The 230686-nt window shown below is 27.1% G+C and carries 199 protein-coding genes, 11 tRNA genes, 1 rRNA gene and 5 pseudogenes (2 of these 216 cut by a window edge); 158 read left to right on the forward strand and 58 right to left on the reverse strand.

Features of this window, described 5'->3' with window-relative positions; genetic code table 11:
* The 7 genes and pseudogenes from BVAF_RS00710 to folK all read left to right on the forward strand — a co-directional run.
* Window positions 1–410, forward strand: partial view of a cell division protein FtsQ/DivIB gene (locus BVAF_RS00710; RefSeq protein ID WP_013516477.1) — the 3' portion only. 400 nt of this gene lie to the left of the window's left edge; the window shows 410 of its 810 coding nt (coding positions 401–810); the start codon falls outside the window, past its left edge; it ends in the stop codon at window positions 408–410.
* Window positions 411–437: 27 nt separating this feature from the next.
* The gene (ftsA, locus tag BVAF_RS00715) at window positions 438–1694 is read left to right on the forward strand and encodes a cell division protein FtsA (protein ID WP_013516478.1); all 1257 of its coding nucleotides are present in this window, start codon (window positions 438–440) and stop codon (window positions 1692–1694) included.
* A gap of 87 nt (window positions 1695–1781) precedes the next feature.
* On the forward strand, window positions 1782–2948 hold the full coding sequence (gene ftsZ, locus BVAF_RS00720; RefSeq protein ID WP_013516479.1) for a cell division protein FtsZ: 1167 nt from the start codon (window positions 1782–1784) through the stop codon (window positions 2946–2948).
* Window positions 2949–3036: 88 nt separating this feature from the next.
* Window positions 3037–3912, forward strand: coding sequence for a UDP-3-O-acyl-N-acetylglucosamine deacetylase (gene lpxC, locus BVAF_RS00725; RefSeq protein ID WP_013516480.1), 876 nt, complete (start codon window positions 3037–3039; stop codon window positions 3910–3912).
* Window positions 3913–4455: 543 nt separating this feature from the next.
* Window positions 4456–6954 (forward strand): annotated as a pseudogene (gene secA / locus BVAF_RS00730) (preprotein translocase subunit SecA); the annotation flags it as partial.
* Window positions 6955–7631: 677 nt separating this feature from the next.
* Window positions 7632–8093 carry an RNA polymerase-binding protein DksA gene (gene dksA / locus BVAF_RS00735; protein ID WP_013516482.1) on the forward strand — a complete coding sequence of 154 codons (462 nt, stop codon included), beginning with the start codon at window positions 7632–7634 and terminating at the stop codon, window positions 8091–8093.
* Between the two features lie 91 nt (window positions 8094–8184).
* The gene (gene folK / locus BVAF_RS00740) at window positions 8185–8682 is read left to right on the forward strand and encodes a 2-amino-4-hydroxy-6-hydroxymethyldihydropteridine diphosphokinase (RefSeq protein WP_013516483.1); all 498 of its coding nucleotides are present in this window, start codon (window positions 8185–8187) and stop codon (window positions 8680–8682) included.
* A gap of 848 nt (window positions 8683–9530) precedes the next feature.
* Here the strand turns inward: folK and lpdA are convergent.
* The 3 genes from lpdA to aceE form a co-directional block, all read right to left on the reverse strand.
* Window positions 9531–10964, reverse strand: coding sequence for a dihydrolipoyl dehydrogenase (gene lpdA, locus BVAF_RS00745; RefSeq protein WP_013516484.1), 1434 nt, complete (start codon window positions 10962–10964; stop codon window positions 9531–9533).
* A gap of 86 nt (window positions 10965–11050) precedes the next feature.
* Window positions 11051–12391 carry a 2-oxo acid dehydrogenase subunit E2 gene (locus tag BVAF_RS00750; protein ID WP_013516485.1) on the reverse strand — a complete coding sequence of 447 codons (1341 nt, stop codon included), beginning with the start codon at window positions 12389–12391 and terminating at the stop codon, window positions 11051–11053.
* A 17-nt stretch (window positions 12392–12408) separates the two neighbouring features.
* Window positions 12409–15087 carry a pyruvate dehydrogenase (acetyl-transferring), homodimeric type gene (gene aceE, locus BVAF_RS00755; RefSeq protein ID WP_013516486.1) on the reverse strand — a complete coding sequence of 893 codons (2679 nt, stop codon included), beginning with the start codon at window positions 15085–15087 and terminating at the stop codon, window positions 12409–12411.
* 1319 nt (window positions 15088–16406) lie between these two features.
* Between aceE and mrcB the strand changes: the two genes are divergently transcribed.
* The 25 genes from mrcB (at window position 16407) to tyrA (ending at window position 44723) form a co-directional block, all read left to right on the forward strand.
* The gene (gene mrcB, locus BVAF_RS00760; RefSeq protein ID WP_013516487.1) at window positions 16407–18848 is read left to right on the forward strand and encodes a bifunctional glycosyl transferase/transpeptidase; all 2442 of its coding nucleotides are present in this window, start codon (window positions 16407–16409) and stop codon (window positions 18846–18848) included.
* A gap of 165 nt (window positions 18849–19013) precedes the next feature.
* Window positions 19014–19364 (forward strand): iron-sulfur cluster insertion protein ErpA, encoded by a 351-nt coding sequence (erpA, locus tag BVAF_RS00765; RefSeq protein WP_013516488.1) that lies wholly within the window; start codon window positions 19014–19016, stop codon window positions 19362–19364.
* A 465-nt stretch (window positions 19365–19829) separates the two neighbouring features.
* Window positions 19830–21416: a CTP synthase gene (locus BVAF_RS00770; protein WP_050805263.1), complete on the forward strand. Its 1587-nt coding sequence runs from the start codon at window positions 19830–19832 to the stop codon at window positions 21414–21416.
* A 93-nt stretch (window positions 21417–21509) separates the two neighbouring features.
* Window positions 21510–22832 (forward strand): phosphopyruvate hydratase, encoded by a 1323-nt coding sequence (gene eno, locus BVAF_RS00775; RefSeq protein ID WP_013516490.1) that lies wholly within the window; start codon window positions 21510–21512, stop codon window positions 22830–22832.
* Window positions 22833–23236: 404 nt separating this feature from the next.
* On the forward strand, window positions 23237–25081 hold the full coding sequence (locus tag BVAF_RS00780) for an assimilatory sulfite reductase (NADPH) flavoprotein subunit (RefSeq protein ID WP_013516491.1): 1845 nt from the start codon (window positions 23237–23239) through the stop codon (window positions 25079–25081).
* Window positions 25081–26793 carry an assimilatory sulfite reductase (NADPH) hemoprotein subunit gene (cysI, locus tag BVAF_RS00785; RefSeq protein ID WP_013516492.1) on the forward strand — a complete coding sequence of 571 codons (1713 nt, stop codon included), beginning with the start codon at window positions 25081–25083 and terminating at the stop codon, window positions 26791–26793. The genes BVAF_RS00780 and cysI overlap by 1 nt, the downstream gene beginning before the upstream one ends.
* Window positions 26790–27563, forward strand: a complete 774-nt coding sequence (locus tag BVAF_RS00790) for a phosphoadenylyl-sulfate reductase (RefSeq protein WP_013516493.1) — start codon at window positions 26790–26792, stop codon at window positions 27561–27563. Before cysI ends, BVAF_RS00790 begins: the two co-directional genes overlap by 4 nt.
* A 137-nt stretch (window positions 27564–27700) precedes the next feature.
* Window positions 27701–29098, forward strand: a complete 1398-nt coding sequence (gene cysG, locus BVAF_RS00795) for a siroheme synthase CysG (protein ID WP_013516494.1) — start codon at window positions 27701–27703, stop codon at window positions 29096–29098.
* A gap of 68 nt (window positions 29099–29166) precedes the next feature.
* Window positions 29167–30084 carry a sulfate adenylyltransferase subunit CysD gene (gene cysD / locus BVAF_RS00800; RefSeq protein WP_013516495.1) on the forward strand — a complete coding sequence of 306 codons (918 nt, stop codon included), beginning with the start codon at window positions 29167–29169 and terminating at the stop codon, window positions 30082–30084.
* Between the two features lie 13 nt (window positions 30085–30097).
* Complete coding sequence (cysN, locus tag BVAF_RS00805; protein ID WP_013516496.1) at window positions 30098–31528, forward strand: sulfate adenylyltransferase subunit CysN; 1431 nt, start codon at window positions 30098–30100, stop codon at window positions 31526–31528.
* A 27-nt stretch (window positions 31529–31555) separates the two neighbouring features.
* Window positions 31556–32173: an adenylyl-sulfate kinase gene (cysC, locus tag BVAF_RS00810; RefSeq protein WP_013516497.1), complete on the forward strand. Its 618-nt coding sequence runs from the start codon at window positions 31556–31558 to the stop codon at window positions 32171–32173.
* A gap of 166 nt (window positions 32174–32339) precedes the next feature.
* Window positions 32340–32621: a septum formation initiator family protein gene (locus tag BVAF_RS00815; protein WP_013516498.1), complete on the forward strand. Its 282-nt coding sequence runs from the start codon at window positions 32340–32342 to the stop codon at window positions 32619–32621.
* Window positions 32622–32687: 66 nt separating this feature from the next.
* Window positions 32688–33416: a 2-C-methyl-D-erythritol 4-phosphate cytidylyltransferase gene (gene ispD, locus BVAF_RS00820; protein ID WP_013516499.1), complete on the forward strand. Its 729-nt coding sequence runs from the start codon at window positions 32688–32690 to the stop codon at window positions 33414–33416.
* Complete coding sequence (gene ispF / locus BVAF_RS00825) at window positions 33413–33886, forward strand: 2-C-methyl-D-erythritol 2,4-cyclodiphosphate synthase (RefSeq protein WP_013516500.1); 474 nt, start codon at window positions 33413–33415, stop codon at window positions 33884–33886. Before ispD ends, ispF begins: the two co-directional genes overlap by 4 nt.
* 607 nt (window positions 33887–34493) lie before the next feature.
* Entirely contained in the window at window positions 34494–35384 is an 891-nt protein-coding gene (locus tag BVAF_RS00830) for a peptidoglycan DD-metalloendopeptidase family protein (RefSeq protein ID WP_013516501.1), read from the forward strand.
* 202 nt (window positions 35385–35586) lie between these two features.
* Complete coding sequence (alaS, locus tag BVAF_RS00835; protein WP_013516502.1) at window positions 35587–38241, forward strand: alanine--tRNA ligase; 2655 nt, start codon at window positions 35587–35589, stop codon at window positions 38239–38241.
* 145 nt (window positions 38242–38386) lie between these two features.
* Window positions 38387–38557 carry a carbon storage regulator CsrA gene (csrA, locus tag BVAF_RS00840; protein WP_013516503.1) on the forward strand — a complete coding sequence of 57 codons (171 nt, stop codon included), beginning with the start codon at window positions 38387–38389 and terminating at the stop codon, window positions 38555–38557.
* Window positions 38558–38762: 205 nt separating this feature from the next.
* Window positions 38763–38852 (forward strand) — tRNA-Ser (locus tag BVAF_RS00845).
* Window positions 38853–38922: 70 nt separating this feature from the next.
* Window positions 38923–38996, forward strand: a tRNA-Arg gene (locus BVAF_RS00850).
* A 1027-nt stretch (window positions 38997–40023) separates the two neighbouring features.
* Window positions 40024–40278, forward strand: coding sequence for a 30S ribosomal protein S16 (gene rpsP, locus BVAF_RS00855; RefSeq protein ID WP_013516504.1), 255 nt, complete (start codon window positions 40024–40026; stop codon window positions 40276–40278).
* Between the two features lie 37 nt (window positions 40279–40315).
* Window positions 40316–40885 carry a ribosome maturation factor RimM gene (rimM, locus tag BVAF_RS00860; RefSeq protein ID WP_013516505.1) on the forward strand — a complete coding sequence of 190 codons (570 nt, stop codon included), beginning with the start codon at window positions 40316–40318 and terminating at the stop codon, window positions 40883–40885.
* Between the two features lie 23 nt (window positions 40886–40908).
* Entirely contained in the window at window positions 40909–41667 is a 759-nt protein-coding gene (gene trmD, locus BVAF_RS00865; protein ID WP_013516506.1) for a tRNA (guanosine(37)-N1)-methyltransferase TrmD, read from the forward strand.
* 14 nt (window positions 41668–41681) lie between these two features.
* Window positions 41682–42026: a 50S ribosomal protein L19 gene (gene rplS, locus BVAF_RS00870; protein ID WP_013516507.1), complete on the forward strand. Its 345-nt coding sequence runs from the start codon at window positions 41682–41684 to the stop codon at window positions 42024–42026.
* Window positions 42027–42511: 485 nt separating this feature from the next.
* A complete protein-coding gene (locus BVAF_RS00875; protein WP_013516508.1) occupies window positions 42512–43612 on the forward strand; it encodes a 3-deoxy-7-phosphoheptulonate synthase in 1101 nt (366 codons plus the stop codon).
* Window positions 43602–44723, forward strand: a complete 1122-nt coding sequence (gene tyrA / locus BVAF_RS00880) for a bifunctional chorismate mutase/prephenate dehydrogenase (RefSeq protein ID WP_148259519.1) — start codon at window positions 43602–43604, stop codon at window positions 44721–44723. The genes BVAF_RS00875 and tyrA overlap by 11 nt, the downstream gene beginning before the upstream one ends.
* A gap of 170 nt (window positions 44724–44893) precedes the next feature.
* Here tyrA and BVAF_RS00885 read toward each other — a convergent pair whose 3' ends face one another.
* Both BVAF_RS00885 and bamD read right to left on the reverse strand, forming a co-directional pair.
* A complete protein-coding gene (locus BVAF_RS00885) occupies window positions 44894–45481 on the reverse strand; it encodes a prephenate dehydratase domain-containing protein (protein ID WP_013516510.1) in 588 nt (195 codons plus the stop codon).
* Between the two features lie 157 nt (window positions 45482–45638).
* Window positions 45639–46424 carry an outer membrane protein assembly factor BamD gene (gene bamD, locus BVAF_RS00890; RefSeq protein ID WP_013516511.1) on the reverse strand — a complete coding sequence of 262 codons (786 nt, stop codon included), beginning with the start codon at window positions 46422–46424 and terminating at the stop codon, window positions 45639–45641.
* 55 nt (window positions 46425–46479) lie between these two features.
* Here bamD and rluD point away from each other — a divergent pair, with 55 nt between their 5' ends.
* The 37 genes from rluD to rplQ all read left to right on the forward strand — a co-directional run bounded on the left by rluD (window position 46480) and on the right by rplQ (window position 68878).
* Complete coding sequence (gene rluD, locus BVAF_RS00895) at window positions 46480–47481, forward strand: 23S rRNA pseudouridine(1911/1915/1917) synthase RluD (protein WP_013516512.1); 1002 nt, start codon at window positions 46480–46482, stop codon at window positions 47479–47481.
* Window positions 47482–47716: 235 nt separating this feature from the next.
* Entirely contained in the window at window positions 47717–50305 is a 2589-nt protein-coding gene (clpB, locus tag BVAF_RS00900) for an ATP-dependent chaperone ClpB (RefSeq protein WP_013516513.1), read from the forward strand.
* Between the two features lie 259 nt (window positions 50306–50564).
* A complete protein-coding gene (gene murB / locus BVAF_RS00905) occupies window positions 50565–51605 on the forward strand; it encodes a UDP-N-acetylmuramate dehydrogenase (RefSeq protein WP_013516514.1) in 1041 nt (346 codons plus the stop codon).
* A 135-nt stretch (window positions 51606–51740) separates the two neighbouring features.
* Window positions 51741–52559 carry a biotin--[acetyl-CoA-carboxylase] ligase gene (locus BVAF_RS00910; protein ID WP_044026120.1) on the forward strand — a complete coding sequence of 273 codons (819 nt, stop codon included), beginning with the start codon at window positions 51741–51743 and terminating at the stop codon, window positions 52557–52559.
* Between the two features lie 708 nt (window positions 52560–53267).
* Window positions 53268–53340, forward strand: a tRNA-Thr gene (locus BVAF_RS00915).
* A gap of 29 nt (window positions 53341–53369) precedes the next feature.
* Window positions 53370–53451: transfer RNA gene (locus tag BVAF_RS00920), tRNA-Tyr, on the forward strand.
* Between the two features lie 115 nt (window positions 53452–53566).
* Window positions 53567–53638, forward strand: a tRNA-Gly gene (locus BVAF_RS00925).
* Between the two features lie 58 nt (window positions 53639–53696).
* A tRNA-Thr gene (locus BVAF_RS00930) sits at window positions 53697–53768 on the forward strand.
* 198 nt (window positions 53769–53966) lie between these two features.
* On the forward strand, window positions 53967–54437 hold the full coding sequence (gene bfr, locus BVAF_RS00935) for a bacterioferritin (RefSeq protein WP_013516516.1): 471 nt from the start codon (window positions 53967–53969) through the stop codon (window positions 54435–54437).
* Window positions 54438–54654: 217 nt separating this feature from the next.
* Window positions 54655–54966, forward strand: coding sequence for a 30S ribosomal protein S10 (rpsJ, locus tag BVAF_RS00940; protein ID WP_013516517.1), 312 nt, complete (start codon window positions 54655–54657; stop codon window positions 54964–54966).
* Window positions 54967–55067: 101 nt separating this feature from the next.
* Window positions 55068–55721, forward strand: a complete 654-nt coding sequence (gene rplC, locus BVAF_RS00945; protein WP_013516518.1) for a 50S ribosomal protein L3 — start codon at window positions 55068–55070, stop codon at window positions 55719–55721.
* A 56-nt stretch (window positions 55722–55777) separates the two neighbouring features.
* A complete protein-coding gene (rplD, locus tag BVAF_RS00950; RefSeq protein WP_044026169.1) occupies window positions 55778–56359 on the forward strand; it encodes a 50S ribosomal protein L4 in 582 nt (193 codons plus the stop codon).
* On the forward strand, window positions 56356–56658 hold the full coding sequence (gene rplW / locus BVAF_RS00955) for a 50S ribosomal protein L23 (RefSeq protein WP_013516520.1): 303 nt from the start codon (window positions 56356–56358) through the stop codon (window positions 56656–56658). The genes rplD and rplW overlap by 4 nt, the downstream gene beginning before the upstream one ends.
* A 31-nt stretch (window positions 56659–56689) precedes the next feature.
* A complete protein-coding gene (gene rplB / locus BVAF_RS00960) occupies window positions 56690–57526 on the forward strand; it encodes a 50S ribosomal protein L2 (RefSeq protein ID WP_013516521.1) in 837 nt (278 codons plus the stop codon).
* A gap of 27 nt (window positions 57527–57553) precedes the next feature.
* On the forward strand, window positions 57554–57838 hold the full coding sequence (rpsS, locus tag BVAF_RS00965) for a 30S ribosomal protein S19 (RefSeq protein WP_013516522.1): 285 nt from the start codon (window positions 57554–57556) through the stop codon (window positions 57836–57838).
* A gap of 57 nt (window positions 57839–57895) precedes the next feature.
* Window positions 57896–58231 (forward strand): 50S ribosomal protein L22, encoded by a 336-nt coding sequence (gene rplV, locus BVAF_RS00970; protein WP_013516523.1) that lies wholly within the window; start codon window positions 57896–57898, stop codon window positions 58229–58231.
* Between the two features lie 52 nt (window positions 58232–58283).
* Complete coding sequence (gene rpsC, locus BVAF_RS00975) at window positions 58284–58991, forward strand: 30S ribosomal protein S3 (protein WP_013516524.1); 708 nt, start codon at window positions 58284–58286, stop codon at window positions 58989–58991.
* A 34-nt stretch (window positions 58992–59025) separates the two neighbouring features.
* Entirely contained in the window at window positions 59026–59439 is a 414-nt protein-coding gene (rplP, locus tag BVAF_RS00980) for a 50S ribosomal protein L16 (RefSeq protein ID WP_013516525.1), read from the forward strand.
* Window positions 59432–59632 carry a 50S ribosomal protein L29 gene (gene rpmC / locus BVAF_RS00985; RefSeq protein ID WP_013516526.1) on the forward strand — a complete coding sequence of 67 codons (201 nt, stop codon included), beginning with the start codon at window positions 59432–59434 and terminating at the stop codon, window positions 59630–59632. Before rplP ends, rpmC begins: the two co-directional genes overlap by 8 nt.
* A gap of 26 nt (window positions 59633–59658) precedes the next feature.
* Window positions 59659–59916, forward strand: coding sequence for a 30S ribosomal protein S17 (gene rpsQ, locus BVAF_RS00990; RefSeq protein WP_013516527.1), 258 nt, complete (start codon window positions 59659–59661; stop codon window positions 59914–59916).
* Between the two features lie 128 nt (window positions 59917–60044).
* Window positions 60045–60416, forward strand: coding sequence for a 50S ribosomal protein L14 (rplN, locus tag BVAF_RS00995; protein WP_013516528.1), 372 nt, complete (start codon window positions 60045–60047; stop codon window positions 60414–60416).
* 43 nt (window positions 60417–60459) lie between these two features.
* The gene (gene rplX / locus BVAF_RS01000; protein WP_013516529.1) at window positions 60460–60780 is read left to right on the forward strand and encodes a 50S ribosomal protein L24; all 321 of its coding nucleotides are present in this window, start codon (window positions 60460–60462) and stop codon (window positions 60778–60780) included.
* Between the two features lie 21 nt (window positions 60781–60801).
* Window positions 60802–61344, forward strand: coding sequence for a 50S ribosomal protein L5 (gene rplE, locus BVAF_RS01005; RefSeq protein WP_013516530.1), 543 nt, complete (start codon window positions 60802–60804; stop codon window positions 61342–61344).
* Window positions 61345–61400: 56 nt separating this feature from the next.
* Window positions 61401–61706, forward strand: a complete 306-nt coding sequence (gene rpsN / locus BVAF_RS01010) for a 30S ribosomal protein S14 (RefSeq protein ID WP_013516531.1) — start codon at window positions 61401–61403, stop codon at window positions 61704–61706.
* A gap of 64 nt (window positions 61707–61770) precedes the next feature.
* On the forward strand, window positions 61771–62166 hold the full coding sequence (gene rpsH / locus BVAF_RS01015) for a 30S ribosomal protein S8 (protein WP_013516532.1): 396 nt from the start codon (window positions 61771–61773) through the stop codon (window positions 62164–62166).
* Complete coding sequence (gene rplF, locus BVAF_RS01020) at window positions 62156–62740, forward strand: 50S ribosomal protein L6 (protein WP_083826949.1); 585 nt, start codon at window positions 62156–62158, stop codon at window positions 62738–62740. Before rpsH ends, rplF begins: the two co-directional genes overlap by 11 nt.
* Before the next feature lie 38 nt (window positions 62741–62778).
* Window positions 62779–63138, forward strand: a complete 360-nt coding sequence (gene rplR, locus BVAF_RS01025) for a 50S ribosomal protein L18 (protein ID WP_013516534.1) — start codon at window positions 62779–62781, stop codon at window positions 63136–63138.
* Between the two features lie 25 nt (window positions 63139–63163).
* Entirely contained in the window at window positions 63164–63700 is a 537-nt protein-coding gene (gene rpsE / locus BVAF_RS01030) for a 30S ribosomal protein S5 (RefSeq protein ID WP_044026170.1), read from the forward strand.
* 2 nt (window positions 63701–63702) lie between these two features.
* Complete coding sequence (gene rpmD, locus BVAF_RS01035; protein WP_013516536.1) at window positions 63703–63876, forward strand: 50S ribosomal protein L30; 174 nt, start codon at window positions 63703–63705, stop codon at window positions 63874–63876.
* Between the two features lie 10 nt (window positions 63877–63886).
* Complete coding sequence (rplO, locus tag BVAF_RS01040) at window positions 63887–64342, forward strand: 50S ribosomal protein L15 (protein WP_013516537.1); 456 nt, start codon at window positions 63887–63889, stop codon at window positions 64340–64342.
* Between the two features lie 14 nt (window positions 64343–64356).
* Window positions 64357–65694 (forward strand): preprotein translocase subunit SecY, encoded by a 1338-nt coding sequence (gene secY / locus BVAF_RS01045; protein WP_044026171.1) that lies wholly within the window; start codon window positions 64357–64359, stop codon window positions 65692–65694.
* Window positions 65695–65762: 68 nt separating this feature from the next.
* Complete coding sequence (gene rpmJ, locus BVAF_RS03180; RefSeq protein ID WP_013516539.1) at window positions 65763–65879, forward strand: 50S ribosomal protein L36; 117 nt, start codon at window positions 65763–65765, stop codon at window positions 65877–65879.
* 55 nt (window positions 65880–65934) lie between these two features.
* On the forward strand, window positions 65935–66294 hold the full coding sequence (gene rpsM, locus BVAF_RS01050; RefSeq protein WP_013516540.1) for a 30S ribosomal protein S13: 360 nt from the start codon (window positions 65935–65937) through the stop codon (window positions 66292–66294).
* 52 nt (window positions 66295–66346) lie between these two features.
* Complete coding sequence (gene rpsK / locus BVAF_RS01055) at window positions 66347–66739, forward strand: 30S ribosomal protein S11 (RefSeq protein WP_013516541.1); 393 nt, start codon at window positions 66347–66349, stop codon at window positions 66737–66739.
* 43 nt (window positions 66740–66782) lie between these two features.
* Window positions 66783–67406, forward strand: coding sequence for a 30S ribosomal protein S4 (gene rpsD / locus BVAF_RS01060; RefSeq protein WP_013516542.1), 624 nt, complete (start codon window positions 66783–66785; stop codon window positions 67404–67406).
* A gap of 40 nt (window positions 67407–67446) precedes the next feature.
* Window positions 67447–68451, forward strand: coding sequence for a DNA-directed RNA polymerase subunit alpha (locus BVAF_RS01065; protein WP_013516543.1), 1005 nt, complete (start codon window positions 67447–67449; stop codon window positions 68449–68451).
* A 52-nt stretch (window positions 68452–68503) separates the two neighbouring features.
* Window positions 68504–68878 (forward strand): 50S ribosomal protein L17, encoded by a 375-nt coding sequence (rplQ, locus tag BVAF_RS01070; protein WP_013516544.1) that lies wholly within the window; start codon window positions 68504–68506, stop codon window positions 68876–68878.
* A gap of 15 nt (window positions 68879–68893) precedes the next feature.
* On the opposite strand, the gene fmt is transcribed toward rplQ, so the two are convergent.
* On the reverse strand, window positions 68894–69928 hold the full coding sequence (gene fmt, locus BVAF_RS01075; RefSeq protein WP_013516545.1) for a methionyl-tRNA formyltransferase: 1035 nt from the start codon (window positions 69926–69928) through the stop codon (window positions 68894–68896).
* A 40-nt stretch (window positions 69929–69968) separates the two neighbouring features.
* Window positions 69969–70475, reverse strand: a complete 507-nt coding sequence (gene def / locus BVAF_RS01080) for a peptide deformylase (protein ID WP_013516546.1) — start codon at window positions 70473–70475, stop codon at window positions 69969–69971.
* Between the two features lie 345 nt (window positions 70476–70820).
* On the opposite strand from def, the gene tsaC reads away from it, so the two are divergent.
* From tsaC to rrf, 3 genes are all read left to right on the forward strand, one after another.
* Window positions 70821–71396, forward strand: coding sequence for an L-threonylcarbamoyladenylate synthase type 1 TsaC (gene tsaC / locus BVAF_RS01085; RefSeq protein ID WP_013516547.1), 576 nt, complete (start codon window positions 70821–70823; stop codon window positions 71394–71396).
* Window positions 71397–71422: 26 nt separating this feature from the next.
* Complete coding sequence (gene aroE / locus BVAF_RS01090) at window positions 71423–72325, forward strand: shikimate dehydrogenase (protein WP_013516548.1); 903 nt, start codon at window positions 71423–71425, stop codon at window positions 72323–72325.
* 159 nt (window positions 72326–72484) lie between these two features.
* Window positions 72485–72600: ribosomal RNA gene (gene rrf / locus BVAF_RS01095) — 5S ribosomal RNA — on the forward strand.
* A gap of 215 nt (window positions 72601–72815) precedes the next feature.
* Here rrf and gloB read toward each other — a convergent pair.
* A complete protein-coding gene (gene gloB / locus BVAF_RS01100; protein WP_013516549.1) occupies window positions 72816–73586 on the reverse strand; it encodes a hydroxyacylglutathione hydrolase in 771 nt (256 codons plus the stop codon).
* A 202-nt stretch (window positions 73587–73788) separates the two neighbouring features.
* On the reverse strand, window positions 73789–74283 hold the full coding sequence (gene rnhA, locus BVAF_RS01105) for a ribonuclease HI (protein ID WP_013516550.1): 495 nt from the start codon (window positions 74281–74283) through the stop codon (window positions 73789–73791).
* Between the two features lie 56 nt (window positions 74284–74339).
* Here rnhA and dnaQ point away from each other — a divergent pair, with 56 nt between their 5' ends.
* The 3 genes from dnaQ to BVAF_RS01120 all read left to right on the forward strand — a co-directional run bounded on the left by dnaQ (window position 74340) and on the right by BVAF_RS01120 (window position 76009).
* Entirely contained in the window at window positions 74340–75095 is a 756-nt protein-coding gene (gene dnaQ / locus BVAF_RS01110) for a DNA polymerase III subunit epsilon (protein ID WP_013516551.1), read from the forward strand.
* Window positions 75096–75237: 142 nt separating this feature from the next.
* Window positions 75238–75828 (forward strand): D-sedoheptulose 7-phosphate isomerase, encoded by a 591-nt coding sequence (gene lpcA / locus BVAF_RS01115; RefSeq protein WP_013516552.1) that lies wholly within the window; start codon window positions 75238–75240, stop codon window positions 75826–75828.
* Between the two features lie 107 nt (window positions 75829–75935).
* Window positions 75936–76009: transfer RNA gene (locus BVAF_RS01120), tRNA-Thr, on the forward strand.
* A gap of 188 nt (window positions 76010–76197) precedes the next feature.
* Here BVAF_RS01120 and BVAF_RS01125 read toward each other — a convergent pair.
* Window positions 76198–76797, reverse strand: a complete 600-nt coding sequence (locus BVAF_RS01125) for a peroxiredoxin C (RefSeq protein ID WP_013516553.1) — start codon at window positions 76795–76797, stop codon at window positions 76198–76200.
* A 1456-nt stretch (window positions 76798–78253) separates the two neighbouring features.
* On the opposite strand from BVAF_RS01125, the gene tgt reads away from it, so the two are divergent.
* From tgt to BVAF_RS01165, 8 genes are all read left to right on the forward strand, one after another.
* A complete protein-coding gene (gene tgt, locus BVAF_RS01130) occupies window positions 78254–79360 on the forward strand; it encodes a tRNA guanosine(34) transglycosylase Tgt (protein WP_013516554.1) in 1107 nt (368 codons plus the stop codon).
* Window positions 79361–79427: 67 nt separating this feature from the next.
* Complete coding sequence (gene yajC / locus BVAF_RS01135; protein ID WP_013516555.1) at window positions 79428–79775, forward strand: preprotein translocase subunit YajC; 348 nt, start codon at window positions 79428–79430, stop codon at window positions 79773–79775.
* A 34-nt stretch (window positions 79776–79809) separates the two neighbouring features.
* Window positions 79810–81663 (forward strand): protein translocase subunit SecD, encoded by a 1854-nt coding sequence (gene secD / locus BVAF_RS01140; protein ID WP_013516556.1) that lies wholly within the window; start codon window positions 79810–79812, stop codon window positions 81661–81663.
* 28 nt (window positions 81664–81691) lie between these two features.
* Window positions 81692–82609 carry a protein translocase subunit SecF gene (gene secF / locus BVAF_RS01145; protein WP_013516557.1) on the forward strand — a complete coding sequence of 306 codons (918 nt, stop codon included), beginning with the start codon at window positions 81692–81694 and terminating at the stop codon, window positions 82607–82609.
* 182 nt (window positions 82610–82791) lie between these two features.
* Window positions 82792–83943, forward strand: a complete 1152-nt coding sequence (gene ribD / locus BVAF_RS01150) for a bifunctional diaminohydroxyphosphoribosylaminopyrimidine deaminase/5-amino-6-(5-phosphoribosylamino)uracil reductase RibD (protein ID WP_013516558.1) — start codon at window positions 82792–82794, stop codon at window positions 83941–83943.
* A gap of 108 nt (window positions 83944–84051) precedes the next feature.
* Window positions 84052–84555: a 6,7-dimethyl-8-ribityllumazine synthase gene (gene ribH, locus BVAF_RS01155; RefSeq protein WP_013516559.1), complete on the forward strand. Its 504-nt coding sequence runs from the start codon at window positions 84052–84054 to the stop codon at window positions 84553–84555.
* Between the two features lie 46 nt (window positions 84556–84601).
* Window positions 84602–85024: a transcription antitermination factor NusB gene (nusB, locus tag BVAF_RS01160; protein WP_013516560.1), complete on the forward strand. Its 423-nt coding sequence runs from the start codon at window positions 84602–84604 to the stop codon at window positions 85022–85024.
* Window positions 85025–85129: 105 nt separating this feature from the next.
* Window positions 85130–85594 (forward strand): phosphatidylglycerophosphatase A family protein, encoded by a 465-nt coding sequence (locus tag BVAF_RS01165; protein WP_013516561.1) that lies wholly within the window; start codon window positions 85130–85132, stop codon window positions 85592–85594.
* 88 nt (window positions 85595–85682) lie between these two features.
* On the opposite strand, the pseudogene dxs reads toward BVAF_RS01165, so the two are convergent.
* Window positions 85683–87559 (reverse strand): annotated as a pseudogene (gene dxs, locus BVAF_RS03145) (1-deoxy-D-xylulose-5-phosphate synthase).
* 682 nt (window positions 87560–88241) lie between these two features.
* Here dxs and thiI point away from each other — a divergent pair.
* A complete protein-coding gene (thiI, locus tag BVAF_RS01180; protein WP_013516563.1) occupies window positions 88242–89741 on the forward strand; it encodes a tRNA uracil 4-sulfurtransferase ThiI in 1500 nt (499 codons plus the stop codon).
* Between the two features lie 161 nt (window positions 89742–89902).
* Here thiI and BVAF_RS01185 read toward each other — a convergent pair whose 3' ends face one another.
* From BVAF_RS01185 to cyoA, 6 genes are all read right to left on the reverse strand, one after another.
* Window positions 89903–91084, reverse strand: a complete 1182-nt coding sequence (locus BVAF_RS01185; protein ID WP_013516564.1) for an MFS transporter — start codon at window positions 91082–91084, stop codon at window positions 89903–89905.
* Window positions 91085–91264: 180 nt separating this feature from the next.
* The gene (cyoE, locus tag BVAF_RS01190; protein WP_044026175.1) at window positions 91265–92146 is read right to left on the reverse strand and encodes a heme o synthase; all 882 of its coding nucleotides are present in this window, start codon (window positions 92144–92146) and stop codon (window positions 91265–91267) included.
* Between the two features lie 39 nt (window positions 92147–92185).
* Window positions 92186–92488, reverse strand: a complete 303-nt coding sequence (gene cyoD, locus BVAF_RS01195) for a cytochrome o ubiquinol oxidase subunit IV (RefSeq protein ID WP_013516566.1) — start codon at window positions 92486–92488, stop codon at window positions 92186–92188.
* A 4-nt stretch (window positions 92489–92492) separates the two neighbouring features.
* Window positions 92493–93089 (reverse strand): cytochrome o ubiquinol oxidase subunit III, encoded by a 597-nt coding sequence (gene cyoC / locus BVAF_RS01200; protein WP_013516567.1) that lies wholly within the window; start codon window positions 93087–93089, stop codon window positions 92493–92495.
* Window positions 93058–95043, reverse strand: a complete 1986-nt coding sequence (gene cyoB, locus BVAF_RS01205) for a cytochrome o ubiquinol oxidase subunit I (RefSeq protein ID WP_013516568.1) — start codon at window positions 95041–95043, stop codon at window positions 93058–93060. Before cyoB ends, cyoC begins: the two co-directional genes overlap by 32 nt.
* A gap of 86 nt (window positions 95044–95129) precedes the next feature.
* Entirely contained in the window at window positions 95130–96002 is an 873-nt protein-coding gene (gene cyoA / locus BVAF_RS01210) for a ubiquinol oxidase subunit II (RefSeq protein WP_013516569.1), read from the reverse strand.
* A 1147-nt stretch (window positions 96003–97149) separates the two neighbouring features.
* Between cyoA and clpP the strand changes: the two genes are divergently transcribed.
* Window positions 97150–97737, forward strand: a complete 588-nt coding sequence (clpP, locus tag BVAF_RS01215) for an ATP-dependent Clp endopeptidase proteolytic subunit ClpP (protein WP_148259522.1) — start codon at window positions 97150–97152, stop codon at window positions 97735–97737.
* A gap of 181 nt (window positions 97738–97918) precedes the next feature.
* Window positions 97919–99214 (forward strand): ATP-dependent Clp protease ATP-binding subunit ClpX, encoded by a 1296-nt coding sequence (gene clpX, locus BVAF_RS01220; protein ID WP_013516571.1) that lies wholly within the window; start codon window positions 97919–97921, stop codon window positions 99212–99214.
* Window positions 99215–99384: 170 nt separating this feature from the next.
* Here clpX and BVAF_RS01225 read toward each other — a convergent pair whose 3' ends face one another.
* The 6 genes from BVAF_RS01225 to metK form a co-directional block, all read right to left on the reverse strand.
* On the reverse strand, window positions 99385–99621 hold the full coding sequence (locus BVAF_RS01225; RefSeq protein ID WP_013516572.1) for an oxidative damage protection protein: 237 nt from the start codon (window positions 99619–99621) through the stop codon (window positions 99385–99387).
* Between the two features lie 36 nt (window positions 99622–99657).
* Window positions 99658–100746, reverse strand: coding sequence for an A/G-specific adenine glycosylase (mutY, locus tag BVAF_RS01230; protein WP_013516573.1), 1089 nt, complete (start codon window positions 100744–100746; stop codon window positions 99658–99660).
* Window positions 100747–100941: 195 nt separating this feature from the next.
* On the reverse strand, window positions 100942–101655 hold the full coding sequence (locus BVAF_RS01235) for a YggS family pyridoxal phosphate-dependent enzyme (protein WP_013516574.1): 714 nt from the start codon (window positions 101653–101655) through the stop codon (window positions 100942–100944).
* 87 nt (window positions 101656–101742) lie between these two features.
* Window positions 101743–102183 (reverse strand): Holliday junction resolvase RuvX, encoded by a 441-nt coding sequence (gene ruvX / locus BVAF_RS01240; RefSeq protein ID WP_013516575.1) that lies wholly within the window; start codon window positions 102181–102183, stop codon window positions 101743–101745.
* Entirely contained in the window at window positions 102183–102767 is a 585-nt protein-coding gene (locus BVAF_RS01245; protein ID WP_013516576.1) for a YqgE/AlgH family protein, read from the reverse strand. The genes ruvX and BVAF_RS01245 overlap by 1 nt, the downstream gene beginning before the upstream one ends.
* A 337-nt stretch (window positions 102768–103104) precedes the next feature.
* Entirely contained in the window at window positions 103105–104262 is a 1158-nt protein-coding gene (gene metK, locus BVAF_RS01250) for a methionine adenosyltransferase (RefSeq protein WP_013516577.1), read from the reverse strand.
* A gap of 239 nt (window positions 104263–104501) precedes the next feature.
* On the opposite strand from metK, the gene speB reads away from it, so the two are divergent.
* The 4 genes from speB to rpiA all read left to right on the forward strand — a co-directional run bounded on the left by speB (window position 104502) and on the right by rpiA (window position 109148).
* On the forward strand, window positions 104502–105416 hold the full coding sequence (gene speB / locus BVAF_RS01255; protein ID WP_013516578.1) for an agmatinase: 915 nt from the start codon (window positions 104502–104504) through the stop codon (window positions 105414–105416).
* 425 nt (window positions 105417–105841) lie between these two features.
* Window positions 105842–107020, forward strand: a complete 1179-nt coding sequence (locus BVAF_RS01260) for a phosphoglycerate kinase (RefSeq protein WP_013516579.1) — start codon at window positions 105842–105844, stop codon at window positions 107018–107020.
* A gap of 122 nt (window positions 107021–107142) precedes the next feature.
* Window positions 107143–108219, forward strand: a complete 1077-nt coding sequence (gene fbaA / locus BVAF_RS01265) for a class II fructose-bisphosphate aldolase (RefSeq protein WP_013516580.1) — start codon at window positions 107143–107145, stop codon at window positions 108217–108219.
* A 257-nt stretch (window positions 108220–108476) separates the two neighbouring features.
* Window positions 108477–109148, forward strand: coding sequence for a ribose-5-phosphate isomerase RpiA (gene rpiA / locus BVAF_RS01270; RefSeq protein WP_013516581.1), 672 nt, complete (start codon window positions 108477–108479; stop codon window positions 109146–109148).
* Between the two features lie 129 nt (window positions 109149–109277).
* Here the strand turns inward: rpiA and BVAF_RS01275 are convergent, their stop codons facing one another.
* On the reverse strand, window positions 109278–109883 hold the full coding sequence (locus BVAF_RS01275; RefSeq protein WP_013516582.1) for a 5-formyltetrahydrofolate cyclo-ligase: 606 nt from the start codon (window positions 109881–109883) through the stop codon (window positions 109278–109280).
* Between the two features lie 108 nt (window positions 109884–109991).
* Entirely contained in the window at window positions 109992–110336 is a 345-nt protein-coding gene (gene zapA / locus BVAF_RS01280; protein WP_013516583.1) for a cell division protein ZapA, read from the reverse strand.
* Window positions 110337–110916: 580 nt separating this feature from the next.
* Between zapA and BVAF_RS01285 the strand changes: the two genes are divergently transcribed.
* Genes BVAF_RS01285 through BVAF_RS01290 form a run of 3 tightly spaced genes read left to right on the forward strand, consistent with a single transcriptional unit; the run spans window position 110917 to window position 113403 of the window.
* The gene (locus BVAF_RS01285) at window positions 110917–112107 is read left to right on the forward strand and encodes an FAD-dependent monooxygenase (RefSeq protein ID WP_013516584.1); all 1191 of its coding nucleotides are present in this window, start codon (window positions 110917–110919) and stop codon (window positions 112105–112107) included.
* Window positions 112108–112163: 56 nt separating this feature from the next.
* A complete protein-coding gene (locus BVAF_RS03200; RefSeq protein WP_050805256.1) occupies window positions 112164–112457 on the forward strand; it encodes a hypothetical protein in 294 nt (97 codons plus the stop codon).
* Window positions 112458–112482: 25 nt separating this feature from the next.
* Window positions 112483–113403 carry a Rossmann-fold NAD(P)-binding domain-containing protein gene (locus BVAF_RS01290; RefSeq protein WP_050805257.1) on the forward strand — a complete coding sequence of 307 codons (921 nt, stop codon included), beginning with the start codon at window positions 112483–112485 and terminating at the stop codon, window positions 113401–113403.
* Between the two features lie 61 nt (window positions 113404–113464).
* Here BVAF_RS01290 and ygfZ read toward each other — a convergent pair whose 3' ends face one another.
* The gene (gene ygfZ / locus BVAF_RS01295) at window positions 113465–114460 is read right to left on the reverse strand and encodes a tRNA-modifying protein YgfZ (protein WP_013516586.1); all 996 of its coding nucleotides are present in this window, start codon (window positions 114458–114460) and stop codon (window positions 113465–113467) included.
* A gap of 534 nt (window positions 114461–114994) precedes the next feature.
* Here ygfZ and prfB point away from each other — a divergent pair.
* The 6 genes and pseudogenes from prfB to recC form a co-directional block, all read left to right on the forward strand.
* Window positions 114995–115771, forward strand: a pseudogene (prfB, locus tag BVAF_RS01300) (peptide chain release factor 2); the annotation flags it as partial.
* The gene (gene lysS, locus BVAF_RS01305; protein ID WP_013516588.1) at window positions 115771–117318 is read left to right on the forward strand and encodes a lysine--tRNA ligase; all 1548 of its coding nucleotides are present in this window, start codon (window positions 115771–115773) and stop codon (window positions 117316–117318) included. The pseudogene prfB and the gene lysS, both read left to right, overlap by 1 nt.
* Before the next feature lie 108 nt (window positions 117319–117426).
* Window positions 117427–118713 (forward strand): diaminopimelate decarboxylase, encoded by a 1287-nt coding sequence (lysA, locus tag BVAF_RS01310; RefSeq protein ID WP_013516589.1) that lies wholly within the window; start codon window positions 117427–117429, stop codon window positions 118711–118713.
* Between the two features lie 236 nt (window positions 118714–118949).
* Complete coding sequence (gene rppH / locus BVAF_RS01315) at window positions 118950–119423, forward strand: RNA pyrophosphohydrolase (protein WP_013516590.1); 474 nt, start codon at window positions 118950–118952, stop codon at window positions 119421–119423.
* Between the two features lie 136 nt (window positions 119424–119559).
* Entirely contained in the window at window positions 119560–120447 is an 888-nt protein-coding gene (lgt, locus tag BVAF_RS01320; protein ID WP_013516591.1) for a prolipoprotein diacylglyceryl transferase, read from the forward strand.
* Between the two features lie 87 nt (window positions 120448–120534).
* The gene (gene recC / locus BVAF_RS01325) at window positions 120535–123993 is read left to right on the forward strand and encodes an exodeoxyribonuclease V subunit gamma (protein WP_269077270.1); all 3459 of its coding nucleotides are present in this window, start codon (window positions 120535–120537) and stop codon (window positions 123991–123993) included.
* A 91-nt stretch (window positions 123994–124084) separates the two neighbouring features.
* On the opposite strand, the gene recD is transcribed toward recC, so the two are convergent.
* The 4 genes from recD to map form a co-directional block, all read right to left on the reverse strand.
* Window positions 124085–126022 (reverse strand): exodeoxyribonuclease V subunit alpha, encoded by a 1938-nt coding sequence (recD, locus tag BVAF_RS01330; protein ID WP_013516593.1) that lies wholly within the window; start codon window positions 126020–126022, stop codon window positions 124085–124087.
* A 229-nt stretch (window positions 126023–126251) separates the two neighbouring features.
* Complete coding sequence (recB, locus tag BVAF_RS01335) at window positions 126252–129866, reverse strand: exodeoxyribonuclease V subunit beta (protein ID WP_013516594.1); 3615 nt, start codon at window positions 129864–129866, stop codon at window positions 126252–126254.
* Window positions 129867–129971: 105 nt separating this feature from the next.
* Entirely contained in the window at window positions 129972–130793 is an 822-nt protein-coding gene (gene dapD / locus BVAF_RS01340; protein ID WP_187284233.1) for a 2,3,4,5-tetrahydropyridine-2,6-dicarboxylate N-succinyltransferase, read from the reverse strand.
* A 38-nt stretch (window positions 130794–130831) separates the two neighbouring features.
* A complete protein-coding gene (map, locus tag BVAF_RS01345) occupies window positions 130832–131641 on the reverse strand; it encodes a type I methionyl aminopeptidase (RefSeq protein WP_013516596.1) in 810 nt (269 codons plus the stop codon).
* A 363-nt stretch (window positions 131642–132004) separates the two neighbouring features.
* Between map and rpsB the strand changes: the two genes are divergently transcribed.
* From rpsB to tilS, 18 genes are all read left to right on the forward strand, one after another.
* Window positions 132005–132706: a 30S ribosomal protein S2 gene (rpsB, locus tag BVAF_RS01350; RefSeq protein WP_044026181.1), complete on the forward strand. Its 702-nt coding sequence runs from the start codon at window positions 132005–132007 to the stop codon at window positions 132704–132706.
* A 91-nt stretch (window positions 132707–132797) separates the two neighbouring features.
* Window positions 132798–133610, forward strand: coding sequence for a translation elongation factor Ts (gene tsf, locus BVAF_RS01355; RefSeq protein WP_013516598.1), 813 nt, complete (start codon window positions 132798–132800; stop codon window positions 133608–133610).
* Between the two features lie 131 nt (window positions 133611–133741).
* Window positions 133742–134470 carry a UMP kinase gene (gene pyrH, locus BVAF_RS01360; RefSeq protein WP_013516599.1) on the forward strand — a complete coding sequence of 243 codons (729 nt, stop codon included), beginning with the start codon at window positions 133742–133744 and terminating at the stop codon, window positions 134468–134470.
* Between the two features lie 94 nt (window positions 134471–134564).
* Window positions 134565–135131, forward strand: a complete 567-nt coding sequence (frr, locus tag BVAF_RS01365) for a ribosome recycling factor (RefSeq protein WP_013516600.1) — start codon at window positions 134565–134567, stop codon at window positions 135129–135131.
* Window positions 135132–135213: 82 nt separating this feature from the next.
* Window positions 135214–136440 (forward strand): 1-deoxy-D-xylulose-5-phosphate reductoisomerase, encoded by a 1227-nt coding sequence (gene ispC, locus BVAF_RS01370; RefSeq protein ID WP_013516601.1) that lies wholly within the window; start codon window positions 135214–135216, stop codon window positions 136438–136440.
* Between the two features lie 192 nt (window positions 136441–136632).
* Window positions 136633–137385 carry a polyprenyl diphosphate synthase gene (gene uppS / locus BVAF_RS01375; RefSeq protein WP_013516602.1) on the forward strand — a complete coding sequence of 251 codons (753 nt, stop codon included), beginning with the start codon at window positions 136633–136635 and terminating at the stop codon, window positions 137383–137385.
* A 61-nt stretch (window positions 137386–137446) separates the two neighbouring features.
* On the forward strand, window positions 137447–138328 hold the full coding sequence (locus BVAF_RS01380; RefSeq protein WP_013516603.1) for a phosphatidate cytidylyltransferase: 882 nt from the start codon (window positions 137447–137449) through the stop codon (window positions 138326–138328).
* A gap of 17 nt (window positions 138329–138345) precedes the next feature.
* Entirely contained in the window at window positions 138346–139755 is a 1410-nt protein-coding gene (gene rseP, locus BVAF_RS01385; RefSeq protein ID WP_013516604.1) for an RIP metalloprotease RseP, read from the forward strand.
* A gap of 34 nt (window positions 139756–139789) precedes the next feature.
* A complete protein-coding gene (gene bamA / locus BVAF_RS01390; RefSeq protein ID WP_044026127.1) occupies window positions 139790–142252 on the forward strand; it encodes an outer membrane protein assembly factor BamA in 2463 nt (820 codons plus the stop codon).
* Between the two features lie 81 nt (window positions 142253–142333).
* The gene (locus BVAF_RS01395; RefSeq protein WP_013516606.1) at window positions 142334–142834 is read left to right on the forward strand and encodes an OmpH family outer membrane protein; all 501 of its coding nucleotides are present in this window, start codon (window positions 142334–142336) and stop codon (window positions 142832–142834) included.
* Window positions 142835–142850: 16 nt separating this feature from the next.
* Window positions 142851–143981, forward strand: coding sequence for a UDP-3-O-(3-hydroxymyristoyl)glucosamine N-acyltransferase (lpxD, locus tag BVAF_RS01400; RefSeq protein ID WP_013516607.1), 1131 nt, complete (start codon window positions 142851–142853; stop codon window positions 143979–143981).
* Between the two features lie 23 nt (window positions 143982–144004).
* Window positions 144005–144454, forward strand: coding sequence for a 3-hydroxyacyl-ACP dehydratase FabZ (fabZ, locus tag BVAF_RS01405; RefSeq protein ID WP_044026183.1), 450 nt, complete (start codon window positions 144005–144007; stop codon window positions 144452–144454).
* Complete coding sequence (gene lpxA / locus BVAF_RS01410) at window positions 144447–145235, forward strand: acyl-ACP--UDP-N-acetylglucosamine O-acyltransferase (protein ID WP_013516609.1); 789 nt, start codon at window positions 144447–144449, stop codon at window positions 145233–145235. The genes fabZ and lpxA overlap by 8 nt, the downstream gene beginning before the upstream one ends.
* 7 nt (window positions 145236–145242) lie before the next feature.
* Entirely contained in the window at window positions 145243–146394 is a 1152-nt protein-coding gene (gene lpxB, locus BVAF_RS01415; RefSeq protein ID WP_013516610.1) for a lipid-A-disaccharide synthase, read from the forward strand.
* Between the two features lie 18 nt (window positions 146395–146412).
* Window positions 146413–147039, forward strand: coding sequence for a ribonuclease HII (locus BVAF_RS01420; protein ID WP_013516611.1), 627 nt, complete (start codon window positions 146413–146415; stop codon window positions 147037–147039).
* Window positions 147040–147120: 81 nt separating this feature from the next.
* Window positions 147121–150630, forward strand: a complete 3510-nt coding sequence (gene dnaE, locus BVAF_RS01425) for a DNA polymerase III subunit alpha (protein WP_013516612.1) — start codon at window positions 147121–147123, stop codon at window positions 150628–150630.
* 21 nt (window positions 150631–150651) lie between these two features.
* Window positions 150652–151611 (forward strand): acetyl-CoA carboxylase carboxyl transferase subunit alpha, encoded by a 960-nt coding sequence (accA, locus tag BVAF_RS01430; RefSeq protein ID WP_013516613.1) that lies wholly within the window; start codon window positions 150652–150654, stop codon window positions 151609–151611.
* A 214-nt stretch (window positions 151612–151825) separates the two neighbouring features.
* The gene (tilS, locus tag BVAF_RS01435) at window positions 151826–153433 is read left to right on the forward strand and encodes a tRNA lysidine(34) synthetase TilS (RefSeq protein ID WP_013516614.1); all 1608 of its coding nucleotides are present in this window, start codon (window positions 151826–151828) and stop codon (window positions 153431–153433) included.
* A 107-nt stretch (window positions 153434–153540) separates the two neighbouring features.
* Here the strand turns inward: tilS and BVAF_RS01440 are convergent, their stop codons facing one another.
* Complete coding sequence (locus BVAF_RS01440; RefSeq protein WP_013516615.1) at window positions 153541–155328, reverse strand: proline--tRNA ligase; 1788 nt, start codon at window positions 155326–155328, stop codon at window positions 153541–153543.
* Between the two features lie 179 nt (window positions 155329–155507).
* On the opposite strand from BVAF_RS01440, the pseudogene gmhB reads away from it, so the two are divergent.
* Window positions 155508–156091, forward strand: a pseudogene (gene gmhB, locus BVAF_RS01445) (D-glycero-beta-D-manno-heptose 1,7-bisphosphate 7-phosphatase).
* 193 nt (window positions 156092–156284) lie between these two features.
* Here gmhB and accC read toward each other — a convergent pair.
* The 3 genes from accC to aroQ are packed head-to-tail and all read right to left on the reverse strand — an operon-like array spanning window position 156285 to window position 158624.
* Window positions 156285–157646 (reverse strand): acetyl-CoA carboxylase biotin carboxylase subunit, encoded by a 1362-nt coding sequence (gene accC, locus BVAF_RS01450; protein ID WP_013516617.1) that lies wholly within the window; start codon window positions 157644–157646, stop codon window positions 156285–156287.
* 22 nt (window positions 157647–157668) lie between these two features.
* Entirely contained in the window at window positions 157669–158133 is a 465-nt protein-coding gene (accB, locus tag BVAF_RS01455; protein ID WP_013516618.1) for an acetyl-CoA carboxylase biotin carboxyl carrier protein, read from the reverse strand.
* A gap of 41 nt (window positions 158134–158174) precedes the next feature.
* Complete coding sequence (aroQ, locus tag BVAF_RS01460) at window positions 158175–158624, reverse strand: type II 3-dehydroquinate dehydratase (protein WP_201763737.1); 450 nt, start codon at window positions 158622–158624, stop codon at window positions 158175–158177.
* Between the two features lie 417 nt (window positions 158625–159041).
* Between aroQ and BVAF_RS01465 the strand changes: the two genes are divergently transcribed.
* From BVAF_RS01465 to BVAF_RS01510, 10 genes are all read left to right on the forward strand, one after another.
* Window positions 159042–160085 (forward strand): rod shape-determining protein, encoded by a 1044-nt coding sequence (locus BVAF_RS01465; RefSeq protein WP_013516620.1) that lies wholly within the window; start codon window positions 159042–159044, stop codon window positions 160083–160085.
* 110 nt (window positions 160086–160195) lie between these two features.
* Window positions 160196–161026: a rod shape-determining protein MreC gene (gene mreC / locus BVAF_RS01470; RefSeq protein ID WP_013516621.1), complete on the forward strand. Its 831-nt coding sequence runs from the start codon at window positions 160196–160198 to the stop codon at window positions 161024–161026.
* Between the two features lie 137 nt (window positions 161027–161163).
* Complete coding sequence (mreD, locus tag BVAF_RS01475) at window positions 161164–161649, forward strand: rod shape-determining protein MreD (protein WP_013516622.1); 486 nt, start codon at window positions 161164–161166, stop codon at window positions 161647–161649.
* A 359-nt stretch (window positions 161650–162008) separates the two neighbouring features.
* The gene (gene tldD / locus BVAF_RS01480; protein WP_013516623.1) at window positions 162009–163487 is read left to right on the forward strand and encodes a metalloprotease TldD; all 1479 of its coding nucleotides are present in this window, start codon (window positions 162009–162011) and stop codon (window positions 163485–163487) included.
* Between the two features lie 304 nt (window positions 163488–163791).
* Window positions 163792–165132, forward strand: coding sequence for a metalloprotease PmbA (gene pmbA / locus BVAF_RS01485; RefSeq protein ID WP_013516624.1), 1341 nt, complete (start codon window positions 163792–163794; stop codon window positions 165130–165132).
* A 344-nt stretch (window positions 165133–165476) separates the two neighbouring features.
* Window positions 165477–167804: an endopeptidase La gene (lon, locus tag BVAF_RS01490; RefSeq protein WP_013516625.1), complete on the forward strand. Its 2328-nt coding sequence runs from the start codon at window positions 165477–165479 to the stop codon at window positions 167802–167804.
* 464 nt (window positions 167805–168268) lie between these two features.
* Window positions 168269–168820 (forward strand): adenine phosphoribosyltransferase, encoded by a 552-nt coding sequence (gene apt / locus BVAF_RS01495; protein ID WP_013516626.1) that lies wholly within the window; start codon window positions 168269–168271, stop codon window positions 168818–168820.
* A 63-nt stretch (window positions 168821–168883) separates the two neighbouring features.
* Window positions 168884–170542, forward strand: a complete 1659-nt coding sequence (gene dnaX / locus BVAF_RS03155) for a DNA polymerase III subunit gamma/tau (RefSeq protein ID WP_071818259.1) — start codon at window positions 168884–168886, stop codon at window positions 170540–170542.
* A 103-nt stretch (window positions 170543–170645) separates the two neighbouring features.
* Window positions 170646–171053 (forward strand): DNA polymerase III subunit gamma/tau C-terminal domain-containing protein, encoded by a 408-nt coding sequence (locus BVAF_RS03185; RefSeq protein ID WP_044026128.1) that lies wholly within the window; start codon window positions 170646–170648, stop codon window positions 171051–171053.
* Between the two features lie 223 nt (window positions 171054–171276).
* Entirely contained in the window at window positions 171277–171945 is a 669-nt protein-coding gene (locus BVAF_RS01510) for an adenylate kinase family protein (protein ID WP_013516628.1), read from the forward strand.
* Window positions 171946–172010: 65 nt separating this feature from the next.
* Here BVAF_RS01510 and BVAF_RS01515 read toward each other — a convergent pair whose 3' ends face one another.
* Window positions 172011–172760: a UDP-2,3-diacylglucosamine diphosphatase gene (locus BVAF_RS01515; protein WP_013516629.1), complete on the reverse strand. Its 750-nt coding sequence runs from the start codon at window positions 172758–172760 to the stop codon at window positions 172011–172013.
* A 291-nt stretch (window positions 172761–173051) separates the two neighbouring features.
* Here BVAF_RS01515 and cysS point away from each other — a divergent pair, with 291 nt between their 5' ends.
* Entirely contained in the window at window positions 173052–174458 is a 1407-nt protein-coding gene (cysS, locus tag BVAF_RS01520) for a cysteine--tRNA ligase (protein WP_013516630.1), read from the forward strand.
* A 103-nt stretch (window positions 174459–174561) separates the two neighbouring features.
* Here cysS and folD read toward each other — a convergent pair whose 3' ends face one another.
* Window positions 174562–175413, reverse strand: a complete 852-nt coding sequence (gene folD / locus BVAF_RS01525; RefSeq protein ID WP_013516631.1) for a bifunctional methylenetetrahydrofolate dehydrogenase/methenyltetrahydrofolate cyclohydrolase FolD — start codon at window positions 175411–175413, stop codon at window positions 174562–174564.
* 196 nt (window positions 175414–175609) lie between these two features.
* Here folD and BVAF_RS01530 point away from each other — a divergent pair.
* A tRNA-Arg gene (locus BVAF_RS01530) sits at window positions 175610–175683 on the forward strand.
* A 210-nt stretch (window positions 175684–175893) separates the two neighbouring features.
* Window positions 175894–176865 (forward strand): DMT family transporter, encoded by a 972-nt coding sequence (locus BVAF_RS01535; protein WP_013516632.1) that lies wholly within the window; start codon window positions 175894–175896, stop codon window positions 176863–176865.
* Between the two features lie 193 nt (window positions 176866–177058).
* On the opposite strand, the gene rodA is transcribed toward BVAF_RS01535, so the two are convergent.
* The 10 genes from rodA to BVAF_RS01585 all read right to left on the reverse strand — a co-directional run bounded on the left by rodA (window position 177059) and on the right by BVAF_RS01585 (window position 189162).
* Complete coding sequence (rodA, locus tag BVAF_RS01540) at window positions 177059–178174, reverse strand: rod shape-determining protein RodA (protein WP_013516633.1); 1116 nt, start codon at window positions 178172–178174, stop codon at window positions 177059–177061.
* 52 nt (window positions 178175–178226) lie between these two features.
* Window positions 178227–180077, reverse strand: coding sequence for a peptidoglycan DD-transpeptidase MrdA (mrdA, locus tag BVAF_RS01545; protein WP_013516634.1), 1851 nt, complete (start codon window positions 180075–180077; stop codon window positions 178227–178229).
* A gap of 105 nt (window positions 180078–180182) precedes the next feature.
* Entirely contained in the window at window positions 180183–180512 is a 330-nt protein-coding gene (gene rsfS / locus BVAF_RS01550) for a ribosome silencing factor (protein WP_013516635.1), read from the reverse strand.
* 220 nt (window positions 180513–180732) lie between these two features.
* The gene (gene holA / locus BVAF_RS01555) at window positions 180733–181755 is read right to left on the reverse strand and encodes a DNA polymerase III subunit delta (RefSeq protein ID WP_013516636.1); all 1023 of its coding nucleotides are present in this window, start codon (window positions 181753–181755) and stop codon (window positions 180733–180735) included.
* Window positions 181756–181817: 62 nt separating this feature from the next.
* The gene (locus tag BVAF_RS01560) at window positions 181818–182399 is read right to left on the reverse strand and encodes an LPS-assembly lipoprotein LptE (RefSeq protein ID WP_013516637.1); all 582 of its coding nucleotides are present in this window, start codon (window positions 182397–182399) and stop codon (window positions 181818–181820) included.
* Between the two features lie 7 nt (window positions 182400–182406).
* Window positions 182407–185010 carry a leucine--tRNA ligase gene (gene leuS / locus BVAF_RS01565; RefSeq protein ID WP_013516638.1) on the reverse strand — a complete coding sequence of 868 codons (2604 nt, stop codon included), beginning with the start codon at window positions 185008–185010 and terminating at the stop codon, window positions 182407–182409.
* Between the two features lie 146 nt (window positions 185011–185156).
* Window positions 185157–186707 (reverse strand): apolipoprotein N-acyltransferase, encoded by a 1551-nt coding sequence (gene lnt / locus BVAF_RS01570; RefSeq protein WP_013516639.1) that lies wholly within the window; start codon window positions 186705–186707, stop codon window positions 185157–185159.
* Window positions 186708–186733: 26 nt separating this feature from the next.
* Window positions 186734–187594 carry a CNNM family magnesium/cobalt transport protein CorC gene (gene corC, locus BVAF_RS01575; RefSeq protein WP_420021774.1) on the reverse strand — a complete coding sequence of 287 codons (861 nt, stop codon included), beginning with the start codon at window positions 187592–187594 and terminating at the stop codon, window positions 186734–186736.
* Window positions 187595–187665: 71 nt separating this feature from the next.
* A complete protein-coding gene (gene ybeY / locus BVAF_RS01580) occupies window positions 187666–188133 on the reverse strand; it encodes an rRNA maturation RNase YbeY (RefSeq protein ID WP_013516641.1) in 468 nt (155 codons plus the stop codon).
* 39 nt (window positions 188134–188172) lie between these two features.
* Window positions 188173–189162: a PhoH family protein gene (locus BVAF_RS01585; RefSeq protein ID WP_013516642.1), complete on the reverse strand. Its 990-nt coding sequence runs from the start codon at window positions 189160–189162 to the stop codon at window positions 188173–188175.
* 383 nt (window positions 189163–189545) lie between these two features.
* On the opposite strand from BVAF_RS01585, the gene BVAF_RS01590 reads away from it, so the two are divergent.
* Window positions 189546–190742 (forward strand): FAD-dependent monooxygenase, encoded by a 1197-nt coding sequence (locus BVAF_RS01590; RefSeq protein ID WP_013516643.1) that lies wholly within the window; start codon window positions 189546–189548, stop codon window positions 190740–190742.
* A gap of 235 nt (window positions 190743–190977) precedes the next feature.
* On the opposite strand, the gene BVAF_RS01595 is transcribed toward BVAF_RS01590, so the two are convergent.
* From BVAF_RS01595 to nagB, 5 genes are all read right to left on the reverse strand, one after another.
* Window positions 190978–191049 (reverse strand) — tRNA-Gln (locus BVAF_RS01595).
* Between the two features lie 102 nt (window positions 191050–191151).
* Window positions 191152–191233, reverse strand: a tRNA-Leu gene (locus BVAF_RS01600).
* A gap of 142 nt (window positions 191234–191375) precedes the next feature.
* Window positions 191376–191449: transfer RNA gene (locus BVAF_RS01605), tRNA-Met, on the reverse strand.
* 324 nt (window positions 191450–191773) lie between these two features.
* Window positions 191774–192928, reverse strand: a complete 1155-nt coding sequence (gene nagA, locus BVAF_RS01610) for an N-acetylglucosamine-6-phosphate deacetylase (RefSeq protein ID WP_013516644.1) — start codon at window positions 192926–192928, stop codon at window positions 191774–191776.
* Between the two features lie 11 nt (window positions 192929–192939).
* Window positions 192940–193743: a glucosamine-6-phosphate deaminase gene (gene nagB, locus BVAF_RS01615; protein WP_013516645.1), complete on the reverse strand. Its 804-nt coding sequence runs from the start codon at window positions 193741–193743 to the stop codon at window positions 192940–192942.
* A 407-nt stretch (window positions 193744–194150) separates the two neighbouring features.
* Here nagB and glnS point away from each other — a divergent pair, with 407 nt between their 5' ends.
* Entirely contained in the window at window positions 194151–195797 is a 1647-nt protein-coding gene (gene glnS / locus BVAF_RS01620; protein ID WP_013516646.1) for a glutamine--tRNA ligase, read from the forward strand.
* A gap of 78 nt (window positions 195798–195875) precedes the next feature.
* On the opposite strand, the gene fldA is transcribed toward glnS, so the two are convergent.
* Entirely contained in the window at window positions 195876–196391 is a 516-nt protein-coding gene (gene fldA / locus BVAF_RS01625; protein WP_013516647.1) for a flavodoxin FldA, read from the reverse strand.
* A gap of 2166 nt (window positions 196392–198557) precedes the next feature.
* Here fldA and sdhC point away from each other — a divergent pair.
* The 14 genes from sdhC to ybgF all read left to right on the forward strand — a co-directional run bounded on the left by sdhC (window position 198558) and on the right by ybgF (window position 213835).
* Window positions 198558–198944, forward strand: a complete 387-nt coding sequence (gene sdhC / locus BVAF_RS01630) for a succinate dehydrogenase, cytochrome b556 subunit (protein ID WP_013516648.1) — start codon at window positions 198558–198560, stop codon at window positions 198942–198944.
* Window positions 198944–199297, forward strand: coding sequence for a succinate dehydrogenase, hydrophobic membrane anchor protein (sdhD, locus tag BVAF_RS01635; RefSeq protein ID WP_013516649.1), 354 nt, complete (start codon window positions 198944–198946; stop codon window positions 199295–199297). Before sdhC ends, sdhD begins: the two co-directional genes overlap by 1 nt.
* A 2-nt stretch (window positions 199298–199299) precedes the next feature.
* A complete protein-coding gene (gene sdhA, locus BVAF_RS01640) occupies window positions 199300–201105 on the forward strand; it encodes a succinate dehydrogenase flavoprotein subunit (RefSeq protein WP_013516650.1) in 1806 nt (601 codons plus the stop codon).
* A gap of 11 nt (window positions 201106–201116) precedes the next feature.
* Window positions 201117–201842, forward strand: a complete 726-nt coding sequence (locus BVAF_RS01645; protein WP_013516651.1) for a succinate dehydrogenase iron-sulfur subunit — start codon at window positions 201117–201119, stop codon at window positions 201840–201842.
* Window positions 201843–201968: 126 nt separating this feature from the next.
* On the forward strand, window positions 201969–204872 hold the full coding sequence (locus tag BVAF_RS01650) for a 2-oxoglutarate dehydrogenase E1 component (protein WP_013516652.1): 2904 nt from the start codon (window positions 201969–201971) through the stop codon (window positions 204870–204872).
* Between the two features lie 19 nt (window positions 204873–204891).
* Window positions 204892–206211 carry a 2-oxoglutarate dehydrogenase complex dihydrolipoyllysine-residue succinyltransferase gene (gene odhB, locus BVAF_RS01655; protein ID WP_013516653.1) on the forward strand — a complete coding sequence of 440 codons (1320 nt, stop codon included), beginning with the start codon at window positions 204892–204894 and terminating at the stop codon, window positions 206209–206211.
* Window positions 206212–206345: 134 nt separating this feature from the next.
* On the forward strand, window positions 206346–207533 hold the full coding sequence (gene sucC, locus BVAF_RS01660; RefSeq protein ID WP_013516654.1) for an ADP-forming succinate--CoA ligase subunit beta: 1188 nt from the start codon (window positions 206346–206348) through the stop codon (window positions 207531–207533).
* A gap of 2 nt (window positions 207534–207535) precedes the next feature.
* A complete protein-coding gene (sucD, locus tag BVAF_RS01665; protein WP_013516655.1) occupies window positions 207536–208429 on the forward strand; it encodes a succinate--CoA ligase subunit alpha in 894 nt (297 codons plus the stop codon).
* 102 nt (window positions 208430–208531) lie between these two features.
* Window positions 208532–209302 (forward strand): protein TolQ, encoded by a 771-nt coding sequence (gene tolQ / locus BVAF_RS01670; protein WP_013516656.1) that lies wholly within the window; start codon window positions 208532–208534, stop codon window positions 209300–209302.
* Window positions 209303–209354: 52 nt separating this feature from the next.
* Window positions 209355–209690: a biopolymer transporter ExbD gene (locus tag BVAF_RS01675; protein WP_236608334.1), complete on the forward strand. Its 336-nt coding sequence runs from the start codon at window positions 209355–209357 to the stop codon at window positions 209688–209690.
* 97 nt (window positions 209691–209787) lie between these two features.
* On the forward strand, window positions 209788–210885 hold the full coding sequence (gene tolA, locus BVAF_RS01680; protein ID WP_236608335.1) for a cell envelope integrity protein TolA: 1098 nt from the start codon (window positions 209788–209790) through the stop codon (window positions 210883–210885).
* A gap of 149 nt (window positions 210886–211034) precedes the next feature.
* Window positions 211035–212417 (forward strand): Tol-Pal system beta propeller repeat protein TolB, encoded by a 1383-nt coding sequence (gene tolB, locus BVAF_RS01685; RefSeq protein ID WP_013516659.1) that lies wholly within the window; start codon window positions 211035–211037, stop codon window positions 212415–212417.
* A 115-nt stretch (window positions 212418–212532) separates the two neighbouring features.
* Complete coding sequence (pal, locus tag BVAF_RS01690) at window positions 212533–213060, forward strand: peptidoglycan-associated lipoprotein Pal (protein WP_013516660.1); 528 nt, start codon at window positions 212533–212535, stop codon at window positions 213058–213060.
* A gap of 43 nt (window positions 213061–213103) precedes the next feature.
* A complete protein-coding gene (ybgF, locus tag BVAF_RS01695) occupies window positions 213104–213835 on the forward strand; it encodes a tol-pal system protein YbgF (RefSeq protein ID WP_013516661.1) in 732 nt (243 codons plus the stop codon).
* Between the two features lie 277 nt (window positions 213836–214112).
* On the opposite strand, the gene pgl is transcribed toward ybgF, so the two are convergent.
* Window positions 214113–215144, reverse strand: a complete 1032-nt coding sequence (gene pgl, locus BVAF_RS01700) for a 6-phosphogluconolactonase (protein WP_013516662.1) — start codon at window positions 215142–215144, stop codon at window positions 214113–214115.
* A gap of 238 nt (window positions 215145–215382) precedes the next feature.
* On the opposite strand from pgl, the gene gpmA reads away from it, so the two are divergent.
* Window positions 215383–216090 (forward strand): 2,3-diphosphoglycerate-dependent phosphoglycerate mutase, encoded by a 708-nt coding sequence (gene gpmA, locus BVAF_RS01705; protein WP_013516663.1) that lies wholly within the window; start codon window positions 215383–215385, stop codon window positions 216088–216090.
* Window positions 216091–216274: 184 nt separating this feature from the next.
* The gene (locus tag BVAF_RS01710) at window positions 216275–216985 is read left to right on the forward strand and encodes a Bax inhibitor-1/YccA family protein (RefSeq protein WP_013516664.1); all 711 of its coding nucleotides are present in this window, start codon (window positions 216275–216277) and stop codon (window positions 216983–216985) included.
* Window positions 216986–217111: 126 nt separating this feature from the next.
* Here the strand turns inward: BVAF_RS01710 and ychF are convergent, their stop codons facing one another.
* The 5 genes from ychF to lolB form a co-directional block, all read right to left on the reverse strand.
* Window positions 217112–218182, reverse strand: a complete 1071-nt coding sequence (gene ychF / locus BVAF_RS01715) for a redox-regulated ATPase YchF (protein WP_013516665.1) — start codon at window positions 218180–218182, stop codon at window positions 217112–217114.
* A 209-nt stretch (window positions 218183–218391) separates the two neighbouring features.
* Window positions 218392–218895, reverse strand: coding sequence for an aminoacyl-tRNA hydrolase (gene pth, locus BVAF_RS01720; protein WP_236608337.1), 504 nt, complete (start codon window positions 218893–218895; stop codon window positions 218392–218394).
* Window positions 218896–219025: 130 nt separating this feature from the next.
* Window positions 219026–219970 (reverse strand): ribose-phosphate pyrophosphokinase, encoded by a 945-nt coding sequence (locus BVAF_RS01725; protein WP_013516667.1) that lies wholly within the window; start codon window positions 219968–219970, stop codon window positions 219026–219028.
* 113 nt (window positions 219971–220083) lie between these two features.
* Window positions 220084–220950, reverse strand: coding sequence for a 4-(cytidine 5'-diphospho)-2-C-methyl-D-erythritol kinase (gene ispE, locus BVAF_RS01730; protein WP_044026190.1), 867 nt, complete (start codon window positions 220948–220950; stop codon window positions 220084–220086).
* Window positions 220950–221567: a lipoprotein insertase outer membrane protein LolB gene (gene lolB, locus BVAF_RS01735; protein WP_013516669.1), complete on the reverse strand. Its 618-nt coding sequence runs from the start codon at window positions 221565–221567 to the stop codon at window positions 220950–220952. The genes ispE and lolB overlap by 1 nt, the downstream gene beginning before the upstream one ends.
* A 515-nt stretch (window positions 221568–222082) precedes the next feature.
* Between lolB and prfA the strand changes: the two genes are divergently transcribed.
* The 9 genes and pseudogenes from prfA to pheT form a co-directional block, all read left to right on the forward strand.
* On the forward strand, window positions 222083–223165 hold the full coding sequence (prfA, locus tag BVAF_RS01740) for a peptide chain release factor 1 (RefSeq protein WP_013516670.1): 1083 nt from the start codon (window positions 222083–222085) through the stop codon (window positions 223163–223165).
* On the forward strand, window positions 223165–224010 hold the full coding sequence (gene prmC / locus BVAF_RS01745; protein WP_013516671.1) for a peptide chain release factor N(5)-glutamine methyltransferase: 846 nt from the start codon (window positions 223165–223167) through the stop codon (window positions 224008–224010). The genes prfA and prmC overlap by 1 nt, the downstream gene beginning before the upstream one ends.
* 60 nt (window positions 224011–224070) lie before the next feature.
* Complete coding sequence (gene kdsA, locus BVAF_RS01750) at window positions 224071–224907, forward strand: 3-deoxy-8-phosphooctulonate synthase (protein ID WP_013516672.1); 837 nt, start codon at window positions 224071–224073, stop codon at window positions 224905–224907.
* Window positions 224908–225714: 807 nt separating this feature from the next.
* Window positions 225715–226935: pseudogene (thrS, locus tag BVAF_RS01755) on the forward strand (threonine--tRNA ligase); the annotation flags it as partial.
* A 5-nt stretch (window positions 226936–226940) separates the two neighbouring features.
* Entirely contained in the window at window positions 226941–227540 is a 600-nt protein-coding gene (gene infC / locus BVAF_RS01760) for a translation initiation factor IF-3 (protein ID WP_083826951.1), read from the forward strand.
* A gap of 42 nt (window positions 227541–227582) precedes the next feature.
* A complete protein-coding gene (gene rpmI / locus BVAF_RS01765; RefSeq protein WP_013516675.1) occupies window positions 227583–227780 on the forward strand; it encodes a 50S ribosomal protein L35 in 198 nt (65 codons plus the stop codon).
* A 94-nt stretch (window positions 227781–227874) separates the two neighbouring features.
* Window positions 227875–228228, forward strand: a complete 354-nt coding sequence (rplT, locus tag BVAF_RS01770; protein ID WP_044026129.1) for a 50S ribosomal protein L20 — start codon at window positions 227875–227877, stop codon at window positions 228226–228228.
* Window positions 228229–228310: 82 nt separating this feature from the next.
* Window positions 228311–229324 (forward strand): phenylalanine--tRNA ligase subunit alpha, encoded by a 1014-nt coding sequence (pheS, locus tag BVAF_RS01775; protein ID WP_013516677.1) that lies wholly within the window; start codon window positions 228311–228313, stop codon window positions 229322–229324.
* Window positions 229325–229368: 44 nt separating this feature from the next.
* Window positions 229369–230686, forward strand: partial view of a phenylalanine--tRNA ligase subunit beta gene (gene pheT / locus BVAF_RS01780; RefSeq protein ID WP_013516678.1) — the 5' portion only. Its footprint extends 1094 nt past the window's final position; only the first 1318 of its 2412 coding nucleotides appear in the window; it begins with the start codon at window positions 229369–229371; the stop codon falls past the right edge of the window.

Here is a 230686-nt window from a genome sequence, read left to right on the forward strand (position 1 = left end):
CAGGTATAATGTTTAAAGCACCGAAACACCGCATTAAAAATGGGCATAATAATGATGAGATTAAGTATTTACCATTTTTATATGGACCAGATGGCAGCGAGCAGGATGTTTTAAATAATTATTTAATATTTCAGGCAATACTGCAGTCTCATAAATTTCGGATAATGTCTTTAAAAATGGATAAATGTTATGCATGGCAGTTGACTTTGCAAGATAATATTCAGTTGCGATTAGGAAGTACAAATCTTGTTGATCGATTACGTTATTTTATAAAAGTTTATCCTATGTTACTTCAAGCAGTTCACAAAAAAAATATATATATTGATTATGTAGATTTACGTTATTATTCTGGTTGTGCTGTAAAATGGATAGATAATGTGAGTTTACCTGTGTGTGGTAATAATAAGTAATATATAAATAAGGCTATTAAAAGAGCGATGAAATCTTTGGATAATAGAAAGCTTATAGTAGGATTAGAAATTGGAACGGCTAAAGTTGCTACATTGATAGGAGAAGTTTTACCAGATGGTATAATCAATATTATTGGTTTAGGTTGTTGTTCGTCTCAAGGCATGGATAAAGGAGGAGTAAATAATTTAGAATCAGTAGTAAAGTGTGTAGAATATTCGATTAATCAAGCAGAATTAATGGCTGGTTGTCAGATTGCCTCTGTTTATTTATCTTTATCTGGGAAACACATTAGTTGTAAAAATGAAATAGGTATGGTTCCTATTGCGGAAGAAGAAGTGACTCAATTAGATGTCGATAATGTAGTGCATATAGCTAAATCAGTAAAAATACGTGATGAACATCGCATACTACATGTTATTCCTCAGGATTATTCTATTGATTATCAAGAAGGTATAAAAAATCCAGTTGGTTTATCTGGAGTAAGAATGCAAGCAAAGGTACATTTAATTACTTGTCATAATGACATGGCTAAAAATATTGTAAAAGCAGTAGAAAAATGTGGTTTACGAGTAGATCAATTAATATTTTCCGGATTAGCGTCAAGTTTTGCAGTATTAACTCAGGATGAGCGTGAGTTAGGAGTATGTGTTGTAGATTTAGGGGGTGGCACAATGGATATTGCAATATATGTTGCTGGAGCGTTACGTCATATTAAAGTTATTCCATATGCTGGGAATGTGGTAACAAGTGATATTGCTTATGCATTTGGAACGCCATTATCTGATGCAGAGACTATTAAAGTGCGTTATGGATGTGCCTTAGAATCTTTAGTAAATAAAAATGAAAATATTGAAGTGCCAAGTGTTGGTGGCAGACCATCAAGAATTTTACAACGTCGAATGTTAGCAGAAATTATTGAGCCTAGATATATCGAATTAATGAGATTAGTAAATAAAGAAATATTACAATTACAATCACAATTAAAACAACTTAGTATTAAGCATCATCTTGCGGCAGGTATTGTGTTAACTGGAGGAGCATCGTTGATGGAGGGTGTAATAGAATGTGCTCAAAAAGTATTTAATACTCAAGTACGAGTTGCGTCTGCTGTCAATGTTAATGGAGCAATAGATGAAATAAGTGGGCCACGATATTCTACTGTTATAGGCTTATTACATTATGGAAAAGAGTCTCATTTAAATAATAATATTGATGCAGATAAAAGAGTAAAGATTAAAAATTGGTTAAAAAAAATAAATAATTGGTTAAAAAAAGAATTTTAATACTTATTAAATTTTTTAATATCAGAATAAAATATAGGTGGTTTTTTTAAAAATTAATTGAAGGACGTATGCAATGCGGAGAAAATTATGTTTGAACCAATGGAATTAACTAGTGATGCTGTAATTAAAGTAGTTGGTATTGGAGGAGGAGGTAGTAATGCGGTCGATCATATGTTAAGAGAACGTATTGAAGGTGTTGATTTTTTTGCAGTTAACACTGATGCTCAGGCTTTGAGGAAGATGACAATAGGACAAACTATCCAAATTGGTAGTTCTATAACTAAGGGACTAGGAGCAGGAGCCAATCCGGAAATTGGTCGAAATTCTGCAGAAGAAGATCGAGATGTATTGAGAGCTACTATAGAAGGAGCTGATATGGTGTTTATTGCTGCAGGTATGGGCGGAGGCACTGGAACAGGTGCAGCTCCGGTGGTAGCAGAAGTAGCAAAAGATTTGGGAATTTTAACCGTGGCTGTGGTTACTAAACCCTTCAGTTTTGAGGGGAAAAAACGAATGATGTTTGCTGAACAGGGGATTTCTGAATTATCAAAATATGTAGATTCGTTAATTACTATTCCAAATGACAAATTATTAAAAGTTTTGGGGCGTGGGATATCTTTATTAGATGCATTTGGAGCGGCTAATGATGTTTTAAAAGGAGCTGTACAGGGTATTGCAGAATTAATTACTCGACCAGGTTTAATGAATGTGGATTTTGCAGATGTACGCACAGTGATGTCTGAAATGGGATATGCTATGATGGGAGCTGGAACAGGATGTGGTGATGATAGAGCAGAGGAAGCATCGGAGTTAGCTATTTCTAGTCCATTATTGGAAGATATAGATTTGTCTGGAGCGCGAGGAGTTTTAGTAAATATTACTTCAGGACTGAATTTAAGGTTAGATGAGTTTGAAACTGTAGGTAATACGATACGATCGTTTGCATCTGATAACGCAACGGTAGTTATAGGTACTTCTTTAGATCCCGATATTAATGATGAGTTACGAGTGACAGTAGTGGCTACTGGAATTGGCATTGATAAACGGTCAGAATCGATATTATCGAATACCAATCAAGAAGAAATAAAAACAACACAACAGGATAATTGTTATCATCATAATGCTTCTATTCAAAAAACGTCTGCTTTTTTTAATGAATCTAGGTGTGCTTTGGATAATTCAGTAACTCAGGATAATACACTTTCTGATACAGAGACAGAATACTTAGATATTCCTGCTTTTTTGAGGAAATAATGATGAGATATTTCAAGTATATATAGCATGAAACTTCAATTTTTTGTTTATTGTGATTTAGATTTCGTATCATAATGGTATATAGGTAATGCTTAAACAACGTACATTAAAGAAAATCACTCGTATCGCTGGAGTGGGATTACATACTGGTCGATTGGTTACTGCGACTTTATATCCTGCATTAGCAAATACTGGGGTGATTTACCGTCGTATTGATTTAAAGCCATCTGTAGATTTTAATGTAAATATTGAATCTGTAGGTAATACTACGTTATGTACATGTTTAAGAGATGAGTATGGAATTCATCAAGTTTGTACTATTGAACATTTGAATGCTGCTTTATCAGGTTTAGGGATAGATAATATTATTGTAGAATTAGATGCTTCTGAGGTCCCAATTATGGATGGGAGCGCTAATCCATTTGTATCATTATTGATGAATGCTGGAGTACAAGAATTAAATGTTTCTAAGAAATTTTTTAAGTTAAAGCAAATTGTACGAGTTGAGGAAAAAGATAAATGGGCTGAATTAAAACCTCATGATGGATTTACATTGGATTTTACTATTGAGTATAAATATTCCATGATGGAACCTATATGTCAGCATTATTTTTTTAATTTTTCTACTCAATCGTTTATAGCAGAAATCAGCGCAGCAAGAACTTTTGGTTTTATAAATAGGGTTAAAGATTTAAAAAATCGGGGGTTTATTTTAGGGGGGGATCTGAATTCTGTTGTTGTTATAGGTAATAATAGTAAGGTCCTCAATATAGGAGGATTGCGTTTTGATAATGAATTAGTAAGACATAAAGTTCTTGATGCTATTGGGGATTTATTTGTTTGTGGATATAATATGCTTGGCTCTTTTTCTGCTTTTAAATCTGGGCATTCTTTACATAATAAATTACTTAGAACTGTTTTATCGTGTCAAGAGTCATGGGAAATTATTTCTTGTATAGAGTAGATACAAGTAAAATATTTAATTAAGATATATTTTGAATAGTTTTTTAGGATTATGTAATTAAGGTACTATTGTGGGCATATAGACTTATAGAAATAACAGAGTAATAATGCTCTCACAAAGTATATAAAATGTGTGTTAATTTATGTGTATTATGATAAATAGAGAGTAGTATGTAAATGTAAGTATATACTTGCAATTAGATTTAAAATAATAGGTTAAGTATTTTATATGTTTTATATATCAAAATGATACATAAATACAGGTAGTTATTTATGGATATTTAAAATTGTATGTTAATATTTTATTACATTGATTAACTTATGTTTATAAGAGTGAATCAAATTTTTAGGGGGGTATTAATTTTTATGTTTAATATACTTTTTGAATAAAAGTACGTAATTTATTAATATCAATTAGGGGTAAAGTTGTATCAGGAAAACAGATGAGATTTTCTATAACAAGTATAGAGTAAATTTAAGCGATAGTATTGTGTGTAATGTTATTTTAATTAAATATTAAGTTTGAAATTAAGATTAAGTTATTATGGCGATTTCATTCCAGTTCTTGAAAAATCTTTTTAAAAATAGAAATGAACGTATGTTGTTACGTATGCAAAAAACAGTGGATGTGATAAATTTGTTAGAACAGGATATGGAAAGATTGAGTGATGTTCAATTATCTAATAAAACTAATGAATTTCGTAATTTGATTAAATCTGGAGTCAGTATAGATCAATTATTACCACAAGCATTTGCTGTTGTGCGTGAAGCTATAAAAAGGATTTTTAATATACGTCTTTTTGATGTGCAGTTATTGGGAGGTATTGTATTAAATAATCGTTGTGTAGCTGAAATGCGTACTGGAGAGGGTAAAACTTTAACAGCTACATTGCCTGCTTATTTAAATGCTTTAAGTGGAAAAGGAGTGCATATCGTTACAGTAAATAATTATTTAGCAAATAGAGACGCAACATATAATCGACTTTTATTTGAATTTTTAGGTTTGAGTGTGGGAATAAATTTACCAGAACAATCTGCATCTTTAAAACGTTTGGCATATAATGCAGATATTACGTATGGTACTAATAATGAGTATGGATTTGATTATTTACGTGATAATATGGTGTTTTCTATTAAAGATAGAGTACAACGTACGTTACATTATGCATTAATAGATGAAGTAGATTCTATTTTAATCGATGAAGCTCGTACTCCTTTAGTGATTTCTGGTCCATCAGATAATTCTTCATCATTGTATTTAAAAATTAATGAATTAGTGTGTGAGGTTATTAAAAAAAATAAGAATAATATTATATCTGATTCAAAAAAAGAATATTTTACGGTTGATGAGAAAATTAAGCAGGTTATTTTAACTGAAACAGGACTTGTGTTAATAGAAAAGTTATTAATTGAATCTAGATTGATGCAATCGGGTGAGTCATTATATTCTTCTGATAATATCATATTGATGTATCATGTAAATTCAGCGTTACGTGCTCATATCTTATTTACGCGTGAAGTAGATTATATAGTTAAAAAGGGAGAAGTATTAATTATTGATGAACATACAGGTCGAGTGATGCCTGGTCGTCGTTGGTCAGATGGGTTACATCAGGCAATAGAAGCTAAAGAACATGTAACAATTCAAGATGAAAATCAAACATTAGCTTCGATTACTTTTCAAAATTATTTTCGTTTATATGCAAAGTTAGCTGGTATGACAGGTACTGCGTATACTGAATCCTTTGAGTTTAGATCTATTTATAAGTTGGATACCGTTGTAATACCTACAAATAGGCCTATGATTCGTAATGATTTTCCAGATGTGATTTATATGGCTGAGCATGAAAAAATTGATGCTATTATTAAGGATATAAGAAATTGTATTAAAAGAAATCAACCTGTTTTAGTTGGGACTATATCTATTGATAAATCTGAAATTATTTCACGCGCTTTAAAGAAGTTAGACATTCCTCATAAAGTTTTAAATGCTAAATTTCATGCAGCAGAGGCAGAAATTATAGCTCAAGCAGGACAACCTGGGGCGGTAACTATTGCTACTAATATGGCTGGACGAGGAACTGACATTGTATTAGGTGGGAATTGGCAGGCAGAAATTGCTAAATTGAACACGGATGATGCTAATAAGATTTGTATTATTAAATCTGATTGGTTAAATCGCCATGATTTAGTATTAAAAGCTGGGGGATTACATGTTATCGGAACTGAACGGCATGAATCACGTCGTATTGATAATCAGCTTAGAGGTAGATCTGGAAGACAAGGTGATGTTGGTTCATCTAGATTTTATTTATCTATGGAAGATTCATTAATACGTATTTTTGCTTCTGATAAGTTAGTTAGTTTGATGAAGAAATTAGGTATGCAATCAGGAGAATCTATAGAACATCCATGGATTACAAAAGCTATTGCTCATGCTCAAAAGCGAGTAGAAAATCGTAATTTTGATATTAGAAAACAATTGTTAGAGTATGATGATGTAGCAAATGATCAACGTAAGGTTATTTATGAGCAACGTAATAAATTATTAAGTATGTCTAATATCAGTGATGTTATAGAAAATATTAGATTTGATGTGGTTGATCAATTGTTAAATATTTATATGCCTTTAGGAATTTTAGAAAGTAAGATAAATTTAATAAAATTGGAAGAGCGTTTAAAAATTGATTTTCATTTAATTATCCCCTTAGTAAAATGGGTAGAGGAAGATTCTAGATTATATGAAGAGATAGAAAAAATAAGAGATCGTATATTGACAGAATTGGTAAAACAGTATTTGTATACTCAAAAATTTATTGGTATAGAATTTTTAAGTACCTTTGAAAAAAATATTATGTTAAAAACATTTGATACATTATGGAAAGAACATTTATCGTCAATGGATTATTTAAGACAAGGTATTCATTTACGAGGATATGCACAAAAAGATCCTAAACAAGAGTATAAAAAGGAATCATTTGCTATGTTTAAAAAAATGTTAGATCATTTAAAATATGAGGTGATTAGTGAAATCAGTAAATTATATAGCACTACTATTTCATTAAATGAGTTAAAAAATCCCCTGATTATTAAAGAAAATAGATTTAGTGGTCTAAAAATTAGAAATTAAATATTATGAGTGGTTAATACATATATTCTAAAAATTAGTATGAATTTATTGTTTAGTAAAATTATAATATAGTTTGTTTTGAAGAACTTTAGTTGCTTTCATAGATAGGATTGTGTTTTAAAGTATTGACTAATAATATTTTGTATATTTGTATGTTTTATTTTTTTAGGAATTCAATTAATGTTGAATAATAAGATAATATAAAAAATTAAAGTACATATTATAAATGATTTATTAGTGAAATTTTATAATTAAAAAATATAAATTATAATTTGAATCTACTATATTCTAGGTTTTAGATAGAATGAGTAGTTTTATTAGGTGTTATTTAGAATATACTGTATATCTAATGTTATAGATTTGTATTATGTTTTTTTATAAAATATAGTATATCAATACCCTATGTTTGTATGTTGTTATAAATAAAGATTATTTAAATTTTGTAATAATTTTTTATTTTTAATAGTATTATTAAAGATTGTTATTATAGTCTATTTAATAAATTAAATTATTGATGAACATACATTATATATATATGAATATTCAGAATGTTGAAATATCGTTACTGTATGCATATTAGTGAGGAATATATGTTAAAAAAATCATCAAAAAAAAAATGTTCTTCTTTAAATGTTTTAATAATTGCTGGAGTCAAACCATATATACGAAAATTGGACGAAGAATATATGAGTGTAAACCAATTATTACATTTTAAATCTATTTTAAAAGCATGGAAAAATCAATTAACAACAGATATACAATGTTCTATATTACGAATGAAAGACGAAGTTTCTATAAATTTTCCAGATCCAGTAGATAGAGCTGTACAAGAAGAAGAATTTAATATTGAATTACGGAATCGAGATAGAGAACGTAAACTTATAGAAAAAATTGAGAAAACTTTAAAAAAAATAGAGATAAAAGAATTTGGATTTTGTATATTATGTGATATAGAAATTGGAATTCGAAGATTAGAAGCAAATCCAATAGCAGATTTATGTATTGATTGCAAGACATTAGAAGAACTTAAAGAAAAGCAAATGATAGGTTAGTTTAATTTTGATAGAACATGTAAAAAAAAGAATTTTTTAAATATATGTAATACATATTATATCATTAATAGAGCATTAAGGATAAGATATTTTGGAACGGGTTTGGATAGGAGTAGGAAGTAATTTATTAGATCCTAAAAAACAAGTGGATCGTGCAATATGGGCTCTTGCTAATAAAATTCCAAAAACAAAACTTGTGTTTTGCTCTAAGTATTATTGTAGCCTCCCTTTAGGAAGAATTAATCAGCCAAATTTTTTAAATATGGTTGTAGTATTGGATACTGATTTAAATCCAGAAATATTATTAATTTATATGCAAAAAATAGAAAAAGAGCAAGGGCGTGTACGAAGCACTTGTTTTTGTCATTTTTGGCAACCACGTACTTTAGATTTAGATATTTTATTATTTGGTAAACATGTAATACGCACTACTGATTTGATTATTCCTCATTATAATATGATAGAACGAGAATTTTTTATATATCCTTTATTTGAAATAGATCAATGTTTAATTTTTCCAGATGGAATACGTATAATAGATATTATTAAAAAGTTACCTAAAAACGGACTAACTTTTTGGAAAAGTTAATATAGGGTAGTAGATAAAGATATATATATTATCAAATATAAATTCTTGTTTTTGTAATTTATTTTTGAATTCATAGCATGAATTGGTTATTATATGATCATATAATTTAATGACTTGATATATTAAATAAAATTTTAAAAATCTAATTTAAATTTTTACTATTTTTAGTTAAATCGAGATATTAAAGAATTTATATAAGGATGAATTGGAGTATCCCAATTTTATTTTTTTATTTAGCATAAGAGTGAGTATTAATGAAATGAAACAAATTATAGATTATTATTAATGGGGTTAGTTAATAATATTAATACTATGCCATGGGATTATATTTTGATTTATGTATATCTATCTATTAGTAGTGGAGTAATAGAGTGAAAAAGGCTTTGTTTTTTTGAGTTAATAGTTATGGTGATTTTTAAAAAAAGATTTAATTTAGTATTATTGGAATTTAGGTTTATATAAAAATAAATTTTAATTATATTTTAGTATATAAAATGAATTTGAAAAGTATTGTAAATTAAAATTTCATATGAAACATCATTAAATATATTTATACGATAGTAATGGGTTATTTTATATTTTAAAAATTTTACAAAAAAAGTATAATGTAAAAAAAAATCTTGAAAAATTTTATTAAATATTATGAATTAAAATGATCGGAAATGTAGTTAATTTTTATAAAATTATAGATTTTTTATTTTTTAATGTAAAGATAAATAATTGTTTGTTATTAAATTTGTTTTGATTTATGTTATGGGGGTTGGGTAATAAAGTATAGGCAACTAACTATTAATTTAGTTGTTAGTAATTAAGTGTTAATCATTCATTATATAATGATATACTTTTATTTATAATGAAAAATCTTTGATAGATTTATAGTATATTGATGCTGCTAATTCTATTGATTCGTGTAGTGTGGGGTGCGCATGTATAGTTAAAGTAATATCCTCCACATCGCATCCCATTTCTATTGCTAGGGCTATTTCTCCTATAATTTCACTGGCATTGGTTCCAATAACTGATCCTCCAATTATTTTATGGGTGGTTTTATCAAAAACTAATTTAGTTATCCCTTCAGTACAATTAGAAGTAATAGCTTTTCCTAGGGCCGTCCATGGTAAAGCAACGGATTTATATTGTATTTGTTCTTCAGTTTGTTGTGCTGTTTGTTCAGTGTATCCAACCCAAGCTATTTCTGGATTAGTATATATAATAGATGGAATAATTTTAGCATCAAAATAGTAATTTTTACCGGAGATAACTTCTGCAGCTACATATCCCTCATGTATGCTTTTATGAGCTAACATTGGATGCCCAATAATATCGCCAATAGCGAAGATATTTGGTACGTTAGTACGCATTTGTTTATCTACGGAAATAAATCCATATTTATTTACATTTATTCCTGCATTTTGAAGATTAAGTATATTGCTATTTGGAGCTCTTCCGATTGCTATTAGTATAGCGTCATATTTATTAGTATTTTTAATCGTAGTATCTGAATTATTTTCCATCACTACATATATCCCATCTGTTTGAGTATATATAGAATTAATTTTAGTATTAATGATGCAATCAATATTTTTGTTATACAAGTTTTTAGATAATATTTTAATAATATCTTGATCTAATATTGGTATAATTTTATTTTGCGATTCTAATATTTCTACTTTACTTCCTAAAGCGTGATATATCGTTGCCATTTCTAGACCAATAGCTCCAGCTCCTACGATTAAAAGAGTCTCAGGTATTGATTGTAATTGTAATGCATCAGTCGAATGCCAAATTCTTTTATCGTTTGGTAGGGATGAGAAAGATAGGGTATGAGAGCCGGCGGCTATAATGGCATAATCAAATATAACTTGTAAAGTTTCTTCTTGTTGGTCGTTGAATATTTGTAGTGTATGATTATCAATAAATTTTCCTAATCCATGAACAATATTAACATTATGAGCCTTAGCCAAAGAATATAGATTTCGTGATAATTGATTGATAATATTATTTTTCCATAATGAAATTTTATTTAAATCGAGTTGAATTTGGGGATTTTGTTGTAAAATTCCATATTTACTTAGATTTTTATTATCATTAATTAATTTAGCAATATGTAATAATGATTTAGATGGTATACATCCAACATTTAAACACACTCCTCCTAGATTTTTATAACGTTCTACTATCATAGTCTTCATTCCTAAATCAGAACAACGAAAAGCTGCAGAATAGCCTCCTGGCCCCGCACCTATAACAAGAATAGTAGTTCTTTCTATTTTGATATTCATATTATTTTTTATATTTTTATTTTATATTACATTATAAAAGCATGATAACATAATTACAGCAATAATTTTATTTCTTTTAGTTAAAGTTACATAGATAATAATCGTATATCTGAAAGAATTTTGTTAATATGGCGTATAAATTTTGATCCATCTACTCCATCTATAACTCGGTGATCATACGATAAGGATATAGGTAGTACCAATTTAGGTAAAAATTTTTTTCCAGTCCATATAGGATAGATCATAGATTTAGATACTCCTAAAATAGCTACTTCAGGGGCATTTATAATTGGAGTAAAAAACATTCCTCCAATGTTTCCTAAGTTAGATATAGTAAAAGTTCCTCCTTGCATATCAGAAGGAATTAATTGATTTTCAATTCGTGCTTTTTTAGCAATTTCTGATAATTCTTGAGCTAATGTCATAATATTTTTTTTATTGGTATTATGTAATACAGGAACTAATAATCCTTGTTTGGTATTGACAGCTATTCCAATATTAATATTTTTTTTTAAAATTAATTTATCGCCATTCCTTGATAAGGAGCTATTAAATTGAGGTAGTTCTTTTAATACTTTAGACACTGCTTTTATTACAAATGCTAATATTGTGATTTTATAATCTGTTTTTTTATTTTGTATTTCTAAATTCTGTTGTTTTCTGAAAAGTTCTAAATCAGTAATGTCGATTATATCGAATTGTGTTACATGAGGGATTTCAATCCAATTTTTTTGTAAATTACGTCCTGAAGATTGTTGTATTTTTGTTAATTGTATGGTTGATATGTAGTTAGTAGTATTATTGGTATTTATTGTTGATTTTTTTTGTGTTAAATCAAAAGATTTATTTTCTTTCTTTGAAGATTGAGAAGGATAGTGGTTATGTATATTATTTTTAATATTATTTAGATAGTTTTGAAGATCTTCTTTTAAAATTCGACCTTTTCGTCCACTACCTTTTATTTGCGATAAATTTATTCTAAATTTTCGAGCCATATGTCTAATGACAGGGGTGGCATACATAATGGGGTTTTCAGTAGGAGTTGAAAGAAGAGATGTAGTTTTTTTTGTGTCATCATAATGGGAATTATTGTTATTTTTTGTAATTGTATTGTTTAAGTTATTTTGTTGGTTAATGGCACTATCAAGTGAGATATCTTTTTCTTTATGCAAAGATTGAAGATTTTTAGGTTCGTTTTTGACATCTACTGATAAAATTAAAGATCCTGTATGTACTTTTTCCCCAATATTAATATAAATTTTAGTAACAAGACCAGAATAAGGAGAAGGAATTTCCATAGACGATTTATCTCCTTCTATTATAGCTAAGGGTTGATTAATATTAATATTATCTCCAATTTTTATTAGTATTTCGGTTACTTCTAATGCATCTTCCCCGATATTTGGTACATGAATATCAATCACCATTATGATTCCTCTTTTTTTTACATTAAACGTGGATTAATTTTTTCAGGATCAATGTTAAACATTTTAATAGCTTTAGATACGATATCAATATGTATATATCCTTGTTTTGTTAAATTAAATAATGCAGCAACCACTATATATCCGGAATTAACTTCGAAATAATGTCTTAAATTTTCTCGACTATCGGAACGTCCAAATCCGTCTGTACCCAAAACAAAAAAGTTATTATTTGGCACAAAACTTCGAACTTGTTCTGCAAATAGTTTCATGTAGTCAGTAGCAGCTATAGTAGGAAAGTCGTTTAATATGGAAGTAATATAAGGCACTTTTGGGGTGCTTGAAGGGTGTAGCATATTCCATCGTTCGCAATCTTGGCCATTTCGTGCTAGTTCTGTAAATGAAGTAACACTATATACGTCTGAACTGACATTGTATTCACGTGATAAAATTTGAGCAGCGTCACGTACCATTCTTAAAATTGAACCAGATCCCATTAGTTGAACTTTACCATTTTTTCCAGGTAGAGACTCTAATTTATAAATACCTTTAATAATTCCTTCTTCAATCCCAGGAGGCATAGATGGCATATGATATCTTTCATTCAATGTGGTGATATAAAAATATATATTTTCTGGATTTTTCCCGTACATACGTATCAATCCGTTATGTATAATAACAGTAATTTCATATAAATATGCTGGATCATAAGAAATGCAGTTAGGAATAGTTAGTGATTGAATATGACTATGTCCATCAGCATGTTGTAATCCTTCCCCATTTAAAGTAGTTCTACCAGATGTAGCACCAATTAAAAATCCTCGAGCTTGCTGATCAGCTGATGCCCATAAGAAATCTCCGATTCTTTGAAACCCGAATATGGAGTAATATATATAAAAAGGGACCATAGGGAAGTTATTGGTGCTATATGAAGTAGCAGCAGCTAACCAAGAGGCGGCAGCTCCTAATTCACTGATTCCTTCTTCTAGTATTTGTCCTTGTTTATCTTCTCGGTAGTATGAAAGTAAATTATGATCTTGAGGAGTATATTGTTGTCCTAATGGATTATAAATTCCAATTTTTCTAAATAAGTCTTCCATTCCAAAAGTGCGAGCTTCATCTGCAATTATAGGAACTAATCGGTTTTTAAGCGAAGGATATTGTAATAATATATTTAATATTCGAATAAATGCTAATGTAGTAGAGATATTTTTATTTTGTTGTTGCAATAATGAATCAAAATATTCTAATTTTGGAAGCTCTAATGTATGAGTAGAATTTGTTAAACGAGTTGGAAGATATCCAAACAAGGCTTGTCGCCTTTTATGTAAATATAGAGATTCTTCCGAATCTTTTTTAAAAGTTAAATATGGTAATGATTCTATTTGATGATCTTTAATAATGGAATTTAATTCAAATCTATCTCTAAAATATTGAATTGTTTTAATATTAATTTTTTTTATTTGATGGGCTATATTGACTCCTTCTATTTCTGAGCCCATTCCGTATCCCTTAATAGTATGTGCTAAAATTACAACAGGTTTTTTAATATTATTTTTAGCTTTTTTTAAAGCAGCGAAAATTTTTTTAGGATCATGCCCTCCTCTATTTAATTCCCAGATTTCAGAATCACTCATATCTTTAACTAAAGCTTTAGTTTCTGCGTATTTTCCAAAAAAATATTTACGAATATATTTTCCATCTTTAGATTTAAATGTTTGATAATCTCCATCAACAGTTTCATTCATTAATTGAATTAATTTTCCAGTTTTGTCTTTATTGAATAATTTATCCCATTTACTTCCCCAAATCACTTTTATGACTTCCCATCCTGATCCGATAAAAATATTTTCTAAATCGTTAATAATTTTACCGTTTCCTGTGACTGGTCCATCTAATCGTTGTAAGTTGCAATTAATTATGAAAATTAAATTATTTAGTTTATCTCTAGAGGCGATATTAAGTGCTCCTTTAGATTCAGGTTCATCCATTTCACCATCTCCTAAAAAAGCATATACTGTTTGTTGAGAAGTGTTTTTTAGATTTCTGTTATATAAATATTTTAAGAATTTAGCTTGATAGATTGCATTAATTGCAGTTAGCCCCATAGAAACTGTTGGAAATTGCCAAAATTCTGGCATTAATTTTGGATGAGGATATGAAGAAAGACCTATGTTGTTTACTTCTTGACGAAAATTATCTATATGTTCTTTTTTTAATCGTCCTTCTAGAAAAGCTCTAGCATATATTCCTGGAGAGATATGTCCTTGAAAATAAATTAAGTCTCCTTCGTCGATTGAGTTACGTGCTCGAAAAAAATGATTAAAACATACTTCATATAATGTAGCAGATGATTGAAAGGAAGCAATATGCCCCCCTAAATCTAATTTTTTTTTTGATGCATGTAATACCATCATCATAGCATTCCATCGAATAGTAGAACATATTCGTTGTTCTATTTTTAAATTACCTGGATATTCAGGTTCGTCTTGTACAGGAATAGTATTTATATAGTCACTATTCAATAAACTATTATTATTATTAGGAATGATTAATCCATCAGCTCGTGCTTTATTTATAATTTGATTAATTAAAAAATGAGCTCTAGAAATACCGTCTTTTTGTATAACTGAAGCAATAGATTGTATCCATTCTTGTGTTTCTATTGAATCTATATCGTGATTTAAACAAGATGACATTATTGAGCTCCCTTAATATAGAAATATAAAGATAATATATTACAATTTATTTGATATATTAAAATACATTATTCACATCATGAGGAAATTAATATTTGTATATTTAAAATGTATATGAATTTTTTCTTTAAAAATTGATTGTGTCATTTTAGATATTTGTGTAGAAGTTTATAATAAAATATACTTAATATTATTTGTATAAATATGCTTATACTCAAATAATTAATTTTAGATATATTGTCGTATATATGTGTTATAACAAAATTTGTTTTTAATCGAAATAAATTAACAAAATATATGTGTTTTGTCTATATGTGTGACAGATTATGGCAAGTAATTTAAAATTGATTTTTAATGAATAAAATAAATTATTTAGTATTTTAAAAATACAAATGAGCAAATTATTATTGTCTATTTCTAAGAGATACTTACTTACGGATTTTCATTGCGTCGATATTTATTAAGATAAAAGAATATAACAGAATTTTGTATAGTAATTTAAAAAAAATAATGAAAATGCTATGCAGAATAGTTTTAATACTATAAGTTTATATGTTAGAGATCGTTTGATAAAAAAGATTATTTGATATATTAATATTTTTTAATTTTTTATTTACACAAAAATTGCTGAATAATGATTTAAACAATTAATTTTTATGAATTCATAGAGTAATAAATTCAGTCATTTTTTGGTAAAAAGTGTGTAGAGAGATTAAGAAAATGAACGTATATTAAAGTACAATTAAAAATTGTTTAAATTAATGAGTATTAATAAAACTATGGTGTAATAGCTTTATTTAATGTAATTATAAAATAATAGTATTTTTTATTCGATAAGTAATAGTAGTTTATATATTTTGATTTATTAGGAGCATAAATGAATTTAAATTATTTAAAATAAAGCATTATATATTTTTGAGTTGTTAGGTGATATACATGATAATAATAGAAGTAAGTAATTAAATTATTTTTGTGGTTGTAAATGAGTAAAAGGTTGTTTTATAGCAGTTAATTTTAGGTGTCATTGAATTAAGTATATTGATAATGAATATATTTTTGAATTTTTAATACGTGTATAACTTTTAAATTTTATAATTTTAAAATTTTATCATATATAAAATTGGTAATATTATTGTACTTAATAATAAGTTATAAGGTTAAATGCAGTGATTATATAAATGTTTTTTGATTTTTATTAATTCAGGAATTTGTAAATGTTATGATACAAAATTTAATTTATAAATTAAGATATAAGATGTTATCAGTCTTTTCGGTAGTTTTATTCAAGATAACCGAGTGTGTTGTGTAGTTTCATAATAATGCATAAAATTAATTTAATTTTTGGTTGTTTGAAATTAGTAAGTATTTTTTTTAAAAAAATTGTCTTTATAAATTATTTTTTTTTAAAAAATTGTCTGAAAATAATAATTAATATATTCTTTTTTACACATTATGGTATATATGTATTGTTATGTGTTGTAATTTTGCTTTGTTTTTATGGTATTTTTTTGGATAAAAAAATACAAAATCATATTAATGATCAGGTATGGCAATTGCCTACAGTTATATATAGTAAAATTGTGAATATTGAACCAAATATATCATGTAATAAGAATGACATGATTAAATTGTTACAGTCATTACAATATCGTCAAGTATCTAAAATTATTCGATCAGGTGAATTTGTTGTATTTAATGATAATATTGAATTATTACGGAGATCTTTTGATTTTCCTAATAGAGAGGAACAAGAAAGTCATGTACGTTTATTCTTTGATAAAGAAAAATTGTTGCGTATTTATAATCAAGATACGCAAAATAATTTCGCTTTGTTTCGTATAGATCCAAAAATTATATCTATCCAGTATGTTTTTCAGGGGCAACAAAGATTGTTTGTGCCTCGATCTAAATTTCCAGATACATTAATAGATATGTTATTAGCTGTGGAAGATAAAAATTTTTATAATCATGATGGGATTCAAATACCTTCAGTAATACGAGCTTTTTTAATTAATATTGTATCTGGTCATACTGTACAAGGAGGAAGTACTATAACACAACAATTAGTAAAAAATTTATTTTTAAATAATACTCGATCATTATGGCGTAAATTTAATGAAATGTATATGGCTTTGATTTTTGAGGTTCGGTATAGTAAAGATCGCATTCTTGAGTTATATTTAAATGAGATTTTTTTTGGTCAAAACGGTAATGATCAAATTCGAGGATTTCCTTTAGCCAGTTTTCATTATTTTGGCAGGCCGGTTGATGAGTTAAGTTTAGATCAACAAGCTATGTTAGTTGGGATGATAAAAGGCGCTTCTTTGTATAGTCCTCGAAAAAATCCAAAAAAAACACTAGAACGTCGTAATTTTATATTAAATTTATTGAGAAATATTGATATGATTGATGCTGATTTGTATAGTATACTTAAATCTCGTCCTTTAGGAGTACAATTAAAAGATGAGGTATTAACTAATCAGCCTGCTTTTATTCAAATGGTATACGAAGAAGTAAGTCGTATAAATAAAATTCACAATTTGGCTGGTTTAAGAATATTTACTACATTGGATCCAATTGCTCAACAAGCTGCTGAAAGATCAATGAAATTAGGCATTCCAAAATTAAGATGTAGTTCTAATATATCAGATTTAGAAGGGGCTATAATAATTGTAGATCGATTTAATGGATCGGTACGCGCTATGGTTGGTGGATCTGAACCTAATTTTTCCGGATTTAATAGAGCTATGCGTGCCCGTCGTCCTATTGGATCATTAATTAAACCAGCAATTTACCTTACTGCTCTAAATCAGCCTCATAAATATCGTTTAAATACGTGGATTGCAGATACCCCTATTAATTTAAAACAACCAGATGGATCAGTATGGTCGCCTAAAAATTATGATCGGCAATTTAGAGGGAAAGTTATGTTAATTGATGCATTTGTAAAATCTCTTAATATTCCTGCTGTTAATTTAGGATTAACAATGGGAATAAATACTATTACTGATATTTTAATGAAGTTGGGTATTTCTGAGAATTTAATTCCTTCTTTTCCGTCGATTTTATTAGGATCTATTAATTTAACTCCAATAAATGTAGCTCAGGAATATCAAACTATAGCGAGTGGAGGACGATACTCTAAATTATCTTGTATAGAACATATTGTAAACTCAGATAATATGACTGTATATCAATATTTTCCTAAAACTAAACGTATGGTTTCTCCTCAATCCGTGTACTTGGTTTTGTTTGCAATGCAGCAAGTTGTAACAAGAGGCACATCTTATGATTTGTCAGTAAAATTTGCTGATTTTCATTTAGCTGCTAAAACAGGCACAACAAATGATTCTCGTGATAGTTGGTTTGTGGGAATTGATGGTAAAGAAGTAGTTGTAATCTGGGTAGGTCGTGATGATAATGGAAAAATGAATTTAACAGGTGCTAGTGGGGCATTAAAATTATATAGCCTTTATTTAGGGCTTGGGCATCCTACTCCGTTACAATTAACAATACCGAGCAATATTATTCAAGTTCCTATAAATTCGTCTGGCAGTGTGCTTTTGTATAATAATTGTAATAAAAATATTTATACGTATGTTTTGCCAATATGGAAAAATGATCATTTTAATGGTATAGAATGCAATATGCTTAATTCGTCAGATGAGGTGATTGCGTATTCTGGGAATGTACTCGATTTTTCAGAAAATCAAGATTTTCGAAAGATGGAAAAGTGGATTAACGAAATTCTTAAGGAATAGTCTAATGTATGATCTGTATAATTATTACAGATATGTAGTGAGTGGTGTTAGTTTTTTGTTTACTAATGGATTATGTAGGTTAAATTATAATGGTATTACTCGTGTAAATATGAGTACTTAATGATAATATATTTTTATTATAGTACGGGTAGGTGAGGTGTATGTATGAAAAATAGTGTTTTTTCTATTCAGTTAACTCCTTTTGCTGCTGACAGAATAAGGTATTGTATGAAGGAACATAAATACATTAACAAATCAAATTTAAAATTTCGTATATATATAATAGGAGGAGGATGTGGAGGATTTCAATATAAATTTATATTAGATGATCAGATATCTGATGATGACTACGTTATTAAAAGTAATGGAGTAACTTTGATTGTAGATTCTATGAGTTTTCAGTATTTAGTTGGGGGGGTAGTAGATTATCGTGAAGAATTATCAGGATCTAAATTTGTTATGATCAATCCAAATGCTAAAATTACTTGTAGTTGTGGATCTTCGTTTAGTATTTAATAGTAGTATGTGTGATTATTTTTGATGTAAATAGTATTAAATTTGTATATGTATGTAAAATATAGTGTATGTGTTTGTATTTAAGAGTTATTAAGGGATAAGAAGTCAAGTTGTTTATCGCATTTATGTTGTGTTTAATTTAAAATCATGTATGTAAAAGTTGATTTTTTATACAATAAAGAGGTTATGTATTAGCTATCAGTATTTGTTATTGAGCTTAGTTTTTAGTTTGACAAGTGTTTTATGATATACGGAATTTGTTAAAATGAATCCAAATAGTATTTGATTCAATCAATTTGCAATAAAAATTTGTTGTTAATTTTTTTTGGAAGTTTATGTTGTATTAGTATAATGTATATTAATACGGGTTATTTAGTGTAATATATAAATTTGGATGGATGGTGGGTGGGAATAAATTATATTTTTGTAACAGGAGGAGTAGTATCGTCCTTAGGAAAAGGAATTATGACGGCGTCTTTAGCTTCAGTTTTAGAAGCTCGAGGATTAAGTGTGACTATAATTAAATTAGATCCGTATATCAATATTGACCCAGGAACAATTAGTCCTGTTCAACATGGTGAAGTATTTATTACAGAAGATGGAGCGGAAACTGATTTAGATTTAGGGCATTACGAGCGTTTTATTCGAACTAAAATGACAAGATATAATAATTTTACAGCTGGACGTATTTACGCTGATGTTTTACAAAAAGAACGACGAGGAGATTATTTAGGAGCTACTGTTCAAATCATTCCTCATGTTACTTGTATGATAAAACGTTGGTTAGTGCGTAATTCTAAAGATTATGATATATTGTTAGTGGAAATTGGAGGAACAGTTGGTGATATTGAATCATTACCTTTTTTAGAAGCTATTAGGCAAATGGCGATAGAGGTTAAAAGAAAACATACCTTATATATACACTTAACCTTGGTTCCGTTTGTTTCTGTGTCTGGAGAATTAAAAACTAAACCTACACAGCATTCAGTAAAGGAATTATTATCGATTGGAATTCAACCTGATATTTTAATTTGTAGATCTGATAGAATTATTGGGGATAGTGAACGACAGAAGATTTCATTATTTTGCAATGTACCTAAACAAGCAATAATTTCTTTACAAGATGTAAGTTCAATTTATAAAATTCCTTTGTTATTACAAAATCAAAAATTAGATGATTATATTTGTAAATATTTTCAATTACATTGTCCTAAAGCTGATTTGTCTGATTGGAAACGTGTAATTTATTATCAAAATAATCCAATAGGTAAGGTTACAATTGGAATAATTGGTAAATATACTGAATTAACAGATGCCTATAAATCTGTGACAGAAGCGTTATATCATGCTGGTTTTAAAAATCGATTTTTTATACAAATTCGTTTTATCAATTCTCAAGATATAGACAATTTAGGTATAGAATCAATGTTAAAAGATCTAGATGGGATTTTAATACCTGGGGGATTTGGGTATAGAGGAGTAGAGGGTAAAATTTTATCCGCTCGATATGCTAGAGAACATAAAATACCATATTTTGGTATTTGTTTGGGAATGCAAGTAGCATTAATTGAATTTGCTCGAAATGTTGTAGGAATGACAGGAGCTAATTCTACCGAATTTGTGGATAATTGTGAATATCCAGTGATTTCTAAAATTAATGAATTTCAGAATCATAATGAATATTTAGAAAAATGTAATAATAATGTTAATTTAGGTGGTACCATGCGTTTGGGCAATCAAGTATGTTATTTAGTAGAAGGGAGTTTAGTTCAAAAAATGTATGGTAAAAAAGTTATATTAGAGCGACATAGGCATCGTTATGAAGTAAATCCGGTTTTGTTTAAGAAAATAGAACATGCTGGTTTGGATTGTGTTGGTTTTTCTAAAGATGAAAACTTAATAGAAATAATTGAATACAAATATCATCCATGGTTTATAGGCAGTCAATTTCATCCAGAATTTAATTCTACTCCTAGAGAAGGACATCCTTTATTTATAGGTTTTATAGGTGCTGCAATACAATATAAAGATTGTCATAATAAATTGATTTGAAACTAAAATATAAGTATGTTTTATATAATATTTTGACTCTGTTATAAGAGAGTATAATTAATAAATTGCATTTACCAAAATAGGAAAATTAATATGTCTAAAATTTTAAATATTATAGGTCGTGAAATAATTGATTCTCGTGGTAATCCTACGGTAGAAGCAGAGGTGCATATTAAAAATGGATTTTTTGGATTAGCTTCGGTTCCGTCAGGATCATCTGTAGGATCTCAGGAAGCATTAGAATTACGAGATCATGATGAGAGTCGATTTTTTGGAAAGGGAGTAAAAAAGTCAGTTGATATTATTAATGGTCCTATTCGTTCTGCTTTGTTGAATGTAGATGTTACTAAGCAGTGTTTTATTGATCAAATTATGATTGATCTAGATGGAACTGATAATAAATCTAAGTTAGGATCGAATTCAATTTTAAGTGTATCGCTTGCAGTTGCTAAAGCTGCTGCTGATGTTATAGGAATACCTTTTTACGAGTATATTTCGAACTTATATGGAGCACCAAATATATATTCCATGCCAATACCTATGATGAATGTCATTAATGGAGGAAAGCATGCTGATAATAATTTAGATATTCAGGAATTTATGATTATCCCTGTAGGAGCAAAAACTATTAAAGAAGCAATACAAATAGGATCAGAAATTTCATGTAATTTAAAGATAATTTTAAGAAATCAAGGAATATTTCCTGCATTAGGTGATGAAGGGGGATATGCTCCTAATTTAATTTCTCATGTCGGAACATTAGAATTAATTAAACAGTCTGTAGAACAATCCAATTATATTTTTGGAAAAGATGTTGTTTTGTCTATGGATTGTGCTGCATCTGAATTGTTTGATAAATCTTCGAATCAGTACAATATAAAAAGTGAAAATTTATGTTGCTCTTCTAAAGAATTTATTGATTATTTATCATTATTAGCACAGAAGTATCCTATTGTTTCTATTGAAGATGCTCAAAGTGAACATGATTGGAATGGTTTTTCTTATCTTACTAAAGTTCTTGGATCTACAATACAATTAGTAGGGGATGATTTATTTGTAACTAATCCTAATTTATTAAATAAAGGAATACAACAAAATATAGCTAACTCTATTTTAATTAAGCCTAATCAGATAGGTTCGTTAACTGAAACTTTATATGTAATAAAGTTAGCTAAGAAACATGGATATACTACAATTATTTCACATCGTTCTGGAGAAACTGAAGATACAAGTATTGCTGATATAGCTGTTGGAACATCTGCTGGGCAAATTAAAACTGGGCCAGTACGTTGTGTTGATCGAACTTCTAAATATAATAGATTAATTCGTATTGAAGAAAAACTAGGGGATGCTGCAAAATTTAACGGGATTAAGGAGATAAAAAATTTTTTTGATAGAAAGAGTGTTATATTTTGATTAATGTTTTTATATGTGTATATTTATGAGTGTTGATCAGTGTTAATTCGGGTTAAATAAGTAGTATATGATATCCTTGAATGAGAATTTGATTAAAAGGATATTATATACAAATTTAGTCGTATTCTTCAATGATATTTTTTATTGAGTTATGTTAGTTGAGTTAAAATTTATTTTATATAAATATAAATATATAATATAAAAATATTTTAGCGCGATAGTAGTAGTTGTATTAAAGATAATAATTATTTAATTAGTTTTTAAGAATTTAATTCTTTTATTTTTATTACAATAGTATTCTAATATTAATATAATGTTATATCCTGTATTTGTAGTTTGTTAAAAATGTACATGGTAGAATTAAATTAATTTAATATACAAACAGTATATATTTATATAATGTAATGATTACTTTAACTCCAGATCAATTAAGTCGTTTACAATCAATATTAAATACATTGTCTAGAGATCAATTAATTTGGGTGTCTGGATATCTGTGGGGTCTTATAAATGTCAATAGATTTACAGATACAACTGTAAGTATTTCTACACAAAATCAAGTATCATCAACAAAACAACGTCTCTCTCAGTTATCTGACAAGATAATCATTATATCTGCTTCTCAAACTGGTAATGCCAGTCAAATAGCACAAAAATTATATAATGATTGTATTAAATCTGGATTGAATGCAACTTTATTCAATGCACGAGATTATACATGTAAAAATATTTCTGAAATAAAATTATTAGTTTTAATAATATCTACATATGGCGAAGGCGATCCTCCAGAAGAAGCAATACCTTTACATAAATACTTATTTTCTCAAAAAGCTATGAGAATGGAAGACACTAGTTTTGTTGTATTAGGGCTTGGAGATCGGTCTTATGAATATTTTGCGAAAGCTGGTAAAGATTTTGATCGACGTTTTGAAGAACTTGGAGCAATTCGATTATATAATCGAGTTGATCTTGATATAGATTTTGAAGATGCAGCTAATATATGGAGAAAAGAAATTATTGAAGTATTGCAGAATAGGATTTCTTCTGATGTAACGATATTTAATTCATTTTCTGATAAAACAATACAAAAGAGCGCTGTTGTTTCATCAGAAAATTGTGGTGATTATTCTGTTTATTGTAAAGAATTTCCTTTTATTGCGTGTTTGTCAAATAGGCAAAAGATAACCAGTCGTAATTCAATGAAAGATATACATCATTTAGAGTTTGATATTTCTGGTTCTAATTTGCTCTATCAACCAGGTGATGCATTAGGGGTGTGGTATGAAAATGATTATGATCTTATCAACGAATTGTTAGAATTATTAAAACTAACGGGTGATGAATGGGTTAATGTCAAAGGTCAATCTATGATTCTTTGTGAAGCCTTAAAAGATCATTATGAATTAACACAAAATACTTCTATTTTTGTGGAAAAAATAGCTACTATTACTAAGAATAAAATGTTATTAGATTTGATGACGGATAGAAAAAAATTAAAGATTTATGTTTTAGAAACACCTATTATTGAAATGATTCGAAATATTTCTCCTGATATTACATTAACTGCTCAAAATTTATTGTTGGCTTTGCGTTCTATGAGACCTAGATTTTATTCTATTTCTTCTGCGCAATTAGAAGTAGGAGAAGAAATACATATTACTGTTAGTGCTGTGCGTTACAGGGTTAATGGTCGATTAAGATCAGGTGGAGCTAGTAGTTATTTGGTAGATCGTTTAAAAGAAAACGATAAACTTCGTATTTTTGTTGAACCTAATCATAATTTTAGATTACCCTCTGATTTTAGTGCTTCTATAGTTATGATTGGAGCAGGAACAGGAATTGCCCCATTTCGTGCGTTTATGCAACATCGAGTATTAAATCAAGCAACTGGAAGAAATTGGCTTTTTTTTGGAAATTTAAGATTTATAGATGATTTTTTATACCAAACCGAATGGCAACGTTATGTTAAGGAAGGAGTCCTTAGTAATATTAGAACAGCTTGGTCTAGAGATCAAGATCATAAAGTTTATATACAAAATAAAATATTAGAGGATGGTTCTGAATTATGGGATTGGATTGAGGAAGGAGCATATATTTATGTATGTGGTGATGCGAAAGGTATGGCTCATGATGTAGAAAAGGCTTTAATTTCATTAACATCAAAATATGGTAATATGAGTACAAACCAAGCGAATGATTTTTGGGATACAATGAGAACCCAGCATCGTTATCAACGGGATGTATATTAATGACAATATTAAAACATACTAAAAAAGTATCATTATCAGATAATGAACGAATAAAAAAAGATAGTAATTTTTTAAGAGGTACTATTAATGAAGATTTAGATAATAATTTAACGGGAGGATTTAATCCAGATAATATTCAATTAATTAAATTTCATGGAATGTATCAACAAGATGATCGAGATGTACGTTTAGAAAGAACTTATCAAAAGTTGGAGCCATTAATCAACATAATGTTGCGTTGTCGTCTCCCTGGAGGGGTGATTACATCGAAACAATGGTTAGCTATTCATAATTTTTCGGAGAAATATACTTTATATGGCACAATTAGACTGACTAATAGACAAACTTTTCAGTTACATGGTTTATTAAAACCACAATTAAAAATTGCGCATCAGTTATTAAATAAATTAGGTCTAGATTCTATTGCTACTGCTGGGGATGTAAATCGAAATGTGATATGTACTGTCAATCCAATGGAATCTACAATTCATTATCAAGTATGGAAATTATCTAAAAGAATTTCAGAATATTTATTACCTCGATCTAAGGCATATGCAGAAATTTGGTTAAATGAACAGAAAACTGAATTTGTAGAATCAGAACCTATTTTAGGAGATTGTTATTTACCTCGTAAGTTTAAAATAGCAATAGCTGTTCCTCCATTTAATGATGTAGATGTTTACGCTAATGATATTGGTCTTGTAGCTATTGCAGACAACATTGGGAATCTTATTGGTTTTAATGTTTTAATAGGGGGAGGTTTAGCTATGACTTATGGGGATAAAACCACGTACCCCAGAAGAGCTAGTGAATTTGGTTATATTGATGCAGTAAATATTTTAAAAATTATTGAGTCGGTAATTACAATACAAAGAGATTGGGGAGATCGATCTAATCGTAAACATGCTAAAACAAAATATACTTTAGTGAGAGTAGGTATAGATACTTTTAAACAAGAGATTGAAAATAGATCTGGATTAATGTTTGCCCCAGTTCGTTCATATATGTTTACTGATAGAGGAGATCGGTTTGGATGGTCGAAAGGTATTAATAAAGATTATTGGAATCTTACATTATTTATTGAAAATGGAAGAATCTTTAATTCATCTCATAAATTGTTAAAACATGGATTAGCAGAAATTTCAAAAGTACATTCAGGTGGTTTTATAATTACTACTAATCAGAATCTAGTTATTTCTAACATACATAAAGATAAAAAAGATATTATTGAGGCTTTATCAAAAGAATATAAGTTATTAGATGATTCTATAACATTACAACGAAAGGCATCTATGGCATGTGTAGCCTTACCGACATGTCCATTAGCAATGGCAGAGGCAGAGCGGTTTTTACCAGATTTTGTTACTAAAATAGAACATATTATGTGTAAATATAATCTTGAAAAAGATTCGATTATTTTAAGGGTAACAGGATGTGCTAATGGTTGTGCACGAGCGATGTTATCAGAAATTGGATTGACAGGAAGAGGGATTGGTCGTTATAACTTATATTTAGGGGGAGATAAAATAGGCACTCGTATTCCACGTTTATATAAGGAGAATATTTCAGAAAGTGAAATTCTAGATATTTTAGAGTACACTATTAAACTGTGGGTAAAAGATAGAAATATTCAAGAATCTTATGGAGATTATGTAGTAAGATCAGGCATTGTTAAACCTGTTTTAAACTCTGAAAAAGATTTTTATTTATGATTTATAGAAAATTAGCCAAATTTGATAAGCGTTTTTGGAGTATTAAAGAATTTAATGCATTATCTTTAAATGAACAAAACACGATATTATATGAATTAAATCAATATTTAGAATCTTTAGAAACAGAAGATAGGATAAAATGGGCTATAAGGCATTTATCTGATAAATGTATATTATCTTCAAGTTTTGGTGTGTATTCATCTGTAAGTGTACATATGATGACTCGTTATTTTCCTGATATTCCTATTATTTTAATTGATACGGGTTATTTGTTTCCAGAAACATATCGTTTTATTGATCACTTGAAAGAAAAAATGAGGTTAAATTTGCATGTTTTTCGATCTAATCGATCTGCTGCATGGCAAGAAGCTCGTTATGGAAAATTATGGGAGCAAGGAGCACAAGGAGTTCAGAGATATAATTTTATTAATAAGGTAAAACCTATGAAGTATGCATTAAAGACATTGCAAGTAGAGGTTTGGTTTGCAGGATTAAGGAGGATACAATCTGATAGCCGTAGAGGTTTAACTATTATAAATGTGCAAAATAATGTGTTTAAATTTTTACCTATTATTGATTGGAATGACACTCAGATGCACAGATATATTACACAATATGAATTGGAATACAATCCATTATGGAAACAGGGATATGTATCAATAGGTGATGTTCATACTACTGTTAAAAAAAAATCAGGGATGAAAGATGAAGAAACCCGTTTTTTTGGATTGCAACGTGAATGTGGATTACATTGTTTTGATAAAAATTAGTTTTAATTTTTTATTTGTATGTTTTATATTTATAATTTTTTGTTTTATGAAATATATAAATTGTTTTAAAAATAGTTTTTTATGAAGAGTAATCTTTAATACATGTATTCGTTTTTTTTGAGAATAAACATAGTTTTGTGAAATACTTACCTTTATTTATTAATTTTAATAAAAAATCCATTTTAGTAGTTGGAGGGGGGATAGTTGCTTTTCGAAAAATACAAATTTTACGAAAATCGGGAGCTATTATTAATATTGTAGCTCGTGTATTGTGTCCTAATTTAAAAAAAATTTTATTTTTAGAAAAAATAATTTGGATTGGAAAAACATTTCAACCTTCCATGTTAGATGGAATATTTTTGATTATTATTTCTACAAATAATATTTTTTTGAATAATGTGATTTTTAAACATGCTGAAAAACGTCGAATTTTAATAAATACTGTAGATAATAAATCTACCTGTTCTTGTATTTTTCCCGCCATTATTGATCGATCTCCTATTATAATAGGTATTTCTTCTTTTGGTACAGCTCCTGTGTTAATTCGTATATTACGAGAGAAATTAGAGTCATTAATACCTGCGTCAATTGGGTATTTGGCTGAATTAGCAGGTACATGGCGTGATAGAGTAAAAAGATATATTAAAAATATATCGTGTAGACGACAATTTTGGGAAAATTTATTTTATAGTGGGCGTATTTTATTTTTAATAGAACAGGGAAAGATAGATCAAGCCAATAAAATTATACAAAATACTATAAAATTAAATAAATTAAATATCAAAAAAAAAGGTAGCGTGGCGTTAGTAGGAGCTGGTCCAGGAGATAAAGAATTATTAACTATTCGAGGATTACAACTCATGCAACAAGCAGATATTATTTTGTATGATAATTTAGTAAATCCAGATATTTTAGATTTAGCTCGTAGAGATGCTGATAAAATTTATGTTGGTAAATCTGCAAATAAACATTCAATTTCTCAAGATCGATTAAATAATTTTATGATTCAATTAGCACAAAAGGGCAATGATATAGTTAGATTAAAAGGAGGAGATTCGTTTATATTTGGTCGTGGTGGAGAAGAGTTGTTAGCAATATCGAAGGCAGGTATTGAGTTTCAAGTAGTACCAGGGATTACAGCAGCTATTGGAGTGGCTGCTTATTCTGGTATTCCTTTGACTCATCGAAAATATGCTCATAGTGTTGTTTTTATTACAGGACATGAGCAATGTAATAATGATTATTATCAAATTAATTGGAAATCGTTGTCAGATAAATATCAAACTATAGTAATATATATGGGAAAACTTAATATTTTAAATATTAGTAAAAACCTTATTTGTAATGGAAGACATATCAATACCCCTGTGGCTATAATTAGCAGAGGTACTTACAAAGATCAAAAAATTTTGATAGGTACATTGATAGAATTAGAAAAGCTTGTGCTTACGGCTAAACAACCAGTGTTATTGATCGTAGGGGAGGTTGTATCATTGCATGATAAAATAAGTTGGTTTGGATCAAATAAGAATTAAAATGTAACAAAATTATAATCAAATAAATATTGTTGGATAGTGGATATATTAAAAGGATAATATATATTATGCTTCAGAATCAGAAATGTATTACTTATTTAAATCAATTAGAGTCAGAAAGTGTTTATATTATTCGTGAAGTAGCTTCTGAATTTCGTAACCCTGTTATGTTATATTCTATTGGAAAGGATTCGTCAGTGATGTTGCATTTAGCTAGAAAGGCATTTTATCCTTGTTCTAGGTTGCCTTTCCCTTTATTACATATTGATACGGGGTGGAAATTTCGTGATATGTATATTTTTCGTGATAACATAGCTAAATCTTCTGATGTGGATTTATTGATTTATAAAAATCAAGAAGGTATATCGATGGGGATTGATCCATTTGTTCATGGAAGTTCAAAATATACAAGTATTATGAAAACAGAAAGTTTAAAAAAAGCTTTAAATAAATATGGGTTTGATGCAGCATTTGGAGGGGCTCGTCGAGATGAAGAAAAAATACGATCTAAAGAACGGATTTTTTCTTTTAGGGATAAGTTTCATGTTTGGAATCCTAAAAATCAACGTCCTGAATTATGGTCAAAATATAATGGCAGGATTAATTCAGGTGAAAGTATTCGTGTGTTTCCTTTATCTAATTGGACAGAATTAGATGTTTGGCAATATATTTTTTTTGAAAAAATTGATGTTGTTCCGTTGTATTTAGCTAAAAGTAGACCTGTTTTGCATAGAAATGGTAATTTGATTATGGTGGATGATAATCGAATTGAATTAAAATCTGAAGAAATTATAAAAAACCGAATGATTAGATTTCGAACTTTAGGTTGTTGGCCATTAACTGGAGCAATAGAATCAGAAGCAGAAACTTTGCCTAAAGTTATTAAGGAAATGTTATTGTCTACGAAAAGTGAACGTTCTGGTCGAGTTATTGATTTTGATCAAGTAGGGTCAATGGAAACAAAAAAGCGTCAAGGTTATTTTTAAAAAAGGAATAGTTATGCTCAATATTTTGGAACAAGAAATTATTGATTGTGGAGGTATAGAAAGCTATTTATATACTCAACAAAATAAAACATTATTAAGATTTTTAACGTGTGGAAGTGTAGATGATGGAAAGAGTACTTTAATTGGTCGTTTATTACATGATACTCAACATGTTTATGATGATCAGTTATGTAACTTGTATTCAGATAATGATCAATTTGGGGTACATAAAGATAAGATAGATTTATCATTATTAGTGGATGGATTACAATTAGAACGTATGCAAGGAATTACTATAGATGTGTCGTATCGTTATTTTTCTTCAAAAAAGCGAAAGTTTATTATAGTTGATACCCCGGGCCATGAAGAATATACTAGAAATATGGTTACTGGAGCTTCTAATAGTAATTTGGCAGTTTTATTAGTTGATGCTTGTAAGGGAATACGAAAGCAAACTAAACGTCATTTGTTTATAAGTTTTTTAATGGGGATTAGAACTATTATTGTGGTAGTAAATAAGATGGATTTAGTAAATTATGATGAAAAAATATTTCAAGATATTACTATAAAATGTTTAAAGATTAATAGTTATCTATCCGAAAGTATTAATATGAAATTTATCCCAATATCCGCTTTGGATGGAGATAATGTAATACAATTATCTAAAAATATGTCATGGTATGATGGTCCTACATTGTTTAATATACTAGATGATATTAAAATTAATTTTGTTACAGATATTAATGATCAGAAATTACGATTACCAATACAGTATATAATTCGTGATCATTTCAATTTTAGAGGTTATTCTGGAACCATTGCTTCAGGTAGTCTTCATAAAGGGCAACAAATTAGAGTATTTCCATCTAATATAACGTCTTATATTAAGCAAATTTTGAATTGTGATAAAAATCAAACTAATGCTTTAACAGGAGAGGCAGTAACAATCACTTTAACAGATGATATTGATGTTAGTAAAGGAGATATATTGATTGATAGTAAAGAAAAAATAAATTTTGTAGAAAGTGTAGTGATAGATGTTATTTGGATGAAAAAGGATGCGCTAAAAAAAGGGCAATATTTTGATGTGAAAATAACTACGAAATTTTATAGAGTACAGATAAAAGATATTTATTATCAAATAGATATGCATACTTTTATTCATCAACAAAGTGATGAAATACCATACAATGGTATTGGAGTAATAGAATTATTGTTTGAAGAGCCGGTAATATTGGATGAATATTTGAAATACCCGGTTACTGGTAGTATGATTTTTATTGATATTTTGAGTAATGATACGGTTGGAGCAGGAATGGTAAAAAATTCTAAAATACATCAAGTTGATGAATTGAACAATAAAAAATATAGTGAATTCGAATTAGCTTTACATGAGTTAATTCAGTTCCATTTTCCTCATTGGAATGTTCCTGATTTGACTTAATTGAAAATAATTGAGCATATTTATAATATGATGATTAAAAATAATAATGGTTTTCGTGGTAGAAATATTAGTTGGAGTTCCTATTGTATTAATAGGAAAAATAGAGAAAAATTACATAAACATCGTGCTATAGTATTGTGGTTTACTGGATTATCAGGATCTGGTAAAACAACTTTAGCTTCTTTTTTAGAAGAAAGGTTATATCATGAAGGGATTAGTACTTATGTTTTAGATGGAGATAATATTAGATATGGGTTATGTAGTAATTTATCATTTAGTCATCAGGATAGGTATGAAAATATACGTAGGGCAGGGGAAGTAGCCTGGTTGATGTTTGATGCTGGGCTAGTTGTGTTGGTTGCGTTTATTTCTCCATGTAGTTCTGATCGAAAAATGGTACGTAATATGTTTTTTAAAAATTGTTTTTTGGAAATTTATATTGATACTCCTATTGAAGTTTGTAAAAGTAGAGATTCAAAAAATTTATATAAGCAAGTTCAAGAAGGAAAAATAAAAAATTTTACTGGTATAGATTCTCCGTATGAATCCCCCGAAAATCCAGATATTTATTTAGATGGGACAAAAACTATACAGGAATTAATTAATCAGTTATTTGACGCTGTCATTTTAAAAATTTTTGTTTAGTTTTGATAAGAATATAAAAGAATAATGTTAATATGTCTTAATGATGCATAGTGTATTTTTTATGAAAATCATAAGCAGTTTTTGATAATTCATATCAATGGTCATAAAAAATAATCAGCATGGATTTTGAGTTAAATATATAGTATTATAGTGTGATATATGTTTTATGGGTAAATCAGGTTATTTGTTGTTGGTAATATTAGTTTGGATACAATACTCGTTGTGGTTAGGTAAGAATGGCATTTTAGTTTGTATCAATATTTATAATGAAAGAAAATTATATAAATGTATGAATAATATCGATCAGATGAAGATTCGAAATAGCCAATTATTATTAGAAATTCATGATTTGCTTTATGGGTATGAGTTAATTGAAGAGCATGCGAGATATAACTTAGGTATGATTAAAAAAGATGAAATCTTTTATTGTATTAAATTTAATGATTAAGTTTTACATTGTATATCTAAACAGATAGATCTGCATAATGTATTATGCACATCTTATATAAATTGTATGTATTTAGATCATAATAATTTTCCAGATATGACTGCTATCCTGCCTGCAGCAGGAATAGGGGGGCGTATGCATAGCTTTCCACCAAAGCAGTATTGCATTATTGGTAATAAAACATTGATTGAATATTCCATCAATGTTTTATTACAGCAGTCTAATATTAAGCATTGTATTGTGGTTATTAATTGCAATGATAATTGGTTTAGTAAATTGTCTGTGTCTTATGACCCGAGAGTTAGTGTTGTAATTGGAGGAAAAACAAGAGCTGATTCTGTTATGGCTGGACTAAAACATGTTAAGAAATCAATGTGGGTGATCATACATGATGCAGTGCGGCCTTGTTTGCATTATCAAGATTTATTGCGTTTATTTAAAATTACCCAATTTTCAAAGATAGGAGGTATTTTAGCAACTCCTGTTGTTAATACGGTTAAAAAGGCTTATGTTGGCTCTAATTTTATTAGTCATACCGTAAGTCGTAATGATTTATGGCATTCTTTAACCCCGCAATTATTTAATTATAATCTCTTAAAAAAATGTCTTGAAAAAGCTTTAATAAATCAAATCATCATCTCTGATGAAGCTTCGGCGATAGAATATTGTGGATATACTTCTATTTTAGTAAGGGGGAGGTCAGATAATATAAAAATTACCTATAAAGATGATTTAAGATTAGCTAAGTTTTATTTATCTGAAATATACAGAAATAAAAATATTTTTAAAATATGATACGTATTGGTCATGGATTTGATGTGCATAGGTTTGGTGGATGTCGACCTTTAATTATAGGAGGAGTACTTGTACCTTTTGAGAAGAAGGTAGTGGCTCACTCAGATGGGGATGTAGTTATACATTCTATTATAGATGCATTATTAGGAGCGTCTTCTAATAGAGATATTGGAACGTTATTTTCAGATACTGATAGTCGATATAATAATATAAATAGCCGAATTTTATTACGTACAGTTTGGAATAAAATTTCTGATCAGGGATATTCGATAGGTAATATTGACGTTACAGTAATTTTACAGCAACCTACAATACAAAAGTACATTTCTCAAATGATTTATTATCTTTCACAAGATTTAAATTGTGTCTTGTCTGCTATTAATATAAAGGCTACTACCACAGAAGATTTAGGATATATTGGTCGATCCGAAGGTATAGCTTGTACTGCAATAGTTTTATTAAAAAAATAATTATATAAAATATATATGCATTATAGTTTATGTGAAATACGGAGTAAGATAATTGTATAGTTACTAAAAATTATCTAATTTTAATAGATTGAAAAATTGGTTAAATAATTTATAGTGTACGTTTTATATCATGGTGATATCGAAAAAATTAACATTGTAATTTTAATAATGAAACATACTAGAGTAGTATTACGGATTTTTTATTTTTACTATTATAAGATAATTAAAAATTTTAAATTTGTTTATATTTATAATCTAACATTAATTAATTAATGTTCTTTTTTATAGAAAATAATGAATGGAAATTTTATTTTTATATTTTTATATTATGTGCTAATTGTCGTTGTGATAGGAATATAGTGATTATTATAAATTTTATAGTTTGCGAAGTGTATATTAATGCTGTTAATAAAATGAATTCATTATTTTAGTGTATTGAAAACATAATAATGTATATCTTAAATTAGAATATTGTATATATATTAGGTATTTTTTTATTATTGTTACTATATATATGTAATTTTTGATCATGTTTTTTATGTATGTGTATATATAAAAAAATAGAGATTTTTAAACTTACAAAAGAGTAGGAGCCCAAGTATTTAATATGTTAGATGAGATTTTGGTAGTATATAAAATGGTAATTTTTACTTTTTTAGAAATATTATTATATTTTGGAATATATTTAAATTTAGATTTTTATATGCCATATCGTATGTATTTTAATACTGTAAAGTGTATATCTTGTATTGAACAATGGCGATTCTGTTATGCTCCCGAAAAACATAATTTTTTTCATGAATATAATAACTTAAATTATAATGTATATAAGGATTCAGTATATGTGGTAAAGGCTGGAGATACTTTATTTTATATAGCTTGGATAACTGGAAATAATTATTTAGATTTATCAAAAAAAAATAATATTAGTGATATTAATATGTTAAAAGTAGGGCAAGTTATAAAAGTGAAGCAGAATATTATAATATGGTCATTATATTGTATTAGAAATAAAATTAAAGAAAAATATATACTCCTACGAAAGACATATATAAAATTATATAAAATCAATTTTTTTAATAATATAACGAGTTGTTTTAATAAATCTGATAAAATTATATTTACTTATTACTGGGCTCGTCCAACTTTAGGGAAGATAATTAATACTTTTTCTGATTGCGAAGGAGGCAATAAAGGAATTGATATATCTGGGTTATTTAATCAACCTATTTTTGCCGCGTATTCTGGAAAAGTAATATATGTAGGTGATGTGTTAAAGGGGTATGGTAATTTAATAATTATTAAGCATGATAATGATTATTTGAGTGCTTATGCTCATAATAATAAAATTTTAGTTACTGAAAGACAACAAGTTAAAACAGGTGAACAAATTGCTACTATGGGAAACAGTGGAACAAATGAAGTGAAATTACATTTTGAAATTAGACATAAAGGAAAATCTGTTAATCCATTATTTTTAATATCTTTTACATACTAATATAATACGAGAAGTATATATATGTATATAAAGAGGGATTTTGTTTACGTATACTGGTTTAATTTGATTTATAAATAAAATCATCGTAATATTAAAGCATCATATATAAATTGTAAATTTGCGTTTGCAATATTTAGCAGTGATTACTAATATGATAATTTAATATTAGATGAAAATATAAATAGTATGAGATAGAATTTACATGTATAAAAGTATTGTAGATGTACGTCAAGAATTTTTAAATTTTTTTCATAAAAAGGAACATCAGATTATTTCTAGTAGTTCTTTAATTCCTGAGAATGATCAAACGTTATTGTTTACTAATTCTGGGATGAATCAGTTTAAAAATATTTTTTTAGGAATAGAAAAGGTATTATTTAAACGAGTTGTTACTGCGCAACGTTGTATGCGAGCTGGAGGTAAACATAATGATTTAAATAATGTGGGTTATACTGAAAGGCATTTAACATTTTTTGAGATGTTGGGAAATTTTAGTTTTGGAGATTATTTTAAAGATAGCGCTATTGAATTTGCTTGGGAATTATTAACTGATTCAAATTGGTTTGCTTTATCTAAGGATAAAATTTGGATTACTACTCATATTTGTGATAATGAGTCTTATGATATTTGGACTAAACATATTGGAATATCAAAAAAAAGGGTTATTAAGATCGGTAGTAAAAATGGACATTATTCTGATTCAGACAATTTTTGGAAAATGGGTAATATTGGCCCGTGTGGGCCTTGTTCAGAAATTTTTTATGATTTAGGTGATAAGTTTCCGGGTGTTCCTCCTAACAATGATATGACAGCATCTAGTGAAAGGTATGTTGAGATTTGGAATTTAGTATTTATGCAATTTAATCAACGGTCAAATGGAAATTTAGAATCTCTTCCTATGTTATCTGTAGATACAGGTATGGGATTAGAACGTATAACTGCGATATTACAGGGAATGTGTAGTAATTATTTGATTGATGTATTTAAAAATTTGATTATTTCTATATCTGAGGTAATGAATGTTAAAAAATCTATTGCGGATAGGTCATTGTATGTGATAGCAGATCATATTCGTGCATGTGCTTTTTTAATTAAAGATGGAATTATTCCTGATAATGAAGGACGTGGTTATGTATTACGTCGTATTATTCGCAGAGCTGTTTGTCATGGAAGAAAACTAGGAGTAAATGGTATTTTTTTTTATAAATTAGTAACACCTTTGATTAGTAGTATGAGTTATATAACTGAAATTTTATGTGATCAAGTAGATTTAATAGAAAAAATTTTATTTAATGAAGAAAAATTATTTGAAAATACTTTAAATAAGGGATTAAAGTTGTTACGAAAATCCTTAATAGAATTAAAAAACAATAAGATTTTAAGTGGTCGAGTTGCGTTTCAATTGTATTCTACTTATGGTTTTCCGTTAGATCTAACTCAAGATATTTGTCATGAATATAATATAAAAATTGATCAATTAGAGTTTGATCAAATTATGTTAAAAGAAAAAAAACAGTCAAAACAATTAAATCGATTTTGTAGAGTCTCTGGTGATATTACTATACCTATTGATATAAGTAGTATATTTGTAGGATATAAACATGTTACTTATAGAGCTAAAATTATTGCATTATTTCAAAATAATGAAGCAGTTAAAATAGTTAAATCAAACACGGAGAGTATGGTGATTCTTGACTTTACTCCTTTTTATGGAGAATCAGGAGGACAAATAGGAGATTGTGGATATTTAAGGGCAGAATCTGGAGGAGTGTTTGAGGTTAGGAATACTAAAAAATATGGAAATATTACAGTTCAGATTGGAATATTAAAAAGTGGAAAGATTAACGTAGGAGAGGAAGTTTTTGCTCAAGTTAACCCATTGAAAAGAAAATTAATTTGTTTAAATCATTCAGCTACACATTTACTACATGCAGCATTATTAGAAATTTTAGGCTCTCATGTTACTCAAAAAGGATCTTTAATAAATGATAGATGTCTACGTTTTGATTTTTCACATTATGACGCTATGACAGAAAAGCAGATAAACTCAGTAGAAAATTTTATAAATCAACAAATTTGGAGTAATTGGGTTATTACGGAAGATTTAATGCCAATAGAATCAGCTTATAATAATACTGATATTATAATGTTATCGAAAAAACAGTATAATCAAGAAGTTCGTGTTGTGCGAATAGGTAATTTTTCTAGTGAATTATGCACAGGTACTCATTCGAAGAATACTGGGAAGATAGGATTATTTGTAATTGTTAAGGAATTGGGTATTGGAGCTGGTATCAGACGTATAGAAGCAACAACTAAAGATTTAGCATTATCTATAATACAACGTAAAAGAACGTTAATTCAGAATATTATACAAATAATGCATACTGATGATGATCATTTATTAAATAAAATACATGCTTTGAAATTATTTTCTAATAAGTTAGAAAAAGAAATAAGAGTATTAAAGAATAAACAAGAAACTCAAAAGATTTTATCTTCTGCACATGAGGTTTATTATATTAAGAATGTGCCAATATTAGTAAAGCAAATTGAAAATATAGAATTAGAAACAGTATTTTATATGGTAGGTTGTATTAAGAGACATTTAAAATCTGGATTAATTGTATTGATTAATACTAGAATAAATAATTCAATTCATTTGATAGTAAGTGTAACTGAAGATCTAATTGAGCGTAATCATATCAATTCTTTGGATGTAGTGCATTATATTATGCATAATGTTGGAGGAAAAGGTGGTGGTAAATCTGATTTTGCTCAGGCTAAAATTGATAATGTAATAAATAAATCTGAATTTGTAGCTAATGTAAAATTATTGTTAAGGAATTTTTTATAAAAACTTAGAAACATAACTCAAGAGATGATTAATTATTGATGTGTGTTTCATAAAATATATATACGATGATGTATGAGAAGATATTAATAGGTATGATATACTAATAAATTTTAGTTATTTAATTTTTTCAAGGAAGGAGTAAAGAATGCTTATTCTAACTCGCCGAGTTGGTGAAACTTTAATTATTGGGGATGAAATAACAGTAACTGTGTTGGGGGTGAAAGGCAATCAAATTCGTATTGGTGTAAATGCGCCTAAAAAAATATCTATACATAGAGAAGAAATTTATCGTAAGATTCAAGATGAAAAAAATTAGATATACTGCATATAAAATGATTTTTAATGAACCGCAGCATAATATAATAATTAATAATTTTTATGTTTTTAATTAAGAGTATTTTATAGATGATGTTGTTTGTAATTTAAAATATTCATGAGTTTAATAAAACATTTATTTTTAAAGTATAAAAATATAAAATAATAGTATGTATGATTATCAAAAAATAAAAATACATAATGTCAGTGAGGTGGCCGAGAGGCTGAAGGCACTCCCCTGCTAAGGGAGTATATGAGTGTATATCGTATCGAGGGTTCGAATCCCTCCCTCACTGTGTTTATTAACATTTTATGTTGGGATATTATTTATTGTATTATATACATTCATTAATAAAAAGATTATACGCACCCGTAGCTCAAATGGATAGAGCACTCGGCTACGAACCGAGAGGTCGGAGGTTCAAATCCTCTCGGGTGTATAGTGTTTTAAGTAACGTAGAAGTTTGTTTTATGCTGCGCTATATTATAATTAATACAATGATTATTGTATTAATATAATTTGATTTAATATTATAATTGAGTAATGGTATTTTTATTATATATTTATGTGTAGGTGTTTTAAAAACAGTTCTATATTTGTTTTACAATGCATTAGTTTGTTGGAAAAAGGTTGAAATTGACGAATAGTAATTATTAATATGATAGAGATCATACAGAAAGTATATAGATAAAGAGAATGTTAATTTAGAGATATTGATTAAATATTTTGAAAAATATGTAAGTATTTATGTAGATATGATGAATCTAGTGTTGTGTAACGAAATACTTAAGTCATTTATTTTTGTGTATGAAATAAAAATTTAAAAATGTAATTGTTAGAATGTTAAGTTGTAATTGATAAAAAGGATTCGTGATACTTGATTTTACAATCAAGTAAAATTGTTTTATGAGTATAAATAAAATTGTTGTATTAGTATTAGTAGATTTGTATAAATAGTTAATGCAAATAATAGTTATTGTTATAATACGATAATTATTAATTATATTAAGGTAGGTAATAAAAAATTTTTCAATGCATTTTTGTTTTAGTCGCTATTATTTATATAGCGTTCTGTGTTTTGATATTTCATGAATGTGCACGAAATAATATATTTAATAAAAATTAAGAAATTTTATGTTATAATGAAAAGCTGATGCTCTAATATAATAAATGTTAATTATCATAGAGTATTAGGGTACTAAAAATAAGTTGCAAGTCCTACGACAAGTTTTATTATTTTTGTGAATTTTTCGTTAATCAAGTAGTATTCACGAAGGTAATTATATACTTGGGTAGTATTGTCTAACAAATATTATTTTATATATAATGGGATATTATTTAGTAATGTAATGAGAATTACATATAATTTTTTAATTTCAATAGAATTTAATGAATTAACATGAGTATATGGTTTTTTCATAATTTTTTTATATGGAGTTTTAGCGATAAATTAGGATATATCTATTATGGTGCGAATTAGGTTGGCTCGGGGTGGGATGAAAAGAAATCCATTCTATTATATAGTTGTGACTGATAGTCGAAACTCTCGGGATGGTAGTTTTATGGAACGAGTTGGGTTTTTTAATCCCTTAGGATTAAATGTATCAAAAAGAGTATTTATTAAATTAGATAGAATTCAGTATTGGATAAATCAAGGTGCTAATCCCTCAAATCGAGTGTGTGAGTTAATAAAAAAATCAAAAAGATTGTTATCAACGTGATAATGAATTGTAAATTATGTAATAATGAGCTAGCTATTTGGACTTTTTTTTAGAAAATACAGAACCTTTGGATCCTGTTATAATAGGAAAAATAGGAGGAGCGTATGGCGTTCAAGGGTGGCTGAAGATAATTTCTTTTACGGATAAAATTGAGGATATTTTTAAGTATTGTCCGTGGTTTATATTGCTGAGATCTCAATGGAAATTAATGATATTAGAGAATTGGAGAGTTATTAATAAACATTATATAGCTAAAATTTCTGACATCTCAAGCAGAGAGATTGCAATGTCATTAGCTCAATGTAATTTGATTATAGATTCTAAAAGTTTGCCTATCTTAAAGAAAGAGGGTGAATATTATTGGAAAGATATCATAGGATGTGAAGTGATTAATATTGATGGAGATTATTTAGGATATGTGATTAATATTATAGAAACTCAAGCTCACGATGTCTTAGTGATTAAACTTAATAGTCATGACGATGTTAAAATAAAAAGTTGCCTTATTCCCTTTGTTCAAAAAAAAATTATTAAATACGTTAGTATAATTAATAGGACTATTATTGTTGATTGGGGAATATATGATCGTTCAAGAGATAAAAAATAATAAACTAATATGAAGTAACTATTATGTTATTTGGAATTATTACTTTATTTCCAGAGATGTTCAATGCTGTTACTCATTATGGCGTAGTAGGTAAGTCGGTACGTAATGGTATAATTTCTGTGAAATTGTGGAATCCTAGAGAATTTTCAAGAAATTCATATAAAAAAGTGGATGATTATCCTTATGGAGGAGGGGCTGGGATGTTAATGTCAAGTCAACCTTTGAAAGAGGCTATTACTGCAGCTCAAAATACATTAGGAGAAGGTTCTAAAGTAATTTATCTTTCTCCTCAAGGAAAACGATTAAATCATAAGTATGTATGTAAATTAGCTCAGAATGAAAAAAATTTAATTTTAGTGTGCGGTCGATATCAAGGCATCGATGAAAGAATAATACAAATGAAAATTAATGAAGAATGGTCTATAGGAGATTATGTTTTAAGTGGAGGGGAATTAGCCGCTATGGTATTTATAGATACGATAGCTCGGGTTTTGCCTGGAACTTTAAATAATCAAGAATCAAAAAGATCAAATTCTTTTTTTAAAAATAGATTAAATTATCCACATTATACTCGTCCAGAGGTTTTTGAGGGAATGAGAGTGCCAGCAATATTGTTATCTGGAAATCATGGTCAAATTTCTCGTTGGAGATTAAAACAATCTTTAGGTAGAACTTGGTTAAAAAGACCGGATTTATTAAAAAAATTAAATCTTAGCAAAGAAGAGAAAATTTTGTTAACGGAATTTAAAAATGAATATCTTGTTTCATTAAGTAATGAATAAAAAAGGAATATGGTATGTATGAAGTAATAAAAAAATTTGAATTACAGCAAATAAAAAAAAATATACCTAGATTGCATCCTGGAGATATAATAGCAGTAAAATTATGGGTCGTTGAAGATGGAAACAAAAAACGTTTTCAAATATTTGAAGGAATGGTAATCTCAATTAAAAATAAAGGGTTACATTCTACTTTTACTGTAAGAAAGATTGCTAGTGGAGAAGGGGTAGAGCGAGTATTTCAAATGCATTCTCCTGTTATTAAAGATATTAAAATTAAAAAATTGGGAATAGTGCGTAAAGCTAAACTTTATTATTTACGCGACCTTCAAGGAAAATCTGCTCGAATTAAAACTCGTTAAAATTCATTTTAATTAATATTACTGGAATTGGAATTATTGATTTTCCATATGTATGAATGGAGTTATATGATGTTTTTGTAGATGTTATTTTATGTATTAATTTAAAATATTGGTTAATCGTTAATAAGGAAAGTAATTATTTTTTGACTATTTGATATAGTAAGCATAAATTGAGAAATATAGAAACCTTTAATATATAAAAAATATCATTATTATTAAGTTATTACTTGAATCAGTTTTTTATTTTTATATTATTCATATTGCAACGAAGGTTATTGATTTTTTATTTTTATATATAGATCAAGTTTTTTAAGTAGGAAAGATATTAATCTATTAATAATAATTTATTTACAATTATGAATAAAACAGCACTAACACTGGTAATATAAATAAATTATAGTATAGATATATATTATGTGATTTTTAGTATTGTAATCTCATTTGTTTTGTGTAGTGATTATAATATTTTTATACAGGTTAATAGTATGCAAAAAAATAATCAAAAAATTTTACAAAATTGTAATATGCAGTCAATAATTGCTCCTGAGCAATTAAAATTGAAATTTCCTTTAATTAAAATTAATCAGCGTAGTGTTGAGTATTCTCAAAATGTTATTAATAATATCATACATAAAAAAGACCCTCGTTTATTAGTAATATGTGGGCCTTGTTCAATCAATGATATTAATGCTGCTTTTGATTATGCAAAAAAATTGAAATGTTTATCAACAGAATTAGAAGATCAATTGTATATAGTGATGCGTGTATATTTAGAAAAACCTCGAACTATTACTGGATGGAAAGGTTTAATTAATGATCCATATATGGATGGTTCTGGTGATATAGAATCTGGATTACAAATATCTCGTCGTTTGTTATTACAATTAATAGAAATAGGATTACCTTTAGCTACTGAAATATTAAATCCAATTTTTCCGCAGTATATTGGCGAACTTTTTAGTTGGGTCTCTATAGGAGCTCGGACTACAGAATCTCAAATACACAGAGAAGTAGCTTCTGGACTGCAGTCAGCAGTAGGTTTTAAGAATAGTACTGATGGTAATATTAATCATGCTATTAATGCAATACAAGCATCAATGATCCCTCATCATTGTATTAGCATTGATCAAACAGGTCAGATATGTGTATTAAATACCGAAGGAAATATTAATAGTCATATAATTTTGAGAGGTGGAATGCATCCTAATTATTATCCAGAAAATATTATTTATTGTGAACAGAGGATAATGGAAGTAGGATTAAATCCAGTGTTAATAATTGATTGTAGTCATGGTAATTCTAAAAAAGATTATACTCAACAAGTTGATGTAGCGAAATCTATAGTTGATCAAATTAAGTTAGGTAATCGTTCTATTGTTGGATTTATGCTTGAAAGTTATTTGTATTCAGGGAATCAAATTTTAGATTTTAATAATCTTTCCTCTATGAAATATGGTGTATCTGTGACTGATGCTTGTATAAATTGGGAAAAAACTCAAGAATTATTGTATTACGTATATAGAGAACTAAAATCAATTCTTACTACCCGTTTAGTAGGAGGGCCTAAACGGAATGATAGAAAATAAACTAAATGTTTTGCGTAATGAAATAGATAAAATAGATAAAAATTTAATTGAATTATTATCTAGGCGATTATCTTTAGTTTCTCAAATAGGGAAAATAAAGAGTCGTTTTGGATTATTCATTTATTCTCCTGAAAGAGAAGAGCAACTTATGTCTTGTAGAAAGAAAGAAGCAATAAAATTAGGAATATCTCCTGATTTAGTTGAAGATGTATTACGTCGAATTATGAGGGAATCTTATTATAAGGAAAGTAAAAAAGGATTTAAAAGGTTATATTCAGATTGTCGTCCTGTTGTTATAATTGGTGGTAAAGGTCGAATGGGACAGTTTTTTGCAAAAATGTTAACTTTATCGGGATATCAGGTTAAAATATTAGATCAAGATGATTGGATAAACGCAAAGTCTATATTAATTAACGTAGGAGTAGTGTTTATTAGTGTTCCAATACATTTAATGACTAAAGTAGTTAATACATTACCCCCCTTACCTGATGATTGTGTCATTATAGATTTGTCTTCTATAAAAACAATATCTTTAAAAACTATTTTAAATATTCATAGTGGACCAGTTTTAGGATTGCATCCTATGTTTTCTCCAGATAATGAAAATATGATAAAGCAAGCTATAATCTGTTGTGAGGGTCGTTATCCAGAATCATATCAGTGGGTTCTGAAACAATTACAATTATGGGGAGCAAAATTGTATTATTGTACCTCCATGGAACACGATAAATATATGAGTTTTATTCAAAGTTTGTGTCATTTAATAACTTTTGCCGATGGGTATCATTTATTTAAAGAAAACGTTGATTTAGATAAGATGATATCTTTTTCCTCTCCAATATTTAAATTAAAATTAATCACAATAGGTAGATTATTTCATCAAGATCCACAATTATATGCAAACATAATTATGGAATCTCACGATAATCTTATTTTAATTAAACGTTATTATAAAAGATTAGGAACAATGTTAATGTGGTTAGAACGAAATGATAAAATAGAGTTCATAGTAAGATTTAATAAAATTAAAAATTGGTTGGGAGTGCATGCTGATGCGTTTTTTAAAGATAGTTGCAAACTACTACAATTAATTACTGATATGAAAAAATGATATTATATAAAACAAAATAATTGTCAAATTGTCAACGATATGATTATTAATATTGATTTTATAGAGTATAATTTTATTCAAATGGGTGAAAGAATTATAATAATTTTTATTTTTCTTTGAAATTTATATTAACAAATGATTGGTAATCGTTAATTGTATGACATTCAGAGTTAAAAGTTAGTATTTTTTACTATAACAAATCGAGTAGAATTATACGGATGGTTCGATATTATTTGGGGTAATAAAAGAGGTTGTAAGCCATAATATTCTCCTCCTTGTATACTACCTAACGCAGCTATATTAGGTTGATTTAAGAAAGCTACTTTCTTTATAGCAACGGCACTACTTGCACATAGTAAAATTTTTAAGTTTGAATTTTTTTTTAAAAATTTACTGCATTGTTGCACAGGTTGGGGATGACTGTAGATAATTTTAATTTTGTTTAGAGAGATTTGATTGTTTTTTACTAATATATGGTGTTGTATAGGAATTGTAATGTTTCCAATTAACATTAAGTGGGTTTTTGATAGTAAATTACATACTTCTTCGATGAATCCTGAATTGGAATTTTCAATAGGTAAAATACCATACTCAGCTTTTTGAGTTTCTACTAAGAAAAAAATATCCTGAAAATTCTGACAACTGCATTCTATGAATTTACCAAAATAATAATGTGCGTATTTCATAGCTGCAATATGAGAATATGAACCTTTTGGGCCTAGGAATGCTATATGTATTGTTGCTTTGTTTTGAGTCATAATTATTTTTTATAATAAATATAGGTATGTTTTTACATATATTGTATAATTGTATATATAAGGATTATTTTTTTTTGATACATATGTATATTATTACATATTACATAAATATGTATATATAATTTTCATTTCATGTAGAGAAGCAATATGTTAGGTATCATTTATTTTCAGAAATAATTTTATTTACTATATTGGATTGATCTAATAAAGATACTTTTTGATATGCTCGTTTCATATAATATAATGCTTCATAAGTAGCTGGAGTATTTGGAAAGTAACGTAGCATTCTTTCTGATCGTAGAATTACTGATATATAAGAATTTCTTTGATCGTAGAATTTGATGATGGCTAATTCATAATTAGCTATTCTATTTTTTAAGATGATTAAACGTTTATAAGCGTCTATGTAATATTGACTATTAGGATGGTTTTGAATAATTTTAGAGAAACTATGAAATGCAATATTTGCGTAGCTTGGGTTATGTTTGAACCAACTTTTATGCCAGTATTTGTGCGCAAAGTAGGAATTATTTTTATCTAAATTCATATTAATTAATCCTTGCATATATAAAACATAGTCAAGGTTTTTGTGATTAGGATATGAACTTAAAAAACGTTGAATAAAATTATTAGCTGATTGAAAATCGTGCAATTTATAATATGCGTAAATTAAGTCTAAGTAAATTTGTTGAGGATAGGGTTCAAACGGATGTAAATTATTTAAACGTAATAATTTTTGAATTGATTCTGTATAATTATTGTGTAGAAGCTTATCATGAGCAGATTTATAAAGATCACTAGAGTTTTGATGTTTTATTTTATGATGAGATTTTGCCATTAAGAAAGATGTACTGAAAATATTTATAATCAATATAGATGATAATAATATATATGGTTTAATGAATTTTATTTTTTGATTATTTTTATTATTAATTTTCATCATAAGTAAGATTTTAATATATCATTAAAACATTTATATGTTTTTTATTAAATAATATATGTTAGAAAAAATATATGATAATATAACAATTAAACCTATAGTTGTACAAATAGCTTATTCAGGAAAACGGTTGGATTGGGTACTTTCTGAGTTATTACCTCAATTTTCTCGTTCTCAAATAAAACGATGGATTATTAATAAAAAGGTAGTAATTAATAATCAAATATCTGTTTTACCAAAAAAAAAAGTGATTTCGGGAGAAATCATTGAAATTAATGATATAAATAATGATAGTACATCAGATTGCAATAATAATATTTTAATTCCACAAAATATTTCGTTAAATATAGTATATGAGGATAATGATATTTTAGTAATTAATAAGCCAAGTAACATGGTAGTGCATCCTGGGGTTAAGAATAATAAGGACACCGTATTAAATGCGTTATTATATCGATATCCATCAATTATGCAAATATCGAAACAAGCTGGAATAGTACAACGCTTAGATAAAGATACAACAGGTTTGATGATTATAGCTAAAACTTATCTTGCATACACTAACTTATTACAATCGTTTAAGATGAAACAGGTGATAAAAGAATATGATGCAGTAGTTTGTGGTACTTTTTCTTATAACGCAGGAATTATAAGTCAACCCATTCGAAGGCATTCTATTAATAGAACTTGTATGACCGTTCACCCTCATGGGAAACCTGCTGTTACCCGTTATTCTGTTGTAGAATCTTTTGGTCGTACATATAGTAGAATCCGGGTATATTTAGAAACAGGAAGAACTCATCAGATTAGGGTTCATATGGCTTATATTAATCATCCGGTAGTAGGGGATGTGAAATATGGAATTAAATTTAAAAATTCTACTACTGGGAAGTTGAGTATATCTGATGACGTAAGTATTTGTTTAAGTAGTTTTAATAGACAAGCGCTACATGCATGTAAATTACAATTGGTTCATCCAATTACTAGACTAAAAATGCATTGGATCGTACCTTTACCTGAAGATATGTTAAAATTAGTTACTGTTTTGAAAAAAATGTAAAACTTATTAAGTTATATATTATAAGTTAGGTATAGTAAAATTTAGAATGTGTGTTATATGGTATTAATATGCATTGATGTATATAGAGTTTTATTTATCAAGCTTATGGTATGTAAGTAATAGTATGTTCACAAATTGTTTTACATATAATATTTGATATTATCATGGATAATTATAGTTGTTTTATTTTAGGGTTGATAAGTTTAATTATCACAAAAAAAAATGGTAATAATATATGAGATTAGATCGTTTTACTTATGACTTTCAATTAGCGTTATCCGATGCTCAGTCCATTGCATTAGGTCGAGATAATCAGTTTGTAGAGCCTATACATTTAATGTATGCTTTTTTAAAGGAAGAGAATGAATCAATATATGTATTATTAAATGAATCAGGGGTTAATATCAATAAATTAACTAAATTAGTAATACAAGCGTGTGATGCGTTACCTACTGTAGAAGGTATTGGTGGAGACATACAATTTTCTAGTAATTTAATTACAGTATTAAATTTATGTGATAAATTGTCTCAGAAATATAAAGAGACTGTGATTTCTTCAACTATTTTTGTATTAGCCTCTATTAAATCAGCAGGTGTTTTGAGTGATATTTTAAAAGAGTCAGGAATGACTGAGATACATTTAGAAAAATCAATTCAATTGTTACGAGAAAATAATTTTATGCATGGTAATAGTTCAAAAAATAATGTTAAGCAAATATTAAAAAAATTTACTGTTGATATCACGAAATTTGCTGAACAAGGTAATTTAGATCCGGTTATTGGTAGGGATGAAGAGATTAGACGAACTATACAAGTTTTACAAAGAAGGACTAAAAATAACCCCGTTCTTATAGGTAATCCTGGAGTGGGGAAAACAGCTATTGTGGAAGGATTAGCTCAGCGTATTATTAATGGAGAAGTTCCAGATGGATTGAAAAATAGCCGTATATTATCATTAGATATAGCGGCCTTATTGGCTGGAACAAAATATCGTGGAGAATTTGAAGAACGTTTTAAAAAAGTATTAAATTCTTTGGTTAGTAAAGATAGTAATATTATTTTATTTATTGATGAATTGCATGTTATGGTAGGAGCTGGTAAAACAGACGGGGCAATGGATGCAAGTAACATGATTAAACCAAAATTAGCAAGAGGAGAATTGCATTGTGTGGGTGCAACAACATTTGATGAATATAGTAAATATATTGAAAAAGATGCTGCTTTAGAAAGACGATTCCAAAAAATATTTATTATTGAGCCTAACATTAAAGATACAATAGCTATTCTTCGTGGATTAAAGGAACGTTATGAATTACATCATAATGTTCACATTACTGATCCTGCAATAGTAGCTGCAGCGACTTTATCTAAAAGATATATTTCTGATCGTCAATTACCGGATAAAGCTATTGATTTAATTGATGAAGCAGCTTCTAGTATTCGTATACAGATTGATTCAAAACCAGAGGATTTGGATAGATTAGATCGTCGAATTATACAATTAAAATTAGAAAAACAGGCATTAAAAAAGGAATCGGATAAAGCTAGTAAAAAACGTTTAGAGATATTAAAAAAGGAATTAATGGAACAAGAAAGTGCATATCTTGTTTTGGAATCAGAATGGAAACGTGAAAAAAGCTCTTTATCTGATATACAAAATATCAAATCTGATTTGGAAAAAGCTAAAATTGCTTTAGAGCAAGCACGACGTTTTGGGGATTTAGATAAAATGTCTGAGTTACAATATGGCAGTATACCGTCATTAGAAAAAAAATTATTAAATGCTACGCAATCTAATAATAAAAAAATGCGTCTTTTACGTAATTATGTATCTGAAACAGAAATTGCCGAAGTTTTATCTAAGTGGACGGGAATACCTATATCTAGGATATTAACTAACGAAAAATGTAAATTATTGAATATGGAAAAAATTTTACATCAATTAGTAATAGGTCAGGATGATGCGGTTCAATCTGTTTCTAATGCAATACGACGTAGTCGTTCTGGACTATCAGATCCTAAACGGCCTATAGGATCTTTTATGTTTTTAGGACCAACAGGTGTTGGAAAAACCGAATTGTGTAAATCATTATCTTATTTTTTGTTTGATACTGATAGTGCTATGGTACGTATAGATATGTCAGAATTCATGGAAAAACATTCTGTATCAAAGTTATTGGGCGCGCCTCCTGGGTATATTGGCTATGAAACTGGAGGGTATTTAACAGAAGCGGTTCGTCGACGACCTTATTCTATAGTTTTATTAGATGAAATTGAAAAAGCACATTCAGATATCTTTAATGTTTTGTTACAAGTTTTAGATGATGGGAGATTAACCGATAATCAAGGTAGAACTATTAATTTTAGTAACACTGTCATGATTATGACTTCTAATTTGGGATCGGATCTGATTCAAAAAAAATTTAAATCTTTGGATTATTTTGAAATGAAAACAATGGTATTAAATGTGGTAAATCAATATTTTAAACCGGAATTTATTAATAGAATAGATGAAATTGTAGTATTTCATCCTCTTAATATTGAGCATTTAATTAAAATTGCAAATATCCAATTAAAAGAGTTGTGTCATAGGTTGGAAGAGAAGGGGTATCCTTGTACTCATATAACTAAAGAAGCCTTGTTGTTTTTGTCCAAAATTGGGTACGATTCAGTATATGGAGCGCGTCCATTAAAACGTGTTATACAGCAATATGTTGAAAATCCCTTATCTCAGAAAATATTGGCTGAACATTTTTTACCAGGTAAAAAAATTATTTTAGATGTTAAAAATAATGAAATTATTTTTTCTCAGAATGAAATTTAAAAAATTAAAAGAAAGTTTATTTAGTTCATCATATTGAATGTAAAATAATTATGTAGTCCATTAGTAATGTGTATAAATTTATCTAGTCAATGCTACAAAATAGTACATCTTTTATTTTTAAGATATAAAAGTAGTAGATTTATTGTAATTTATTATATTGTGTTAGAATAATAGCGATCCGATTATATTAAAAAGGTATAAATAATTTTTATATACTATTATATGATAATAGTGTGTTTTATTTTTTTAAAAATAAGATATGAAGCATTGTGTACAATTAAAATTATTAAATACTTTTTCAGTTAGTGCATATGCTGATCAATTAGTTGAAGTTTATGATGAATGTTCATTGTTGCATTATTGGGAAAAGAGTCAAAGAGATGGGAGGGGGGTTCTTATTTTAGGAGCAGGAAGCAATATTTTGTTTTTGGGAGATTATAGAGGTACTGTTTTGTTAAATAGGATTAAGGGTATTTTTATTACGGAAAGTAAAGTAGAATGGAGATTACATGTTGGAGCTGGAGAGCGATGGAATAAATTAGTTGCATATACTATAAATAATAATATTCCTGGTTTAGAAAATTTAGCATGTATTCCAGGATGTGTTGGAGCGGCTCCAATTCAAAATATTGGAGCGTATGGGCTTGAATTTTCTCAGGTGTGTGAATATGTGGATGTATTAGATTTAGAGCAAAGAAAAAAAATACGTTTTTATTGTCATGAATGTTGTTTTAAATATAGAGAAAGTATTTTTAAAGTAAATTTGCATAAATATGCAATATTATTTATAGGATTAAAACTACATAAACATTGGAAACCTATTTTACATTATCTTCAATTATATTATCCTAATTTGAGTTTATCTACTACTCCACATACAGTATTAAATGCTATTATTTTAATAAGACAAAAGAAATTGCCTGATCCTATGATTCATGGGAATGCTGGAAGTTTTTTTAAAAATCCAGTAGTATCAACAAATACGGCTCTTTCTTTATTAAACAAATATCCGAATATGCCATATTATATTCATCAGAATGATAAAATAAAATTATTGGCTGGATGGTTGATTGAAAATTGTAAATTAAAAGGATATGTGTTAGGAGAAGCTTCAGTGTATTATAAAAATGCTTTAATATTAATTAATAATAGACAGAAAGCTACTGGTATGGAAATAGCAAAATTAGCATATTATGTATATAATAAAGTTGCAATAAAATTTAATATTTACTTACAACCTGAAGTTAGATTAATGGGGCAAATAGGAGAAATTAATTTAGTTAAAATGTTTAGCAATTAAATTTTTTATTATTAAATATACAATGATAGTATTAAGTTTTAATTTAGTAGAGTAAATATATTAGTATTTGTTTTGAATCTAATTTTTATGTAAAAAGTTTTATCTGAGAATTGGAATGTAATTTGGATTAAAGTTTTGTTAAAATGTAAAAGAAATTGTTGTTTCTCTTTATTTCAGTCTAGCTTGAGTGAAGTTGAGATTTCAGCTCAATTATCAGAAGGAAGGGTAGTTGTGTTGGATATAATTCATTCTACAAGTCAATACATTATAGATAATTTGAAATATGTAAAACCTGGAGATGTTTTTGTTACAGAAAATCAAACTCAAGGTCGAGGAAGGCGTGGAAATTTGTGGATTTCTCCTGATAAACAAAGTATTTGTTTGTCTATGTATTGGAGATTATCTCGAAAATTATTTACTACAATTGAGTTAAGTTTAATAATTAGTTTTGCTGTTTCAGAAGTTTTAAAAAGAATAGGAATATTTCAAGTTAAAATTAAATGGCCTAATGATTTATACGTTAATGGTAAAAAATTGGCTGGAATTTTAATCGAAATAATAACAAAAAATAAAAATATATCTCATTTAATAATAGGAATAGGAATTAATGTATCTATATGTTTAAATACTAAATTAAATTTAAAAATGAGTGAAAGTTGGATAGATCTGAAAGATATTAATATTTATACAGATCGAAATATGTTAGTAGTTGATTTAGTCAATGAATTAAGAAGAACATTAAAACATTTTGAACACAATAGGTGTGTATTATTTAAGTATTATAAACGAATCTTTGATTATTTATATAATAAGTCAGTAGCTTTGTTGATAGATGGTAATGTAAAATATGGTGTTGTTGTAGGGATTAATAGTGATGGATCGTTATTAGTAATGGACAGATTTGGAATTATTAGTGCATATTTGAAAGAAAATATATCTATTCAATTATTATAAAAATAATAATCTGTAATTCTGTAGGATTAGAATAGAATTCTGAAATATAAAGAGATTTTAAGAGGTTTAAATTTTGAAAAAATTTATACCGTTCGTAAGGTTTGAAAGAATTTAATTAGTGTAGAGATTTTTTATGTTATATGAATTAAACAAGGTGTTGATTAGGGTTATTTGATTTTATAAGTAATAGAAATAGGCTATATTTTTACAATTTTTTGTGATCCAATTACTATTGGTTATTATGTGCTACTATAGTAGAGTATATTTCATAACGTGAGATTAAGATAATAATCTTGATTTATATAAATGAATTGATTTTGAGTTTTTTTGAAATTTAATGTCATTGATGGTACTATATTATAAATTTTAATTTTGATGGTGGATATGTTGATATTTTTAGCTCAAAGGTAAAATTGAAATGTAAGTTTGATAGGGTAATTGTTTTTATGTATGAGAAAGATATAAAATAGTTTATATTAGCTTCTAATGGGGCTTACGGGGTGTTTATTTCTAATAGATAAGTGAATATAGTGGGGTTTTATATTTTCAACATAGTTTAGTTATTATGTGAAACAAAAAAGAATTATAGTATTTTTTATAAAAAATTTTTAGAATACAAATATTTTTAAGGGTTATTGGAATTGATAATAAATTAAATGGAATCAGGATTAACTGATGTTAATTATTTTAATACTAGATTATTTTAATGCCGGTGTAGCTCAGAAGGAAGAGCAACTGATTTGTAATCAGTAGGTCGAAGGTTCAAATCCTTTTGCCGGCATTTTGAGTATAAATAATATATAATGATGGGATGGGGTTCCCGAGTGGCTAAAGGGAGCAGACTGTAAATCTGCCGTCGTAGACTTCGAAGGTTCAAATCCTTCCCCCATCATTTTATTTTAATGAGTTACATCGGTAGGATTAATCGATGAACGAGAATATGTAAAGATTATACATTATATAAAAATTAAATAAGATGTAATAAATGAATTAAATACATAGGTAAGGTGGGCATCGTATAATGGTTATTACCTCAACCTTCCAAGTTGATGATGTGGGTTCGATTCCCACTGTCCGCTGTTTATTTTTCTAATTAATTATATATATTGTAAGAAATATTAAATAAATAAATGAAGTGCTGATATAGCTCAGAGGTAGAGCACTCCCTTGGTAAGGGAGAGGTCAGCAGTTCGATTCTGCTTATCAGCATTATATATGGTGACAGCATAATAGTTTATCGAGTAAAAATATTAAAAATTTTCATGAGTATAATAAAGGAATCTTGTGTTTTTGTATCATAGGTATTTCTTGAACAATGGATGCAGTAATGTTAAAAAATCGGGGTAAACTATTAGTATATCCATATTAATAATTGTGTATATTTATATAATTGAGGAAACGATCAATATGAAAGGTGATAAAAGTATTATTTCGAATCTTAACCGTTTGTTAAGTAATGAATTAATTGCTGTAAATCAATATTTCTTGCATTCAAAAATTTTTAAAAATTGGGGATTAAAACGTTTAAATGATATAGAACATACAGAGTTTATGGATGAACTAAAGCATGCAGATTTGTATATTGAACGTATTTTATTTTTAGAAGGGTCTCCTATTATAAGAAGTATAAATGAATTTAGCATATGTAAAAATGTTGAAGATATCTTGCGTATGGATTTACAAATAGAGTATAATGGAATAAATGATTTAAAAGAAAGTATTAAAAATGCTGATTTAGCACAAGATTATGTTTCTAAAAAAATTATGACAAAAGTTCTATGCGATGAAGAGAAACATGTTGGTTTTTTAGAAACAGAATTAGCTCTTATTAATCAAATAGGTGTGAGTAATTATATGCAATCTCAGATGAATGGATAGTTTTTAAGATTGGTAATGAAAATCAGACATATTGATGAAATGAGTTGGAGTTATATCGATCAATAAGGAATGTTGAATTGAGAGTTTTACTATGACAGTATATTGGTATGTATGCATTCTTACGATGTGAAATATGGTGTAATTTAAGTTATTTCTTATAGTGGAAATTTTATTATAAATTGGGATATTCTATTTACTAGAGGTGTAAAAATAAATAATGCAGAATCAAAGGATTAGGATTCGTTTAAAAGCATTTGATCATAGGCTGATTGATAAGTCTACTTTAGAAATTGTTGAAACAGCAAAACGAACTGGAGCTCAAGTTCATGGTCCTGTCCCTTTGCCTACTAGAAAAGAACGGTTTACTATTTTAGTTTCTCCTCATGTTAATAAGGATGCTAGAGATCAATATGAAATACGTACTCATAAGAGATTGATAGATATAGTTGACCCCACTGATAAGACTGTAGATGCCTTAATGAAATTAGATTTAGCCGCAGGAGTGGATGTACAAATTAGTCTTGGTTAATTTTTATTAGAAAACCAGAAATATTATTGCATGTAAATAAATTAATAAACATTCCAATAAAATACATAATTTTTTATTTATAGAGAGTATGAGTTGGCAGAATGAACGGGTTAATTGGTAGAAAATTGGGAATGACTAGATTATTTGGAGAGGATGGAGTTTCGATACCAGTCACTATGGTTGAAGTACTTCCTAATCATGTTATTCAAATTAAGAATCTTAAAAGAGATGGTTACTGTGCGGTTCAGGTAACTACTGGGCATAGTAAGGTGAATTGTTTAAATAAACCACAATTAGGGCATTTAAAAAAGGCAGGAGTAAAGCCAGGAAAAGGTTTATGGGAATTTAGAGTAAATTCTGATTCTACTATATCCCTTGGTGATGTTATAACTATAGAAATTTTTAAAAATGCTAAAGAAGTTGATGTTACTGGAATTTCGAAAGGCAAAGGTTTTTCGGGTACAATAAAACGATGGAATTTTCATACTCAAGATGCGAGTCATGGCAATTCTTTATCTCATAGAGCCCCCGGGTCTATCGGCCAAAATCAAACTCCAGGAAAAGTATTTAAAGGAAAAAAAATGGCAGGTCAATTAGGAAATAGTAGAGTTACTGTGCAGAATTTAAAGATAATTAATGTTAATTTGAATGATAATGTTTTATTAATTAAAGGGGCAATTCCCGGAACAATTGGGGAACATGTGATAGTAAAAAAATCTATTAAAGTGAAGTTTGGTAATGCGGGTGTTATATGAGTTTAGAATTGCAATGTTTTATCATAGGTGATCAAAACAGGCTGAATAGTTCAGTTATGTTGCCTGTGTCTGAAAAAATTTTTAAGTACCCTTTTAATATGTCATTAATACATCAAGTAGTCTCGAGTTATTTAATTAATTCTAGACAAGGCTCGAGATCTCAGAAATCTCGAGCTGAAGTATCTGGATCTAATAAGAAGCCTTGGCGTCAAAAGGGTACTGGTCGGGCTCGTTCTGGCTCATTAAAAAGTCCAATTTGGCGTTCTGGAGGAGTGACTTTTGCAGCTAAGCCTAAAAAGTATAATCAAAAAATTAATAAAAAAATGTATAAAGGAGCAATAAAAAGTATTTTGTCTAAATTAGTCAGCGAAAATAGATTATTATTAATAGAAAATTTATTTTTAGAAAAACCTAAAACCAAATTGTTTTTAGAAAAATTAAATTGTTTAATAGCTTTGAACAAAAGCATGTTATTTATTACCGATATGATAGAATCAAATGTTTTGTTGGCAACTAGAAATCTGTATAAAGTAGAAGTTCGGGATTTATATCATATGGATCCTGTAAGTTTGGTTAAATTTGACATCGTTATTTTCACCAAAAAAGTGTTGAATAAAATTGAGACTGCATTAATATGATTTATATAGAACGTTTATTAAAGGTAATAAAAGTTCCTCATATTTCTGAAAAAGCATCTATTGTTTTAGAAAAAAACAATGTTGTTATTTTAAAAGTATCAAAGAATTCAACTAAAATGGATATTCAAGATGCTGTTTGTATGTTGTTTTCTGTAACAGTAAAAAAAATAAATATTTTAATGGTTGCTGGAAAAACTAAAGGATCGAAGGGAAATATTGGGAGACGATGTGATTGGAAAAAAGCGTATGTAATTTTAAATAGTGGGTGTAAGATAGATTTGTTTGATAAAATTAGGTAATTAAGGTATAAAATGGGTATGTATTGTAAATATGGCGATAATCAAATGTAATCCTACTTCTCCTGGTAGAAGACATCTTATTAAATTAGTTAATACTGAATTATATAAAGGTAGGCCTTATTCTGAATTGTTATCGAAAATAACAACGAAAAAATCAGGTGGTCGGAATAATTACGGACGAATTACTACTCGACATATTGGAGGGGGTCATAAAAGGCGTTATAGAATTATAGATTTTAAACGAAATAAAGATAATATTAATGCTATAGTAGAGCGAATAGAGTATGATCCAAATAGATCAGCGAATATTGCTTTATTGTTATATAAAGATGGAGAACGTCGTTATATTTTAGCTCCAAAAGATTTACGCATTGGAGACGTTGTTGTTTCTGGATCAGGTATAGATATTACAATTAAATCCGGAAATTCTTTACCTATGATTAATATTCCTGTAGGGTCTATTGTTCACAATATAGAAATGAAATTAGGAAAAGGGGGGCAATTAGCTCGTTCAGCTGGAACGTATGCCCAAATTATATCTAAAGATAAGGGATATATAAATTTACGTTTACGGTCAGGTGAAATACGTAAAGTACGTTGTGAATGTAGGGCAACGATAGGAGAGGTTGGTAATTCTGAACATATGTTGCGTGCTTTAGGTAAAGCAGGAGCAAATAGATGGAGAGGCGTACGTCCTACTGTTCGAGGGACAGCTATGAATCCTATTGATCATCCTCATGGGGGAGGAGAGGGTAAAAATTTTGGAAAACATCCAGTTTCTCCTTGGGGAATGCAGTCAAAAGGAAAAAAAACCCGTCGAAATAAGCGCACAAATAAATTTATATTGTATAATCGTCATAATAAATAAAATTTTTATGGTTTAAAAAGGTAATGTATGTCTCGTTCTCTTAAAAAAGGTCCATTTATTGATTTACATTTGTTAAAAAAAGTGGAAAAAGTAGTAAAAACTGGGGATAAAAAACCTATTAAAACTTGGTCTCGAAGGTCAACGATTTTTCCTAAAATGATTGGTTTGACTATATTAGTCCATAATGGAAAACAACATATACCTATTTTTATTTCGGATGAAATGGTGGGCCATAAGCTTGGAGAGTTTTCTCCAACTCGAACATATAGAGGACATCATTCAATTGATAAAAGAATTAAGAAGCGTTACTAGTAATTTTATTTGTATTCAATATAGATAATGTTAATATATTAATTAAGGATGTTTTGCATGGAATCGATGGCTAAATATCGATATATTCGGTCTTCTGCTCAGAAGGTTCGTTTAGTTGTTAATATGATCAGAGGTAAGTATGTATCACGAGCATTAGATATTTTGAATTATACTAATAAGAAATCTGCTTATGTAGTAAAAAAGACTTTAGAATCAGCTATAGCTAATGCAGAGCATAATGATGGCATGAATATTGATAATTTAAAAATTATTAAAATTTTTGTTGATAATGGCCCAAGTATTAAGCGAATTATGCCGAGAGCTAAGGGTCGTTCAGATCGAATTTTAAAACGAACTAGTCACCTTACTGTGGTAGTATCTGAAGAAAAATAAAGTTGTATAGTGGGTGTTAAGTGTATTAAGAGAAGAGGAGTATTTGTAGCATATGGGTCAGAAAGTACATCCAAATGGAATGCGTTTAGGTATTATTAAATTTTGGTATTCTACTTGGTACGCAAATAATAAAGATTTTTCTAAAAATTTAAATAATGATTTTGAAGTTCGTCGATTTTTAACTAAAGAATTATCTAAAGCTTTAATATCTCGTATAATTATTGAACGACCAGCTAAAAGTATGCGTGTAACTATTTATACAGCTAGACCAGGAATTGTGATAGGAAAAAAAGGAGGAGATGTTGAAAAGTTACGTGAAAAAGTAGCGAAAATTTCTGGAGTTCCAACTCAATTAAATATTTCTGAGGTTAGAAAACCAGAATTAGATGCCAAACTATTAGCTGATAATATAGCTTCTCAATTAGAACGAAGAGTCATATTTAGGAGAGCAATAAAAAGAGCAGCGCAGAGTGCTATTCGATTAGGGGCCGAAGGTATTAAAATAGAGATTAGTGGAAGATTAAGTGGGGCTGAAATTGCACGTACTGAGTGGCATAGAGAAGGCCGGGTGCCCCTGCATACTTTACGAGCTAATATTGATTATAGTTTGTCAGAGGCTTACACTACTTATGGAGTATTAGGAGTAAAAGTTTGGATATTTAAGGGGGAAATTTTAGATACAAAGTTATTTGATGAGTTTAAAACATCAGCCCAATTAATTAGTAGTTTTTCCAAACACAGGAATAAAACTCGGTTGTAAGAAAGAAATAACGGAAGTAGAGGAGATATAGATTTTGTTGTATCCAAAACGTACAAAGTATAGAAAAATGCATAAAGGCCGAAATAGAGGGATAGTAGTAAATGATAAGATACATTTTGGAACTTTTGCTTTAAAAGCTGTTGACAGAGGTAGGTTGAAATCGTGTCAAATCGAATCAGCCCGTAGAGCTATAACTCGTGCTGTGAAACGTCAAGGAAAAATTTGGATTCGTGTGTTTCCAGATAAACCTATTACTGAGAAGCCTTTAGAGGTTAGAATGGGTAAAGGTAAAGGCAATGTAGAATATTGGGTTGCTTTGGTGCAGCCTGGTAGGATATTATATGAAATGAGTGGGATTTCTCAGGATTTAGCTACTTATGCCTTTAAGTTGGGTGCTTCAAAATTACCAATAAAAACGATTATTATAGGATTACAACATAGTGAATAAATTTTTTAAAATTTTAAATAGCAATAATAAGACTAATCAGTCTGAAAGACTAAAATTACTTCATGCCTTGCATAAGCATTTTAATTTACATATACAATTAAAAATAGGACAATTTCGAAAATCACATTTATTGAAGCAATCTCGTCATGATATTGCTCGTTTAAAGTTTTTTGAAAATAAAAAGTGTATTTAACATAGTATAGAAGGAATTTATATTTTATGGTTAATAAAATACGTGTATTGAGGGGATTTGTAATAAGTAATAAAATGCAGAAATCGATAGTTGTAACTGTAGATCGTTTAGTGAAGCATCCTATATATAGAAAGTTTATTAAGCGTACTACTAAATTTTACGTTCACGATGTTAATAATGAAAGCTCAGTAGGAGATTTAGTTGAATTTCGTGAGTGTCGTCCTATTTCTAAAATGAAATCTTGGATGATGACTGCTATTATTAAAAGAGCTAATGTATCGTAAGAATATATTTACTAAGAGTTAAATTATTTTTAAGATTTTTTTTATAAATGGAAATAGGGGATTTATATATATTGTAGTATAATAAAATATATAATATTTTTATTTTTTATCTTGAGGTATGATTTATTGTGATTCAGGAACGTACTGTCTTAAATGTCGCTGATAATTCTGGGGCACGTTTTGCAATGTGTATTAAGGTATTAGGTGGGTCTAAACGTCGTTATGCTAGAATAGGTGATGTGATTAAAATTACTGTAAAAGAAGCTATTCCTAGAGCTAAAGTAAAAAAAGGAGATGTATTAAAAGCTGTAGTAGTACGTACAAAGCAAGGAGTACGGCGATCAGATGGGTCTATGATTAGGTTTGATAGTAATTCCTGTGTACTATTAAATGATGTTAATCTACAACCAGTAGGTACTCGTATTTTCGGTCCAGTTACTCGAGAATTACGTAATAAAAAATTTATGAAAATTATTTCTTTAGCCCCTGAAGTATTATAGTTTTTGTTTATTAGTACTTTCTAATAAATAGAGGTAGTGTTGAATGGCAGCAAAAAAAATTAGGTGTGGAGATGAAGTTATTATGTTAAATGGAAAAGATAAAGGTAAAATTGGAAAGGTTCAATGTATTTTTTCTTTGAAGAATAGAGCTATGATTTCAGGAATAAATTTGATGAAAAAACATAAGAAACCAGTACCAGATAAAAACCAACCGGGAGGAATTTTTAAAAAAGAGGCATCTGTTGATTTGTCTAATATTGCGATATTCAATCCTGATTGTAAAAAAGCCGATAAAGTGGTGTTTAAAATAAAAGATGGAAAAAAAATAAGGGTTTTTAAATCTAGTGGCAATGTAATTAAATAATTTTTTGGAAATAATTGAGTTATGGCTAATAATTTTTATAGTTATTATAAAGATAATGTTGTATTTAATTTGATGGAGCAATTTAAATATAAATCTATAATGCAGGTTCCTAAAATAAGTAAAATTACTATTAATATGGGGTTAGGTCAGGTTGTTTTAAATAAGAAATTTTTGGAAAAATCAATATCAGATCTAACGATGATTTCAGGGCAAAAGCCAATTGTTACTAAAGCTAGAAAATCTATTGCCAGTTTTAAAATTAGACAGGGACAGCCAATAGGGTGTAAAGTGACTTTACGTAGAATGCGTATGTGGGAGTTTTTAGAAAGATTAATTGTTATTGCTATCCCTCGTATTAGAGATTTTAGGGGTTTATCGACTAAGTCTTTTGATGGATATGGTAACTATAGTATGGGAATACGAGAGCAGATAATCTTTCCAGAAATAAATTATGATACTGTTGATGGTATTAGAGGAATGGATATTACTATTACTACTAGTGCTAGTTCTGATAAAGAAGCATTTGCTTTATTGACGGCTTTTCGATTTCCATTGAAAAATTAGAATTAATTATATGTAGTGAGATAAGATATATAAAATTAAGAGGAGTATTGAGTGCAATGCCTAAGGAATCTGTAAAAGCACGAGACAAAAAACGTTTGAAATTAATTAATAAATATTATGCTAGGCGTCTTTTTTTAAAAAAAATTATTGTAAGCCATAATGCTACTAATGAAGATAAATGGAATGCTATGTTAAAATTGCAAACCTTACCTAGAGATTCTAGCCCATCTAGGTTACGTAATCGTTGTAAGCAAACTGGACGACCTCACGCTTTTTTAAGGAAATTTGGATTAAGTAGAATAAAGGTACGTGAAGCTGCTATGAGAGGTGAAATTCCTGGTTTAAGAAAATCTAGTTGGTAAAATTTTATGTCCAATCTAAATAAAATGTTTATTTTTATTATTGTTGCTGGAGAGTGATATAAAGATGAGTACTCAAGATCCTATTTCAGAAATGTTGACTGCTATACGTAATGCTCAAATATCTAAAAAAGATAAAGTTTGTCTTCCATCATCTAGTATTAAAGTTGCTATCATCAAGGTATTAACAGAAGAAGGATTTATAAAACAATATTTTGTACATGATGGAATTAAACCTATATTAGAGATATGTTTAAAATATTACCAATATAATAATCCAGTTATTGAGAGTATTAAGCGAGTAAGTCGACCTGGTTTACGAGTATATAGGAATAAGAGAAAAATACCTAAAGTTATGTCTGGAATGGGAGTAGTGATTATTTCTACTGCTAAAGGTGTGATGACTGATAAAAAAGCAAAACGGCTAAATATTGGCGGAGAAATAATTTGTTATGTATCGTGATGATTGTTGTGATATACCTGCTGTTGGTCAGTTGACTACTAATTATAGTAGAACTATTCCAATTCCTGATTCGATATTTGTAAGTTTAGTAGATCATTGTCTTATTGTGAAAGGCAAACTAGGAAAGTTGCATTGTCAACTGAATAAATATATTTGTGTACGATTTGATAATTCTAATAATATCATTGTATATACAACAAAATTTAAGCATGTGAATCATAAAGCTTTAGTTGGAACAATTAGTTCTTTAATTAACGGAATGTTCATAGGAGTTAGATTAGGATTTTTTAAAAAATTACAATTAGTAGGAATAGGATATAGGGCTGCTATTAAAAAAGGAAATGTAATTAGCTTGATAGTAGGGTTATCTCATCCTGTTAATTATATAATACCTGTAGGAGTAAATGCTCAGTGTGTAAATCAAACGGAAATTATTTTAAATAGTGCAAACAAACAACTTATCGGACAAGTTGCAGCAGATTTGAGAGCAATTAAACCCCCTGAACCATTTAAAGGTAAGGGAATTCGTTTTTCAAATGAAATAGTGCGTCATAAGGATGCTAAAAAACGGTAATTGCAAATAATATTGAAAGTATATAGTATATAAATGATATGAAAAATAATAAAAAAATTGCTAGGGTTAGAAGAGCAATGAAAATGAGAAAAAAACTAATCGAATTAAGGGTGTTGAGATTAGCAGTGTATAAGAGTTCTAAACATATTTATGCTCAAATTTTTTCGACAGATAATACTGAAGTATTAGTATCTGCTTCTACTGTGGAAAAAGAAATTTCAACTAAATTAGATATGACAGGAAATAAGAAAGCTGCATCTTTAGTAGGACAAGTAATAGCTGAAAGAGCTTTAAAAAAAGGTATTATGAATGTAGCTTTTGATCGATCAGGATTTAAATATCATGGTCGAGTTCAAGTTTTGGCTGATTGTGCCCGTCAATTTGGTTTAAAATTTTAAAATAATGTGATGTTGGCGTATTATGATTAGATACATTAATAAACAAAATTCCAATCTCAGTGAATTTAGAGAAAAATTAATTACGGTAAATCGTGTTTCTAAAACTGTTAAAGGTGGTCGAGTATTTAGTTTTGCAGCTTTAACTGTTGTTGGGAATTCTAATGGAAAAGTGGGTTTTGGTTATGGTAAGGCTCGAGAGGTGCCTTCCGCTATTCAAAAGGCTATGGAAAAAGCTAGGCATAATTTGATTGATGTCCCTTTTTTACGTACTGGAAGAACATTACAACATGCAATAGTAGGTGTATATACAGGAGCTCGTATTTATATGCAGCCTGCCTCTGAGGGTACTGGAATTATAGCTGGAGGAGCTATGCGCGCTATTTTGGAGGTAGTTGGGGTGCATAATGTGTTAGCAAAAGCGTATGGATCTACTAATCCTATTAATATTGTTAGAGCTACTGTGAATGCATTGAAAACTATGAAATCTCCTGAAATGATAGCAAAGAAACGAGGGAAATCTGTTGAATATATTTGTGGTTATTGTAATGAAAATAAGAAATAAAAATGATTAAAATCACTCAGATTAAGAGTTCTATTGGATGTGTGTTGAAGCATAAAGCAACTTTGCGTGGATTAGGATTACGTCGAATTGGGAGTACTGTGAGTAAAATGGATACTCCATCAGTTCGAGGTATGATTAATACAATTGCTTATATGGTTAAAGTAGAAGATGAATAAACATTTTAAAATGTCGTTACAGCTTAATAATATTAGTTCATCTCAAGGATCGAGATGTTTAAAAAAACGAGTAGGTCGAGGAATAGGGTCAGGATTAGGTAAGACTGGTGGAAGAGGTCATAAGGGTCAGAAATCTCGTTCTGGATGTAAAATAGGGGTTACTTTTGAAGGAGGTCAAACTGCTTTACATAGACGATTGCCAAAATTTGGATTTACATCCAAAAAAAAAATGATGACTAAAGCAATTACATTGTTAGATTTATCTCGTATTTCAGAGAATTTGATAGATTTAAATGTATTAAGAAAAAATAATATTATTGGAAACAAAATTAGATTTGTTAAAATTATTATGTCTGGTAAAATCAATAGAGCTGTTGTTATACGAAATATTCGAATAAGCAAAGGAGCTAAGACTTTGATACAAGTTGCAGGTGGAAGAATTGAGAGGGAGGAGAATAGTAAGTAATTATGATAATGGGAATGATTGATAAAAATCGCGCTATATTTGATTTTCAAAGTATAAAAGGTGGATTTTATGATTTAAAACGTAGGGTGTTGTTTTTAATTGGAGCGCTTATTATTTTTAGAATTGGATCATTTATTCCAATTCCTGGAGTGGATTTGATTGTTTTATCACAGATCTTACAAGAACAACAAGGCACTATTATAGAAATGTTAAATATGTTTTCTGGAGGATCTTTAAGTCGGGCATCTATTTTTAGTTTGGGAATTATGCCATATATTTCGGCATCAATTATTATACAATTGTTGACAGCAGTACATCCAGTTTTAATGGAAATTAAAAAAGAAGGTGAAAGTGGAAGACGAGTAATTAACCAATATATTAGATATGGAACATTAATATTAAGTACATTTCAGGCTGTAGGTATAGTAATTGGACTTCCAAATATTTCAGGGTTGGTTTTAAATCCGGGGTTCACTTTTTATTTTATAGCAGTTATTAGTCTTGTATCTGGAACTATTTTTTTAATGTGGTTAGGAGATCAAATTACAAATAGAGGTGTAGGTAATGGAATATCTATTATTATTTTTTCGGGTATTGTGGCTGGGTTACCTTCCGCTATAGGACACACTATAGAACAAGTTAGGCAGAATGAATTGCATTTTTTTATATTAATATTAATAATGTGTTTAATATTTAGTATTACATTTTTTGTGGTATTTATGGAAAAAGGACAGCGTAGAATTTTAGTGCATTATGCTAAACCTAAAAGACAACAAGGTCGTAGAATTTATGCAGCTCAAAATAGTACGCATTTACCTTTTAAGGTAAATATGGCTGGAGTAATTCCTGCAATTTTTGCGTCTAGTGTGATTTTATTTCCTAGTACTATTGTTTCTTGGTTTTGTAGTGGGTCAAGTAATTGCTATTGGTTAACTATGATGTCTATGTATTTACAACCTGGACAATTATTATATATTTTAATATATTCATCAGCCATAATATTTTTTTGTTTTTTTTATACATCTTTGGTGTTTAATCCACGTGAAACTGCTGATAATTTAAAAAAGTCAGGAGCTTTTGTTCCAGGAATAAGACCTGGGGAACAAACTTCAAAATATATTGATAAAATTATAGTACGTTTAACTTGTATTGGAGCAGTATACGTTACCTTCATTTGTTTAGTTCCAGAATTTATGAGAATTGCTATAAAAGTTCCATTTTACTTCGGGGGTACTTCTTTATTGATAGTAGTTGTAGTTATTATGGATTTTATGGCTCAAATACAAACGTTATTAATGTCTAGTCAGTATGAATCTGTATTAAAAAAAGCTAATTTAAAATATTATAGTTAGTTAATTTTTATTATTATATGTGTTAACATATTGAATGGTTTATTTTTATACCAAGATGGTAATAATGAATGAAAGTTAGGGCTTCAGTAAGAAAATTGTGTAGGCACTGTGTTGTTGTAAAGAGACGTAATGTGGTTAGAGTAATCTGTCGTGTTATTCCTAAACATAAGCAACGACAAGGGTAAATAAATTGTATTATAAAAATAATACAAGAATTTTTTTTATTGATTGGAGTAAGTAGTGGTACGTATAGTTGGGGTTAATGTTCCTGATCGTAAACATGCTGTGATTGCTTTAATGTCTATATATGGCATAGGTAAGTCTCTTGCTAAGGAAATTTGTTTAAACGTCGGTATAGATTTACATGTAAGGATTAATCAATTATCGGAAGAGAATATTGATAAATTGCGTGATGAAATTTCTAAATACGTTATAGAGGGGGATTTACGACGTGAAATTAATTTAAATATTAAAAGGTTAATTGATCTAGGTACTTATAGAGGATTACGTCATCGTAGAAGTTTACCAGTAAGGGGGCAAAGGACTAGAACGAACGCTAGAACTCGTAAGGGACCTAAGAAATTTACGAACAAACAGTAACGTTTATTTAAAGTTAATAAATACACAATAAAATGGTAGAAAATTTTAAAAAATGATTAAATCATCTTCTCTTAGATCGCGTAAACGAGTAAAAAAACAAATTACAGATGGTATTGCGCATATACATGCATCTTTTAACAATACTATTGTAACTATTAGTGATCGTCAAGGTAATACTTTAGGATGGGCTACTTCTGGTGGATCTGGTTTTAGAGGATCTAGAAAATCTACCCCGTTTGCCGCTCAAATAGCAGCAGAAAGATGTGCTGACATAGTACAAGAATATGGTGTAAAAAATTTGGAGGTTATGGTCAAGGGGCCTGGTCCAGGCAGGGAATCTGCAGTTCGTGCATTGAATGCATCAGGCTTTAATATAATAAGTATTACTGATGTTACTCCTATTCCTCATAATGGTTGTAGGCCTTCTAAAAAACGTCGAGTTTAAATAAATTGATAAGTATGTTTCTATTATTAAAGAAGGATAATATATGGCAAAATATTTGGGCCCCAAATTGAAATTAAGTCGACGGGAAAATACCGATCTTTTTTTAAAATCTGGGATTAGGTCTATTGATTCTAAGTGTAGATTTGAACATTCTCCGGGACAACATAATATTCGTAAAGCTCGATATTCTGATTACGGAATGCAACTGAGAGAAAAACAAAAGGTTAAGCGCATATATGGTATATTAGAACGGCAGTTCGTCAATTATTATAAGAAAGCTGCCCGTATTAAAGGAAATACTGGTGAAATTTTATTGCAATTATTAGAAAGTAGATTAGATAATGTTGTATATCGTATGGGGTTTGGCTCGACAAGAGCTGAATCAAGGCAGTTGGTTAGCCATAAATCTGTTGTAGTAAATGGCCGTGTTGTAAATATACCATCTTATCAGGTTATGTCAGATACTGTTATTCAAATAAGTACTCGATCTAAACATCAAACTAGGATTCATGCTGCTTTAGAAATTGCTGAACAACAACGGGAGCGTGTATTGTGGATTGAAGTTGATTCTATAAAATTAAAAGGTTTTTTTAAACGACGGCCTGAACGCAGTGAATTATCTGCAAATATTGATGAACATTTAATTGTTGAATTATATTCAAAGTAAATTCAACTCAGTATTAGATTGAGATTGCACAGAGGTAATTATGCAGAGTCCTGAAAAGGAGTTTTTAAAACCGAGGTTAATAAATATAGAAAAAATTTCTGAAGTACATGCCAAAATTACTTTAGAACCGTTAGAAAGAGGTTTTGGTCATACGTTAGGGAATGCCTTACGTCGTGTTTTGTTATCTTCTATGCCTGGATGCGCAGTAACAGAAGTTGAAATTGACGGAGTGTTACATGAATATGGGATAAAAGAAGGTATTCGGGAGGATGTTTTAGAAATTTTGCTTAATTTAAAGACATTGGCAATTGCAATTGAAGGCAAAGATAGTATGATATTATCTTTAAAGAAATCTGGAGTGGGTCCGGTAGTGGCAAGTGATATTTTGTATGATAGCAGTATTGTTAAAATAGTTAATCCAGCACATGTTATTTGTGTTATAACAGATGATCATGCAATTTTAAGTATGCGTATTAAAGTTCAACGTGGTAGAGGTTATGTGCCAGCTTTTTCTAAGTTTAATTCTATTCTTGATGAACAGCAGACGGCAATACCAATCGGCCGATTGGTATTAGATGCATGTTATAGTCCTGTAGAAAGAGTGTCTTACACTGTAGAGGCAGCTCGAGTTGAAAAGCGTACAGATTTAGATAAATTAATTATTGATATGGAAACAAATGGAACAATAGATCCTGAAGAAGCTATTCGCCGAGCCGCTACTATTTTATCTGATCAATTATCTACATTTATTGATTTAAATAATGTTTATCAACCTGAAATTAAAGAAGATAAGCCAGAGTTTGATCCTGCTTTATTACATCTTGTTGATGATTTAGAATTAACTGTACGTTCAGCGAATTGTTTAAAAGCTGAATCTATTCACTATATAGGAGATTTAGTTCAAAAGACAGAGGTAGAGTTATTAAAAACTCCTAATTTAGGAAAAAAATCTTTAACTGAAATAAAAGATGTATTGGCTTCTAGGGGATTATCTTTGGGTATGTGTTTAGAAAAATGGCCTCCAAAAAGTTTTACTGATCGGTAATAGCAATAAATTTAATTTCATTTAATATAATTTAAAGTTAGAAAATTTTGTTATGAAACATCGCAAAAAAATTTTTAAATTAAATAAAAATAGTTCTCATCGAAAAGCTATATTTAAAAATATGGTAATTTCATTGATTACACATACTATAATTAAAACTACTTTATCTAAAGCTAAAGTATTGCGACAAATTGTTGAACCTATAATTACTAGAGGTAAACTAGATACAGTTTCAAATAGGAGATTAGTTTTTTCTAAAATTAGAAATGATGATGTTGTTAGTAAGTTATTCACTAAGGTTAGTCCTCATTTTTTGAATAGATCTGGAGGATATACTCGCATATTAAAATGTGGTTTTAGAAAAGGTGATAATGCGCCTATGGCATATATAGAATTGATTGACAGAAATAAAATTTCACAATCATAAAATTAAATTTTTTTTTCATTTTAGCACAGCATTAATAGGAAACCATAACGAGTATGAATTTAAAAGACATTTAACAGGGGTTTTTTTCTTACCTGGTATTTGTAATATGGTAAGTATAATTGTGCCATTTCCGGTAGCAACATAAATCCCCTTGGAATTGATTTTTAATATGGTTCCAGGAGTAAGAAAAGAATATGAATGTAGGTTATCATTTCTTAGTAAGGAATGAAAAGGATGAGAAGGGTGAGGCTTGGTGGTGGTGATAGAAGAATTATTATTGATTTCGGCCCCCCATACCTTGATACGTTTTGTTTTTAACTGAAAGTAACTGATGGGCCATGGATTAAAAGCTCGAATACGCCTTTCTAACTCCTCTGCTGAATTTTTCCAATTAATACGAGCTTCTAACTTACTTACTTTAGGTGCGTAAGTTGCATATAACGGATTTTGAGGTATGTTTTTGCATGTGCCCATTGTTATATGGTGCATTGTTTGTAATAGTGCTACAGATCCTATATAAGCTAATTTCTTGCAAAGAGAATAGCTAGTCTCTTTTGGTAAAATCTTACAGGATTGAGTATATAAAATATTACCAGTATCTATCCCAGAGTCTATTTGGATAATAGATATTCCTGTTATAATGTCTCCGTGTTCTAATGCTCTCTGTATTGGAGCAGGCCCCCTCCAACGCGGTAATAATGAACCATGTACATTGATGCATCCTAACTTAGGAATGCTTAATATTTCTTTGCTTAAAATTAAACCATACGATACAACTATTATTATATCTATGTTACGGTGTTTGATTATTTGTAAGATTTGAAACATAGATAGAGTGTTGGATTGAAATAAAGGTAAGTTGTACGTTCGTATTATATGATATATTGAGAAATAATGTTGTGTTTTTTTATTTAGAATTTGGGGTTCTTGAGTAAAGATTGCAATTATTGTATGTGCAGAACAATTTATTAATGTGTATAAATGATATGCAGCAAATTCGCCTGTTCCAAAAAAAACGATACGTAATATTTGTTGTAGTTGAAATTTCATAAATTTTATGTAAATTTGTTGAATAGTTTAAATAAAAAATTTATTTATTTAATAATTTAGTCCATTTTTGGATTTTTTTATTAATTCTTTTAATTTTAAGTGGAGATAAATAATCAATAAATAACTTACCTAGTAAATGATCTATTTCATGTTGAATACAAACTGATAATAAATCAGTTGCTGTTATTTCAAATATATTTCCATCTTGATTTAATGATCTAACTATTATTTGTTTTGATCTAGGAATAGATTCTTTAATTTTTGGAATAGACAAACATCCTTCTACAGTATGAATAATACCTATTTTTTTTATAATAATGGGATTAATAAATACTAAACGTTGTGTAATATTTTGATATAAATCAATAACAATTATTTGTTGATCAATATCAACTTGTGTTGCTGCTAAACCAATCCCTTGTTGAGCGTACATAGTGTCAAACATATCGAATATTATTCGTTTAGTATGTTTTGAAATTTTAGAAACAAACTTTGCAGTTTTTCTAAGTCTTTTGTCTGGGTAATGTAGTATTTTTAATATAGACATAGTATCTGTTTTGGTTGACAAAAAACATCAAAAAATTTTAAAAATTTGTTTCAATAAATTAACATATATTTATGATTTTGAATATAAAAAATATAGAATGAAATTACGTATTTGTATTAGTTTATTTTAAGATTAAAATATAAATTTTTAATAAATAAAAATTTTTATTTTATATAATAATAATGTTTTTGATAGAATAATAAATTTATTAATAAAAATAGATACACATGCATTAAATAATTAAACATTTTTATTTTTATAAAATAAAATATATAAGATATGGCGTTATGCTGACTATCTATTGACACAGTCATATTTTTGCAACACACTTTAATATATTAAAAAATGATAATTAATTCTATTACTGAATATAGTATTAAAAATTTATCTATGCAGTTGAAAAAGAATAGAGTGATAATATATCCAACAGAATCAGTATTTGGGTTAGGATGTAATCCTGATAGCGAAAGTGCAATACGTACTTTATTAAAAATAAAGCGTCGATCATGGAAAAAAGGGTTAATTTTGGTTGCTGCTAATTATTCTCAACTTTTAAAATATGTTGATGATCGATTATTAAGTGATAATCAACGATTACTAGTTTTTTCTACTTGGCCAGGACCGGTAACATGGGTATTTCCAGCTCGAGTTGGTACTCCATATTGGTTAACTGGCCAATTTTCTTCTATCGCGGTACGAGTAAGTGATTTTAAACCAATACGGTATCTTTGTTTAGATTTTGGAAAACCTTTAGTATCTACTAGTGCAAATTTATCGGGATATCCTCCTGCTCGTACTGTCATAGAAGTTCATAATCAATTTAGGTATTATAACTTACCTATAATGCATCACAATGTGTTAGGATTACCTTGCCCTTCAGAAATTCGAGATGTTGTTTCTGGAAGAATTATTCGTAAATAATTTTATTTGTATGTATGGAGGTCAAATTGAGTGCTTTTGCCGTTTTTGGAAATCCAATCAAACATAGTAAATCAGCAGAAATTTATTCTTTATTTGCAAAAGAAATAGGAATCTCTAGTAAATATGATTTAAGGTTAGTATCTAAAATAGAAGATTTTGATATTGTTGTACGTAATTTTTTTGATACAGGAGGATTAGGAGCAAATTTTACTGTTCCTTTTAAAGAACGCGCCTTTTTTTTATGTAATCAATTAACTGATCGAGCGCTTATGGCTAACGCTGTAAATACCATAAAAAAAAGATCTGATAATTCTTTATTAGGAGATAATACAGATGGAATAGGATTGATGAATGATTTAAAACGTTTATGTTGGCTTGATTTTGATGATTCAATTATTGAAATGAATGAAAATAAAAATTTGTCTAGTCGAAAAAGTGATACTCATATTTTATTAATTGGAGCTGGAGGTGCTGCAAGAGGTATTATTCCGATGTTATTAAATATTAAAGGGTGCTACATTAATGTAGTAAATAGAACTTTATTGAATGCTCAAAAATTAGTTTATTATTATCATAGCATAGGATGTCAAAATATATCTTATATTGATATTAATAAATTAAAATTCCATCATGGATATAATATAAAAAAATATGATCTTATTATTAATGCTTCTTCTAGTAGCATGAGTCATGTTATTCCAATGATTCCATCGTTTTTAGTTAGTTGTTTTACTAAATGTTATGATGTTTTTTATCAAAATCAAGATACTGTATTTATAACATGGTGTAAAAAACATGGATCAAATTATTGTTCAGATGGATTAGGGATGCTGGTAGAGCAAGCAGCATATGCATTTTATTTGTGGCATAATATATTTCCTTCTGTTAAATCGGTAATTGATTTTTTAAAATCAAAAAATTATGTATGACGTAAATAAATAAAAGTTTTTTATCTTTTTGTATACGTAAATGTATATTGAATATGAATATAATAAAATTAATGATTTGATTTATGTTCAAAAAAAGAGGATAATAGAAAGAGCCATAATATTTTTTAAAAGGTCGGGTTGATATTGAATGATTTTTAACTTGGTGGCATTAGCGCGATAGAACCACCTGATTCCATTTCGAACTCAGAAGTTAAATGTCGTGGTACCGATGGTAGTGTGAGGAATCCTCATGCGAGAGTAGGGGGCTGCCAAGTTGTTTCTATAAAAATGGGGTATGTTAATTAAAATATTTTTATTCTGATTATTACAGTATAATGTGAAATCTGAATTTTATTAACGAAATCAATGGAGTTTAAGGTTGGGAAGTATGTTCTATATTATAGAAAATATAATTTAAGAATTCATGTTTATAATGATGTGTTTGGTGTATTACATTATGTGTATTTAAATGCATCGATTATTGAAATTTTTATGGGTATAAATCCTTTTTATTTCTTAGGTTTCTGAAAATTTTCCATTCTTTTCCTGTTTTAGGAAAACAATTTAACGCATATTTTAAGTTTTTGTTGTTATTATTACAACGGAAAAAAAGATTAATTTTTAGTTCTAATGCTAATGTCATTGGGGCAAAGATTCTTTGTTGTCTTCTGTGTAATGTGGTAATTTTTTTATTATACTTAACAATTTCTGGATCTTCAGGTAATATAGAAAGTGCGAAATTAAGGTTTGATAAAGTATATTCATGCCCAGGGTAAAGTTCGGTATTTTCTGGAAAGCATTGAATTTTTAAAAAAGATTGATACATATGTCTTATTAACCCAGTTTGGACCTTTCCACACCCAGCAGAAAATAAAGTATCTCCAGTAAATAACCAAGAGTTGTAATAAAATCCAATATGATTCAGTGTGTGTCCTGGCAAACCGATCACCATAACTTTTTTATTTAGTAAAAAAAATTCGTCTTTATCTGAAACTGTTACTAGTTTAGTACCTGTATTGAGGATATCTATAGGGCCATAGATTTGAACGTTTGGAAAATGTTTTATTAACTCATATATACCGTTAATATGATCATGATGATTATGAGTTAATAATATTGCTTTTAAAATAAGTTTTAATTTATTAAGTATTTTTAATACTTGTACAAACTCTCCAGGATCAACTATTATGCATTCATTTAATTGATTATATATCACCCAAATATAATTAGTTTTTAAAGTGAGAATTGTAATAATTTTCATTGAGGTTATTATTCAGAATAAAAATATTTATTTTTTAAATTTAGTTAAGTTACAATACTATCGTAATAGTGTTAGCAAAGTTTTAATGTGTGTAATGATTGCGCCTTTAAATATATTAAATCTTTTTTAAATTTAAGATATAAATGAAATTTTTGTAAAGGTATTTTTATACTTTTTTAAAATTATAAGAAATTATTTTAATTTAAGTGATGATATTATTATCATATAATATAATTGGGCTGTTATCATAATCTTTATTTAAAGGGTGTTTAGCAGCTTTTCGAGCTAATTGATCGCACCGTTCATTACTTGGATGTCCGGTATGACTTTTTAACCAATGCCAATTTTTGATACTATGAGAATGTATTGCTGAATTTAAACGACGCCATAAATCTATATTTTTTATTAATTTTTCTTCAGCAGTTTTCCAATGATGTTTTTTCCAAATGTGAATCCATTGAGTAATACCAATCAATAAATATTGACTATCACTATACAGAGTTACTTGACAAGGATTTTTAAGTGATTCTAGAGCAATAATTGCTGCCATTAGTTCCATTCGATTGTTAGTAGTAAGATAATATCCAGCACTAAATTCTTTTTTATATTGTTTATAACGTAATATTGCAGCGCAACCACCTGGGCCTGGGTTTCCAAGACATGATCCGTCAGTAAAAATTTCTATTTGTTTATGCATACTTAATGTATTATAGTGTAATTTAAACAAATAATCGTGGTATAAAAACAGGAATTATGAATATCAATACTACAAGATATGTGATTTTAGATACAGAAACCACCGGAATGAATAAATTTGGAATTCATTATGAAGGGCACAAAATTATTGAAATTGGTGCAGTCGAAATAATCAACCGTAGTTTAACAAAAAATAAATTTCATGTTTATTTAAATCCCAATAGACCTGTTGATTCTGAAGCTTTCAAAATACATGGAATTAGTGATCGGTTTTTAAAAGATAAACCAGTTTTTTCAGATATTTCAAATAAATTTTTATCATTTATTTGTGGTAGTAATTTAGTTATTCATAATGCATCATTTGATGTTGGTTTTTTAAATTTTGAATTAAGAGAAACAAATTTGAAGTATAAAACTCTTGAAACTTATTGTTCTATTATTGATAGTTTAAAGTTAGCTCGTAATTTATTTCCAGGTCAACGTAACAGTTTGGATGCATTATGTGAACGTTATTTTATTGATATTAGTCAACGTAATTTGCACAATGCATTAATTGATGCTCAGATTTTGGCTTATGTGTTTTTAGCCATGACTGGGGGTCAGACAGAAATGCAATTAACTAATGATATTATAAATTTGGATAAAAATACATCTGTTCTTAGTGATATGCAACGCTCATATAATGTAGATACTCAAGAAATAAAGTCTTTAAATATTATTTATGCTACTGTAGAAGAAAAGACAAATCATAATAGATATTTAGAATTAATAGAAAAACAGAGTGGTAAATGTTTATGGAAGAAATGTAATTGATAATATGTTGTTTTGTAAAAAAGTATAAATATCATTAAATTTATGGTGTTTTTATTTTATAGAAATTAGAGTTGAATCATATTTATTCTATATATAGAATAGATTGGATGATATGGATTTTTGTTTATTTTTGGGGGATATTATGTATGGTAATTTAATTTTTAATGAATTTAATAAAATTATAGGTATGATGAAAATTTTTTTGAAAAATAGTAATGGTGTTGATGAAATATTAATATCTGCGAAACTGATTTCAGATGCGTTTAAGCTGGGCGGAAAAGTATTATCTTGTGGAAATGGTGGATCACTTTGTCATGCTATGCATTTTGCAGAAGAATTAACTGGACGTTATCGTGAAAATAGAATAGGATATCCAGCAATAGCTATATCTGATCCATCTTATTTATCATGTGTAAGTAATGATTTTGGCTATGAAAATGTTTTTTCTCGTTATGTTAAATCTATAGGGAATAAAAAAGATGTATTGTTAGCGATTTCTAGTTCTGGGGAATCAGTAAATATTTTAAATGCTATAGAAGAAGCGCATAATATAGGAATGAAAGTAATTTTTTTAACTAGAGAAAGTAAACTAAAAAATAAATTTTCTAGTTATGTTGATGTAGAAATTTGTGCTCCTTTTTCAAGACATTTGGATCATATTCAGGAAATGCATATGAAAATTATTCATGTACTTGTCTTAATAATAGAAAAAGAAATGTTATCTACTGTTTAAAATATATATTTTAAACAGTAGATAACATTTCTTTTTCTATTATTAAGAAATCTCCATATTTTAATTTTATTATATATAGATAGGTTTAGATTTTGTTGTTAATTTATGCCGATATAGCTATAATTGGAAGAGCAGTGCATTCGTAATGCAAAGGGTATAGGTTCGAATCCTATTATCGGCATAAAAGATTATGCCTATAATAATGTGTTTGTAATAACAAAGGATATATTATAATGATATTGTATACATCATATACCTCAATTTATTATATATTTAAATTTTAATAAAAATAAAATATAAAAAAGAAATTTTATTAAAATAAAATTTGTGTGTTATATGTACGGTAATAAGGTGAATCTGTCTCAATTATTATAATTGAGACAGATTGTTGGATAAATATTCTTCTACACTTTTTTGTGATGCATGTAGACCTGATTTATTTTTATTCCATTGAGCAGGACACAAAAGTCCGTGGGTTTCATGAAATTGAATAGCATCAACCATTCTAATCATTTCATCAAAATTTCTTCCAAATGGCAAATCATTAACAACTTGATGACGTATTATACCTGATTTATCTATTAAGAAAGAGGCGCGTAATCCCACTCCTTTGCTAGAGTGTTCTATTCTATACTTTTTGATTATTTCTCTTTTTACATCAGATACCATTGGATACTGTACAAATCCAATTCCACCTTTATTTACTGGTAATTGTCTCCAAGCATTATGTACAAATACAGAATCTATAGAAACGCCAATAACTTCTACCTCTCTGTTCTGAAACTCGAAATAACGTTTGTCGCACGCAATAAGTTCTGATGGACAGACAAAAGTGAAGTCCATTGGCCAAAAAAAGACTACTGATTTTTTATTTTTAATATGTTGAAATAAATTGAAATTATCAATTATTTTGCCATCATTTAATACGGCAGGCGCAGTAAAATCAGGAGCGCTATAACTAACTAACATAATTTTTCCTCTTTATAATATTTATTAATACATTTTGTTTATTTTTTAGATATTAATTTTTTAACTAATTTTACTATCATGATTATAATAAAAATATGTTTAATTGCATATATACACATGCAAAAATTTATTTTTACATATAAATGCCTTGCTATTTTTGTTGTTGATAAGAATTGATTTATTTATTTAAATACCCCAATATTATTATATTATATTTGTATATCATAATCATTCAGGTAAAAATGAATTTAAAATTAAAAGTATAATGGAAATAATAATTTTAAATTTATTTAACCTACAGAGTGTATATTCAACTATCCTAGTCTCAAAAGAAATGAATGTTAATAATTATAGGTAAATCAAGTAAATGATAATAATTTACATTATTTTTCAGATCTTTCCAACAAATTATCTAGAGAATTTGTTAATATTTGATGATATTTAATTAATTCCAGAAAGACTGTATGAATTCTACAATTTAGTAAAAAAGTTATAATACTGATATATAAAACATATGTAGAGAGAGAGTAATAATAAAGATTTTGCTTACATCTTCAAGCTTATTGGATTATTGTAACGAGGTTTAAAATGGGTTTGGAAAAAGAATTAAATGGATTTAATGCATATCATGAGAATTTATAATTGTACTTATAATACATTACTGAAATTTATTTTAATAATGTAATAAATATTATTATTGTATATACATATTAAATATATGTTAGACACAATTCCTATTTTTTATACTTTAAAACATTCATTGTGAATCTATAGACTATGAATAATATCAACCTAGCCTATGGATTTCAAAATGAATCAAGCGTGTTTTAATAATAGGGTTGAATTATAATATTCCGTTGCATGATACATTCAAAAACTAGGAGTTAATATAATTTATATTATATTATATATAGGATTTACTAATATTTATCCAGTATGATAATACTGGATTTAGAATTATATTATATATGATGAATATACAATAGTTTCTTAGGATATAATAGAGGTTATATATGTTATAAAAGTCGAAATAGTCGATTAATAGTAGTAATGAGGCTTTTGTAGTAAAAAAAATTAGAAACTTTATTGACATATTTAGTACAAAATTAATTATTGATTTATTTTTAGAGATTTTAAGATTTTTATTTTTTTATAATCATCAGTGTAAAATTATTAATGTTTTATTTGTTAATTTGCATTTGCCAAAAAAAATTAATTATTTGGTTTCGATTTTTCAAGATATTGAAATATATTATATGTATATTATTAAATTGTTAATTTAAGTTATAGATTGCTTAGTAATGTAAATTTTGTGTGTTGATTGCTTGTAATTTAACTGCGAAAGAATATGTATATTTATAAATTATCATCTAAATATTATTTGAAAAATATACACATATGTTATATATAATATATTAATTAATTTGATTTAGGATTTTGAGATTATGGTGAAACAATGATATTCCAGTTATTACAAACAGATGGATCTGCCCGTTTTGGTAAATTAATTTGTAATCATGGTATAATAAATACCCCTACTTTTATTCCTGTCGGAACTTATGGAGTTATTAAAACAGTAACACCTCAAGAAATAAAAGAAAGTGGAGCGCAAATAATTTTAAGTAATACTTTTCATTTATGGTTGAGGCTTGGTCAAAATATTATTAAGATACATAATAATTTACATAATTTTATGAACTGGAATGGGCCTATAATTACAGATTCTGGAGGGTTTCAAGTATTTAGCTTAAGAAAATTAAGAAAAATTACAACAGCAGGTGTTCATTTTAAAAATCCTGTTAATGGGTTGTCTGTATGTTTAACTCCGGAAAAATCAATAGAAGTTCAAACTGATTTAGGTTCTGATATAGTTTTAGTGCTTGATGAATGTGTATCATATCCAAATACTTGGAACTATATAAAAAATTCGATAAATTTATCTTTAAATTGGGCAGAACGTAGTCGTTTATATTTTGATAAATTACATAATAGTAATATGTTATTTGCTATTGTTCAGGGAGGAATATATAGAAAATTACGTGAAGAATCTGCGATAAAATTAACAGATATGAATTTTGATGGATATGCCATAGGTGGATTAGCAGTTGGGGAACCTAGACAAAAAATGTATGATCTTATATCTCATATATGTCAAATTCTTCCTGTGAATAAACCTCGTTATTTAATGGGGGTGGGGAAACCGAAAGATTTAGTAGAAGCTGTATTACGAGGCATTGATATGTTTGATTGTGTTATTCCTACCAGAAATGCAAGAAATGGATATTTATTTGTTTATGGCGGAGTAGTGCGTATTCGTAATGCTAAATATAAAACAGATACTGGTCCAATAGAAAAAAATTGTGATTGTTATACTTGTAAATATTATAGCCGCTCATATTTACATTATTTAGATAAATGTCGAGAGGTACTTGGGATGCGATTAAATACTATTCATAACTTAAGATTTTTTCAGCGATTGATGGAGAATTTACGTCAAGCAATAAAAAATAAAGAATTATCAAAATTTGTTAATTTATTTTATCGCCAAATTGATATTATTTAATAATTATTATAGATTAATATTATTACAGCATAAGTAATGTATTTAATATCTTATAAAGGAAACGTACATGAGTTGGTTAATTAACAAAGTGTGGGCAAATAGTAATACTGTAGATCAAGGGAATCCTTATTCGTTGATAATAATGTTGTTGTTATTTGCTATAATATTTTACTTTGTAATCTTTAGACCGCAACAAAAACGTAATAAAGAACATAAAGAGTTATTAAATTCCATTACTAAAGGAGATGAAATTATAACTAGTGGGGGATTGGTGGGTCGTGTACTTAGGATAACAGAAACAGGATATATTTTTATTACGTTAAATTTCAAGGATACTGATATTAATAATGAGGTATTAATTAAAAAAGATTGTGTTACTGCTATTTTGCCAAAAGGAACTGTGAAGGCATTGTAGTTTGTGTATATTATTTTATTCAAAATAAAATATTGTGATTAATTCTTATCCGATATGGAAATATGTAATTGTTTTTCTGGTATTAATTATAGGGTGTATATATATGTTACCAAATTTATATCAGGAAAATTATGCAATATCTATTGTTAAAAATGATTTAAGTAATTGTAATATCTATAGTATATCAAAAAGCAATATTTTAAACATTTTAAAAAAAGAGAAAATAATTAGTAAATCTATTTTTTTTCATGATGATAAAATTCAAATATGTTTTTTTTCTGAATTAGATCAAAAACGAGCTTATGGAGTGTTGTTTTCTATTTTTTCTGAAAATTTTTCAGTATCTTGCTTAAAAATACCAGATATGCCAAATTGGTTATATTTAATTGGCGCTAAACCAATACAGTTAGGTTTAGATTTAAAGGGAGGACTGTATTTAATTATTCGAGTAGATATTCAAACTATGTTGAATAAATTGCAAGATTATTATTTTAATAATTTTAAATCTATTTTAAATGAAAATAATATTTTTTATTTAAGATTAAATAAAATAAATGATTATGATTTGAAGATTGTTTTTGAAAATGCTGATATTAGAAATAAATCAATATTGTATTTGTCTAAAATATATCCAGAACTAATTTTTTATACTAAAGAAGAGTGTATAGTGTGTATTAGTTTTTCTAAAGAATATATACATACGATGTGTGAATATGCAATTCAACAAAATTCTAATATCTTACGTCATCGTATAAATCAATTACAAATTACTGAACCCTTAATACATCGTTATGGTTCTGATTGTATTGTGATAGAATTACCGGGTATTCAAGATTCTTCAAAAATTAAAACAATATTTAACAATGCTGCAAGTCTTGAATTTCGTTTAGTTAATACTAAAATAAATGAATTTCAAATTAATAATAATTTTATTCCAGAAGATTCTGAAATAAAATTAGACAGTAATGGTAATATAATTGCTTTATACAAAAAGGTAATTTTAACTGGAGATCACATTATTGGTGCTAATTTAAATTTTGATGAATATCATCGACCTAGAGTAAATATATTGTTGGATAATTTAGGAAGCTTAATTATTTCTAAATTTACTCAGGATAATATTGGGAAAGTCATGGCTACTTTGTTTGTAGAATATAAAGATACTGGGGAAAAGGACAAGCAAGGCTATTCGATTTTATACAGATATGATAAAGTTATTAATATAGCTACTATACAATCGAAATTGTCTCATAATTTTTGTATTATTGGAATTAATAATGTAAAAGAAGCACGTTATTTATCATCATTATTAAGTATGGGATCGTTAATAGCACCTATTTATATTGAAGAAGAAAGAGTGATTGGACCTACACTCGGTAAAAAAAATATTGCTCAAGGAATAACGGCATGTGTTTTAGGAATACTGATTTCAATATTTTTTATGATTACATGGTATCGTTTTTTCGGGTTAATTGCTGGAGTTGCACTTATTGTAAATTTAATACTTATGGTAAGTTTAATGTCATTAATACCTGGAGTTATATTAACTATGCCTAGTATAGCAGGTGTTATACTAACTTTAGCAGTTTCTATTGATTCAAATGTATTAATAAATGAACGTATTAAAGAAGAAATAAAACAAGGAAAACCTATGCAGTACTCTATATATGTAGGATATAGAAAGGCATTTACTAGTATTATTGATGCTAATATTACTACTATTATTGTTTCCATTATATTATATATAATTAGCACTGGGCCTATTCAAGGGTTTGCTATGGTTACTATTATTGGAGTAGGTACTTCTATGTTTACATCTATTATAGGAACTCGAGCTTTTGTTAATTTAATTTATGGAAAAAGATATATAAAAAAGCTTTCCATTTAATTCAAATATTGAATATATTGAGATAGTGATGCCAAAAATTAAAGATTTTACTCCGCATAATAAAGTGTATGATTTTATTTTTTATGGACGTGATGTATTTTTTGTTTTTATATTTTTATGCGCTATATCATTTATTGTTATGAAATTGTATAATTTTAATTGGGGTTTAGATTTTACTGGAGGGCTTTTAATTGAGGTAGTTTCAGATAAAGATCTTGATATTGATAAAATACGAAATTCTTTTATTAAATTTGGATTTAAAACGCCTGTAATACAATATTTAAATAATACAAATGGAGGGGTGATTATACGAGTACCTTTAATGAAAGGTGTTAGTTGTTTTAGTCAACAAATCGAAAAAGAGATTTTAAATATTTTAGATCATGGAATTAATCACCAATTTGTTATGCAACAGATAAATTGGATCGGACCAAATTCTAGTAAAAATTTAATAAAAACTACAATAATTGCTTTTTTTATGACGTTTTTGTGTATTTTTTTGTATATAACATATCGATTCGAGTTGACATTATCGATAGCAACTTTTATTTCTTTGATCTATGATATCATAATTACTTTAGGTTTTTTATCTGTATTTTATATAGAAATTAATTCAACAACTATTACCGCATTAATATCATCAATGGGATATTCTTTAAATGATAAAATTGTGATTTTTGATAGAATTAGAGAAAATTTTAGTTGTATGTCTAAATTATCTTGTTATGCAGTATTTAATCGTTCATTAACTCAAGTGTTAAATAGAACTATTATTACTTCAGTAACAACTATTATGGTATTATTAATATTATTAATTTTTGGTGGAGCTATGTTATATGAATTTTCCATAACTTTATTATTTGGAGTAATAATAGGAACTATATCATCTATATATGTAGCTTCATTTTTAGCGTTTAGGTTAAAAGATATTAATATATCTAGTTAACAGTATTTGTTAATTTGTTAATTGCATGGAACGATGGGTATCGTTGTGTTATTTTGGAGTGTTTGTTAAATATATAAAATCAATTGAAATTTTAAATAAAAAATAACTTATTATTTTTTGTTATATATTTATATTGCAGTAAATTATAAATAATAATAAGTGTATAATAATATTATTTTAATATGATAAAGAATGTTATTCCTGAAGATATAGGTTATTTATCCAGAGCATTTCAATTAGCTCGAAAAGGTCGATTTACGACGATGCCTAATCCTAATGTAGGGTGTGTTATTGTAAAAGATAATCATGTTATAGGAGAAGGGTATCATATGCGTGCTGGGGAAAATCATGCTGAAATAAACGCATTAAGTGTTGCTGGAAATTTTGCGAAAGGTGCTACTGCATATGTTACATTAGAACCATGTAGTCATTATGGCCGTACCCCTCCTTGTACTACAGCTTTAATTAAATCGGGAATTAAACGTGTTGTTGTATCTATGTTAGATCCTCATCCTGATTTAACGGGTCGTGGAATACAATTATTAAAGCAATCAGGTATTTTAGTGAGTCACAGTATTATGTTATCAGAAGCTGAGTCGATCAACAAGGGTTTTATTAAACGCATACGCACAGGAATGCCTTGGATTAAACTAAAATTAGCTTCATCCTTAGATGGTCGGGTTGCTATGTCTTCTGGGGAAAGCAAATGGATTACTTCTGTGCAATCACGACAAGATGTACAATGTTTTAGGGCAGAAAGTGACGTAATTCTTTCTACTGCTTCAACTGTACTAATGGATAATCCTAGGTTAAATGTACGATGGTCATGTTTTTCAAAAGAAATGAAAAATATATATATTAATGGTAATCAAATTAGACATCCACTACGGGTTATTATAGATAGTACTAATCGTATTTTACCGACTCATCGTTTTATACAAAATGAGGGAGGGGTCATTTTAGTTCGAATAAAGAAAGATAATTTGAATTGGCCTAAATCAGTAGAACAATTATTAGTTTCCCCAATCGTTAATAAGTCTGGATTAAATCAGATTAATTTGAAAAAATTGATGCAGTACTTAGCGTGTTATTTAAAAATCAATAGTGTGTGGGTAGAATCTGGGCCAACTCTTTCTGGAGCGTTATTAGATATAGGATTAGTAGATGAAGTAATTTTATATCAAGCTATAAAGTTTTTAGGGTCTAATGCAAAACCTTTATGTTTGTTACCAAATCTAAATAAATTATCAGATATTAAAACTTTTAAATTAATTGATATAACAAGTATAGGCCCAGATATTCGTTTGATATTGCAACCAAATACTGTTGTATAATTTGAATTTTTTAATTTTTATTTATCCTTGAAGGATAAGAAATAATTATTTAGTATGATAGGTAATGTGTATATGTGCAATATGGTTATATTATGGTGAAATTAATAAATGAACGTTATTGAAAGTAATAATGTAGTGACTAATGCAGTGAAAATCGCTATTGTTGTTGCTAGATTTAATCGCTTTATTAATAATAATTTATTAGATGGAGCCATAGATGTATTAAGGCGAATTGGTTGCGTGAAAGATCAAAATATTACCGTTGTTTGGGTACCTGGGGCATATGAATTATCGTTAGCAATAAAAGCTTTAGCTATTACGAATTCTATTCGTAATAATAATAAGAATAAGAATAACTATGATGCTTTGATAGCATTAGGTACAATTATACGTGGAGAAACTGAGCATTTTCATTTTATTTCTAGATCGTGTAGCGCTCAACTAACTAAAATTTCTATTGATAATATTTTACCAATAGGATTAGGTTTGCTTGTTACTAATAATGTAAAACAAGCTGTAGAACGTGCCGGGATTAAAGATAAAAATAAAGGAGCTGAAGCTGCTTTAGCAGTTTTAGAAATGATTAATATATTAAAATTATTAAATTATTAATTAATAAATTATTGGTAGATTTTAAGTAAAAAAAGAGAAATTAAAAGTGAAATTTATAACTCGGCGTCTTGCTCGTTTATGCGCATTACAAGCATTGTATTCTTGGCAATTTTCTAAAAACGATTTAATAGAAATAGAAAATTATATTGTTTCAATACAAAATATTCAGAATTTTGATATTTCTTATTTTCGTGAATTATATATAGGGGTGATAAACTGTATCTCAGATTTAGATAAATTAATGATTCCTTATTTATTTAGAGATTTAAAGACAATAGGTTATGTAGAATATTCAGTATTATTAATTGCATTATTTGAATTAACTCAATGTTACGATATACCTTATAAAGTTGTTATGAATGAAGCTATAGAATTAGCAAAAATTTTTGGATCTGAAAAAAGTTACAAATTTATTAATGGAGTGTTAAATAAAATAGTGACAGAAAAATTATTTATACCAATCAAATAAATAAAATATTCTTTTTATTAAATTTAAGCATAATTTTTTCTATGATCTTCTTTTAGAAGATTAATATTTTTATGAAATGTATTATCTTTATTTATAATGTGTAATATGAAAATTATGTACTTTTTTGCAACTGGTTTTGGTATAGGTAAAATATCAATTATGATGCCTGTTGTGGGTACTATAGCATCGTTATTAGCAATTCCGATGTGGTGGGGGTTGGTATATTTTTTTTCTTACCAGACATATTTTATTTTTTTGATATTAGGGATAATATTTGGAATTTATTTATGTGGTAAAGTTACTAAATTTATTGGGATTCATGATCATCAATCAATTGTTTGGGATGAGTTTGTTGGTATGTGGATTACATTAATTGTGGTACCGTTATATAGTTGGATGTGGATAGTTGTTGCTTTTTTGTTATTTAGAGTATTTGATGTAATAAAACCTTGGCCAATTTCTTGGTGTGATCGTGTAATAAAAGGTGGATTTGGGATTATTATTGATGATATATTAGCTGGGTTTATCTCTATTCACATTATTTTATTTTTTATGCAAATATTTCCTTAATACTTACTCTTATTACAGTAATTCTTCTGTATTAAACGCAATATGCTATTAATAATCATAATATTTCATATATTTAATTAAGGTTAAATTATTGCATTATAATCCAATCCATAATTTTTTTATAGATTCCTGAGCTGTCTAATCCTAATTCGGATAGTATTTCTGTTCGAGATCCTTGCTGAATAAAGAAATCAGGTAAACCAATATTCAGAATAGGAATCAATAATTTATTATTGCGCATAAGTATTTCATTAACTCCGCTTCCAGCTCCTCCTGTTATTGCATTTTCTTCTAGAGTAATTAAAGCTTGATGATTTTTAGCAAGATTTTTTATCAACGTTTCGTCAAGAGGTTTAACAAATCTCATATCTACTAATGTAGCATTTAATTGTAATGCTACATTGTATGCAGCTTTTAACAAAGCTCCAAAATTAAGAATAGCAATGTGTTGTCCATGATGGCGTATAATTCCTTTATTTAATGGTATTGAGTATAATTGTTTGATATTATTATCATTAGGTATATTGTTATTAGTGGTATATTCTTTAGGATACCGTACAATACTAGGCCCTTTTTGATATAGGTATCCTGTATTTAACATTAATTTGCATTCATATGCATCACTTGGTGTCATGATAATAGTATTAGGAATGCAACGTAGATACGATAAATCAAAGGCTCCTTGATGAGTTTGCCCGTCTGCCCCTACGATTCCTCCTCTATCTATAGCAAATAATACTGGTAATTTTTGAATTGCTATATCATGAATAAATTGATCATAAGCTCTTTGTAAGAACGTTGAATAAATAGCAACTACAGGTTTATATCCTGCAATAGCTAGCCCAGCTGCAAAAGTTACAGCATGTTGTTCAGCAATAGCAACATCAAAGTATTGTTTTGGATATTTTTTGGAAAATTTACTCATTCCGGAACCTTCTCTCATAGCTGGTGTAATCCCTATAATTTTATTATCTTGTGTTGCAATTTGACATAACCATTCTCCAAATACTTCAGAATAGGTAATATTTTTTTTAATATTATGTTGATTAGTAGGTATAATTCCACTATTTAAATTGAATTTAGGCACAGCATGCCATTTGATTGGATCTTTTTCTGCAGGTTTATATCCATACCCTTTTTTAGTAATGATGTGTAAAAATTGAGGTCCTTTTTTAGTATTACGTATGTTTCTTAAATTATGTATTAATTTGTATACATTGTGTCCATCTATAGGACCAATACAATTAAAACCAAGATTTTTAAATAATTCCATAGCAATAGTGAAATTATTTTCTTCATGATTGATAAAAATATTTCTGCATAATTTTTTAATATTGGATGTGATATTTAAATATTTTTTTTTTTAGTTTTACAGGAAGAAGTATGTAATGCTCCTACATTTTCTGAAATAGACATATCATTGTCATTTAGAATAATTAGCAAATTAGTCGATTTAACTGTTCCAGCATGATTTATTGCTTCAAAAGCCATACCAGCAGTTAATGCTCCATCGCCTATTATACATACTGTATGTCGATTTAACATTTCTCGTTCTGCAGCAATAGCTAATCCTAACCCTGCACTAATTGAAGTAGAAGAATGCCCCACTGATAATACATCATATTTACTTTCATCTCTGCAAGGAAATGGATGCAGTCCATTACGTTGTCGGATACTGTAGATACGTTTCTTTCGACCTGTTAGTATTTTATGGGGATAGGATTGGTGTCCTACGTCCCAAATAAGATAATCAAAAGGAGTGTTATATACATAATGTAATGCTACTGTGAGCTCAACGACTCCTAGTCCAGATGCAAAATGTCCACTAGATTTACTTACACTATTTAATAGAAATTGTCTTAATTCATTACATAATTTGTTTAATTTATTTTCAGGTAATTGACGTAATTCTTCAGGAGTATTAATAAATTCTAGTATAGAGTATATGTTAGAATCATCATTTATCATATGCATATGTTTTGTAGTTGAAGTGTGGTATAAATTATTTAGTTTTTTGCTATTGTAAAATATATTCTATAAATTTGAATAGAACATTGCTATTATATTTAAATTTATTGGTACATTCTAATTTGTAATAAAGTTTGTTTTATATATGATTTACATCATAAATTAATTTGATTTTAATTATAGTAATAATTGTGTACATTACATAATGTTTTTTTACTTTTAAAATTCAATTTATAGCTTGTGTAAGAATACTAATAATAATTTCGTATAGATTATGTTGAATATAATTTATAAAAGAATAGATTTTATTTTAATTAATAATAACATTAGAGATAAGTTATTAACAGAATATTATTTCAAATAATTAAAATAAGGCAATGTTTAAATTTTATTTATGTGTTACATATATTTTCGTGCTTGGATGATATATAGACATATTTAATTTGTTTTTAAATTACATTATTATAATTAATTGATTTTTAAAATAAAAAGAGATGTATCTTAATTTATCATGATAATTTTATTATTTTTTTATTTTAATTTATTTTTTTTAGAAGAAATTTTTAGGGTATTAACAATCTGCATGATACATTAACGCTTTGTGATTAATAATATTTTTATTCACAAAATTAAGAAATGTATTTAAATAAATTTTAGGTAAGCGTTATTAAAAAGATTTATGAAAATTATTATTAAATTTTCGCCTGAAATCATTATAAAAAGTCGTTCTGTACGAGTTTTTTTTATAAATGTTCTTGTAAAAAATATAAAAAAAGTTTTAAAACAATATAATACATTGGCTTTATTGAGAGTGCATTGGGATAATATTGAAATACAATCTGAATGTGGAAGTTATTTAGAAATTTCTAAAATATTAGTCAATGTTCCTGGAATTCATTCCGTGTTATGGGTTCACGATAGTATTATTAACTCTTTAGAAGATATTTATAATCAGGTTATACGTACAAAATATTATACTCAATTGTTAGGAAAAACTTTTTGTGTTCGGGTAAAGCGTCGAGGTAATCATATTGTTACTTCTCAAGACGTTGAACGTTATATAGGAAGTAGATTACATGAAAGTATCAACGATACTTCTGTTAATTTAGTTAACCCTGAGGTAACTATATATTTAAATATTCGGGATAGTTTTTTATTTATAGTTCTTGAACGTTTTAAGGGATTAGGAGGATTTCCTGTTGGAACTCAACAAGAGTCTTTATCTTTAATTTCTGGAGGATTTGATTCTACTGTTGCTAGTTATATGTTAATTCGTCGAGGGTGTAAAGTACATTATTGTTTTTTTAATTTAATTGGTAATATTACGCACACTATTGAAGTTTATAAAATAATATCTTATTTATGGAATAAATTCAGTGGGTCACATAAGGTGAAATTAATTTCTGTTGATTTTTCAATAGTAGTAAAAGAATTATTTATGAAAATAAAAAACAATTATATAGGAATTATACTAAAACGTATGATGATTAGAGCTGCGTCTACTTTAGCGTCTCATTACAAAATTAAATCATTGGTTACAGGAGAATCATTAGGTCAGGTTTCTAGCCAAACGTTAGACAACTTAATTTTAATTAATAATGTTGTATCTTCTTCTGATTGCATAGTATTCAGACCTTTAATCGTTCATGATAAAGAATCAATTATTAAATTAGCTCGTCAAATTGGCACAGAAGAACTGTCTAGAACTATTCCAGAATATTGTGGTTTAATTTCAAAAAGGTCTTGTGCGAAAGCAAAAAAAAAGGCTATTGAATTAGAAGAAGGTAATTTTAATTTTTCAATATTAGATAAAGCTATATCTCAAGCTCATATAATAAATGTAAATAATATTCTTCAATATATAGAAGATATTCGTGCTATCAAAATAGAAACTCAAACAGAGTTAAACTCCCAAGATATAATAGTAGATATTCGATCAGAATATGAACAACAGAGGAATCCTATTAATATTCCACTTGATATTAAAATAAAAAAGATACCTTTTTATAAATTAAAGGATCAATTTCCAAAGCTTGATCAAAATAAGATATATCTATTGTATTGTGATCAAGGCATAATGAGTCGTCTACAAGCAATTCATTTATTGCAACAAGGTTTTCATAATGTAAAAGTATATCGTAGTAATTTGTTGCTTGTTAATACAAAAATTAATAGGTGAAATTATTGGGTATGAGTTATATATTATGTATGAAGCATGTATTGTTGTGTAGGAATAATGTTGATGTATACATAAATATACGAAACATACACATAAAATGCTCAAAAAATTGGTTTATATTCAAAACATACGTATAATGTGATTATAGGTGTAAATAAAATTTATAATTTATAATGTATAATGATATTAAGTAAGGTGATAATAAATGTTGTAAACAGTATTGATTGTATTCCGTATACTTCTAACAATAGACCACCTGTAACTCCTCCTAATCCTACTCCTAAAAATTGTCCGATAGAATAAATACTGATAGAAGTTCCTTGGTATTTAGAAGGTGATTTTTTACTAATTAAATCAGGTAAAATTGATTCTATCAAATTAAATGCTATAAAGAACAGTAGTATACCAACTAATAATAACCATAAGCTTTTTATAGCAATGAGCATTATGAATTCAGATAAAGCTAGAATATGTATAGATATAGTTAATATTTTGCTTTTATTTATTCTTGTATGCATGTAAAAAAGATATGGCAATAAAATTAGTATAGAAATTAATATGATAATAGCATACGTTCTATGATATGTATTAGGTATACATCCTAATGCAGTCATGATTTTTGGCCAAATAACAAAATTTAATATTAGAACGGTATGTAAGGAAAAAATATGAAAATTTAATTTTAATAATTCTGAGTTAGTAAGAATAATTTTAATATTATTTAATATATCTCTTAAATTTATATTATGATCTAAATTATTAGATGATGAATCTTTTTTGGGTATTAAACAAAAAGCCAATATTATAGTAAATCCTGTAATTAGAGTGATAATTTGAAATAATCCATGTAATCCGATAGTGTTTGCAATACAAGGTCCAATAATTATGGAACCTGTAAAGGTTATACCAAAACTTATTCCTAGGATAGCCATAGCTTGAGTTCTATTATGTTCTTGTATTGATTCTAATAATAAAGTTATAATAACACTTCCTATTGCTCCAATACCTTGTAATGCTCTACCAATAATGAGCCCCCAAATCTCATTTGTTATTGCTGCTATTTCACTGCCTACAGCAGCTATTATCAGTCCAATGATAATCATAGGTTTTCTTCCAATTTGATCGGACATTAAACCAAAGGGTAATTGAAAAATTATTTGCATAATCCCGTATATTCCTATTGAGATTCCTACTAAATATTCATAGGATCCGTTTAAGGATATTGCGTAAATAGGTAATATTGGTAATACCATAAATATTCCTGACATACGTAATGCAAATATCATACTTAATATACACGTTAAGCGTAATTCAGTACTAGTTATTTGGATGTTATGTAACATAAACATTATGTTAGCTTAATTAAGCTATAATTGATATTTTTATGTTATTAAAAATCATATTTTTAAGTAATTAAAATTAAGAATATATTTTTTGTTATTATTATGTAATCCAATTCTTATTAATTTTTTATAATTAAGATAAAATGCATTATTTTTAATCACGAAGTTAAATTATACTATTTACCATATGCTACGACAAATTTTTACATCTAATGATAACATAAGATTTAGAAGTATTATGATAATAATTGATAGAATAAACATTTTCTTTGCCCATACAGAATCATTATTAATATATTTATATTTATACCATCCTGTGTATAACCAAAATAAATTAAAAATGCTAATTATACATAAAAATATATAACTAGTGTAACCTTTCACAGTTAATAATATTGTAGATAAACAAAATCCTAGAATACCTGTAAGAATATGTATTCTAGTTATATGCATCCCTTTTTTTATAAAAAAGGTTGGAATTAAAGCATTTTTATAGTCGATATGTCTGAAAATAGTTATCGAATAAGAATGTGGAATTTGCCAGAAACTAAAAATCATTAACAATATTAAAGCTCCGCAATCAAATGTATTGGTTACGGTACAATATCCAATTACTGGAGGCATTGCTCCAGATAGACTGCCTGCGATCATACCATAACTTGATTTGCGTTTCATGTATAAACTATATAAAACTACATAAATAATAAATCCTATTGCCGATAAAAAAATAGTATAGAAATTTTTTATATTATAAAGTAATAAAAATCCTGAAATGTTTAGTATTAATGCATAAAATATACTATTTTTTATTGAAAGTATTTTTTTTTGTTGAGCTAATATTCGAGTATTTGTTCTCATCATAATCGCATCAATGTCTCGATCAATAATATTATTTAGAACACAACTAGAAGCGATTACCAAAGCTAATCCAATAATCATATTGATTAATATCATGTAGTTGATATGTTGTTCTTGGGATGCCATTAAAAATCCTCCTATAGAGGACATTATATTTCCTATCACAATACCTGGTTTTATTAAAGAAAAATAATATTGAATAATCATATTGTTTAATATATGAAGTATATTATCTGCATTATTTTACATCATTAAGTTATGATGTAAATGAGTCATTATCCATACGCTACCTAATACAAGAATAAATACAATAAATATTGTAAATATTAAAGATGTAATAATCCATTTTCGATCAGATATGTGTATCAAGTGCAAAAAGTAAACTAGATGAATATAAATTTGAATTAATGCGCAAGATATAGTTATAATTAGGAGTATTTTTTTATCAAAAATATTATATTGAATAGTATAGAAAGGAATTATTGTTAAAATCAAAGATAATACAAACCCAATGAAATATGAGGTATTTGAATTATTATTATTCATATAATTATAAAATTCCTATCAGATATACTATAGTGAATACACATATCCATACAATATCTAGAAAATGCCAGAACAAACTTAGACATTGTAATCGAATTAGATTAGTTTGTGTCAGTCCATTTAAGGTTAGTTGTATAATCATAATAATAATCCAAATTAAACCTACTATCACATGAATTCCATGTGTACCTATTAATATAAAAAATGATGAAAAGAATGCATTGTAACATGGGGTATATCCATGATGAATTAGATGGAAAAATTCATAGATTTCTAGTATAATAAAACATAACCCTAATAATTCGGTTATGCAAATCCATTGCATAAATTTTTGCGCCCAAGTTTTATTTATATAAAACATACTTTTACAGCAAGCAAGACTACTTAATAACAAAAGTACTGTTTCTGAAAAAATAAAATTTAAATTGAAAATACTGTTATTATGATCGTCAAACACCGTTATATTTAAATGCTTACTTAATACTATATGCATAGCAAACAAACTAGCAAATAGAATACAATCACTCATTATATACAACCAAAAACCAAATATTACTCTTTTATTTATATCAAACTGAAGAGTTGTGTTTATTGTGTGCATGTTCAATTTCTTTAATTATATTTGAAGGGACATAATACTCAGTATTATTATTAAATGTATGCGCTATCCATATTCCTATTATTCCAAATAAACTTAATATCGATAACCACCATATGTACCAAATCATGCTAAATCCAAATAGCAGACTAAAAAAAGCGATTAAGATTCCATCATGTGTATTTTTAGGCATATGTATAGGTTCGTATGTTTTATTTTTACAAAGTGTAACATTTTTTCGATTTTCTATATACCAGAATACATTGCGATTATTATTAATAATTGGAATATGTGCAAAGTTATAAAAAGGAGGGGGAGAAGAGGTAGCCCATTCTAATGTAGATCCGTTCCAAGGGTCTGAGTTGTCATGATAATTATTATATTTGTCTCGATTAAATACGCTAATTATTATTTGAATACATTGACATAGGATTCCTAATCCAATTAGGAATGTCCCTATTGCTGCTGTTATTAACATGGGGGAAAATATAGTATCAATATTTTGACTTAAACGTCTAGTCATACCCATAAATCCTAAAATATATAAAGGCATAAATGCTATATAAAAACCAATTATCCAGAGCCAAAAGGCACATTTGCCCCAATTTTCGTGTAAAGTATACCCAAAAGCTTTTGGGAACCAATACGACATCCCAGCAAAGCAACCAAATAATACTCCTCCAATAATAACATTATGAAAATGAGCAACTAAAAATAGACTGTTATGCAGTAAAAAGTCAATTCCAGGTATTGCTAGCAACACTCCTGTCATACCTCCTATTGAAAAAGTAATAATAAATCCTATTGCCCACAACATCGGGGTTTTAAAAATTATTTTTCCTTGATACATGGTGAATAACCAATTAAATACCTTTACTCCCGTAGGGATTGCAATAATCATAGTCATAATTCCAAAAAAAGCATTTACATTGGATCCGGCTCCCATGGTAAAAAAATGATGTAACCATACACAAAAAGATAAAGCAGTAATAGCAATGGTAGCCCATATTAAAGTTGTGTATCCAAATATTTTTTTTTGAGAGAAAGTAGAAACAATTTCCGAAAATATTCCAAATGCAGGTAGTGCTAAAATATAAACTTCAGGATGTCCCCATGCCCAAAATAAATTGATATACATCATCATATTACCACCGAGATCATTAGTAAAAAAATGAGTTCCTAAATAACGATCAAAAGTTAGTAATGCAATTGTTACAGTAAGAATAGGAAACGCTACAATAATTAATGCATTTGTACATAATGCTGTCCAAGTAAATACTGGAATTTTCATCATGGACATACCTGGGGCTCTCATATATAAAATAGTAGTAAAAAAATTTATGCCAGTTAAAGTAGTACCAATTCCAGAGATTTGAATGCTCCATATCCAATAATCTACTCCAACATCAGGACTATATTCTTTACTTGATAATGGTGGATAAGCTGCCCATCCAGTTTGGGCAAATTCCCCTATTCCTAAAGATAAATTAATTAATATAACTCCAACCATAAATAACCAAAAACTTAAAGAATTAAGAAATGGAAAAGCTACATCCCTAGCTCCAATTTGTAGCGGAACTATTATATTCATTAAGCCTATTACAAATGGAGTTGCCATAAATATAATCATGATTACCCCGTGAGCTGTAACTACTTGATCATAATGATGTACAGAAAGAAACTCAGATAGTCCAAGAGATGAGAGTGCTTGTTGAGTGCGCATCATAATTGCATCAGCAAAACCCCGTAAGAACATGATACATGATACCATGACATACATTATACCAATTTTTTTATGATCCACAGAGGTAAGCCATTCATTCCATAAATACGTCCATTTTTTATAGTAAGTAACAGTACCTATCACCAAAGTGCTAAAAATAAAAACTACAGCTATTGTTGACATAATAATTGGATCATGATATGGAATGGAATGTATCGTTAACTTTCCGAGCATTATATATACCTTTTTTATTTAGAAGAATTTTAATTACTTACAGTTGTCAGTCAGTGTATAGAATTTAAAAGTTATATTTTTTATTGTTAATGTTTAAATTTATTGATAACACTATCAAATAAATTAGGTTGTATATTAGAAAAATAAGTAATGGAATCAAACATACTAGGTTTTGCTAATTTTTCATAAGCATTCATGTTATTAAGATGATGTATGGATCTTTGAGCTTTCTGTACCCATTGGGTAAATTCTTTTTTGTTGTTTGTAGCAATTACTATAAATTTCATTCCTGAGAATCCTTGTCCGCTAAAATTTGAAGAAATTCCTTTATATTTGCCAGGTTTATTAGCAATTAAATTTAGTTGTGTTTGCATACCAGCCATAGCATAAATTTGACTACCTAGTTGAGGAATAAAAAAAGAGTTCATTACTGAATTAGAAGTAATATTAAAACGTATTGGAACATTTGCTGGGAAAACAAGTTCATTAATAATTGCTATGTTATGTTGAGGATAAATGAAAAGCCATTTCCAATTTAATGCAATAACATTTACAATAATAGGATCAACTATTTTTGAATCCAAATAAATAGGATTTTTTGGATCTAATTTGTGTGTTGAATGCCATGTTAATATACTTAATATAATAATTATTATTATTGGAATAATCCATGTGGCGTATTCTATTTTTTTAGACTCAATCCAATTGGGATTGTATTTAGTATGGGTATTATTTGTTGCACGGTATTTTATGGTAAACAATAGAGTCATTATGATTACAGGAATTACTATGATAAGCATCATACCAAAAGCAATGATTATTAAAGAACGTTCTTCTAGCCCTATGGAACCTTTAGGGTGCATTAGCACTAAATGATCACATCCATTTAATAGGATTATTGAACTATATATAAAAAAAAAGGTACATTTTTTTATATATTTATTTGTAAGAATGTTCATATCTTAACAATTGTTTAAAATCTCATGTGTTCATTTTACTTTAAAAATTTAATACTGTAAATAAGTAACTATATTTTGTATAGAACTAAAATATATATATTTTTTTTATTGAAAAATTGAAATTACATGTAGTTTTTACTATATATAGTTTTTTTCAATGGTAAGTTACTATTTTATATATTAAATGATTATATATGAAGATATAAGTTGATTTTAATCATATTAAAATAGGTTTATTTTGAAAATATTTAAGTTTATAAATTTTAATATAAAAATTGGTATAATATTTATTTGAAAAAGATTTGTATATATTCGTATTATAACAGGTTTATTTTATTGACAATAATTTTATGTAATCAACTGTTTATTTATTTTGATATAAAAATTTATATTTTATGTGCTTTATGATAAGAGAAGTAAATGATAAAGATATTGGTGTTTTTAAAAAATTATAGAATTTGTATAAATATAATATTTTTAGCTCATGTGTTATTATTGATAATAATAAAATTAAATTCGAATTTTTATTAGATGTATATGAGTAATTAATACGCTAGTATTTTATAATATGATTGTGAAAGTAAATTTAGTAAGTTTGTGGAAAGAAAATATTAAAAATTTATTTTTAATAATACATCACAATATTTATTGATAATTAAGAAATATGAAAATATATATCGAAACATACGATGTAAAATCAATTACAAATTTTATGTTTTATATTTTTTTATGTATAAAATTGCACGATGTAATTGTTGTTGATAATGAGTATGATTAAATGCTGATTTTTTATATTTTTATTAAAAATAGCATGATGTAATGCATAGATATTAAATTAACATTTATACACTAAATAATAATATTTATACATAATTAGTTAATTAATATATTCTTATTTTGTTATGTAATAATAGTAATATGTTATAGTTATATAATTAAATACAGTGCTGGTATGATTTTTTTTGATGTTTTTATAAATTTCTATTTTTACTATATCATAATAATAAAATGATTCAAGATATCAGTAATTCTTTTTTTATATTTTATTTTAGTAGGATAAAAGATATATTAATTTATAGGAGAATATATGAAGGAAATTAGGTGGATATATGGTGGCAATACTACTCTTCAAAATTTGAATTATAACATGGGGATAATTCCTATAGTTATTGAACAAACTGCTCGAGGAGAACGTGCATATGATATTTTTTCTTTATTATTAAAAGAACGAATTATTTTTATAACAGATACCATAGAGAATCATACCGCTAATTCTATTGTAGCTCAGATGATGTTTTTAGAATCAGAGAATCCTACGAAGGATATTCATTTATATATTAATTCTCCTGGAGGGTTAATTACTGCTGGAATGTCTATATATGACACTATTCAATTTATAAAACCTGATGTTAGCACTTATTGTATGGGGCAAGCTGCTTCAATGGGGGCTTTTTTGTTAGCTGCTGGAGCTAAAGGAAAAAGGTTTTGTTTACCAAATGCGCGTGTAATGATTCATCAACCATTAGGTTCTTTTCAAGGACAAGCTACTGACATTGCTATTCATACTAAAGAAATATTACAGGTTAAAAACAATATAAACAAATTAATAGCGAAACATACAGGGAAATCTATTGATATAGTTATCAAAGACATGGAAAGGGATTGTTTTTTATCTGCTGATGAGGCTATGGATTATGGATTAGTAGATTGTGTCTTGAGTAAACGAATTCCATAAAATATTTTATGTTCTTATTTATTGATTGGGATTGAGGTAAATATATATAAGTTCATTTAAATTAGTGTACTCAATTTTAGTATATTATTTATTGGTTAGTCTATAATTTTTTGAGAGAATAATAATTGTTGATTTATATAATTTATAGTTTTACAATTTTAATATAGGTAATTAAAAAATTATGCATGATAATCATGATCATCATTCAAAAGAGGCATTATATTGTTCATTTTGTGGAAAAAATCAATTACAAGTGTTGAGGTTAATTAGTGGAGTATCAGCGTCAATTTGTAATACATGTATTGATTTATGCAACAATATTATTAGTCGAGAATTACAGAGTAATTCAGTTGTGGTACATAATGAGAATATAGAAAAATTTTTTACTCCTCGTGATATAGGTAATTATTTAGATAGTTATATTATTGGTCAAGAATGTGCTAAAAAAATATTATCAGTAGCAATATATAATCATTATAAACGATTAAAATATCAAAATCAGAAGTTTGATAAGAATGCTAATAAAATAAACGATAATTATGGTGGTGATATAGAATTATTTAAAAGTAATATTTTGTTAGTCGGGCCTACAGGTAGTGGTAAAACTTTGTTAGCAGAAACATTAGCTAGATTTCTTGAGGTACCATTTGCTATATCTGATGCCACTACACTGACTGAAGCTGGGTATGTTGGTGAAGATGTAGAAAATGTAATTCAAAAATTATTACATAGATGTGATTACAATATAAACAAAGCTCAGCGGGGTATTATTTATATTGATGAAATAGATAAAATTGCTAAAAAATCGGAAAATATTTCTATAACTAGAGATGTATCTGGAGAAGGAGTTCAACAAGCTTTATTGAAATTAATTGAGGGAACTATAGCTTCTATTCCTCCTAAGGGGGGTAGAAAACATCCCCAGCAAGAGTTTATTAAGCTAGATACTACTAATATTTTATTTATTTGCGGGGGATCTTTTTTTGGTTTAAATAAAATTATTGAACAACGGATATCTGAAAAACGTACTATTGGATTTCACACGTTTCCAAGAATGAAAGTAAATAAAGATTTTGAGTATGCATTACTTGATAAAGTTGAACCTGAAGATTTAATCAAATTTGGATTAATACCAGAATTTATAGGGAGATTCCCTATAATTTCCGTTTTGGATGAATTAAAAGAATATGAGTTAATTAAAATTTTAACAGATCCAAAAAATGCTTTAATAAAACAGTATAAAACTTTATTTAATTTAGATAAAATAGAATTAGAATTTTCTGAGGCTTCGTTAAACGCTATAGCTAAATATGCAATTAATAAACAATCTGGAGCTCGAGGTCTGAGAACAATTTTGGAAAATATATTATTAGATACGATGTATAATTTACCATCTCAAAATAAAGTAAGGAAAGTAGTGATTAATTCTCAGGTAGTGACTGGACAATCGAAGCCAGTATTACTGTATTATGAATAATTAATCAATGAAAATTTGGGAAGGTAGTGAAAAGCAATATTGTGGATGAATCAGGAGGGATCATCCTATTGATATTAAAGTTTAATATTATTATATAAAAAGAAGATGACCCCCCACCATATTGAATGGTGGATAATTTTTATTTTTTCAGTTGAGATGTGTCGTGTATATTAAGATTTTGTGAATAAAAATTCTTTCATTTTTTGTATTAAGAAAAGTCGATCCTTTGCATATAACATATTTAATTTATTTTCATTTATTAAAATTGTTTGTTGGTCTTGCCATTGTTTCCATGCTTCTTTAGAAATATTATCATAGATTCTTTTTCCCAACTCGCCTGGAAAATAAAACGAGTCTAATCCTACGGAATATTTTTTTAAAAATACGCAATAAATAGTTCTAGTCATTTTTGTTTGAATAAACGCATATATTTTTGTAATTATTTATTGTAAATTTGTTTTATCTTTTATTAATTTTTTTAAAATTATAGTGACAGGTTTAGGTAAACCAACTGTTACAGGTTTATATATATTGTACCAAATGCCTTCTTCTTTATTAAATGTTATTATTTTATTAATGTCAATTAATATCGGTTGAATTTGTAATTTTATATTACTGATATGATGTTGTAAAATATCCATACTATTACATGCAGTGTTATGAAGATTATATTTATATAACCATTCATTTAATTCGTCAATATTATAAAATTCTGGAAAACAAAACAATTTATTCCATATATTTGATTTAGATCGTTTTATTAGACGTACTATATAAGTATTTTTTAATAATAACACTATCCACCAAATATTTTTTTTGTGTTTTTTTGTAATTTGTTTTTTATCTTGTTGATAAGAATGAATTTTATTTTTTAAAAAAGATTGACAATTATCGTTAAGAGGACATATGCTGCATTTCGGATTTTTATAAGTACATATTAATCGACCTAAGTTCATCATAGCTTGATTAAAGTGTGAAACATCTTCATTAAATGGCATTAACATGCTTATTAAATGCCATAAATTTGCATCTTTTTTAGATTGGCTAATGTTTTTGTGATATTCCAAAGCATAGTATCTCATGAGTATGCGTTTTATATTTCCATCAAGAATAGGATATCGTTTATTTAAAGCTAAAGATAATATAGCTCCAGCAGTAGATTTTCCGATTCCTGGTAAAGATAAAATCGTACTGAAATTTTGAGGAAATTCTCCGTTATATTGGCTCATGATAATTTGAGCGGTTTTGTGCACATTAATTGCTCGTTTATAATATCCTAATCCACTCCATATATATAATATGGAATTAGAATCTGCTTTTGCTAATTTAGAAATTGTTGGGAATGTGTTGATGAATTTTTCAAAATATGGAATCACAGTAATAACTTGTGTTTGTTGTAACATAATTTCAGATATCCATATTTTATATATAGTTTTATTTAATTGCCAAGGTAAATAGGATATTTTAGTATTATAATGCCAGAGTAATATTCTTTTTGAAAAAACAGAATTGTTTTGCGCTATATATGTCATGATTTTTTTTAAAGTAAAAATTTATTGTAATAATATATACATATTATTTGATATGATTTCAATCATTTCAAAAATGAATTTAATTAGATTTTAGAATCAATGACATTTATGATGTAATTAGTGAATAAATTATATTCATTTTTATTTTGTATGCATATGAATTAACAATTTTTATAAAAATAATATTGTTGTTGATTAAGTATTATCATGCTTGTTAGATTTAGTTTCAAAAATAGAAGTACCAATTCTTAGCAAATTACTTCCTGAGTAGATGGCAGGAAGTATGTCATTACTCATGCCTAATGATAACGTATCTACATGTGGACAGATATTTTGTAGTCTTTTAAAAAAAGTGTACACTTTTTTAAATTGAATCATTTGTTGTTTAAATTCTGATTTTGGAATAGACATGGACATTATTCCCCTCAATTTTAGTTTTGAGCATTGATAAATTGTGGTTGCTAATTTGAGCATTTGTTCTATTGTAATTATTCCTGATTTATTATGATTACCACTAATGTTGATTTGTATCAATGTATTGAGTTGACTTAATTTTTTTGGTCTATGTTTATTTAAATGATATATCGATTTTTCATTGCTTATAGTATGACACCAATCAAAATTTTCAGCAATTATTCGGATTTTATTAGATTGAATTGATCCAATAAAATGCCAGGAGATTTTATCTGGGATATGTGTGCGAAACCAACATATTTTTTTTAGGGCTTCTTGTACATAATTTTCTCCAAAATTACGTTGTCCATAAAATATAGATTTTTTAATAGTGTTAATTGATTGATTTTTGGTGACTGCAATTAGTTGAATATTCTGTGGATTTCGGTTTACATTGTGAGCAGCAATATGTATTTGATTATGTATATGATTGAGTTGTTTTTGTATGAAAATCATTTTTTAAATTGAAATAATTGTTGTGTATTTTAAATGAAACTATGTATTTAATTGTTTGTAGTATTTGTGTATTTATTTATACTAAAGCTATATCAGTTTATAGTTGGTATTTAACCAGCTTTTTAAAATTATTTCAGCGGCTATCGAGTCTATTTTGTTTTTTTTTATTTTTTCTGAAAATTTGGAACAATATTGGTTATAAAAATTAGAGCGAGCTTCCAGAGTTGTAAAACGTTCATCATACATTTCTACAGTAGTATTAAATTTGTTTTTTAATTGAATTGCGAATTTTTTTGATAAAATAGTAATATATTGTTCACTGCCGTCTATTTGCAAAGGTAAACCTACTATTAATGTTTTAGGTTTCCATTCATTATACATAAGTTCAATATTTTTCCAATCTGGAGTTCCGGCGATTGAGTGTAGTACGTTAAGAGATGTAGTTGTACAAGTTAATTTTTGACCTACAGCAACTCCAATATTTTTTGTTCCAAAGTCAAATGCCATAATTATTTCTATATTAGACATTAGGCATGCCCTGTTTGATGCGCAATAATATTGTGCATATTGATACCTAATATTTTGGCTGCATCATTCCAACGATTTATAATGGGAGTATGGAATAAAATAGTTTCATTAGCTGGCACAGTAATCCAAGAATTTTCTATTAATTCTTGTTCTAATTGTCCTTTTCCCCAACCAGAATAACCTAATGCAACTAAAATGTTTTCTGGTTGATCAGGTGTTCCTAAAGTTTCTAGAATATCCTTAGATGTAGTAATCATAGCTTTTTCAGAGATATTTATGCTAGAATTAAATCCTAATTTTGGTGTATGTAAAATAAATCCTCGATCATCTAATAGTGGACCACCTAAAAATATTGGATGGTTTAGTTGGATTGACGGATCTCTTTGTGTAGAAGTTATTTTTAATTTATTTAATATGGTTTCTATCGTACACTTTCCAAGTGGTTTATTAATGACTATTCCCATAGCTCCAGTATTATTATGTTCACAAATGTATATGACGGATTTTTTAAATAAAGGATCCTTCAGAGTTGGCATTGCTACTAAAAAATAATTTTGTAAGTTTGTAATTTTATTATCTAACATAGATTGCAATTTATATTGAATAATCAATATAGTATTTAAAATAAATATATTTAAAAATATAAATGACGGTATAATGAAAAATGATCACGTTTATTTAATATTTCATTTTAATATTTAATAAATAATTACCTATTTCTTGGAGTATAATGTCATTGTAATATTTCATCAACTTTTAATTTTGATTAATTATATATTTTTATTATTACAGAGAGGTTTAATTATTATTATTTTTTAATTTATAATTATATTTATGGTAATTTATAAATTTATTGTGTATTAATAGGTAATTAATGTTATAAGATAATTGTATTTTATTGTATACTAATTCAAATAATTTTTATTTGATTCCGCTTGCGTCTTTTAAAATATTTGTTTTATCGGTTTTTTCCCAAGGGAATTTTTCTCGTCCAAAATGTCCATACACAGCTGTATCTTTATAAATTGGTTGTAATAAATTTAACATAGTAATTATCCCATAAGGACTAAAATCAAATAAATCATTTATTAGTGTTATTAAAGTTGAATGTAAAACTTTTTCTGTTCCAAAAGTTTCGATATTAATAGCTATTGGATTTTCTACTCCAATAGCATAAGATATTTGTAGTTCACAGCGCTCTGCTAATCCTGAAGCTACGATATTTTTTGCTACATATCGTGCTGCATAAGCAGCAGAACGATCTACTTTAGATGGATCTTTTCCAGAAAAAGATCCGCCTCCATGTCTGGCCATACCTCCATATGTATCTACAATTATTTTTCTTCCAGTTAAACCGCAGTCAATTATTGGCCCTCCTATTGTAAAATTACCACCAGGATTAATAAAAAATTTAGTGTGTTTAGATATCCATTTTTTTGGTAATACTGGTTTAATAATTTCTTCCATAACTGCTTCTTTTAAATCTATTAATTTAACATCATGATGATGTTGTGTAGATAACACAACTGCAGTAATTCCTATTATTTTATTATTGTTATAAGAAAACGTTATTTGGCTTTTTGCATCTAATCCTAGCCAAGGTAAAGTTTTATTTTTTCGTACTATTGATTGTCTATTTATTAAACGATGAGCATAGGTAATGGGGGCTGGCATTAACACGTCAGTTTCATTTGTTGCGTATCCAAAAATCGACCCTTGATCTCCTGCTCCTTGTTTGATTTTATTATTATTTAAATTTATGCTATTTTTAATTTCTGGCGATTGTTGGTTAATTATACTGAAGATTGAGCATGAATTTGCATCTAGTCCCATATCTAAATTAACATATCCGATTTCTCGAATAGTGGTTTTAATAATCTCTTCTATATTAATTGAGGCTGTTGTGGTGATTTCTCCCCCTATTACTACTATGTTTGTTTTAACGTAAGTTTCACATGCAACATGAGCGTTAGAGTCTTGTGTTAAAATGGAATCTAATATTGCATCAGATATTTGATCGGCAATTTTATCTGGGTGTCCTGGTGATACGGATTCTGATGTAAAAAAATATTGATTCATTTTGAGTGTATATATAAATTAGTTAATGAAAGTAGTTATTGTGCAAAATATTTTATTTATAAAATTATAAAAATAATAATTGATAACTATCATACCATATGTTGTGTATAATATATATTAAGAATTATATAATATGATATCTTAGAATTAAGATGTATTGTCTAAAAATATTAGAAAATTAGTTATTTTAAGTATAATGTTAATTTGTCTCATTATTTATTTGAATAGTCAAAAAACATATGAACAATTTTAGTTGTAATAATGATCATTCTTTATTTTCAAATGCGTTTGGATTTTTAAGATTACCTTTAGAATTCGATCCATATACCCAATGTAGTGATTGGGTAATTACTGGAGTACCTTTTGATATGGCTACTTCTGGAAGGCCGGGAAGTAGATTTGGTCCAACTGCCATTAGGCAAGCGTCTATAAATCTAGTTTGGGAACAGTGTCGGTGGCCTTGGAATTTTAATATACGAGAAAAATTAAAAATTATTGATTGTGGTGATTTAGTATATAAAATAGGTAGTATTCAAAATTTTACGGATAATTTACAAATACATATTGAACATTTATTAAATTCTAGAAAGAAGGTTTTTTTATTAGGAGGGGACCATTATATCACATTACCTGCTTTACGTGCTTACTCAAAAATTTTTGGAAAAATAGCTATTATTCATTTTGATGCTCATACAGATTGTTATAGTAATTGTAGTCAGTATGATCACGGAGCTGTTATGTTATATGCATTAAATGAAGGATTGATTAATCCTAATTTATCAATTCAAATTGGAATTCGGACTGAATATGATACAAAATTTGGTTTTACAATATTAGATTCAGAATTTGTTAATTCAGTGGATACTAGTATTATAGTTAATAAAATAATATCGGTTATTCAAAATGCGCCAGTATATTTGACTTTTGATATAGATTGTTTAGATCCATCAATAGCACCTGGAACTGGCACTCCTGTAATTGGAGGATTAACTTCATCGTGTGTTTTAAAATTAATACGCAGTTTAAAAAAAATAAATATTATTGGGATGGATATAGTAGAAGTATCCCCTGAATATGATTGCTCTCAAATTACTGCATTAACTGCGGCTACGTTAGGTTTAGAAATGTTATATACACAGGCTGTTATTTGCTGAGTCGATGCATATATATAGTTATTATTGACTAATATTGATGGGGGTAATCGTGCATAATATTACATATTGAATTTTAAATTATATATTTTAAATAGAATTAATTTTTTGTCAATCAATAATAATGTATAGATAGAAGTGTAGTTTTAAGGTTGTTGTATAGAATACTAATAAGCATAAAAAAATTTATTTGCGCGCATTTATATAATGTATTAATAAATAAAAAAGATAGTATATATATTAGGCATTATAGCACTTAAATGTGCAGTGGTTGTACTTAGTAGTATAATTATTTTATAAATATTGTATTAGAACTGTATGAAATTTTCATGATTATAGTGTAAGTGAAGTATTAATTAAATTAAGTATTAATAAAAAATAATTTATATATAGATATATATTGTAATGTAAAGAGGTCAATCATAGTTATGATTTCAATAAATGATTTGGATTTATTTGATAAACAAATATTAATTCGTTCGGATTTAAATGTACCTGTTAAAAATGGAGTTATTACTTCTAATAGAAGGATTCATGCGTCGTTACCAACAATTCAATTAGCCTTATCTAAAAGTAAACGAGTCATGGTAACTTCTCATTTAGGTAGGCCTGTAGAAGGTGAATATGATCCGAATTTTTCCTTACAACCTGTAGTGGATTATTTAAAATATTATTTAAGTGATCAAATTAGAGGAGTACGATTAGTTAAAGACTATTTAGATGGAATTCAGTGGGTTTCAGATGAATTATTAATTTTAGAGAATGTGAGGTTTAATAAGGGAGAAAAAAAAGACGATGAAGTATTATCGAAAAAATATGCTGCATTATGTGATGTATTTGTAATGGATGCTTTTGGTAGTGCTCATCGTATGCAAGCATCTACACATAGTATTAGTAAATTTGTTAAAGTAGCTTGTTCTGGTTTGTTATTAGAGCAAGAATTAAAGGCTTTACACCAAGCTTTATCTAATCCTGTTAGACCCATGGTTGCTGTAGTTGGAGGATCTAAAGTATCTACTAAATTAACTGTATTAGAATCTTTATCAAAAATAGCAGATTATCTTATTGTTGGAGGAGGTATTGCAAATACTTTTTTGGCTGCTTTAGGTAAAAAAGTAGGGAAATCTTTATATGAAACTGAACTTATACCTACAGCTAGAAATCTTTTGAAGAATTGTGATATTCCTATTCTTACTGATGTTAGAGTAAGTTCTGAATTTTCTGAAACTGCTCAATCTATTATGAAAAATGTAATTGATATTAAAGATGATGAACAAATTCTAGATTTAGGTGATAATTCTATTGATCGAATATTGCAGATTTTAGATTGCGCTAAAACCATATTATGGAATGGACCTCTTGGAGTATTTGAGTTTCCAAGTTTTAGAAAAGGCACAGAAATGGTATCTCGATCTATTGCTGCGAGTAATGCTTTTTCTATTGTAGGAGGTGGTGATACTTTGATGGCTGTTGATTTATTTGGTATATCTAATCAAATATCTTACATTTCTACGGGAGGAGGAGCTTTTTTAGAATTTATCGAAGGTAAAATTCTTCCGTCTATACAGGCTTTAGAAGATCACCAAAGAATTAGAAACATAATATGATCACAAAAAATAGTATTAAAAATGAATAAATTTAAAATAAGTGTTTTACATAGCTGAATATATTATAACGTTATGTTATAAACATGAGTTATTTAATTTAATCATATAGAAGTGACATGTAAATGACTGGTATTTTTAAATTTATAAAACCTGGTGTAATTTTTGGGAATGATATACAAAAATTATTTTCTTTAGCAAAGAAAAATAATTTTGCATTACCTGCGGTAAACTGTATAGGGATAGATTCAATTAATGCTGCTTTAGAAGCTGCTTCTAACATGAAATCTCCAATTATTTTGCAATTTTCTAATAAAGGATCAGCTTTTATGGCAGGATATGGATTAGATAATGAGAATTATTCAGCATCAATTTTAGGGGCAATTGCAGGGGGCTTGTATGTACATCATATATCTATTCATTATGGTATCCCAGTTATTTTGCATACTGATCATTGCCCGAAAAAATTTTTACCTTGGATTGATGCTTTATTAGATTTTAGTGAAAAACATTTTGCTTCTACTGGAAATCCATTATTTTCTTCGCATATGATTGACTTATCTGCAGAATCTTTGGAAGAAAATATAGAAATTAGTTCACAATATTTAAGTCGGATGGCTAAATTAAATATGATCTTAGAAATAGAGTTAGGTTGCACTGGAGGAGAGGAAGATGGAATTAATAACGATTGTTTGGATCAGTCTTGTTTATATACCACTCCTGAAGATGTAGCTTATGCTTACGAAAAGTTACATGTAATTAGTCCTAGATTTATGATAGCTGCTTCGTTTGGGAATGTTCATGGAGTATATCAACCTGGTAATGTACGATTAGATCCTAAAATTTTAGATAAATCTCAAAAATATATTTCTAATAAATTTGGGTTATCTAAAAATTTTTTAAATTTAGTATTTCATGGGGGGTCTGGTTCTTCTTCAGAAGAAATTAAAAAAGCAATTACATATGGAGTAGTAAAAATTAATTTTGATACTGATATACAATGGGCTTCTTGGGAAGGAGTTTTGAAATATTATAAAAAAAATAAAAATTTTCTTCAGGCTCAATTAGGTAACCCACATGATAATAATTTTCCGAATAAAAAATTTTACGACCCTAGAGAATGGTTAAGAGAAAGTCAAAAGTCAATGATTAAATATTTAGAAAAGATATTTTTTATATTAAATGCAACTAATATTTTGTGAATATTTAAAATAGAATCAGGATTGTGAATGTAGAATTAGCATATGTTATCGTTTGTGTATAATTTAATAATTAGTTCTTTTGAATAAGAGATTTTTGGGTGATGTGTTATCGATTAGGAGTATAAGATTAATTATTTAATTAATTGGAATATTATGATGTTTATAACAATATCATGTATAGACTTAATATTCATGAGAATTAATAAAATTTTGATTAGTAGATTTTTGATGTTTGTCAGATATAGAAGAAAAGTTATATGAAACAAGATGAATTGAAAAAAGCAGTAGGGTGGGCAGCATTAAAATATATTAAATTTAATACTATTATAGGTATAGGTACAGGATCTACAGTTTCTTATTTTATTAATGCTTTAGGCAGTATAAAGGAAAAAATAATCGGGGTAGTATCTAGCTCAAAAAATTCGTCAATTCAGTTAAAAAAAGTGGGGATTCCGATATATAATTTCAATAATATAGATAATCTTGATGTATATATTGATAGTGCGGATGAGATTGATAAATATATGCAAATGATCAAAGGTGGAGGAGGGGCTTTAACTCAAGAAAAAATTCTTGCTTTTGCTGCAAAACAATTTATTTGTATTATTGATAGTAGTAAACAAGTAGATATATTAGGGCGTGGGCCACTACCAGTTGAAGTTATACCGATGGCACGTAGTTTAGTAGCTAAGGAGTTAATTCGTTTAGGTGGATTGCCTGAATATCGTTATGGTGTGGTTACCGATAATGGAAATAGTATTTTAGATGTACATAATATGAATATAATTAATGCTTCTTTATTAGAAGAGAGGATTAATAATATTCCTGGAGTAGTAAGTGTTGGTATTTTTGCTCACAGGAAAGCAGATGTTGTATTGATTAGCACAAAAAATGGAATAAAAGTATTAAATAATAATAATTTAAAATAAATTAGTTGTTCTTATTTTTAAAATAAGAGCTAAATTTTTTATTTTTTTATGGATTACAAATTGCTATATAATGATTTTGTATCTTTTTTATTAAAAAAGTTAATTAATTTTCATACAAGAGTGATTATTTTAATATAAACAAGATGGAGTAATTATGTTAGATAGTTTTATATCCCATTGTTCTATAGGTAATAAATGATTTGGAATTTTTTGAAAGTTATATGCTAGTCCAATGCAAATACAATTTTTTATTTTTTTTTCCCAATGTTGTAATGTTTTATCATAAAATCCACCACCCATACCTAGTCTGTTTTTGTTTTGATCAAAAGCGACTAGTGGAATAAATAAAATGTCTAGTAATTCCATAGGTATAATATGAATATTATTGTTGTTATATTTGGGTTCATATATATTGAAACGATTGCGAACAAGGGGGGTTGATAAGGTGTATTTCACAAATGATAAATATTGAATAGACTGTGTATATATATTGGGAAGTATTGGTAAATATATTGATTTATTCATAAGTAATAAAGTTTTAATAAGTAAATTAGTAGAGACTTCTCCATCGGTTGAAATAAAAATTGCTATATTTTTAGCTTGATCTACATAATGTAGATTGATAATTTTATTAGTTATTAATTGAGCTGCTACATATTGCTCTGAAAATGTTAAGGATTGTCTTAAAGAACGTATATATTTTCGGATTTTTTTTTTATTTGTGACGTGGCGCATAGTGTTTTATTCATGATTAGATATTATTTAATAGTAGTATAATATTATTGTTTTTGTTAATATATTACGTTGGGTAATAAAATGCGTTTGTTATTTTTTATAACAAAGTTATGTATGTTTAGAATATTCTAAAGTTAAGTTAGAGCGTTCTGTTAAATTATCGTGTGTTGTTAAAGCTTTTTCAACAGTTTGTTGTACTTCTAATAAACATTTTTTAACGTGTAATATATATTCAACTGTTTTTAATTTTTCTTGAGCTAATTCGTGACAAATATTTAAAGCAGTTATGAATATTAGTTGGTCAGAATTAGTTACTTTTGTTTTAATTTTCAAATCGTGTAAGCGTTTTGTTAAATCTTGTACTGCTTTATTTAAAGCATCTTTTTGGTGGGGTGGGCAGTTTATTCTTAGTGTACGTCCAAAAATTTGAATATCTATTGGTTTTTCAGGCATATTTAAACTCCGAAGTGTGACTGTTTTTATATTTATTTACATTTGTTTAGTCTTTTAAAATTAATTAAATCATATAATTGTATATAATTTTTATCTGGGTTGCATAATTTTTTTTAATTTATATAGTAAATATAACATTTTGTATAAAAAAATTATGCGTATGTATATTTTTTAGAATAATTTCATAACTAGCATGTTAGGTATGTTAATATTAAGAAATAAAGGTATTAAATATAAGATTAGTTTAGTTTTTAAATATATACAAATGCCGGGAGGAATTTATAACTAACTAATTTAAGATTGTATATTCTTTAAGGCTTTAGAATATTTTTAGAAATTATTATAAAATAATTTGTATTTTATTTTTGTTTTATATATAAAGTAATATATAATACGTGGATTTTGTAGTTGGATTTTTTATATTATATATACTTTTGATTATTATATAAATAAACATATGTATTGAATGAAGAACAAATGAAAAATTAGAGACATTAAGTTTTGTTAAAAGTAATAATGCGATAAGCCATATTCGTATACTATTAAGTATCTAATTTTTTGGATTGTTGGATATTTTGTTATGTCTGTTGTAATAAGTGGTGGTGGAATGATAGGGTTGATTTTGGCATTGAAGTTGTCTAAATTAACGCAAGGGAGGTTAGAAATTTCATTAATCGAGCAGAATTCTATTGATATCTGTAAAGATAAATTCTTTTTAGGCAATCCTGGTGTGATCGCATTATCTAGAGGAGCGTATTTTGAGTTATCTAAAATTGATATCATTTCTTCTATTTTATCTCATTATTCTTCTATTGTAGATACACTAGAGATTAGTGAATATAGTAAGTTTAGCGAAGTTTTTATTGATGCTCAAGATTATCACGTATCAGAATTAGGTTATATAATGCCTTTGTTTCCTATTAGAAGAGAATTATATGATGTTTTGTATCGGCAACCTGGTGTAACTATATATTGTTCTGTTAAAATACAGCATATTATCCGAAAAAAATCTCATAATATTATTTTTTTAAATACTGGGAAAAAGATAATTTCAAAATTAATAATTGCAGCAGATGGATCTGGGTCAAATTTAATCAATTATTATGGTATTCAACAATTTAAGTGGAATTATCATCAAACAGCAGTAGTTACTGAAGTAACTACTGCTGTGTCTCATTGTGGTCGAGCGTTTGAAAGATTTACCCCATTTGGTCCTTTAGTTTTTTTACCTATGTCTAATAGAAATGTAAGTTTTATGATTTGGTGTATATTTAAAAAAAGAAATCAAGAAATTTTTAAATATGGAAGCAGTAATTTTTCTAAAATATTACAAAAAATGTTTGGATGGAAATTGGGTAAAATTTTGCATATAAAAAATCGATATTTTCATAATCTTTGGTTAATATATTCTTATAATCATATTGCTTATAGATTAGCTTTAGTTGGAAATTCTGCACAGAAACTTCATCCTATAGCTGGACAAGGGTTTAATCTTGGAATTCGAGATGTTGTAGTGTTATCTGAAATTATTTATCAAGCTTTAAGAGATAATGTAGATATTGGAGATTATTCTGTATTAAGTGCGTATCAAAAACGCAGGCGTTTAGATCAATTTAAAACTATTGCTGCAACAGATGGGTTAATTAATTTATTTGAAAATCATTATTTGCCGTTAATTATTGCTCGGAATTTAGGATTATTTTGTATTGAACATAATTCTTTTTTGAAGGATTTTTTTGTAAAAAAAGCATTATTTTGGTCTTTAATGTAATGTTTTACTATATTTTAATGATAGTTTATTTATTTTTTTGTAATACATAATGAATAATGAAGAAATTTGATTTGATTATTGTCAATAAAGGATTGCCTGGATTAATTTTAGCTTGTGGGTTGAGTAGGTACTTTAGTATTGCAATAATAGAACAGAACGAAATAATCGATATTTCGCAAACCAGATCATGCAATGTAAAAGAAATATCATTTTTTAATATTATTAGTATAAAAATTTTAAAATATTTACAGGCATGGGATACAGATATTTCGTATCTTTTGAATTCTGTATATAAATTAGAAATTTTAGAAAAAGATAATGTAATTGGTATATTAAAAAAAAAAATTTGAATTTGGTTATTTAGGTTATCCTGAGTTGGGGTACATTATCGATAATGTCAAATTATTAGATGTTTTGACAAATTATGCTAAAACTTTAAAAACTATTCATTTTTTTTATTTTACCAACTCGTTTGAAATAATATTTCATAATTATAATGAAGTATTAATTAATTTAGATAATGAGTTTATATGTTCTGCTAAGTTAATAATTGCAGCGGATGGAATTAATTCTTATATTAGAAATAGAGTAAATATCCCGTTAATATTTAAAGATATTAGGTACTATAGATTATCTGCTCTTGTTCATACTAAAAAAGAACATCAATGTACTTTTCGTTGTATCGTTCATGATCACGGGATAATAATTTTTTTACCGTTACAAAATTTGCATTTATCTTATGTTTTTTGGATATTGTCTTCGTATGAGATTAAAAAATATTTAAATACTAAAAATATGAATCAACATATTTTTAATGTTGAGTTGATAAGATTTTATGATGTTTTAGGTAAAACAATTTTATGTCAAGATGATGAAGTGATTCAAGTTTTTCCTATAAGGATACAGTATGCATGTGATATTATAAAACATCGATTAATATTGTTGGGGCAATCAGCGTATGTTGCATGTCCTTTTGTTTTTTGGAATATAAATATAGAACTTATGGATGTAATATTATTATTTAATTATTTAAGAGAAGGACAGAAAACTAATAAAGATATTGGGTGTTATTCTTATTTACAATTATATAGTAATTATAGAAAACATAGTAGAAATAAATTTATTGTACACATAGCACATATCTTATCCAACTCTTGTTATGACAAGGGTTGGATAAGATATGTGCTATGTGCGTTTGATTATTTAACTAAAATCATTCCTAACAGTGATGAATATATATTAAAATATATTATGGGACTAAATGATGTGCCTAATTGTTTATTTAGAAAAAAATAATCAATTTTGATTTCGATATTATTATATTAATTTGATATCTTGTAAATTTTATACAATTATATTACTGTTTTTTTAAAAAAATGAAATCAGGACATTGAGGCATTTGGATATATAATTGACTATTATTTGGAATCGATTTGAGTAAGATTGCTTGTATCCATAGTTTATTTCCTTTGATTTGACAAGATTGTAATACAGTGCCTACTTTTTTATAGGTTTTATTTTGTATTTGCATTAGATAATTTCCTGAAATAGGAATTTGATTATGTTTATTTGTATCTATAGTTCCTGTTAATTTATGTAATGATTGTTTGTTAAGTTTATAATGTTGAATTCGTGCGATTAGTTCTTGCCCGAGATAACATCCTTTATTAAAACTGATTCCCCCTAATAAATCTATATTCGCTGCTTGAGGGAAGAACATTTCACTTGTTAAAATATCAATATATGGATATCCTGATTCAATGTCCAAAGATATCCATTGGGAATGATTGTTGTATTGAGCAGATAAAAATTGTGCTTCTTTTAGTAAAGAATAAAATAATGAATTGTCATGAACAATTAATAAAAATCGTTCCTTCGGTAGATGAAAATAAAGCACACTAATGCCTTGATGATGTACTATTGTATTAATTTGATTTGGTAGTGTTTTAAAAAATATACTTAAATATTGTTTTGCATTTGATCCTGCTACTCCGAGTAATGTAACATTATAATCTGGGATTATATTTACCTTAGAAAATATTGAATACTTTTTTAAAATTTCAATTTGTTTTTTATATACGTTTGTGGGACAAATGAATGCTAATTCATATTTATTAAAATAAAAAACATACATGTTAGTAATCATTTTACCCTGAACATTACAATGAGAAGAAAAAGTATATTTATTTATGTTTAGATTTTTAATATCGCAAGTAAATTGGTTATGTAAATATGGTATGGAATCTTTTCCAGTCAGTTTAATAAGTATCCAATTTTTTAAGGATATTAAAGTTAAGGGTAAATTTAAAGAAGGTGTTGCTGGTTTTTCTATAAAAATAGTATTAGGTAACATTTTTGTATCATTAATTTAAAAAGGATAATTATCATATCAATGAATATAATAGTATCATTTTTTTTTAGAAATTAGTATTATCAGGGTTTTGATAAAATATTATTTTTTATTGTGTATATAAATATTAATATATTTTTATATTAATCACATAATAATAAGTCATACCATTATTTTTGGTAATATATTGTTTGGTTTATATATACAATAAGCTTTTTTTATGAAGATTAAAATAAAAGGATATACCTTTGATATTTTTTAACAAGAAACTGTGTATCTTTTAAATAAGATAAGCATTTAAGATAATATTGTTTGATCATAATCATAACAAATTATTGAAAAATGGTATAAAAATTGCATTAAAACTTGTTAGTATATAAAAAAATTTTAATTAACGATTTGTAATTATGAATGAAATTAATAGACAAAATTTTTAATGGCGTTCATAGATTGAAATAATTTAATTATATTGATAAAGTTTGATAATTTTTATATTTAAGAAATTAATATAATTGATTGTTAGCATATATATTTGATAAGTTGGAGATGTATCGAATGTTTTTTCAAGAACATGATAATTGTAATTGTTATGTAGATATTCAATCAGGATCTGGAGGAATAGAAGCTCAAGATTGGGCAAATATGTTGTTACGTATGTATTTAAAATGGTTAGATAGCAAGAAAGGTTTTTATGTAAAAAAAACTACAGAAACTTCAGGAGAGTTCTTAGGTATAAAATCTGCCACCATAAAAATTATAGGACCTTATGCGTATGGTTGGTTAAAAACAGAATCTGGGGTACATAGATTAGTTCGTAAAAGTCCTTTTGATTCTGGAGGGAGGAGACATACGTCTTTTGCTTCAATTTTTGTTTATCCAGAATTAGATGACAATATTACTATTAATATCCGGCCAGAAGATTTACGTGTTGATGTGTATAGAGCTTCTGGAGCTGGAGGTCAGCATGTTAATAGAACAGAATCTGCAGTACGGGTTACGCATATTCCAACTAATGTTGTGACTCAGTGTCAAAGTGATCGGTCTCAACATAAAAATAAAAATCAAGCAATTAAACAACTTAAAGCAAAATTATATAATTTAGAATTACAAAAAAAACAGTATGAAAAAAAAATTAGAGAGAATAAAAAATTAGATATTACATGGGGAAGTCAAATACGATCTTATATTTTGGATGATTCTCGTATTAAAGATTTACGAACAGGTTTAGAAAAACGTAACGTTAAAGCTGTGTTGAATGGTGATTTAGATGATTTTGTAACAATGAGTATAAAACAATTAAATAACACTATATAATGTCTAAATATATTGATTTAAAAAAAAGTTTGAATCGAGAAGAATTAAATATTAATTATGATGAATTAAAAATTCGTCAAAAAAAATTGTTGAAAATACGAAAATTAGGGATTGCATTTCCTAACAAATTTCGGCGTAATTATACTTCTTCTCAATTACACAAGGAATTTTCTTATAAAACCCATGAAGATTTAGTTGCGCTTAATATTCAAGTTAATATTTCAGGACGTATAATGACTCGACGAATTATGGGGAAAGCGTCTTTTATTGTATTAAAAGATGGAGAGGGTTCTATTCAATTATATATTACTATTAATTCATTGTTATCTAAACAAATATATGTCAATCATCTGAAACAGTTAGATTTAGGAGATATAATTGGAGCACAAGGTATTTTATTTAAAACTCGTACTGGAGAATTATCTATACGTTGTTATAATGTTATGTTGCTTTCTAAATCTTTACGTCCGTTGCCAAGTAAATTTTATGGGTTAAATAATTCAGAAAAAAAATACCGACAAAGATATTTAGATTTAATAGTGAATGATAAGTCTAGTAAAATTTTCAAAAAACGTTCTTTGATTATATATAAAATACGTCAATTTATGAAGAAATATGATTTTATAGAGGTAGAAACTCCAATAATGCATACAATTCCAGGAGGTGCTATAGCTCGTCCTTTTGTTACTTACCATAATAAATTAGGAATGCATATGTATCTTCGTATTGCGCCGGAATTATATTTGAAAAAATTAATAATAGGTGGATTTGAACGAATATTTGAAATAAATCGTAATTTTCGTAACGAAAGTATATCTCCATATCATAATCCGGAGTTTACTATGATGGAGGTGTATATAGCTTATTCTGATTACAAAGATATGATATCTTTTACTCAAAAGTTATTATCAAAATTAGCAGAACAAATTTTTAAAAGTAATACTATTCAGTATGGTGAATATTGTTTAAATTTTAAAGAACCTTTTACAAAAATGAGTGTAAAAGAAGCTATTATATATTATTTACCAGAGGTAAAATTAAATAATATAAATGATATGTCAATTATTGTTGATATTTTGAAAAAATTTGAAATTCAATTTAATAAAAAATGGTCTTTAGAGAAGTTACATATGCTCTTATTTGAAGAGATAATAACTAAAAAAATTATTCAACCAACTTTTATTACGCATTATCCAACAGAATTATCACCACTAGCGCGATGCAATGATAATGATTCAAAACTTGCTGATCGTTTTGAACTATTTATTGCTGGATTTGAAATAGGTAATGGCTTTTCAGAATTGAATGATCCAGACGATCAAAGAGATAGATTTTTAAAACAAATACAAGAAAAAAGAATGAATAGTAAAAATACGGATAATACAGATATTGTTCATTGTTATGATGAAGATTATTTAACCGCATTAGAATATGGCTTACCTCCTACCTCAGGAATAGGAATAGGTATTGATCGGTTAGTTATGTTGTTGACTAATCAACATAATATTCGTGATGTGATTTTATTTCCTACTTTGCGTCCAAAATAGTGATCCGTTCGTGTATATGTGGTATTTATGTTACATTTATAATTTTTAACAAGTGAAATATGAATTTCAAGTTTTTAATTTTAATATTTAATATATATAGAAATTATTATGTCCCCACATATTATTAATGAACTATTACGTATTCATAATTACGATAATCTGAAGAAATTATATCATACCTATAAAGGTCCAGTATGGATATATGATTCATCAATTATTATTAATCGTATCACTCAATTGAGACAATTTGATATTATCCGTTTTGCACAAAAATCTTGTTCTAATATTCATATTTTAAAATTGATGTATAATAATGGAGTTAAAATTGATGCTGTTTCTTTAGGAGAAATAGAACGAGCATTATTAGCTGGTTTTAAATTTGGTAAAGAAAAGTCTGAAATTATTTTTACTGCAGACATATTAGAGGAAGAGACTTTATTAAAAATATTAGAACTTAAAATTCCTGTTAATATAGGTTCTATCGATATGATAATTCAATTGGGATCATGTTCTCCTGGCCATGAAGTGTGGATGCGCATTAATCCAGGATTTGGTTACGGACATAATAATAAGACTAATACGGGAGGAGAAAATAGTAAGCATGGAATTTGGTATGAAGATGTTCCTATAGCTTTATTTTATATGCGTAGGTATAATTTGAAATTAACTGGATTGCATATGCATATTGGGTCTGGAGTACATTATAGTCATTTATCTAAAGTATCCACCGTAATGGTGGAGCAAATTTTAAAATATAAAATAGATTTAAAAGTTATTTCATGTGGAGGAGGATTAACAATACCATATAAATTTACTGATCAAGTTGTTAATGTAAATCGTTATTTTAATATTTGGGATCATGCGAGAAAAAGTATTAGTAAATATTTAAAGCATTCAATACAATTAGAAATTGAGCCTGGTCGATTTCTTGTTGCTGAATCAGGAATATTAGTCACTCAAATTAGAGCCATTAAAACCACAGGAAGTCGACGTTTTGTACTAATAGATGCTGGATATAATGATTTGATGCGTCCTGTTATGTATGGTAGTTATCATCATATATCGATAGTTTTTGGAGAAAGAAATAGTAATGATAAAGATATTTGTTTAGGTGAAGAATTAAGTGATGTAGTAGTGGGAGGGCCTTTATGTGAAGCAGGAGATGTGTTTACTCAAGGAGCGAATGGAGAAATTTTATCTAGAAAATTACCTGATTCAGTTAAGGTTGGAGATTATTTAATTTTCCATGATACTGGAGCGTATGGTGCTTCCATGTCTTCAAATTATAATACCCGGCCATTATTACCAGAGGTTTTATTAGAAGATGGTAAAATTAGAGAAATTAGACGAAAACAAAAGTTAGAAGATTTATTTGCTTTAGAGTTACCACGCTAAAATATAAAACGACATTTATTCGTATAAAATAATAAAATTATTAAAATAATATTAAGAATTAATGTTTATTATTGAGACAATAATTAGTCTGCTTATAATTTATATTGTATAATAAAAATTATTTTTTTAGGATTATCCTGTAATTAAAATTATTCTGATTTAATTTTGGCTTATTAAGATAAGTGTTTTAATTAAAGTTTATTATTAAATTTTAAACAAATTGAGGTAATGGGATAGTGATTGATAGTAATGGGTATCGATTAAATGTAGGAATAGTATTATGTAATGCTCGGGGTCAAGTATTTTGGGGAAAAAGACATAAACAACATTCTTGGCAATTTCCGCAAGGAGGGATTGATATTGGTGAAACTCCAGTACAAGCAATGTACAGAGAGTTATTTGAAGAGATAGGGTTAAATTATTATGATGTATGTATATTGTCTGCCACTCATCGTTGGATAAGTTATAAATTGCCTTCTTCATTGATACGATGGGAAATGAAACCATTATGCTTTGGTCAGAAACAGAAATGGTTTTTGTTGAAGTTATTATCTAAAGATACGAAAATTAATATGCAACAAGGAGAAAGTTACACATTTGATTCCTGGAAATGGGTTAGTTTATGGTATCCAGTACGGAGAGTAGTATTTTTTAAGAGACATGTATACAGAAAAGTCATAAAAGAATTTGTTAATTTAATTTTATCTTAATTATTTTCAATATTTTTTGTGTTATTTATATATATTATTATCGGTTTGTATTTTTAAATTCATATATTACTAATGTTTAATCTTTGAGTTGTTAAAATATATATGTTTATAATGCTATATATGTAAAATTATTAATATGCAATATTTTTATACTCCAAACTTTAATCCAATTATATTTAAGATAGGACTAGTTTCATTGCATTGGTATGGAATGATGTATATTTTAGGATTTTTGTTTGCTATATGGTTATTAACTCATCCTCGATATCCTTTAAATATTTTTTTTAATGATAGAAAAGATATAGAGTATTTATTATTTTTAAATTTTTTAGGAGTAATAATAGGAGGTCGTGTCGGATATGCATTATTTTATCAATGGCCTTTTTTTTATTGTCAAGATATATTATGGATTTTAAAAATTTGGGAAGGTGGAATGTCTTTTCATGGTGGGTTGTTGGGAGTAATTATATCAATAAAATGGTTTTCGTATCGTAAAAATCAATCTTTTTTAAAAGTATCTGATTTTGTAGTACCTGCGGTGCCATTTGGTTTAGGATTAGGGAGATTAGGTAATTTTATTAACGGAGAATTATGGGGGCGTGTAACTTTTGATGTTCCTTGGGCTATGTTATTTTATAATTCTTTTTATCAAGATTTATTAGTATTAGAAACTTATCCAGAGTTAGAACCATTATTTAATTATTATGGAGCTCTACCTAGACATCCTTCTCAATTATATGAAATGATTTTAGAAGGCATAGTGTTATTTATTCTTATCTATCTATTTATTTATAAACCAAAACCTGTTGGCAGCATATCAGGATTATTTTTAGTTTTATACGGGTTGTTTAGATTAATTGCAGAATTTTTTCGTCAACCTGATAATCATATAGGATTAATTAATCATTTTTTTACTTTAGGTCAAATTTTATCATTGCCAATGATTGTATCTGGAGGAATAATTATATTATGTGCGTATAAGAAAAAATTATTATCTAAAATAACTTTATTTAAAAAAATGTAAGTTAATTAAAATGTATAAAATATATATATAATGATGAATTTTATAAAAATCTTTTTTAATATTATTGTTTAAATAAAAATTATGTTTATGGTTTATCGTTCTAATTGTATAGAATTATTTATGAAATTTGTAATGGATATCATGTCTCGTTATCAATTATCAAATCCTTTAAAACCTGAAGTTATGTTAATAGAAAATAAAATTATAGCACAATGGATAGAAACAGAGTTGACAAGTTATTTTGGCGTAGCAGCTAATATAACATTTATGAATGTAACAGCTTTTATACAAAAAATTGCGATAGATTTTTTGTCTGATAAAAGTAAAGTAGTAATAAATAGTTTTTGTGATGATTCTATGTATTGGAAATTTATGGAAGTTTTGATGACGTCCGATTTAAATAAAAAATGTTCTATTATTCAAAAATATTTGGATTTTGATATCAATCAGAGAAAATTGAGTCAATTTTCTGAGCAGTTGGCTAATTTATTTTCAGAATATTTAATATATCGGCCAGATTGGTTAAATATGTGGCAATCTAACAAGTTCATAGATAATTTAGATGGTAAAGAGCATCAAATTTGGCAAGCCGAAATATGGCGTATGTTTTTAAATAATATAGAACACAAATCTCAAAAGTTTAATTCTGTGTATCGATGCGTATGTTTTTTAGAAAAAAATATTAAAAAGATAAATTGGAATCAATTGCCAAATAGAATTTTTATTTATGGGATTACGTCTATACCTTTAATATATTTAAAAATATTAAAATTATTAAGTTATCATATTGATATTTATTTATGTTTTATTAGTCCATTCGAAAATAATTGGAATTGGTATCAACATAAATATGATAATGATTTATTGTTGGAACGAAATACATATCAGTGTCACTGTGATATTTTATCTGAATTTTCGAAGAATAATGACATGAATTATCATAAACAATATGATAAGAATAGTATATGTATGTTACAATTAGAACATCCCTTATTAAATTCATGGGGAAAAGTTGGTAAAGGTGCATTATGTTCATTAAGTCAATTACATCCACTATTTGAAATTAAAGCTTTTAAATATCCTCAAACCGATTCAATATTACATATTTTACAAAGAAATATTTTAGAATTTTCAAATATTCATTTAAATCCTGAAAAAAAATCTCTTGTTTTTCCAGTTGAAAAAAAATTTAGCCAAAAAAAACATATTTTAAAGTTATTAGATCAATCTATTACTTTTCATGAATGTTATAGTATTCAACGAGAAATAGAAGTGTTGCATGATAATTTATTGTTAATGCTTTCTGATGATCCGAATCTATTACCTGGGGACATAATAGTTATGGCCCCCAATATTGATTTTTATATTGCAGAAATTAAAACTGTTTTTAATAATGTATTTAATAGAAAATTACCATTTTCTATTTCTGCTAACCATAATAATAGTATTCATCCAATCATATCTAGTATTTTAAGTATATTAGATATATCAAACAGTCGATTTACTGCGGAGGAGATTTTATCACTTTTATCAGTATCATCTATATCTTCTAAATTTCATATTAATAACGAAGAAATAGAGTTATTACGTTTATGGGTAATTAAGTCTGGTATTAGATGGGGTTTAGATGAAGAAACTATGAAAACTTTGAATATGCCTATTACTGATCAAAATACTTGGTATTTTGGATTAAAAAGAATGCTTTTAGGTTATGCAATGAAAAGTACAGATAGTGGATTATGGGAAAATATCTCTCCATATGATTGTGGTTGTATAAACGATAAATATGTGCATATTATTTCAGGATTAGTAGAATTTTTAAAAATATTGCAGAAATGGAGAAATCGTTTAAGTTATTCTTATACATTAAAAACTTGGTTGTTATATTTTAAAGAAATTATTAATGATTTTTTTTATTGTAATGATTTCAATATAGAGGAAAATCAGGCTTTGTTAATATTAAAAACTTACTGGATTAATATAATAGAATCAGGGATGAAATTGGGATATTCAAATACTATTCATATCTCTATATTAAGGGATAAATTAATACATAAGCTAAATAAAAAAAATATATATTACCGATTTGTACCAAATGTTATAAATTTTTGCAATATTAATCCTATATGTCTTATCCCTTGTAAAATTTTATGTCTTATAGGTATGAATGTTGATGCATACCCTAGATCTCAGTCTATATATGATTTTAATTTAATAGCAAAAAAATTAAGGTGTGGAGATAATAATATACGCAAGGAAAATGATTATTATGCGTTTTTATTATTGTTTTTATTACCTAAAGCACGAATTTATTTTAGTTTTATCAATGAATCAATAATAAGAAGCAATATTAGTAATAATTCATCAATTTTAATTAACGAACTTCTAGAATATATTGCTCAAAATTTTTGTTTAATTGGAGACCAAAATTTAGATATACAATATAATATAAAACGTGTGCAAAAATATTTGTTTTATACACATAGTCACATGCCATTTAATTTGATTAATTTTACTTTAAATTCTAAAACACCTAGTTTTTTCTATGAATGGTTACATATTGCTGATACTAATATAAATTCGGATAAATCATTAATTGATTTTAATTTTATTACTACATTGCCATACATTACTGTTTCTACAGTATTATTAGATGAGTTATATAATTTTTATAAACACCCGGTACGGGTATGGTTTCAAAAACGTTTACAAATATATTTTTATCAATGTAAATATAATAGCATATTGAATGATGAAGTTTTTTCTGTAAATTCATTATATAAGTTTAAAATTAATACAAAATTACTTAATTATTTAATATGTGAAAAAAATACTGATGTATTATATGATGAACTTTATGCATCTGGAATGTTACCTCGTGAATCATTTAGTAAATTGTATTGGATTAATCAATGTAATCAAATGAACATTTTAGCAAATAACATTAAAGAGTATTATTTACCCAATAAGATATTTACTTTAAATATTTGTTTAAAATATTCGAATATTACATTAACTGGTAAATTAAGTTCAGTCCAAGTAAATGGATTGATTCGTTGGAAACCTTCTAAACTTTCTATGAAAGATTGTTTTTTGTTGTGGTTAGAGCATTTAGTGTATTGTGCTTCAGGAGGAAATGGGGATAGTCGATTATTTGGTATTAATAGTATATGGCATTTTCCTTTTTTTACTCAAAAAAAAGCAAAAGAGTTATTACAGCCTTTAATTTTAGGTTATTGTTCTGGAATTAACGCTCCTTTGATTTTATTATATAAGTCTGGAGGTATGTGGATGAATAATATGTTTGATTGGAATAATAAAGTTATATATTCAAATCAAACTGCTCACGAGAAGGCTTGTCAAAAATTAATACAAGTTTGGCAAGGTAATATTATTACTAATGAATATTTTTCTGATATGAAAGAAAGTCATGATTTTTATTTACGAAAACTTATTCCATTTAATTTAAATAAAAAACATATACAAATAATCGTTGATACTGCAAAATATTATTTTTTAAATATGATGCGGTATAGAATATTATAGTTTATGAGTATAAAATTAGGAATCTTTAGTATTATTAATACAATAGTGATTTGATGAGTCTGTTTATAATATCATTTACTGATCTTATATATTAGTAATGTATGCATGCCTTTTTTATTCTATTAAATAATCCGCTGTAGCGTTGAGTAGCAGCACTAACAGTGCGTATTAATACGTTATCTGTTGCATATAGAGTAAGTTTTAGTTGAGCTCTAGTAACAGCAGTATATAGTAATTCTCTTGTTAATATTGTGGAATGTTCATTAGGCAATATAATATCGGTATTTAAAAATGAAGAGCCTTGGGCTTTATGTATGGTCATAGCAAAACATGTTTCGTGGGCTGGTAATTGATTTATTTTTATGATTTTAATTTCATTGTTCGGTAAGAGAAAATAAGCAGACAAATGGTTTTGAGCATCAGGTAATAGAATTCCCGTATCTCCATTACATAATTCTAAAGATGGCTCGTTATGCAATATAATTATTGGTCTTCCTATATAATTGTTTGATTTATTTAAAGTTATCAATCCGCATTGAGTAAGGGTTTGCTCGATAAAATAGTTTAATTTTATTACTCCAAATATACCATGTTTGAATGCACATAATATTCGATATTGATCAAATATTTTCAAAGTGTTTATTGAAAATATTTTTTTGTATTGTAAATTTTTGAGGTAATGATAATATTTATTAGAGCATCTTTTAATCATCGTTATGTAATCTTTTTCATTTTTTAGATGTATATAAGATAAATCAGTATATTTTTTAGAATTAAGGATAGAGAGTGTTCGTGTATAATCGCCTAAATTTATAGCAGACGATAATTGGCCAATTCCTGAATTTTTATTAAATCTATAATTTTGATTTAATATACATATTCCATCAGAAATATTATTATAAAAACAATTTTTAGCACTATTCAAATTAGCATTGCTGAAAATATTATCAGGATATTGAGTTAATTGTATCAATTCTTTCTGCCGTTTTATAGAATATTGAAAATTAGAAAATTGACATACATCTCTAAAAATAGATCCAGGTTCTATTGAATATAATTGATGATGATCTCCTGAAAAAATAACTGTTACATGTATGGGTAAAATTTTAATTAATTGAGATAACATAGATACACTTAACATAGAAGATTCATCAATAATTAAATAATCTATATCTAAAGTGTTTGAATAATTTGTGAGGGTTTTTTGTTGTATAAAAAAATGCTCAATTACACTATGCACAGTAGTAGCTTTTAATTCTAATTTATATTTGAAAAAGCCATTGAGTTGATTAAAATTATTTAATTTATTATTACAGGAGTAAGTTAAAATGCTTGCTGATTTTCCTGTTGGGGCAATCATTTTTATACGTAGATTATGATCATATAATAATAGTGCTGTAATTATTTTTGCTATAGTTGACGTTTTTCCAGTTCCAGGACCTCCAGAGATTAATACTCTAGAATGTATAAAACTAAGGATAGTAGCTATTTTGTGCCAATTTACTTGTTTCGAAGAAGTTTCAGGAAATAATTGTTGAATAATATGTATTATTTTGGTACTCGGGTATCGATTAAAATGATTATAAGAAGAATTAAAAAACTTAGCTATTGTGCATTCATCTTGCCATATTCGATATAAATATAAATGGTTATTATCTAAAACTAAAGGAGAAGTATACGACCCATTTCCTACTGCAGATAAAGATAATAAAATTTCTTGCCAATCATCTATTGATAGTTTTTTTATTTCTTGTAAAATTTTAAAATTTGATAGTAGTAGGGGGGGGTAGTAGTGTTGGTGTAGTTTATCAGAAGTCAGTATATGTATAGGTAGACATGTATGCCCTAATCTAACATAAGCACTTAAATATGTGCTAGCTAATAGTAGTACAGTTTTTTCTATATTTGTAATGTTATTAATGTGATGAGTTTTAGAATTAAATACCGAAGTGATTAGTATTTTAGCGAATTGCAAATCTAAAGGATTCCAGAGTTTTACCGGTGATTTTTGTTTAGATAAATTTTTCATATTTATATTTAGTGGTTATATATTTTCATGCATAGCATTCTAAAGATATTATGAGTTAATATCTTAGTTTAAATATTATTGCACTTATTTTATGTATTGTATATTGATGAATATATAGTTGTAGGTTGATTGTAATAGTATATATATTAATATATAATGATATTCAATAATAAATAATTGGTTTAATTTTTAATATTATTTATAGAGATTAATATCAGTTAATTTCATATTAAGAAATAAGATTATTTAATTTGTGTATGAAATCCCAGGATGGTCGATGAAAGAAAATGCCATTTTTATGTGAGATACCATTCATACCTCTTATAAATAAGTAATAAATCCCTCCAAAATCTTTTTCATAATTATATGAGACTATTTTATGTTTTAAAAACCTGTGTATGGCTATGGTATAAAGTTGATACTGTAATTCATAACGATATTTAATCATAGCTGCTTGCATAGAAGAGTAGTTATAATAAAAATTATTTGATCCTAACCAATTAGTTTTATAATCTAATAAATAGTATTTTTTATTCCAATAAAATACTACATCAATAAAGCCTTGTAACATTCCAAGGATGTCTGGAAAAGTAATACATGCAGTTTTTGAGGATAATTCGTCATAGAATTTGCATAGAGAATCTAATTTTTGTGCTGTTAAACAATTTTTGATAGATAAGCTAAATTTCATTTCAGTTTGTATGTTCGAGGAACGAATTTTAGAAAGAGTTAAATTATGATGATTAATTGGAGTATGTTTAATAGTATAAATCCATTGATGAATTAACGTTTTCCAATTTAAATGAACATTATATCGTTCCATTTGGATTTTTAACCATTGCATATCTATAGTTTGTTTAAAAATTATAACTTTGAGAAGATTATGAAAAAAAGTACCATATATTTGCCCCTTGGGAAATGTATGGGTTGTTAATAAATTTAATTTAGAAGATTCTTTTGTAAACTTAGAATTTAAATTAATTTGATATAATTCTTCAAGATTAAAATTTGATAATTTAGAAACATTAACAGCAACCTTATTGTTAATAAATTTTAAATTACTATAACTTGTTATTTGTCGTGAGTTGTTACGTATTTGCATACATGAGGGTTGCCATATCTTAGAAAGTAAATGTAGTTGGGGTTTTTTAACAAATTTTGTTGTTGTGTTAGATGTATATTGTTGGTTTTTTTTCGAAATGATGCGAAAAGTAATATCTTTATTAGAACGTATACTGAGTTGTTGTAAGTATTGCTTTATCGATTTTAAAGTATTGGGTGTATTATTTTGAATTAAGTATCCTAAAGCGCTGCGATGAAAATCAGTTAATTCATTGAATGAGTTTTGGCTACGATTACGCACAATTGGTGCTATACCTATAGAACAATGATAAATACTACGTGTTATAGCGACATATAATAATCTTAAATTTTCTGATAAATGTTCTTCATTTAACAAGTCAAAGTCAGAGTGTAGTAGATTATGTTGTTTTAAATTTAATTGATATTTGAAATGAGTAATATAAGTGTTTTGTGCCTTGGCATTAAAGCTTGTTGCTGCAAATGGTAAAAATGTTAATGGAAACTCTAAGCCTTTAGATTTATGTATAGTGCTAATTTTTATACAATTGTGATCATCCCTGTTAGACCGTACCATATAATCCATAGATTCTTTTTTATATTGATTTAAAGGCTGATTTATTTTTAGTTCTAACCATATTATTAATTCGTATTCATTATTAAATTGTGTGGAAATATTATTTAATAATTCCCCCAAATGCAAAATATTAATTAGATTATATTTTCCCGATGGTGTAGATAGTAATTTTTTCGGAATTTTGTAATAAAAAATTATTTTTTGAATCATAGAAAGTATACTATTATTTTTCCAAATAAAGTAATATTTAGAAAATTCGTTAATTATTTGATCCCATTTTAATGTATTATTATAAACGTTTACAATTTGCATTGCGTTTAATCCAAAAAAAATAGTTGCAAGTGCGGGATAAATTGTTTCTTGTTTTGGAAATAAAATAGCTCGTAGTAATAATAGTAATTCATACGCTTCTATAGTGTTAAAAATATTGTTTCGGTTAGATAAAAATATGGTAGATATATTAATTTTTAATAATTCCAGTCGAATTAAGGAAGCTTCTAAATGATTTCTAACTAAAATGGTAATATCTGAGGTTTGAAGAGTTTTTTTATCAGTATTGGTTTTGAGCCAAATTTTTTTATCATTTATATTTTGTATTAATTTTTTTAAAGTTATAGCACATTCTTGTGCCATGATTGTTTTATAACTATTTTTAGTAACACATTTATCTAAGTATAACCAAAAACACATAGCTGATTGTGGTATGTTATGTATCATAAGTTTATGTCTATTATTTTTATAGGCAGCTTGTGTTGGAATAAATGAGATATCTTTAAATTTAAAAGGATTAGTAGTTGATTGAAATAAGTGATTGATAGCATTTACCATACCAGGTGATGACCGCCAATTAATATTTAGATGATATTTATAAGACAGATTTTGTCGTATTTTCATATACGTAAATATATCAGCTCCTCGAAATCCATAGATAGCTTGTTTAGGATCTCCTAGTAAAATCAATCCATTTTTTAAAGAATGAGAATATAATTTATGAAATATTTTATATTGACTAAAGTCGGTGTCTTGAAATTCATCAATTATTGTAATTGGATAATATTTGAGTATTTTTTTAGTTAAATTGTTTTGTGTATTTTCAATTCCATTTTTTAATAAAATTGTTATAATATTATTGAAGGTTATTTGAGATTTAGAATAAATAAGGACATTCAAATTATTTTGAATATCTTTAAGAGCCGAATTTAATATTATAAATTTAAATGATGTGAATTTTTGAAATAGTTGATCTATTGAATTAAATAAAGAAAAAACGTTAACCTCGTTGAGGTTATTACTAGAATTCAATATGGATAATCGAAAACGTTTAAGGGCGTTGGGTGTCACGTGATTAAGAGTGGGTTGTTCGCACCATTGATTAATTATATTAATCCATTGTGCCAAATTTTTTTTGTTGTATATTTTACGATTAAAATTTGGCATGTTATTAATAATTTTAGTTAAATTATTTGTAGTTTTTACCCATTGTTTTTTAATATTATTAATATCAAAAAGTATTTGATTATAAAATTCAGAAATATACTTATTTAGTTGATTAAAAAATTTAGGGTTTTGAATTTTAGAATTGTTATGATACCCAATATATGGACGTAAATTTTGTAATAATTCTTCTGGATTATTCCAAAATTCTTGAATAAAACTAGTTATATTCAATGGTAATTCATAAAAATGACGTCTCCAAAAATCGAAACATATTTGACGATATAGCGTTAATTCATCTTCTATAATGGATGTATGAAATGGAATATTTAATTCTAGGGTATTTTCTGTTAAAATTTTTTGACAAAAGCCATGAATGGTAAAGATTGATGCTTCATATATTTCTTTTTCTGCTTTAAATAATAGGGTAATAGCAAGATCTATATTACGTATTTGTAACAATAATTTAGAAAATATATAATTATTACTATATTTATTCATACAATCCCATCGAAATTGTTGAATGCTTTCTTTGATTCGTTTGCGTAAATCGTATGCTGCACTGTTAGTAAAGGTTACAACAAGAATTTCTTTGACTGTCAATGGAGTTGAATAAATTGATTGATTGCTATGTAAGTTTAACAATAATCTAAGATAGAGTATTATTAAACTATATGTTTTACCAGTTCCAGCGGATGCTTCAATTAATCTAATTTTGTTTAAGGGTAAATGGAATATGTTTAAGTCTTGCATAAAATTATGTTACTATTTATATAGTGAAGCACAGTATATAAAAAAGATAGAAGATATAGATAAATCCATAATTACATCAGATACATATAATTATGTAGATAGTTATTATAATTCACGTAATAAATCGTTAATTTGAGTTTTATTTTTTGTTTTAGAATCTACTTGTTTTATTATTATGGCGCAATATGTATTAATTTTATTATCTAAAGATGGAATACTTCCAGGAATTACTACTGAGCCAGCCGGAACACGTCCATAATAAATTTGTTCAGTATTTCGATCATATATTTTAGTACTTTGGCCAATAAATACTCCCATAGAAATTACAGACCCTTCTTCTACAATGACTCCTTCTACTATTTCAGATCTAGCTCCAATAAAACAGTTATCTTCAATAATAGTTGGATTGTTTTGGATAGGTTCTAACACCCCTCCAATACCTGCTCCTCCAGATATATGAGTATATTTCCCTATTTGGGCACAGGAGCCTATGGTAGCCCAAGTATCAATCATTGTTCCTGTATCAATGTATGCCCCAATATTTATGTAAGAAGGCATAATGATTGTATTATGAGATATATATGCTCCGTATCGTACGGTGGCAGGAGGAACTATTCTTATCTTATTTTTTTGAAAATCTGTTTCGTTCCATGTTTCAAATTTTGTTGGACATTTATCAAAAAAATGAGCATTGCCCCATGTCATTAATTTATTACCTGTAATTTTAAAAAATAAAATAATTGCTTTTTTTAACCATTGATGAGTAATCCACTTATTGTTAAGTTTTTCAGAGATACGAAAAATTCCATTATCTAAATTATGAATTATTTCTTGTATAGCATTGTTTAAAATGGAATCAATATTGTGTTGTAATATGTCTTCCTTTTTTAAAAAAGCATTTTCAATAATTTTTTTTAAATTTGATATATTTTTTGTATTCATAGTCCTTATAATTATATTATTGATTATTGTGCGTGTTCGCTATGAGTAGAGAATAAATAATTGGGAAGGGTTTCATTAGTTCGTTTTGTTAAAATCTCACATCCAGTTTTAGTAATAAGAATAGTATGTTCATATTGAGCAGATAAACTATGATCTTGTGTTTTTACTGTCCATCCATCTGATTCAGTATAAACATGACGCTTTCCTGCATTTACCATAGGCTCTATAGTGAATATCATTCCTGATTTTAATATTACACCACCATCATCTGCATCATAATTAAGAACATGAGGAGGTTCATGAAATAGCTTTCCAATGCCGTGTCCACAATATTCCCTAACTATAGAAAAGTTTTTCTTGTTAACAATGTTTTGAATGGTTTTTCCAATCATTTTTAATCTAATCCCTGGTCGAATTATATTTATAGCCTTGTATAAACTTGTTTGAGTTACTTGACATAAACAGTTACCTAGTTGTGTTGAAGTACCTACCGTAAACATTTTTGAAGTATCAGCATGAAACCCTTGTTTAATAATAGTGACATCTATATTGATAATATCCCCGTCTTTAAGTTTTTGTGAGCAATGAGGGATTCCATGACAAACTACATCATTAATGGATGTGCAGATAGATTTTGGAAATCCATGATATCCAAGAGGAGCAGCAATAGCTTTTTGCACCTTAGTAATATAATCGTGACAAATATTATTTAATTTTTCTGTACTAATCCCTGGCAGGACATATGGCTCAATCATTTCTAATACTTCTGCCGCTAAACGGCCAGCTACTCTCATCTTTTCTATATCTTTAGGAGTGTTAACAGCAATATTCATAAGTTATGTATATAAAATTTTAAATTAATATGTTTAAAAAATAATTCGAGGTTAATATGGTGTTATAAATTACCCCAAAATTTTTTATTATTATAAAACAATAATAACATAATAATTTCAATTAATAAAATTAATGCAACATATCGTTGTGATGATATACATTATTGCCTTTATTAAAAACACGGGTATATTGAGTATGCGCGTTAATTTTATTAAAACGCGGGGTTATATTATATAATTTTAATTTAATATATTCATAATAAGTATAACATAATATATGTATATTTTTATTTATATATAATTAAAAATATACTAATAATATAGTATAAATATTTTAATAGAATTAAATGGGACATGTATATGATGAAAAAACTTTCTATTCGTGAAATGTTACAAGCTGGAGTGCACTTTGGGCATCAAACTCGTTATTGGAATCCAAAAATGAAACCTTTTATTTTTGGAGTACAGAACAAAATACATATTATTGACTTAGATAAAACTATATTAATGTTCAATAAAGCTTTAGTTGAACTAAAAAAAATTACTACACTAAAAGGTAAAATTTTGTTTGTGGGAACTAAACGTGCAGCTCGAGAATCTATAAAAAGTACTGCACTGATTTGCGGTCAGTTTTTTGTGAATCATCGTTGGTTGGGAGGTATGTTAACTAATTGGAAGACTGTCCGTCAATCAATAAAACGATTGAAAGAATTAGAAAATCAATCTCAAGATGGAACTTTTCAAAAATTAACTAAGAAAGAAGTTTTAATTTTAAAACATGAATTACGTGGTTTGGAAAATAGTTTGGGAGGAATTAAAAATATGGGAGGACTACCAGATGCAATTTTTACAGTAGGAGCGATACATGAACATATTGCTATAAAAGAAGCAAATAGCTTAGGGATTCCAGTTTTTGCAATAGTTGATACTGATTCTAATCCAGATGGTGTGGATTTTATTATTCCAGGGAATGATGATGCAACTCGTGCTATTAATTTATATTTAAATATCGTATCTAATGTTATATATCCAGATAATTTTAATAAAGAATTGGTTGAAAATTAAATATATATATGTGTGATTTATGATTTATATATTATATTAATTAGGTTGTATTTTATATGTTTGTATTTAATATAATTTGTAGGAAATAAAAATGAATATTATAAATAGCGATCTTATTAAAGAGTTACGCAGGCGTACTAATGTCAGTATTATGAAATGTAAGCAAGCACTAGAAGAATCAAATGGTGATGTTGAATTAGCTATCGATAATATTAAAAAGTCTGGATTAAAAATTGATTCAATTAAATCAAATCGATTAACTGTGTCAGGATTAATTGTTTCAAAGATTTCATCTAATAAACAAATAGGATTAATGATAGAAATAAATTGTGAAACTGATTTTGTGGCTCGAAATAGTCTATTTCAGGAATTTACTAATACTGTTATTAATACTGCTTTGAGTGAATCAATTATAAATATTAATATTTTAAAAACTAGATTTGAAAATCAGCGTTGTGTTTTAATGAATACTGTTGGTGAAAATATTGAAATTAATAAGTTTATTGTATTAACAGGTGACTTTTTGTGTTCTTATGTACATAATGCTAAAATTGGTGTCATAGTAGATATCATTTTTGAAAAAACAATTAATATACTTGTTGCCAAGAATATCGCCATGCATATTGCAGCTAGTAGTCCTAAATATATTTATGAAAATGATGTTCCTGAAGAGATTATGCTCAAAGAATATCGTACTCAAATGAATTTAGCTATAAAATCTGGTAAGTCACTAAAAATTGCAGAAAAAATTACTCAGGGACGTATAAATAAATTTATGAATCAAATTGTATTAACAAAACAAAATTTTATTATGGAAATGAATAGAACTGTTGGCAGTATATTAGATGAAAATCATATTAAAATTAAAAATTTTATTCGATTTGAAATAGGATACGATAATTAGTTTTTAATTGATTGGCATATCATAGTATATATAAGTTTTATGTGCATAAAATACGGAATATATATAAGTTATGGTGATTAATCAATTAATTATTACATTACTATACTAGTATTTTACAAGGAACATATTTAATGATCAGTCATATGAGTCCAGTGTATCGACGTATTATGATTAAAATAAGCGGAGAAGCTTTGCAAGGTACTAAAAACTTTGGGATAGATTTTATTATATTAAATCGAATGGCTCTAGAAATTAAAGAATTAATAAATATAGGAGTACAAATAGGAATTGTGATAGGTGGTGGAAATTTTTTTAGAGGTATTAATTTAGTGAAATCTGGTATACATAAGGTTATTAGTGATCATATTGGAATGTTATCGACAATTATAAATGGATTAGCTATACACAATTCTTTAAATAGTGTGTATGTAGATTCTCAATTGATGTCAGCTATTCCGTTACAAGGAGTATGCGATCATTATAATTGGATGAAAGCAATTAATTTATTGTCTAATAATAGAGTGGTAATTTTTGGAGCAGGTACTGGAAATCCGTTTTTTACGACTGATTCAGCTGCTTGTTTACGAGGAATTGAGATTGAAGCAGATGCAATACTTAAGGCTACTAAAGTTGATGGTGTTTTTTCTGACGATCCTGAACAACATCCTAATAATGCTATTTTATATAAACAATTAAGTTATCAGGATGTATTAAAACGTGAATTAAAAATCATGGATTTAACAGCATTTACATTAGCTAGAGATCACAATCTTCCGATACATATATTTAATATTAATAAAGTAGGTGCATTAAAAAGAATAGTAATGGGATGTAGAGAAGGAACTTTAATTACTGAATAGTAGTAATACAATTAATGTATATATATAATATATCTATTTATAATAGATGATTAATTATTTTTTTTATTATTATGTTTAATGGAGTATATCAGCAGTGATTAATGAAATTTGTGAAATTCAGGCAGATTTAAAAGAACAGATGAAAAAATGTATTGATAGTTTCAAAATAAATGTAAATAAAATTCATGTAGGCCATGTTTCTCCAAATATGTTAAATTTTATTACAGTGGAATACTATGGATCTGTTATTCCCTTATCTCAACTAACAAATTCTGTGGTAGAGAAACCACGAACATTAGCTATTACTGTTTTCGATGCTTCTATGATTAAAACCATAGAAAAGGCTATTTTAACTGCAAATTTAGGATTTACTCCTATCGCTCATGGGAATGTTATTCGAATAACTTTACCTATATTAACTGAAGATAGACGTCGAACTTTGATAAAAATGATGAGAATTGAATCAGAAAAAAGTAAAATATCCTTAAGAAATATACGTCGTATTGCTAATGATAAGATAAAAGTTTTTCTTAAAAAAAAGGAGATTAATGTAGATGATGAGTATCACCGTCAAAATGAAATTCAAAATTTAACTAATTTTTGGGTTAATCAAATTAATATGATATTAAAAGAAAAAGAACTAGAGTTAATGATGTTTTAAATTACATCGTATTTTTTAAATACGAAGTAATTATTTGTATTAAGTGTTTTTGTTTTTTTAAATAAAAAAAATTTTGATATATATGGAATATTTAACAATTTTAGGTAGTACCGGATCCATTGGGCAAAAAACTGTTGCTGTGATTCAGCAGCACAAAGATAAGTTTGCTGCACGTGCTTTAATAGCCAACAATAATGTTACTATCATGACAGAGCAGTGTTTAATGTTATCTCCTCAGTATGTGTGTATGATATGCGAAAATTCTGCAAAAAGTTTGAAAAATAATTTGCGTATAGCTGGTAAAAGTAATATTCAAGTATTATCTGGGATGAAAGAAGCATGCGCTTTAGCTGAGCTTAATGATGTAGATATGGTGATGTCTGCGATAGTTGGTATAGCTGGGTTGACGCCTACTTTCTCTGCTATAAGAGCTGGAAAGAAAATTTTATTGGCAAATAAAGAAACATTAGTTGTCAGTGGACAGTTTTTTATGCAAGAAGTTTGTAAGTACAATGCTAGAATTATACCTGTAGATAGTGAGCATAATGCAGTTTTTCAAAGTTTACCGGAAATTTGCCAAAAAAAAATAGGACAGTTATCTTCACTGTCTGAATACGGTATTTCGCGTATTGTGTTGACAGCTTCTGGAGGTGCGTTTTTAGGAATGTCTACAGAACAATTATCTATGATAACCCCAGAGCAGGCTTGTGTTCATCCTAATTGGGTAATGGGTCGTAAAATTTCAGTAGATTCTGCAACTATGATGAATAAGGGACTTGAATATATAGAAGCACGATATTTGTTTAATGCCAATCCTAATGAAATACAAATATTATTACACCCTCAGTCTATTATACATTCTATGGTACATTACATTGATGGTAGTATTTTAGCTCATTTATCTTTGCCTGATATGACAATTCCTATTTCATATGCTATGGCTTATCCTAATAGAATTGCGTTGCATCATTTATCTTCTAAAGAATTTAATAATGATGCATATAATACATGTTTTTATAATAAATTATATTGTGATGAATTAAATAGTTTAAATTATCCTTGTATAAAATTAGCTATTGATGCAAGTAATCACAGTCAGTCTGCGATGATTATTTTAAATGCAGCAAACGAGATTGCCGTAGAATCATTTTTAAAAAAGATGATTTCTTTTACTGATATACCAAACATTATTGATCATATATTGAATATATTACATCTAAATGAACCTAATGCCATAGATGATGTATTATACATTGATCAACGAGCCAAGGAAATCACAATACAATATATAATGAATAATATATTATAGTATAATAAATCGATCACATAATATTTTATATTAATTGAATGCAAGTTCATATTTTATATTATTTAGTAAAATATGAGAGAACTATTATGTATCGTATCATTGTTTGGTATGATAGGTATATGTAAATGTTATTATTTAAGTTCAATGTATTTATCTATAGTTAAACGCTTTTAATTTGGAAAATACATAAATGTGATATCATATCAACATAAAGATAATTTAAAATATTTTTCTTATAATTTATTACCAAAGCATGTTGCCATTATTATGGATGGTAATGGTCGATGGGCTAGAATTAGAGGAAGATTACGTATTATAGGGCATCAAGCAGGATTTCAAGCTGCTCGTCAGGCAGTGCGTTTTGCTGTTAATTATCAATTTGATGCACTTACATTGTATGCTTTTAGTAGTGAGAATTGGAAACGTCCTGATTCAGAAATAGATTCTTTGATGCAATTATTTGCATATGCGTTAGATAATGAGATTTATAATCTGCATAAAAATAATATTAAACTGAAAATTATTGGAGATATAAGTAGATTTAATAAAGCATTGCAAAATAGTATATTTAACGCTGAACGATTAACGGCTGATAATGATGGTCTTAATTTAAATATTGCTGTAAATTATGGGGGAAGATGGGATATTCTTCAAGGAGTAAAAAAAATTGCTGTGCAGGTGAAGAAAGGTATTTTAGATCCAAATCTAATTAATGAAGATTTATTATGTCAATATATTTGTATGAATGATATGGTTCCAGTAGATTTAGTGATTAGAACCGGAGGTGAACGTCGTATTAGTAATTTTTTATTGTGGCAAATAGCATATGCTGAGTTATTTTTTACGGATATATTATGGCCTGATTTTAATGATGTTGTTTTTAAAAGTGCTTTGCATGCTTTCATGCAACGGGATAGGCGTTTTGGAAAAAGCACTTTTATGTAATTTTTTAATTCATAGCACAAATAATCTTTTAAAATCACACGTACGATAAGGAGTGTGTAGTGTGTTACGTAGCCGTATAATTAGTACGTTTGTATTGATTCCTGTTGTTATTTATCTATTGTTTTTTTCTTCTAAAATACAATTTTCATTACTATTATTTACCATGTGTGCAATTAGTGCATGGGAATGGGGAAAACTAATGAATTTTTCCTTTAAAATATACTGTATATGGATGTGTATGATGTGCAGTTTATTATATATTACTATGACTGTAATTATATCAAATTATTCATATCTTGATCATTATTGGTTTATTTTATTTATTTTTTTCAGTTTTATTATGGTGTGGTGGATGTTTATGTTTTGTATAGTAGTATTTTATCCTTATTTTTCTATATATTGGGATAAATTTAATATATTACGTTTTTTATTTGGAATATTTATGATTCTACCTTTCTTTTTAGGAGTATTAATATTATATGGATTTGATTTTTTTCATCATAATATCAATGGGAAATGGTGGTTATTATATATTTTAGTATTAGTTTGGATTAACGATTCTAGTGCGTATATCATTGGTCGAACAATAGGAAAGTATAAATTATTGCAATGTGTATCTCCTAACAAAACTTGGGAAGGATGTGTTGGAGGAATATTAACTTCTACAGGAATAGCTTGGTTATTATGTCACTATATAATGGAAAACATTGATTATAATTGTTTGTATATAATTTTTATTTGTTTTATAGGTACTATTTTTTTTTCTATAATAGGTGATTTGACCGAGAGTATGTTTAAACGGGCATCTGGTATCAAAGATGTTAGTAATTTAGTACCTGGCCATGGAGGCATGTTAGATAGAATAGATAGTTTGCTTGCTGCAGTTCCTAGTTTTATTGTTTTTTTATTATTATTCACACATATCAATATTATTTCAACGTAAGATATGGGGTAGTAATTATGATTAATTTAACACATTTTTTTTGGAATACGGTTGCTTTTGTTATTACAATAGGTATATTGATTACAGTTCATGAGTTCGGACATTTTTTAGCAGCACGATTTTTTCAAGTCAAAGTAGAACGCTTATCTATTGGGTTTGGGCCTGTATTATGGAGTTGGACATGTTCAAATGGAACTGAATATACTATATCTGCAATTCCATTAGGAGGTTATATAAAATTACTTGATACACCTTCTAATTCAATTTTTGAAAAATCTCGTAATCTTGTTGCACAAAAAATTACTAATGAAGGAAACTCATTTCATTCCCAACATATTTGGAAACGTAGCATTATAATCGCTGCCGGTCCTATTTTTAATTTTATTTTTGCTATATTAATTTATACTATAACTTATAGTATAGGAATACCCATTAATAAACCTATCATTAATTATATTTTGCCTAATTCTATTTTTGATCAGTCAGGGATACCAGTGAAATCAGAAATTAAGTCTGTAAATAATATTAAAGTTTCTGATTGGGAATCAGCACGTTTTGAAATTCTAAATAATATAAATAAAAAAAAAATTTTATTCACTATTCAAGTAACGAGCGATAAAAAAGAACATTTAAACACGTATACTATTTATTTACCGACTAATTGGTTTAGTCAATCTCTTATTGATTCTAATGATCCGTTAATAGCGTTAGGTATCTTTCCTGATATTTTACACATAACATCAGATGATTTAGATTCGCAATTATATTGTTTTAATTCCCAGAATTTATTAGAAATTAACGATAAAATTTTATTAATTAATAAACAACCAATATATAATTGGGAGTTCTTAACACAAACTATACAAAATAACGCAGAAAAACTATTTCAAATAGTTGTGGAACGAAATGAACGTTTACTATATTTAGATGCGATATTAGGTAATAAAAATTTAGTTGATTCTAATGTTTTTAAAACAAATAATTATTTCTTTTTAAGAAATAATTATTTAGCAAATACTCAAAATCCAGAAATTCAGAAGTATGAATTACATAATGCTATCTTAAAAGCTTTTAATAAAACTAAAAATTTATTTTTTTTCACAGTAAATTCATTGCGTCAATTGATTTCTGGTGATATTAAAATAACTAATTTGCATGGTCCTATAGCAATAGCACAAGGTGCAAGACAATCAATGTATTCAGGATTGCATCATTATTTAATGTTTTTAGCTATAATTAGTATAAATTTAGGGATTATTAATTTTCTTCCTTTTCCGGTGTTAGATGGGGGGCAATTATGTTTATTATTAATTGAAAAAATAACAGGGGCTCCATTATCTAAAAAAGTACAAAATTTTAGTTATATGCTTAGTTTAATAATACTAATATGTATTACTATAATAGCTTTATATAACGATATAGTTTAGTAAGGTAATAGTGAAATAGATAATATACTTAATTATGAAACACTATAATATAACAAGAATAGTAATGGCAGTACTTTTGTTGTTTGTAAGTGATGTGACATACAGCACCGATTTTTTGGTGAATAAAATTTGTTTTATTGGATTGCAACGTGTTTCTTTAAATACTGCATTACATAAATTGTCGTTTAAAATTGGGGATGTTATCCAAAGTAGCGATATTGCTAATAGTATAAAAATGTTATTTTTTACTGGTTGTTTTAAAGAAATTTGTATATCTAGAGATGACGGAGTTATAACGATAACAGTTACAGAAAATCCTATAATTAATAAGATTACATTTCATGGAAACAAAGTGATCAAACCAGAAATGATACAACATGTATTAGATATGAAAAAAATTAAAGTTGGGCAGCCATTAAATAATTCGTTTATTTGTGAAGCACTTAAAGAATTTAAAGATATATATCATAGTATTGGGAAATTTAATGCTATAGTTAAAATTAACCCCATTATCTTACCTAAGAATTGTGTGGATTTAAAAGTAGTATTTTATGAAGGGAATACTGCTAAAATTAATAGTATTACCATTTTGGGTAATCAATCATTTTCTCAAAAAAAATTATTTGAACAATGCAATTTATATAAAAAAACTTGGTGGAATAATACATTGTATAATAATGAATATGACCAACAAAAAATTTTTTATGGTTTAGAAAAATTGCGTACTTTTTATTTAAATCATGGTTATGCGAAATTTTATATTGATGAACCTCTGGCAAATTTATCAATGAATAAAGAGAAAGTTGAAATTAATTTGCGTATTTTTGAGGGGTCTCGGTATTTTTTTGATTCTGTCATATTACATGGAAATGTATTAAAATATTTTCCTAGTATTAAAAGATATTTACAGATTTCATCTGAAAAATTATATAGTAATAGTGCAATTGAGCAAATGGGACAAAATATACGATATTTACTTGGAAAACACGGATATATTCAGCCTGATATTTTAATCGATCAAGATTTTAATGAAAAAAATAAAACTGTAAAATTGCATTTATACATTGATGTAGGAAAGCGTTTTTATGTTCGAGAAATATGTTGCGAAGGCAATAATTTGACTGAAGATTCCGTTATTAGAAGGGAAGTACGACAAGCAGAATTATCTCCTTTAAATTATATTCATGTTTTGAAGGATCAAGAGCAATTACGACGACTTGGTTATTTTAAAGAAGTGAACGCTCGTATTGAGCCAGTACCTGATACAATCAATCAAATTGACTTAATTTATAACATTGAGGAACGTAATACTGGCAACTTAAATATTAGCATTGGATTAGGCAAGGAAAGTGGTTTAAACATTCAATCTGAAATTCATCAAGATAATTTTTTGGGAACTGGAAATGCTATTTCTGTAACAATAACAAAAAATTATTGTCAGAGTTATATTGATATGCTAATGCTAAAAAGGTATTCTAAAATTAGGGGAGACAATATTTCTGGAAAAGTGTTTTATAACAATCTTTTTTCTGATAAGATGAATCTATCTAATTACAATATGAAGAATTATGGAGTTAATGTTGATTATTTATATCCATTAAACAAACGTACTTCTTGTAATATAGGATTAAATTATATATCAAATCATTTAAATAAAATAGTTCCTCAAGTTGCGGTATGGCGTTATTTAGACTCAATAGGTAAAAATCCTGCAATACTTACTGACCAAGTTAATCCCCTGACTAATATTAATAGTATTAATTTTTATGCTAATGATTTTCTGATAATTTTAGGACAATCTTTTAATAATCTAAATCATATATTTTTTCCTGAGTTTGGTTCTAATACAACTATTACGTGTAAATTAACGTTACCTGGATCTGATAATAAGTATTATAAACTAATGATAAACAGTAGTTATTATTATCCATTAGATGATAGAGCGCATTGGGTGTTAATGAGTGCTATATGCACTGGTTATTCTGGTAGTTTATATAATCAAAAAACAGAAAGTCCATTTTTTGATAATTTTTGTATAGGGGGAATAGGCACTGTTCGTGGATTTCGATTAAATAGTATTGGACCTAAAGCTGCGTATTATCAATGTAATAATTCTAATACAAATTATTCTCAATGCTCAATTAGAAATTCTTACGATACTATAGGGGGAAATGCAGTAGTATTTATAAAAAATGAATTAATTATGCCAATATTATGGATGAATAATACAAAATATGACAATGTAGCTCGAATTTCTTTATTTATAGATTCAGGTACAGTGTGGGATACATATTGGGAAAATACACAAAAAACTCAATACGCTGGTATTTTAGATTATAGTATTTTTGGTCATATACGTATATCTAGCGGGATATCTTTAAAATGGATATCTCCAATTGGCCCAATAATTTTTTCTTATTCAAAATTAATTCAAAAATATCCAGGAGATATGGAAGAGGTTTTTCAATTTACTATTGGTAAAACCGGTAATTTATAATTAAAAATCAAACTTACAGAGATAAGTATCTAACATATTAAAAATATATTTAATAATATTAATGTATTTGAGAGGTTTATAGTGAAAAATCAAATGTATATATTAGGAATAATGATTTGGTTAATTCAAATTAATTATGTTGACGCTTCAAATAAAATAGCAGTAGTTAATATTGCTCATATATTTCAGCAATCTTCTCAACGCTCAGAAAGTATTAAAAAGTTAGAATGTGAATTTAAAGATCGAGCTTCAGAATTAGAGATGATGGAACATGATTTACAAATTAAAATGCAAACATTACAAAGAGATGGAGCTACAATGAAAGAAATCGATCGAAATAAGTTAGAAAAATTATTAATAGCTCAAAGAGAACTTTTTTCTAATAAAGCTAAAGTATTTCAACAAGATAATCACTCTAGGCAAACAGAAGAAAGAGATAAAATTCTTGATATTATTTTTACAGTAGTTAAAAATATGGCTAAAAGAGAAAATTATGACATAGTTATTGATACTAGTTCAGTGGTGTATTTTAATTCTCGTATTAAAGATATTACTAACCCTGTTGCTAAACAAGTTGGCTAAATAGGTAGTATGTTTAATGTGTTTAAATAAAATTCGATTGTTTGAATTGGCTAAAAAAATAGGTGCTGAACTTCATGGAAATGGAAACATTTACATTACACAAGTTTCATCTATAAAAAAAGCACAATCAGGACATATTACTTTTTTAAACGATTTACGTTATAAAAATCAATTAAGATTTTGTTCTGCATCTGCTATTATTGTATCTAAGGAGAATTTAAAATTTTGTCGATCAATTACCGCATTGGTAGTTCAAGATCCTATTTTAACTTATATTAAAATATTTAATTTTTTTCATACTCAATCTAATGATAAATTTAATTCTCATATTTCAGCAGGATCAGTTATAGATAAGCGAGCTGTGTTAAGCAAAAATGTTAAAATTGGAAATAACGTTATTATACGATCTGGTGCGGTTGTAGAAGATAAGGTTAAAATCGGTTCTGGTTGTTTTATAGGCAAAAATGTTAAAATTGGTGAAGGTACTTGTTTATGCTCTAATGTTGTCGTGCATAGCGAATCAGAGATTGGAAAGTATTGTAGAATACAATCTGGATCAGTAATAGGATCAGACGGATTTGGATATATTAAGAGGAATAATATATGGATAAAAATTCCTCAATTAGGACGAGTAAACATTGAAAATTATGTAGAAATTGGATCATGTACTACTATTGATAGAGGTGCGTTAGATGATACACATATAAAAAATGGGGTGATTATTGATAATCAATGTCAGATTGCTCATAATGTAGTCATTGGTGAGCATACTGCAATAGCAGGAGGAGTAATTATTGCTGGTAGTGTGATTATTGGCAATCATTGTATGATTGGTGGGGCAAGTGTAATTAATGGACATATTAGTATTTGTGATAACGCAGTAGTAACTGGAATGAGTATGGTAATTAGATCTATTTCACAACCTAGGGTGTATTCTTCTGGGTTGCCTGTGCAGCCTAATTTTTCTTGGAAAAGAACTACTGCTTTAGTTATGAAAATTAGAGAAATAAATAAACGAATAAAAAAAGTAGAAAAAAAAACACATTATTCCTATTATTATAGGATTCTGGGAATAATTTATTTTTTTACTATTTTAAGTTCAACTAGTTTGATTTTGTTAATAAATTTTCTTTTTAATCAGGAATAAAAAATTTGGTTATTGATGCTAGTATGTTATCTATAGAAGAAGTTTTAAGGCTTTTACCTCATCGTTTCCCATTTTTGTTAGTAGATCGTGTGCTCAATTTTGAGAAAGGAAAGTTTTTAAAAGCACTAAAAAATGTTTCATTTAATGAGCCTTTTTTTCAGGGGCATTTTCCAGGAAAACCTATTTTTCCTGGAGTTTTGATTTTAGAGGCTATGGCTCAAGCTACAGGAATTTTAGCATTTAAAAGCACAGGAAAATTAGAACCTGGGGAATTATATTATTTTGCGGCTATAGATGAAGCACGTTTTAAAAAACCAGTGCAACCTGGTGATCAAATGATATTAAATGTTGAATTTATTAAAGAAAGATGTGGAATTGCCCGTTTTAAAGGAGTAGCAACGGTTAATGAAGAAATGGCATGCGAAGCATTAATGATGTGTGCTAGACGTAAGGAAATTAAAATTGATGATTAACCCATCAGCCATTATTCACCCATCTTCTATAATAGAAAAAGGAGCTAAAATTCATGCCAATGTGCATATTGGGCCATTTTGTTTTGTTGGTGCTCAAGTTGAGATAGGAGCTCGAACTATATTAAAATCTCATATTGTAATAAATGGTGTGACTCAAATTGGAGAGGATAATAAAATTTATCAGTTTGCGTCTTTAGGTGAAATTAACCAAGATTTAAAATATGCTAAAGAACCTACTAAAATAGAAATTGGGAATTTTAATCAAATTAGAGAAAGTGTTACTATTCATCGAGGTACCACTCAGGGAGGTGAAATTACTAAAATAGGAAATAGTAATTTATTTATGATTAATGTTCATATTGCGCATGATTGTGTCATTGGCAATCATTGTATTATGGCTAATAATGTAACATTAGGAGGACATGTAAAAGTTGACGATCATGTTGTTATAGGAGGGATGACTGCTATTCATCAATTCTGTCTTATTGGTTCACATGTTATGATAGGAGGATGTTCTGGGGTAGTTCAAGATATTCCTCCGTTTATAATAGCACAAGGAAATCATGCAACACCTTTTGGATTAAACATTGAAGGCTTAAAACGAAAGGGATTTAGTCGGGGATCTATGCATGCTATTCGAAATGCTTATAAAGTTCTATATCGTAGTAATAAAACTATTGAAGAAGCAAAAATAGCTTTAAAATTGCTAGCAATGGAATATCCTGTCATTAATACATTCATTAGTTTTTTGATCCGTTCTCAACGAGGAATTATTCGTTAAATTTTTTATGGTAAATTGTCGTCCTATTTTAATTGGTATGGTAGCCGGAGAAAATTCTGGAGATATTTTAGGAGTTGGTTTAATTAAATCATTAAAAAAATATTTAAAAAATGTATATTTTTTTGGTGTAGGGGGAATGCGTATGCGTTCGGAAAACATGGAGTGTTGGTATAATATTGAAGAATTATCAGTAATGGGTATTACTGAAGTAATTTTCAAATTACCTAGTTTAATACGTATTAGAAGAAATTTAATTAGTCAGTTTTTAAAATTAAAATTAGATATTTTCATTGGTATTGATTTTCCAGATTTTAACATTTCTTTAGAATATAATTTAAAGAAAAAAGGTATCCGAACAATACACTATGTAAGTCCTTCAGTGTGGGCATGGAGACGAAATCGTATTTTATACTTAAAAAAAGCTGTTCATAGTGTATTATTACTCTTTCCATTTGAAAAACCAATTTATAGTTATTTTAATGTGCCTCATAAATTTATTGGGCATGTATTAGCTGATGAAATCCCATTATATCCTAATAAAATAAAAATACGCGAAAAATTGGGTATTTCTGATAAAAAAATTTGTTTGGCCGTATTACCTGGAAGTAGGATGGAAGAAATTAAAATGTTGGCTCAAGATTTTTTAACTTGTATTGAATTATTAAATAATAATATACCTAATCTTGAAGTATTAGTACCGTTACATCATCAGAAACTGATAGATCAGTTTGTGAAATTGTCTTCATCTATTTCAGTTAAAGTTAAAGTTTTACATACTCAAAAAGCATGGAAAATCATGGTGGCAGCGGATATAGCTTTGTTGACAGCTGGAACGGCGACATTAGAATGTATGTTGGCAAAATGTCCAATGGTGGTAGCTTATCGTACAAATCTTTTGACTTTTACGTTAGTAAAAAATTTTATTAAAATACCTTGGATATCCTTGCCAAATTTAATAGCTAAAAAAAGTATAGTACAAGAATTTATTCAAAAGGAATGTAATCCGAAAAATTTATCTATAGCTTTATTAAATTTATTAAATTATAATGATGATCAGCTCTTAACATTAAAACGCATTTTTTATCAATTGCATCAATCTATTAAATTAAATGCAAATGAGAAAGCAGCTTATGAGATTTTAAAATTTATAAAATCTTAATTATTTATATATAAAATAATGTATAAAAAAAAATTAATAATCATTACAAATAATAAACCTATATTAATTGCTGGAGTAGATGAAGTAGGATGTGGAGCTTTGATGGGACCAATTATAGCGTCGGCAGTAATATTTCCCCCTTTTAATAATCAAAAAAAAATCAATGTTGCTGGATTAGTTGACTCTAAAACTCTAAATAGTAAAAAAAGAGTGAAGTTATATAAAGATATTCAGAAATATTCATTAAGTTGGAGTATAGGTGTAGTTAGTGTTTCAGAAATTGATAAATTAAATGTTTTGAAAGCTCGGTTGTTAGCAATGAAACGAGCAGTTTTAAATTTATCTATTATTCCGGATTTAATTCTTGTAGATGGAAATAAGGCACCATTTTTTAAAAATATATTTTATCAATGCTTTATTAAAGGTGATGTTTATATACCAATAATTAGTGCTGCTTCTATTATAGCAAAAGTTATTCGAGATCGAGCAATGATAATTTTAAATACTCAATATCCACAATATGGTCTCAATCATAATAAGGGATACCCTACTAATTTTCATATACAACAATTATATTTTTATGGCCCTACAATATATCATCGAAAAACATTTTCTCCTGTGAAACACATGATAGGCAAGATTTAATATTTATCTATTTTTATAGATATAATGTTGTGCATAACGTTTGTATTGATAATGAGTTTAATTGAATTAAAAATATAATTTATGGTACATCCTAATTTTATTCATTTACATACACGTAGCGATTACTCTATGATTGATAGTATTGCTAAGGTAAATGAGTTACTTGAAAAAGCTAAGTTGTTTAACATGCCGGCATTAGCGCTGACTGATTTTACTAATTTATTTGGACTTATTAAATTTCACAATTATTCTTATGAATTAGGTATAAAACCAATTACTGGTTCTGATTTTTGTATTCAAGATTCATCATCAGATAATATTGATTTTCATGAAATTACGTGTTTAGTAATTAATAGTCAAGGTTATCAAAATTTAATTCAATTAATTTCAAAAGCTTATAAATATAAATCTAATACTTCTTTTCCTGTTATTAAAATGTCCTGGTTACAAGAATATAATAAAGGTTTAATTTTGCTATCTGGAGGTCGTAACGGAGATATTGGTCAATATTTATTAAAAGATAAAAAAAATAAAATAGACGAACGTTTATCTTTTTATAATAATTATTTTCCCAATAGGTATTATATTGAATTAATTAGAACTGGTCGTGAATATGAAGAATTATATTTACAATTAGCAATAGAACTATCAAAAATTAAAGGATTACCAGTAGTAGCCACGAATGATATACGATTTATTAATGAAAAAGATTTTTTAGCACATGAAATTCGAGTTGCTATTCATGACGGGGTAGTTGTGGATAAAATTCAGCAATTGAATAAATATAGCAAACAACAGTTTATGAAAAACGCACAAGATATGTGTCTTTTATTTAAAGATGTACCAGAATCTTTAACAAATACTGTAGAAATTGCGCAAAGATGTAATTGTATTATTAATTTAAATGGGTCTTTTTTACCAAAATTTCCTACTGGCTCTATCTCTATTGAAAATTTTCTTATTAAATTTGCTCAAAAAGGATTAGAAAAGCGTTTATTACATTTGTTTCCAGATGATAAAAAACGTTACATTAATAGGAAACCATATGATGAAAGGTTAAGTCATGAATTACATGTCATTATTCAAATGGGATTTCCTGGTTATTTTTTAATTGTTATGGAGTTTATTCAATGGGCTAAAAATAATAAAATTCCGGTTGGTCCAGGTAGAGGATCTGGTGCTAGTTCATTAGTGGCTTATGTTTTAACAATTACTGAACTTGATCCAATTAAGTTTGATTTATTATTTGAACGATTTTTAAATCCAGAACGTATATCTATGCCAGATTTAGATATTGATTTTTGTATGGAACATCGGGATTTAGTCATTGATCATGTTGTTAAGACTTATGGGTCATGCGCTGTAGCTCAAATTATTACATTTGGAACTATGGCAGCAAAAGCGGTAATTCGTGATGTTGGCAGAGCATTAGGATATCCTTATACTTTTATTAATAGTATAGCAAAGTTAATTCCATCTAAGATAGGAATAACATTAAGTCAATCTTATGCTACGGATTCTCAGTTAAAACTGATGTACGATAATAATGAAGAGATTAAAAAATTAATTGATTTATCTTTGCAATTAGAAGGGCTTATTAGAAATGTTAGCAAACATGCAGGAGGGGTAGTTATTGCTCCTAGTAAAATTACTGATTTTTCCCCGTTATATTATGATAGTGATCATACTCATCCTATGACTCAATTTGATAAAAATGATATAGAGCGAATTGGGTTAATAAAATTTGATTTCCTTGGGTTACGTACTTTAACAGTAATTGATCGATCTTTAAAAATGATTAATAATTTAAGATTGAAATCCTGTTTATCAATAATTGATATTAATCAGATATCATTAAATGATCAGGAAAGTTTTGATGTATTACAAACTTCAAAAACAACTGGCATATTTCAATTAGAATCAAGAGGAATAAAGGCATTAATTAAACGATTAAAACCAGATTGTTTTGAAGATTTAATAGCTTTAATTGCTTTATTTAGGCCAGGTCCTTTGCAATCAGGTATGGTGGATAACTTTATTAATCGGAAACATGGATATGAAGCCATATATTATCCCGATTCTCAATGGGAACATAAATCTTTACGTCCTGTATTAAAGTCCACTTATGGGATTATTTTGTATCAAGAACAAGTAATGCAAATTGCTCAAGTTTTAGCTGGATATACTCCTGGAAAGGCAGATATATTAAGGCGAGCTATTGGAAAAAAAAAACCTGAAGATATGGCAAAGCAACGTTCTATTTTTATTGATGGAGCAGTACGTAATGGCATAGATAAAATATTATCTAAAAAAATTTTTGATTTAATGGAAAAATTCGCAGGTTATGGGTTTAATAAATCTCATTCCGTTGCATATGCGTTACTATCATATCAAACATTATGGTTAAAAACTCATTATCCTGCTGAATTTATGGCATCTACATTAAATTCAGATATGGATAATTTAAATAGAACAATTAATTTATTAAACGAGTGCAAAAGAATAGGATTAAAAATCCATCCCCCAGATATCAACAATAGTCAATATTATTTTTGTGTAAATAAAAAGAAAGAAATTGTTTACGGAATTGGGGCGATTAAAGGTATAGGAAAAACATCAATAGATGAAATTGTCAAATCTCGTAATTGTCATGGAGAATTTAAAGGATTATTTGATTTTTGTGTTCGTATTGAAAATTTAAAAATAAATTTTCGTATGGTTGAAAAGTTAATTTTTTCTGGAGCATTTGATTCATTTAAGACACATAGATCTAAATTACTGTCTACATTAAAGGATACAATTAATAACGCAACTCAATATATTAATAAAAAAAATAGCAAACAAACAGATATGTTTGAAACATATATAAATACTCAAGTTACTGAATATAATGTATTAAATATGAGTTGTATGACATCTACAAAATGGAATAATCAAATTTTATTAGAAAAAGAGAAAGAAACTGTAGGGTTATATTTAACTAATCACCCTGTTGATCAATATATTGATGAAATTGAACAATATATCCTTAATATAAATAAAATAAAGGATGTATTTCGAAAGAAAAATAACGAAATGGTTTGTATTTTTGGATTACTTTCATCTGTACGTATAAAATTAAGTAAAAAAGGTAACTATATATTATTTGGGATATTAGAAGATAAAGATGATCAAGTAGAAATAGTTGTGTTTTCAAAATTACTTAAAAAGTATCATTACTGTTTGAAAGAAAACAATTTAATTTTTATTGAAGGTATTTTAAATTATGATGAAATTCTCGATATTTATAAAATAATTGTACACGAAATTCAGGATATTAATGATCTTCGTAAACGTCATGTTTGTAATTTATCTGTTTTATTGCATAATAAGTATTGCAATAAAAAATTATTACACGACATTTATAATGTTTTTAAAAAAAATCAACTTACCGGGGGTATTCCAGTGTATTTTCTATATCAAGTTGATGGAATACAAGTTAAATTACGCTGTCATAAAAAATGGAATGTTATTTTAACTGATCAATTATTAACTGATTTACGTGATCTTGTTGGATACGATCAGATCGTATTAGAATTGAATAGTGATTAAAATAATAGAATAGGGAGAGTTATGAATTTAAATTTCCTTGATTTTGAAAAACCAATTTTAGATATAGAATCTAAAATTAATTTTTTAAGCAAATCAATATATCGTGATGAAAATTTATCAGATAATGTTGATAAAGAAATAAATAATCTTAAAAAAAAACACGTTGAGACAATACAAAGAATTTTTTCTAACTTAAATTCTTGGCAAATTACTCAGTTGGCTCGACATTCATGTCGTCCACACACTTTAGATTATATAGAATATATTTTTAATGATTTTGATGAATTATCTGGTGATCGAGTATATGGTGATGATAAAGCTATTGTGGGAGGAATAGCGAGATTAGATTCTCGTCCGGTTATGATTATTGGACATCAAAAAGGTCGTAAAACTCAAGAAAAAATTGATCGAAATTTTGGGATGCCTGCTCCAGAAGGGTATCGAAAAGCATTACGATTAATGAAAATGGCAGAAAAATTTAATATGCCGCTAATTACTTTTATAGATACACCAGGAGCTTATCCTGGGATAGGAGCTGAAAAGCGAGGGCAAGCTAGAGCAATTGCTAAAAATTTATGTACCATGATTACATTAAAAATACCTATTGTTTGCACGGTGATTGGGGAAGGAGGTTCGGGAGGGGCTTTAGCTATTAGTGTGGGAGATAAAATCAATATGTTAGAATATAGTACATATTCTGTTATTTCTCCAGAAGGATGCGCGTCTATATTATGGAAAAATTCAACAAAAGCTCCAATTGCTGCAGAGGCTATGGGTATTACTGCTCATAAATTAAAAAGATTAAAACTTATTGATAATATTATTTCAGAACCTTTAGGAGGTGCTCATCGAGATATTTTATCTACATCATTATCTATAAAAAAACAATTACTCTTAGATTTAATTGAATTAGATTGTTTAACAGAAAAAGATTTATTGAATAATAGATATCAAAAATGGATGAGTTTTGGATATTGTTGACATGATTTATTTATTTTATTTACTGTTATAATCAATTGTATAATTTATTAAATATACAGTAATTTATTTTATAATATTGATTAATTTTAATTCTATAGATGTATTAAATTAATCTGTAAAATTAAATAAATTATATTAAAACTAATTAAAATTTATAAAAATTGTTTATATATACAATTTCATAGTCTTTTATAAATAATATGTTTATTACTATATGTTAATAGATATTGATACTTTAATCTTATCCACTAATCTTTCGTTGCAAGATAAATATTTGTATAATCAAGTAGCATGTTGTATTCTTAATTATCGTAATTTGTTATTATCTTATAGTGGTGGATTAGATTCTACAGTACTTTTAGATATATTGACAACTTTGACGAAAAATTCTCAAATATGGATGAAATCTAGAAAGTTTCCATTATTTCTAAAAGCTGTGTATGTGCATCATGGGTTAAATGAAAAAGCTGATGATTGGGCGAATCATTGTGCTCATCAATGTCAAATTCGCGATGTACCATTTAATATTCTTTATATTCAATATTTTAACTTTTGCAAGAAGCGAAGTAATGTAGAATCGTTAGCACGTAAACTGCGTTATCAAGTATTATATGATTATTTAAATGTAAATGTAGAAGAAATATTGTTAACTGCTCATCATATGGATGATCAGTTAGAAACTGTGTTGTTAGCTTTGAAAAGAGGCAGTGGCCCTGCAGGATTATCCGGAATAAGTAGAGAAGTTTGGTTAAATTATGATTATAGATATCGAGTATTACGACCTTTATTAGGATGTTCTCGAGGGCAATTAGAAGAATATGCACATAGAAGAAAATTAATATGGATTAATGATGATACCAATGTAAATATTAGGTTTGATCGTAATTTTTTGCGTATCCAAGTTATACCTTTGTTAAACAAACGTTGGCCTGCTTTTAATAAAGTTGTAACGCGTACTGCTCAATTGTGTAGAAATCAAGAAAATTTATTACGTGAATTGTTGTTAGAAACTTTAAATACATTGGTGGATGTAAATGGAGCATTATTTTTTTTGCCTTTGTTAAAATATAGTCATTCAAAAAGACAAGCATTATTACGTTTTTGGTTAAGAAATTTCTTTAAAGATATGCCATCTTATCGATTATTACAGTGTATTTGGACTGAAGTTGCATTAAGTAAAGTAGATTCTAAACCTGTTTTGAATTTAGGAAAGAATCATATCTGTTGTCGTTTTCGAAAAAAATTATATATTTTACCTATTACTATGAAATCTCCTCTGAATACGTTTAATTTGTCTTGGAATCCATTTAATAAGATTATGATGTTACCTGATAAGTTAGGATTATTGATATCGAGATCTTGTATGATAAATGAATGTTTTTGTCATAAAACAAAGCAATTTTATAATAATAAAAATATATTATTACCTGATTTTTTGTTGAATTATTCTACAAATAATGGAAGGGTTGTAACAAATTGTTTTATACGAAACCCGAAGGTTGATGAAAAAATATTTATTCGATTTGGTAATGTCTCTGGCTTATTATATCTTATGAACAGAAATCGAGGAAGATTATTAAAAAAGATCTGGCAGGAATATTCCATACCTCCATGGCTTCGTAGTCGTATACCTTTATTATTTTATAATGAGATTTTAATATCAGCAATAGGCGTATTTATTACGAAAGATGGAAGTATAACACGGCTTACAGATGAAAAAATAATAAATGATGACATAATTGCTGTACGACAAATAAGTTGGGTACAAAATGATCTCATCTACAATTTATTTAAAGGTGTGATTTGTAATGTTTTAAAATAAAAGGAATTAATATTATTGTTAAGTAAAAATTAATCTTAAAACGAAAGAACAAGGTATCATCATGCTTAAAAATCGAAGTAATATTTTTTTTAATTATCAAAATTATGTTAACAACGAATTAATTTGTTGATTAAAAACTGCAATATTACGTCCAGTTTAATTTTTGTAGTTGTTCTAGTTTTTCGATGTTTATATTCTACTTCTTGATTATTTAAATTTCGATCACTAATAACAAGAATATGGGGTATTCCAATTAAATCTATATCAGCAAACATTATTCCGGGATTTTCTTTACGATCATATATGAATACATCAGAGCCTATTATAGATTTAAATTGAGTATATAGTTCTTCAGTAGTATTTCTTACATTTACAGATACGTGCATATTGATAGGTATAATAGCTAATTTAAATGGAGCAATTGAATCAGGCCAAATTATTCCATATTGATCATAATTTTGTTCGATAATTGTGGGAATAATACGAGTAATTCCTATACCATAACACCCCATTATAATTTTAATGTTAAATTTATTATATTTTTGTATACAACTATATATACTACGAGAATATTTGTCTCCTAGTTGAAAAATATGTCCTATTTCTATTTTGTTTTGTATAAATGCTATGTTTTTTTTGTTTTTATTGTTTTGTTTATAATTGTTATTACATTTAGATTTATACAAATCCGCTATTTTAGGCATTGGTAAATCTCGATTCCAATTTACTCCAAAAATATATTTGCCATCAATGTTAGATTCAATGATAAAATCATTCATAATTGCTACATTACGATCAATGATGATAGGTATAGATAAATGAATAAAATTTAATAAAATTGGTTTGACTTTAATAATTTTCTCAACTTCTTGTTTATTTAAAATAGATGTTGGAAAAAAAATCTCTGGAATCATTAAAAGTTTTTCATTATCTAATTGATGGTCAGCTCGCAGTACTAATCCTAAAAAATTATATGGATATTTTTGATTGATGTTATTCGTTTTAACAATAGTGATTTTTATGGTTTTATTGATAGGTAATTTAAATTTATTAAGAAGCTCTAAGATTGATTGAATAGAATTATTATGTTTTGGTGGTATTGTGATTAATCTCATTATTTCATTAGGTAATGTTGGTGTAAATTGTGTTTGGTTGGTAGTGTTATTATGTTTTATGGATAAGTTTTTTGATTGATTATGATGAATCATCATAGCAGTCTGGTTTGCATTATCAGTATAATTATTGTTATTTTCAGGATACGCTTGAAATTCATGTGACAGTGTTCCCCCTGTATTTCCAGTATCAGCTTGAACAACATGAAAATTTAAACCAATACGATTAAAAATAGTATGGTATTGATGGTATATGTTATTATATGTATTTTGAAGGCATTTATTGTTGGTATGAAAGGAATAACCATCTTTCATAGTAAATTCTTTGGCTCGTATTAGTCCAAATCTTGGCCGAATTTCATCTCGATATTTAGTATTCATTTGATATAATTTTATAGGAAATTGTTTGTAAGATATAATTTCTTTGCAAATAAGATTAGAAATCATTTCTTCATGAGTTGGTCCTAAAACAAATTCTTGATTAACTCGATTCTTAAAACGTAACAATTCCGGGCCATATTCTGACCAACGTCCACTTTGTTTCCATAGATTTGCTGGTTGAATAATAGGCATAGATATTTCAATAAAACTAATATTGTTCATTTCGTCTCGAACAATATTTTCTACTTTTCTTAGTACACGTAATCCGATAGGAAGCCATGTATATAATCCAGTTGATATTTGTCGGATCATTCCAGATCTTAACATTAATTGGTGACTAATAGTTTCACAGTTTTTTGGAATTTCTTTAAGAGTAGTTAATAAATATTGAGTAGCTCTCATTAACACAACCTTTATAAAATGAATAATATATTGTAAAATAGGATAGTATTAAGATTTTTTATGTTATTAAAATTTTTTGTAGACATATATATAAAAATATCTTTGTGTGTTTTATTGTATTGTATGATTAATTTTATGAATGTATATTTAATAATTTTTTATAAAAATGGTATTCCATTATGAATGCTAAATCTGCTATATTTTTAGATCGAGATGGAACCATTAATATTAATAATAATTATATATCTCAAATTAATAATTTTTTTTTATTGATAATGTTATAAAAACATTATTAGAATTGCAAGATATGGGGTTTATTTTAATTATAGTAACCAACCAGTCTGGAATTGCCCGAGGATTTTTTACTGAAGAACAATTTTTGTATTTAACTAAATGGATGATTTCCTATTTGAAATCATATTTTATATACATTGATGCTGTTTATTATTGTCCGCATCATGTGAAAGGAAAAGTTAAAAAATTTAAGCAGTTTTGTTGTTGTCGGAAACCTAATCCAGGCATGTTAATAAATGCAAAAAAATATTTTAATATCAATATGAGTAAATCCTATATAATAGGAGATTCAAAATATGATATGTTTGCAGGGAAATCGGCTCAAGTAGGTACTACAGTATTAATACATAACAAATACAATACTAAAATAATACAAGAATTAGAATGGGGATCGAACCCAGATTATGTTATTGAGAGTTTAGAGTTTTTACCAGAAATAATAAAGTATCATGATAACAATGTTATATAAAAATGTTATTAAGATTTTAGTAAATATGCAATGAGTAATTAAATATGTAATTAATTTTAGTGATGATGTATTATATTTTTTAGTTTAAATAAAATTTTAATGATGTTCATTAACCCCAGTTAATTTTCTTATTTGCTTAGATATTCGTCAAAAATATTTTATAAAAAATTATTATACTGATTGTATAGTACAATTACATTTTGTACATATTAATTTTTTTTTCCAAATAGTGAACATTAATATTTTTTCCTTTTATAAAAGATTCATCAGTTATAATCTTAAGATGTAACTCAATATTAGTTTTAATCCCTTCAATAATTAATTCCAATAAAGCGTTTTTCATACGAATTATAGCAATTTCACGTGTTTTTCCAAAAGAAATCAATTTTCCTATTAGTGAATCATAATAAGATGGAACTAAATATCCAGAGTAAATATGCGATTCCCAACGTATACCTAATCCACCAGGAGGATGAAATCGAGTAATGCGACCTGAGCTAGGAGTATATGTTTGAGAATCTTCGGCATTAATACGACATTCTATAGAATGTCCCATAGTATTAATTTCATTTTGAGTGATATTTAATGGATATCCAGAAGAAATTTCTAATTGTTTCTGAACTAAATCTATACCCGTAATCATTTCAGTAATTGGGTGTTCTACTTGAATGCGAGTATTCATTTCAATGAAGTAAAAATCATCATTTTCATATAGAAATTCAAATGTACCTACGCCTCTATATCCAATTTCACAACATACTTGGACACATCTTTCTCCCAAAAACATTCTCATTTCTGGAGTAATTCCTGATGCTGGGGTTTCTTCAATTACTTTTTGATGTCTTCTTTGTATGGAACAATCTCGTTCTGTTAAATAAATAGCATTTCCTTTACCGTCAGATAAAATTTGTACTTCTATATGTCTTGGATTTTCTAAATACCGTTCTATATAAATAGAATCATTATTAAATATTTTTTTTGATTCTGACTTTGCTAATTTTATAGCGTTTTGTAAATCATTTTTTTTTCTAACCACACACATTCCCAATCCCCCGGCTCCATATGCTGATTTAATAATAACCGGATAATTAATATTGATATGATTGGAATTCATATAAGGAATATTATTTATTTTTTCATTTATTTTTAAATCTTGTCCTGGCACAGATTTTATTCCTACTTTTTTCATAATAGAAATAGCAGAAATTTTATTACTCATAAGACGCATGGTTTCAGAATTAGGTCCTATAAAAATAAATCCAGAACGTTCAACTTGTTCTGCAAAATCTGCATTTTCTGATAAAAATCCATAACCAGGGTGAATTCCTGTGGCTCCTGTTATTTCAGCGGCAGAAATAATAGCTGGAATATTTAAATAGCTATCGACTATAGAAGGGAGCCCTATACAAACAGTTTCATCAGATAATAGAACATGTTTTAGATCACGATCTATAGTAGAATGTACTGCTACTGTTTTAATTCCTAATTCCTTACAAGAACGTAAGATACGTAAAGCTATTTCACCTCTATTTGCAATAACAATTTTATTTAACATATTATATAATTTATTTTGTTTTTTATGTTATTTTTATTATAAATAAGGGTTCTCCAAATTCTACTGGTTTTCCATCATCTATCAAAATAGATTGTATTATGCCTGATTTTTCAGACTGAATTTGATTCATAACTTTCATAGCTTCAATGATACATAATGTTTCTCCTATTTCAACTGATTTTCCAATGAATACAAATGGTTTATCATGTGGATAAGATGCAGTGTAAAATATACCTACCATGGGGGATCGAACTATATATGTATCAATTGTGTCTAATAATTCATGTTGGTGATCTTTATTTATTGTTGTACTAGATAAAGCTTCTGTTTTTCTTTTTGTTGTGATGGGAACTAAAGAAGATTGTGACGATATTTTATATTCAGATCTAATAATACGTATTGTTTTTTTTCCTTCAATGATTTCTAATTTAGAGATACTGGATTCTTCTACTAATTCTACCAATTTTTTTATTTTACGAATATCCATAATTATAAGCTACCGTTAAATGTGTATATTCACTATATTTATTAATTTTTGGATAAATATTGATGTGCCATGCGTAAAGACACATGATATCCCAATTCTCCAAAACCACAGATTACTCCAATAGCGATATCAGATAAATAGGAATGACTTCTAAATTTTTCTCTTTTGTATATATTAGAAAAATGAATTTCGATAAAAGCAATTTTTACTGATAATAATGCATCTCTTAATGCTATACTAGTATGAGTAAAAGCTGCAGGATTAATAATTATAAAATCTGTATTATTATAACTTTCATGTATACGGTTAATTAATTTATGCTCGGCATTAGATTGAAAATGATTTAAAATAATTCCTAAAGAATCAGCAGTTTTATTTAAATCTGATATAATTGTAGACAAACGGTTATGTCCGTATAGATTTGTTTCTCTTATTCCTAGTAAATTTAAGTTTGGCCCATTTATTAATAGTAATTTAAACATGTTATTCAGATTAAATCTCTTATAAAAGATAAACTAAATTGGTGTATGGTAACATAAAATTTATATAAAAAAAATATATGTTTTTGTGTTTTTGTGCATACTGTAGTAAATATGAATTTGAATTTAACATAGTAATATATTATTGAAATATGAATGTTTTAAGAATTAAAAATTTGTGAACAAATAATAATGTTTATATTTTTAGAACTTTAATTTGTTTATAATAACAATAAGTTACAAATAAATATTGATATTAGTAATATCTTCAATCTTTTATTGATATAATATTTTTATAAAAATAAATACGGTGATATACAGGTAGAATGTATATAAAATTAGAATTTTTACCTGTTGAATTTGCTAAGAAAAGATTGAGTAATGATGATTGTTTAATTTTTATTAAAATAGGATAAGATTTAATATAATATGTTTAAAAAATTTAGAGGTATTTTTTCAAGTGATTTATCTATTGATTTAGGAACAGCAAATACCCTTATTTATCTGAAAGGGCAGGGTATTGTTTTAAATGAGCCTTCTGTTGTTGCCATTCGTCAGGATCGAGGAGGTATTCCAAAAAGTGTAGCAGCTGTTGGTTATGCAGCGAAACAAATGTTAGGACGTACTCCAGGTAATATAGTTGCTATACGTCCCATGAAAGATGGCGTAATTGCTGATTTTTTTGTTACTGAAAAAATGTTACAACATTTTATCAAACAAGTTCATAGTAATAGTTTTATGAGACCTAGTCCAAGAGTGTTGGTATGTGTTCCGGTAGGAGCAACTCAAGTTGAACGTAGGGCTATTCGAGAGTCTGCTCAAGGAGCAGGAGCTCGTGAAGTATTTTTAATAGAAGAACCTATGGCAGCTGCTATCGGAGCTGGACTTCCAGTGTCTGAAGCTACTGGGTCTATGGTAGTAGATATTGGAGGAGGTACTACTGAAGTAGCCGTCATTTCTTTAAATGGAGTTGTATATTCGTCTTCTGTCAGAATTGGAGGAGATCGTTTCGATGAATCCATAATTAGTTATGTACGTCGTCATTATGGATCTCTCATTGGTGAAGTAACTTCAGAGAGAATAAAGCATACTATAGGATCTGCGTATTTAGATAAAGAACTTCGAGAAATGGAGGTACGTGGACGAAATTTAGCAGAAGGTATTCCTAGAAGTTTTACTTTAAATAATCACGAAATTTTAGAGGCTCTACAAGAACCGTTAACTGGGATTGTTAGTGCTGTTATGGCAGCGTTAGAACAATGTCCTCCAGAATTAGCTTCTGATATTTCTGAATATGGAATGGTATTAACAGGTGGAGGGGCTTTGTTAAAAAATATAGATCGATTATTAATTAAAGAAACTAGCATTCCTGTAGTTATAGCAGAAGATCCTTTAACTTGTGTTGCACGTGGAGGAGGCAAAGCACTTGATATGATAGATCTTCATGGTAAAGATTTGTTCAGCGAAGAATAAAAAAAGATTATTTTTTAAAATTATACTTGTTTTTTTAATTTTATAATATTTTTTTGCGTATAAGTGAATTTTTATACTAATAGTTATTACAATTATTATAGGTGTAAGTTGTGCTTTATAGTAGAATTGTCAAAAGAATTCCATATTTGGAGTTACGTTTAATTATAGCGGTAATAGTATCGATTGTAATGGTTTTTGCTGATAATAAGTTTCATATGTTTTCATCATTTAAAAATTGTATAGCAAATTATATTTATTTATTTTATTATTTATGTGATAAGCCAAATTATATTTTTAATTATGTTGCCAAGGTATTGGTGACATATAAAGAATTAATTGCAGAAAATGATGCATTACGTAAGGAGTTATTTCTTAAAAATAGTGAATTGTTATTGATGGATCAATATAAACATGAAAATTTGAAATTATACGAATTACTTAATTCCCCTGTTTATCAAGAAAAACGTAAGTTGATTACTAAAATAATTTTTATACATGTAGAGCCAAATAATCAACAAGCAATTATTAATCAAGGTAAAAATAAAAATATATATGTTGGACAACCTGTGTTTGCTGCTTCAGGAGTCATAGGTCAGGTAATTTCGGTTAATGATTTTAATAGTCGAGTTTTATTAATTTCAGATTTTGAGCATGCTTTATCTGTGCAATTAAATCGTAATGATGCTAATAATGTGTATTTAATATTAATGGGTCGCGGTTTTAATTTGGATTTATACGCAGAGTATTCAGGAAATTCTACTGATATATGTATTAATGATATATTAATTACATCCGGATTGGATGGTCGTTTTCCAGCAGGATGCCCGGTTGCTAAAATCTCTCATATAGAAGTTAATTCGGAACAAGATTATACCATTGTGCGAGCTAAACCAATAGTTAATTTAAAGTATTTACGTTATGCTATGTTAATTTTGGAATAATGATCAATAATAAGAGATAAGTGAATAAAAAAATCATCAGTGTTATTATATGTGAAATAGGTATATAAAGTATTAATATATTTCGAATTAATGTTTATTTTTATTAATAATTTTGAATTTAATTAATAATATATATTATGCGTCATTATCGTATAGTTAAGTATAAAATTGGAATAGTTTGTTGTTCCTTTATTATTGCAATGGTACTACAAGGGGTAATGTCGTTAGTAACAACATGGTATTTTCAGCCTAGTTGGATTTTGATGGTACTAATTTATTGGATTAATATGCATCCAAATAAAATAAATATAGGTGCTGGATTTGTTTTAGGATTATTAACAGATTGTATTTGTTTTTCTACTATAGGGGTACATGCTTTATCTTTTAGTATACTTAGTTATGTAGTTGTGAGAAAAGTATATATTTTTAGATACACTTCGATATGGCAGCAATCTTTTTTTGTGTTGTTTTTCTCTTTGATTAATCAAAGTATTAAATTTTTAATAAAATTTTTCATAATTAAAAATTCATGTTCACCAGAAATTTTTTGGAATTGTATTTTAGATTTTTCAATATGGCCATTTTTAGTGTTTTTGATGAGTAAACATTTTACGTATAAATAACATATTCACAATATTGTTTTTTATATGTATAAAAATAATATTTATTAATAAATGATAATAAAAAAGATGAGTAGTACTTTACATTAAATATAATATTTTGATACAATTATTGTGTTAAAATCATTAAATTATATTAAGTTGTTTAATATGGTTATTTTATATAATTAATAAAAACAATTGTGTAATTGGTTTTTGTTGTTATTTTTTATAAAAAATTAATTAATAAGGATTTATTAGATTAGATAGATAAAAAGTGGTTGGATACATTAATCCATGGTCTATCAAATATAATAATTAATCATTATATAGAATTAACGAAAAAAGACACAGATTTTATATAAAAATGAAATAGAGGTATTATGAGTATAGAATTTGTCAGTCAACAAATTTTGGTTCCTAATAAGTTGCAAATTAGTGATCTTTCATATTTATTGGGAATGGCAGAAAGTTTTAATATCGATTATTCAGATTTATATTTTCAATCCCGTTTTTATGAAAATTGGATTTTAGAAGATAAAATCATTAAATCCGGATCTTATCATGTCAATCAAGGGGTTGGAATTCGTGTAATTGTAGGAGAGAAAACAGGGTTTTCTTATACTAATAAGTTAGTTTTAGATTCATTGGTTCACAGTATGAATGATGCTATTGGTATTGTGAATTCTAATAATTTTAAGAATGCAATGAAATGTGATAATAGAGAAGTAGAATTACTTTTTTCTAAAAGAGAGAAGGAGAAAAATGCATATTTAAATGTTAATCCATTATCTGCTATGTCTAATGAAGAAAAAATTGATTTGTTAATAAGAATAGATAAAATTGCTCGCCATGAACATTCATATGTAAAAACAGTGCAAGCAACTTTATCAGGAATGTATGAGCAAATTTTAGTTGCTGCTACTGATGGAACTTTAAGTGCAGATATACGACCACTAATTCGTTTGTCTATATTAGTGCAAGTAGAACATAATGGAAGAAGAGAGCAAGGTTTTAGTGGAGGAGGAGGTAGAAGTGGGTATGATTATTTTTTAAATAATATTATTCACGGAGAATCTTGCATTGATCATTGGACTAAAAATGCCGTTAAAATGGGGGTAACTAATCTTAAATCCATATCAGCCCCGATTGGCACTATGCCAGTAGTATTAGGTCCTGGTTGGCCGGGAATCCTAATACATGAAGCAGTAGGACATGGATTAGAGTCAGATTTCAATAGAAAAGGTAGCTCTGTATTTTCTAAAGAAATTGGGAAGAAAGTAGCTTCTGAGTTATGTACGATAGTAGATGATGCAACTTTTAAATTGTCTAGAGGCTCGTTAATCATTGATGATGAAGGAATTCCGGGGCAATATAATATTTTAATTAAAGATGGAGTTTTGCAAGGATATATGCAGGATAAATTAAATTCTAAGTTTATGGGAGTATGTTCTACTGGAAATGGAAGAAGGGAATCTTATTCGGATTTACCTATGCCCCGTATGACTAATACATATATGTTACCTGGAAAATCTACACCTGAGGAAATTATAAACAGTATTGAATATGGAGTATATGCCACAAATTTTGGAGGAGGACAAGTAGATATTACTTCAGGAAAATTTGTTTTTTCTACTTCTGAAGCATTTTTAATAGAAAAAGGTAATATTACTAATTCAATAAAAGGGGCTACCTTAATTGGATCAGGCATTGAAATAATGCAAAATATTTCTATGATAGGCAATGATTTGTTATTGGATTCAGGAATAGGTACATGTGTGAAAAATGGACAAAAAATCCCTGTTAGTGTAGGTCAACCTACTATAAAATTAAATAAAATTACAATAGGAGGAGTAACTTAATCTAAATTTATATATAAATTTAGATTAAGTTACTGTTTTGTTGGAAGTCAGTATTCAATTAGATATATTATTTATTTAATTTATATATAGGGATAATTTAATGTGAGGTTCAAAATTTATTAAAATTGATTAGAGTAAACTTTTTTTAAAAAATCAATATTAAAAGTAAATATACATATTTTTTAATATTTCTTGAAAAGTTATTTTTGGTAAAATCTTGACCCCCTTATACATAAAGGGATCATTCGATTGTATTGTGCATATGTAATTTTCATTGTTGGTTTTAGAATTATGAGAGAATATTATGGATTTAATGAGTGATGCAAAACAAAATGATCTTTTTTTAAAAAAGATAACTAATCGCACTCTGCAATTGACAAGTCAATGTTCTCAAGAATCAGAGGTCTCTATAATTAAGACTACTGGAATTAATGTAAGTACGCGTTATGGAAACGTAGAAAATATAGAATTTGATAATAATGAGATATTAAAAATTACTGTATTCTTTCAGCATAAGAAAGGTATAGTTTTTTTAAATAATTTAAGCGAACAATCCATAATAGATGCGGTTCATTATGCAGTGGATATTGCGCGTTATGCTTCTATAGATTTGTATTCTGGTATTGCAGATAAAGAATTATTAGCGTTTAATCCTGTATATTTAGATTTATGTCATCCAATTGAATTAGATATTAAGTCAAGTATTCAATTAGCATCTAGAGCAGAAAATACAGCTCTAAATTATGATCGACGAATCATTTGCACAGAAGGAGGAAGATTTAGTAGTCATATTACCACTGTAATTTTTGGTAATAGTCATGGCATGTTAAGCAGTTATAGTAGTAGTCAATATTTTTTATCTTGTAATGTGATTGCTGAAAGTAATGGTGTTATGGAACAAGATTATTCATATACATTAAGCAGAGTTTTTAAAAAATTACGATCACCGGAATGGGTAGGAAAAGAATGTGCTCGGCGTGTGTTAATGCATTTAAACTCAAGAAAAATTAATACGATAGAATCTCCAGTGTTATTTACTTCAGAAACTGCTGTCAGTTTATTGCAACATTTAGCGAATGCCATTCATGGAGATAATATTTATAAGCAATCTACTTTTTTATTAAATGATTTAGGAAAAAAAATTTTTCCTTCTTGGTTTTGCATTAAAGAAATACCACATGTTTCTCAAGAGTTAGGTTCTGCTCCATTTGACGATGAAGGTGTACAAACATTAAATAAATCAATTGTGAAAAACGGGATATTAAATAGTTGGTTATTAAATACTTATTCTGCTAATAAAATTGGTTTAAAAAGCACTGGAAATGCTGGAGGTATACATAATTGGTATGTTAGTTGTCAAAATATCAGTTTTATGGAATTAATAAAAATCATGAATCGTGGTTTAATTATTACTAATCTTATGGGACAAGGGGTAAATATAGTAACTGGAGATTATTCAAGAGGAGCTTCTGGTTTTTGGGTAAACCATGGGGAGATACAATATCCGGTACATGAAATTACTGTTTCTGGTAACTTACGGCAAATGTTTTTAAATGTGAATTCCATTAGCAATGATATTGAAACACGAAGTAATATTCATTGCGGGTCTATATTAATTAATGCTATGCAAATAGCAGGAACTTAATTGTAAATTAAGTAAAGATCGTTCGTTAGACAGCGGATGGGAAATATAATAATGCACGGTGTTTGCACAAGAAAGGAGCGATAATTTTTTGAATTCTTTAATATATATAAAGAATATTATATTAATTAATTGCAGTGAAGTAAAGTAAGTTATATAGGATAAAACCCTACCCTACTGCATCTTTAATTAAGAGACGTATTCTTTATTTATCTTTTAAAATAAGCCTTCTGTTGAATATAACTAATATGTCCCCATATGTTAAGTATGTGGTGATTAAATATGATGAAGCCGAGTAGTAAAAAAATTTATAATTTGGCGAGCTAAATTAAAAAAAGGATAGCTCTATGAATACCAAGCAATCTGAGCGCATAGATATTCCTGTATTACCGTTGCGTGATGTGGTGGTGTATCCGCATATGGTAATTCCTTTGTTTGTCGGTAGAGAAAAATCAATTAAATGTCTTGAATATGCTATGAGCGGAGATAAAAAGATTATGCTAGTGGCTCAAAAAGAAGCATCTAATGATGAACCTAGTATTAATGATCTTTTTTCGGTCGGAACTGTATCTATTATATTACAAATGTTAAAGCTTCCAGATGGTACAGTAAAGGTATTAGTAGAAGGATTAATCCGAGCTCGGATTATTGAATTAACAGATTCTGGTAATTACTTTAAAGCTGATGCAGATTATTTTGACATTAAAGAATTAAATGAAAAAGAAAAAGAAGTGTTAATGAGAACTGTAATTCATCAATTTGAAGGGTATATTAAACTTAATAAAAAAATCCCTCCTGAAGTATTAGTGTCTTTAAATAATATAAATGATGCTGATCGTTTAGCAGATACTATTGCTGCTCATATACCGCTTAAATTACATGATAAACAGTCTATATTAGAAATGTCAAATATTACTGAACGTTTAGAATATTTAATATCAGTTATGGAGTCTGAAATTGAATTATTGAAAGTAGAAAAACGTATTCGTAATCGAGTAAAAAAGCAAATGGAAAAAAGTCAACGAGAATATTATTTAAATGAACAGATCAAAGCTATTCAAAAAGAATTGGGAGAAATGGATAATATTGTTGATGAAAATGAATCTATAAAACGACGAATAGAATCATCTAAAATGCCTAAAGAAGCTCGTAATAAAATAGAATCAGAATTTCAAAAGTTAAAAATGATGCCTCCTATGTCTTCGGAAGCTACGGTAGTACGAGGATATATTGATTGGGTATTGTCGGTGCCTTGGCATTCTAAAAGTAAAATGAAAAAAGATCTTGTAAAAGCTCAAGAAAGTTTAGATAGAGATCATTATGGCTTAAAACGAGTTAAGGATCGTATATTAGAATATTTAGCGGTTCAAAATAGAATAAACAAAATTAGAGGACCTATTTTATGTTTAGTAGGCCCTCCGGGTGTTGGCAAAACATCTCTGGGCAAGTCGATAGCTAAAGCTACAGGGCGTAAATATATACGTATGGCTTTAGGAGGAATGAGAGATGAAGCAGAAATTAGAGGCCATAGAAGAACTTATATTGGATCTATGCCTGGAAAATTAATTCAGAAAATGTCTAAGATTGGGGTAAAAAATCCTTTATTTTTATTAGATGAAATTGACAAAATGTCTTTTGATATGCGTGGAGATCCTGCGTCTGCTTTATTAGAAGTATTAGATCCAGAACAAAATATAGCTTTTAACGATCATTACTTAGAAGTAGATTATGATTTATCTGATGTTATGTTTGTAGCTACTTCTAATTCTATGAATATTCCTAGTCCTTTATTAGATAGAATGGAAGTGATTAAATTATCTGGATATACTGAAGAGGAGAAATTTAATATAGCTCGGCAACACTTATTATCTAAACAAATTGAGCGTAATGCTTTAAAGCCAGGCGAATTATTGATTCAAGATGATGCGTTGACAAGTATCATTCGTTATTATACTAGAGAAGCTGGAGTACGTAATTTAGAAAGAGAGATTTCTAAATTATGTCGAAAAACAGTAAAAAATTTATTATTGAATAAAAAAATTACCTGTATCACTATTAATGAAGAAAATTTGAAAGATTTTTTAGGTGTTCAACGTTATGATTGTGCTTTAGCGGAACAAGAAAATAGAATAGGACAAGCAACTGGATTAGCTTGGACTGAAGTTGGAGGAGATCTGTTAACTATTGAAACAGTTTGTGTTCCTGGAAAAGGAAAATTAACTTATACTGGATCTTTAGGAGAAATTATGCAGGAGTCAATTCAAGCGGCCTTGACTGTCGTGCGAGCTCGGGCAGATAAATTAGGTATTAAAACAGACTTTTATGAAAAAAAAGATATTCATGTACATGTTCCAGAAGGTGCTACTCCAAAAGATGGACCAAGTGCTGGAATTGCTATGTGTACTGCTTTAGTATCTTGTTTAACTGGAAACTCTGTTAAAGCACATGTAGCGATGACTGGAGAAATTACTTTACGAGGTCAAGTTTTACCTATTGGTGGCTTAAAAGAAAAATTATTAGCAGCTCATAGGGGGGGGATTAAAACTGTTTTAATCCCCTATGAAAATAAACGGGATTTAGAGGATATGCCTGATGTTGTTATAAATAATTTAAACATTTATCCAGTCAAACAAATAGATGAAGTATTAACATTAGCTTTACAAAACGCTCCGTAAACCCAACCCGTACAGTATACCCAACAAATCCTCAAAAAGATAACTATCTTTTTGAGGATTTGTTGGGTATACTGTACGGGTTGGGTTTACGGAGCGTTTTGTAAAGCTAAATAATTTCTTTCTTATGCTGAATTTTAAATATATTTAATAATATCATAATGAGTAACTTGTTGTTTTTATATATGTTATATACATGAATATATATATGAATAATTATTGTTATAAATTGCTTTGTTTTAAAAAGATAGGTAGATAATTTATATAGTTAAAATAATTATATATTTATATGTTTTGAATGAAATGATCATATATTTTGGTATTTCAAATTTATATATAAAATATATCATTAACAATAATTTTAATTCTAAAAAGCATTATAAATGCATATCTAAATAATTTTTGATAATTTGATATATTAGTAGTCTTGTTATATGCTACATGATTTTAAATATTTGGCTAAAAATATGGTAAATACTAAAAATCAACAATTAATGTTAATTAAAAATAATATTAAATTTATTCCAAATTATCCAAAAAAGGGAATTATATTTAGGGATATTAGCACGTTACTTGCAAATCCTAATGCGTATTCTACAAGTATTACACTTTTAGCTAGTCATTATCAACATTATCAATTAACAAAAATAATAGGGGTAGAGGCTCGAGGGTTTTTATTTGGAGCACCTTTAGCTTTAATTTTAAAAGTAGGATTTATCCCAGTTCGTAAAGCAGGGAAGTTACCTTGTAATACTATAAATGAAACGTATATTTTAGAATATGGTACAGGATGTTTAGAAATACATAAAGATTCAATTGTACCAGGAGATAAAGTTCTTATTGTCGATGATTTATTAGCTACTGGTGGTACAATTGAAGCAACTGTAAAATTAATTAGAAGATTAGGGGGAAAGGTGAATGATGCTGCTTTTATAATAAATTTAGAATATTTAGGAGGTAATTTATTATTAAAAAATATTGGAGTAAATACTTATAGTCTAGTAGTATTTTCTGAGTAATATAAATTTTAATTATTGCCTTAATATATGATTTATGATTAAAAAACTTTACAGAGAATGATTATGACTTATCAAATTCTTGCATTAAAATGGAGACCAAAAAAATTTTCAGAGATTGTAGGTCAAGCACATATTATAAAGGCAATGATACGTAGTTTTATTTTGAATAGAATACATCATGCTTATATTTTATCTGGAACAAGGGGATCTGGAAAAACTACGATAGCGAGATTATTTGCAAAAGGATTAAATTGTGAAATTCAATTTGCATCTAATAATGATGTATGCGGTCAATGTAAAAATTGTTTAGATATTGAATCAGGGTGTTTTATTGATCTGATTGAAATAGATGCAGCATCTAGATCTAAAGTGGAAGAAACTCGGGAATTTTTAGATAATATGCAATATGCCCCGTCTCAAAGTCAATTTAAAATTTATTTAATAGATGAAGCTCATATGTTATCTAGGCATAGTTTTAATGCATTACTTAAAACATTAGAAGAGCCACCTCATCACGTAAAATTTATCTTAATTACTACCGACCATCAAAAGTTACCAGAAACTATACTATCTCGATGCTTACAGTTTTATTTAAAACCTTTAAGTACTTCTCAAATTACAACTCAATTACAATATATTTGTAATCAAGAAAATATTAATATAAATGATATACATTTATTGGAACTATTGGCTAATTCAGCGAAAGGCAGTATGAGAGATGCTTTAAATTTATTAGAGCAAGCAATTATTTTAGGGGATAGTAATCATATAACTTCTGACGTTATTAATAATATGCTTGGGATTTTAGATGTAGACGATTCTATATCTTTAATTGAAGATTTAATGAACGGAAATATAAACAATATAATGCACAAAATTGATCATTATTCCAATATAGGAATAGATTGGGATCATTTTTTTTCTGAAATACTTACTATTCTTCAAAAAATAGCTATAAATCAATTTACTTCATTTTCTACCATACAACAGCATAATACAAATAATAAATCGAAAAATATTAATCATCGTATACATAATTTAAGAACGAAGATATCTCCTGAGACTATACAATTATATTATCAAATATTTTTACTAGGTCGACAAGAATTATCTTATGCTCCAAGTTATCGCATAGGAACGGAAATGACCATTTTAAGAGCATTAGCTTTTTCTCCAATCAATATACAATCAAAAAAAAATAGCAATAAAAATGATATTAATAAATTTAACGATAATTTAAAATATTGTAAAAATTCTTTACCACAAAGCACAACTCATTTAAACATGTTAACTATCCCTAAGAGTAAAACACTTATTAAAAAACCGTTGATTTCTAATAAGATTCATACAAATACAAATACTATAGAGTTACAGAAAATACAACATCAACATAATCTTTCTGTAGTAGATAGAAACCTTCCCCAAAACATAATACCTAATGATAATTCTTCCAATCATCAACTTCATTTAGGCGACGTGACCAAAATCTTTAATACCCATCTTGTTTCCAATAAAATTCCTTCTAATACTGTTTCTGAAATATTAAAAGCACGATCAAAATTAATTAACTATCATGACAATTATAATAAAACAATTAAAATGAAGGCTAAATCAGATAAAAACATTGAATTTCAAAAAAAGTTAGCTAATATATTAAAACGATTTTCTGATATTAATATGACAGCAATTCCTCATGACTCTAAAAATATAAAAAAAAAATGATAAAAATCTATTAATAAAAATTAATTCTCACAAATCTAATATTAATACCCATAGGGTAGATTATTATATCTATTTAGATTCTAAGAAACCTTTACATGTTATTATGAAAGATATTTTTCAAGAAGCGGTACAATTTGATCCTTGGATATTTCAAATATATCAGTTGTCTTTATTAAAGCCAGCTAAACAGTTACTTTTAAGTTCTTGGAAACAAATCGTAGATGATAATAAGCTTTATTTAAATTTATTAACTTGTTTTCAACATTTGTATTCTAAAGATCTGCATAATGCTATACAATTAGAAATTAGCAATAACCTTAAAATGCCGATTAAATTATATATAATAAAAAATGATAATTTTGTAGAAAAAACTCCAATAGAATATTTATATATATTGTATACAAATAAAATTGTACAATTAAAACAAAAAATTTTAATTGATCCAAACACAAAAATAATTCAATCTCTTTTTAATGCTAAATTTTATGAAGAGGATATTCAAATTTTTTAATATATATAAGATATATAAGATTATCCATATAATTTCTGAATTCTATTATGATGTAAAATATTTTATTTGAATTAAATGAAAATATAGTTATAAATTAAAATTTATAACAATTAATCATATTAATGTAAAATGTAAAACACAATGATTTTAGAATTAAATACATTAACTGAAATAATTACTAATTTTTGTATAACTATAATAAGAAAATTTTTAATAGATTTATATGATTCGTATTATATTTTTGGGTCCTCCGGGATCTGGAAAAGGAACACAAGCTCATTTAATTGCAGATTTGTATAATATACCTAACATTTCTTCGGGAGAAATATTAAGACATTCATATAATACCTTCAAGTTAAATTTACCCTCTACTAACGCTATAAACCTAATAAATTCTGGAAAATTAGTAAATGACGAATTAATAATAAAATTAATTATTAACCGTATACGCAAAACAGATTGCCAACATGGTTTTATAATCGATGGATTTCCTAGAACAATTAATCAAGCTATAGCCATAAAAAAAAATAAAATTTCTATTGACTTTGTAATAGAATTTTACATGAAAGATGCTGAAATTATCGATCGAATTATAGGGAGACAAATTCATTTATCGTCAGGCAGAATATATCATAAAAAATATAATCCTCCGAAATTCCACGGGATAGACGATATTACTGGAGAAAACCTAATTGTTCGAAAAGATGATACCGAAGAAGTAATACAACAACGATTAGATCAATATTATAAATATACAGCTCCACTTTCAAATTACTATAAAAAACAAGCAAAAAAAAATAATATGCATTTTTACGTTATAAACAGTAACCAAGAGATCATGAAAATTCATACAGAATTAGTTGATATCATAAATTTGTATGCATCAACTTAAATGATGTTTTAATTAATTTAACTGAAACATTAATTTATAATATAATAATATTTTCATGAAATAAATTATGAATAATCTAAAGGAAAGTTTACCAAAGCTATATTATCATTTTTATCATCTAATCTTACTACTGATCCACATCTATTCCAACAACCTAGTACTATTCTTTTTAATAGAATTTTTTTTTCTTTATAAAAATAAATGTTATGAATGGCTGGTTGATGCGTATGCCCATGAATCATAATTTGTGACTGATTTTTCATTAAAATATCTATAGCTTTTTTAGTGCTAATATTTAATTTATTTTTTGATTTACTTTGATTATATCGTGTTACATAGGAATTCATAAAATTATAAATACAAAAACGAACAGATAAGGGCAAAGATAAAAATAATTTCTGAATTATTCGACATCGTAAAAATACTCGTAATCGTTGATATGGTTTATCATAAATACATAAAGTATCTCCATGCAAGATTACTATGTTTTTTCCTGATGGTAATTTTAAAACTGGATTATCTGGTAATAAAATCATCCCACAAGCATTAGCATATTTTTCTCCTAATAAAAAGTCTCTATTTCCTCTAATAAAATAACATGGAATTTTTTTTTTATTTAATGATTTTAAACCTTTAGCAATGTTTATACACATTGAATTATCATTATCATCCCCTAACCATATTTCAAATAAATCTCCTAAAATATATAAAGCCTTTGCTTGAGTAGCTTGAATACGCAAAAAATTTAAAAATCCTTTAATAATCTTTGGTTTATTGTTGTGCAAATGCACATCTGAAATAAATAATATTGACATATTATCTTTTATGATGATGTATTTTTTTTATTTATAAAAATGCTATTAAGGTAATTTATATTAATTTAAATTGAAAAACAAAGTCATATTATACGGTTAAAATTACATGCATGTAAATTATTAATTGTATGAATTTCTTCTATAATTGTATTTTTTATATAAAAATAATAAATTTATTATTAATATTAATTAAATCAGTATAATTATATACTACTGGCAATGAGTAGTCATTTTTATAATATATAATTATAGATATATAATTTCATGATTGATAAAGAGTAGGCAATCATTATGTTAAAAATTTTTAATACTTTAACTCAAAAAAAAGAAATTTTAAAACCAATAAATTTTAATACAATAAAATTATACGTTTGTGGTGTTACTGTATATGATTTATGTCATTTAGGGCATGCTAGAACATTTTCGATATTTGATACAATTATAAGGTATTTAAATTACTGCGGGTATCAAGTTGAATACACTCGTAATATCACGGATATAGATGATAAAATTATACAACGAGCTTTTAGTCATCACGAAACTATAGTCCAATTTACAAATCGTATGATTCAAGAAATGTACATAGATTTAGATAATTTGAATATACTTAGACCTAAACATGAACCTAAAGTAACAAATTATATAGATACAATTATTAATTGTATTCATTTACTCTTAAAAAAAAAACATGCGTATATCACACGTAATGGTGATGTTATGTTTTCAATTAATACTGCTAACAAATATGGAATTTTATCTCGTAACAAAAAATTAATTCAATCTATTTCTAAATATACGAACCATAATACAATTAAAAAAAATTCTGCAGATTTTGTATTATGGAAATCTGCTAAATTCAATGAACCATATTGGATGTCGCCATGGAGCAAGGGAAGGCCAGGATGGCATATTGAATGTTCTGCTATCAGTCATAATATTTTAGGCAAAAATATAGATATCCATGGAGGAGGATCTGATTTAATGTTTCCACATCATGAAAATGAAATAGCTCAATCCGCTTGCGCTTATAGTATTGATCCTAATGTTTACGTAAATATATGGATGCATGTTGGTATGCTATTATTGAATAATGAAAAAATGTCTAAATCATTAAATAATTTTTTCACTATACGGGAAATTTTAAAAAAATATGATCCAGAAACGATACGATATTTTTTATTATCAGCACATTATAGAAATCAGTTAAAATATAATGATAATAACATGAAAAGCGCACAATTAGCATTAAAACGTTTGTATATTGCCTTATACGGAATTAATCCCATAGTTCACTCTGCAAATGATGAAGAGAGGTATTTTACATTAAAATTTATTGAAAAAATGAATGATGATTTTAATACCCCTGAAGCTTATTCAGTACTCTTTGAAATGGCACATGAATTAAATAGATTAAAAAGTAAACATTATTATATACGTGCACAAAGACTAGCAACGCAATTAAAATTGTTAGCAAATATTTTAGGAATATTATATCAAAACCCTGAAAATTATTTACAATGTCAAGTGTCAAAAAATAAAAATCCTTTTGAGATCGAAAAGATTCAAAAATTAATCCAGATAAGAGAAGATGCTCGAAAAAATAAAAACTGGGAATTAGCTGATAAAATACGTACTCAATTAACTACCTTGGGGGTAATATTAGAAGATGAACCTGAAGGAAAAACTAGATGGAGATAATATCAGTATCTTTTTAAAAATTTTACGAAATAAATCAATATTTTAAGATAATTTACTAATCAATAATTTTATTATATTTAATTATGTGAATGTACATAAAAATTTATACATGATTATAATAAGCCTGCAGTGTATTTTGAATTAAAGTAGCTACTGTCATTGGCCCAACTCCACCTGGAACAGGGGTTATGTATGCAGCTCGTTCATAAGCACTAGGAAAATGTACATCTCCTACTAGACTGCCATTATCTAATCGATTGATACCCACGTCGATTACTATAGCGCCTTTTTTTATCCAATTACCAGGAATAAAATTAGCTTTTCCAATTGCTACAATTAGTAAATCAGCGTTTTTAATATACAATTTTAAATTTTGAGTAAATTTATGCGTAATGGATACAGTGCATCCTGCTAATAGTAATTCCATCATCATAGGTCTGCCAACAATATTTGATGCTCCTACTATAACTGCATCTAAAATAAACATATTTATGTTGCATCCTTTTAGTAATGTCATAATACCTTTTGAAGTGCAAGGACGTAACACAGGAGATCGTTGACATAATCGACCTATATTATATGGATGAAACCCATCTACATCTTTATCAGGAATAATATGCTCTAAAATTTTAATATCGTTTAATTTATTTGGTAATGGCAGTTGAATTAAAATTCCATCTATACGACAATCATTATTAAGAGTTTTAATTAGTTGTAATACTTCCTTTTCAGTCACTGTTATCGGCAATGTATAAAGAAAAGATATAAATCCAACTTGTTTGCATGCTTTTTTTTTATGAGTTACGTAAATTTTAGAAATTGGATCATCGCCAATTAAAAGCATCGCCAATCCTGGAGCTCGTTTTCCCATATTTGTATTTTTATAAACTTGCTTAGCAATATCTTGTTTAATTTTTTCAGCAAAATATTTACCGTTGATTAATTTGGCATTCATATTTAATAATATATTTGTAATAGGAGCCATTGTACTAATATTGTTTATATCATCATAGTATATATGAATAGTACATTTAATTTGAAAAATATATTTCTATAACTATATTATAATATTTCATAATATCTAAACAGAGGAAATCAAAATACTATATAATCATGATATATATTAAATTTTTAATAATATATATGATAATGCGCTCTTAACTCAAAAGGATAGAGTAACGGCCTTCTAAGCCGTAAGTTATAGGTTCGAATCCTATAGAGCGCATATATTTATACTATTTTATTAATAAAATAGATATTGAAATTATTTGAATTATTTTTAATTAGTAATTTTTTAGATTTATATTGATTTTTAATAAATATACAGTATATATAGTAAAATTGTCTAACAAATAATTATATATCTCAATTTCGATTCAAATCAAAATTGAGATATTATTGTTTTGTCGATATATTATAGAATATTATAATTATAATGATTTTAGGAATTGTTTGCGCCATAATATCATGTTTATTATGGGGGGTAATATTCATAGGTCCTCTATTGGTACCAGAATATCCTGGTATGTTACAAGCATCAGGTCGTTATATAGTATTTGGATTGATTTCATTACCATTATCATGGATTGATAGAAAACATTTATGTAAATTATCACTGCAAGATTGGATAGAAGCAATTAAATTAGTGATCTCAGGGCATTTAATATATTATGCTTGTTTAGCTAGTGCTATTCAACGTATAGGGGCCCCCATTTCAACGGCTATTATCGGCACATTACCTATAATGATAATGATTATAGCGCATATAATTATGAAGAATAATAATCAAAAAAAAAATAATAAAAAATTTTTTAAATGTTCTATTATTATGCCTATCGTGTTAATCGGAATAGGTTTATTGTGTATTAATATTTCTGAATTAAAATCTGAAAATTTGATTGAATATAATTCATTAGAATATATTGTTGGAATTATTCTAGCAGTTATTTCTGTAATATCTTGGTCTTGGTATGCATTAAGAAATGCTCATTGGTTAAAAACACATCCAAATAATAAACCTATCACTTGGACAAATGCTCAAGGAATAGTAACATTGCCGTTATCGTGTTTTACATATTTTATTATATGTTTGTATTCGTATTATGTAAAAGATGAATTTATATTGCCATTAGGTCCTCGACCATTTTTTTTTATTTTGTTGATGATTTCAATTGGATTGTGTTGTTCTTGGTTAGGAACATTTTTTTGGAATAAAGCTAGTCAAAGATTACCAACTACTTTAATGGGTTCCTTGATTGTATTTGAAACAATAGCAGGGTTAATATATGCCTTTATACATCGTTGGTTATGGCCCTCCTCATTAATTTTAATAGGAATAATTTTATTAATTTCGGGGGTATTGTGTATACTATATATCGAAAATGTTTACAAACATAATTATCAGTAAAAATTAAGATTAATTATTATAGCAGAGTATAATTAACTAAAATAAACAAGATAAATGTAGAAGTACATTACTAAATATTTAAAAACATCGATTAGTTATATATATAATTGATATAAGAAAAGGATAGTATCTATCGATATTTTATTTATATAAAATAATGTTTTTTTAAATAAAATAGATTGTTTATTAAGATTTATAAAACTTTAGAAATCATTTTACGATGACTGTGCATAGACATAATACAACCAAACTCCGCCATTAATACTAACAGAGATGATCCGCCGTAACTCACTAAAGGCAAAGGCATACCTACTACTGGTAGAATACCAGTAACCATCCCTATATTCATAAAAATAGTCATAAAAAATATTAGTATAGAGCCTCCTGTTACCAACCGTCCAAACATATGTTGTACATTAATCGCAATAAAGAATCCTCTTAATATTATGATTAAATATAATATAAATAACATAGATATTCCTAAAAATCCAAATTCTTCTCCAATTACTGAAAAAATGAAATCAGTATGACGTTCTGGAAGAAATTCTAATTGAGATTGAGTGCCATGTAACCAGCCTTTTCCAATTAATCCTCCTGAACCAATAGCAATTTTTGATTGAATAATATGATATCCTGATCCTAGAGGATCAATTTCTGGATTCCATAATATAGATATTCTAATCTTTTGATATGGATACATAAAAAAAAACCAAAATATAGGTATTAATGATATTATCATCGATAATATAATTATTATTAATTTCCAACTAATTCCAGATAAGAATAGCACAAATAGTCCAGTACTCATTGTTAAAATTGTTGTACCTAAATCTGGCTGTAATAATATAAAAACAGCAGGAATAGTTGTCAATAATAATACTATACAAACTCTTTTAATAGATGGAGGGTATTGCCCTTTATTTAAATAATATGCTGTGATAAGCAAAATAGAGAATTTTACTATTTCTGAAGGTTGAAATTTTAATAATCCTAAATCTAACCAACGTTGAGCTCCTTTACTGATATGACCTGTTATATTCACTAAAATTAGTAAAATAAGACATATATTATATGTATGTAATGCATACATTTCATACTTTTTAGGAGGTATTTGTGCTAATAGAATCATTATTATGAATCCAATTATGATTTGAATGATTTTTTGTTGAATTATTTCTACACTTTGTCCACTGGCACTCCATGTTATAAAAATACTGAATAGTAAAATACATAAAATTGGTAAAAATAATATTAAATCTATATGTAATATGTTGTGAAATATATTTTTTTTATAGATAATTTGATTCATTGTAAAAAATGATTTTTAATATGAATAAAATGTATAATTAAATTAAAATTTATTATAATAAAATATAATCCAATATTTTTCTAGTAATTGTTCCAATTGACATATTTACTCCTCCGTTTTCTAAAATTACTACTATGGCTACAGTGGGTTTTTCATAAGGAGCAAAAGCTGTCATTAATTTATGGTCCTGAAGATATTTAGAGATTTTACTAGGATCGTAATTTTGTTGATTTTTTAATCTGAATAATTGTGCTGTTCCAGATTTTGCCGCTGCTTTATATGTAGTGTTAGAAAAGCTATTTTTTACAGTCCCATTAGGCCGATTAGCTGCTCCAAACATTCCATCTTTAGCTATTTGCCATACATTTGATTTAGGATCTCCTACTTGTTTATTTTCTACTTGATTATATGAAATAGAATAATTTTTGTTTAATAAGACGCTGTGTAACAAATGAGGTATACGAACATTACCATCATTAATTAAAGTTATTAAAGCTTTAGACATTTGAACTGGGGTAGCAGTCCAATATCCTTGTCCAATTCCTACTGATATTGTATCTCCTTGGTACCAGGGAATTTTGAATTTTTTTACTTTCCATGCTCTATTAGGCATAACTCCTGTTAATTCTTCACGTAAATCAATTCCAGTATATTTCCCATATCCAAATTTACTCATCCATTCTGATAAATTATCTATCCCCATTTTATAAGCAATTTGATAAAAGAATGTATCAGAAGATTCCTCTAAAGCTTTAGTAATATTTAATTCTCCATGACCCCATCGTTTCCAGTCTCTAAATCGTTTTTCAGAACCAGGTAATTTCCACCAACCTGGGTCAAAAAAAGAAAAATTTTTGTTAATAATTCCTAAAATTAATGCAGATACTGAGATGTATGGTTTTACAGTAGATGCTGGAGGATATATACCTTGAGTGGCTCGATTAAGTAAAGGACAATCATGATTTTTCAATAATAAGCAATATTCTGATTGAGAAATCCCATTAACAAATAAATTTGGATCATAACTAGGATAAGAAACTAATGCTTGAATCCCCCCGGTTCTGGGATCAATTACTATGACAGAAGATCTACTGCCTACTAATAATTTAGTAATATATTGTTGCAAATGTACATCTAGAGTTAAAAAAATATCTTTTCCTGGTATGGGAGGTTTTTCATATAATTTTCGAATAATTTTTCCTCGATTATTCACTTCTACCGCTCCATATCCTGGAGTTCCATGTAGAATGTTTTCGTAATAACGTTCAATGCCCAATTTACCAATGTTTTGAGTTGCTACATACTTTGCATATATCCCATTTTTGTTTAATTGTTGTATATCTAATTTATTAATTTTAGAAACATATCCTACCACATGGGTTAATATAGGCCCATATGGATAATATCGACATTGATATCGTTTTATAGTTACCCCATGAAATCGAAATTGATTTACAGCAAATCGAGCTCGTTGTTCTTCTGTTAAGCCAATTTTGATAGGTATTGGCGTAAAGCGAGGGTGGCGTTTACGTTCTTTTTCAAATTTATTGATATCATCAGCATCTAGTTGTAATAAAGATTGCAATTCTTGAATGGTTTCTGTGAGGTTTAAAGAATATTCTGGAATTATTTCTAAATGATATACAGCGCGATTTAATGCTAATGCTATTCCATTACGGTCGTAAATAATACCTCTTTTGGGTGAAATAGGTATTATTTTAATGCAATTTTCATTAGATCTAATTGTGTAGATTTGAAATTGTATTATTTGTATATTGTATAAATATATAAATAAGGCACTAAGCATTAAAATTATAATAAAAAATGAAATCATTACACGCTGTATAAATAGTAACGATGCAGTTGAATAATCAGGAAAAATTTGAAATTTATGAAATTTCATTCAATATAGATATATAGTAATTATTATTAAGATAATACATTTTAAGTATAGCTACTCATATATATACAATGCGTATATATAATTAAGATTTATTTTTTAAGTATGTTAATTCCATAATTTTTCTAATTCATATAGTTTTCGTATTTCACTTTTCATAATATGTATTATTATATCTCCTAAATCAACTAGGACCCATTCTCCACATTCCACTCCTTCTATTCCATAAAACTTATGAAAGCTTGTTTGACGTAATTTTTTTAATATATTTTGAGCAATAGAAACTACATGACGACTAGATTGACCAGTGCAAAAAATCATTAAATTTGTGATACTATATTTATATTTATCAGTATTTATATTTAAACACACAATATTTTGACCTTTCAAGTCTTCAATACAATTAAGTATAAGTTGCTTTAATATATCAAATTTCAAATTCTCAGATTTCCTAAAAATTATTATAGTTTTTATAATGATTATTACATTAAAAATAAATACATATACATATCCGTATATTAAATATACGGAGGATTTTACATTATAAAATATTTATATTATTAAAATATAAAATTATTTTAAATATCATATGGAACTTTTATCATTTTAATTTTATATAATGATGTATAATGTTCTATTTTATCTTTTGTTGAAATTATTATGCAGATTTATAACATAAAATTTCTGCTAATAATTCAAAATGTATTTTAGAAACTTCCATATAATTTTGATAATACTGTAATTCCATTTGAGTTAATAAAAATATAGCTTTGTGTAATTGCATCAAACTTAATCGATGCATTGCTTTCGATAACATTATACGTCGATATTGAGTATATATTTTATATTTGTCAAACAATACAGATAATACATTCTTTTTTGCTATTAAATCATATTTAATTCGAATTATTATTAAGATTTCATGTTGTATTTTATGTAGTAATATTTTCAAGTTAAGACGCATATAATCTAATTGATTTAAAATACGGTTAGCACGTTGTTTTCTTCCCATAAGAATAGATTCTATCCAATGATTATAATTAAAACAAGATGAATCAACTATTATAGTTTTAACACGGTCAAAGGTTAAATTTCCATCAGGATAAATTAAAAATAAATGTTCTAATATTTGTTTTAATCGAATGGTATTTCCTTCATAATAGGAACATAATAATTGACAAGCTAAATTTTCTATAACTAATTGCATACGTTTAGCCTGATTTTGTATCCACATTGTTAATCTTGAATATTCTGGGGTAATACAATTTATTAACAAAATATTTTGTTTATACAAATGATGAATCCAATTATTTTGTTGAATAAATTGATTTAATTTATATATTATTAAAATAAATACTAAATTATCTTTAGTCAATGATAACAAAGTAGATACGTTTTTTTTAAGAGACGAAATAGGATAATCTTGTGAGAAATGTATTGATAATATTTGTAATTTTGAAAATAGATTAGTTTCTTTACATAAAGTAAAAATTTGATCCCAATCATAATTCTTATCTAATTGGATTCGAAAATGTTCACAATCATATGATTTTTTTATTGTATTTATAATGTCTTCATGACTGTCTTGTAGTAAAGATAAATCATTTCCAAATAATATATATATAAATTTATTTTTTTTGTTTAATTTTTTAGATAATTGTTCTGGATATATCCAAATCATACAATTTTCACTAATTATTTTTATAAAACCATGATTGTAATAGTATTGCCATATTATAATTTTTATTTCTTAATTGCATTAAGAAATTGTCTTGTTAATTTTCGGGCTACATCTTGATACATTTCTTCAAGAATTTCGTTTTCTTGTATTAAATTAGATAAAGCTTTTTCTGGATTATTAATAAAATTTCGATATGTTTGAACTATAACAGGATAACAATTAATTTGAGGAGGCGTACAAAATATTGCTCGTATTTTTAAGATTATTTGGTATTCAGATTTTATCCCATTTGGAAACACAGAAATTGTTATATATTTTTTAGACATATGTGTGATATTTAAGCTAAATTTATGTGATTCACAGTTTTTATGCATAATAGTGGTATCATATATATTTTCAATAACATTAATATTATTGATACACAATTCATGTTTCATATATCGCGTTATTGAATTATATGGATAAAAACTGTTTAATTCTATTGTTAATTGTTTGTTTTTTTCGGTATCACAATTATTTGCATTGCATCCAGTACTTAGATATGATGTAGTAGCTAATTCGTAATTACATCCTGAAAACAATAGCAATGATATGCAAATACTTTTATTAAAAATAATATAATAATTTTTTTTTTCTAAAAACATCGAATATTTATTTTACAAGAAAGTTAATAACTTTGTTAGGAATGTATATAGTTTTATATATTTGGTTTTTTTTATAATTTATATATAAATTAATTGATTTTTTTGACATTTCATATATTGTATTTTTATCACTGTTTTTAGAAACAAAAATGCTTGCTTTTTTTTTGCCATTTATTTGTACAATAATGAGTACATTTTTATTTTGTATCGCTTGCTCATCAACAATTGGCCATTTGGTATCATCAATATTTTTTAAATTTCCCAATGATTTCCATAATATAAAACTAATGTGAGGAGTAAATGGATATAATAGTCGTATTGTTACAGAAAGTGCTTCCTGTAATACTATCCTATCTTGAATGCTAATTTTAGGTGCATTTTGTAAATTATTAACTAATTTCATAATTGTTGATAAAGCAGTATTAAATGATTGTCGTCGATCAATATCATCAGTGACTTTAATGATAGTTTTATGCACTAGATGTCTAATGGTTTTATTTTTATCACTTAATTGATGAAAATAAAGTTCATCATTAATAAGCCCGGACTTAATATGTTGATAAGTTATATTCCATAAACGTTGAAGAAACCGATAAGCACCTTTAATACCAGATTCTCTCCATTCTAACGTAGCGTGTGCTGGAGCTGCAAACATTATAAAAAAACGAACGGCATCTGCACCATATTTTTTTATTATTACATTCGGATCAATCCCATTATTTTTGGATTTTGACATTTTACACATTCCATCGTAAATTAAATTATTACCATCGGTATCAATAGCCTTAACTATATGTCCTGTATTATTGCGGGTTACTACAACATTCTTAGGAGATACCCATATTTTTTGACCATCGTTTGAGATATAATAAAATGAATCTGTCAAGATCATTCCTTGGCATAATAAGCGTATTGCTGGTTCATGAGAATTTACTAATCCTGCATCTCGCATTAATTTGTGATAAAAACGAAAATATATTAAATGCATAGTAGCATGTTCAATACCTCCTATATATTGATCAATTGGTAACCAATAATTAGCAGCATTAGAATCTAACATTCCGTTATGGTAATTAGGACAAGTATAACGTGCGTAATACCAAGAAGACTCTATAAATGTATCAAACGTGTCAAGATCTCTGGTAGCACTTTTATTTTTATACGTAGTTCTTATCCAATTACTCATCTTTTCTTTTAAAGTTTTTTTTATATTACTCTCGACTGAATATAACTGCTTGGGGAAAATTACTGGTAATTCATTCATAGGAACAGGTTTAATAACTCCATTTTTTAGAGTTACCATCGGAATAGGAACACCCCAATAACGTTGTCGGGATACACTCCAATCTTTTAAACGATATAATACTTTAAAAAAAGCTAATTTTTTATTAATTAAAACTTTAGTGATTATATCAGAAGCAACTTTAGATATTAATCCATTAAAATCACCGGAATTAAACAATATTCCTACACTAGTCATTGCTTTAGTTTTAATATTTATAAATTTATCATTTATATTTTTAATCACAGGTTTTATTGGTAAATTGTATTGGTGGGCAAATTCCCAATCTTGTTGATTATGAGCAGGACATGCTGCAATTGCTCCTATTCCATTGATTTCTACGGGTACTACAAAATTTGCTATCCAGATTGGCAGTATGCTATTGTTAAGAGGATGGACTGCATATATATCGGTAAATATCCCTTTTTTATCATCATGAGCATTAATATTATAAAATCGCGTTAAATCAATACTATTTTTTTTAATAAATTCATTTATTTTTAGATTAATTTTCGCTATTTTTAAGGATATAGGGTGATCTATGGATAATACTACATAAGTAATTCCCATAAAAATATCTAATCTAGTGGAATGAATAGTAATGATATCATTGCTATTCATTATTTTAAAAATAATGTTGATTCCTTGTGATTGCCCAATCCAATTTCGTTGCATAGCTTTAACTTGATTAGGCCAATATTTTAATTCATCTAATTTATCTAATAATTCTTTTGCGTAATCAGTGATTTTAATAAACCACTGAGGCATTTTTTTATACTGTATTTGATTCTGACAACGCCAACAACTATTATTCACAACTTGCTCATTTGCTAAAACTGTTTCATGATATGAGCACCAATTAACTATTGTTGTTTTTTTATAAACTAACCCTTTTTTATATAAAAAATTAAAAAACCATTGTTCCCATTTATAATATTGAGGTTGACAAGTAATAATTTCCCTACTCCAATCATACGCAAATCCTAACGATTTTAATTGATTTTTCATGTAATCAATATTGGCATATGTCCAATCTGATGGATTGGTGTTATTTGTTATTGCAGCTTGTTCTGCAGGTAATCCAAAGGCATCCCATCCCATTGGTTGTAATACATTTTTACCAAGCATACGTTGATATCTAGAAATTACATCTCCAATAGTATAATTTCTAACATGGCCCATATGTAATTTTCCAGATGGATACGGAATCATAGATAAGCAGTAATATTTTTGTTTGCTTTTATCCTCTTGTACTGAAAATGTTTGGTGTATATGCCAATATTTTTGTACTATACGTTCTATATGAATAGGTGAATAAATTTTTTGCATAATATTAATTTTTTAAATTTAATAATTTCTCTTACAAAGAAAATATACTTAATAATAATTATATTTTTTTTTGATACATGAAACAACATGTCAATAAAATTAATTAATATATTTGAATATTATAATTATCTTTTTTTGTAATAATTTCAAAATTTTTTAAAAAACATATTTTTAATGAATAAAATTGAATATGTTGTATATATTATTACAATTATTATAAATAACCACCACGTCCCGAATCGTGCATATGGAGTAAGCCCTGTAGTTGGAATTACTTTTTCGGTAAGTGTAGTAGAAATGAATTGGGAAACTTGAGCTTCAATTGATCCATCTGCTAAAATAATAGCAGTTACTCCATTATTAGTGCAACATAATATAGGGCGTCCTAATTCTATGGCCCGCATACGTATCATTTGAAAATGTTGCCAAGGTCCTATAGAGCATCCAAACCATGCATCATTAGCAATAACTAATAAAAAATCACTATTAAATTTAAAATTATCTCGTATTTGGTTTCCTAAAATTATTTCATAACAAATAGCAGCTGTGATTTTTACATTTATGGCATTTAATTGTGGTTGTAGGTAACAACCACTTTTCATAAAAACAATAGGTATTTTTAGGTATTGAAATAAAGGTTCAAAAAAAGTTTGTAATGGAAATTTTTCAGCACATAAAACTAAATGATGCTTATTGTATCTATTATGATTTTCATAAGTATAAGGTATAGTATCTCCTAATACTATAATACTATTATAGTGATAGTATTTATTTTTTTTAGTATCAAATTTTCTATTAATAATTCCCGTAATTAAACAAGTATTACTTTTTTTTAATTGATGATCTAGTAAAGTTAAGAATTTATTATGAAATAATTCATGGCCAAGAATAGCTGATTCTGGCCATATGATAATTTTTGATTTTCCAATTAAAGGCAATGTATGTTTTAAATATGTTTGTAATACTAATGCAATATTATGTGCATTATACTCTAAATGTTGATCGATATTACCTTGTACTAAGGAAATAGTTGTGATTCGTTTAGGATCTAAGTGATACCATTGAATCCATGTTAATGGATATAAAAACATTAATGTCATTAAAAATAAAAAAAATGGAAATAATTGTATTGTTTTTATACTTAATGCAAGTAATGCACTAATAAATACCAAAATGAATGTTATACCTTCTACACCTAAAATAGGAGCTATTCCTTTCATTGGCCCATCAATTTGAGTATACCCGAATTGTAACCAAGGGAATCCAGTACAAATATATCCTCGTAAACGTTCAATAATTGACCATAATGTCGCTGTAGCAATAACCAACGAGATCCATTTAGTTGTTATTGTTTGCAATATAACAAACAAGATAGAAAATAACATAGGGAAAAGAGTTAAATATATTATTAGTATAAAAATCAATAAAAAACTTATAACTGTATTAACATTAAAATATTGAGAAATACCAATATAAACCCAATATAATCCACTTCCAAAAAAACCTAGTCCCCATAAAAATGTGTTACGTACAGCTTTCGTCCAAGAAACATCTAAAATTATAGTAAATAATCCAGTTAAGGAAATAATACTAGCTGGCCAGAAATCATATGGAGAGAATGCCAAAATACCAAACATACCTAAGATTAATGCCAAAACTAATTGTATATGTTTATACTGAAAATTTAAAATTGACATTAAGTATTTTATATATTGATAAAAATTTATTTATTAGACAAATATAATGTATTTTTAGGAATTTGTACTAATAATTGAGTAATACGATGATTATCTGTAACTGTAACTTTAAAAGTATAACCTGAAATATTAATAATTTCTCCGTTTGCAGGTAAATGCCCAAAAGATTGCATAACAAACCCGCCTATAGTATCTATTTCGTCGTTATAAAAACATGAATTAAATATTTTATTAAAATCATCAACAGTAGTTAATGCTTTTACTAAAAAGGTATGCTCATTTATTTGATAAATATCGCGATCATTTTTATGATCATATTCATCCTCAATTTCACCTACAATTAATTCTAATATATTTTCAATGGTAATAATTCCAGACATGCTTCCAAATTCATCAATTATAATTGCCATATGACATCGTTTTGCCCGAAATTCCTTTAACATCCTATCGACACCTTTATTTTCTGGAACTACCATAGCTGGACGTAAAATTTGATTAATATCACATGCTTGAGATTTATTTAATATAAAAGGCAATAAATCTTTAGCAATGAGAATACCTTTAATTTGTTCTAGATTTCCATTTAATACTGGAAATCTAGAATGAGTAGATTTTATAATTATAGATAATTGTTCATCCCAAGATTGTGTATCTTTTAAAAAGACAATTTGAGATCTAGGTACCATGATATCTCTAACCTTTTGTTCAACAATTTCCATTACACCTTCTAACATGTTTTTTGTATCTGAATCAATTAATGAGTTTTCTTCAAAATCACGTATCAAATTTAATAAATCATTCCTATTTTTAAAATTATCTCGAAATAAATGACGTAATAGTACGGCAAAAAAATTTTTTTTCCGGATTGAATTAACGCTTTCCTCCATATTAGTATTATTATTCATAATGTTATTTATATATTTTTGATTTGATTATATGTGATGAATTTATATAATTTTTAATTAAAAAAATAATAATTGTGATATCCAAATTTTTGCATTATATTTAATTCCATCTGATGCATTAATTCAGCATCTTTGTTTAAAATATGATCATACCCCAATAAATGTAATGAGCCATGAATGATCATATGAGCCCAATGCATAATAGAAGATATATTATATTGTTTCGATTCATATTCTATAATTTGCTTACAAATTACAATATCTCCTAATAGGGAAGATAATATTCCTTTTAATGGTGTTTTAAACGGAAAAGACAACACATTTGTCGGATGTTTTTTTCCTGCATAATACCAATTCAAATACAACATTTCTTGTATATCTACTATTCTAATAGTTAACTCTATTTTTTTATTGTACAGAAAAAAAATTTTTTTTATCCATTTTTGAAATATCTTTTTATTAGGTATGCCATATAAATTTGTACATGCTATTTGTAAATTAAGAGTAATTTTATTAGCCATATTAATGGTTCCTTTAAATTTAAATATATAAAATTTATATTAATCACAAGATTCGTAAGCGTCTATAATTTTAGTCACGATTGCGTGACGTACTGAATCTGATTTATTAAAAAAATTGAAACTAATATCTTTAATTACAGATAATATTTTAATAGCATGAGCTAAACCTGATTCTTGATATGATGGTAAATCGACTTGAGTAATATCTCCAGTGATTATTGCTTTAGAATTAAAACCAATTCGTGTTAAAAACATTTTCATTTGTGTGATAGTTGTATTTTGACTTTCATCTAAAATAACAATAGCGTTATTTAATGTGCGTCCACGCATATATGCCAATGGAATTACTTCAATGGTGTTTTTTTGTATTAATTGATCCATTTCTTTATATCCCAATACGTCACCTAATGCGTCATACAACGGACGTATATAAGGATCTGTTTTTTGATTAAAATCTCCAGGTAAAAAACCTAGTTTTTCCCCAGCTTCAATAGCAGGACGACTTAAAATAATGTGTTGATTTTTTTTACGTTCTAATAAATCTATTGCTATAGCTATTGCTAAATATGTTTTTCCAGTACCTGAAGGGCCTATTCCAAATGTAATATCATGGTTGAAAATATTAGCAATATATCGAGCTTGATTTAAAGTACGAGGCTTAATGATTCTATGTTTCAGAGTGATTTGCATTTGTATTGAGATAAAATTATTTTTTATGTTTGTTAAATAATTTGGTTGTTGTGTTAGTGCTTGAATATATTGAATAGCAAAAGATACTTGGTCAGGATTAATATCATTAATTGCTCCATGAATAGATATTGTATTTTCGTATAACAAAATTAAAGTTTTTATGGCAATGTCTACTGACAAGGATAATCCTTGTAATTTAAAAATGTTATTTTGCCTGCTAATAGTAATACTTAGTTGATGTTCGAATTGTTTTAAATTATCATCACAAGGCCCACATAGGCTATTTAATCGTTTATTATTGGTTGGTTTTAATACAATGTCTATAATCTTTATGTTCAAATATTGCTTCCTTATTCTTATAAATTAATTAAAATCATTGAAATTTAATATTTAATAAGAAAATTTTATAAATCTGAACAATATTCTTATTTAATAATATATATATCTACAATACTTTAAATGTATTGAATATAACTTTATAAATTAAATATGAGAATATAATCAATTTTAATAAATAAAAGCACATTATAAGTATTATGTGTATATGCCTTATAAATAATTTGCATATGTTATAACATGTATTTCATGCTACGAAATATAAGAATGATGTAGTGTAAAACAGTTTTATTAAAATTTTCCAAAATTTTATATATAACATAATAAAATATTTACATTTTTATATATACTATCTTATTATATAATAATATTGTGTTGTAGGTAACATGAATAAATTATTTTATGATGTGTTAATATGTGGAGCAGGTATTATTGGATCAGCTTTAGCATTACGTTTAGCTCAATCTGGATTACTAATCGCCATAGTTGACCATAATAATTTAATTTTAAAAAAGAATAAAAATACTATACCAGATAGCAGAGTTTCTGCTATTAATTATGCTTCAGTTAATTTTTTTAAGAAAATTAATATTTGGAAAGATATTCCTTCTGAATTTTTAGCTTCATATCATTATTTAAAAGTATGGGAATGTCCAATATCGGTAGTGACGTTTAATTCTAATTCTATAGGTTTATCTGAAATGGGGTTTACTATTGAAAATAATCGATTAAAATCCATTTTATGGAAAGCTATGATAAATTCTTTAAGAATAACATTATATTGCCCATCCATATTAGTTGATTTTCAATATAATGGCACATATTGGCAATGTACTTTAAATAATAATATTATAGTAAACAGTTGGTTATTAATAGGAGCTGATGGGACATATTCAAAAATAAGAGAAAGATTAGGTATTGGAGTAACAGGACATATATACAATCAGTATTGTATGTTATTAACTATTAAAACTGAATATTCTAAACAAGGAACAATTTGGCAGATTTTTACTCCAAGAGGGCCTATAGGATTTTTACCTTTGTATGATCGTTGGGGATCATTAATGTGGTTTGATACGGGTAAATATATTCGTCGATTACAATGTTTACCTAAACTGATATTAGAAAAAAAAATCAAAACTAATTTTTATAAACAATTAGGAGAGTGTTCATTACATAATATACTGATAATACCTTTATTAACTCAACAACCACATTATTGCGTTTTTTCTGGGGGGGTGTTAATTGGAGATTCGGCGCATACAATTCATCCCTTAGCTGGTCAGGGTATCAATTTAGGTATTCGAGATGTCATGCAATTATCTAAATTGTTAATTGACATAGGTAATTTTAAAAAAGATGTTTTAATTTTACAGGAAATATTACAATCCTATCAAAATAAACGAAAATTTGATGTTAGTTTGATGCAGAATAGCATAAATTGGTTACATACGATATTTCATAATAATTTTTTACCCCTGAAAATTACAAGAAATTTAACTTTTATGATGATAGAACGGTTGCCTTATATTAAAAGGCAAATATTAAGATATGCAGTAGGTGTATCAAGTTTTATTAAATAATTATAAAATCTATTAATTGAATATTATCAATGCATATTGATAATGCGCATGTATATTAAACTGTAATTTTATTTCTTAAATTCAAAATGCATAACCTTAGAAAATTTAATATAATTTAAATTTTGATTTTTAAATCAAAATATTCTGGGTATAGCTGGTGCAGCTAAAATCATATAATCTTAATTAATTATAATACATATTGTATAATATAGACTATTTTTCCTCAACTAGGCAACTGGGGTACCAGGATTCGAACCTGGGAGTGGCGGGATCAAAACCCGCTGCCTTTCCTCTTGGCTATACCCCATTTTTATGTTTTTAAGCTCTATTAAAATATTATATAAAAATAAAACTTTACTTGATACTAATTTTAATCATCAGTAAATATTTTTGTATAATTCTTATATAATACGGGAGACGAGATTTGAACTCGTATACCTATTGGTACCAGAACCTAAATCTGGAGCGTCTACCTATTTCGCCACTCCCGCATTTTCATCTAAATAATGCCTAAATACAATATTATATTGTATATGAATAAATTTAATAAAAAATAGTAAATTTCATGGAGATAAAATCAGTATTTTTTTTGCCACAATCAAATAAAAATATAATAAACCCAGATATAGTAAGTAGCTACGACAGGATTTGAACCTGTGCCCTCAGCATTATGAGTGCTGCGCTCTAACCAACTGAGCTACGTAGCCCTATCCATACATTATTTCATTATGTATTATAATTTCAGTTAATTCATAATTAGAGCACTACCAGTATTCTATTTTAATTTTGTTATTTTATATATAAAGATTGTTTTTCAAAAAGCATAAAAATGTTTGATACTTGTTTCACCGTACAAAATAATATTTGTTATTATATCAAAAAATAAAAACATTCTTTTTCAGACATAGAGAATCAATTCATAATAATAATAAACAATTGCCTAAAAACTAGTTAGATAAATTACACAATAAACAAAACCCAATTTTTTATCAAATTAAAATATATAAGTGTAATTAATTACATTTTACAATTTAATTAGAAATAACATATATTTTGCCATCGACAACTGTTTTTTTTATTTGATATTTTTTATCAAATACAGTTAGATTAGCAATTTTATTTTTTTCTAAACTCCCTAAATAATTATCTATTCCGATAGCTCGAGCTGGATATAAGGTAGCCATACGTAATGCTTCATCTAAAGGAATATTAGCATATTTTACACTATTTTGTATAGCTTGAATCATTGTTAAACTAGATCCGCTCAGCACACCATGGCTATTTGTACAAATATTTTTGTGATGTAGTATAGTTTCACCAGAAAAAATAAAATTAGTAATATATTCAGCTCCAGAAGGACTAGTCCCATCAGTCACTAAAATTAAATGATCTTTTTTGATTTGTTTAGCGTATTTTATATTATTCCAATGAACATGTATACCATCTGCTATAATGCTACAATAAATTTGTGTAGTATCAAAAATAGCTCCAATTACCCCTGGTTCCCGAGCATAGATTGGTGGCATAGCGTTGAATAAATGAGTTCCAAACGATACTCCAGATAGAAAACTAAGTTTAGTCTCATAATAAGTAGCGTTCGAATGCCCAATAGATATACATATGCCCGATCTTTGTAATTTTTCAATAACCACACAATCTAACTGCTCAGGAGCAAGAGTAATTTTTTTTATGATATCGCTATTACTACATAAATAATCTAGTATTTTTTTTGTTGGAGACCGTATTAAATTAGAATTATGTATACCTTTTTTTTTAGCATTAAGGAAAGGGCCTTCTAAATGTAGTCCTAAAACTTGACTTTTATTCTGATTTGAAAAGATACGCACTACTTTTATGGCTTGTTTCATTAAAGAATCATTGCTAGTAATTAGAGTTGGCAAAAAACTAGTACACCCAAAACGTCTATTAGTAATTTTCATAATTTCTAAAGTTTGACTAGATATTGATTGTGAATTATCGTTAAATTGCACTCCTCCACATCCATTGAGTTGTAAATCTATAAACCCAGGGGATACGATAAGTCCTAATAAATTATGCGTGTTGATATTAATAGGTAAATGAGCAGTTGGGCAAATTTCTTTAATATAACCATCAGATATAATCAGAGCATGATCGTCTAAAATATGATATCCAGTATAAATTTTGCCGTTAACTAAAGCGTACATATAATAAAAATTCAATCAACGATAACAGAATTGTTCATTTCTAATTCTTGAAAATACTTAATAGTTTTAAGTTTTAATTCTATAGACGACGAATCATCGCATACTAATATAGATTTTTGGTGTAATTGTAAACAACTTATAGGCCACATATGATTTATATTACCTTCAATTGCAGCTTGTACCGCAATCGCCTTATCTTGTCCTGTGGCTATTATCAATATTTCTTGAGATTCAAGCAATGTAGCTAATCCAATAGTTAATGCTAGTTTTGGTACACAATCAATATTATTATTAAAAAATTGAGCATTTGATATCCGAGTGTCCTTGCTTAAATTTTTAATGCGCGTTCTTGAACTGAAAGAAGAACCAGGTTCATTAAAAGCAAGATGCCCATCCTTACCAACTCCTCCAACAAATAAATGAACACTGCCGTACGATTTAATTTTTTTTTCGTATCTTTCACATTCTAAATGTAAATCTTCAGCATTCCCGTTTAAAAAATTTACGTTTTCTTTTAAAATATCAATATGATCAGCAAAAGTATTATGTATAAATTTGCAATAACTTCTTTGATCTTCTCGAGATAAACCAAGGTATTCATCCATGGTAAATATTATTACATGTTTAAAACTCACTTGTCCATTTTGGTGTATTTTTATGAGTTTTTTATAAGTTTTTATAGGAGTATTTCCGGTTGGTAACCCTAATATAAAAGGGTTTATTTTAGTAGGTTTAAAATAATTAATTTTCCATACTATATAATCTGAAACCCATTGAGCAACTTGATCTGAATTATTTAAAAATATAACTCTCATAAAAATAAACCCGTATTAATTACTGTCATTGTATATTAAAGTAATTAATGAAATAAATATAGAGAATTTTATAAATACCATGTATATAATTAATACATGTTACAACATAGCTGTTTTCCTTAAAATTTGAATGAGTATTTACTGTTATCTATATGTACAAGAAATGAAATTCACATATATTAAAGAAAAATCATCTTAATGTTTTATTTATTAAAATAAAAAAATTAGTTAAATTCTTCTTAATTATCACATTGTAGCAAAAAAATATTTTTAAACAGATTTGTAAAATATTTAATAAATTTTTAATATCACATTTTTTTTGAATTTTTATTTAAATTAAATTTTAGTGGAACAAAATTCATACATAATATATTATATATATACATTGAAAAAAATGATTAAATATAATGTATTATAAGTCTAATTTTATATATAAAATCGTTGATCAAGATTTTAAGTTAAAAAAGTGCACCAAAATTCACACAAGATTTCCTCCGGAACCTAATGGTTATTTACATATCGGGCATGCAAAATCTATTTGTTTAAATTTTAATATTGCTCAAAAGTATAATGGAAAATGTAATTTAAGATTTGATGATACAAACCCAACAAAAGAACATAAAGAATACGTAAAATCTATAAAATATGATATTCAGTGGCTTGGATTCATGTGGGATAATACAGCACGTTATACTTCAGATTATTTCGAAAAATTATATGCATATGCTATTGAACTTATTAAAAAAGGATTAGCATATGTAGATGAATTGTCTATGTATGACATTAAAAAATATAGAGGGACGCTAACAAAAATTGGAATAGATAGTCCTTATAGATACCGAAGTATCAAAGAAAACTTAATTTATTTTACTAAAATGCGTGATGGAGGATTTTTAGAAGGAAAAGCTTGTTTAAGAGCTAAAATTAATATGGCTGATGCTTCTGTGATTATGAGAGATCCAGTATTATACCGAATTAAATATACTTCACATCATCGTGTTGGAAAAAATTGGTGTATTTATCCAACATATGATTTCAGTCATTGTATATCAGATGCAATAGAAGGAATTACGCATTCATTATGCACTTTGGAATTTCAAGAAAATCGTCGTTTATATAATTGGATATTAAAAAACACTAGCATTACCCAATATCCTGTGCAATATGAATTTGCTCGGCTTAACTTAACATATGTAATTACCTCTAAACGTCAAATTAACGTATTGATTAAAAATAAAATAGTAGATGGATGGGATGATCCTCGTCTTCTTACTATTTCTGGATTGCGTCGTAGAGGATACACAGCTGCATCAATTCGTGAATTTTGTCAACGTATTGGAGTCAGTAGGCAAGATAGTCAAATAGAATTATCAGTATTAGAATCTTGTATTCGAAATGACTTAAATAAAACGGCTCCTAGATTAATGGCGGTAATTCATCCTATAAAAGTTATAATTAGTAATTTTCCAGAAGGATATGAAGAAAAAATTATAGTGCCTAATCATCCTAGTAATTATAATCTAGGAACCCGTTTTGTAATTTTTACTAAAGAAATTTTTATTGATCGTTTTGATTTCTATGAAAAACTCGATTCTAATTTTCCTAAGTTAACTATAGGAACAGAGATACGTTTAAGATATGCTTATATTATTCGGGCTAACCATGTCATAAAAGATGTGAATGGTAATATTCTAGCTATATATTGTAACTATAATCCACATACTTTAAATAAAAATCCTATAAATGACAAAAAGGTTTATAAGGTTATTCACTGGGTATCAGCACAAAAAAATATCCCCGCAAAATTCCATTTTTATGATAAATTATTTACTCACCCCAACCCTTCAACTGTAAGGAATTTATTGAATATTGTGAACCCTACCTCATTAATAAGTTTAAAAGGATATATTGAATCAGGTATATCATTTTTTAAACACCCTGGTCCTTATCAATTCGAACGAGAAGGTTATTTCATTTTAGATCATCAATACAGTAAACCTACTGATTTGGTATTTAACAGAATTGTAACTTTAAAAAAGTCTTCGGTAAGATAATAATATCTACATATCTAATGTATTAAATACATGTATATAAAGTGATATGTGTGTATCCGTTTTATTCTAAAAAACTATTTATATGTTCATTTCTACACATATTTTATTAACCCAATTTTTTACTCTCAATTCCGTCATATCTGGTTGCCTATCTTCATCTATTGCCAAACCAACAAATTGATCATTATTAATAATGCTTTTTGACATATCAAAATAATACCCAGAACTAGGCCATAAACCGATTACCTTTGCTCCATTCTTTAACACAATTTTATATAAAATGCTCATAGCATCACAAAAATACTCTGAATAATCTTCTTGATCTCCGCATCCAAAAATTGCTACTTTTTTATCATAAAAATTTATATTTTTAAATATAGGTAAAAAAGAATCCCAATCACATTGAGGCTCCCCGTAATACCAAGTAGGAATACCAAATATTAACTTATCATAGGTTTCTATATCTTCTTTAGAGCTTTCAGCAATATCAAAAATATCTGATAAATTTTTTCCTATTTTTGTTTGAATCATTTTAGCAAGTTTTTCAGTATTACCCGTATCACTGCCAAAAAAAATACCTACTGATTTTTTCATAATTAAACCTTATATCATTAATTACCAAATTTTTATATTATATTTAAATATCACTTTTAGATATTTTTTATATTATTAGTTATTTATTTTAAATTATTTAATATAGATTACGTACTCCCAATACTGTATTTATACTCAATTTAAATAAAAGTTGATATATTATATAATACTGGGAGAATGTATTTATGTACCCATAAAACACCCATATCTTAATTATCATTAATTTTGTATCTTATTTAAATAAAAAGTAAATCATATAAAATTAGCAATTTATCTCCTCTCTGAAAATAGAGGTATATCTTATTTGATATACGTATAAAAATTGGGGGTAATAAAAATTAATACTTACTATTATCGATAAATTTTTTATTATAACATAATGACATAAAAATCTATAATTTACATATTAAAAAAGCAATAAAACCAATAACTTTAACAATATGTTATATATTATTAATTAATTAATGTAACGTGATTATGTACTTACAATTATATAATTAATTACTATGTACAATTTTTATCTTTTATTTATTTAACATTATATTATATATTATATAATGTTATATTAATTCACTCAATCAAAAAAAAGTAAATATCAATATTATCTCTTAATTTTGCAACAAGAATAATAGAAAAATATATAAAGTATTTAATATTAGTAACATAAAAGAAGTATGTAATAAGATATATTAATACAAAATCTTTTTAAATTAGTTATTCTATATTTATGTAAGAAATATTTAATATAATAATACGTTTCATCTTATGGGAACGTGTCTGTAATAACTGTATTATTAATTAATATTTTCAATTTATATTAGCAATATTAATACTCAGTTTTATTATTGTAATAATGTAAAACATAATAAATATATTCTACTTTTTGATTTCGGTTATTGCTTTTGGATCATTATAAATTACAATTGAATTTATTTAATATTATTGAAGTAATTTGTAAGTGACAAACTACTGCTATAATAATTACAATATTTTTTTATTATTACTCTTCAGATAAAAAATTAAATATAGTTCATTTTTGAAACTTTAAATTTAATTGATATAGTTTGAAAAAGTTAAAATTTCATACTTTCATTAATAAATTATGTTTTTTAAAAACAAAAAAGTATACTGCATAACTTCAAAAAATATAAAATATCAGATATATAAATCTTCAGAATTATGTTATTATGTTTATTGTGCCTTTCATACACATAAAATAACCAAATATCCTGATTTTCATATAAATTGTTAAACTAAAGCTTAAAAAACACCTATATTAGGTAAGGTATTAATTGAATTTAATTTATTAATTATCAAAAACAAAATATGTATTATTATGACGTTTTTAAAATAATTTATAATTAATATATAAGATTTTTGTTATCTTTTCATTTAATTTACTATTTTATATCAAAGTAAATCCTTAACACTTTAAGTCCGATACAATTGACATGGATTTATATTAATGTCTTTTAAAGTTCATGTTTAAAATGCTATATAAGCGCACTATAGCAAAATTATTATACATAAATAATATGGTAGTTATATCCTAATTTATTAAAGTATTACATAAAAAAATAAGTAAAATTTTTATAAAAAATATATTGTATATAAAATATAAAAATCAATAAAATATTAGATTGATAATTGCTTATTAATATTCAGTACATGCAAAATATAAAAATTTTAAATAGCATATATAATACAAATGTTCTATTTGTTAAATAAAACACAATATTATTAATACAATTACTCTATTAAAACGCATTACATATAAGCCTATTTCAAAATGGAAACTAGTTATTTTTTTTATTTAATCAGATATATATTGATTTTTTGATAAGTAGTATATTGTTATTTAATTATATTTTTATTAAGATCTTGTCATCAGTGTTATTTTATTAAAAATTAAATATAAAATTTGTTACTAGAATTATTAATCTTTTAATAATATGCAAAACATCGCATGACATATAATTTAATTATTTGCTATAATTTTCCCATTATAAATTATTTTGTATGTAAAAATAATATTTTAAATTTAAAATAATGTTATTATGTAACTAATTGAATTTAATATTATTAAATAATTATTAAATAAATTATACTAATAATTGTTAAGATTCTAAGAATATTCATATAATTACGTAAACAAAAAGAGCGTACATGTTAAACAATAATTTAAAATTTATACAACTAGATATAAAAACTATAAAATTTCCTATTACTGCAATAGCTTCAATTCTTCATAGAATTTCCGGAATTTTTTTATTTATAATGATTGGCCCAATATTATGGGTATTAAGAAAATCTTTACATTCTGAAGATAATTTTTATAAAATTAGCAATTTGTTATTAATAAATAATTATCTGTTTTTATTTGTAAAATGGAGTGTGACTATAGCACTGAGTTATCATATAATTTTTGGAATACGACAAATGTTAATGGATTTTGGATTCCTTAAACAAACGTTATTAGTAGGAAAAATTAGTGCAATCATTGTGTTTATATTGGTAATTTCTTTATTTATTTATATTGAACTATTTCTATAATGGTATTTATAAAAAAATTAAATTTATTAAAAAAACATGGAGTCTATGAATGGTTAATAGTACGATTCTCAGCCATGTTAATGATATTATATATATTGTATATACTAAATTTCATGTGTTTTAATCATAATGTATCTTATGAACAATGGCGTAGTTTTTTTTATAGTAATAAAATTCGACTGTTTAGTATAATAATCTTATTTTTTGTTTTACAGCATACCTGGATTGGAATAAGACACGTATTAGAAGATTATATAAAATCAGTTCAATTTAAAAGATTAGGAATGAAATTAATTGGTATTGTAATATATACATACTTATTATCAGGAATAGTAATTATTTGGGGAGTATAAGCATGGTAAATTATAATAATTTACCAGTAAAAGAATTTTTTTCTGTTATTATAGGTGCTGGAGGAGCTGGCATGCGTGTTGCGTTATATATTTCTCAATTGGGATTTTCTTGTGCTTTAATTTCTAAGGTATTTCCAACTCGATCACATACAGTATCTGCTCAAGGAGGTATTACTGTAGCTCTTGGCAACCAACATGAAGATAATTGGGAATGGCATATGTATGATACAGTAAAGGGATCTGATTACATAGGAGATCAAAATGCTATCGAATATATGTGTAAAACAGGACCACAAGCTATTATAGAATTAGAACGTATGGGATTACCATTTTCTAGATTAAAAAATGGACGTATTTATCAGAGACCCTTTGGGGGTCAAACCTTGTTTTATGGGAAAAAACAAGCTGCTCGAACTGCATCTTCTGCTGATAGAACCGGACATGCGTTGCTCCATACGTTATATCAACAGAATTTAAAAAATAAAACTATTATATTTTCAGAATGGTATGCGTTGGATTTAGTGAAAAATCAAGATGGAAGAGTACTTGGTTGTGTTGCTTTTTCTATTGAAACTGGAGAATTAATATATTTCAAAGCTCGAGCCACCGTTATTGCAACTGGAGGAGCTGGCCGAATTTATCAATCTACTACTAATGCGTATATCAATACAGGAGATGGAATTGGAATGGCATTACGAGCTGAAATTCCTGTTCAAGATATGGAAATGTGGCAATTTCATCCTACTGGGATAGCTGGTATTGGCATTTTAGTGAGTGAAGGATGTAGAGGAGAAGGTGGATATTTATTAAACATTAATGGGGAAAAATTTATGGAGCGATATGCTCCTAATGCTAAAGATTTAGCCGGACGAGATGTAGTATCTAGAGCAATTATTATTGAAATTCGAGAAGGCAGGGGTTATTCGGATATATATTATGGACCTCATGTTAAATTAAAATTAGATCATTTAGGTAAAGAATTATTGGAATTACGTTTACCAGGAATTTTAGAATTAGTTCGTACTTTTGCTAATATTGATCCTGTAAAAGAATTAATTCCAGTTTTTCCAACGTGCCATTATATGATGGGAGGTATTCCGACGACCATTCATGGACAAGTAATTACTATCAATAATGAAAAAGAAAAATACGATAGAATAGTTCCAGGTTTGTTTGCAGTTGGAGAAACTGCTTGCGTATCAGTACATGGTGCTAATAGATTAGGGGGAAATTCTTTACTAGATTTAATAGTATTTGGTCATGCTACAGGATTATGTATACATAAATATATTTTAGAGGAAGAATGGCCACCTGCCAGAAATGCTACTGCTTCCGATATAGAAAAATCTTTGTCTCGTTATATTAAATGGAATAGTGATACTCAGTTAGGATCAAATAAAGAAAGTCCTGAAAAAATAAGAAAAGATTTACAATGGTGCATGCAAAATAATTTTTCAGTTTTTCGAGAAGAAAAAACAATGTTAAGGGGATTAGAAGAATTAAAAGAAATGAAAGAAAGATTAAGTAATGTTACTTTACAAGATAAAACTCAACAATTCAATACTCAACGTATTGAATGTTTGGAACTAGAAAATTTATTAGAAATTGCGTATGCCACTGCAATATCTGCTCTTTTTAGAAAAGAAAGCAGAGGAGCACATAGTAGATATGATTTTCCTTTTAGAGATGATAAAAATTGGTTATGCCATACATTATTTTTACCGAAAAATAATATTATGATTCGTAGAAACGTAAATATGCAGCCAAAATTTCGGCCCGCTTTTTTACCCAAAGCTCGTTTATATTAAAATAGAAAAATATGAAAATAAAATTTTCAATTTATCGGTTTTGTCCTGAACTTAATAAAGTTCCTTATATGCAAGAATTTCAAATTAATCTTATAAATATATATAGAATGACACTGCTAGATGCTTTAATTCAATTAAAAGAACATGATCCTACTTTAACATTTCGGAGATCTTGCCGAGAAGGGGTATGCGGATCAGACGGAATGAATATAAATGGTACAAATAACCTTGCGTGTATTACATCATTGACGGAGTTAATCAATAGGAATCCACAAAAAAAGATTATTATTAGACCATTACCTGGGTTTCCAGTAATTCGAGATTTAGTAGTAGATATGAGTCAATTTTACTTACAATATCAAAAAATAAATCCCTATTTAATTAATAAGGATATTAATAAACCATCTCATGAATATTTGCAATCTCCAGAAGATAGAGCTAAATTAGATGGGTCTTATGAATGTATATTGTGCGCATGTTGTTCTAGTTCTTGTCCTTCGTTTTGGTGGAATTCAGATAAATTTATTGGCCCTGCTGGGTTATTAACATTATATCGGTTTTTAGTGGATACTAGGGATACTCACAGTAAAGAACGATTAAAAGAGTTACAAGATTCTTTTAGTGTTTTTAGATGTCATAATATTATGAATTGCGTTAGTGTATGCCCAAAAAAATTAAACCCAGCTCAAGCTATAGGCAAAATTAAAAGAATGTTAGTTAAAAACATTATTAAATAATAATTTCAAATCTAAGTCCGTATGTGGTTAATGCACATACATATAAAATATTATGACAGATAACAAATTATTTATAAAATTAGTGTATATTCGTTTGAATATACTTATTAAAAATAGGACTTTATAATGTATCGTGATATATTAGAAAAGCAGATGAATTCTTCTTTTTTGACTAGAAATAATCAATCGTATATTAATCAGATTTATGAAATCTTTTTAAAAGATCCTAGCTCTGTTGATTCTGATTGGAGAAATGTGTTTCAAAAATGGATTTTTGAAACACAATACGAGCAGGATCAACGTTCTTCAGATGTAAAACTAAACAAAATACCAGGAGAATATACTAAATATAAAAAAAATCAAATCTCAAAATCAACAAAATCAAATAATAATATCATTGTAGTTGTAGAAAAAATATTAAAATTAATTAATTCTTTTAGAATATATGGACATCAATATGCAAAATTAGATCCATTAGGATTATCTGTAAATAAAAATAAAAGTAATTTTTTGGAATTAGAATATTATAAATTTGAAAATGAAGATTTATATCGATTGTATGACACTAATCTTTTAGGAATTTCAAAAGGATTTATGACGATAGAAGACATACATCAATTTTTTAAAAAAATTTATTGCAGAACTATTGGTTTTGAATATATGCATATTCTAGATTCTACTATAGTTTTTTGGATTCAAAAACAAATTGAATCTATCACAAATATATCTGAGGATTTAAATAATGCAGATCAGCAACAATTTCTTAAAGAAATTATTGCTGCAGATAAATTAGAACATTATTTAGGAATAAAATTTCCTGGGGCAAAACGATTTTCGTTAGAAGGAGGAGATGTGTTAATCCCTATGTTAAAGGAGATAATACGTTATTCCGCTTTCAAACATGAAATTAAAGAAATATTTCTTGGAATGGCTCATAGAGGCCGATTGAATGTATTGGTTAATGTTTTGGGCAAAACTCTTCAAGATTTAATTGATGAATTTTATGGGAAGAATTTGTCGAATAATCAAAGTGGAGATGTAAAATATCATCAAGGTTTATACTCAGATATTGTTATTAACAAACACAACGTAAGTTTATTTTTATTATTTAATCCATCGCATTTAGAAATTGTTACCCCAGTGGTAATGGGAGCAGCACGATCGAGAATAGATCAATTAAATTATCGCACTATATCTCAATCTATTAAAAATATTAATTTAAAATTACAAAATAATACGGTATTGCCGATTGTAATACATGGAGATGCTGCTATTAGCGCTCAAGGAGTAGTCCAAGAATCATTTAATATGGCTAATACCCGAGCTTATGGAATAGGAGGAACAGTCCATATTGTAATTAATAACCAAATTGGGTTTACTACGTCTAATATTTATGATCTTAGATCTACTTCATATTGTACTGATATAGCAAAGATGATACAAGCTCCTATTGTGCATATAAATGCTGATGATGTAAATGCAGTTATATTTGTCACTAGATTTGCATTAAATTTTAGAAAAAAATTTAACAAAGATATAGTGATTGATTTAGTTTGTTATCGTAGACATGGACATAATGAAGCAGATGAACCTAGTGTCACCCAACCTGTAATGTATCAAAAAATTCATAACCACTTAAAGGTTGTTGATATTTATGCTCAATTTTTGCATAAAAATAAAATAATAGATATGGATAAAATCCAAGATATGATTCAAGTATATCGTTCCAAATTAGAACATAAACAACACTGTATGATTGAAAATTGGAATCCTACTAACGTTCGATCTACATATCATCCTAATGATCATAATGATCTTAATCAAAAAACAGATTATTTTGTTTTGAAGCAAATAAGTAAAAAATATTTACAAGATTTAGCGTATTGTATTAGCAATATTCCACCGAATTTTTTACTTCATGAAAGAGTAAAAAAAATTTACGCTGAACGAATTGAGATGGCGTTAGGAAAAAGGTTGTTCGATTGGGGAGGAGCTGAAATTTTAGCATATGCTGTATTATTAAAGGAAGGTTATTCTATTAGGTTATCAGGCGAAGATGTAGCGCGAGGCACGTTTTTTCATAGACACGCAATAATATATGACCAAACTCATGGCTCAAAGTACATTCCATTAATGAATATTCAAAAAAAACAAGGATCATTTTTAATTTGGGATTCAGTATTATCTGAAGAATCAGCCTTAGCATTTGAATATGGATATTCTATTATTTCTTCAAAAAATACTTTAGTAATCTGGGAAGCTCAATTTGGAGATTTCTCTAACGGAGCTCAAGTAGTTATTGACCAATTTATTAGTTCTGGGAAACAAAAATGGAATCAATCGTGTGGATTAGTGATGTTACTACCTCATGGGTATGAAGGACAAGGACCAGAACATTCTTCTTGTCGTATAGAAAGATATTTACAATTATGTGCTGAAAATAATATTAGACTTTGTGTTCCTTCTACCCCAGCTCAAATCTATCATGTATTACATCAACAAATGAAAAATTCTATACAAATACCATTAATTATTATATCTCCAAAATCCTTATTAAGAAATGCAATGGCAACTTCTTCAATAGAGGATTTAACATATGGCTCCTTTAATACAATTTTTAAAGAAACGAATAATTGTTGTATCTTGAATCAAATAAATAAGGTAATTATGTGTACTGGAAAGGTATACTATGATTTATTAAGTAGTCGGGATAAAGAGCGTTTATATACTATAGCTATAATACGTATTGAGCAATTATATCCCTTTCCTTATTCTGATATAATAAAAATTATAAATCAATCGTATAGTCATGTAAAAAATTTTATTTGGTGTCAAGAAGAGCCAGAAAATCAAGGAGCTTGGTATTATATACAACGTTGTTTTTGTAAGTGTATTACAAAATTAAATATGAATATTACACTACATTATGTAGGACGAGATGCATCAGCTTCCCCTGCTTCGGGGTATTTTGCTATACATCAAGCACAACAAAAAAAAATAATTAATACTGCGATAAGAAGTATAATATGAATAATAAAAAGGATAAAACATGATTGATAGTAGTAATAGTTTAGAAATTTTAGTGCCTAATTTACCTGAATCTGTTGAAGATGCTACTGTTGCTGTATGGCATAAAAAAGAGGGAGATAAAATTCAACAAGATGAAATCTTACTTGAAATTGAAACAGATAAAATTATGTTAGAAATTCCAGCGTCTCAAAATGGAACATTAGAAATGATATTGGAAAAGGAAGGGTCTATTGTTAGAGCTGGGCAAATCTTAGCTCGTTTAAAATTGAATAAAAATATAGTTGCTATGAAAGAATCTAAATTAAATCCACTCATTTCTAATAAAGACTATAATAACCAAAATATAGCTCTGAATTTTAATTATACTTCTTCTGATCAAAAATGTGCCCAAATTAAACAAGAGAATAATAGCACTACTTTTTTACTAAAAAACTTAAGCCCTTCTATTAAAAAATTAATTACTGAATATAATCTCAATATAAAAGAAATAAAAGGAACAGGCATAAAAGGACGTATCACTAGGCAAGATATAGAAACATACATAAAGACAAAATTAGCACAAAGCAACAATATTACCGATCCTGATGCCAATATAAATATTAATATTCAAGACAATAATATTAGTGATGTTTCTGGTAATAGAAAAGATACTCGAATTTCGATGAATCGTTTACGAAAAAAGATTGCAGAACGTTTATTATATGTCACTAATTCTACGGCTATGCTCACTACATTTAATGAAGTAAACATGCAATCTATTATATCTTTACGTAATAAATATAATAAATTATTCATAGAACGACATGGTACTAAATTAGGATTTATGTCATTTTTTATAAAATCAGTATTAGAAGGCTTAAGACGTTTTCCTGAAATTAACGCTTGTATTGATGGGGATGATATAGTATATCATACTTATTTTGATATAAGTATTGCAGTTTCTACAGAACGTGGATTGGTTACTCCAGTATTAAGAAATGTAAATAAATTAAGTATCTCGAATATTGAAAAGCAAATTAAATTTTTATCTGAAAAAAGTCGAAAAGGAAAATTAACGTTGGAAGAATTAACTGGAGGAAATTTCACTATTACCAATGGAGGGATTTTTGGCTCTTTAATGTCTACGCCTATCATTAATCCTCCCCAAAGTGCTATTCTTGGAATGCATACCATTACAGAACGACCAATGGCTATAAATGGGCAAGTAATAATTTTACCTATGATGTACTTAGCATTATCATACGATCATAGATTAATAGACGGTAAAGATTCAGTAAGTTTTTTAAAAACGATAAAAGAATTAATAGAAGATCCAACTCGATTATTATTAGATATTTAAGAACATGTAATAAATAAATTTTATTGCTATATTGCAATTTATTACAATACACGAAGAGAATTTATGTATGTTTTATGGTGATATTATTTAAACAAAATATATGTAATATTTTTCCGTATCATGGTTAATTATATATGACTAATCTATACGAATATCAAGCAAAAAAATTATTTAGGAAATTTAAAATACCTATTTTGAAAAATTGGATTTTTTCTGATATCTCAGAAATTAAACATTGCACATCATCTGTGATTATGGATGGACCTCCATGGATAGTAAAATGCCAAATACATTCAGGAGGACGAGGAAAAGCTGGAGGAGTTAAAGTTGCAAATTCATTAGAAGATATATATTCTTTTGCTACCCATTGGCTTGGCAATCGACTAATTACTGACCAAACATCTAAAAAAGGAGATGTTGTAAATTATATCTTAGTAGAACCAGCAATCAAATTTATTAATGAATTTTATTTCAGTCTATTCATTGATAGAGATTCATCTCAAATTTTATGTATAGTTTCTGTGAAAGGAGGGATTGATATTGAAAATACAATAAATAAATCACCTGATTTAATTTTTAAGATCTCAATAGATCCCATGGTTGGAGCATATCCATATCAAGGTCGTATATTAGCAGATAAATTAAATTTAAAAGGGATAGAAATTAATAAATTTGTTCAAATTTATATTGATATTGTTCGAATGTTTCTAGAAAATGATTTAACTTTAGTAGAAATTAATCCATTTATTATTGATAATAACCATAACTTACTTTGTTTAGATGCTAAAGTTAGTGTCGATAGTAATTCGTTTTTTAGACAACCTAATTTGTTAAGTTTATGTTTAAATAAACACTCAACAAACAATTTAAATAATAAATTAGTTCCTCTTTCTCAAGATCTTTCAATTAATTATGTTTCTTTACATGGAAACATAGGATGTATGGTAAATGGAGCTGGTTTAGCAATGGCTACTATGGATTTAATAAAATCATTAGGTGGGGAACCAGCTAATTTTTTAGATATAGGTGGTGATACAGACATGGATTCTCTCATGTCTGCATTTACCATGATTTTAAAAAAAACATCGGTAAAAGCAGTATTTGTTAATATTTTTGGTGGTATTGTGTGTTGTGATTTAGTTGCGGATGGAATTATTGCTGTTTTAACTAAAAATATCAATAATCATGTTCCTGTTGTGATACGATTAGAAGGTAATAATGCTATTTTAGGTCATAAAAAATTAATAAATAGTAAATTAAATATATTTGTTGTTAATAATTTATTAGATGCAGTGCATCACACTATAGAGTTAGTAAAATAAATATGTCAATTTTAATAAACCGAAATACTAAAGTCATTTGTCAAGGTTTTACCGGAAAAAAAGCTAGTTTTCATTCTAAACAAGCATTATCTTATGGAACAAAAATAGTTGGTGGAGTGACTCCTGGGAAAGGAGGATCTATTCATCTTGGACTTCCAGTATTTAATACTGTTTATGAAGCAATACAACAAACTCATGCTACTGCTTCTGTTATTTATGTACCAGCTCCTTTTTGTAAAGACGCCATTTTAGAAGCTATATACTCTAAAATACATTTAATAGTTTGTATTACAGAAGGTATTCCAATATTAGATATGTTAATAATTAAACAACAATTACAAAGACAAAATACATGTATTATGATTGGCCCAAATTGTCCTGGTGTCATTACTCCAAAACAATGTAAAATTGGAATTATGCCTGATTATATTCATAATCCTGGTAATGTTGGAGTTATATCTAGATCAGGTACTTTAACTTATGAAGTAGTAAAACAAATAACAGATTCTGGGTTAGGACAATCAACTTGTGTTGGCATTGGAGGAGATCCAATATTAGGATCCAATTTTACTGATATTTTGAAATTATTTGAACAGGATACTCAAACTAAATTAATAATTATGATTGGGGAGATTGGAGGTAAATCTGAAGAACAAGCTGCGACTTATATAAAAAAATATATGACGAAACCAATTATAGCATATATAGCAGGATCAACAGCTCCTAAAGGGAAGCGTATGGGCCATGCTGGAGCTATTATTTCAGGAAAAGGAACTAATGTATATGAAAAATATACGGCTTTATCTGAGGCTGGCGTATATATTGCTGAAAATTTTGTAAACATCGGGAAAATGGCTAAAGAAATTTTAATAAAATATCAAGTCATTAAAGATTAATGAAAAGATTTAAAATCTATTAACTTTTAGATTTATACAAGCATTTCATAGAACTCAAATTAAAGTAAAGGAGAGTTTATTTATCTAATAATAATAATCGGTATGAATATATTTGACTTGTTTTTTAAAACCAATATGCTAGTTCAATTTACTACACTGTTATTAATTATATTTTCTATTATATCTTGGAGCATAATTTTTAATCGTATTTTTATCTTAAAAAAAGAACAGCGTAAATTAAAATTATTTGAAGATAGATTTTGGGCTGGAATAGAACTATCAAATTTATATAAAGAAATATCAAATAGGAGAAATCGATTGAATAGCTCTGAACGTATTTTTTTTGTAGGTTTTAAGGAATTTTCTAAATTATATCATATAAAAAATCATTTACCTGAAGTAGTAACTAATAGAACATTGTGCGTTATGCATAATATAATGAATATTGAATTAGAGATGTTAGAAAAGAATGTTCCTTTAATTGGAATAATTGGATCTATTAGTCCATATATTGGATTATTTGGTACTGTATTAGGAATAATACATGTTTTTTTAGAATTAGGAAAAATAACTACCGAGCATACGGGAGGGACTCATATACAACTTATTGCTCCTGGAGTAGCTGAAGCATTAATTTCCACAGCAATAGGTCTGTTTGTAGCAATTCCAGCTGTTATGGCTTTTAATTACTTGACAATTCAAATTAATACTCTTAGTCAGAGTTACAATAATTTTATAGAAGAATTCATTGCTATATTATATCGGCAAGTTCTTTTTAGCACTAATTCTACTTCTACCACAGTCAATAAGGACAATAAATATGTTGTTATATCAGCAACAAAAAAAGAACCAAAGATTTCAGATTCAATCTGAAATTAATATCGTACCATTTTTAGATATATTATTAATTTTACTGATTATTTTTATGATGATACCATTTCAATTAATACAAGGATTTCAAGTTAATCTTCCACACAGTACCAAGGCGGTAAGTATCACTGAGGATAATAAATATGCAATAACTATAGAAATTTTGAAAGAAGGATTATATAATTTTATTTATAACAATAAACATATTAATAATATTAATGCATCTAAATTATCATCAGAAATAAATAATATTGTTCAAACAAAACCAGATGTAATATGTTTAATAGCTGCTGCATCAATTATCAATTATAGTGAAATAATTCATATATTCAATTTATTAAGTACCAGCGGAATTTATTCCATAGGAATGATGACTAATCCGATTAATTAAAAAATGTTAATGTAATATATTTATGATAATACATAATTCTAACCTTACAAAAAAATATTATACAAATATTAAGTATGCTATTTTTATTTCGATAATAATGCATATAATTATTTGTCTGGTACTATTTAATTGGGTATCTTTTTTTAAAAAAAAAGATACCCCTTCCTTTATTTTTAAAATTTTTTCTGACAAAGAAAATGATAATCAAGTAATTAATCATCATCCTCGTCAACGTTCAGAACAATCAGATCGATTCAAAATTACAAACACTTCTTCTAATATCGCTTCATCAGAAAAACAATCTCTCCATCCTACCCCAGCGTTGAAAAAACAACGTTCAGAACAATCAGATCGATTCAAAATTACAAACACTTCTTCTAATATCGCTTCATCAGAAAAACAATCTCTCCATCCTACCCCAGCGTTGAAAAAACAACGTTCAGAACAATCAGATCGATTCAAAATTACAAACACTTCTTCTAATATCGCTTCATCAGAAAAACAATCTCTCCATCCTACCCCAGCGTTGAAAAAACAACGTTCAGAACAATCAGATCGATTCAAAATTACAAACACTTCTTCTAATATCGCTTCATCAGAAAAACAATCTCTCCATCCTACCCCAGCGTTGAAAAAACAACGTTCAGAACAATCAGATCGATTCAAAATTACAAACACTTCTTCTAATATCGCTTCATCAGAAAAACAATCTCTCCATCCTACCCCAGCGTTGAAAAAACAACGTTCAACTACAGCAAAAAAATTGCTAGCACATCCTCCATTACATAATACTAACATTCATTCTTCTGATTCAAACAAATTAGAAATATTATTAAATAATATACTGATTAGTAATGATAAATACATCCAAAATAATAAAAATTTTCAATCACTTTTTATAAAAAAAAATAATGCAGTTGAAATTAGAAACAATGAAATCAATTTATATAAAAACTTAATCATTCAATCTATTCAGCAAAAATTCTATAATGTTACCGATTATTCTGGAAAGAAATGTGATCTAAAAATTCAGTTAGATCCTAACGGTAAAGTAATATCAGTAACTTCTATTTCTGGAGATTGGATGTTATCCAAAGCAGCGACAATTGCAGTGCAATTAGCAAATTTTCCTAAACCACCAAATGTGTATGTTTACAATGTTTTTAAAAATATAATTTTAAGTTTTACTCCATAATCAATAATATAATTCATAAATCTAATATATTATTAAAAATAATATTTATCTATTTAAATAACGTTAAAAAATGTCTTTATCAAAATATATATAATTGCTATATTAAATATACAAACTAATAATAAATAAACTTCAACTTCATTACGATAATGTATCAAAAATTTTTTCTATTATCTATTTTGTTAAGTACATCGTTCTCTGCAATTTCGGATATGAAAATTGAAATTACACATGGAGTAAATACTGCTTATCCTATTGCTGTAGTGCCTTTTTCAACTACCTACATGAAACATAATAATATATTAAATAATAATAATAATATAGAAAATATCGGATCTATTATTGCTGCTGATTTACGTAATAGCGGAAAATTCAATACTTTACCTATTTCATTTTTACCGCATCAACCTTCTAAACTTTCTGATATTGTACCAATGTTTTGGAAAAAATTAGGTATTAATACAATTGTATTAGGATCAATTAATATAGACTGTAATGATAATTATCTTATTACGTACCAATTAATAGATACTTCTAGTAATCCTGCATTAATAATTTTAGAAAATCAATACTTAATAAAAAAAAAATATACACGTTGCGCTGCTCATACTATAAGTAATGAAATTTTTGAAAAATTAACTGGAATAAAAGGGGCATTTTGTACTCGTATTGCATACGTCTCATACATACATAATACTAAATATCCTTACGAATTATATGTTGCTGATTATGATGGATATAATCAAATATCTATTTGCCGATCAGCAGAACCATTAATGTCTCCTGCTTGGACTCCAGATGGAAAAAAAATTGCTTATGTTGCTTTTTCCTCCGGGCATTCAGAACTTGTAGTACAAACCTTGGGTACTGGACTAATTAACCATATTATTAAATTTCCTAATCACAATGGAGCTCCAGCATTTTCTCCGGATGGGGAAAAATTGGCATTTAGTTCATCAAAAACAGGTAGTTTAAATTTATATGTCATGTATTTATCATCTGGAAAGATTTGTCAAATAACCTCAAATAGACATAATAATACAGAACCTAGTTGGTTTCCTGATAATACAAATTTAGCATATACTTCTGATCAAGGAGGTATTCCTCAGATATATAAAATTAACATCAATAACATTATTGATAATCAAAGAATATCTTGGCTTCCTGGAAGTAATCAAAAACCAAACATTAGTTCTGATGGAAATTTTATAATTATGGTTAACAGGTACAAGGGGCAACAAAATATATCTAAGCTAGATTTATTAACTGAAAAGGAAGAAATTTTAACTAAACGCTCGTTTTTAGCAGATACACCTAGTATAGCTCCTAACGAAATTATGATTATATATAGTTCTATTTTAAAAAAATCAACATCTGTTTCTATCATTCACGATAATGATGAAAATAATGAAAAATCTGTGTTAGAATTAATATCTGTTGACGGTCACTTTAAAGCTAATTTAAAAGGTGCATCAGGAAGTTTAAGATTTCCTGTTTGGTCATCATCATCATGGACTTGCCCTAAAAAATAAAACTATATATAATAACAAATGGAATATGTATTTAATTTGTATATAAAGATTTTAATTCAATATCAGTATTTATATAAAAACCCAAAACACTATTAAGAGATTATTAGGTATTTATATGAAAATTAGTCAATCTACTTTCATTACGTATATATATAGACTTGGAATAAGTATCATAATGTTTTTATATACATCTTGCACACACATATCTAAGGATTATGAGAAACATGTCGATAATATAGATTATTTAAATAAATTAGATACAAATAGTATTGACAATATTATCAATCAACCTAATAAATTAAATAGACAACATTTACAATCTAAAAATATAATTTATTTTCCTTTAGATCAATATAATATTCCATCTGTTTTTTTTGACATTTTAGATGTACATGCTATTTTTTTACGAAAAAATCCATTACATCACATTATAATAGAAGGACATACAGATGAACGAGGTACTCCGGAATATAATATTGGACTAGGAGAACGTCGAGCCTATTCGATAAAAAAGTATTTACAAAGCAAAGGAGTATTATCTAATCAAATTAGTACTATTTCTTATGGAAAAGAAAAACCTGTTTCTTTTGGACATACTGAGGAATCATATTCTCAAAACAGACGAGGAGTGTTATTATATTAACAATATATATATATCATATAATAAAATTTATCTTATTTTTTTGTTGATTTTTTATGCAATAAGTACTGGTGTTATTTCAAATACAACATCTTTAGATAATTATATTCATGTTGCTCATGCAAAAAAAATATGCTCCAAAATTAATTTAGATCAAAAAATTAAAGAATTAAACCGAGTATTAGATGCCCACAGCCAGTGTTTAATTCAATTACAACAACAATTATTAGAAAATCAACAAGATATCGATACATTACGCAGTTGTATTCAGGATACTCAACATTGCATTCAAAGTATGAGGAATACTAATAACACAATAGAGAATTATGAAAAAATATGCGAAAAATCACGTTCAAATACAAATGTCATTAATAAAAAACAACAATTTTTAAATAATATAGAAGATGCTGATTATAAATTAGCAGTATCATTAGTTTTAGAAAAGAAACAATATGATCGAGCTATTCAAACATTTCAGGATTTTATAAAAAATTATCCTCAATCTAATTACCAGCCAAATGCACATTATTGGTTAGGACAATTGTATTATAATCAAAATGATAAAAATAATGCTTCCTATCATTTTGCACTAGTTGTAAAAAATTATCCCAAATCTTCAAAAGCACCTGATGCATTGTTAAAAATAGGAATAATTATGCAAGAAACCAATCAAATAGACAAATCTAAAACAATATATAAACAATTAGGGAAATTATATCCTAACAGTAACGCTGCTAAACATGCACAAAAACAATTAACATATTTAAAAAATAAATAACAAGTTGTTTATATTTTTTGATATATATTCTATTCTATACACTTTAAAATATTTAGTACTAGATATAATATTTATCTGTACTTACAGTAATTTATAATCGCATCATTAATATAATGCGATAAACTAAAAAATTTTAAACAAATTACATAATTTTCTTTATTCTTATTACAATTAGCAACTAAAATTTAGTTAATTTAACAAAAAAATATAAATTTATAAAAAAAATATGTATTTTATTAATATTTATAGAAATATTATATTTTGTATATATTAATTTTTATATAAAAACAATATTGATCCACATCGGCCCTTTTCCTGATTGATAGCGAGATAAAAAATTCAATTTTCCATTCTTTAAGTTAATTCGATATAAAGAAATACAATGAGATTTTTGGCCAGCAACAATTAAAAAATTTCCTGTTTTATCTATTGCAAAGCCACGAGGTTGTTTTTCGGTATGTTTGTATCCTATAAACCTTAATTTTTTCGTATCTGAAAGTATTTCAAAATAACTAATAGTATTAGTTAATCTATCAGAACAATACACCCAACGACTATCAGGAGTTATATGTATATCAGCTGCCCACAATTTGTTTATGTTAACACCATAAGTAATAGGTAATATATTTATTGTTTGTATAATACATAAATATTTTTCTTTTATATTGTATGATAATACATTAATCGTTCCATTAAATTCATTAATAACATACGCATAATCAGCAGATCTATGAAAAATCATATGACGAGGTCCGGAATCTATTTTAGTTTTAATATAATTTAAATGGTATGGTATTAATTTTCCGTTATGCTTATTTATATTAAATAATCTCACTACATTTTCTTTTAAACATGGAACCCAAAGTAACCTTTCAGTTCTATCTATATTAACTGAATGACAACCCAATAAATTTTCTATAGTTTGCACAATACTATTATTATCATTGGGCATACCTGAATCATCAAGAGCAATAACACTAATGGCATTATAATTGTAAGATGCATAATACAAAAAAGTACTTTGAGCATTCATAGTAATATGTGTAGGACTGCTTGCAATGTTCACAATTTTTATTTTGTTTAATAATCCTTCTCGATTTATACAATAAGTATAAATACTAAAATTAGGACGTATTCCAACATATAAAAATCGTTGAGTAGGATTAATCGCCATAGGTTGAGCTTGACCACAAGTAGATACTATTTGCATTAATTCTAATAATTCCTTAAATTCATCTAATTTCCAAACATAAATTTGCTGACTTTCAGGGCTAGCTACATAAACAATCTGTGTTATTTTTGATTTCATATTATTAATTTTATAAATATAATTATGCAATATTATTTAAATAATATATTTTTAATATTTTAAAATCTCTTAACTACAAATGTATAATAAAAAATGTTTACCATAAATTTTATATATATGTAATTACATTAGTGATATTTAAAATAAATGCATATAATAAATATATATTTATTTAATTTAAATATCTTTATAGGCTATACTATACATGATGTTTTTAAAAATAAAATAGTGAGTTTTTATGAATATAAATAAAATTCAAGTAGTATTTGTCAGACATGGAGAAAGTGAATGGAATAAAAATAATCGATTTACTGGATGGGTTGATATTGATTTATCAAACAGAGGTCATCTTGAAGCGAAACAAGCTGGTCAATTACTTAAAAAGAATAATTTTATCTTTACTTACGGATATACTTCTGTTTTAAAAAGAGCGATACACACTTTATGGATAATCTTAGATCAACTAAATCAAGCATGGCTACCAATAAAAAAATCTTGGAAATTAAATGAACGTCATTATGGAGCTTTACAAGGATTAAATAAAGATGAAGCTATAAAAAAATACGGTTATGAAACAATTCAAAAATGGCGCCGTAATTTTAAAGATATCCCTCCAGGTAGGGTAAAAAATAAAAATCTAATTACAGAAATAGATGACATTCATTACAACATTATGGGAATTCATAATCTCCCTAATGGAGAAAGTTTGGAGTTAACTGCAAATAGAGTTATTCCATATTGGAAAAACGTTATTATTCCTGACATCAATAATAATAACCATACGATTATTATCGTCACTCATGGAAATTCAATAAGAGCAATGATAAAATTTTTAAACTGTTTAAGTGAAACTGAAATTTCTAAAGTTGAAGTTCCTACCGGGACCCCATTAATATATGAATTTAATCGTGATTTTCAACCTATAAAACATTATTATTTATCTTGATTTTGTAATTTTTTAAGTTTTTCATTTGTAAATATAAATAATGCTACCAATTGGGAGCATTATAAAAGAAACAATTATTTTTATCAACAAAATGTTATATTTGTATAACATTTTGTTGATAAAAATAATTGTTTCTTTTATAATGCTCAGAAATTTTATTTTAATTATCAAAAGGTGATGGATTATGGATCGATTTTCCCGTTTTCAGGGCATATTATCTGATCGAGATAATACTATAATACAGCCATTTATATCTCAAGTATTTGGATGGATGTCTTGTGGATTATTATTAACTGCTTTTGTTGCATGGTATACTTCTAAAAGTCCTGTAGTTTTACAACTTTTATTTTCCAACCAAATAATATTTTTTGGATTAGTAATTAGTCAGTTAGCATTAGTATTTGTTTTATCTGGAATGGTAATTAAACTTAATGGATCTTTAGCAACTACTTTATTTATGTTGTATTCCGTATTAACTGGCTTAACTCTATCTAGTGTATTTATTTTATATACAACATCTTCAATCTCTAGTACTTTTTTAGTAACATCCGGGATGTTTGGAGCAATGACATTGTATGGATATACAACTAAAAGAGATTTAAGCAGTTTTGGAAATTTACTACTAATGGCATTAATTGGTATTATGCTAGCCTCTTTAGTTAATTTGTGGGTAAAAAATACAGCCATTATGTGGATAATTACCTATGTTGGAGTCCTAGTATTTGTAGGATTAACTGCGTATGATATGCAAAAGATAAAATCTATTGGTGCATCTTTATCTATAGAAGATCAGGATCAATTTCGTAAATACTCAATTATAGGAGCTCTAACCTTATATTTAGATTTCATTAATCTATTTTTAATGATGGTTCGTATATTTGGAAATAGACGGTAATTAGTTAATTTAATTTTATCCCATCCTATTATACCTTTCTGCCTTTTTTTAAAACAGAGAAGCGCAAGGTATAATAGGAAAGTTATTATCCATGATAATTAACTAAGTTTCTTAAAATAAGAAATTTTAGATACGAAATAAAAATTTCAAAATGTCTCCATCTTCTACAGAATAAATTTTGCTTTCATTGCGAACTTTTCCATGTTTCTTTCCTCCTATTTCTCCTTTATTTTCAATAAAATCAGAAAATTTGATTACTTGAACACGAATAAAACCTTTTTTAAAATCACTATGTACCTTATCTGATACATTAAATGCAGTATCTCCTTTAACACAGGTCCATGCTCGAATCATTTTAGAATTAACAGTAAAAAATGTATTTAATTGTAACAAAGATATAACATGTTCAATAATAGAATTAAATAATATAGAATATGTATTCTTGCACTCTAAAACTAATTTAGTATTAGAATTTTCTAAACAATATGAAACAATTGGAGCATAATTTTGATTAGATGTCAGTTTTTGTAATTGTTGAAGATAAATGTTACTTTCACTTTGTTTATTAATATTAGCAATATAAATAACTGGCTTAAAAGTTAAAAAATTAAATTTTTGAATATTTTGTTTTTCTATTAAAGACCATTGAATACTTCTCAAAAGAATACCTTCATATAACTGATCCAAACATTTTTTCAATATATATAACTGTTGATCATGATTAATACTTGTATATTGCGTTTTATAGTTTTTTTTAATAAAAGAAATATATTTCTCACATTTATCTATATCAAATAAAATTAATTCCGTATTTATAATATTAATATCTCTACAAGGATCTATATTATTCTTAATATGACAAATATTATCATCATCAAAACAACGTATTACATGACAGAATATTTTAATAAATTGTACATGATTTAAAATGTTTGGACCTAAACCTATACCATGTGCAGCACCTTCTATTAAACCAGCAACGTCAGTAAATTCTATTATTTCATGCACTATTTTATGTGTATGTACTATACGATTTAATTCATACAAACGAAATTCAGGGATTTTTACTACCGCAATATTAGGCTGAATAGTACAAAAAGGGAAATTAGCTATTTTAACAGGTATTTTAGTTAAAACTTTAAATAACGTCGATTTACCTACATTAGGCAAACCAATAATCCCGCAACTAATCTTCATAATATAAAAAAACTTTAATTATTTATGTATAAAACACAGATACACATGATCATCAAAATAATTTTGATCTCAATATAGTTCATTGTAAAATAAAAAAATATTAATATTTTAAAAATATTAGTTAATCGTTCATATTTTAGGGTGCAATTGATTCATGACTTTAACAAATTTATCAAATATTATATCTTCGATACATAATATCGCTTGATTCATGATAAAATCAATTTTTTTTTTTCATGAATAGAAGGAGAACTTAATACAAAATTTACAATTTCATTTTTATTTTTAGGACGTCCAATGCCTATACGTAAACGATAAAAACCGTATTGGTTGCTTAGGTTATTAATAATATTTTGAATTCCACGATGACTTTCATATAATTTATTCCCTAACTTTATCCTGATCATCCCAGGAGATAAATCTAATTCGTCATGAACTACCAATAATTCTTTTAAATCTAGCCGATATAACTTCATATATTTATATACCGCTAACCCACTCTCATTAATGTAAGAATTAGGAATTAGTAATTGCACTGTCATTGACTTACATATCGTAAGTGATCCTATAAATCCAGATAAAATTTTATCTAATTTCAAATTAACTTTATATTTTTTTGTCAGCATATGAATATACCGATGACCTATACTATGTCTAGTATTTATATACTCAGCCCCAATATTTCCTATCCCCACAATAAGTTTTATTGTCATATTAAATAAAATATAAAATTTGAAACACTATACTGTTTATTAAAAATGCCATTAAGCATATCAGATTTAATTATTAAAATAATAAGCATTTAAAAATACTTTATTGTATTCATACAAATAATAATATTTTTTATATTCGATACTCAAACATAGCAGAAATTGATTCTTCATTGCTAATACGACGAATTGTTTCTGCAAGCATACCTGATAAAGTTAAAGTACGTATATTAGGTAATTTTTGTATTACTATTTTTAATGGAATAGTATCACAAACGATAATTTCATCAATCATAGATTTTTGTATATTTTCATAAGCATTTCCAGAAAAAATAGGATGAGTAGCATACGCAAATATTCGACCTGCTCCTCTTTCTTTTAGCACATCTGCAGCTTTACATAATGTTCCTCCTGTATCAATCATATCATCCACTAAAATACAATCACGATTACATACATCTCCAATAATATGCATAATTTGAGAAATATTAGCTCTAGGTCTTCTTTTATCTATTATTGCCATATCAGTATCATTAAGTAATTTAGCAATAGCTCTAGCCCGAATTACTCCACCAATATCGGGAGACACAATTATAGGATTATTAAAATTTTGTCGAAACATATCTTCTAATAAAATAGGACTACCAAACACATTGTCTACTGGAACATCAAAAAAACCTTGTATTTGCTCAGCATGTAAATCTACTGTTAAAATACGATCTACCCCAACACTAGATAAAAAATTTGCTACTACCCGTGAGGTAATTGGTACTCTAGCAGAACGTACTCGTCTATCTTGACGAGCATATCCAAAATATGGAATCACAGCAGTAATTCTGGCAGCAGATGCTCGTCTTAACGCATCTACCATAACAATTAATTCCATTAAATTATCATTTGTAGGTGCACAAGTAGATTGAATAATAAAAATATCTCCACCACGTACATTTTCATTAATCTGAACGCTTACCTCTCCATCGCTGAATCTACCTACAGAAGCCTTACCAAGTGTAGTATACAATCGATCTGCAATAAGTTGCGCTAGTTCAGGAATAGCATTGCCAGTAAATAATTTCATAATAAGTAATACATTTGTACCTTATTGTAAAAAAATTAATAAATAAATAACTAAATATAATATTTTTATAATTAAAATAACCATACAGATATCATGCAAACATAATTTATTCCTTAAATTTTGATCTTTGATAAAATTTGATGTACGGGAGAGATATAAATTCCTCGTACTACAATACTTTTAATCCAATTTGGTAAATATTTTTGACTTTGACAAGCTAAATATCTATTATAAAATTCAAAAAAAATACAAGCCCCTGTCCCTGTTAATCGAGCTGATGCATAATTAGATAAATAAAAAAAATACTTTTTTATTTCAGGAAACATGTTTTTTACAATTGGCTCTAAATCATTAGAAAATGGAGTATTCAGTAATTTTTCTACTGAACGATATGGAGAGTAATAATTAAATGCAGATCTATACACATCAAACACCCAAGTCGTATTGATATAAATTGGAGGTATAATAATTAAATACCACCGTTCAGGTAAAAATATTGATACTAATTTTTCTCCAATACCTTCAGAAAAAGCTGAATATCCATTAATAAATACTGGTATATCTGCCCCTAACATTAATCCTAAACGCATAAGTACTTTTTTTTCCAAAAAACATCGCCATTCTTGATTAAGAATCATCAATGTAGTAGCAGCGTTAGAAGATCCTCCACCTAAACCTGAACCTATAGGTAATTTTTTATGTAAAATAATATCTACTCCTGGTTTCTTTTGGCACGATCTGAAACAAAATTTACGTAACAGTTTAGCAGCTTGTATAACTAAATTATTATTAGATATAATATTATTATTTGTATTAAATAGTCGAATACACCCATTTTTTGTTACAAAAAATTTCATATTGTCCCCATAATCTAACAATCGAAATAATGTTTGCAAATAGTGATAGCCATCTGAACGACGACCGGTCACATATAAAAATAAATTTAGTTTTCCTGGAGATACCACCCATTGATGCATTATCACATACTCCAATTATTTATATGTAATTTAATGAAATATTTTTCATAATGTATTTCTAAAATTTTAGGCAACATAGGTTTATTATTAGTAAAATAAAGTCGATAAAAAATACATATATTTTTATTATCATACAAACAATTTACTTTAGATAAAGTACCCATACTATTTAAATAATATTTTGAGTGATAACCAGGCAAACCTAAAATCCAAGATTGTAATTGTTCTTTAAAAAAATTAGTATTTGTTAACCATACTCGAACATTGTTTTTAAATTCTTCATCTTGAAACATTAAATTTGATGTAACGTATATTATACCGTTCTTCAAGGAAATAGAAATAATAGTTAAACCAAAAATATTAAATAATTTAATATTACAATTATTGTTATCATTCTGAGTCCAAATAAAATTTAAATACATTTTTTGTTTAGAATTAACTTTATAAACAATATTACCTTGAATGTGATAATAAAATATTTTCGAAATTAATTGCTGATGCATACTCCAAGAATTCATCAACCTTTTTTTTTCAAAAACAGAATCGTAATTATGTACACAAGCAGTACATATTAGCACTGCAATATTTAATAATTGAAAAAAATATATATTTTGATACATCAGAACAATAACTACAATATAATAAATTATTTATCCATAATGATATAATAATACTATTTTATAGTGTTTATATTAAATATAAACAACTTAAATTAATCTTTATTTATTATATAAAAATTTAAATAATAAACAAAAATATCAACACAATATTTTATATAAATTCATAATACTTTGCGCTACGGGATTTATTTATTTAATTATTTAATTTTGAGCTAATTGACAACTAAAATTTTACAAATATAATTGATTTAAAAAATAAAAATTATGATTATAAAATATTATATTAATAATATTGAATAAATCTAAAATATCAATACAATTCTAATCAATAGAAATTTATCATCTTTGATAAAGAGAATAAAATAATACAAAGTACATTATTACTAACTGTTACATATATTTTGTTTTATTAGATTATGATCATAATTTAAATAATATAAACAATATTTAATATCATTAAAATATTAAATATTATCTAATATTAGAGGCTGCATTTATAGTTAAATCAAAAATGTATGTTACATGACATTATAATAAACAAATTAACTATTTTACAAGAACGGTTTTATAAATTAAAACAACTAATTGAACATCCAAATCATATTCAAAACAATAAAGATTTTCATTCCATATCTAAAGAATATGCTCATCTTGCTCATATAGTGACCTATTTTGAACAATGGTTAAATATACAAAAAGAAATTCTTCACACTAAAGAAATACTTACTGATATAGATCTGCATGATCTTGCATTAGATGAATTAAAAAAATTAAATATAATAGAAAATAATCTTGAAAAAAAAATTAAAATTCTATTATTGCCAACAGACCCTAATGATAAATATGGTTGTTTTATTGAACTACGAGCCGGTACTGGTGGAAAAGAAGCAGCTATATTTTCTGGAGAATTATTTCGAATGTATACGCGTTACGCAGAAACACAACGATGGAATATAGAAATTATTCATGCTACATATGGAGAATATGGAGGTTATAAAGAAATTATTGCAAAAATTTCCTGTAATGGAGCTTATAATCAATTAAAATTTGAATCTGGAGGACATCGGGTTCAAAGAGTACCATATACTGAATCACAAGGACGTATTCATACCTCTACTTGCACAGTAGCTGTAATTCCAAAAATACCTGACATTAAATTACCTAATATTAACCCTAATGATTTAAGAATCGATACTTTTCGATCATCAGGAGCAGGAGGACAACATGTAAATACAACAGATTCAGCAATTCGAATTACTCATATCCCTAGCGGACTATCTGTAGAATGTCAAGATGAACGATCTCAACATAAGAATAAATCTAAAGCATTGTCAATATTACGTTCTAGATTATATGCAATGAATATTAAACGTCGAAAAATTGAAGAATCTAATTTTAGACGCAACTTGATAGGTTCTGGAGATCGTTCCGACCGGATACGTACATACAATTTTCAACAAGGACGAGTTACTGACCATCGTATCGATTTTACATCATATAAATTAAGTGATGTTATGGACGGAGCTTTAGGAATTTTAATAAAACCTATTATATGTAAATATCGTTCTAAACTAATAGATCAATTAACACAATTATAATGATAACTTGGAATAAATGGTTAAATTTAGCTTGTTTAAAATTAAAGCATTCACTTAGCCCTAAGTTAGATGCAGAACTTTTATTACAAAAAGTAACTAGAAAATCTAAAATACAATTATTAACATTCGGAGAAACGAACTTAAGCTTTAAACAAATACAAACACTACAACTATTAATTAATCGTCGGTCTCAAGGAGAACCTATTGCTCATATAATTGGGGTAAAGGAGTTTTGGTCTTTAAATTTTAAGGTATCGCCAGGAGTTTTTATTCCTAGACCAGATACTGAATGTTTAATAGAACAAATATTAAATTTAAATTTTAATTCTGATAATGTAGAAATTTTAGATTTAGGAACTGGAGTAGGCACAATAGCTTTAACTTTAGCATCAGAACGTCCGTCTTGGAATATTACTGGGATAGAACAGCAGAAACAAGCATTAAGTTTAGCTCATAAAAATAAATTATTATTAGATTGTAAAAATGTAAATTTTATATACGGAAATTGGTTTAAATATTTAAAAAATTCAAAAAAATTTGATCTTATCGTTAGTAATCCACCTTATATTAATAAAAAAGATTTACATTGGCTATCTAAAGATGTATATTTTGAACCTAGAAATGCATTAATATCAAAAAATTCAGGATTATCAGATTTAATGATAATTTGTCAATACTCTAAATATTATTTGTGTCCATCTGGATGGATATTTTTAGAGCATGGATGGAACCAAGGGAAACAAGTAAGAAATTTATTAAGTAAGCAACAGTTTATTAATATTTGCACAAAATTTGACTATAATAATTGTGAACGTATTACCTGTGGTCAATGGAAACCTACATAATAATTTTATAAATAAAACATAATATTGAAATAAATAATACAAAAAATAATTGGAGTGGATATGAATGATATCATGATCAATATTGGAGATATCCAAATTTCAAATGATTTACCATTTGTGTTATTCGGAGGAATGAATGTGCTAGAAGAACATGATACAGTAATGAAAATTTGTGAACATTATACTTCTGTTACTAGCAAGTTAAATATACCTTACATATTCAAGGCGTCTTTTGATAAATCAAATAGAACTTCTATTCATTCTTATCGAGGACCAGGATTAGAATCAGGATTGCATTTATTTCAAATATTGAAAAAAACATTTAATATCAAGCTCATGACTGATGTACATGAAATCAGTCAGGTTAAAGCTGTATCAGAAGTAGTAGATGTAATACAATTACCAGCTTTTTTGGCACGACAAACAGATTTAATTAAAGCAATAGCACAAACTGGATCGGTAATAAATATAAAAAAACCTCAGTATATGCACCCAACTCAAATTCAATATATAATTCAAAAGTGTCATTCTTTTAATAATTACAATACTATATTATGTGAACGAGGCACGTGTTTTGGATATGACAATTTAGTTGTAGATATACTAGGATTAAATATAATGCGTAATATTTCAGGAGGATACCCAATTCTTGTAGATGTTACACATTCTTTACAAACCCGTACCCCATTAAGCTCTATCTCCGGAGGAAAAGGAAATCAAGTCTTTGATCTTGCTAAAGCAAGCATTGCTGTAGGTATAGCTGGGATATTCTTAGAAGCTCATCCCTGTCCTGATATAGCCAAATGTGATGGACAATCTGCGCTACCTTTAACGAAATTAGAACATTTTTTAAAACAAATCAAAGCTATTGATAAATTAGTTAAATCTTTCAAATAAAATAAGTAAATAACTTGCAGTTTTTAAGACAATAAATTACAGGTAATAACCTATTTTTAATTAAAAATAAAAAATTCTATTTCAGAATCCAATAATTACTTGTATATTTTCTTATAATACAACAACCTATTCTTAATATTATACTTTATGTAATACAATAACGAATAAATTGACACTGTCAGTACTTCTATTTACCTTGAAATAAGAATTACGTTCTAAATAAATTAATTATTTATATATGTACTAATTAAAATAATACTAATTATTTTTTATTTTAATTTAAAACATACAACAACAAATATTAAATATGATATTATGAAATGTACATTTTTGCTACTATATTAGTAAGAGTTATTAGTGATGAAAAATAAGTAAATGCAAGATAACAAACTAATATCTTCATTATATTGTCATATTAAAATATACCCTGCATTTATCTAGTTTTAAATTACCTTTAGAAGGTATTACCTAATATACTTAATACATAAAAATTTTTTAAAAATAGTATGATTTTTTATAAAAAATTGTTTAGTAAAATTAGATATAATAATTTTTAAATATACAACACAATAATAATTTTAAATTTAGAGAAAAAAATTAATTTTAGACTTATTGATAATTCAATTATACTAAATAAGAATAAAATTCTAATTAAACATAATATAATATAAAAAAAGTTTATAAACTTAAACAATAAAACAGATTTCATATGTATACATTTAAAAAGCATTAAATATATAATATACCTGTTAATTTAATATAAAAGTAATCATTAAGATAAACCTGATTATTATGGATAATCACTTTCAACAATACAAAAAAAAAGATCATCGTACCCTTTCAAATCAACTAGATTTATTTCATACACAAGACGATGCTCCAGGTATGATATTTTGGCATAAAAATGGGTGGATTATTTTTCAAGAATTAAAAAAATTTATTAGAAAAAAACTTCAACAATATCAATATCAAGAAGTAAAAAGTCCAATTATGATCGATCAGGAATTATGGAAAAAAACGGGACATTGGGATAATTATTATGAACATATATTCATTACTGCTTCAGAAAATCGTACATATTGCATTAAACCTATGAATTGTCCAGGCCATATTCAAATTTTTAATTATGGTATAAAATCATATAAAGATTTACCTCTTCGTATAGCAGAATTTGGTCATTGTCATAGAAATGAACCTTCTGGATCACTACACGGCCTTATGAGAATAAGAGAATTTACACAAGATGATGCGCATATTTTTTGTTCTATCGAACAAATACCAACTGAATTAAACTATTGCATAAAAATGATGTATGATGTTTATCATACATTTGGTTTTAAAAAAATAATAGTTAAATTATCCACTCGACCAATAAAAAGAATTGGGGAAGATTCAATATGGGATATTACGGAACAATGTTTAGTTCATATTCTTCAAAAAAAGAACATCGAATTTACATATCAACCTCAAGATGGAGCTTTTTACGGACCTAAAATAGAATTTATTTTACTTGATTCTTTAAAAAGAGCTTGGCAATGCGGTACAGTACAATTAGATTTTTCTTTACCTAAATTACTAAAGGCTAAATACATAGATAACAATAACAAATATCAAATTCCAGTAATGATTCATAGAGCTATTTTAGGATCTATAGAAAGATTTATTGGTTTGATCACTGAGGAATATTCAGGTTTTTTACCAACATGGTTGGCTCCTACGCAAATTGTTTTAATGAATGTTACTGATGCACAATCTTTATATGTAACTAATATAGCGAATAGGTTAAAATTTGAGAATTTCAGAGTACAAATAGATTTAAGGAATGAAAAAATAGGATGTAAAATTCGATTACATACCATGCATAGAGTACCTTATATGATAATATGTGGAAATTCAGAAGTAGATCACGGTACAATATCTATACGTACTTTCCGAGGTAGAAAAATTAACAATTATAATATAGATACATTTATACAAAAATTAAAACAAGAAATTAATACTTATAATTTTAATCAATTGGAGGAATAGATATTATTAAAATTGGAAAAAAGATGCAATCATTTAGATTGCATCGTATTAATAGAGAAATTACTTTACATAAAACTAGATTAACCGGAGTAGATGGTAAACAAATTGGAATTGTGGATTTTAATGAAGCAATTAAACAAGCTGAATCAGTTGGATTGGATTTAGTTGAGATTAGCCCAAATTCTGATCCTCCAGTATGTAAGATCATGGATTACGGAAAGTTTTTATATGAAAAAAGTAAATCGACAAAAGAACAAAAGAAAAAACAAAAAATAATTCACGTTAAGGAAATAAAATTTCGACCTTCTACTGACGAAGGCGATTATCAAACAAAATTACGTAATATAATTAAATTTTTAAGTGAAGGCTGTAAAATTAAAATTACTTTACGTTTCCGAGGTGGAGAATTAATTCATCATCAGATTGGAATGAAAGTATTATACCGTATACGCAATGAGCTACATGAACTAGCAACAATTGAATTTTTTCCAAAAAAAATTGAAGGACGACAAATGACTATGATTTTAATTCCAAAAAAAATTATTAATAAAACAAATTATTCTAAAAATTATAACAATGATACTAATCATGACATAATAAATTAAAAAATAATTGATGGTTTAATCTACACTGATTGAGAATAGTCTATGCCTAAAATTAAAACATTAAAAAGTGCTAAAAAAAGATTCACCAAAACATCTTCAGGTAAATATAAATATAAACATGCCTACACTAGACATATTTTAACTAAAAAATCTTCAAAACTTAAACGTCATTTAAGACACAGATCTGTTTTATCTAACATGTATATAAGCAAAATTACAAAAATTTTACCCTATATATAAAAAAGTAGATATGTGCTTTAATGATATACACAAATTATAAGAATGATAACATTATAACAAATAAATTATTCATATATTCAAAGGGGCATATATGATGACTCGTGTAAAAAATAGCATTATAGCTCGTGCTAGACATAAAAAAATTTTAAAACAAGCATCTGGTTATTACGGAGCTCGGTCACGAACATATCGAGTTGCTTATCAATCAATCTTAAAATCTGGACAATACTCATATCGCGATCGTCGACAAAAAAAACGTTTGTTTAGAAAATTATGGATTAATCAAATTAATGCAGCATCTCGTCAGTATGGTATTACTTATAATATCCTAATAAATGCCTTACGTAAATCTTCTATTAATATTAATAGAAAAATACTCGCCAAATTAGCTCAATCTGATAAAGTAAGCTTTTTCAGTATTATAAAAAATTCTGTAAAAACTATATGAGACACAACATATATACACTATTTTATACAATATTACATTAAACATTATATATAATATATTATGAACAATTTCTTAAAATAAAATGCTAAAAAATCTATTAGACAATTTGGTAAATCAGGCAAAAAAAAAATTAATAGCATCTAACAATATAGGGGATTTAGAGTCTATACGAGTTGCTTTTCTAGGAAAAAATGGATATATAAATCAACAACTTAAATTATTAAATCCTACAAAATTAAATATGAATCCAGAATTGGGAGCTTCTATAAATCAAGCAAAAAAAGACATATATAATTTATTTCTGAAACAAAAAAAAACAATACAATCACAAATTATAAAACACTCTTTACACACACAAATATCGGACATTACTTTACCTGGTCGTCAATCAGAAATAGGTGCATTTCATCCTATAACTAGCGTTATAGAGCAAACAAAAATATTTTTCAATCATTTAGGGTTTTCAGAGGTAGATGGACCAGAAATCGAAAATGATTACTTTAATTTTGATGCTTTAAATATTCCTAAGAATCATCCTTCTAGAAATCAACATGATACTTTTTGGTTTGACACAAACCTATTGCTTAGAACCCATACTTCTGGAATTCAAATACGTTGTATGCTTTATGAAACTCCTCCAATGCGTATCATGTCTATTGGAAAAGTATATCGAAAAGATTATGATAACAAACACACTCCCATGTTTCATCAAATAGAGGGTTTTATGGTAGACTCTAATTTAAATTTAATGAACCTAAAAAAAATATTATATGACTTTTTACATAATTTTTTCAAAAAAGATATAACTTTACGTTTTAGGCCTTCTTATTTTCCGTTCACTGAACCTTCCGCAGAAATAGATATTTTATATACTACCAATACCATCCAATCAAAACAACCGGAGGATAAATGGATAGAATTATTAGGATGCGGAATGATACATCCAAAAGTATTAAGTAATGTAGGTATCGATACAAAAAAATTTTCAGGTTTTGCTTTTGGAATAGGAATAGAACGATTAGCAATGTTATTATACCACATTACCGACATGCGAGTTCTGTTCGAGAATGATATACAATTTCTTAATCAATTTTAATATTTCAATACAATTATATATATTGTATCAAGGAGCAATTTATTATGAAATATAGCGAACTATGGTTACGAAAATGGACCAACCCACCGGTTACTCATAATGAGCTAATAAATCAATTAACCATGGCTGGATTTAATGTAAATGAAACTCAATCTATTATTTTAAATAAGTTTTACGGGGTAGTTATTGCAGAAATTATAAACTTTAAAATACATCCAAATGTTGATAATACATGGATTATTACCATAAATAATGGTACTAACAAATTAATCAGCATTATTTCTGATAATCACATTAATTATAGAAAAAAAATGAAGGTAGTTGTAGCAAACATAGGGGCTCTATTACCAGATGGTCAAGTGGTTACATCAAAAATTATACAAGGTATAAAATCAGAAGGTATTTTATGTACTTTTTCAACATTAGGTCTACATAATAATAGAAAAGATATTATAGAGTTACCTGATAATGCACCTATCGGATATGATTTTTACGATTACTTAGATTTAAATGATAAAATAATTGATGTTGACATCACCCCTAACAGAGGAGATTGTTTAAGTATAATTGGACTTGCTAGAGAAATAGCTTCTATAAATAAATTACAATTAAAAAAACTAATAATCAATACTATTATTCCAACTACTCATGAAACTATTCCTATTAGGATTGAAGAACCAAAATTTTGCCCTAAATTTTTAGGTAAAATTATAAAAAATATCAATATTAACGTTCCTACTCCTCTAAAAATACAAGAGAAATTACGTCGCTGTGGAATTCGTTCAACAAATATAGTAGAAGATATTACAAATTATGTTGTATTAGAATTAGGACATCCAATACATATATATGATTACGAAAAAATTAATAAAAACGAAATTATTATAAGATTATCTAAACCAGGTGAAAAATTAATCTTTGATGAAAAAAATATCAATATTAAACTATTTGAAAACACATTAATTATCTCTGATCGTAATAAGCCATTAGCTATTGCTGGGCTTGAAATAGAAAATAAATCAAATATTTCTCTAAAAACTTCTAATATATTTATACAAGTTTCTTTTTTAGATCCAACAGTAATCATAAAACAATCTAAATTGTATAATTTCCATCATTTTTATACAATGCAATATGAACGAGGAGTAGATTGCAACATATCTGAGTTAACGTTAAATTATTTTACGGAATTATTAATAAAAAATTGCAATGGACATGTAGGCCCAACTATAAAAATTATTAATAAAAAATTTATACCTAAAATAAAAAAAATTAAATTACAACGGGCTAAATTAAATTCAATACTTGGTTTTCATGTAGAAACTCAAGACATTTCAAATATTTTAAAAAGTCTGGGTTTTA

Source organism: Candidatus Blochmanniella vafra str. BVAF, from assembly GCF_000185985.2.
GTDB lineage: Bacteria > Pseudomonadota > Gammaproteobacteria > Enterobacterales > Enterobacteriaceae > Blochmanniella > Blochmanniella vafra.

What these genes read in the sequence shown, in the direction of transcription:
- ftsA (WP_013516478.1), top strand. Translation starts at nt 438, where the DNA reads ATGAAATCTTTGGATAATAGAAAGCTTATAGTAGGATTAGAAATTGGA.
- ftsZ (WP_013516479.1), top strand. Translation starts at nt 1,782, where the DNA reads ATGTTTGAACCAATGGAATTAACTAGTGATGCTGTAATTAAAGTAGTT.
- lpxC (WP_013516480.1), top strand. Translation starts at nt 3,037, where the DNA reads ATGCTTAAACAACGTACATTAAAGAAAATCACTCGTATCGCTGGAGTG.
- dksA (WP_013516482.1), top strand. Translation starts at nt 7,632, where the DNA reads ATGTTAAAAAAATCATCAAAAAAAAAATGTTCTTCTTTAAATGTTTTA.
- lpdA (WP_013516484.1), bottom strand. Translation starts at nt 10,964, where the DNA reads ATGAATATCAAAATAGAAAGAACTACTATTCTTGTTATAGGTGCGGGG.
- BVAF_RS00750 (WP_013516485.1), bottom strand. Translation starts at nt 12,391, where the DNA reads ATGGTGATTGATATTCATGTACCAAATATCGGGGAAGATGCATTAGAA.
- aceE (WP_013516486.1), bottom strand. Translation starts at nt 15,087, where the DNA reads ATGTCATCTTGTTTAAATCACGATATAGATTCAATAGAAACACAAGAA.
- mrcB (WP_013516487.1), top strand. Translation starts at nt 16,407, where the DNA reads ATGCATAAAATTAATTTAATTTTTGGTTGTTTGAAATTAGTAAGTATT.
- erpA (WP_013516488.1), top strand. Translation starts at nt 19,014, where the DNA reads ATGAAAAATAGTGTTTTTTCTATTCAGTTAACTCCTTTTGCTGCTGAC.
- BVAF_RS00770 (WP_050805263.1), top strand. Translation starts at nt 19,830, where the DNA reads ATGACGGCGTCTTTAGCTTCAGTTTTAGAAGCTCGAGGATTAAGTGTG.
- eno (WP_013516490.1), top strand. Translation starts at nt 21,510, where the DNA reads ATGTCTAAAATTTTAAATATTATAGGTCGTGAAATAATTGATTCTCGT.
- BVAF_RS00780 (WP_013516491.1), top strand. Translation starts at nt 23,237, where the DNA reads ATGATTACTTTAACTCCAGATCAATTAAGTCGTTTACAATCAATATTA.
- cysI (WP_013516492.1), top strand. Translation starts at nt 25,081, where the DNA reads ATGACAATATTAAAACATACTAAAAAAGTATCATTATCAGATAATGAA.
- BVAF_RS00790 (WP_013516493.1), top strand. Translation starts at nt 26,790, where the DNA reads ATGATTTATAGAAAATTAGCCAAATTTGATAAGCGTTTTTGGAGTATT.
- cysD (WP_013516495.1), top strand. Translation starts at nt 29,167, where the DNA reads ATGCTTCAGAATCAGAAATGTATTACTTATTTAAATCAATTAGAGTCA.
- cysN (WP_013516496.1), top strand. Translation starts at nt 30,098, where the DNA reads ATGCTCAATATTTTGGAACAAGAAATTATTGATTGTGGAGGTATAGAA.
- cysC (WP_013516497.1), top strand. Translation starts at nt 31,556, where the DNA reads ATGATGATTAAAAATAATAATGGTTTTCGTGGTAGAAATATTAGTTGG.
- BVAF_RS00815 (WP_013516498.1), top strand. Translation starts at nt 32,340, where the DNA reads ATGGGTAAATCAGGTTATTTGTTGTTGGTAATATTAGTTTGGATACAA.
- ispD (WP_013516499.1), top strand. Translation starts at nt 32,688, where the DNA reads ATGTATTTAGATCATAATAATTTTCCAGATATGACTGCTATCCTGCCT.
- ispF (WP_013516500.1), top strand. Translation starts at nt 33,413, where the DNA reads ATGATACGTATTGGTCATGGATTTGATGTGCATAGGTTTGGTGGATGT.
- BVAF_RS00830 (WP_013516501.1), top strand. Translation starts at nt 34,494, where the DNA reads ATGTTAGATGAGATTTTGGTAGTATATAAAATGGTAATTTTTACTTTT.
- alaS (WP_013516502.1), top strand. Translation starts at nt 35,587, where the DNA reads ATGTATAAAAGTATTGTAGATGTACGTCAAGAATTTTTAAATTTTTTT.
- csrA (WP_013516503.1), top strand. Translation starts at nt 38,387, where the DNA reads ATGCTTATTCTAACTCGCCGAGTTGGTGAAACTTTAATTATTGGGGAT.
- rpsP (WP_013516504.1), top strand. Translation starts at nt 40,024, where the DNA reads ATGGTGCGAATTAGGTTGGCTCGGGGTGGGATGAAAAGAAATCCATTC.
- trmD (WP_013516506.1), top strand. Translation starts at nt 40,909, where the DNA reads ATGTTATTTGGAATTATTACTTTATTTCCAGAGATGTTCAATGCTGTT.
- rplS (WP_013516507.1), top strand. Translation starts at nt 41,682, where the DNA reads ATGTATGAAGTAATAAAAAAATTTGAATTACAGCAAATAAAAAAAAAT.
- BVAF_RS00875 (WP_013516508.1), top strand. Translation starts at nt 42,512, where the DNA reads ATGCAAAAAAATAATCAAAAAATTTTACAAAATTGTAATATGCAGTCA.
- BVAF_RS00885 (WP_013516510.1), bottom strand. Translation starts at nt 45,481, where the DNA reads ATGACTCAAAACAAAGCAACAATACATATAGCATTCCTAGGCCCAAAA.
- bamD (WP_013516511.1), bottom strand. Translation starts at nt 46,424, where the DNA reads ATGATGAAAATTAATAATAAAAATAATCAAAAAATAAAATTCATTAAA.
- rluD (WP_013516512.1), top strand. Translation starts at nt 46,480, where the DNA reads ATGTTAGAAAAAATATATGATAATATAACAATTAAACCTATAGTTGTA.
- clpB (WP_013516513.1), top strand. Translation starts at nt 47,717, where the DNA reads ATGAGATTAGATCGTTTTACTTATGACTTTCAATTAGCGTTATCCGAT.
- murB (WP_013516514.1), top strand. Translation starts at nt 50,565, where the DNA reads ATGAAGCATTGTGTACAATTAAAATTATTAAATACTTTTTCAGTTAGT.
- bfr (WP_013516516.1), top strand. Translation starts at nt 53,967, where the DNA reads ATGAAAGGTGATAAAAGTATTATTTCGAATCTTAACCGTTTGTTAAGT.
- rpsJ (WP_013516517.1), top strand. Translation starts at nt 54,655, where the DNA reads ATGCAGAATCAAAGGATTAGGATTCGTTTAAAAGCATTTGATCATAGG.
- rplC (WP_013516518.1), top strand. Translation starts at nt 55,068, where the DNA reads ATGAACGGGTTAATTGGTAGAAAATTGGGAATGACTAGATTATTTGGA.
- rplD (WP_044026169.1), top strand. Translation starts at nt 55,778, where the DNA reads ATGTTGCCTGTGTCTGAAAAAATTTTTAAGTACCCTTTTAATATGTCA.
- rplW (WP_013516520.1), top strand. Translation starts at nt 56,356, where the DNA reads ATGATTTATATAGAACGTTTATTAAAGGTAATAAAAGTTCCTCATATT.
- rplB (WP_013516521.1), top strand. Translation starts at nt 56,690, where the DNA reads ATGGCGATAATCAAATGTAATCCTACTTCTCCTGGTAGAAGACATCTT.
- rpsS (WP_013516522.1), top strand. Translation starts at nt 57,554, where the DNA reads ATGTCTCGTTCTCTTAAAAAAGGTCCATTTATTGATTTACATTTGTTA.
- rplV (WP_013516523.1), top strand. Translation starts at nt 57,896, where the DNA reads ATGGAATCGATGGCTAAATATCGATATATTCGGTCTTCTGCTCAGAAG.
- rpsC (WP_013516524.1), top strand. Translation starts at nt 58,284, where the DNA reads ATGGGTCAGAAAGTACATCCAAATGGAATGCGTTTAGGTATTATTAAA.
- rpsQ (WP_013516527.1), top strand. Translation starts at nt 59,659, where the DNA reads ATGGTTAATAAAATACGTGTATTGAGGGGATTTGTAATAAGTAATAAA.
- rplX (WP_013516529.1), top strand. Translation starts at nt 60,460, where the DNA reads ATGGCAGCAAAAAAAATTAGGTGTGGAGATGAAGTTATTATGTTAAAT.
- rplE (WP_013516530.1), top strand. Translation starts at nt 60,802, where the DNA reads ATGGCTAATAATTTTTATAGTTATTATAAAGATAATGTTGTATTTAAT.
- rpsN (WP_013516531.1), top strand. Translation starts at nt 61,401, where the DNA reads ATGCCTAAGGAATCTGTAAAAGCACGAGACAAAAAACGTTTGAAATTA.
- rpsH (WP_013516532.1), top strand. Translation starts at nt 61,771, where the DNA reads ATGAGTACTCAAGATCCTATTTCAGAAATGTTGACTGCTATACGTAAT.
- rplF (WP_083826949.1), top strand. Translation starts at nt 62,156, where the DNA reads ATGTATCGTGATGATTGTTGTGATATACCTGCTGTTGGTCAGTTGACT.
- rplR (WP_013516534.1), top strand. Translation starts at nt 62,779, where the DNA reads ATGAAAAATAATAAAAAAATTGCTAGGGTTAGAAGAGCAATGAAAATG.
- rpmD (WP_013516536.1), top strand. Translation starts at nt 63,703, where the DNA reads ATGATTAAAATCACTCAGATTAAGAGTTCTATTGGATGTGTGTTGAAG.
- rplO (WP_013516537.1), top strand. Translation starts at nt 63,887, where the DNA reads ATGTCGTTACAGCTTAATAATATTAGTTCATCTCAAGGATCGAGATGT.
- secY (WP_044026171.1), top strand. Translation starts at nt 64,357, where the DNA reads ATGATTGATAAAAATCGCGCTATATTTGATTTTCAAAGTATAAAAGGT.
- rpmJ (WP_013516539.1), top strand. Translation starts at nt 65,763, where the DNA reads ATGAAAGTTAGGGCTTCAGTAAGAAAATTGTGTAGGCACTGTGTTGTT.
- rpsK (WP_013516541.1), top strand. Translation starts at nt 66,347, where the DNA reads ATGATTAAATCATCTTCTCTTAGATCGCGTAAACGAGTAAAAAAACAA.
- rpsD (WP_013516542.1), top strand. Translation starts at nt 66,783, where the DNA reads ATGGCAAAATATTTGGGCCCCAAATTGAAATTAAGTCGACGGGAAAAT.
- BVAF_RS01065 (WP_013516543.1), top strand. Translation starts at nt 67,447, where the DNA reads ATGCAGAGTCCTGAAAAGGAGTTTTTAAAACCGAGGTTAATAAATATA.
- rplQ (WP_013516544.1), top strand. Translation starts at nt 68,504, where the DNA reads ATGAAACATCGCAAAAAAATTTTTAAATTAAATAAAAATAGTTCTCAT.
- fmt (WP_013516545.1), bottom strand. Translation starts at nt 69,928, where the DNA reads ATGAAATTTCAACTACAACAAATATTACGTATCGTTTTTTTTGGAACA.
- def (WP_013516546.1), bottom strand. Translation starts at nt 70,475, where the DNA reads ATGTCTATATTAAAAATACTACATTACCCAGACAAAAGACTTAGAAAA.
- tsaC (WP_013516547.1), top strand. Translation starts at nt 70,821, where the DNA reads ATGATAATTAATTCTATTACTGAATATAGTATTAAAAATTTATCTATG.
- gloB (WP_013516549.1), bottom strand. Translation starts at nt 73,586, where the DNA reads ATGAAAATTATTACAATTCTCACTTTAAAAACTAATTATATTTGGGTG.
- rnhA (WP_013516550.1), bottom strand. Translation starts at nt 74,283, where the DNA reads ATGCATAAACAAATAGAAATTTTTACTGACGGATCATGTCTTGGAAAC.
- dnaQ (WP_013516551.1), top strand. Translation starts at nt 74,340, where the DNA reads ATGAATATCAATACTACAAGATATGTGATTTTAGATACAGAAACCACC.
- lpcA (WP_013516552.1), top strand. Translation starts at nt 75,238, where the DNA reads ATGTATGGTAATTTAATTTTTAATGAATTTAATAAAATTATAGGTATG.
- BVAF_RS01125 (WP_013516553.1), bottom strand. Translation starts at nt 76,797, where the DNA reads ATGTTAGTTAGTTATAGCGCTCCTGATTTTACTGCGCCTGCCGTATTA.
- tgt (WP_013516554.1), top strand. Translation starts at nt 78,254, where the DNA reads ATGATATTCCAGTTATTACAAACAGATGGATCTGCCCGTTTTGGTAAA.
- yajC (WP_013516555.1), top strand. Translation starts at nt 79,428, where the DNA reads ATGAGTTGGTTAATTAACAAAGTGTGGGCAAATAGTAATACTGTAGAT.
- secF (WP_013516557.1), top strand. Translation starts at nt 81,692, where the DNA reads ATGCCAAAAATTAAAGATTTTACTCCGCATAATAAAGTGTATGATTTT.
- ribD (WP_013516558.1), top strand. Translation starts at nt 82,792, where the DNA reads ATGATAAAGAATGTTATTCCTGAAGATATAGGTTATTTATCCAGAGCA.
- ribH (WP_013516559.1), top strand. Translation starts at nt 84,052, where the DNA reads ATGAACGTTATTGAAAGTAATAATGTAGTGACTAATGCAGTGAAAATC.
- BVAF_RS01165 (WP_013516561.1), top strand. Translation starts at nt 85,130, where the DNA reads ATGAAAATTATGTACTTTTTTGCAACTGGTTTTGGTATAGGTAAAATA.
- thiI (WP_013516563.1), top strand. Translation starts at nt 88,242, where the DNA reads ATGAAAATTATTATTAAATTTTCGCCTGAAATCATTATAAAAAGTCGT.
- BVAF_RS01185 (WP_013516564.1), bottom strand. Translation starts at nt 91,084, where the DNA reads ATGTTACATAACATCCAAATAACTAGTACTGAATTACGCTTAACGTGT.
- cyoD (WP_013516566.1), bottom strand. Translation starts at nt 92,488, where the DNA reads ATGAATAATAATAATTCAAATACCTCATATTTCATTGGGTTTGTATTA.
- cyoC (WP_013516567.1), bottom strand. Translation starts at nt 93,089, where the DNA reads ATGCACACAATAAACACAACTCTTCAGTTTGATATAAATAAAAGAGTA.
- cyoB (WP_013516568.1), bottom strand. Translation starts at nt 95,043, where the DNA reads ATGCTCGGAAAGTTAACGATACATTCCATTCCATATCATGATCCAATT.
- cyoA (WP_013516569.1), bottom strand. Translation starts at nt 96,002, where the DNA reads ATGAACATTCTTACAAATAAATATATAAAAAAATGTACCTTTTTTTTT.
- clpP (WP_148259522.1), top strand. Translation starts at nt 97,150, where the DNA reads ATGGGGATAATTCCTATAGTTATTGAACAAACTGCTCGAGGAGAACGT.
- clpX (WP_013516571.1), top strand. Translation starts at nt 97,919, where the DNA reads ATGCATGATAATCATGATCATCATTCAAAAGAGGCATTATATTGTTCA.
- BVAF_RS01225 (WP_013516572.1), bottom strand. Translation starts at nt 99,621, where the DNA reads ATGACTAGAACTATTTATTGCGTATTTTTAAAAAAATATTCCGTAGGA.
- mutY (WP_013516573.1), bottom strand. Translation starts at nt 100,746, where the DNA reads ATGACATATATAGCGCAAAACAATTCTGTTTTTTCAAAAAGAATATTA.
- BVAF_RS01235 (WP_013516574.1), bottom strand. Translation starts at nt 101,655, where the DNA reads ATGATTTTCATACAAAAACAACTCAATCATATACATAATCAAATACAT.
- ruvX (WP_013516575.1), bottom strand. Translation starts at nt 102,183, where the DNA reads ATGTCTAATATAGAAATAATTATGGCATTTGACTTTGGAACAAAAAAT.
- BVAF_RS01245 (WP_013516576.1), bottom strand. Translation starts at nt 102,767, where the DNA reads ATGTTAGATAATAAAATTACAAACTTACAAAATTATTTTTTAGTAGCA.
- metK (WP_013516577.1), bottom strand. Translation starts at nt 104,262, where the DNA reads ATGAATCAATATTTTTTTACATCAGAATCCGTATCACCAGGACACCCA.
- speB (WP_013516578.1), top strand. Translation starts at nt 104,502, where the DNA reads ATGAACAATTTTAGTTGTAATAATGATCATTCTTTATTTTCAAATGCG.
- BVAF_RS01260 (WP_013516579.1), top strand. Translation starts at nt 105,842, where the DNA reads ATGATTTCAATAAATGATTTGGATTTATTTGATAAACAAATATTAATT.
- fbaA (WP_013516580.1), top strand. Translation starts at nt 107,143, where the DNA reads ATGACTGGTATTTTTAAATTTATAAAACCTGGTGTAATTTTTGGGAAT.
- rpiA (WP_013516581.1), top strand. Translation starts at nt 108,477, where the DNA reads ATGAAACAAGATGAATTGAAAAAAGCAGTAGGGTGGGCAGCATTAAAA.
- BVAF_RS01275 (WP_013516582.1), bottom strand. Translation starts at nt 109,883, where the DNA reads ATGCGCCACGTCACAAATAAAAAAAAAATCCGAAAATATATACGTTCT.
- zapA (WP_013516583.1), bottom strand. Translation starts at nt 110,336, where the DNA reads ATGCCTGAAAAACCAATAGATATTCAAATTTTTGGACGTACACTAAGA.
- BVAF_RS01285 (WP_013516584.1), top strand. Translation starts at nt 110,917, where the DNA reads ATGTCTGTTGTAATAAGTGGTGGTGGAATGATAGGGTTGATTTTGGCA.
- BVAF_RS03200 (WP_050805256.1), top strand. Translation starts at nt 112,164, where the DNA reads ATGAAGAAATTTGATTTGATTATTGTCAATAAAGGATTGCCTGGATTA.
- ygfZ (WP_013516586.1), bottom strand. Translation starts at nt 114,460, where the DNA reads ATGTTACCTAATACTATTTTTATAGAAAAACCAGCAACACCTTCTTTA.
- lysS (WP_013516588.1), top strand. Translation starts at nt 115,771, where the DNA reads ATGTCTAAATATATTGATTTAAAAAAAAGTTTGAATCGAGAAGAATTA.
- lysA (WP_013516589.1), top strand. Translation starts at nt 117,427, where the DNA reads ATGTCCCCACATATTATTAATGAACTATTACGTATTCATAATTACGAT.
- lgt (WP_013516591.1), top strand. Translation starts at nt 119,560, where the DNA reads ATGCAATATTTTTATACTCCAAACTTTAATCCAATTATATTTAAGATA.
- recC (WP_269077270.1), top strand. Translation starts at nt 120,535, where the DNA reads ATGGTTTATCGTTCTAATTGTATAGAATTATTTATGAAATTTGTAATG.
- recD (WP_013516593.1), bottom strand. Translation starts at nt 126,022, where the DNA reads ATGAAAAATTTATCTAAACAAAAATCACCGGTAAAACTCTGGAATCCT.
- recB (WP_013516594.1), bottom strand. Translation starts at nt 129,866, where the DNA reads ATGCAAGACTTAAACATATTCCATTTACCCTTAAACAAAATTAGATTA.
- map (WP_013516596.1), bottom strand. Translation starts at nt 131,641, where the DNA reads ATGAATATTGCTGTTAACACTCCTAAAGATATAGAAAAGATGAGAGTA.
- rpsB (WP_044026181.1), top strand. Translation starts at nt 132,005, where the DNA reads ATGAAAAAACTTTCTATTCGTGAAATGTTACAAGCTGGAGTGCACTTT.
- tsf (WP_013516598.1), top strand. Translation starts at nt 132,798, where the DNA reads ATGAATATTATAAATAGCGATCTTATTAAAGAGTTACGCAGGCGTACT.
- pyrH (WP_013516599.1), top strand. Translation starts at nt 133,742, where the DNA reads ATGATCAGTCATATGAGTCCAGTGTATCGACGTATTATGATTAAAATA.
- ispC (WP_013516601.1), top strand. Translation starts at nt 135,214, where the DNA reads ATGGAATATTTAACAATTTTAGGTAGTACCGGATCCATTGGGCAAAAA.
- rseP (WP_013516604.1), top strand. Translation starts at nt 138,346, where the DNA reads ATGATTAATTTAACACATTTTTTTTGGAATACGGTTGCTTTTGTTATT.
- bamA (WP_044026127.1), top strand. Translation starts at nt 139,790, where the DNA reads ATGAAACACTATAATATAACAAGAATAGTAATGGCAGTACTTTTGTTG.
- lpxD (WP_013516607.1), top strand. Translation starts at nt 142,851, where the DNA reads ATGTGTTTAAATAAAATTCGATTGTTTGAATTGGCTAAAAAAATAGGT.
- fabZ (WP_044026183.1), top strand. Translation starts at nt 144,005, where the DNA reads ATGTTATCTATAGAAGAAGTTTTAAGGCTTTTACCTCATCGTTTCCCA.
- lpxA (WP_013516609.1), top strand. Translation starts at nt 144,447, where the DNA reads ATGATTAACCCATCAGCCATTATTCACCCATCTTCTATAATAGAAAAA.
- lpxB (WP_013516610.1), top strand. Translation starts at nt 145,243, where the DNA reads ATGGTAAATTGTCGTCCTATTTTAATTGGTATGGTAGCCGGAGAAAAT.
- BVAF_RS01420 (WP_013516611.1), top strand. Translation starts at nt 146,413, where the DNA reads ATGTATAAAAAAAAATTAATAATCATTACAAATAATAAACCTATATTA.
- dnaE (WP_013516612.1), top strand. Translation starts at nt 147,121, where the DNA reads ATGGTACATCCTAATTTTATTCATTTACATACACGTAGCGATTACTCT.
- accA (WP_013516613.1), top strand. Translation starts at nt 150,652, where the DNA reads ATGAATTTAAATTTCCTTGATTTTGAAAAACCAATTTTAGATATAGAA.
- tilS (WP_013516614.1), top strand. Translation starts at nt 151,826, where the DNA reads ATGTTAATAGATATTGATACTTTAATCTTATCCACTAATCTTTCGTTG.
- BVAF_RS01440 (WP_013516615.1), bottom strand. Translation starts at nt 155,328, where the DNA reads ATGAGAGCTACTCAATATTTATTAACTACTCTTAAAGAAATTCCAAAA.
- accC (WP_013516617.1), bottom strand. Translation starts at nt 157,646, where the DNA reads ATGTTAAATAAAATTGTTATTGCAAATAGAGGTGAAATAGCTTTACGT.
- accB (WP_013516618.1), bottom strand. Translation starts at nt 158,133, where the DNA reads ATGGATATTCGTAAAATAAAAAAATTGGTAGAATTAGTAGAAGAATCC.
- BVAF_RS01465 (WP_013516620.1), top strand. Translation starts at nt 159,042, where the DNA reads ATGTTTAAAAAATTTAGAGGTATTTTTTCAAGTGATTTATCTATTGAT.
- mreD (WP_013516622.1), top strand. Translation starts at nt 161,164, where the DNA reads ATGCGTCATTATCGTATAGTTAAGTATAAAATTGGAATAGTTTGTTGT.
- tldD (WP_013516623.1), top strand. Translation starts at nt 162,009, where the DNA reads ATGAGTATAGAATTTGTCAGTCAACAAATTTTGGTTCCTAATAAGTTG.
- pmbA (WP_013516624.1), top strand. Translation starts at nt 163,792, where the DNA reads ATGGATTTAATGAGTGATGCAAAACAAAATGATCTTTTTTTAAAAAAG.
- lon (WP_013516625.1), top strand. Translation starts at nt 165,477, where the DNA reads ATGAATACCAAGCAATCTGAGCGCATAGATATTCCTGTATTACCGTTG.
- apt (WP_013516626.1), top strand. Translation starts at nt 168,269, where the DNA reads ATGGTAAATACTAAAAATCAACAATTAATGTTAATTAAAAATAATATT.
- dnaX (WP_071818259.1), top strand. Translation starts at nt 168,884, where the DNA reads ATGACTTATCAAATTCTTGCATTAAAATGGAGACCAAAAAAATTTTCA.
- BVAF_RS03185 (WP_044026128.1), top strand. Translation starts at nt 170,646, where the DNA reads ATGAAAGATATTTTTCAAGAAGCGGTACAATTTGATCCTTGGATATTT.
- BVAF_RS01510 (WP_013516628.1), top strand. Translation starts at nt 171,277, where the DNA reads ATGATTCGTATTATATTTTTGGGTCCTCCGGGATCTGGAAAAGGAACA.
- BVAF_RS01515 (WP_013516629.1), bottom strand. Translation starts at nt 172,760, where the DNA reads ATGTCAATATTATTTATTTCAGATGTGCATTTGCACAACAATAAACCA.
- cysS (WP_013516630.1), top strand. Translation starts at nt 173,052, where the DNA reads ATGTTAAAAATTTTTAATACTTTAACTCAAAAAAAAGAAATTTTAAAA.
- folD (WP_013516631.1), bottom strand. Translation starts at nt 175,413, where the DNA reads ATGAATGCCAAATTAATCAACGGTAAATATTTTGCTGAAAAAATTAAA.
- BVAF_RS01535 (WP_013516632.1), top strand. Translation starts at nt 175,894, where the DNA reads ATGATTTTAGGAATTGTTTGCGCCATAATATCATGTTTATTATGGGGG.
- rodA (WP_013516633.1), bottom strand. Translation starts at nt 178,174, where the DNA reads ATGAATCAAATTATCTATAAAAAAAATATATTTCACAACATATTACAT.
- mrdA (WP_013516634.1), bottom strand. Translation starts at nt 180,077, where the DNA reads ATGAAATTTCATAAATTTCAAATTTTTCCTGATTATTCAACTGCATCG.
- holA (WP_013516636.1), bottom strand. Translation starts at nt 181,755, where the DNA reads ATGATTTGGATATATCCAGAACAATTATCTAAAAAATTAAACAAAAAA.
- BVAF_RS01560 (WP_013516637.1), bottom strand. Translation starts at nt 182,399, where the DNA reads ATGTTTTTAGAAAAAAAAAATTATTATATTATTTTTAATAAAAGTATT.
- leuS (WP_013516638.1), bottom strand. Translation starts at nt 185,010, where the DNA reads ATGCAAAAAATTTATTCACCTATTCATATAGAACGTATAGTACAAAAA.
- lnt (WP_013516639.1), bottom strand. Translation starts at nt 186,707, where the DNA reads ATGTCAATTTTAAATTTTCAGTATAAACATATACAATTAGTTTTGGCA.
- corC (WP_420021774.1), bottom strand. Translation starts at nt 187,594, where the DNA reads ATGGAGGAAAGCGTTAATTCAATCCGGAAAAAAAATTTTTTTGCCGTA.
- ybeY (WP_013516641.1), bottom strand. Translation starts at nt 188,133, where the DNA reads ATGGCTAATAAAATTACTCTTAATTTACAAATAGCATGTACAAATTTA.
- BVAF_RS01590 (WP_013516643.1), top strand. Translation starts at nt 189,546, where the DNA reads ATGAATAAATTATTTTATGATGTGTTAATATGTGGAGCAGGTATTATT.
- nagA (WP_013516644.1), bottom strand. Translation starts at nt 192,928, where the DNA reads ATGTACGCTTTAGTTAACGGCAAAATTTATACTGGATATCATATTTTA.
- nagB (WP_013516645.1), bottom strand. Translation starts at nt 193,743, where the DNA reads ATGAGAGTTATATTTTTAAATAATTCAGATCAAGTTGCTCAATGGGTT.
- glnS (WP_013516646.1), top strand. Translation starts at nt 194,151, where the DNA reads ATGTATTATAAGTCTAATTTTATATATAAAATCGTTGATCAAGATTTT.
- fldA (WP_013516647.1), bottom strand. Translation starts at nt 196,391, where the DNA reads ATGAAAAAATCAGTAGGTATTTTTTTTGGCAGTGATACGGGTAATACT.
- sdhC (WP_013516648.1), top strand. Translation starts at nt 198,558, where the DNA reads ATGTTAAACAATAATTTAAAATTTATACAACTAGATATAAAAACTATA.
- sdhD (WP_013516649.1), top strand. Translation starts at nt 198,944, where the DNA reads ATGGTATTTATAAAAAAATTAAATTTATTAAAAAAACATGGAGTCTAT.
- sdhA (WP_013516650.1), top strand. Translation starts at nt 199,300, where the DNA reads ATGGTAAATTATAATAATTTACCAGTAAAAGAATTTTTTTCTGTTATT.
- BVAF_RS01645 (WP_013516651.1), top strand. Translation starts at nt 201,117, where the DNA reads ATGAAAATAAAATTTTCAATTTATCGGTTTTGTCCTGAACTTAATAAA.
- BVAF_RS01650 (WP_013516652.1), top strand. Translation starts at nt 201,969, where the DNA reads ATGTATCGTGATATATTAGAAAAGCAGATGAATTCTTCTTTTTTGACT.
- odhB (WP_013516653.1), top strand. Translation starts at nt 204,892, where the DNA reads ATGATTGATAGTAGTAATAGTTTAGAAATTTTAGTGCCTAATTTACCT.
- sucC (WP_013516654.1), top strand. Translation starts at nt 206,346, where the DNA reads ATGACTAATCTATACGAATATCAAGCAAAAAAATTATTTAGGAAATTT.
- sucD (WP_013516655.1), top strand. Translation starts at nt 207,536, where the DNA reads ATGTCAATTTTAATAAACCGAAATACTAAAGTCATTTGTCAAGGTTTT.
- tolQ (WP_013516656.1), top strand. Translation starts at nt 208,532, where the DNA reads ATGAATATATTTGACTTGTTTTTTAAAACCAATATGCTAGTTCAATTT.
- BVAF_RS01675 (WP_236608334.1), top strand. Translation starts at nt 209,355, where the DNA reads ATGATGATACCATTTCAATTAATACAAGGATTTCAAGTTAATCTTCCA.
- tolA (WP_236608335.1), top strand. Translation starts at nt 209,788, where the DNA reads ATGCATATAATTATTTGTCTGGTACTATTTAATTGGGTATCTTTTTTT.
- tolB (WP_013516659.1), top strand. Translation starts at nt 211,035, where the DNA reads ATGTATCAAAAATTTTTTCTATTATCTATTTTGTTAAGTACATCGTTC.
- pal (WP_013516660.1), top strand. Translation starts at nt 212,533, where the DNA reads ATGAAAATTAGTCAATCTACTTTCATTACGTATATATATAGACTTGGA.
- pgl (WP_013516662.1), bottom strand. Translation starts at nt 215,144, where the DNA reads ATGAAATCAAAAATAACACAGATTGTTTATGTAGCTAGCCCTGAAAGT.
- gpmA (WP_013516663.1), top strand. Translation starts at nt 215,383, where the DNA reads ATGAATATAAATAAAATTCAAGTAGTATTTGTCAGACATGGAGAAAGT.
- BVAF_RS01710 (WP_013516664.1), top strand. Translation starts at nt 216,275, where the DNA reads ATGGATCGATTTTCCCGTTTTCAGGGCATATTATCTGATCGAGATAAT.
- ychF (WP_013516665.1), bottom strand. Translation starts at nt 218,182, where the DNA reads ATGAAGATTAGTTGCGGGATTATTGGTTTGCCTAATGTAGGTAAATCG.
- pth (WP_236608337.1), bottom strand. Translation starts at nt 218,895, where the DNA reads ATGACAATAAAACTTATTGTGGGGATAGGAAATATTGGGGCTGAGTAT.
- BVAF_RS01725 (WP_013516667.1), bottom strand. Translation starts at nt 219,970, where the DNA reads ATGAAATTATTTACTGGCAATGCTATTCCTGAACTAGCGCAACTTATT.
- lolB (WP_013516669.1), bottom strand. Translation starts at nt 221,567, where the DNA reads ATGTATCAAAATATATATTTTTTTCAATTATTAAATATTGCAGTGCTA.
- prfA (WP_013516670.1), top strand. Translation starts at nt 222,083, where the DNA reads ATGTTACATGACATTATAATAAACAAATTAACTATTTTACAAGAACGG.
- prmC (WP_013516671.1), top strand. Translation starts at nt 223,165, where the DNA reads ATGATAACTTGGAATAAATGGTTAAATTTAGCTTGTTTAAAATTAAAG.
- kdsA (WP_013516672.1), top strand. Translation starts at nt 224,071, where the DNA reads ATGAATGATATCATGATCAATATTGGAGATATCCAAATTTCAAATGAT.
- rpmI (WP_013516675.1), top strand. Translation starts at nt 227,583, where the DNA reads ATGCCTAAAATTAAAACATTAAAAAGTGCTAAAAAAAGATTCACCAAA.
- rplT (WP_044026129.1), top strand. Translation starts at nt 227,875, where the DNA reads ATGACTCGTGTAAAAAATAGCATTATAGCTCGTGCTAGACATAAAAAA.
- pheS (WP_013516677.1), top strand. Translation starts at nt 228,311, where the DNA reads ATGCTAAAAAATCTATTAGACAATTTGGTAAATCAGGCAAAAAAAAAA.